Source organism: Enterobacter sp. DC4 (assembly GCF_000568095.1).
Taxonomy (GTDB): domain Bacteria; phylum Pseudomonadota; class Gammaproteobacteria; order Enterobacterales; family Enterobacteriaceae; genus Enterobacter; species Enterobacter pseudoroggenkampii.
The window spans coordinates 1-230686 of sequence record NZ_AZUB01000004.1 but is presented as its reverse complement, the minus strand read 5'-3'; the positions used below and the strand labels follow the sequence as shown (position 1 = coordinate 230686).

190 protein-coding genes, 1 tRNA gene, 1 pseudogene and 1 riboswitch (1 of these 193 cut by a window edge) are annotated in these 230686 nt (G+C 55.6%); of the genes and pseudogenes, 122 read left to right on the top strand and 70 right to left on the bottom strand.

Features of this window, described 5'->3' with window-relative positions; translation table 11 throughout:
- On the bottom strand, window positions 1-1087 hold the 5' portion of the coding sequence (gene alaA / locus P349_RS11025) for an alanine transaminase AlaA (protein ID WP_008500204.1). 128 nt of this gene lie to the left of the window's left edge; only the first 1087 of its 1215 coding nucleotides appear in the window; the start codon lies at window positions 1085-1087; the stop codon falls past the left edge of the window.
- A 938-nt stretch (window positions 1088-2025) separates the two neighbouring features.
- Between alaA and lrhA the strand changes: the two genes are divergently transcribed.
- From lrhA to nuoN, 14 genes are all read left to right on the top strand, one after another.
- Window positions 2026-2964: a transcriptional regulator LrhA gene (gene lrhA, locus P349_RS11030; RefSeq protein ID WP_021241557.1), complete on the top strand. Its 939-nt coding sequence runs from the start codon at window positions 2026-2028 to the stop codon at window positions 2962-2964.
- Window positions 2965-3594: 630 nt separating this feature from the next.
- Window positions 3595-4035, top strand: a complete 441-nt coding sequence (gene nuoA / locus P349_RS11035) for an NADH-quinone oxidoreductase subunit NuoA (protein WP_014171000.1) — start codon at window positions 3595-3597, stop codon at window positions 4033-4035.
- Between the two features lie 15 nt (window positions 4036-4050).
- Complete coding sequence (nuoB, locus tag P349_RS11040; protein ID WP_003861482.1) at window positions 4051-4725, top strand: NADH-quinone oxidoreductase subunit NuoB; 675 nt, start codon at window positions 4051-4053, stop codon at window positions 4723-4725.
- 89 nt (window positions 4726-4814) lie between these two features.
- Entirely contained in the window at window positions 4815-6617 is a 1803-nt protein-coding gene (gene nuoC / locus P349_RS11045; RefSeq protein ID WP_023312537.1) for an NADH-quinone oxidoreductase subunit C/D, read from the top strand.
- Between the two features lie 2 nt (window positions 6618-6619).
- Window positions 6620-7120 carry an NADH-quinone oxidoreductase subunit NuoE gene (gene nuoE / locus P349_RS11050; RefSeq protein WP_006176513.1) on the top strand — a complete coding sequence of 167 codons (501 nt, stop codon included), beginning with the start codon at window positions 6620-6622 and terminating at the stop codon, window positions 7118-7120.
- On the top strand, window positions 7117-8454 hold the full coding sequence (gene nuoF / locus P349_RS11055) for an NADH-quinone oxidoreductase subunit NuoF (protein WP_008500209.1): 1338 nt from the start codon (window positions 7117-7119) through the stop codon (window positions 8452-8454). The genes nuoE and nuoF overlap by 4 nt, the downstream gene beginning before the upstream one ends.
- 55 nt (window positions 8455-8509) lie before the next feature.
- Entirely contained in the window at window positions 8510-11233 is a 2724-nt protein-coding gene (nuoG, locus tag P349_RS11060; RefSeq protein ID WP_032646610.1) for an NADH-quinone oxidoreductase subunit NuoG, read from the top strand.
- Window positions 11230-12207: an NADH-quinone oxidoreductase subunit NuoH gene (gene nuoH / locus P349_RS11065; protein ID WP_008500211.1), complete on the top strand. Its 978-nt coding sequence runs from the start codon at window positions 11230-11232 to the stop codon at window positions 12205-12207. Before nuoG ends, nuoH begins: the two co-directional genes overlap by 4 nt.
- Window positions 12208-12220: 13 nt before the next feature.
- Window positions 12221-12763 (top strand): NADH-quinone oxidoreductase subunit NuoI, encoded by a 543-nt coding sequence (gene nuoI, locus P349_RS11070; RefSeq protein WP_003861491.1) that lies wholly within the window; start codon window positions 12221-12223, stop codon window positions 12761-12763.
- A gap of 10 nt (window positions 12764-12773) precedes the next feature.
- Window positions 12774-13328: an NADH-quinone oxidoreductase subunit J gene (nuoJ, locus tag P349_RS11075; RefSeq protein WP_008500212.1), complete on the top strand. Its 555-nt coding sequence runs from the start codon at window positions 12774-12776 to the stop codon at window positions 13326-13328.
- The gene (gene nuoK / locus P349_RS11080; protein WP_003861496.1) at window positions 13325-13627 is read left to right on the top strand and encodes an NADH-quinone oxidoreductase subunit NuoK; all 303 of its coding nucleotides are present in this window, start codon (window positions 13325-13327) and stop codon (window positions 13625-13627) included. The genes nuoJ and nuoK overlap by 4 nt, the downstream gene beginning before the upstream one ends.
- Window positions 13624-15465 (top strand): NADH-quinone oxidoreductase subunit L, encoded by a 1842-nt coding sequence (gene nuoL / locus P349_RS11085; RefSeq protein ID WP_024908969.1) that lies wholly within the window; start codon window positions 13624-13626, stop codon window positions 15463-15465. Before nuoK ends, nuoL begins: the two co-directional genes overlap by 4 nt.
- A 159-nt stretch (window positions 15466-15624) precedes the next feature.
- Complete coding sequence (gene nuoM / locus P349_RS11090; protein WP_024908970.1) at window positions 15625-17154, top strand: NADH-quinone oxidoreductase subunit M; 1530 nt, start codon at window positions 15625-15627, stop codon at window positions 17152-17154.
- 6 nt (window positions 17155-17160) lie between these two features.
- The gene (nuoN, locus tag P349_RS11095) at window positions 17161-18618 is read left to right on the top strand and encodes an NADH-quinone oxidoreductase subunit NuoN (protein WP_024908971.1); all 1458 of its coding nucleotides are present in this window, start codon (window positions 17161-17163) and stop codon (window positions 18616-18618) included.
- A gap of 92 nt (window positions 18619-18710) precedes the next feature.
- Here nuoN and P349_RS11100 read toward each other — a convergent pair whose 3' ends face one another.
- Window positions 18711-19715 (bottom strand): chemotaxis protein, encoded by a 1005-nt coding sequence (locus tag P349_RS11100; protein WP_024908219.1) that lies wholly within the window; start codon window positions 19713-19715, stop codon window positions 18711-18713.
- A 64-nt stretch (window positions 19716-19779) separates the two neighbouring features.
- Entirely contained in the window at window positions 19780-20697 is a 918-nt protein-coding gene (gene rbn / locus P349_RS11105; protein WP_032646608.1) for a ribonuclease BN, read from the bottom strand.
- Window positions 20698-20768: 71 nt separating this feature from the next.
- Between rbn and P349_RS11110 the strand changes: the two genes are divergently transcribed.
- From P349_RS11110 to P349_RS11155, 10 genes are all read left to right on the top strand, one after another.
- On the top strand, window positions 20769-21230 hold the full coding sequence (locus P349_RS11110) for a GNAT family N-acetyltransferase (protein WP_032646607.1): 462 nt from the start codon (window positions 20769-20771) through the stop codon (window positions 21228-21230).
- 53 nt (window positions 21231-21283) lie between these two features.
- Complete coding sequence (gene elaB, locus P349_RS11115; protein ID WP_008500219.1) at window positions 21284-21589, top strand: stress response protein ElaB; 306 nt, start codon at window positions 21284-21286, stop codon at window positions 21587-21589.
- A gap of 85 nt (window positions 21590-21674) precedes the next feature.
- Complete coding sequence (gene menF / locus P349_RS11120; protein ID WP_032646606.1) at window positions 21675-22970, top strand: isochorismate synthase MenF; 1296 nt, start codon at window positions 21675-21677, stop codon at window positions 22968-22970.
- Window positions 22971-23058: 88 nt separating this feature from the next.
- Window positions 23059-24729: a 2-succinyl-5-enolpyruvyl-6-hydroxy-3-cyclohexene-1-carboxylic-acid synthase gene (gene menD / locus P349_RS11125; protein ID WP_032646605.1), complete on the top strand. Its 1671-nt coding sequence runs from the start codon at window positions 23059-23061 to the stop codon at window positions 24727-24729.
- On the top strand, window positions 24726-25502 hold the full coding sequence (gene menH, locus P349_RS11130) for a 2-succinyl-6-hydroxy-2,4-cyclohexadiene-1-carboxylate synthase (RefSeq protein ID WP_032646604.1): 777 nt from the start codon (window positions 24726-24728) through the stop codon (window positions 25500-25502). The genes menD and menH overlap by 4 nt, the downstream gene beginning before the upstream one ends.
- Entirely contained in the window at window positions 25499-26356 is an 858-nt protein-coding gene (gene menB, locus P349_RS11135; protein WP_014832749.1) for a 1,4-dihydroxy-2-naphthoyl-CoA synthase, read from the top strand. The genes menH and menB overlap by 4 nt, the downstream gene beginning before the upstream one ends.
- On the top strand, window positions 26356-27321 hold the full coding sequence (menC, locus tag P349_RS11140) for an o-succinylbenzoate synthase (RefSeq protein WP_032646603.1): 966 nt from the start codon (window positions 26356-26358) through the stop codon (window positions 27319-27321). The genes menB and menC overlap by 1 nt, the downstream gene beginning before the upstream one ends.
- The gene (gene menE, locus P349_RS11145) at window positions 27318-28679 is read left to right on the top strand and encodes an o-succinylbenzoate--CoA ligase (protein ID WP_032646602.1); all 1362 of its coding nucleotides are present in this window, start codon (window positions 27318-27320) and stop codon (window positions 28677-28679) included. The genes menC and menE overlap by 4 nt, the downstream gene beginning before the upstream one ends.
- Before the next feature lie 124 nt (window positions 28680-28803).
- Window positions 28804-29343, top strand: coding sequence for a YfaZ family outer membrane protein (locus P349_RS11150; RefSeq protein WP_024908211.1), 540 nt, complete (start codon window positions 28804-28806; stop codon window positions 29341-29343).
- Between the two features lie 93 nt (window positions 29344-29436).
- The gene (locus P349_RS11155) at window positions 29437-30636 is read left to right on the top strand and encodes a nicotinamide mononucleotide deamidase-related protein YfaY (RefSeq protein ID WP_024908210.1); all 1200 of its coding nucleotides are present in this window, start codon (window positions 29437-29439) and stop codon (window positions 30634-30636) included.
- A gap of 33 nt (window positions 30637-30669) precedes the next feature.
- On the opposite strand, the gene glpC is transcribed toward P349_RS11155, so the two are convergent.
- From glpC to glpA, 3 genes are read right to left on the bottom strand one after another with little or no spacing between them, the layout of a single operon-like run.
- Window positions 30670-31860 (bottom strand): anaerobic glycerol-3-phosphate dehydrogenase subunit GlpC, encoded by a 1191-nt coding sequence (gene glpC, locus P349_RS11160; protein ID WP_032646600.1) that lies wholly within the window; start codon window positions 31858-31860, stop codon window positions 30670-30672.
- Entirely contained in the window at window positions 31857-33074 is a 1218-nt protein-coding gene (glpB, locus tag P349_RS11165) for a glycerol-3-phosphate dehydrogenase subunit GlpB (protein ID WP_032646599.1), read from the bottom strand. The genes glpC and glpB overlap by 4 nt, the downstream gene beginning before the upstream one ends.
- A complete protein-coding gene (glpA, locus tag P349_RS11170; RefSeq protein WP_032646598.1) occupies window positions 33064-34692 on the bottom strand; it encodes an anaerobic glycerol-3-phosphate dehydrogenase subunit A in 1629 nt (542 codons plus the stop codon). The genes glpB and glpA overlap by 11 nt, the downstream gene beginning before the upstream one ends.
- 251 nt (window positions 34693-34943) lie before the next feature.
- On the opposite strand from glpA, the gene glpT reads away from it, so the two are divergent.
- Both glpT and glpQ read left to right on the top strand, forming a co-directional pair.
- A complete protein-coding gene (gene glpT, locus P349_RS11175) occupies window positions 34944-36296 on the top strand; it encodes a glycerol-3-phosphate transporter (RefSeq protein ID WP_032646597.1) in 1353 nt (450 codons plus the stop codon).
- Between the two features lie 11 nt (window positions 36297-36307).
- Window positions 36308-37366, top strand: a complete 1059-nt coding sequence (glpQ, locus tag P349_RS11180) for a glycerophosphodiester phosphodiesterase (RefSeq protein ID WP_032646596.1) — start codon at window positions 36308-36310, stop codon at window positions 37364-37366.
- A 104-nt stretch (window positions 37367-37470) separates the two neighbouring features.
- Here the strand turns inward: glpQ and yfaE are convergent, their stop codons facing one another.
- From yfaE to ubiG, 4 genes are all read right to left on the bottom strand, one after another.
- Window positions 37471-37725 carry a class I ribonucleotide reductase maintenance protein YfaE gene (yfaE, locus tag P349_RS11185; protein ID WP_023325749.1) on the bottom strand — a complete coding sequence of 85 codons (255 nt, stop codon included), beginning with the start codon at window positions 37723-37725 and terminating at the stop codon, window positions 37471-37473.
- Window positions 37725-38855 (bottom strand): class Ia ribonucleoside-diphosphate reductase subunit beta, encoded by a 1131-nt coding sequence (nrdB, locus tag P349_RS11190; protein WP_023312514.1) that lies wholly within the window; start codon window positions 38853-38855, stop codon window positions 37725-37727. The genes yfaE and nrdB overlap by 1 nt, the downstream gene beginning before the upstream one ends.
- Before the next feature lie 100 nt (window positions 38856-38955).
- On the bottom strand, window positions 38956-41241 hold the full coding sequence (gene nrdA, locus P349_RS11195; protein ID WP_032646595.1) for a class 1a ribonucleoside-diphosphate reductase subunit alpha: 2286 nt from the start codon (window positions 41239-41241) through the stop codon (window positions 38956-38958).
- A 347-nt stretch (window positions 41242-41588) separates the two neighbouring features.
- Window positions 41589-42317: a bifunctional 2-polyprenyl-6-hydroxyphenol methylase/3-demethylubiquinol 3-O-methyltransferase UbiG gene (gene ubiG / locus P349_RS11200; protein ID WP_032646594.1), complete on the bottom strand. Its 729-nt coding sequence runs from the start codon at window positions 42315-42317 to the stop codon at window positions 41589-41591.
- A gap of 146 nt (window positions 42318-42463) precedes the next feature.
- Between ubiG and gyrA the strand changes: the two genes are divergently transcribed.
- Complete coding sequence (gyrA, locus tag P349_RS11205) at window positions 42464-45100, top strand: DNA topoisomerase (ATP-hydrolyzing) subunit A (RefSeq protein WP_024908202.1); 2637 nt, start codon at window positions 42464-42466, stop codon at window positions 45098-45100.
- 135 nt (window positions 45101-45235) lie between these two features.
- A complete protein-coding gene (rcsC, locus tag P349_RS11210; RefSeq protein WP_032646593.1) occupies window positions 45236-48082 on the top strand; it encodes a two-component system sensor histidine kinase RcsC in 2847 nt (948 codons plus the stop codon).
- Between the two features lie 111 nt (window positions 48083-48193).
- On the opposite strand, the gene rcsB is transcribed toward rcsC, so the two are convergent.
- Window positions 48194-48844, bottom strand: coding sequence for a response regulator transcription factor RcsB (rcsB, locus tag P349_RS11215; protein WP_003859405.1), 651 nt, complete (start codon window positions 48842-48844; stop codon window positions 48194-48196).
- A gap of 16 nt (window positions 48845-48860) precedes the next feature.
- Window positions 48861-51533 carry a phosphotransferase RcsD gene (gene rcsD, locus P349_RS11220; RefSeq protein ID WP_032646592.1) on the bottom strand — a complete coding sequence of 891 codons (2673 nt, stop codon included), beginning with the start codon at window positions 51531-51533 and terminating at the stop codon, window positions 48861-48863.
- A 742-nt stretch (window positions 51534-52275) separates the two neighbouring features.
- On the opposite strand from rcsD, the gene P349_RS11225 reads away from it, so the two are divergent.
- The 6 genes from P349_RS11225 to mgtE all read left to right on the top strand — a co-directional run bounded on the left by P349_RS11225 (window position 52276) and on the right by mgtE (window position 59643).
- On the top strand, window positions 52276-53388 hold the full coding sequence (locus P349_RS11225; RefSeq protein WP_032646591.1) for a porin OmpC: 1113 nt from the start codon (window positions 52276-52278) through the stop codon (window positions 53386-53388).
- 114 nt (window positions 53389-53502) lie between these two features.
- The gene (apbE, locus tag P349_RS11230) at window positions 53503-54558 is read left to right on the top strand and encodes an FAD:protein FMN transferase ApbE (protein ID WP_032646590.1); all 1056 of its coding nucleotides are present in this window, start codon (window positions 53503-53505) and stop codon (window positions 54556-54558) included.
- Between the two features lie 72 nt (window positions 54559-54630).
- Entirely contained in the window at window positions 54631-55689 is a 1059-nt protein-coding gene (ada, locus tag P349_RS11235; RefSeq protein WP_032646589.1) for a bifunctional DNA-binding transcriptional regulator/O6-methylguanine-DNA methyltransferase Ada, read from the top strand.
- On the top strand, window positions 55689-56345 hold the full coding sequence (gene alkB, locus P349_RS11240) for a DNA oxidative demethylase AlkB (RefSeq protein ID WP_032646588.1): 657 nt from the start codon (window positions 55689-55691) through the stop codon (window positions 56343-56345). The genes ada and alkB overlap by 1 nt, the downstream gene beginning before the upstream one ends.
- Window positions 56346-56414: 69 nt before the next feature.
- On the top strand, window positions 56415-58058 hold the full coding sequence (locus tag P349_RS11245; protein ID WP_032646853.1) for a multidrug ABC transporter permease/ATP-binding protein: 1644 nt from the start codon (window positions 56415-56417) through the stop codon (window positions 58056-58058).
- A 148-nt stretch (window positions 58059-58206) separates the two neighbouring features.
- Window positions 58207-59643: a magnesium transporter gene (gene mgtE, locus P349_RS11250; RefSeq protein ID WP_021241530.1), complete on the top strand. Its 1437-nt coding sequence runs from the start codon at window positions 58207-58209 to the stop codon at window positions 59641-59643.
- Here mgtE and P349_RS11255 read toward each other — a convergent pair.
- Entirely contained in the window at window positions 59606-60895 is a 1290-nt protein-coding gene (locus P349_RS11255) for a SulP family inorganic anion transporter (RefSeq protein WP_032646587.1), read from the bottom strand. The genes mgtE and P349_RS11255 overlap by 38 nt on opposite strands.
- A gap of 186 nt (window positions 60896-61081) precedes the next feature.
- Between P349_RS11255 and mqo the strand changes: the two genes are divergently transcribed.
- Entirely contained in the window at window positions 61082-62731 is a 1650-nt protein-coding gene (mqo, locus tag P349_RS11260; protein WP_032646585.1) for a malate dehydrogenase (quinone), read from the top strand.
- Window positions 62732-62820: 89 nt separating this feature from the next.
- On the opposite strand, the gene eco is transcribed toward mqo, so the two are convergent.
- A complete protein-coding gene (gene eco, locus P349_RS11265) occupies window positions 62821-63324 on the bottom strand; it encodes a serine protease inhibitor ecotin (RefSeq protein WP_032646584.1) in 504 nt (167 codons plus the stop codon).
- A 209-nt stretch (window positions 63325-63533) separates the two neighbouring features.
- Between eco and P349_RS11270 the strand changes: the two genes are divergently transcribed.
- On the top strand, window positions 63534-63794 hold the full coding sequence (locus P349_RS11270; protein ID WP_008500962.1) for a DUF2534 family protein: 261 nt from the start codon (window positions 63534-63536) through the stop codon (window positions 63792-63794).
- Between the two features lie 125 nt (window positions 63795-63919).
- Window positions 63920-65107, top strand: coding sequence for an MFS transporter (locus tag P349_RS11275; RefSeq protein WP_032646583.1), 1188 nt, complete (start codon window positions 63920-63922; stop codon window positions 65105-65107).
- A 38-nt stretch (window positions 65108-65145) separates the two neighbouring features.
- Here the strand turns inward: P349_RS11275 and P349_RS11280 are convergent.
- The 3 genes from P349_RS11280 to P349_RS11290 all read right to left on the bottom strand — a co-directional run bounded on the left by P349_RS11280 (window position 65146) and on the right by P349_RS11290 (window position 67302).
- A tRNA-Pro gene (locus P349_RS11280) sits at window positions 65146-65222 on the bottom strand.
- Between the two features lie 72 nt (window positions 65223-65294).
- Entirely contained in the window at window positions 65295-67055 is a 1761-nt protein-coding gene (gene yejM / locus P349_RS11285; protein WP_032646582.1) for an LPS biosynthesis-modulating metalloenzyme YejM, read from the bottom strand.
- A gap of 19 nt (window positions 67056-67074) precedes the next feature.
- Window positions 67075-67302, bottom strand: a complete 228-nt coding sequence (locus P349_RS11290; protein ID WP_008500958.1) for a YejL family protein — start codon at window positions 67300-67302, stop codon at window positions 67075-67077.
- 134 nt (window positions 67303-67436) lie between these two features.
- On the opposite strand from P349_RS11290, the gene yejK reads away from it, so the two are divergent.
- Window positions 67437-68444 (top strand): nucleoid-associated protein YejK, encoded by a 1008-nt coding sequence (yejK, locus tag P349_RS11295; protein ID WP_008500957.1) that lies wholly within the window; start codon window positions 67437-67439, stop codon window positions 68442-68444.
- Window positions 68445-68494: 50 nt separating this feature from the next.
- Here yejK and rplY read toward each other — a convergent pair whose 3' ends face one another.
- Both rplY and P349_RS11305 read right to left on the bottom strand, forming a co-directional pair.
- Window positions 68495-68779, bottom strand: a complete 285-nt coding sequence (gene rplY / locus P349_RS11300) for a 50S ribosomal protein L25 (RefSeq protein WP_008500956.1) — start codon at window positions 68777-68779, stop codon at window positions 68495-68497.
- A 125-nt stretch (window positions 68780-68904) separates the two neighbouring features.
- Window positions 68905-70665, bottom strand: coding sequence for a DEAD/DEAH box helicase (locus tag P349_RS11305; RefSeq protein ID WP_032646581.1), 1761 nt, complete (start codon window positions 70663-70665; stop codon window positions 68905-68907).
- A 281-nt stretch (window positions 70666-70946) separates the two neighbouring features.
- Between P349_RS11305 and rsuA the strand changes: the two genes are divergently transcribed.
- The 3 genes from rsuA to P349_RS11320 all read left to right on the top strand — a co-directional run bounded on the left by rsuA (window position 70947) and on the right by P349_RS11320 (window position 73490).
- Window positions 70947-71654, top strand: coding sequence for a 16S rRNA pseudouridine(516) synthase RsuA (gene rsuA, locus P349_RS11310; RefSeq protein ID WP_032646579.1), 708 nt, complete (start codon window positions 70947-70949; stop codon window positions 71652-71654).
- 15 nt (window positions 71655-71669) lie between these two features.
- Entirely contained in the window at window positions 71670-72866 is a 1197-nt protein-coding gene (locus tag P349_RS11315; RefSeq protein ID WP_032646578.1) for a Bcr/CflA family multidrug efflux MFS transporter, read from the top strand.
- A 279-nt stretch (window positions 72867-73145) separates the two neighbouring features.
- Window positions 73146-73490, top strand: a complete 345-nt coding sequence (locus tag P349_RS11320; RefSeq protein ID WP_024908185.1) for a YejG family protein — start codon at window positions 73146-73148, stop codon at window positions 73488-73490.
- A 3-nt stretch (window positions 73491-73493) separates the two neighbouring features.
- On the opposite strand, the gene yejF is transcribed toward P349_RS11320, so the two are convergent.
- From yejF to P349_RS11365, 9 genes are all read right to left on the bottom strand, one after another.
- Window positions 73494-75083 carry a microcin C ABC transporter ATP-binding protein YejF gene (gene yejF, locus P349_RS11325; protein ID WP_032646577.1) on the bottom strand — a complete coding sequence of 530 codons (1590 nt, stop codon included), beginning with the start codon at window positions 75081-75083 and terminating at the stop codon, window positions 73494-73496.
- Between the two features lies 1 nt (window position 75084).
- A complete protein-coding gene (locus P349_RS11330; RefSeq protein WP_024908183.1) occupies window positions 75085-76110 on the bottom strand; it encodes an ABC transporter permease in 1026 nt (341 codons plus the stop codon).
- Window positions 76110-77204, bottom strand: coding sequence for a microcin C ABC transporter permease YejB (locus tag P349_RS11335; RefSeq protein ID WP_024908182.1), 1095 nt, complete (start codon window positions 77202-77204; stop codon window positions 76110-76112). The genes P349_RS11330 and P349_RS11335 overlap by 1 nt, the downstream gene beginning before the upstream one ends.
- 9 nt (window positions 77205-77213) lie before the next feature.
- Entirely contained in the window at window positions 77214-79019 is a 1806-nt protein-coding gene (locus tag P349_RS11340) for an extracellular solute-binding protein (RefSeq protein ID WP_032646576.1), read from the bottom strand.
- Between the two features lie 74 nt (window positions 79020-79093).
- A complete protein-coding gene (locus P349_RS11345; RefSeq protein WP_032646575.1) occupies window positions 79094-80650 on the bottom strand; it encodes a cyclic di-GMP phosphodiesterase in 1557 nt (518 codons plus the stop codon).
- Window positions 80651-80777: 127 nt separating this feature from the next.
- The gene (gene mepS, locus P349_RS11350) at window positions 80778-81347 is read right to left on the bottom strand and encodes a bifunctional murein DD-endopeptidase/murein LD-carboxypeptidase (protein WP_008500946.1); all 570 of its coding nucleotides are present in this window, start codon (window positions 81345-81347) and stop codon (window positions 80778-80780) included.
- Window positions 81348-81774: 427 nt separating this feature from the next.
- Window positions 81775-82476, bottom strand: coding sequence for a phosphatase PAP2 family protein (locus tag P349_RS11355; RefSeq protein ID WP_032646574.1), 702 nt, complete (start codon window positions 82474-82476; stop codon window positions 81775-81777).
- A gap of 33 nt (window positions 82477-82509) precedes the next feature.
- The gene (locus tag P349_RS11360; RefSeq protein WP_024908179.1) at window positions 82510-83496 is read right to left on the bottom strand and encodes a CobW family GTP-binding protein; all 987 of its coding nucleotides are present in this window, start codon (window positions 83494-83496) and stop codon (window positions 82510-82512) included.
- 122 nt (window positions 83497-83618) lie between these two features.
- Complete coding sequence (locus tag P349_RS11365) at window positions 83619-85085, bottom strand: mannitol dehydrogenase family protein (protein WP_032646572.1); 1467 nt, start codon at window positions 85083-85085, stop codon at window positions 83619-83621.
- Between the two features lie 205 nt (window positions 85086-85290).
- On the opposite strand from P349_RS11365, the gene uxuA reads away from it, so the two are divergent.
- Complete coding sequence (gene uxuA / locus P349_RS11370; protein ID WP_032646571.1) at window positions 85291-86481, top strand: mannonate dehydratase; 1191 nt, start codon at window positions 85291-85293, stop codon at window positions 86479-86481.
- Between the two features lie 118 nt (window positions 86482-86599).
- Here the strand turns inward: uxuA and yeiP are convergent, their stop codons facing one another.
- Complete coding sequence (yeiP, locus tag P349_RS11375; protein WP_032646570.1) at window positions 86600-87172, bottom strand: elongation factor P-like protein YeiP; 573 nt, start codon at window positions 87170-87172, stop codon at window positions 86600-86602.
- A 163-nt stretch (window positions 87173-87335) separates the two neighbouring features.
- Between yeiP and P349_RS0124435 the strand changes: the two genes are divergently transcribed.
- Entirely contained in the window at window positions 87336-87590 is a 255-nt protein-coding gene (locus P349_RS0124435; RefSeq protein WP_032645293.1) for a YkgJ family cysteine cluster protein, read from the top strand.
- Here P349_RS0124435 and setB read toward each other — a convergent pair.
- On the bottom strand, window positions 87587-88768 hold the full coding sequence (gene setB, locus P349_RS11380) for a sugar efflux transporter SetB (protein ID WP_032646568.1): 1182 nt from the start codon (window positions 88766-88768) through the stop codon (window positions 87587-87589). The genes P349_RS0124435 and setB overlap by 4 nt on opposite strands.
- A gap of 361 nt (window positions 88769-89129) precedes the next feature.
- Here setB and fruB point away from each other — a divergent pair, with 361 nt between their 5' ends.
- Genes fruB through fruA form a run of 3 tightly spaced genes read left to right on the top strand, consistent with a single transcriptional unit; the run spans window position 89130 to window position 92900 of the window.
- Entirely contained in the window at window positions 89130-90260 is a 1131-nt protein-coding gene (gene fruB, locus P349_RS11385; protein ID WP_032646567.1) for a fused PTS fructose transporter subunit IIA/HPr protein, read from the top strand.
- Window positions 90260-91198: a 1-phosphofructokinase gene (gene fruK, locus P349_RS11390; protein ID WP_023312480.1), complete on the top strand. Its 939-nt coding sequence runs from the start codon at window positions 90260-90262 to the stop codon at window positions 91196-91198. Before fruB ends, fruK begins: the two co-directional genes overlap by 1 nt.
- A gap of 16 nt (window positions 91199-91214) precedes the next feature.
- Entirely contained in the window at window positions 91215-92900 is a 1686-nt protein-coding gene (fruA, locus tag P349_RS11395; protein WP_032646566.1) for a PTS fructose transporter subunit IIBC, read from the top strand.
- Between the two features lie 47 nt (window positions 92901-92947).
- On the opposite strand, the gene nfo is transcribed toward fruA, so the two are convergent.
- Together nfo and P349_RS11405 are read right to left on the bottom strand one after the other, a co-directional pair.
- Window positions 92948-93805, bottom strand: a complete 858-nt coding sequence (gene nfo, locus P349_RS11400; RefSeq protein ID WP_032646565.1) for a deoxyribonuclease IV — start codon at window positions 93803-93805, stop codon at window positions 92948-92950.
- A 64-nt stretch (window positions 93806-93869) separates the two neighbouring features.
- On the bottom strand, window positions 93870-94916 hold the full coding sequence (locus P349_RS11405; RefSeq protein WP_032646563.1) for a YeiH family protein: 1047 nt from the start codon (window positions 94914-94916) through the stop codon (window positions 93870-93872).
- Between the two features lie 97 nt (window positions 94917-95013).
- Between P349_RS11405 and yieE the strand changes: the two genes are divergently transcribed.
- The 3 genes from yieE to cirA all read left to right on the top strand — a co-directional run bounded on the left by yieE (window position 95014) and on the right by cirA (window position 99714).
- Window positions 95014-95880 (top strand): DNA-binding transcriptional regulator YeiE, encoded by an 867-nt coding sequence (yieE, locus tag P349_RS11410; protein ID WP_024908171.1) that lies wholly within the window; start codon window positions 95014-95016, stop codon window positions 95878-95880.
- Between the two features lie 169 nt (window positions 95881-96049).
- Window positions 96050-97519 carry an amino acid permease gene (locus tag P349_RS11415; protein WP_024908170.1) on the top strand — a complete coding sequence of 490 codons (1470 nt, stop codon included), beginning with the start codon at window positions 96050-96052 and terminating at the stop codon, window positions 97517-97519.
- 224 nt (window positions 97520-97743) lie between these two features.
- Window positions 97744-99714 carry a catecholate siderophore receptor CirA gene (gene cirA, locus P349_RS11420; RefSeq protein ID WP_032646562.1) on the top strand — a complete coding sequence of 657 codons (1971 nt, stop codon included), beginning with the start codon at window positions 97744-97746 and terminating at the stop codon, window positions 99712-99714.
- Between the two features lie 99 nt (window positions 99715-99813).
- Here the strand turns inward: cirA and fghA are convergent, their stop codons facing one another.
- Complete coding sequence (gene fghA, locus P349_RS11425; protein WP_032646561.1) at window positions 99814-100641, bottom strand: S-formylglutathione hydrolase; 828 nt, start codon at window positions 100639-100641, stop codon at window positions 99814-99816.
- A 138-nt stretch (window positions 100642-100779) separates the two neighbouring features.
- On the opposite strand from fghA, the gene P349_RS11430 reads away from it, so the two are divergent.
- The 7 genes from P349_RS11430 to mglC all read left to right on the top strand — a co-directional run bounded on the left by P349_RS11430 (window position 100780) and on the right by mglC (window position 108974).
- Window positions 100780-101928, top strand: coding sequence for a YbfB/YjiJ family MFS transporter (locus P349_RS11430; RefSeq protein ID WP_024908167.1), 1149 nt, complete (start codon window positions 100780-100782; stop codon window positions 101926-101928).
- 102 nt (window positions 101929-102030) lie between these two features.
- On the top strand, window positions 102031-102699 hold the full coding sequence (folE, locus tag P349_RS11435) for a GTP cyclohydrolase I FolE (RefSeq protein ID WP_008500927.1): 669 nt from the start codon (window positions 102031-102033) through the stop codon (window positions 102697-102699).
- 19 nt (window positions 102700-102718) lie between these two features.
- On the top strand, window positions 102719-103876 hold the full coding sequence (gene yeiB, locus P349_RS11440) for a DUF418 domain-containing protein YeiB (protein ID WP_032646559.1): 1158 nt from the start codon (window positions 102719-102721) through the stop codon (window positions 103874-103876).
- Between the two features lie 156 nt (window positions 103877-104032).
- Window positions 104033-105055 carry an HTH-type transcriptional regulator GalS gene (galS, locus tag P349_RS11445; protein WP_032646558.1) on the top strand — a complete coding sequence of 341 codons (1023 nt, stop codon included), beginning with the start codon at window positions 104033-104035 and terminating at the stop codon, window positions 105053-105055.
- A gap of 294 nt (window positions 105056-105349) precedes the next feature.
- Window positions 105350-106348 carry a galactose/glucose ABC transporter substrate-binding protein MglB gene (gene mglB, locus P349_RS11450; RefSeq protein ID WP_024908164.1) on the top strand — a complete coding sequence of 333 codons (999 nt, stop codon included), beginning with the start codon at window positions 105350-105352 and terminating at the stop codon, window positions 106346-106348.
- Between the two features lie 79 nt (window positions 106349-106427).
- Window positions 106428-107948, top strand: a complete 1521-nt coding sequence (gene mglA / locus P349_RS11455; protein ID WP_032646557.1) for a galactose/methyl galactoside ABC transporter ATP-binding protein MglA — start codon at window positions 106428-106430, stop codon at window positions 107946-107948.
- A gap of 15 nt (window positions 107949-107963) precedes the next feature.
- A complete protein-coding gene (mglC, locus tag P349_RS11460) occupies window positions 107964-108974 on the top strand; it encodes a galactose/methyl galactoside ABC transporter permease MglC (protein ID WP_008500921.1) in 1011 nt (336 codons plus the stop codon).
- A gap of 50 nt (window positions 108975-109024) precedes the next feature.
- Here mglC and P349_RS11465 read toward each other — a convergent pair whose 3' ends face one another.
- From P349_RS11465 to P349_RS11490, 6 genes are all read right to left on the bottom strand, one after another.
- Window positions 109025-110413 (bottom strand): glutamine synthetase family protein, encoded by a 1389-nt coding sequence (locus P349_RS11465; RefSeq protein WP_032646851.1) that lies wholly within the window; start codon window positions 110411-110413, stop codon window positions 109025-109027.
- Between the two features lie 124 nt (window positions 110414-110537).
- The gene (sanA, locus tag P349_RS11470; protein WP_008500918.1) at window positions 110538-111254 is read right to left on the bottom strand and encodes an outer membrane permeability protein SanA; all 717 of its coding nucleotides are present in this window, start codon (window positions 111252-111254) and stop codon (window positions 110538-110540) included.
- Window positions 111255-111380: 126 nt separating this feature from the next.
- Window positions 111381-112265, bottom strand: coding sequence for a cytidine deaminase (cdd, locus tag P349_RS11475; protein ID WP_032646556.1), 885 nt, complete (start codon window positions 112263-112265; stop codon window positions 111381-111383).
- Window positions 112266-112394: 129 nt separating this feature from the next.
- Window positions 112395-113090 carry a CidB/LrgB family autolysis modulator gene (locus tag P349_RS11480; protein WP_024908161.1) on the bottom strand — a complete coding sequence of 232 codons (696 nt, stop codon included), beginning with the start codon at window positions 113088-113090 and terminating at the stop codon, window positions 112395-112397.
- Complete coding sequence (locus tag P349_RS11485; RefSeq protein ID WP_014884558.1) at window positions 113087-113482, bottom strand: CidA/LrgA family protein; 396 nt, start codon at window positions 113480-113482, stop codon at window positions 113087-113089. Before P349_RS11485 ends, P349_RS11480 begins: the two co-directional genes overlap by 4 nt.
- A gap of 190 nt (window positions 113483-113672) precedes the next feature.
- Window positions 113673-114377, bottom strand: coding sequence for a type 1 glutamine amidotransferase (locus P349_RS11490; protein ID WP_032646555.1), 705 nt, complete (start codon window positions 114375-114377; stop codon window positions 113673-113675).
- 59 nt (window positions 114378-114436) lie between these two features.
- On the opposite strand from P349_RS11490, the gene P349_RS11495 reads away from it, so the two are divergent.
- From P349_RS11495 to P349_RS11530, 8 genes and pseudogenes are all read left to right on the top strand, one after another.
- A complete protein-coding gene (locus P349_RS11495; protein WP_032646554.1) occupies window positions 114437-115234 on the top strand; it encodes an AraC family transcriptional regulator in 798 nt (265 codons plus the stop codon).
- A gap of 41 nt (window positions 115235-115275) precedes the next feature.
- The gene (gene dusC, locus P349_RS11500) at window positions 115276-116208 is read left to right on the top strand and encodes a tRNA dihydrouridine(16) synthase DusC (RefSeq protein ID WP_032646552.1); all 933 of its coding nucleotides are present in this window, start codon (window positions 115276-115278) and stop codon (window positions 116206-116208) included.
- A 358-nt stretch (window positions 116209-116566) separates the two neighbouring features.
- Window positions 116567-117856 carry a carbohydrate porin gene (locus tag P349_RS11505; RefSeq protein ID WP_238550721.1) on the top strand — a complete coding sequence of 430 codons (1290 nt, stop codon included), beginning with the start codon at window positions 116567-116569 and terminating at the stop codon, window positions 117854-117856.
- A 166-nt stretch (window positions 117857-118022) separates the two neighbouring features.
- Entirely contained in the window at window positions 118023-118856 is an 834-nt protein-coding gene (gene licT, locus P349_RS11510; protein WP_032646550.1) for a BglG family transcription antiterminator LicT, read from the top strand.
- Between the two features lie 30 nt (window positions 118857-118886).
- Window positions 118887-120847, top strand: a pseudogene (gene bglF / locus P349_RS11515) (PTS beta-glucoside transporter subunit IIABC); the annotation flags it as partial.
- A gap of 12 nt (window positions 120848-120859) precedes the next feature.
- Complete coding sequence (locus tag P349_RS11520; RefSeq protein WP_032646547.1) at window positions 120860-122254, top strand: glycoside hydrolase family 1 protein; 1395 nt, start codon at window positions 120860-120862, stop codon at window positions 122252-122254.
- 201 nt (window positions 122255-122455) lie between these two features.
- On the top strand, window positions 122456-123874 hold the full coding sequence (gene mdtQ, locus P349_RS11525; RefSeq protein ID WP_032646546.1) for a multidrug resistance outer membrane protein MdtQ: 1419 nt from the start codon (window positions 122456-122458) through the stop codon (window positions 123872-123874).
- A 50-nt stretch (window positions 123875-123924) separates the two neighbouring features.
- Entirely contained in the window at window positions 123925-124689 is a 765-nt protein-coding gene (locus P349_RS11530; protein WP_081758208.1) for an SDR family oxidoreductase, read from the top strand.
- A gap of 82 nt (window positions 124690-124771) precedes the next feature.
- On the opposite strand, the gene P349_RS11535 is transcribed toward P349_RS11530, so the two are convergent.
- On the bottom strand, window positions 124772-125344 hold the full coding sequence (locus P349_RS11535; RefSeq protein ID WP_032646544.1) for a DedA family protein: 573 nt from the start codon (window positions 125342-125344) through the stop codon (window positions 124772-124774).
- 157 nt (window positions 125345-125501) lie between these two features.
- On the opposite strand from P349_RS11535, the gene P349_RS11540 reads away from it, so the two are divergent.
- Window positions 125502-126089, top strand: coding sequence for a Yip1 family protein (locus P349_RS11540; RefSeq protein WP_023312454.1), 588 nt, complete (start codon window positions 125502-125504; stop codon window positions 126087-126089).
- A 167-nt stretch (window positions 126090-126256) separates the two neighbouring features.
- Window positions 126257-127180, top strand: a complete 924-nt coding sequence (gene pbpG / locus P349_RS11545) for a D-alanyl-D-alanine endopeptidase (protein ID WP_024908154.1) — start codon at window positions 126257-126259, stop codon at window positions 127178-127180.
- 139 nt (window positions 127181-127319) lie between these two features.
- Here the strand turns inward: pbpG and P349_RS11550 are convergent, their stop codons facing one another.
- Both P349_RS11550 and dld read right to left on the bottom strand, forming a co-directional pair.
- A complete protein-coding gene (locus P349_RS11550; RefSeq protein ID WP_032646543.1) occupies window positions 127320-127874 on the bottom strand; it encodes a GNAT family N-acetyltransferase in 555 nt (184 codons plus the stop codon).
- Window positions 127875-127986: 112 nt separating this feature from the next.
- Window positions 127987-129735, bottom strand: coding sequence for a D-lactate dehydrogenase (gene dld, locus P349_RS11555; protein WP_032646542.1), 1749 nt, complete (start codon window positions 129733-129735; stop codon window positions 127987-127989).
- 189 nt (window positions 129736-129924) lie between these two features.
- On the opposite strand from dld, the gene bglX reads away from it, so the two are divergent.
- From bglX to P349_RS11580, 5 genes are all read left to right on the top strand, one after another.
- The gene (gene bglX / locus P349_RS11560) at window positions 129925-132222 is read left to right on the top strand and encodes a beta-glucosidase BglX (protein WP_032646541.1); all 2298 of its coding nucleotides are present in this window, start codon (window positions 129925-129927) and stop codon (window positions 132220-132222) included.
- Between the two features lie 148 nt (window positions 132223-132370).
- Window positions 132371-133288 (top strand): glycine betaine ABC transporter substrate-binding protein OsmF, encoded by a 918-nt coding sequence (gene osmF / locus P349_RS11565; protein ID WP_024908150.1) that lies wholly within the window; start codon window positions 132371-132373, stop codon window positions 133286-133288.
- Between the two features lie 12 nt (window positions 133289-133300).
- The gene (locus tag P349_RS11570) at window positions 133301-134458 is read left to right on the top strand and encodes an ABC transporter permease (protein WP_032646540.1); all 1158 of its coding nucleotides are present in this window, start codon (window positions 133301-133303) and stop codon (window positions 134456-134458) included.
- The gene (locus P349_RS11575; protein ID WP_032646538.1) at window positions 134451-135401 is read left to right on the top strand and encodes an ABC transporter ATP-binding protein; all 951 of its coding nucleotides are present in this window, start codon (window positions 134451-134453) and stop codon (window positions 135399-135401) included. The genes P349_RS11570 and P349_RS11575 overlap by 8 nt, the downstream gene beginning before the upstream one ends.
- Entirely contained in the window at window positions 135385-136122 is a 738-nt protein-coding gene (locus P349_RS11580; RefSeq protein WP_032646537.1) for an ABC transporter permease, read from the top strand. Before P349_RS11575 ends, P349_RS11580 begins: the two co-directional genes overlap by 17 nt.
- Here the strand turns inward: P349_RS11580 and P349_RS26005 are convergent.
- The gene (locus P349_RS26005) at window positions 136097-136210 is read right to left on the bottom strand and encodes a protein YohO (protein WP_008500895.1); all 114 of its coding nucleotides are present in this window, start codon (window positions 136208-136210) and stop codon (window positions 136097-136099) included. The genes P349_RS11580 and P349_RS26005 overlap by 26 nt on opposite strands.
- A 69-nt stretch (window positions 136211-136279) precedes the next feature.
- Window positions 136280-137020 (bottom strand): HTH-type transcriptional regulator MlrA, encoded by a 741-nt coding sequence (gene mlrA, locus P349_RS11585; protein ID WP_024908146.1) that lies wholly within the window; start codon window positions 137018-137020, stop codon window positions 136280-136282.
- 217 nt (window positions 137021-137237) lie between these two features.
- On the opposite strand from mlrA, the gene P349_RS11590 reads away from it, so the two are divergent.
- The 3 genes from P349_RS11590 to P349_RS11600 are packed head-to-tail and all read left to right on the top strand — an operon-like array spanning window position 137238 to window position 140153.
- Complete coding sequence (locus P349_RS11590; RefSeq protein WP_024908145.1) at window positions 137238-138923, top strand: sensor histidine kinase; 1686 nt, start codon at window positions 137238-137240, stop codon at window positions 138921-138923.
- Complete coding sequence (btsR, locus tag P349_RS11595; protein ID WP_024908144.1) at window positions 138917-139636, top strand: two-component system response regulator BtsR; 720 nt, start codon at window positions 138917-138919, stop codon at window positions 139634-139636. Before P349_RS11590 ends, btsR begins: the two co-directional genes overlap by 7 nt.
- Window positions 139637-139682: 46 nt before the next feature.
- Window positions 139683-140153 (top strand): DUF1456 family protein, encoded by a 471-nt coding sequence (locus P349_RS11600; protein ID WP_023617627.1) that lies wholly within the window; start codon window positions 139683-139685, stop codon window positions 140151-140153.
- A 106-nt stretch (window positions 140154-140259) separates the two neighbouring features.
- Here the strand turns inward: P349_RS11600 and metG are convergent, their stop codons facing one another.
- The gene (metG, locus tag P349_RS11605) at window positions 140260-142293 is read right to left on the bottom strand and encodes a methionine--tRNA ligase (RefSeq protein WP_032646535.1); all 2034 of its coding nucleotides are present in this window, start codon (window positions 142291-142293) and stop codon (window positions 140260-140262) included.
- Between the two features lie 137 nt (window positions 142294-142430).
- On the opposite strand from metG, the gene apbC reads away from it, so the two are divergent.
- Window positions 142431-143540 carry an iron-sulfur cluster carrier protein ApbC gene (gene apbC, locus P349_RS11610; protein WP_032646534.1) on the top strand — a complete coding sequence of 370 codons (1110 nt, stop codon included), beginning with the start codon at window positions 142431-142433 and terminating at the stop codon, window positions 143538-143540.
- A 95-nt stretch (window positions 143541-143635) separates the two neighbouring features.
- On the opposite strand, the gene P349_RS11615 is transcribed toward apbC, so the two are convergent.
- Window positions 143636-144115: a GNAT family N-acetyltransferase gene (locus P349_RS11615; RefSeq protein ID WP_032646533.1), complete on the bottom strand. Its 480-nt coding sequence runs from the start codon at window positions 144113-144115 to the stop codon at window positions 143636-143638.
- The gene (locus P349_RS11620; protein WP_032646531.1) at window positions 144066-144389 is read right to left on the bottom strand and encodes an RcnB family protein; all 324 of its coding nucleotides are present in this window, start codon (window positions 144387-144389) and stop codon (window positions 144066-144068) included. Before P349_RS11620 ends, P349_RS11615 begins: the two co-directional genes overlap by 50 nt.
- A 250-nt stretch (window positions 144390-144639) precedes the next feature.
- On the opposite strand from P349_RS11620, the gene P349_RS11625 reads away from it, so the two are divergent.
- Window positions 144640-145155: a protein disulfide oxidoreductase gene (locus P349_RS11625; protein WP_032646530.1), complete on the top strand. Its 516-nt coding sequence runs from the start codon at window positions 144640-144642 to the stop codon at window positions 145153-145155.
- Between the two features lie 36 nt (window positions 145156-145191).
- Here the strand turns inward: P349_RS11625 and P349_RS11630 are convergent, their stop codons facing one another.
- The 3 genes from P349_RS11630 to P349_RS11640 form a co-directional block, all read right to left on the bottom strand.
- On the bottom strand, window positions 145192-146658 hold the full coding sequence (locus tag P349_RS11630) for a pyridoxal phosphate-dependent decarboxylase family protein (protein WP_024908138.1): 1467 nt from the start codon (window positions 146656-146658) through the stop codon (window positions 145192-145194).
- An 18-nt stretch (window positions 146659-146676) separates the two neighbouring features.
- On the bottom strand, window positions 146677-148053 hold the full coding sequence (locus P349_RS11635) for a diaminobutyrate--2-oxoglutarate transaminase (protein WP_014884533.1): 1377 nt from the start codon (window positions 148051-148053) through the stop codon (window positions 146677-146679).
- Window positions 148054-148386: 333 nt separating this feature from the next.
- Complete coding sequence (locus P349_RS11640) at window positions 148387-149394, bottom strand: LacI family DNA-binding transcriptional regulator (protein ID WP_032646529.1); 1008 nt, start codon at window positions 149392-149394, stop codon at window positions 148387-148389.
- Between the two features lie 239 nt (window positions 149395-149633).
- Here P349_RS11640 and P349_RS11645 point away from each other — a divergent pair, with 239 nt between their 5' ends.
- Together P349_RS11645 and P349_RS11650 are read left to right on the top strand one after the other, a co-directional pair.
- The gene (locus tag P349_RS11645; RefSeq protein ID WP_032646527.1) at window positions 149634-150875 is read left to right on the top strand and encodes an MFS transporter; all 1242 of its coding nucleotides are present in this window, start codon (window positions 149634-149636) and stop codon (window positions 150873-150875) included.
- Window positions 150876-150890: 15 nt separating this feature from the next.
- A complete protein-coding gene (locus tag P349_RS11650; protein ID WP_032646526.1) occupies window positions 150891-152324 on the top strand; it encodes a glycoside hydrolase family 32 protein in 1434 nt (477 codons plus the stop codon).
- 249 nt (window positions 152325-152573) lie between these two features.
- Here the strand turns inward: P349_RS11650 and P349_RS26820 are convergent, their stop codons facing one another.
- From P349_RS26820 to P349_RS25445, 5 genes are all read right to left on the bottom strand, one after another.
- Window positions 152574-153035: a hypothetical protein gene (locus tag P349_RS26820; RefSeq protein ID WP_071995305.1), complete on the bottom strand. Its 462-nt coding sequence runs from the start codon at window positions 153033-153035 to the stop codon at window positions 152574-152576.
- A gap of 308 nt (window positions 153036-153343) precedes the next feature.
- Window positions 153344-155137: a YadA C-terminal domain-containing protein gene (locus tag P349_RS25995; RefSeq protein WP_081758207.1), complete on the bottom strand. Its 1794-nt coding sequence runs from the start codon at window positions 155135-155137 to the stop codon at window positions 153344-153346.
- Window positions 155138-155729: 592 nt separating this feature from the next.
- Window positions 155730-156215 (bottom strand): Hcp family type VI secretion system effector, encoded by a 486-nt coding sequence (locus P349_RS11655; protein ID WP_032646525.1) that lies wholly within the window; start codon window positions 156213-156215, stop codon window positions 155730-155732.
- A gap of 18 nt (window positions 156216-156233) precedes the next feature.
- Window positions 156234-156560, bottom strand: coding sequence for a DUF1493 family protein (locus P349_RS0124415; protein WP_032646524.1), 327 nt, complete (start codon window positions 156558-156560; stop codon window positions 156234-156236).
- On the bottom strand, window positions 156554-157003 hold the full coding sequence (locus P349_RS25445; protein WP_071995304.1) for an STM2901 family protein: 450 nt from the start codon (window positions 157001-157003) through the stop codon (window positions 156554-156556). The genes P349_RS0124415 and P349_RS25445 overlap by 7 nt, the downstream gene beginning before the upstream one ends.
- 418 nt (window positions 157004-157421) lie before the next feature.
- Window positions 157422-157518, top strand: a riboswitch (TPP riboswitch).
- 35 nt (window positions 157519-157553) lie between these two features.
- Between P349_RS25445 and thiM the strand changes: the two genes are divergently transcribed.
- The 3 genes from thiM to P349_RS11670 are packed head-to-tail and all read left to right on the top strand — an operon-like array spanning window position 157554 to window position 159910.
- A complete protein-coding gene (gene thiM / locus P349_RS11660) occupies window positions 157554-158324 on the top strand; it encodes a hydroxyethylthiazole kinase (protein ID WP_032646522.1) in 771 nt (256 codons plus the stop codon).
- Window positions 158321-159121, top strand: a complete 801-nt coding sequence (thiD, locus tag P349_RS11665) for a bifunctional hydroxymethylpyrimidine kinase/phosphomethylpyrimidine kinase (protein ID WP_032646521.1) — start codon at window positions 158321-158323, stop codon at window positions 159119-159121. The genes thiM and thiD overlap by 4 nt, the downstream gene beginning before the upstream one ends.
- Before the next feature lie 42 nt (window positions 159122-159163).
- Window positions 159164-159910 (top strand): GntR family transcriptional regulator, encoded by a 747-nt coding sequence (locus P349_RS11670; RefSeq protein ID WP_032646519.1) that lies wholly within the window; start codon window positions 159164-159166, stop codon window positions 159908-159910.
- On the opposite strand, the gene P349_RS11675 is transcribed toward P349_RS11670, so the two are convergent.
- Genes P349_RS11675 through P349_RS11685 form a run of 3 tightly spaced genes read right to left on the bottom strand, consistent with a single transcriptional unit; the run spans window position 159884 to window position 163112 of the window.
- The gene (locus tag P349_RS11675) at window positions 159884-160837 is read right to left on the bottom strand and encodes a PfkB family carbohydrate kinase (RefSeq protein WP_032646518.1); all 954 of its coding nucleotides are present in this window, start codon (window positions 160835-160837) and stop codon (window positions 159884-159886) included. The two genes, P349_RS11670 and P349_RS11675, sit on opposite strands and share 27 nt — an antisense overlap.
- Window positions 160834-161838 carry an ADP-ribosylglycohydrolase family protein gene (locus P349_RS11680; protein ID WP_032646513.1) on the bottom strand — a complete coding sequence of 335 codons (1005 nt, stop codon included), beginning with the start codon at window positions 161836-161838 and terminating at the stop codon, window positions 160834-160836. The genes P349_RS11675 and P349_RS11680 overlap by 4 nt, the downstream gene beginning before the upstream one ends.
- On the bottom strand, window positions 161835-163112 hold the full coding sequence (locus P349_RS11685; RefSeq protein WP_024908126.1) for a nucleoside permease: 1278 nt from the start codon (window positions 163110-163112) through the stop codon (window positions 161835-161837). Before P349_RS11685 ends, P349_RS11680 begins: the two co-directional genes overlap by 4 nt.
- Before the next feature lie 250 nt (window positions 163113-163362).
- Between P349_RS11685 and fbaB the strand changes: the two genes are divergently transcribed.
- Window positions 163363-164415 carry a class I fructose-bisphosphate aldolase gene (fbaB, locus tag P349_RS11690; RefSeq protein ID WP_023312424.1) on the top strand — a complete coding sequence of 351 codons (1053 nt, stop codon included), beginning with the start codon at window positions 163363-163365 and terminating at the stop codon, window positions 164413-164415.
- A gap of 68 nt (window positions 164416-164483) precedes the next feature.
- On the opposite strand, the gene yegS is transcribed toward fbaB, so the two are convergent.
- Window positions 164484-165383, bottom strand: coding sequence for a lipid kinase YegS (gene yegS / locus P349_RS11695; protein WP_032646512.1), 900 nt, complete (start codon window positions 165381-165383; stop codon window positions 164484-164486).
- A gap of 141 nt (window positions 165384-165524) precedes the next feature.
- Here yegS and P349_RS11700 point away from each other — a divergent pair, with 141 nt between their 5' ends.
- Entirely contained in the window at window positions 165525-166025 is a 501-nt protein-coding gene (locus P349_RS11700) for a DUF523 domain-containing protein (protein ID WP_032646511.1), read from the top strand.
- Window positions 166026-166186: 161 nt separating this feature from the next.
- Here the strand turns inward: P349_RS11700 and trhP are convergent, their stop codons facing one another.
- The 8 genes from trhP to P349_RS11740 form a co-directional block, all read right to left on the bottom strand.
- Window positions 166187-167548: a prephenate-dependent tRNA uridine(34) hydroxylase TrhP gene (gene trhP, locus P349_RS11705; protein ID WP_008500866.1), complete on the bottom strand. Its 1362-nt coding sequence runs from the start codon at window positions 167546-167548 to the stop codon at window positions 166187-166189.
- A gap of 153 nt (window positions 167549-167701) precedes the next feature.
- On the bottom strand, window positions 167702-168034 hold the full coding sequence (locus P349_RS11710; RefSeq protein ID WP_032646510.1) for a YegP family protein: 333 nt from the start codon (window positions 168032-168034) through the stop codon (window positions 167702-167704).
- Between the two features lie 135 nt (window positions 168035-168169).
- On the bottom strand, window positions 168170-168892 hold the full coding sequence (gene baeR, locus P349_RS11715) for a two-component system response regulator BaeR (RefSeq protein WP_032642850.1): 723 nt from the start codon (window positions 168890-168892) through the stop codon (window positions 168170-168172).
- Window positions 168889-170292 (bottom strand): two-component system sensor histidine kinase BaeS, encoded by a 1404-nt coding sequence (baeS, locus tag P349_RS11720; protein ID WP_032646509.1) that lies wholly within the window; start codon window positions 170290-170292, stop codon window positions 168889-168891. Before baeS ends, baeR begins: the two co-directional genes overlap by 4 nt.
- Window positions 170289-171704 carry an MFS transporter gene (locus P349_RS11725; protein WP_032646508.1) on the bottom strand — a complete coding sequence of 472 codons (1416 nt, stop codon included), beginning with the start codon at window positions 171702-171704 and terminating at the stop codon, window positions 170289-170291. The genes baeS and P349_RS11725 overlap by 4 nt, the downstream gene beginning before the upstream one ends.
- Entirely contained in the window at window positions 171705-174782 is a 3078-nt protein-coding gene (mdtC, locus tag P349_RS11730; protein ID WP_032646507.1) for a multidrug efflux RND transporter permease subunit MdtC, read from the bottom strand.
- Entirely contained in the window at window positions 174783-177905 is a 3123-nt protein-coding gene (locus P349_RS11735) for an MdtB/MuxB family multidrug efflux RND transporter permease subunit (protein ID WP_032646506.1), read from the bottom strand.
- The gene (locus tag P349_RS11740; RefSeq protein WP_032646505.1) at window positions 177905-179107 is read right to left on the bottom strand and encodes an MdtA/MuxA family multidrug efflux RND transporter periplasmic adaptor subunit; all 1203 of its coding nucleotides are present in this window, start codon (window positions 179105-179107) and stop codon (window positions 177905-177907) included. The genes P349_RS11735 and P349_RS11740 overlap by 1 nt, the downstream gene beginning before the upstream one ends.
- A gap of 712 nt (window positions 179108-179819) precedes the next feature.
- Here P349_RS11740 and ecpA point away from each other — a divergent pair.
- From ecpA to P349_RS11780, 8 genes are all read left to right on the top strand, one after another.
- The gene (gene ecpA, locus P349_RS11745) at window positions 179820-180404 is read left to right on the top strand and encodes a common pilus major fimbrillin subunit EcpA (RefSeq protein WP_032646503.1); all 585 of its coding nucleotides are present in this window, start codon (window positions 179820-179822) and stop codon (window positions 180402-180404) included.
- 51 nt (window positions 180405-180455) lie between these two features.
- Window positions 180456-181130 carry a hypothetical protein gene (locus P349_RS11750; RefSeq protein WP_032646502.1) on the top strand — a complete coding sequence of 225 codons (675 nt, stop codon included), beginning with the start codon at window positions 180456-180458 and terminating at the stop codon, window positions 181128-181130.
- A 56-nt stretch (window positions 181131-181186) separates the two neighbouring features.
- On the top strand, window positions 181187-183679 hold the full coding sequence (locus tag P349_RS11755) for a TcfC E-set like domain-containing protein (protein WP_032646497.1): 2493 nt from the start codon (window positions 181187-181189) through the stop codon (window positions 183677-183679).
- A 4-nt stretch (window positions 183680-183683) separates the two neighbouring features.
- A complete protein-coding gene (locus P349_RS11760; RefSeq protein ID WP_032646494.1) occupies window positions 183684-185297 on the top strand; it encodes a hypothetical protein in 1614 nt (537 codons plus the stop codon).
- Entirely contained in the window at window positions 185294-185974 is a 681-nt protein-coding gene (locus P349_RS11765; protein WP_032646493.1) for a fimbrial biogenesis chaperone, read from the top strand. The genes P349_RS11760 and P349_RS11765 overlap by 4 nt, the downstream gene beginning before the upstream one ends.
- 152 nt (window positions 185975-186126) lie before the next feature.
- On the top strand, window positions 186127-186807 hold the full coding sequence (locus tag P349_RS11770) for a winged helix-turn-helix domain-containing protein (protein WP_238550718.1): 681 nt from the start codon (window positions 186127-186129) through the stop codon (window positions 186805-186807).
- A complete protein-coding gene (locus P349_RS11775; RefSeq protein WP_032646490.1) occupies window positions 186782-187255 on the top strand; it encodes a hypothetical protein in 474 nt (157 codons plus the stop codon). The genes P349_RS11770 and P349_RS11775 overlap by 26 nt, the downstream gene beginning before the upstream one ends.
- Window positions 187256-187582: 327 nt before the next feature.
- Entirely contained in the window at window positions 187583-189052 is a 1470-nt protein-coding gene (locus P349_RS11780) for an EAL domain-containing protein (RefSeq protein ID WP_081758211.1), read from the top strand.
- A 40-nt stretch (window positions 189053-189092) separates the two neighbouring features.
- On the opposite strand, the gene yegD is transcribed toward P349_RS11780, so the two are convergent.
- Window positions 189093-190445 carry a molecular chaperone gene (yegD, locus tag P349_RS11785; protein WP_032646489.1) on the bottom strand — a complete coding sequence of 451 codons (1353 nt, stop codon included), beginning with the start codon at window positions 190443-190445 and terminating at the stop codon, window positions 189093-189095.
- A 130-nt stretch (window positions 190446-190575) separates the two neighbouring features.
- On the opposite strand from yegD, the gene alkA reads away from it, so the two are divergent.
- Entirely contained in the window at window positions 190576-191448 is an 873-nt protein-coding gene (gene alkA / locus P349_RS11790) for a DNA-3-methyladenine glycosylase 2 (RefSeq protein ID WP_032646487.1), read from the top strand.
- Here the strand turns inward: alkA and P349_RS11795 are convergent.
- On the bottom strand, window positions 191413-194742 hold the full coding sequence (locus P349_RS11795; protein WP_032646486.1) for a diguanylate cyclase: 3330 nt from the start codon (window positions 194740-194742) through the stop codon (window positions 191413-191415). The two genes, alkA and P349_RS11795, sit on opposite strands and share 36 nt — an antisense overlap.
- 343 nt (window positions 194743-195085) lie before the next feature.
- Between P349_RS11795 and udk the strand changes: the two genes are divergently transcribed.
- The 3 genes from udk to asmA all read left to right on the top strand — a co-directional run bounded on the left by udk (window position 195086) and on the right by asmA (window position 198273).
- Window positions 195086-195727 (top strand): uridine kinase, encoded by a 642-nt coding sequence (gene udk / locus P349_RS11800; protein ID WP_008500855.1) that lies wholly within the window; start codon window positions 195086-195088, stop codon window positions 195725-195727.
- Between the two features lie 91 nt (window positions 195728-195818).
- Complete coding sequence (dcd, locus tag P349_RS11805) at window positions 195819-196400, top strand: dCTP deaminase (RefSeq protein ID WP_032646484.1); 582 nt, start codon at window positions 195819-195821, stop codon at window positions 196398-196400.
- A 22-nt stretch (window positions 196401-196422) separates the two neighbouring features.
- Window positions 196423-198273, top strand: coding sequence for an outer membrane assembly protein AsmA (gene asmA, locus P349_RS11810; protein ID WP_032646483.1), 1851 nt, complete (start codon window positions 196423-196425; stop codon window positions 198271-198273).
- 90 nt (window positions 198274-198363) lie between these two features.
- Here asmA and P349_RS11815 read toward each other — a convergent pair whose 3' ends face one another.
- Window positions 198364-199947, bottom strand: a complete 1584-nt coding sequence (locus P349_RS11815; RefSeq protein ID WP_032646481.1) for a TerC family protein — start codon at window positions 199945-199947, stop codon at window positions 198364-198366.
- A gap of 692 nt (window positions 199948-200639) precedes the next feature.
- On the opposite strand from P349_RS11815, the gene P349_RS11820 reads away from it, so the two are divergent.
- The 27 genes from P349_RS11820 to P349_RS0124410 form a co-directional block, all read left to right on the top strand.
- The gene (locus P349_RS11820; RefSeq protein ID WP_014170829.1) at window positions 200640-201779 is read left to right on the top strand and encodes a polysaccharide export protein; all 1140 of its coding nucleotides are present in this window, start codon (window positions 200640-200642) and stop codon (window positions 201777-201779) included.
- 6 nt (window positions 201780-201785) lie between these two features.
- Entirely contained in the window at window positions 201786-202229 is a 444-nt protein-coding gene (gene wzb / locus P349_RS11825) for a low molecular weight protein-tyrosine-phosphatase Wzb (protein ID WP_023312405.1), read from the top strand.
- Between the two features lie 2 nt (window positions 202230-202231).
- Window positions 202232-204394 (top strand): tyrosine-protein kinase Wzc, encoded by a 2163-nt coding sequence (wzc, locus tag P349_RS11830; protein ID WP_024908108.1) that lies wholly within the window; start codon window positions 202232-202234, stop codon window positions 204392-204394.
- A gap of 151 nt (window positions 204395-204545) precedes the next feature.
- Window positions 204546-205388 carry a colanic acid biosynthesis glycosyltransferase WcaA gene (gene wcaA, locus P349_RS11835; RefSeq protein WP_032646480.1) on the top strand — a complete coding sequence of 281 codons (843 nt, stop codon included), beginning with the start codon at window positions 204546-204548 and terminating at the stop codon, window positions 205386-205388.
- Complete coding sequence (gene wcaB, locus P349_RS11840) at window positions 205388-205879, top strand: colanic acid biosynthesis acetyltransferase WcaB (RefSeq protein WP_023312402.1); 492 nt, start codon at window positions 205388-205390, stop codon at window positions 205877-205879. Before wcaA ends, wcaB begins: the two co-directional genes overlap by 1 nt.
- Window positions 205876-207093 (top strand): colanic acid biosynthesis glycosyltransferase WcaC, encoded by a 1218-nt coding sequence (wcaC, locus tag P349_RS11845; RefSeq protein WP_024908106.1) that lies wholly within the window; start codon window positions 205876-205878, stop codon window positions 207091-207093. Before wcaB ends, wcaC begins: the two co-directional genes overlap by 4 nt.
- Window positions 207068-208288 carry a colanic acid polymerase WcaD gene (gene wcaD / locus P349_RS11850; protein ID WP_032646479.1) on the top strand — a complete coding sequence of 407 codons (1221 nt, stop codon included), beginning with the start codon at window positions 207068-207070 and terminating at the stop codon, window positions 208286-208288. Before wcaC ends, wcaD begins: the two co-directional genes overlap by 26 nt.
- Window positions 208289-208304: 16 nt before the next feature.
- The gene (wcaE, locus tag P349_RS11855; RefSeq protein ID WP_032646478.1) at window positions 208305-209051 is read left to right on the top strand and encodes a colanic acid biosynthesis glycosyltransferase WcaE; all 747 of its coding nucleotides are present in this window, start codon (window positions 208305-208307) and stop codon (window positions 209049-209051) included.
- A gap of 15 nt (window positions 209052-209066) precedes the next feature.
- Window positions 209067-209627, top strand: a complete 561-nt coding sequence (gene wcaF, locus P349_RS11860; RefSeq protein ID WP_032646476.1) for a colanic acid biosynthesis acetyltransferase WcaF — start codon at window positions 209067-209069, stop codon at window positions 209625-209627.
- A gap of 12 nt (window positions 209628-209639) precedes the next feature.
- On the top strand, window positions 209640-210761 hold the full coding sequence (gene gmd, locus P349_RS11865; RefSeq protein ID WP_014884502.1) for a GDP-mannose 4,6-dehydratase: 1122 nt from the start codon (window positions 209640-209642) through the stop codon (window positions 210759-210761).
- Window positions 210762-210763: 2 nt separating this feature from the next.
- The gene (gene fcl / locus P349_RS11870; protein ID WP_024908102.1) at window positions 210764-211729 is read left to right on the top strand and encodes a GDP-L-fucose synthase; all 966 of its coding nucleotides are present in this window, start codon (window positions 210764-210766) and stop codon (window positions 211727-211729) included.
- A 2-nt stretch (window positions 211730-211731) separates the two neighbouring features.
- Window positions 211732-212211, top strand: a complete 480-nt coding sequence (locus tag P349_RS11875; protein WP_032646475.1) for a GDP-mannose mannosyl hydrolase — start codon at window positions 211732-211734, stop codon at window positions 212209-212211.
- Complete coding sequence (gene wcaI / locus P349_RS11880) at window positions 212208-213431, top strand: colanic acid biosynthesis fucosyltransferase WcaI (protein WP_024908100.1); 1224 nt, start codon at window positions 212208-212210, stop codon at window positions 213429-213431. Before P349_RS11875 ends, wcaI begins: the two co-directional genes overlap by 4 nt.
- Before the next feature lie 3 nt (window positions 213432-213434).
- Window positions 213435-214871, top strand: a complete 1437-nt coding sequence (cpsB, locus tag P349_RS11885; protein WP_024908099.1) for a mannose-1-phosphate guanyltransferase — start codon at window positions 213435-213437, stop codon at window positions 214869-214871.
- A gap of 110 nt (window positions 214872-214981) precedes the next feature.
- Window positions 214982-216352: a colanic acid biosynthesis phosphomannomutase CpsG gene (gene cpsG / locus P349_RS11890; RefSeq protein ID WP_032646474.1), complete on the top strand. Its 1371-nt coding sequence runs from the start codon at window positions 214982-214984 to the stop codon at window positions 216350-216352.
- 46 nt (window positions 216353-216398) lie between these two features.
- Window positions 216399-217793 (top strand): undecaprenyl-phosphate glucose phosphotransferase, encoded by a 1395-nt coding sequence (wcaJ, locus tag P349_RS11895; RefSeq protein WP_032646472.1) that lies wholly within the window; start codon window positions 216399-216401, stop codon window positions 217791-217793.
- Window position 217794: 1 nt separating this feature from the next.
- Complete coding sequence (gene wzxC, locus P349_RS11900) at window positions 217795-219273, top strand: colanic acid undecaprenyl disphosphate flippase WzxC (protein WP_032646471.1); 1479 nt, start codon at window positions 217795-217797, stop codon at window positions 219271-219273.
- Window positions 219274-219290: 17 nt separating this feature from the next.
- Complete coding sequence (gene wcaK / locus P349_RS11905) at window positions 219291-220571, top strand: colanic acid biosynthesis pyruvyl transferase WcaK (protein WP_024908095.1); 1281 nt, start codon at window positions 219291-219293, stop codon at window positions 220569-220571.
- Complete coding sequence (wcaL, locus tag P349_RS11910) at window positions 220568-221788, top strand: colanic acid biosynthesis glycosyltransferase WcaL (RefSeq protein WP_032646470.1); 1221 nt, start codon at window positions 220568-220570, stop codon at window positions 221786-221788. Before wcaK ends, wcaL begins: the two co-directional genes overlap by 4 nt.
- Window positions 221789-221800: 12 nt before the next feature.
- Window positions 221801-223192 (top strand): colanic acid biosynthesis protein WcaM, encoded by a 1392-nt coding sequence (gene wcaM / locus P349_RS11915; protein WP_032646469.1) that lies wholly within the window; start codon window positions 221801-221803, stop codon window positions 223190-223192.
- Between the two features lie 176 nt (window positions 223193-223368).
- Complete coding sequence (gene galF, locus P349_RS11920; RefSeq protein WP_032646468.1) at window positions 223369-224265, top strand: GalU regulator GalF; 897 nt, start codon at window positions 223369-223371, stop codon at window positions 224263-224265.
- A 354-nt stretch (window positions 224266-224619) separates the two neighbouring features.
- Window positions 224620-225705, top strand: a complete 1086-nt coding sequence (gene rfbB, locus P349_RS11925) for a dTDP-glucose 4,6-dehydratase (protein ID WP_032646467.1) — start codon at window positions 224620-224622, stop codon at window positions 225703-225705.
- Window positions 225705-226604, top strand: a complete 900-nt coding sequence (gene rfbD, locus P349_RS11930; RefSeq protein ID WP_032646466.1) for a dTDP-4-dehydrorhamnose reductase — start codon at window positions 225705-225707, stop codon at window positions 226602-226604. Before rfbB ends, rfbD begins: the two co-directional genes overlap by 1 nt.
- A 53-nt stretch (window positions 226605-226657) precedes the next feature.
- Window positions 226658-227536, top strand: a complete 879-nt coding sequence (rfbA, locus tag P349_RS11935; RefSeq protein ID WP_032646465.1) for a glucose-1-phosphate thymidylyltransferase RfbA — start codon at window positions 226658-226660, stop codon at window positions 227534-227536.
- A 2-nt stretch (window positions 227537-227538) separates the two neighbouring features.
- Window positions 227539-228081 (top strand): dTDP-4-dehydrorhamnose 3,5-epimerase, encoded by a 543-nt coding sequence (gene rfbC, locus P349_RS11940; RefSeq protein ID WP_032646464.1) that lies wholly within the window; start codon window positions 227539-227541, stop codon window positions 228079-228081.
- Window positions 228082-228091: 10 nt separating this feature from the next.
- Entirely contained in the window at window positions 228092-229216 is a 1125-nt protein-coding gene (rffA, locus tag P349_RS11945) for a dTDP-4-amino-4,6-dideoxygalactose transaminase (protein WP_032646463.1), read from the top strand.
- A 34-nt stretch (window positions 229217-229250) separates the two neighbouring features.
- On the top strand, window positions 229251-230686 hold a 1436-nt coding region (locus tag P349_RS0124410), incomplete at its 3' end, for a lipopolysaccharide biosynthesis protein (protein ID WP_152540107.1).

Genomic DNA, 230686 nt, shown 5'->3' with positions numbered 1-230686 from the left:
GCAGCACTTTTTCCTGCAGCAGGAAATCGAGCACCATTTTCTGGTCGTCATGAATATTAAAGCGCTTCGCGTCAATTTTCGGGAACATGTAGAGCGCGCCATTCGGCTTCACGCAGGAGACGCCAGGAATATCGTTGATCAGTTCCCACGCACGGTTGCGCTGTTCGTACAGGCGACCGCCGGGAACGATGAACTCGCTAATGCTCTGATAGCCACCCAGCGCCGTCTGGATCGCGTGCTGCGCCGGAACGTTGGCGCATAAACGCATGGAGGCCAGCATCTCCAGCCCTTCAATATAGCCTTTGGCGTGCTTTTTCGGACCGTTCAGTACCATCCAGCCCTGACGGAAACCGGCCACTCGGTAGGTTTTAGACAGGCCGTTAAAGGTGACGGTCAGCAGATCCGGGGCCAGCGCAGCGATTGAGTGGTGCTGTGCCGCGTCGTACAGGATCTTGTCGTAGATTTCGTCGGCGAAAATGATCAGGTTGTGCTGACGGGCCAGCTCGACGATCTCCATCAGCAGCTCTTTCGAGTATACCGCGCCCGTTGGGTTGTTCGGGTTAATGATCACGATGCCGCGCGTGCGGGGCGTAATTTTCGCGCGAATATCATCGAGGTCCGGGAACCAGTCAGAGGACTCGTCGCACAGGTAGTGCACCGCTTTACCGCTGGACAGTGACACGGCTGCCGTCCACAGCGGATAGTCCGGCGCGGGTACCAGCATTTCGTCACCGCTGTTCAGCAGCGCCTGCATCGCCTGCACGATCAGTTCGGAGACGCCGTTGCCGATATAGATATCTTCAACGGTAACATCACGCATACCGCGTGCCTGGTAGTGCTGCATAATGGCTTTACGTGCGGAGTAAAGTCCTTTTGAATCGCAATAGCCTTGTGCAGTAGGAAGGTTGCGGATCACATCAACCAGAATTTCATCCGGCGCTTCAAAACCAAATGGCGCAGGGTTACCAATGTTGAGTTTCAGAACCTTGTTGCCTTCTTCTTCAAGGCGTTTTGCCTCTTTCAGAACCGGGCCGCGGATGTCATAACAGACGTTATCTAGCTTGCTGGATTTTTCGATAGGGGACATGAACCTTTAACCTTTTCGCTATGATTGCCGCTCCCTGCCGTGGAAGTCAGCACGGAATAATGTACTCCCCCCTCGCTTCGTTTTGAAGGGTGTGCAGTAGAAGATTTTGTGCCGGGAGCAAAATTTTGATAAATCTTTTTCTCTGCTTGTATGCTTTTATGCTGGATTAAAGTTGTGCACACCGTGCCATGTTAGGTTAAATGTGCTATTCATTTGTCAAAATTGTGTATATTGTGCTTGTAAAAATAGGTGGGAAGCAGGACAAAGGTGGCAATCACTCTGAGTGACATTTCGTTAAACCTGAATGCTTGATACCTGTTTCTGTAATAGCATACTGTGGCTAAAAGTTACTCATGTGAAATTAATGTTAAGTGCCATTAATGAATGGTCTTAATCTAAATTAAAATTTATTTATTATTAACCTAAAAAATGCAACTTTAGTTAATTCTAATAAAATTAGTTTAGAAGCTTAACATTCTTCTTTAATCCTCAATATTGCAATAAGACTTATAAATAAAGTGGATTTGGGTTAAGATGTCTTCCAGGAAAGCAGAGTGCAGATACACGTTTTTTGTATATCTGTGACTGGTTTTCCTCATTAATTGATTGTTATTGTTGGAGTTATCTCTGGCTGGAATGTGTCGAACATCTCCTGCTACGTTGACAGCGCTGCGATACAGATGGCAGAAAAGGTGTTATACCTTTAATGTAATTTACATAAACCTGCGAACATCTAAATATCCTGAACGTTTAAGAGAATAAAAATAACGTCATGAAACGTGCTTTCTGACTGTTGATATAAAGCAGCACAATAACTATCTGTCAGGCAGTCTGCCGGGCCGGGATGCGAGGGAAAATCTTCAGAGGGAATTGCTTAACTGTACACACACAGCTTCAACCCGGGCAGCTCCGCACGAGCAACCTGAAAGTGAATAGATATGATAAATGCAAATCGTCCGATAATGAATCTCGACCTCGATCTGCTGAGAACGTTTGTTGCGGTCGCCGATCTCAACACTTTTGCAGCCGCTGCTGCCGCCGTTTGCCGAACTCAGTCTGCCGTCAGCCAGCAAATGCAGCGGCTGGAGCAACTGGTTGGTAAAGAGCTTTTTGCGCGTCATGGGCGTAATAAGCTCTTAACGGAACACGGTATTCAGCTTCTGGGTTATGCCAGGAAAATTCTTCGCTTTAATGATGAAGCATGTATGTCATTAATGTTTAGCAACCTTCAAGGGGTGCTAACGTTAGGCGCATCTGATGAGTCAGCGGATACTATATTGCCGTTTCTTCTCAATCGTATTAGTTCGGTTTATCCGAAGCTTGCGCTGGACGTTAGCGTAAAGCGTAATGCCTTTATGGTTGAGATGTTAAATGAGAATAAAGTCGACCTGGTGGTCACCACGCATCGTCCCGGGCAGTTTGACTGCCTGACGCTGCGTACATCGCCTACGCACTGGTATTGCGCGGCCGAATATGTGCTGCAAAAAGGGGAGCCGGTTCCACTGGTCTTACTTGATGACCCGAGCCCGTTCCGCGATATGGTGCTCACGGCGCTGAATGAGGCCAACATTCCGTGGCGTCTGGCGTATGTGGCTTCCACGCTGCCAGCGGTCCGTGCTGCCGTGAAGGCCGGTCTGGGTGTGACGGCCCGTCCGGTTGAGATGATGAGCCCCGATCTGCGCGTCCTGGGAAAATCTGATGGGCTTCCTGCGCTGCCGGATACGGAGTATCTGCTCTGCCACAATTCGTCCAGCCATAACGAGTTGGCCAAAGTGGTGTTCGAGGCGATGGAAAACTACCATAACCCGTGGCAGTTCGAACGCGTTACCTCCGAAGGGGGGGATGATTCCCTGATCGTTGAAGGGGATTTCGAGTGATCGATAGCTCAAAATTCTGGTAACAAAATGTAAGTGTAAAAAAAAGCCACTCGTGTGATTTTCACATGCAGTGGCTTTTTTTTAGCAAAAATATCCGCTTATGGCGCATGGGTTTTCAGGATACTTCATATTTATCAACATGCTAAATGCTTTTGCTTAAAACTTGTCCGTTTTCCGTTCTAACTTCAACCACCTACCTCCCATGTTAAAAAAACAGGAAATATGTTGCCGTTTTCCTGGTTGAATTAACAAAAGCGTGTCACAGATCAAGAAAATACTCCTATTTGGGGGGAGGAATCGTTGGCAAATCCTGTCAAAATAGGAGGGTTATTTTTTTTACTTCCGAAACGGACACGATTCAACAACATACATTTGACGGAAAGTCATGCACCCACCAGGGTTAAAGGGCACCAAATGTTAATGAGAATCGCTCGATGTAATTTAATGTGAAGAAACCTTTGTTAAAGTTGACAATAGGTTATAGAAAGGAGTAAAAAACCCCATCATTTTGCTGTCTACGTCTCATTTCTGACAGTTAGTGTAAGGTTATTTGTTCCTCCCCATGAATCGATGTGATGCCCATCTGCCAGCAAGAGCAGTGTCGTTGGTATCACTTTTGATGAGTAAGCAATGAGTATGTCAACATCCACAGAAGTCATCGCTCATCACTGGGCATTCGCAATCTTTCTTATTGTAGCCATTGGCCTGTGCTGCCTGATGTTAGTCGGCGGCTGGTTCCTGGGCGGTCGCGCCCGTGCAAGGCACAAAAACACACCTTTCGAATCAGGTATTGATTCAGTAGGTTCCGCTCGCTTACGCCTGTCTGCCAAGTTCTATCTGGTAGCCATGTTCTTCGTCATCTTTGACGTGGAAGCGCTTTACCTTTTCGCATGGTCAACCTCCATCCGCGAAAGTGGTTGGGTGGGCTTTGTCGAGGCCGCAATTTTCATTTTAGTGCTACTGGCCGGTCTGGTTTATCTGGTGCGTATTGGCGCGCTTGACTGGACGCCTGCGCGTTCACGTCGTGAACACATCAACCCGGAAAACAGTATCTCTAATCGTCAGCAGTAACAGCGAGGCAATAAGATGGATTATACGCTCACCCGCATAGATCCTAACGGTGAGAATGACCGTTACCCCCTGCAAAAACAGGAGATCGTAACAGACCCCCTGGAGCAAGAAGTCAATAAAAGCGTGTACATGGGCAAACTCGAACATGCCATGCACGATATGGTCAACTGGGGTCGTAAGAACTCCATCTGGCCATACAACTTTGGCCTTTCTTGCTGCTACGTTGAAATGGTGACGTCATTCACTGCGGTGCATGACGTTGCGCGTTTTGGGGCCGAGGTACTGCGTGCTTCACCACGTCAGGCTGACCTGATGGTGGTAGCCGGTACCTGCTTTACCAAGATGGCACCTGTTATTCAGCGTCTTTATGACCAGATGCTGGAGCCAAAATGGGTTATCTCCATGGGCGCATGTGCAAACTCTGGCGGTATGTACGACATCTATTCCGTCGTACAGGGCGTAGATAAATTTATCCCAGTGGATGTGTACATCCCGGGTTGTCCGCCACGTCCGGAAGCTTACATGCAGGCGCTGATGCTGCTGCAGGAGTCTATCGGTAAAGAACGTCGCCCACTGTCGTGGGTTGTTGGCGATCAGGGTGTGTATCGCGCGAACATGCAGTCTGAGCGCGAGCGTAAACGTGGTGAACGTATTGCCGTCACCAATCTGCGTACGCCTGACGAAATTTAATTTGCGCCTGTAGGCCTGGAGAACACCTTCGCATATCACTACTCAAATAGCGCGAAGCCAGGCTCAACAGTCACCACGGACCATTTGCAATGGTGAACAATATGACCGACTTAACCGCGCAAGAAGCCGCCTGGCAGACCCGGGATCATCTGGATGACCCAGTCATTGGCGAACTGCGCAACCGTTTTGGGCCGGATGCCTTTACTGTTCAGGCTACCCGCACCGGGGTACCCGTTGTTTGGGTGAAGCGTGAGCAATTGCTGGAAGTTGTCGATTTCCTCAAGAAATTGCCAAAACCGTACGTCATGCTGTTTGACTTACACGGCATGGATGAACGTCTGCGTACCCACCGCCAGGGTCTCCCTGCTGCGGATTTTTCCGTTTTCTACCACCTGATCTCAATAGACCGTAATACGGATATCATGCTCAAGGTGGCATTGTCTGAAAACGACATGCATCTGCCGACGATCACTAAACTTTTCCCGAACGCCAACTGGTACGAGCGTGAAACCTGGGAAATGTTCGGCATGACCTTTGACGGCCACCCGCACCTGACGCGCATCATGATGCCGCAGACCTGGACAGGCCACCCGCTGCGTAAAGACTACCCGGCACGTGCCACCGAATTCGATCCGTTTGAGCTGACCAAAGCCAAGCAGGATTTAGAGATGGAAGCGCTGACCTTCAAACCGGAAGACTGGGGCATGAAGCGCGGTACCGACAACGAGGACTTCATGTTCCTCAACCTCGGTCCAAACCACCCGTCTGCGCACGGTGCATTCCGTATTATTCTTCAGCTTGACGGCGAAGAGATTGTCGACTGCGTGCCTGACATCGGCTACCACCACCGTGGTGCTGAGAAGATGGGCGAGCGTCAGTCCTGGCACAGCTACATTCCGTATACCGACCGTATTGAGTACCTCGGCGGCTGCGTCAACGAGATGCCATACGTGCTGGCCGTTGAGAAACTGGCGGGTATCGTTACGCCGGATCGCGTTAACGTGATTCGCGTCATGCTGTCAGAGCTGTTCCGTATCAACAGCCACCTGCTGTATATCTCCACCTTCATTCAGGACGTCGGCGCGATGACCCCGGTCTTCTTCGCCTTTACCGACCGTCAGAAAATCTACGATCTGGTGGAAGCGATTACCGGTTTCCGTATGCACCCGGCCTGGTTCCGTATCGGCGGTGTGGCACACGATCTGCCGCGCGGCTGGGACCGTCTGCTGCGTGAATTCCTCGACTGGATGCCAAAACGTCTGGCCTCTTACGAGAAAGCCGCGCTGCGCAATACCATCCTGAAAGGCCGTTCCCAGGGCGTTGCTGCCTACGGCGCGAAAGAAGCGCTGGAGTGGGGGACGACAGGTGCAGGTCTGCGTGCGACCGGTATTGATTTCGACGTGCGTAAAGCGCGTCCTTACTCTGGCTACGAGAACTTCGACTTTGAAGTCCCGGTGGGCGGTGGTGTTTCCGACTGCTACACCCGCGTGATGCTGAAAGTAGAAGAGCTGCGCCAGAGTCTGCGCATCCTTGAGCAGTGCCTCAACAACATGCCGGAAGGCCCGTTCAAGGCGGATCACCCGCTGACGACGCCGCCACCGAAAGAGCGCACGCTGCAACATATCGAAACCCTGATCACCCACTTCCTGCAGGTTTCCTGGGGTCCGGTCATGCCGGCGCAAGAATCCTTCCAGATGATTGAAGCGACCAAGGGTATTAACAGTTACTACCTGACCAGTGACGGCAGCACCATGAGCTACCGTACCCGCGTGCGTACGCCGAGCTTTGCGCACCTGCAGCAGATCCCGTCCGCCATCCGCGGCAGTCTGGTCTCCGACCTGATTGTGTATCTGGGTAGTATCGATTTTGTTATGTCAGATGTGGACCGCTAATTATGCACGAGAATCAACAACCACAAACCGAGGCTTTTGAGCTGAGTGAAGCAGAACGTGCCGCTATTGAGCACGAGATGCACCACTACGAAGACCCGCGTGCGGCGTCCATTGAAGCGCTGAAAATCGTACAGAAACAGCGTGGTTGGGTGCCGGATGGGGCGATCTATGAGATCGCGAAAGTGCTGGGTATTCCGGCAAGTGACGTAGAAGGCGTAGCCACGTTCTACAGCCAGATCTTCCGTCAGCCGGTAGGCCGCCATGTGATCCGCTACTGTGACAGCGTAGTCTGCCACATCACCGGTTATCAGGGCATTCAGGCTGCGATTGAGAAGAAGCTCAATATCAAGCCGGGCCAGACCACGTTCGATGGACGCTTTACTCTGCTGCCAACCTGCTGCCTGGGTAACTGCGACAAGGGGCCGACCATGATGATTGATGAGGACACTCACAGCCATCTGACGCCGGAAGCGATTCCTGACCTGCTGGAGCAGTACAAATGAAAACTGTAATTCGTACTGCTGAGACGCATCCGCTGACCTGGCGTCTGCGCGATGACAAACAGCCGGTATGGCTCGACGAATACCAGAGCAAAAACGGCTATGCCGGCGCGCGTAAAGCCCTTGGCGGCATGGCGCCGGACGACATCGTTAACGCGGTAAAAGAGTCTGGCCTGAAAGGCCGCGGCGGCGCGGGCTTCTCCACCGGTCTGAAGTGGAGCCTGATGCCAAAAGACGAATCCATGAATATCCGTTACCTGCTGTGTAACGCCGATGAAATGGAGCCGGGCACCTATAAAGACCGCCTGCTGATGGAACAACTGCCGCACCTGCTGGTGGAAGGCATGCTGATCTCCGCGTTTGCGCTGAAAGCGTACCGTGGCTACATCTTCTTGCGCGGTGAGTACATCGAAGCGGCGGAAAACCTGCGTCGCGCGATTGCCGAAGCCACCGAAGCGGGCCTGCTCGGTAAAAACATCCTGGGCACCGGCTTTGACTTCGAACTGTTCGTGCACACCGGCGCCGGGCGTTACATCTGCGGTGAAGAAACCGCGCTGATTAACTCCCTGGAAGGCCGCCGCGCGAACCCGCGTTCCAAGCCACCGTTCCCGGCAAGCTCCGGCGTATGGGGTAAACCGACCTGCGTAAACAACGTCGAAACCCTGTGTAACGTTCCGGCTATCCTCGCCAACGGCGTGGAGTGGTATCAGGGCATCTCCTCAAGCAAAGATGCCGGTACCAAGCTGATGGGCTTCTCCGGTCGCGTTAAAAATCCTGGCGTCTGGGAACTGCCGTTCGGTACTACCGCACGTGAAATTCTTGAAGACTACGCGGGCGGCATGCGCGATGGCCTGAAATTCAAAGCCTGGCAGCCGGGTGGGGCAGGGACTGACTTCCTGACCGAAGCCCACCTTGACCTGCCGATGGAATTCGAAAGCATTGGTAAAGCAGGCAGCCGTCTGGGTACGGCGCTGGCGATGGCCGTCGACCACGAGATCGGCATGGTCTCGCTGGTGCGTAACCTGGAAGAGTTCTTCGCCCGCGAGTCCTGCGGCTGGTGTACACCGTGCCGTGATGGTCTGCCGTGGAGCGTGAAGATCCTGCGTGCAATCGAACGTGGCGAAGGCCAGCCTGGCGATATCGAGACGCTTGAGCAACTGTGTCGATTCTTAGGCCCGGGTAAAACCTTCTGTGCCCACGCACCGGGTGCCGTCGAACCTCTGCAGAGCGCGATCAAATATTTCCGCGACGAGTTCGAAGCAGGCATCAAGCAGCCGTTCAGCAATACCCATGCAATCAATGGGATTCAGCCGAACCTGCTTAAAGCGCGCTGGTAACGACAAGAATTTTGATTAACGCTCGGTTTCGACCGAGCCAACTGGAAGCATGCTAATGGCTACGATTCATGTAGACGGCAAAGAATACGAAGTCAACGGGGCGGACAACCTGCTGGAAGCTTGTCTGTCTCTTGGCCTCGATATTCCGTACTTTTGCTGGCATCCGGCGCTGGGCAGCGTCGGTGCTTGCCGCCAGTGTGCGGTGAAGCAATATCAAAACGCGGAAGACACGCGTGGTCGCCTGGTGATGTCCTGTATGACGCCAGCCACCGAAGGCACCTTTATTTCGATTGATGACGAAGAAGCCAAACAGTTCCGCGAAAGCGTGGTGGAGTGGTTGATGACCAACCACCCGCACGACTGTCCGGTTTGTGAAGAGGGCGGTAACTGCCACCTTCAGGATATGACCGTGATGACCGGTCACAGCTTCCGTCGCTATCGCTTTACCAAGCGTACCCACCGTAACCAGGACCTGGGGCCGTTCATCTCTCACGAAATGAACCGCTGCATCGCCTGCTACCGCTGCGTGCGTTACTACAAAGACTATGCAGACGGTCAGGATCTGGGCGTGTATGGCGCGCATGACAACGTCTACTTCGGCCGTCCGGAAGACGGCGTGCTGGAGAGCGAATTCTCCGGTAACCTGGTAGAAATCTGCCCGACCGGCGTCTTCACGGATAAAACCCACTCCGAGCGTTACAACCGTAAATGGGACATGCAGTTTGCGCCAAGCATCTGCCAGCAGTGTTCCCTCGGCTGTAACACCAGCCCGGGTGAGCGCTACGGCGAGCTGCGCCGTATCGAAAACCGTTACAACGGCACCGTTAACCACTACTTCCTCTGCGACCGCGGTCGTTTCGGCTATGGCTATGTGAACCTGAAAGACCGTCCGCGTCAGCCGGTTCAGCGCCGTGGCGACGACTTCATTACCCTGAACGCTGAACAGGCGATGCAGGGCGCGGCAGATATTCTGCGCCAGTCGAAGAAAGTGATCGGTATCGGCTCCCCGCGCGCCAGCATCGAAAGCAACTTCGCGCTGCGCGAGCTGGTCGGGGCGGAAAACTTCTATACCGGTATCGCCCAGGGCGAGCAGGAACGTCTGCAGCTGGTACTGAAAGTGCTGCGTGAAGGCGGTATTCACACCCCTGCGCTGCGCGAAATCGAATCCTATGATGCAGTCCTGGTTCTGGGTGAAGACCTGACGCAGACGGGCGCACGCGCGGCTCTGGCGGTTCGTCAGGCGGTGAAGGGTAAAGCACGTGAAATGGCGGCGGCGCAGAAAGTGGCTGACTGGCAGATTGCGGCGATCCTGAACATCGGTCAGCGCGCGAAGCATCCTCTGTTTGTGACCAACGTCGACAACACCCGTCTGGACGACATCGCGGCGTGGACCTACTGTGCACCGGTTGAAGATCAGGCGCGCCTTGGCTTTGCCATTGCCCACGCGTTGGACAGCAACTCTCCGGCGGTAGAACTGGATCGCGACCTGCAGAACAAGGTTGACGTGATTGTTCAGGCCCTGGCAGGTGCGAAGAAACCGCTGATTATTTCCGGGACCAACGCCGGCAGCGCTGAGATCATTCAGGCGGCAGCCAATGTGGCCAAAGCCCTGAAAGGCCGCGGTGCGGACGTTGGCGTGACCATGATTGCCCGTGCGGTGAACAGCATTGGTCTGGGCATGATCGGCGGTGGCTCGCTGGAAGCTGCGTTAAGTGAACTGGAATCCGGTTCTGCTGACGCCGTTGTGGTGCTGGAAAACGACCTGCATCGCCACGCCTCTGCCGCTCGCGTTGACGCCGCGCTCTCCAAAGCGCCGCTGGTGATGGTCATTGACCATCAGCGCACCGCGATCATGGACAAAGCGCACCTGGTGCTCTCTGCGGCAAGCTTCGCAGAAAGCGACGGTACGGTTATTAACAACGAAGGCCGCGCCCAGCGTTTCTTCCAGGTTTATGACCCGGCTTACTACGACAGCAACACCGTGATGCTGGAAAGCTGGCGCTGGCTGCACTCCCTGCACAGCACCGTGCAGAGCCGTGAAGTGGACTGGACGCAGCTCGACCACGTTATCGACGCGGTAGTGGAAAAACTGCCTCAGCTGGCAGGCATTAAAGATGCCGCGCCTGAAGCAAGCTTCCGCATTCGCGGCCAGAAACTGGCGCGTGAACCGCACCGTTACAGCGGCCGTACCGCAATGCGCGCCAATATCAGCGTGCACGAACCGCGCCAGCCGCAGGATAAAGACACCATGTTCGCCTTCTCCATGGAAGGGAACAACCAGCCGTCTGCACCGCGTTCGCAAATCCCGTTCGCATGGGCACCGGGCTGGAACTCCCCGCAGGCATGGAACAAGTTCCAGGCTGAAGTGGGCGGCTCCCTGCGCCACGGCGATCCGGGCGTGCGTCTGATAGAAGCTTCCGAAACCGGTCTGGACTTCTTCACATCCGTTCCGGCGAGCTTCCAGGCGCAGGAAGGCAACTGGCGTATTGCGCCGTACTACCATCTGTTCGGTAGCGACGAGCTGTCCCAGCGTTCACCGGTCTTCCAGACCCGTATGCCGCAGCCGTACATCAAGCTCAACCCGGCGGATGCCGCGAAGCTTGGCGTTAACGCGGGCGCGAACATTGCCTTTAGCTATGACGGCCAGACCATCAGCCTGCCGCTGATTATTTCTGAAAGTCTGACAGCAGGGCAGGTCGGTCTGCCGATGGGTATGCCTGGCATCGCGCCGGTTCTGGCGGGTGCGCGTCTTGATAATCTGCAGGAGGCAAAAGCATGAGTTGGTTAACGCCGGATCTTATCGACATCCTGCTGAGCATTCTGAAAGCGATTGTTATCCTGCTGGTGGTGGTCACCTGCGGCGCGTTCATGAGCTTTGGTGAACGTCGTCTGCTCGGTCTGTTCCAGAACCGTTACGGACCGAACCGCGTGGGCTGGGGTGGTTCACTCCAGCTGGTCGCGGACATGATCAAGATGTTCTTTAAAGAGGACTGGATCCCGCGCTTCTCGGATCGCGTGATCTTTACTCTGGCACCGATGATCGCCTTCACCTCGCTGCTGCTGGCGTTTGCTATCGTGCCGGTCAGCCCGACCTGGGTGGTCGCTGACCTGAACATCGGCATTCTGTTCTTCCTGATGATGGCAGGCCTCGCGGTTTACGCAGTCCTGTTCGCAGGCTGGTCCAGTAACAACAAATACTCGCTGCTGGGTGCGATGCGTGCTTCCGCGCAGACCCTGAGCTACGAAGTGTTCCTGGGTCTCTCCCTGATGGGCGTGGTGGCGCAGGCCGGTTCATTCAACATGACCGACATCGTCAACAACCAGGCCGACATCTGGAACGTTATTCCGCAGTTCTTTGGGTTTATTACCTTTGCCATCGCGGGCGTGGCCGTGTGTCACCGTCACCCGTTTGACCAGCCAGAAGCCGAACAGGAACTGGCCGACGGTTACCACATCGAATATTCCGGTATGAAATTCGGTCTGTTCTTCGTGGGCGAGTACATCGGTATTGTCACCATTTCCGCGTTGATGGTAACGCTGTTCTTCGGTGGCTGGCATGGCCCGTTCTTACCGCCGTTCATCTGGTTCGCGCTGAAAACCGCGTTCTTCATGATGATGTTCATTTTGATTCGCGCAGCGTTACCGCGTCCGCGTTATGACCAGGTAATGTCCTTCGGCTGGAAAGTGTGCCTGCCGCTGACGCTCGTCAACTTGTTGGTAACGGCGGCTGTCATTCTCTGGCAGCAGCCATAAGGGGCTATAGACCATGACCTTAAAAGAATTACTGGTAGGCTTCGGTACCCAGGTACGCAGTATCTGGATGATCGGCCTGCACGCGTTTGCCAAACGCGAAACCCGGATGTACCCGGAAGAGCCGGTATATCTGCCGCCGCGCTACCGTGGCCGTATCGTGCTGACGCGCGACCCGGACGGTTCCGAGCGCTGCGTTGCCTGTAACCTGTGTGCGGTAGCGTGCCCGGTCGGCTGTATCTCTCTGCAGAAAGCCGAGACGGTAGACGGTCGCTGGTACCCTGAGTTCTTCCGCATCAACTTCTCACGCTGCATCTTCTGCGGTCTGTGTGAAGAAGCGTGCCCAACCACGGCGATTCAGCTGACTCCAGACTTCGAGCTGGGTGAGTACAAGCGTCAGGACCTGGTGTACGAGAAAGAGGATCTGCTGATTTCCGGTCCGGGCAAATACCCGGAATATAACTTCTACCGGATGGCGGGTATGGCAATCGACGGCAAAGATAAGGGCGAAGCAGAGAACGAAGCTAAGCCTATCGACGTCAAGAGCCTGTTACCGTAAGGAGAGGGCAATGGAATTCGCTTTTTATATCTGTGGCCTTATCGCCATCCTGGCTACGCTGCGAGTGATCACGCACACCAATCCGGTGCATGCGCTGCTGTACTTAATCATCTCGCTGCTGGCCATTTCCGGGGTGTTCTTTGCACTGGGCGCGCACTTCGCCGGTGCGCTGGAAATCATCGTCTACGCCGGGGCCATTATGGTGCTGTTCGTGTTCGTGGTGATGATGCTGAACCTGGGCGGCTCTGAAATTGAGCAGGAACGTCAGTGGTTAAAACCGCAGGTGTGGATTGGCCCGGCAATTCTGTCGGCCATCATGCTGGTGGTGATCGTTTACGCCATTCTGGGTGTTAACGATCAGGGCATCGACGGCACGCCGATTGGCGCGAAAGAGGTCGGTATCACGCTCTTTGGCCCATACGTTCTGGCAGTGGAACTGGCCTCAATGCTGCTGCTGGCAGGTCTGGTTGTGGCTTTCCACGTTGGCCGCGAAGAGCGTGCTGGCGAGGTGCTGAGCAACCGCACTGACGACCGCGCGAAAAGAAAAACGGAGGAGCGCGCATGATCCCCTTAACACATGGACTGATCCTCGCTGCGATTTTATTCGTTCTGGGTCTGACCGGTCTGGTTATCCGCCGCAATCTGCTGTTTATGCTGATCGGGCTGGAAATCATGATTAACGCCTCCGCGCTGGCCTTCGTGGTCGCCGGAAGCTACTGGGGCCAGACCGATGGTCAGGTGATGTACATTCTCGCCATCAGCCTCGCGGCTGCCGAAGCGAGTATTGGCCTGGCGCTGTTGCTCCAGCTCCATCGTCGCCGCCAGAATCTGAACATCGATTCAGTAAGTGAGTTGCGTGGATGAACATGCTTGCCTTAACCATTATTTTTCCGCTGATTGGCTTCGTGCTGCTGGCGTTTTCTCGCGGCCGCTGGTCTGAGAATCTGTCTGCAACCGTCGGCATGGGCTCTGTTGGCCTGGCCGCGCTGGTGACAGCGTATGCGGGTATCGACTTCTTTAACAACGGGCGTCAGCCTTTCAGCGTGCCGCTGTGGACATGGATGTCGGTCGGTGATTTCAACATCGGTTTCAACCTGGTGCTGGACGGCCTCTCGCTGACCATGCTCTCCGTGGTCACCGGTGTCGGCTTCCTGATCCACATGTTCGCCTCCTGGTATATGCGCGGTGAAGAGGGGTACTCCCGCTTCTTCGCCTACACCAACCTGTTTATCGCCAGCATGGTGGTTCTGGTTCTGGCCGATAACCTGCTGCTGATGTATCTGGGCTGGGAAGGCGTGGGTCTGTGTTCTTACCTGCTGATCGGTTTCTACTATACCGATCCGAAGAATGGCGCAGCGGCCATGAAAGCGTTCATCGTGACCCGCGTGGGTGACGTCTTCCTCGCTTTCGCGCTGTTCATTCTTTACAACGAACTGGGCACGCTGAACTTCCGCGAAATGGTGGAACTGGCGCCAGCGCACTTCGCCGCAGGCAATAACATGCTGTGGTGGGCAACGCTGATGCTGCTGGGTGGTGCTGTGGGTAAATCCGCGCAGCTGCCATTGCAGACATGGCTGGCAGACGCGATGGCGGGTCCAACCCCTGTCTCCGCGCTGATCCACGCTGCGACCATGGTTACCGCCGGTGTATACCTGATTGCGCGTACCCATGGCCTGTTCCTGATGACCCCGGAAATTCTGCATCTGGTGGGTATCGTCGGTGCGGTCACGCTGGTGCTGGCAGGCTTTGCCGCGCTGGTGCAGACCGACATCAAACGCGTTCTCGCGTACTCCACCATGAGCCAGATTGGTTACATGTTCCTGGCGCTGGGCGTTCAGGCGTGGGACGCAGCCATTTTCCACCTGATGACGCACGCGTTCTTTAAAGCGCTGCTGTTCCTCTCATCCGGTTCGGTGATTCTGGCCTGCCATCACGAGCAGAACATCTTCAAGATGGGCGGACTGCGTAAGTCCATTCCGCTGGTGTATGTCTGCTTCCTGGTGGGCGGCGCGGCGCTGGCGGCACTGCCGCTGATCACCGCGGGCTTCTTCAGTAAGGACGAAATCCTTGCGGGTGCCATGGCGAATGGTCATATCAATCTGATGGTTGCGGGTCTGGTCGGTGCGTTCATGACCTCCCTGTATACCTTCCGTATGATTTTCATCGTATTCCACGGTAAAGAACAAATTCACGCTCACGCAGGGAAGGGGATTACCCATCACCTGCCGCTGATTGTGCTGCTGGTACTGTCCACCTTCGTTGGCGCGATGATTGTGCCGCCGCTGCAGGGCGTACTGCCAGACACCACCGAGCTTGAGCACGGTCGCGTTCTGACGCTCGAAATCACCTCCGGTGTGGTCGCTATCGCGGGCATCCTGATCGCTGCATGGCTGTGGCTGGGCAAACGTACGCTGGTGACTGCCGTTGCCAACAGTGCGCCAGGCCGCCTGCTGGGCACCTGGTGGTACAACGCGTGGGGCTTCGACTGGCTGTACGACATGATCTTCGTTAAGCCGTTCCTGGGCATTGCGTGGCTGGTGAAGCGCGACCCACTGAACAGCCTGATGAATATCCCGGCGATCCTCTCCCGCTTTGCAGGTAAAGGCCTGCTGTACAGCGAGAACGGTTACCTGCGCTGGTATGTGGCGTCCATGAGCATCGGTGCGGTTGTCGTGCTGGCGCTGCTGATGGTGTTGCGATAGTGGTTTTGCCCGGTGGCGCTGCGCTTACCGGGCCTACGAGACCGTAGGTCGGGTAAGCGTGAGCGCCACCCGACACCACAAACCGCACTAACGCGTGAATTTTGTCGAATTTGTTGAAAATCGGTCCCTTAGGGACTTTAACAAGGAATAAAAATCGCCATGTTACTACCCTGGCTAATATTAATTCCCTTCATCGGCGGCTTCCTGTGCTGGCAGACTGAACGCTTTGGCGTGAAGATGCCGCGCTGGATCGCGCTGATCACCATGGGATTGACGCTCGCGCTTGGCCTGCAACTGTGGTTGCAGGGCGGTTACTCACTGACCCAGTCTGCGGGCATTCCGCAGTGGCAGTCTGAGTTCATCCTGCCGTGGATCCCGCGTTTCGGCATTACGATCCACCTGGCGATTGACGGTCTCTCACTGCTGATGGTGGTGCTGACCGGTCTGCTCGGCGTTCTGGCGGTACTTTGCTCCTGGCGAGAAATCGAAAAATACCAGGGCTTCTTCCACCTGAACCTGATGTGGATCCTGGGCGGCGTGATCGGCGTGTTCCTTGCCATCGACATGTTCCTGTTCTTCTTCTTCTGGGAGATGATGCTGGTGCCGATGTACTTCCTGATCGCGCTGTGGGGCCACAAGGCGTCCGACGGTAAAACGCGTATCACGGCGGCAACCAAGTTCTTCATCTATACCCAGGCGAGTGGTCTGGTGATGTTGATTGCCATTCTGGCGCTGGTGTTTGTTCACCACAACGCGACCGGAACCTGGACCTTCAACTACGAAGAACTGCTGAAGACGCCAATGTCCCACGGCGTTGAATACCTGCTGATGCTGGGCTTCTTCATCGCCTTCGCGGTGAAAATGCCGGTGGTTCCGTTGCACGGCTGGCTGCCAGACGCGCACTCTCAGGCACCAACAGCGGGTTCCGTTGACCTGGCGGGCATCTTGCTGAAAACGGCGGCCTACGGTCTGCTGCGTTTCGCTCTGCCGCTGTTCCCGAACGCCTCAGCAGAATTCGCACCGATTGCCATGTGGCTGGGTGTGATCGGTATCTTCTACGGTGCCTGGATGGCCTTCACGCAGTACGACATCAAGCGTCTGATTGCCTACACCTCCGTTTCCCACATGGGCTTCGTGCTGATTGCTATCTACACCGGCAGCCAGCTGGCGTACCAGGGCGCGGTGATCCAGATGATTGCGCACGGTCTGTCCGCAGCCGGCCTCTTCATCCTGTGTGGTCAGCTGTATGAACGTCTGCATACCCGCGACATGCGTATGATGGGCGGCCTGTGGAGCAAAATTAAGTGGCTGCCGGCGCTGTCCATGTTCTTCGCGGTTGCCACCCTGGGGATGCCAGGTACCGGTAACTTCGTCGGCGAATTTATGATTCTGTTCGGCAGCTTCAAAGTGGTACCGGTGATTACCGTGATCTCCACCTTTGGTCTGGTGTTCGCTTCCGTGTACTCGCTGGCGATGCTGCACCGCGCGTACTTCGGTAAAGCGAAGAGCGAAATTGCTGCACAAGAACTGCCGGGGATGTCGCTGCGTGAGCTGTTCATCATCCTGCTGCTGGTCGTACTGCTGGTGCTGCTGGGCTTCTTCCCGCAGCCGATTCTGGATACCTCGCACAGCGCGATGGGCAATATCCAGCAGTGGTTTGTTAATTCTGTTTCTACTACAAGGCCGTAATTCGCCATGACAATAACTCCACAACAACTGATCGCGCTGCTACCGCTGCTGATCGTCGGATTGACGGTGGTGGTTGTGATGCTCTCCATTGCGTGGCGACGCAATCACTTCCTGAATGCCACGCTGTCGGTCATCGGCCTGAACGCCGCGTTAGTCTCCCTCTGGTTTGTTGGCCAGGGTGGGGCGATGGACGTCACCCCGCTGATGCGCGTTGACGGTTACGCCATGCTGTATACCGGTCTGGTGCTGCTGGCGAGCCTGGCAACCTGTACCTTTGCGTACCCGTGGCTCGAAGGCTACAACGACAACAAAGAAGAGTTTTACCTGCTGGTTCTGATTGCCGCGCTGGGCGGCATTCTGCTGGCGAATGCGAACCACCTGGCCGCACTGTTCCTCGGCATTGAGCTGATCTCTCTGCCGCTGTTCGGTCTGATTGGTTACGCCTTCCGCCAGAAGCGCTCCCTGGAAGCAAGCATCAAGTACACCATCCTGTCTGCGGCGGCGTCCTCGTTCCTGCTGTTTGGTATTGCGCTGGTGTACGCACAGTCCGGTAACCTCTCCTTCATGGCGCTCGGCAAGAGCCTCGGTGACGGCATGCTTCATGAGCCGCTGCTGCTGGCGGGTCTGGGCATGATGATCGTTGGCCTCGGCTTTAAACTCTCTCTGGTGCCGTTCCACCTGTGGACGCCAGACGTCTACCAGGGCGCTCCGGCTCCGGTGTCGACCTTCCTGGCGACGGCGAGCAAAATCGCTATCTTCGGTGTGGTCATGCGTCTGTTCCTGTACGCACCAGTGGGTGACAGCGAAGCGGTTCGCGTGGTGCTGGGCATTATCGCGTTCGTCTCCATCATCTTCGGTAACCTGATGGCGCTGAGCCAGACCAACATCAAGCGTCTGCTGGGCTACTCGTCTATCTCTCATCTGGGCTACTTGATGGTGGCGCTGATTGCGCTGCAGAGCGGTGAGATGTCGATGGAAGCCGTGGGCGTGTATCTGGCCGGCTACCTGTTCAGCAGCCTCGGCGCCTTCGGCGTGGTGAGCCTGATGTCCAGCCCGTACCGTGGTCCGGATGCCGATTCACTGTTCTCCTACCGTGGTCTGTTCTGGCACCGTCCGATCCTGTCCGCAGTGATGACCGTGATGATGCTCTCTCTGGCAGGTATTCCGATGACGCTCGGCTTTATCGGTAAGTTCTACGTGCTGGCCGTCGGTGTGCAGGCGCACCTGTGGTGGCTGACTGCGGGCGTGGTGATCGGCTCCGCGATTGGTCTCTACTACTACCTGCGCGTGGCCGTGAGCCTGTACCTGAGCGCACCTCAGCAGCTCAACCGCGATGCCCCAACCAACTGGCAGTACAGCGCTGGTGGTATCGTAGTGCTTATCTCCGCGCTGCTGGTGCTGATCTTCGGTATCTATCCGCAACCGCTGATTGATATCGTGCAGCGAGCAATGCCATTGATGTAAAAACAAAAAACCCGCCTCGGCGGGTTTTTTTATGGTTTTCTCCCTCTCCCCGTGGGAGAGGGTCGGGGTGAGGGCACCAGCCCGCACCATGCTTAAGCCAGCTGTTTGCGGCTAATTAACGGCCCGTCAATCTTCTTCATCGAGCGGTCCAGCACTTCCTCAATCACTGACGACAGCTCGTTCAGCTCAAACTTCGCCACATACCCGTCCGCCTTCACCTTACGAATATGGTCTTCGTTAGCGTTGCCGGAAAGGGAAGAGTGGATCACCACCGGAATATCTTTCAGTACCGGGTCGGTTTTGATTTTGCGCGTCAGCGTAAAACCGTCCATCTCCGGCATTTCGAGGTCGGTCAACACCAGCGCGATCTTATCGGTGATGGGAACACCCTCAGCCTGCGCCTGTGCGGCCAGAACCCCAATTTTTTCCCACGCCTCTTTGCCGGTGATATGCAGCTGGGCCGGGATCTCCATTGCCTGCAGACCTTTCTCCAGCATCGAGCGCGCCACTTTGGAGTCTTCCGCGACGATGGCGACAGCGCCTGGCTTGATATGGAATTTGGTGGTCTTCAGGTTCGTGGCGTGCAGATCGTGATTGGCCGGGGTGATGTCATACAGGATCTGCTCAACGTCCAGCACCATCGCCAGATCGTTGGTATCGGTCTTCTCGTCAAGACACGCGATACTGGTGATGTAGCGGCCGCTGACGGCGGTTTCCGCCGCGTGCACCTGCTTCCAGTCCAGACGCATGATGTTCTCAACCGATTCCACGGCAAACGCCTGCACGCTGCGCGCATATTCGGTGATCAGCAGAATGTTCAGCCCGGTGGTGGGCTTACAGCCCGCCACGGCGGCCAGGTCAATCACCGGGATCACCTGATCGCGAATATTCACCATTCCCATCAGCGGTGACTTCATCCCGGCGGGTTTCGTGAACTCCGGCATCGGCACAATTTCACGCAGCTTAAAGACGTTAATGCCAAACAGCTCAGATTTATTTTCGTTCAGAGAGGTGCCAAGACGGAACAGCAACAGTTCAAAACGGTTCGACAGGGTCAGATTCGCCCTGTCATCAATATCTTTCTGGAAATTATCCATTCTACCCTCGAGAGAAATGCTGACCTTTTAATCGTTATCGGCATCCTGAGGGAAAAATGAAGGACTAAACGCTGACCTGAGCGAAATCTTCGGCCAGCTCACATTCCGGAAACAGCGTGCGGCACTCTGCCAGCAGGCTTGCGCATCCCCGCGCATCGTAGCGCGAGCTGACGTGGGTGACGATGAGCCTCCCGACGCCCGCGTCACGGGCAAGCTGCGCCGCCTGACGCGTGGAGCTGTGTCCCCGGCTATTGGCTTTCTCTTCCATCGCCATTTCAAGCGTCGCTTCATGCACCATCACGTCCACGCCCTGGGCCAGCGTGAGCGCCGCCGGGCACGGGGCCGTATCGCCAAAAATCGCCAGCTTTTTGCCGGGCTGTGGGGCGGCGAGATAATCCTGGCCGTTGATGACGCGTCCGTCCTCCAGCGTGACGGTCTCTCCGTGCTTCAGACGCTGGAACAGCGGTCCGGGTTTTACGCCGTCGGCCATCAGCGCGGCGGCATCCAGCGCGCCGGGTTTGTCATGCGCTTCAATACGGTAGCCATAGCATTCCACTGGATGATTAAGTGGTTGAGCAGTAACCCGATAATCCCCGTCATCGAATACCAGGTCTTCGGTAATCTCAACGACCTCCAGCGGATAATCGGTCCATGATCCGCTCAGGCGCAGCGTGGTTTCAACAAATTCGCGAATACCCGCTGGCCCGTAAATCGTCAGCGGGTTGGCGTTACCGGCCATCGAGCGGCTGCACAGTAGGCCGGGAAGGCCAAACAGATGGTCGCCATGCAGATGGGTAATAAAAATTTTATCCAGCTTGCCGGGGTGATAAACGGTGTGTAACAGCTGATGCTGCGTCCCTTCACCACAGTCAAACAGCCACAGCCCGCCGCGGGTGGGGTGTTTAAGATCCAGCAGGATCGCCGTCACGTTCCGTGAGCGGGTTGGCACGCCAGCGGACGTACCCAGAAAAATCAGTTCCATAACGCAATCAGCCCTTTGCCGAACGGGGAGGGGTTTAGTATAACGTGATGAACCCCAGGAAGGAGACTGACATGATCCAGTGGCAAGATTTACACCATAGTGACCTCACCGTTCATTCACTTTACGCCCTGCTGAAGCTGCGCTGCGAAGTGTTTGTGGTTGAACAGACCTGCCCGTATCAGGACATCGACGGCGATGACCTCGTCGGCGAGAACCGCCATATCCTCGGCTGGCGGGATAACGAGCTGGTGGCGTATGCGAGGATTCTGAAAAGCGAAGACGATTTTGAGCCTGTTGTCATTGGCCGCGTCATCATCAGCGGCAAAGCGCGCGGTGAAAAACTCGGCTATCAGCTGATGGAAAAAACGCTGGAGGCGTGCCAGAAACAGTGGCCGGACAAAGCGTTATACTTGGGTGCGCAGGCGCACCTGCAGTCCTTCTACGACCACTTTGGTTTCGTGCCCGTCACCGAGGTGTACGATGAAGACGGCATTCCCCACATCGGCATGGCGCGGGAAGCGAAGCAGGCGTAATGACGAGTCGTTGGCTATAGTTAGCGGACTGGTGTACTAACATGGAGAAAAATATGTCATTTCAATCCTGGGATACCCGTATCGACGACGACCTGGCTTTACTGAGCGAAACGCTGGAAGAGGTGTTACGTTCCTCGGGCGACCCTGCCGATCAGAAATATATTGAGCTAAAAGCCCGCGCCGAGCAGGCGCTACATGAAGTGAAAAACCGCGTCAGCCATGCGTCAGATACTTACTACTACCGTGCCAAAAAAGCGGTGTACCGTGCCGATGATTACGTGCATGAAAAACCGTGGCAGGGCATTGGAGTAGGTGCTGCCGTAGGCCTGGTGCTGGGGCTGCTGTTAGCCCGTCGTTAAGCCGTTTAACCACTCCCTATACGTGGGTACTGATATTTCGTATGGTACCCCGTATAATACGAGGCTTTAACAGGGAGAGGTTCGCGTGAATTCGATTTTCCTCGCGCTGGAGCAATTGCGTACCCAGCTTTCGCAAGCGTTACCCGCAGCACCCGGCATACGTCATTTCGACGTCTCTTTCCCGTTAAACGACGCCTTTGATCCCCTCGCCTGGCTGGGTGAGCAGCAGTGTTATCCGCAGTTTTACTGGCAGCAGCGTAACGGCGATGAAGAGCTGGCTGCGCTGGGAGCGGTTATCTCTTTTTCCTCTCTGGCGTTAGCCTCGCAGTTTTTGCGCGAGCAAAACGCAGCAGGTGATACCCGTATCTGCGGCCTGAACGCCTTTACTCCGGACCAGGGCAGCCTCTTTTTACCGCGGCTGCTCTGGCGACGTACCGCCGGCACCGCCACGCTGCGCCTGCAGCTGTGGAGCGATTATTCACTTCAGGAAGATGCCCACGCCGCGCGGGATTTTTTACAGCAGCTCCGTCCTGCGAGATCTATCCGTCCACTGTCCGTTCAGGTTGAGCACGAAACCCATCAGCCGCAGCAGGCCGAATGGCTGACGCTTATCCGCATGGCGACGGAGACCATCGCGCGCGGTGATTTTGAAAAAGTGGTTCTCGCCCGGGCAACCGATCTGCAGTTCACGCAGCGCGTTAACCCTGTCGCGCTGATGGCGGCCAGCCGCGCCCTGAATTTACACTGCTACCATTTCTGCATGGTATTCGACGCCAGCAACGCGTTTCTTGGCTCGACGCCCGAGCGTCTCTGGCGGCGGCGCGGCACGCTGCTGCGCACGGAAGCGCTGGCGGGCACCGTTGCCAGCCATACCGATGATAGCCAGGCGCAGCGTCTCGGCGAGTGGTTGCTTAACGACGATAAAAACCAGCGCGAAAATATGCTGGTCGTGGAAGATATCTGTCAGCGTCTTCAGCACTACACGCAGACGCTTGAGGTACTGCCCCCTCAGGTGGTGCGCCTGCGTAAAGTGCAGCATTTGCGCCGCTGTATCTGGACCGAGCTCAAACAGGCCGATGATGAGCAGTGTCTGCATATGCTACAGCCGACAGCGGCCGTTGCCGGATTACCCCGACAGCCTGCGCGCGAGTTTATTCAGAAGGTTGAGCCCTTTAACCGCGAGTGGTACGCCGGTTCTGCCGGGTATTTATCGCCTGACCAGAGTGAATTTTGCGTGGCGTTGCGCTCCGCTCGCGTCCAGGATGACTCCCTGCGGCTCTATGCCGGTGCCGGCATTGTCAGCGGGTCTGACCCGGAACAGGAGTGGCAGGAGATCGAAAACAAAGCCGCCGGATTGCGCTCTCTGCTCCTAAGGGATTAATACTGAATCGCGCAATCCCGATTCATATCAAAATTCCAATTTTTTCTATTATTTATACTGTGTCGCATTCTTGATACCGGACAATCTCATGTCAGTAAGTTCTTTTAACCGACGCTGGGCGGCGGTGATCCTTGAAGCCCTGACGCGCCACGGCGTCAGGCACGTGTGTATTGCACCGGGTTCTCGCTCAACGCCGCTGACGCTGGCGGCCGCTGAAAACCGGGCGTTGATTCACCACACCCACTTTGATGAGCGCGGTCTCGGGCATCTCGCGCTGGGTCTGTCGAAGGTCAGCAAAGAACCCGTGGCGGTGATCGTCACTTCCGGTACCGCCGTGGCGAACCTCTATCCGGCTCTGATTGAAGCCGGGTTAACCGGTGAAAAACTGATCTTACTGACGGCCGATCGCCCCCCTGAGCTTATCGACTGCGGCGCCAATCAGGCCATCCGTCAGCCGGGACTCTTTTCTTCGCACCCTTCGCAGACGATTTCGCTGCCTCGTCCCACCCAGGATATTCCGGCAAGCTGGCTGGTCTCCACCATCGATCATGCCATGGAAACGTTGCGCAGCGGGGCGCTGCATATTAACTGCCCGTTTGCCGAGCCGCTCTACGGTGAGCTGGACGATACGGGTCTTGACTGGCAGCAATCCCTTGGCGACTGGTGGGAGAGTGAAAAACCGTGGCTTCGCGAGCAGACGCACCTTGAGAGCGCGAAGCAGCGCGACTGGTTCTTCTGGCGGCAGAAGCGCGGCGTGGTGATTGCCGGGCGCATGAGCGCCGCCGAAGGCAAACTGGTTGCCGAATGGGCGCAAACCCTCGGCTGGCCGCTGATAGGCGACGTGCTTTCCCAGACCGGTCAGCCGCTGCCGTGCGCCGACCTCTGGCTGGGTAATGCCAAAGCGGTCACCGAGCTGGCGCAGGCGCAGATTGTGGTCCAGCTTGGATCGAGTTTGACCGGCAAACGCTTACTGCAGTGGCAGGCCACCTGCACGCCGGAAGAGTACTGGCTGGTGGACGCGCTGGAAGGGCGGCTTGACCCGGCGCACCATCGCGGTCGTCGTCTGGTCAGCAGTATCGACGCCTGGCTGACGCTTCATCCGGCTGAAAAACGCAAGCCCTGGGCGGTGGCCATCCCGGACCTTTCGCGCCAGGCGTGGGAACTGACCAAAGCGCACTGTGAAGCGTTTAGCGAGGCCGGGCTGGCGCACCGTATTCGCCAGTGCCTGCCTGAGCAGGGGCAGCTGTTTGTCGGCAACAGCCTGGTCGTGCGGCTGATTGACGCTTTTTCAAAGCTGCCCGCGGGCTACCCGGTGTACAGCAACCGCGGCGCCAGCGGTATCGACGGGCTGATCTCCACGGCGGCGGGCGTGCAGCGCGCGAGCGCGAAATCAACGCTGGCGATAGTGGGCGATCTCTCCGCGCTCTACGATCTCAATGCGCTGGCGCTGCTGCGTCAGGCGTCAGCCCCGTTTGTGCTGATTGTGGTCAACAACAACGGCGGGCAGATTTTCTCCCTGCTGCCTACGCCGCAGAGCGAGCGCGAGCGCTTCTATCTGATGCCGCAGAACGTGCAGTTCGAACACGCCGCGGCGATGTTTAGCCTGAAATACCATCGCCCGGAAAGCTGGGAACAGCTGGACGCGGCGTTAAGCAGCGCCTGGAAGCAGCCGGATGCGACGCTGATTGAGCTGGTGGTAAACGAGGCTGACGGTGCGCAGGCCCTGCAAAGCCTGCTGGCGCAGGTGAGCCAGCTGTGATCCTCTCGGGCGTGCAGCATGACGGAAAAGCAGGCTATCCCTGGCTGGTCTTTTTGCACGGTTTTTCCGGCGATTGCCGCGAGTGGCAGGTTGTTGGTGAGCGACTCCGTGACTACCCCCGGCTGTATCTGGATCTGCCGGGGCACGGCGGATCCCGGAATCTGGGCGTCACGGGCTTTGACGAGATGAGCAGGCTACTCACCCAAACTCTTATTAGTTACAACATACTGAATTTCTGGCTCATCGGGTACTCCCTCGGCGGCCGCATTGCGATGTTCCATGCCTGCCAGCAGGTAAAGGGGCTGCAGGGCGTGATAGTGGAGGGAGGACATCCGGGCCTGCAGGATGCCGATGCGCGACATGCACGGCTGGCATCCGACCGCCGTTGGGCAACGCGTTTTCGCAGCGAACCGCTGGAGAAGGTGTTCGCTGACTGGTATCAACAGCCCGTGTTCGCCTCCCTCACTGACGCCCAGCGCGAGGCGCTGTTTACCCTGCGCAGCCAGAACGACGGCGCGATGCTGGCGATGATGCTTGAGTCGACCTCGCTGGCCGTGCAGCCCGACCTGCGTGCTGCCCTGAGCGCGCGCGATTTCTCTTTTGATTATCTCTATGGCGAACGTGATGAGAAGTTCGCGGCCCTTGCCGCGGAAGTGAACGCCGTTCGCCATGCAATTCCCAACGCCGGACACAACGCCCACCGGGAAAATCCCGATGCGGTTGCGGCAAGTCTGGCTCAGATACTGCGTCTTCGAATAAAGGACACTCTATGATCTACCCTGATGAAAACATGCTTTACGCCCCGGTTGAATGGCAGGACTGCTCCGAAGGCTACACCGACATTCGTTACCACAAATCCACCGACGGCATTGCCAAAATTACCATCAACCGCCCGCAGGTGCGTAACGCCTTCCGCCCGCTGACCGTGAAAGAGATGATTCAGGCCCTGGCGGATGCGCGCTACGACGATAACATCGGCGTGATTGTCCTGACCGGCGAAGGCGAGAAAGCGTTCTGCTCCGGTGGTGATCAGAAAGTGCGCGGTGACTACGGCGGATACCAGGACGACGCGGGTACGCACCACCTGAACGTCCTCGATTTCCAGCGTCAGATCCGCACCTGTCCAAAACCGGTGGTGGCGATGGTGGCGGGCTATTCTATCGGCGGCGGCCACGTCCTGCACATGATGTGTGACCTGACCATTGCCGCCGAGAACGCCATCTTCGGCCAGACCGGCCCGAAAGTAGGATCCTTCGACGGCGGCTGGGGTGCCTCCTACATGGCGCGCATCGTCGGGCAGAAAAAAGCCCGCGAAATCTGGTTCCTGTGCCGTCAGTACAACGCGCAGGAAGCGCTGGATATGGGCCTGGTGAATACCGTGGTACCGATTGCCGATCTCGAAAAAGAGACCGTTCGCTGGTGCCGTGAAATGCTGCAAAACAGCCCGATGGCGCTGCGCTGCCTGAAGGCCGCGCTCAATGCCGACTGCGACGGTCAGGCGGGTCTGCAGGAGCTGGCGGGCAACGCTACCATGCTGTTCTACATGACCGAAGAGGGTCAGGAAGGGCGCAACGCGTTTAACGAAAAACGCCAGCCGGACTTCAGCAAATACAAACGGAATCCGTAATGCGTCGCGCGCAGGTTTACCGCTGGCAGATACCGATGGACGCGGGCGTGGTGCTGCGTGAACGGCGGTTAAAAACCCGTGACGGCTTCTTCGTGCATCTGCAGCAGGGCGAGCGGGAAGGCTGGGGCGAGATTTCGCCTCTGCCGGGCTTTAGCCTGGAGTCGCTGGATGACGCGCAGACGGCCTTGCTGGCTTGGGCGGACGCGTGGCGCGGGGGGGCGGATCCGGTGCTGCCGGAGGTGCCTTCCGCGGCCTTTGGTATCAGCTGCGCGCTGGCGGAGCTGGACGGCAGCCTGCCGGAAGCGGGGAATTACCGCGCGGCGCCGCTCTGTACGGGCGATCCTGACGAGCTGTTCGCGCTGCTCTCCGCCATGCCGGGCGAGAAGGTGGCGAAAATTAAAGTCGGTCTCTATGAAGCGGTGCGCGACGGCATGGTCGCCAACCTGCTGCTGGAGGCGATCCCCGATCTGCATCTGCGTCTGGACGCCAACCGCGCCTGGACGCCGCTCAAGGCGCAGCAGTTTGCAAAGTACGTCGACCCGGCCTACCGCAGCCGCATTGCCTTCCTCGAAGAACCGTGCAAAACCCGCGACGATTCGCGCGCGTTTGCCCGCGAAACCGGGATTGCCATCGCCTGGGATGAAAGCCTGCGCGAGGACGATTTTGAATTTGTCGCCGAGCCCGGCGTCAGCGCGGTGGTGATTAAACCGACGCTGACCGGCAGTCTGGCGAAGGTGCGCGAGCAGGTCGCAGCAGCGCATGCCTCAGGGCTGACGGCGGTCATCAGCTCGTCGATTGAGTCCAGCCTTGGGCTGACCCAGCTGGCGCGCATTGCCGCCTGGCTAACGCCGGATACGGTTCCTGGCCTCGACACGCTGAACCTGATGCAGGCTCAGCTTATCCGCCCGTGGCCGGACAGCGCGCTGCCGTGCCTCGACGTCGAGGCGCTGGAGCCGCTGCGATGAGTTTTACCGACTGGCCGTGGCGGCACTGGTGCGCGCTGTCTGCTGATAAACCGGCCCTCAGGCTGAACGATGAGGTGCTCAGCTGGCAGCAGCTGTGCACCCGCGTCGACCGGCTTGCGGCAGAGTTTCACCGGCAGGGCGTGGAGGAGGGCAACGGCGTGCTGCTGCTGGCCCATAATCATCCGCAAACCCTGCTGGCGTGGCTGGCGCTGCTCCAGTGCGGGGCGCGTATTCTTCCCGCTAATCCGCAGCTGCCGCGTCCGCTGCTGGACGTGCTGCTCCCGCAGATGACGCTGCGCTTTGCGCTGGTGCTGGAAGGCAGCTACGACGCTCTTCCTGCCCTGCGCATGCACGAGACAGCCGATGCGTATTGCGCTGCGTGGCAACCGGCGCGGCTGGCCTCCATGACGCTGACCTCCGGCTCCACCGGGCTACCAAAAGCAGCGGTGCATACGTGCGGGGCCCATCTCGCCAGCGCGCGCGGCGTTTTGTCGCTGATGCCCTACGGTAAAGACGACGACTGGCTGCTTTCGCTGCCGCTGTTTCACGTTTCCGGTCAGGGAATTTTATGGCGCTGGCTTCAGGCCGGCGCGCGGTTAACCGTGCGCGAGAAACAGCCTCTTGAGCAGGCGTTGCGCGGCTGCACCCACGCCTCGCTGGTGCCGACCCAACTCTGGCGCTTGCTGAATGCGCACCAGCCTGTCGCACTGAAAGCGGTGCTGCTGGGCGGGGCGGCCATCCCTGTTGAATTGACCGAACAGGCGCGAGAGCAGGATATACGCACCTTCTGCGGCTACGGTCTGACCGAGTTTGCCTCTACCGTTTGTGCGAAAGAGGCGGACGGCGAGCCGGACGTGGGCTGTGCGCTGCCGGGCAGAGAGGTGCAGGTGGTTAACGGTGAAGTCTGGATCCGGGCGCAAAGCATGGCCTCAGGCTACTGGCGAGACGGCGAACTGACTCCGCTGACCAACGCGCAGGGTTGGTTCGCCACACGCGATCGCGGCGAATGGCATGACGGCCGTCTGACGATCCTTGGCCGCATGGACAACCTCTTTTTTAGCGGCGGAGAAGGGATCCAGCCGGAATCGCTGGAGCGCGTTATCGCCACGCACCCGCAGGTTAACCAGGTGTTTGTCGTCCCGCTGGACGACGCTGAATTCGGGCAACGTCCGGTGGCGGTGGTGGAGTGCGAGCCGGGAACGGATATCACCTGCTTACCCGACTGGGTCAGGGATAAGGTCGCGCGTTTTGAGCAACCCGTCCGCTGGCTGCTGTTACCGACTGAACTCAAAAATGGCGGCATCAAAGTCTCACGCCGCGCGCTGCAGCAGTGGGTGAACGCATCGCTGAAGGGATAATAGCCGTTTCAAAAAGTTACAATCTACAGACCGGCCGCACGCAGAGTGCTTGATCCCCGGGAGACTCCGGTTAAAATCTCGCGGTTTTGGGACTTCTTTATAATAATTGTGCGGGATCACGACAATGAAAAAAGTGGCATTACTGGGCTTCGGCCTGATGGTTGTATCGGCGGCGGCGAACGCCATAAGCATTAACGGCTCGGCGGGTCAGGATTATACCCACCTGGGCTTTGGCATGGGTACCGAGACATCCGGTCTGGCGATGACCGGCGGCTGGACGCATAACGATGACGACGGCGACGCGGCCAGCCTCGGCCTGGGTCTCAACGTTCCTCTTGGCCCGTTCCTGGCCACCGTCGGCGGTAAAGGCATCTATACCAACCCAAATGACGGTGATGAAGGGTACGCGGCGGCAGTGGGTGGCGGCCTGCAGTGGAAAATTGGCGACAGCTTCGGCCTGTTTGGTGAGTACTACTATTCGCCGGACTCCCTCTCGAGCGGTATCGAAAGTTATGAAGAGGCCAACGCCGGTGCGCGCTGGACCATCATGCGTCCGATTACCATCGAAGCTGGCTATCGCTATCTGAACCTGGCCGGTAAAGATGGCAACCGTGACAATGCGCTGGCCGACGGCCCGTACGTGGGCGTTAGCGCAGGCTTCTAATCACTCCGGCGCGGCGTTCTGTCGCGCCAGTTTCTCTCTTCTCCACCCCGCGTTTGCGCTATAGTGTTTTGACCATATAAGCGGGAGAACATAATGATTAACGTGGAGATGTTATCCACCGGCGACGAAGTGCTGCATGGACAAATTATTGATACCAATGCTGCCTGGCTTGCCGATCTTTTCTTTGAGCAAGGATTACCGTTAACGCGCCGCAATACCGTAGGCGACAATCTTGAGTCGCTGGTCGCTATTCTGCGTGAGCGCAGCGAGCACTGCGACGTACTGATTGTGAACGGCGGACTTGGCCCCACCGGCGACGATCTCAGCGCCCTGGCCGCCGCGACCGCAAAAGGCGAAGGGCTGGTGCTGCACGAGGCGTGGCTTTCGCAGATGGAGCGCTTTTTCTCCGAACGTGGCCGCGTCATGGCCCCAAGCAACCGCAAACAGGCTGAAATTCCCGCCAGTGCTGAACTGGTCGATAACCCGGTGGGTACCGCGTGCGGGTTTGCTATGCAGCTGAACCGCTGCCTGATGTTCTTTACGCCGGGCGTGCCCTCTGAATTTAAAGTGATGGTCGAGCAGCAGATCCTGCCGCGCCTTCGCGATCGTTTTACCCTGCCTGAACCGCCGCTGTGCCTGCGTCTGACCACCTTTGGCCGCTCGGAAAGCGATCTGGCCCAGAGCCTCGATCATCTTCCGCTGCCGCCAGGCGTGTCCATGGGCTATCGCTCCTCCATGCCGATCATTGAACTTAAGCTGACAGGCCCGGCCGAACAGAAAGAGGCGATGCTGGCCCTGTGGCCAGAGGTGCAGCGCGTGGCGGGCGAAAGTCTGATCTTTGAAGGTACGGAAGGGTTGCCCGCGCAGATTGCGACGCATCTGCAGGCGCGCCAGCTGAGCGTGACCTTAAGCGAGCAGTTCACCGGTGGCCTGCTGGCGCTGCAGCTGTCGCGCGTCAACGCGCCGCTGCTGGCCAGCGAAGTGGTGCCGTTCCAGCAGGAGACTCTCGCGCAAACCGCCCGCTGGGCGTCCGAGAGAAGGGTGAAGCATTTTGCCGGTCTGGCGTTGTTTGTCGGGGGGCTGGACGAGGAATACCTTAACTTCGCGCTGGCGACGCCGGAAGGCACCTGGGCGCTGCGGGTTAAAATGAGCATCACCCGCCATAGCCTGGCGGTGCGTCAGGAGGTTTGCGCGATGATGGCGTTGAACATGCTGCGCCGCTGGCTGAATGGCAAAGAGGTTGCCAGCGAGCACGGCTGGATCCATGTGGTCGAGTCGCTGTTTATCGAGTAAAACCTGTGCCGGGGCCTTTCGCCCCGGCCATGTTCAGCCCAGCGCCTTCGCCAGCAGGGTAATCGGATGTTCACAGCGCTTGCTGGTGGACATCTCAATCTGCCACTTGCAGGTTTCGCAGTCGGTCACCACGATATCCGCGCCGCTCTCTTCAATCTGACGGAACAGCGGGGCGCCAATCGCCTGTGACGTTTCGTAGTTTTCACGCTTAAAGCCGTAGGTCCCCGCAATCCCGCAGCAGCGCGAATCCAGCACCGTCAGCTCCAGGCCTGGAATAAGCCGCAGCAGCTCCAGCGTATAGAGCGACCAGCCCATCTTTTCCATATGACACGGCGTGTGATAGACCACTTTCAGCGGCAATTTTCCCAGCGGCAACGTCTGCCCGCTGTCCAGTTTGCGCCACAGGAAGCGCGTCGCCAGCTCGATGTGCTCGCGCAGGCCGGTGTTATCCACGTCCAGCAGATGCGGGTACTCATCGCGCAGTGTGAAGGTACAGGTGGACGAGGTCGCCAGCACCGGAATACCTTTATCGACAATGGCTTCGCGCAGGGAGGTGACATTGCTTTGAGCCTGCCTGCGCGCTTTATCGGTAAACCCGTTGGCAATTAGCGGTACGCCGCAGCACTTCTCTTTGTTCAGTAACTGAACGCCCGTGCCCATGGCGTTCAACACCTTCAGCAGGTCTTTACCCAACTGCGGGTGGTTGTAGTTCACATAGCAGCCGTGGAAAAAGGCCACCTGATCGACGTACTGCGCCTGTTGCGCCGCGACGGATTTGTACCAGCGGCGGAAGGTGCCGTGAGAATATTTCGGCAGGCTGCGGTGATGGTCTATCTTCAGCGTGGCATCCAGCAGCTGACGCACTGGTTTGAGCGAGGTCGCGGCATTCACGATGGGGGCAAAGGGCGTCGAGACGTTGCCCATCAGATCGGTGTGGCTCAGGATCGCGTCCCGCAGCGTCGGTTTTTGCGTGCTGTAGCGCGCCCGGGCGCGCTGAATGATATCGCCGATTTTCACATCCGACGGGCAGGCGACTTCGCAGCGTTTGCAGTTAATGCAGTATTTCAGCGCTTCATCGTACAGCTTGCCGTCCTTCAGGCGCAGGCGCTCGCCGTCCGGCCCGGCCTGCTTTGGTCCGGGATAGCGTGGGTTAACGCCGCTGACCGGGCAGACGGTGGTACACACCGTGCATTTGATGCAGCTTTCAAAACGGGTGTCGTTCATTGTTCAGCCTCCGTGCGCTGGCTAATCTGCTCTGCCACATACAGCGCCGTGACGGCGCAGACCCCGCCACCGCATCCCTGGGCAATGGGATCGTACCCGCCCAGCAGCGAGCCGATGGCAAAGAGATTCCTGACGGGTTTACCGGAAAGCTGCGGATGCAGCTGGTTATCGACAATCACGCCGAACTGTTGCCAGGGCTGCGGCGAGAAGAAATCACTCTGATACCAGTCCGCGCGTGAGGCATGCTGGCGAACATCCAGCCCCATAATGGCTTCCCGGATGCCCTCCCGGCTGCTCAGCAGTCCGTTGCTGAAGAAGCTGCCGCTTGCCAGCACCGTATAGCGGGCGCGAAGCGGAATATCGTCGTGGTTGCGCGTCCAGATTTCGCTCACCGCGCCGTCGGTCAGGGTGATTTTTTTCACCTCATCACCCGCCATCCACACGCCGCCCTGCACGACAAACTGACGCTGGAGCTGGGTATGCAGGCGAATGCCGGGTACGGAAGGGGGCAGCGTTGGCAGCAGGCCGAGCGAGCAGGGCAGACGATCCGAGAGCCAGCGCCAGAGTCGGTTGTCGCGTAAACCGAAGCAGGCGGGCATCAGCAGGGCATCGCAGGTTTCGCCGAGCGGCCTGAGCGCGTCATACAGCAGCGGCCATTTGTCCTCGTTATCAAGAAAACGGGCGATATTCACCGCGCGAAACTCGCTCGGGTTATCGCGCAGGACATCAAGCTCGGGCAGTTCTATCTCTGCCGTTTCCGCGTTAACGCCCTGGCGACAGAGCGACGCCGCTGCGAGATGGGGCTGGAAATCCAGAAAGCCGCTAATCCCTACCACCCGCACACGTCCCGCGCGAATGGGGGCAATGGGCACCTCCTCCGGGCTGAGCCACGCGGAACGCAGGGTGCCGAGCGGCGTAACGCGCTGGTGATTGAGCCGGGCGCTGCCCTGCAGACGTGCGCCGCAGTCCGCCAGCAGCGCTTCGGTTTCCAGCGCAAAGCGGTCAATATGCTGCGCGCCAATCAGGTGATACGGGTGCTCCGGCGGCAGCTTATCGCGGTACGCTTCGTCCACCAGATCCAGCGAGCCCGACGAGAAGTGCAGGGCGCTCTGGCCCCGGGTGATAATGGCGCAGCGCAGCCCCTGCTTCGTGAGTTTGATGCCGCAGAGCAGGCCTGCCAGCCCGCCGCCGACGATGACGGTATCAAATTTCATCGCGTTGCTCCTTCTCAAGACCGCAAAGCCCCTGGTAGACCCAGCGGGTAAATTCGCTTTCGCGCAGGGCATCGCCCCAGGCGACAGGCTGAATGCCTTTCCAGCGCTCGTTTAAAAACGCGCTGAGCTGATCGAGCGACTGGGTGGCGGTGGTGGTGTGAAAACGCTGCAGCAGACCGGCGGCACGACAGGCGCACAGCTCGCCCTGACAGGTGCCCATTCCGACGCGGGTGCGGCGGCGAAGATCGAGCAGGCTGTTGACCGTCAGATTCTCCACCGCGTACTGCACCTCACCGGCGGTGACGGCTTCGCACTCGCACACCAGGCTGCGGCTCAGTCGTCCTTCACCGAGCCACTGTGGCGTTCTGTCGCCGTGGCGGTAAATAGCGGACCCGCGCAGCGGCGCGGGCAGGGAGATAATTTTTTGCAGCGTCTTCTCGGTGGACTGACGCGAGCCGGGCAGGGCTTGTTCTGCCGTCACGCACCGTTCGGTATTGCCCAGCTTGCGGCAGACGGCATCGGTCGCCCACTCGGCCATCAGGCGGTAGGTCATCAGCTTGCCGCCGGTGATGGTGATAAACCCGTCCATGCCGTCGCGTTCGGCGTGATCGAGCAGCACGATGCCCCGGCTGACGTTACGTCCGCTCGGGTCGTTGTCGCTGGCGACCAGCGGACGCACGCCCGCGTAGGCGCGAAGAATACGCGTCTGGGCCATCACCGGCGCCAGTTTTTCCCCTTCGCGCAGCAGGATGTCCACCTCTTCAGCGGTGACGCGGTTGTAGTCAATCTCGCTGTAGTCCACGTGGGTTGAGGTCGTCCCGATTAACGAAATGGTATCTCCCGGCACGAGGATATCGGCGTCAGACGGTTTGCGGCAGCGGTTGATCACGTGGTTATTGATGCGGTGGTCGAGGATCAGCAGCGAGCCTTTCGCCGGGAACATGCGCACCGAAAGGTCCGCGTATTCCGCAATCCGCTGCCCCCAGATCCCCGCCGCGTTGACCACAACGGCGGCATACAGCTCGCTGTGTTCGTTATATTGCGTATCAAGGATCCGCACGCCGCAGATACGATGGCCTTCGCGGATAAGCCCGGTCACTTCATGCCCGGTCAGGATATGCGCGCCATGCTCGCGGGCGTCCAGCATATTGGCGGCGGTCAGGCGGAACGGATCGACGGTGCCGTCAGGGACCTTCACCGCGCCGATAAGCGCCGGGTTAACCGACGGTTCCAGCCGCCGCGCCAGCGCCGGATCCATGGCCTCAGCCTGAATGCCCGCGGCGCTGCAGGCGGTAATAAAGGTGTTCTGAAAAGCGAGATCATCTTCGGGAAGGGTAATAAAGAGGCCGTCGGTCGGCTCAATGCAGTGGCGGGCGATACGCTTGAGGATCTGGTTTTCAGCAATACATTCGCGCGCGGATTCAGCGTCGGTGACCGCATACCGCGCGCCGCTGTGCAGCAGGCCGTGGTTACGCCCGGTTGCGCCCGTAGCGATATCATGGCGTTCCAGAAGCGTGACGCTCAGGCCGCGAAGGGCGCAATCGCGTGCGATCCCGGCGCCGGTTGCGCCACCGCCAATGATTATCACATCGCTGTAGCGAGGATCGTGAATGGTCATTGTTTACCCTCTATGTTCGTTTTTTATCATTTAGCCATATTAATTTTGTGGTTTGTTTGATTTCGAACATAAACGCGCGGAATTCGAAAGTGAAACGTGATTTCATGCGCTTTTTTGCGCATTCTGTCATATTTCTGTAACAATCTGTGCGTTGATTCACAGTAACAATCACCGTGATTTCTTAACATCCCCGCCTCTGGAATTCAGGTGCGAGCCACCTGCTCATTCATTTCAAGGCCACGGAGGCTGTTATGCTCAGTATCTTCAAACCTGCGCCCCACAGGGCGCGTCTGCCAGAGGCAGAAATAGATCCGCTCTATCGCCGTCTGCGTTGGCAAATCTTCCTGGGGATCTTCTTCGGGTACGCGGCGTACTACCTTGTACGTAAAAACTTCGCGCTCGCCATGCCGTATCTGGTGGAGCAGGGCTTTTCCCGCGGCGATCTGGGGTTCGCGCTGTCGGGGATCTCCATCGCCTACGGTTTTTCCAAATTCATCATGGGCTCCGTGTCGGATCGCTCGAATCCGCGCGTGTTCCTGCCCGCCGGTCTGATCCTGGCGGCCGCGGTGATGCTGTTCATGGGCTTTGTGCCGTGGGCAACCTCCAGCATTGCCATCATGTTCGTGCTGCTGTTCCTCTGCGGCTGGTTCCAGGGGATGGGGTGGCCGCCGTGCGGACGCACCATGGTGCACTGGTGGTCGCAGAAGGAGCGCGGCGGCATCGTGTCGGTGTGGAACTGTGCCCATAACGTGGGTGGCGGTATTCCGCCGCTGCTGTTCCTGCTGGGGATGGCCTGGTTCAACGACTGGCACGCTGCGCTGTATATGCCTGCCTTTGGCGCCATCGTGGTGGCGATTTTCGCTTTCGCGCTGATGCGTGATACGCCGCAGTCCTGCGGCCTGCCGCCGATTGAAGAGTACAAAAACGACTATCCGGATGATTACAGCAAGGAGCACGAAGAGGAGCTGACCGCAAAACAGATCTTCATGAAGTACGTCCTGCCGAACAAGCTGCTGTGGTACATCGCGGTGGCGAACGTGTTCGTTTACCTGCTGCGCTACGGCATCCTCGACTGGTCGCCAACCTACCTGAAAGAGGTGAAGCACTTCGCGCTGGATAAATCCTCCTGGGCGTACTTCCTGTATGAATACGCCGGGATCCCAGGCACGCTGCTTTGCGGCTGGATGTCGGACAAGGTGTTTAAGGGTAACCGCGGTGCGACGGGCGTGTTCTTTATGACCCTGGTGACCATCGCGACGGTTGTTTACTGGCTTAACCCGCCGGGCAATCCAGGTGTGGATATGGCCTGTATGATCGTCATCGGCTTCCTGATTTACGGTCCGGTAATGCTGATCGGCCTGCATGCGCTGGAGCTGGCGCCGAAAAAAGCGGCGGGCACGGCGGCAGGCTTTACCGGTCTGTTCGGTTACCTCGGCGGTTCGGTCGCGGCGAGCGCCATTGTGGGCTACACCGTTGACTTCTTCGGCTGGGACGGCGGCTTTATGGTGATGATCGGCGGTAGCGTGCTGGCGGTACTGCTGCTGATTGTTGTGATGATCGGTGAGAAACGTCACCACGCGGAAGTGCTGGCACGTCGTCAATAAGGAGCTTTACGATGAAATTAACTCAGTTAGCGACAGGCCTGCTGCTGGCGGGCCTGATGACAGGCTCCGCCCTGGCGGCGGATAAAATCGTTATTGCCCACCGTGGCGCGAGTGGCTATCTGCCGGAGCATACGCTGCCGGCGAAAGCCATGGCCTATGCGCAGGGCGCGGATTACCTCGAACAGGATCTGGTGATGACGAAGGACGACCAGTTGGTGGTCCTGCATGACCACTATCTGGACCGTGTGACGGACGTGGCGGAGCGTTTCCCGGACCGCGCGCGAAAAGATGGCCGCTACTACGCCATTGATTTCACCCTGGCGGAGATCCGTTCCCTGAAGTTTACCGAAGGCTTCGAGATTGAAAACGGCAAGAAGGTGCAGGTCTATCCGGGACGTTTCCCGATGGGCAAATCTGACTTCCGCATTCATACCTTCCAGGAAGAGATTGAGTTTGTGCAGGGGCTGAACCACTCAACCGGTAAAAACATCGGTATCTACCCGGAGATCAAAGCGCCGTGGTTCCATCATCAGGAAGGGAAAGACATTGCCGCGAAGACGCTGGAGGTGCTGAAACAGTACGGCTACACCAGCAAGAAGGACAAAGTCTACCTGCAGTGTTTTGATGCCGCCGAACTGAAGCGCATCAAAACCGAGCTGGAGCCGAAGATGGGCATGAACCTCAACCTGGTGCAGCTGATTGCCTACACTGACTGGAATGAAACTCAGGAGAAACAGCCGGACGGGAAGTGGGTTAACTACAACTACGACTGGATGTTTAAGCCGGGGGCGATGAAGCAGATTGCGCAGTACGCCGACGGCATCGGGCCGGATTATCACATGCTGGTGGCGGAGGGCTCAGCGCCGGGCCACGTGAAGCTGACGGCGATGGTGAAAGAGGCGCACGCCAGCAAGATGCAAGTGCATCCGTATACGGTGCGTGCAGACCAGCTGCCGCCGTATGCCACGAATGTGAATCAGCTTTATGAGGTGTTGTATAACCAGGCAGGCGTGGACGGACTGTTTACGGATTTCCCGGATAAAGCGGTTGAATTCATTCACCGGAAGTAGGTTTTGTAGGTCGGGTAAGGCGAAAGCCGCCACCCGACAATCAGGCTCTGCGGCCTGATGCCCTCACCCTAACCCTCTCCCACAGGGAGAGGGAATAAGGGCAATCACATCTCAATTTCGATATCGCCTTTTGCCCGGCAGCAGCAGGGCAAAATTTCCCCTTCGTTGATAAAGGCCAGCGGCTCGGTCAGCCAGTCTACCTGGCCTGCGACCAGACGGCAGCGGCAGGAGCCGCAGTAGCCGGAACGACACTGGTACTCTACTTCTACCTGATGCGCCTCAAGCGCCACCAGCAGAGAAGGGTGCTCCTCCCGACACAGTACCTCAGTGCCGGAAAGACTTAACGTGACGCGTGGCATCAGAGCTGGAAGTTGCTCAGGTCGTCGGTATTGACTTCAGAATCAATCTGACCGACCAGATAAGAGCTCACTTCCACTTCCTGCGGCGCAACCTGCACGTTATCGGACACCAGCCAGGTGTTGATCCACGGGATTGGGTTAGAGCGCGTCTGGAACGGCAGGTCGAGACCGACAGCCTGCATGCGGATGTTGGTGATGTACTCAACGTACTGGCACAGGATGTCTTTGTTCAGGCCAATCATGGAGCCGTCGCGGAACAGGTAATCTGCCCACTCTTTCTCCTGCTGAGCCGCCAGTACGAACAGGTCGTAGCACTCCTGCTTGCACTCTTCGGCGATTTCCGCCATCTCCGGATCGTCCGTACCGCTGCGCAGCAGGTTCAGCATGTGCTGGGTACCGGTGAGGTGCAGGGCTTCATCGCGGGCAATCAGACGGATAATCTTGGCGTTGCCTTCCATCAGCTTGCGCTCGGCAAAGGCGAAGGAGCAGGCGAAGCTCACGTAGAAGCGGATCGCTTCCAGCGCGTTGACGCTCATCAGGCACAGGTACAGCTGCTTTTTCAGCGCACGCAGGTTTACGGTGATGGTTTTACCGTTCACGTTGTGGGTGCCTTCGCCCAGCAGATGCCAGTAGCTGGTCATCTCGATCAGCTCGTCGTAGTAATGGGCAATGCCTTCCGCGCGCTTCTGGATCTGCTCGTTGGTGACGATATCGTCAAACACCACCGCCGGATCGTTCACGATGTTGCGGATGATGTGGGTGTAAGAGCGGGAGTGGATCGTCTCGGAGAACGCCCAGGTTTCCACCCAGGTTTCCAGCTCTGGAATGGAGATCAGCGGCAGCAGCGCCACGTTCGGGCTACGGCCCTGAATAGAGTCCAGCAGCGTCTGGTACTTCAGGTTGCTGATGAAGATATGCTTTTCGTGATCCGGCAGCGACTGGTAGTCAATACGGTCGCGGGAGACATCCACTTCTTCCGGGCGCCAGAAGAAGGAGAGTTGCTTTTCAATCAGCTTTTCGAAGATGTCATATTTTTGCTGATCGTAGCGTGCCACGTTGACCGGCTGGCCGAAGAACATCGGCTCTTTGAGCTGGTCGTTTTTCGTCTGTGAAAAGGTGGTATATGCCATTGCGGTGAGTCCTGTTGAGATTTTATTGCCCGGCGGCACTGCGTTTGCCGGGCCTACAAAACCGTAGGCCGGGTAAGCGAAGCGCCACCCGGCGAAGTGCTTAGATCTTACATGCGCCGCTTTCGCAGCCATCGTCCTGAATTGATGGAACCAGGTCGTCCTGCGCGTCTTCCGCACCGTCACGGGTGTTGTGATAGTACAGCGTTTTCACGCCAAACTTGTAGGCGGTGAGCAGGTCTTTCAGCAGTTGCTGCATCGGAACCTTGCCTGACGGGAAGCGCGTCGGGTCATAGTTGGTATTGGCAGAGATCGACTGGTCGATAAACTTCTGCATGATACCCACCAGCTGCAGGTAGCCGTCGTTGTTTGGCATTTCCCACAGCAGTTCGTAGTTGTTGCCCAGCGTTTCGTAGTCCGGTACGACCTGACGCAGCACGCCGTCTTTCGACGCTTTGATGCTGACGTGGCCGCGCGGCGGTTCGATACCGTTGGTGGCGTTAGAGATCTGCGAAGAGGTCTCGGACGGCATCAGGGCAGAAAGCGTTGAGTTACGCAGTCCGTGAGTCTTGATGGACTCGCGCAGCCCTTCCCAGTCGAGATGCAGCGGCTCGCTGACGATCGCATCCAGGTCTTTTTTGTAGGTGTCGATCGGCAGAATGCCTTTCGCGTAGGTGGTTTCGTTGAACCACGGGCACGCGCCTTGCTCTTTCGCCAGCTCGTTAGAGGCTTTCATCAGGTAGTACTGAATGGCTTCGAACGTCTGGTGCGTCAGGTTATTAGCGCTGCCGTCGGAGTAACGCTTGCCGTTTTTCGCCAGCCAGTAGGCGAAGTTGATCACGCCGATACCCAGGGTACGGCGGCCCATTGCACCGCGTTTAGCGGCCGGGATTGGGTAATCCTGGTAGTCCAGCAGGGCGTCGAGGGCACGAACCGCCAGCACGGCCAGCTCTTCCAGCTCGTCCAGGCTCTTAATCGCGCCCAGGTTGAACGCGGACAGCGTACACAGCGCGATTTCGCCGTTTTCGTCGTTCACGTCTTCCAGCGGTTTGGTCGGCAGGGCGATCTCCAGGCACAGGTTAGACTGGCGCACTGGTGCAACAACCGGGTCAAACGGGCTGTGGGTGTTGCAGTGGTCAACGTTCTGGATGTAGATACGGCCGGTAGAGGCACGTTCCTGCATCATCAGGGAGAACAGGTCTACCGCCTTCACGCGCTGCTTGCGGATGCTGTCGTCTTTTTCGTATTTGGTGTACAGACGCTCAAACTCGTCTTGATCGGCAAAGAATGCGTCATACAGGCCTGGAACGTCGGACGGGCTGAACAGGGTGATGTCTTCACCTTTCAGCAGACGGGTGTACATCAGCTTGTTGATCTGCACGCCGTAGTCCATGTGACGCACGCGGTTGCCTTCGACACCACGGTTGTTTTTCAGGACCAGCAGGCTTTCCACTTCCAGGTGCCACATTGGGTAGAACAGGGTCGCAGCACCGCCGCGCACGCCGCCCTGAGAGCAGGATTTTACTGCCGTCTGGAAGTGCTTATAGAACGGGATACAGCCGGTGTGGAACGCTTCACCGCCGCGAATCGGGCTGCCCAGCGCACGGATGCGGCCGGCGTTGATGCCGATACCTGCACGCTGGGAAACGTATTTCACAATGGCGCTGGAGGTGGCGTTGATGGAATCCAGGCTGTCACCACACTCGATCAGGACGCAGGAGCTGAACTGACGGGTAGGGGTGCGCACGCCAGACATGATTGGCGTCGGCAGAGAAATTTTGAACGTCGATACCGCATCGTAGAAACGCTTCACGTAATCCAGACGGGTATCACGCGGGTAGTTAGAGAACAGGCAGGCGGCCACCAGAATGTAGAGGAACTGGGCGCTTTCGTAGATCTCACCGGTTACACGATTCTGGACCAGGTATTTGCCTTCGAGCTGCTTCACCGCCGCGTAGGAGAAGTTCATATCGCGCCAGTGATCGATAAACCCGTTCATCTGCTCGAACTCTTCTTCCGTATAGTCTTCCAGCAGATGCGTGTCGTATTTGCCCAGCTCAACCATTTTCACCACGTGATCGTAAAGCTTCGGCGGCTCAAACTGGCCGTAGGCTTTTTTACGCAGGTGGAAAATCGCCAGACGTGCAGCGAGGTACTGATAATCCGGTGCTTCGCGGGAGATGAGGTCTGCCGCCGCTTTGATGATGGTTTCGTGGATATCAGACGTTTTGATGCCGTCGTAGAACTGAATATGAGAACGCAGTTCAACCTGGGAGATAGATACGTTGTTCAGTCCTTCTGCTGCCCAGTCGAGAACTCGATGGATTTTGTCCAGATTGATACGCTCGGTAGTACCGTCGCGCTTTGTCACCAGCAGACTCTGATTCATGTGGGTTTTACCTGTCCGTGAAATAAAAAATATCCCCCGCTTATCCACAGATCCGTCTTGTGACTAACTCTGTGGATAAATACTACATATAGGGGGTTTGCGATAAGAAAAACGCTATATGGTGAGTATTCTAGTATCGATTCTTTTCAGCACAAGGGTTGATTTTGACGTTAAATTGAGGTTGTGAAAGGGTAAAAAAGGCTAAGTCCTCGTACCGTAAGGCCTGGAAGACATGTCAATAATTAAGAAAAAAAATTCAAAATTTGATCGAGTGCTGATTTCTTCAACGAGAGGTCAGAATTGCGCAACATGATGTCGCGCAATCTTTATAAGAATAACGAATGACGTTAGTCGTTTTTGGCGGTTGTGTGCAACATATAGTTAACATCAACGCCCGGTGCGAGTTTGAATTTATTGGTCAGCGGATTGTAGTGCAGGCCGATGATGTGCTGCTCTTTGAGCCACGTCTGATCAACCCAGCTTAACAGCTCTGCAGGCTTAATGAATTTCTTCACGTCGTGGGTCCCTTTCGGCACCATGCGCAGAACATACTCCGCGCCGACGACGGCCATCAGCCAGGCTTTACCGTTGCGGTTGAGGGTTGAGAAGAAGACCTGGCCGCCCGGTTTTACCAGTTTTGCACAGGCGTGCACCACCGACTGCGGATCGGGAACGTGCTCCAGCATCTCCATGCAGGTCACCACATCGTACTGATGGGCGTGTTTTGCCGCGTGCTCTTCTACGGTTTCCTGCACGTATTCCACCTGTATACCGGACTCCAGCGCATGAAGACGGGCCACCTGCAGCGGTTCAAAGCCCATATCCAGGCCCGTAACATTCGCCCCTTCGCGCGCCATGCTCTCAGCCAGGATGCCGCCGCCGCAGCCGACGTCGAGCACTTTCTTACCGAACAGACCACCGGAACGCTCCGCGATATAGCCCAGACGCAGCGGGTTAATACGGTGCAGCGGTTTGAACTCACCTTCGAGATCCCACCAGCGGGACGCCACCGCTTCAAATTTGGCAATCTCTTCGTGGTCAACGTTGTGAACCACCGGGGATTTTTCGGCATTCATGGGCGCTTTTACTCCTTATTTAGCAAGACGAATGAGTATATCAGGCAATCCCCGTGAATAAAGCGTATAGGTTTACCTCAATCACCTCGGCTGTGTTATAATTTGCGACCTTTGAATCCGGGATACAGTAGAGGGATAGCGGTTAGATGAGCGACCTTGCGAGAGAAATTACACCGGTTAACATCGAGGAAGAGCTGAAGAGCTCCTATCTGGACTATGCGATGTCGGTCATTGTTGGCCGTGCGCTGCCGGACGTCCGCGATGGCCTTAAGCCGGTACACCGTCGCGTACTATACGCCATGAACGTATTGGGCAATGACTGGAATAAAGCCTATAAAAAATCTGCCCGCGTCGTCGGTGACGTCATCGGTAAATATCACCCGCATGGTGATACCGCCGTTTATGACACCATCGTTCGTATGGCGCAGCCATTCTCCTTGCGCTACATGCTGGTAGATGGCCAGGGTAACTTTGGTTCAGTCGACGGCGACTCCGCTGCGGCGATGCGTTATACGGAAATCCGTATGTCGAAAATCGCTCATGAGCTGATGGCCGACCTGGAAAAAGAGACCGTTGATTTCGTCGATAACTACGACGGCACCGAGCGCATCCCAGATGTGATGCCCACCAAGATCCCGAACCTGTTGGTTAACGGTTCGTCCGGTATCGCGGTCGGTATGGCAACCAACATTCCGCCGCACAATATCACCGAGGTGATCAACGGCTGCCTGGCCTATATCGACGATGAAGACATCAGCATTGAAGGGCTGATGGAACACATCCCGGGCCCGGACTTCCCGACGGCGGCGATCATCAACGGTCGTCGTGGTATTGAAGAAGCGTACCGCACCGGTCGCGGCAAGATTTACATCCGTGCCCGCGCCGAAGTGGAAGCGGACGCTAAAACCGGCCGTGAAACCATCATTGTTCACGAGATCCCGTATCAGGTGAACAAAGCGCGTCTGATTGAAAAAATCGCCGAGCTGGTAAAAGAAAAACGCGTTGAAGGCATCAGCGCGCTGCGTGACGAGTCTGACAAAGACGGTATGCGCATCGTGATTGAGATTAAACGCGACGCGGTTGGTGAGGTTGTGCTGAACAACCTGTACTCCCAGACTCAGCTTCAGGTCTCCTTCGGTATCAACATGGTTGCACTGCACCATGGTCAGCCGAAGATCATGAACCTGAAAGAGATCCTGAGCGCGTTCGTGCGTCACCGCCGTGAAGTGGTGACCCGCCGTACCATCTTCGAACTGCGCAAAGCGCGCGACCGTGCGCACATCCTTGAAGCGCTGGCGGTTGCGCTGGCCAACATCGATCCGATCATCGAACTGATCCGTCGTGCGCCAACCCCGGCGGAAGCGAAAGCTGCCCTGATTTCCCGTCCGTGGGATCTGGGTAACGTCGCCGCGATGCTGGAACGTGCGGGCGATGACGCAGCGCGTCCTGAGTGGCTGGAACCTGAATTCGGCGTGCGTGACGGTCAGTATTACCTGACTGAACAGCAGGCCCAGGCGATTCTGGATCTGCGTCTGCAGAAACTGACCGGCCTTGAGCATGAAAAACTGCTCGACGAATACAAAGAGCTGCTGGAACAGATTGCTGAGCTGCTGCACATTCTGGGCAGCGCAGAGCGTCTGATGGAAGTGATCCGTGAAGAGCTGGAACTGGTCCGCGATCAGTTCGGCGACGAGCGCCGCACCGAAATCACCGCGAACAGCTCTGATATCAACATTGAAGATCTGATCAACCGCGAAGACGTGGTGGTCACCCTGTCTCACCAGGGCTATGTGAAGTATCAGCCGCTGACCGACTACGAAGCACAACGTCGTGGCGGTAAAGGCAAGTCTGCGGCACGTATTAAAGAAGAAGACTTTATTGACCGCCTGCTGGTGGCTAACACCCATGACACGATCCTCTGCTTCTCCAGCCGTGGTCGTCTGTACTGGATGAAAGTCTATCAGCTGCCGGAAGCGAGCCGTGGCGCACGTGGTCGTCCAATCGTTAACCTGCTGCCGCTGGAAGCGGACGAACGTATCACCGCCATCCTGCCGGTACGCGAGTACGAAGAGGGCGTGAACGTCTTTATGGCGACCGCCAGCGGTACCGTGAAGAAAACCGCGCTGACCGAGTTCAGCCGTCCGCGTTCTGCCGGTATTATCGCCGTGAACCTGAACGAAGGCGACGAGCTGATCGGTGTGGATCTGACCTCCGGTTCTGATGAAGTGATGCTGTTCTCTGCGGCCGGTAAAGTGGTGCGCTTTAAAGAGAACGCCGTCCGTGCGATGGGTCGTACCGCGACGGGCGTTCGTGGTATCAAGCTGGCTGGCGAAGACAGCGTGGTTTCTCTGATTATTCCGCGCGGTGAAGGGGCTATCCTGACCGTCACGCAGAATGGTTACGGTAAACGTACGGCGGAAGGGGAATACCCAACCAAGTCTCGCGGCACGCAGGGCGTTATCTCTATCAAAGTTACCGAGCGCAACGGTTCCGTTGTGGGCGCGGTGCAGGTGGACGATGCGGACCAGATCATGATGATCACCGATGCCGGTACGCTGGTGCGTACCCGCGTGTCTGAGATCAGCGTGGTAGGGCGTAATACCCAGGGCGTAATCCTCATCCGTACAGCGGAAGATGAGAACGTGGTGGGTCTGCAGCGCGTTGCTGAGCCGGTGGATGATGAAGAGCTCGATTCCATCGACGGTAGCGTTGCGGAAGGCGATGATGATATCGCGCCGGAAGTCGACACTGACGATGACGCAGCGGATGACGCTGACGAGTAATGTCTTCTGATGCAAAAAAGGGCCGGATTCCGGCCCTTTTCTTTTGCACAAGCAGATAAGTCAACGTTGCGACCTGGCGCGTTTACCGCTACCTTAACCACATTCTTTTGACCCCGACGGCGGAGCCTCGCCCCCTTGAAATACCTCGTCTCCTTTCGTACTACGCTGAAAGTCTCTCGCTATCTGTTTCGGGCGCTGGCGCTCTTGCTTTGGCTGCTTGTGGCCCTGTTCTCGGTGTTTTACATCGTTAACGCGCTGCACCAGAAAGAAGCGGAGATCCGCCAGGAGTTTAACTTAAGCTCCGACCAGGCCCAGCGCTACATTCAGCGAACGTCTGACGTGATGAAGGAGCTGAAGTATATTGCCGAAAATCGTCTGACGGCGGAAAACGGCATCCTTGCGCTTCGCGGGCGTGATGACAAAACCGAAGTTCCGGACTTCCAGCCGCTGTTCCCGGACTCCGATTGCTCCACCATGAGCAATTCCTGGCGCGGGTCGCTGGAATCCCTCGCCTGGTTTATGCGCTACTGGCGCGACAATTTCTCCGCCGCCTATGACCTGAACCGCGTCTTCCTGATTGGCAGCGAGAATCTCTGCATGGCTGACTTTGGCCTGCGCGACGTGCCCGTTGAGCGTGACGATGCGCTGAAAAGCCTGCATGAACGTATTGTGAAATATCGCAATGCGCCGCAGGACGAGCGCGGCAATAACATCTTCTGGGTGAGCCAGGGCCCGCGTCCGGGCGTGGGCTATTTCTACGCTCTGACGCCGGTGTATCTCGGCAATCGTCTGCAGGCGCTGCTGGGGATTGAGCAGACCATTCGCATGGAAAACTTCTTTACCCCGGGCAGCCTGCCCATGGGGGTGACCATTCTGGATGAAAACGGTCATCAGCTGATCTCGCTTGCCGGACCGGATAACCGGTTAAACGTCGAACCCCACTGGATGCAGGAGCGGTCGTGGTTTGGCTATACCTCGGGTTTCCGCGAACTGGTGCTGAAGAAGAGCCTGCCGCCTTCCTCGCTGAGTATCGTCTATTCGCTGCCGGTGGACATGGTGCTTGAGCGGATACGCATTCTCATCATGAATGCCATTCTGCTGAACCTGATCGCGGGTGGGGCGCTGTTCACCCTGGCGCGCATGTATGAGCGGAAAATCTTTATTCCCGCCGAGAGCGACGCCCAGCGGCTGGAGGAACACGAGCAGTTTAACCGGAAGATTGTCGCTTCGGCGCCGGTGGGGATCTGTATTCTGCGTACCCAGGACGGTACCAACATCCTGAGTAACGAACTGGCACATAACTACCTGAATATGCTGACGCATGAGGACCGGCAGAGGCTGACGCAAATTATATGCGGTCAGCAGGTTAACTTTGTCGACGTGTTGACCAGCACGCACACCAACCTGCAGATTAGCTTTGTCCATTCCCGCTATCGCAATGAAAACGTGGCGATTTGCGTGCTGGTGGATGTCTCCGCGCGCGTGAAAATGGAAGAGTCGTTGCAGGAGATGGCGCAGGCGGCAGAGCAGGCCAGCCAGTCGAAATCCATGTTCCTTGCCACCGTCAGCCACGAGCTGCGAACGCCGCTGTACGGGATCATCGGTAACCTCGACCTGCTGCAGACGAAAGAGCTGCCGAAAGGGGTCGACAGGCTGGTGACGGCGATGAACAACTCCTCCAGCCTGCTGCTGAAAATCATCAGCGATATTCTCGACTTCTCTAAAATCGAGTCCGAGCAGCTGAAAATTGAGCCGCGCGAGTTTTCGCCGCGCGAGGTGATGAACCATATCAGCGCCAACTATCTCCCGCTGGTGGTGCGTAAACAGCTGGGGCTCTACTGCTTTATTGAGCCGGACGTTCCGCTGACGCTGCACGGCGATCCGATGCGCCTGCAGCAGGTCATCTCTAACCTGCTCAGCAACGCCATTAAATTCACCGATACCGGCTGTATTGTGCTGCACGTCTGCCGGGCGGGGGATTACCTGAGCATTCGCGTGCGCGACACGGGCGTCGGCATCCCGGCGAAGGAAGTGGTTCGTCTGTTCGATCCGTTCTTCCAGGTCGGTACCGGCGTGCAGCGTAACTTCCAGGGAACCGGACTGGGGCTGGCGATTTGTGAGAAGCTCGTCAGCATGATGGACGGTGATATCTCGGTGGATACCGAGCCCGGCATGGGCAGCCAGTTCACCATCCGCATTCCGCTCTATTCGGCGCAGTATCCGGCAAAATCTACGGTAGACGGGCTGAGCGATAAGCGCTGCTGGCTGGCGGTGCATAACGCCTCACTGAATGACTACCTGACGGCGCTGCTTACCCACAGCGGCGTGAGGGTGTGTCGCTATGAAGGTCAAATGCCGGACGTGGACGATGTGCTGATCGCCGACGAGATGCCGGATCAGCCGTGGCAGGGAAGAGGGTCGGTGCTCTTCTGTCGTCGCCACATCGGCATTCCTGCCGAGCGCGCGCCTGGTGAATGGGTACACAGTGTCGCAACCCCGCACGAGCTGTTGAGCCTGCTGGCGCGCATCTACAAAGTGGAGCTGGAAGAGCGCGATGGCGCGGGCGGATTGCCGTCACCCGAGTCTCTGGCGTCAGTGAATGACGATATGATGATTCTGGTGGTGGATGACCATCCGATTAACCGCCGCCTGCTGGCTGACCAGCTTGGATCGCTGGGCTACCAGTGTAAAACCGCCAATGACGGCGTGGATGCGCTGAACGTGCTGAGTAAGAATCATATTGATATCGTGCTGAGCGACGTCAACATGCCAAACATGGACGGCTACCGTCTGACGCAGCGCATCCGACAGCTTGGCCTGACGCTGCCGGTGGTGGGCGTAACGGCGAACGCGCTGGCGGAAGAGAAGCAGCGCTGTCTGGAGTCAGGCATGGACAGCTGTCTGTCGAAACCGGTGACGCTGGACGTGCTGAAACAGACATTGTCGATTTACGCGGACCGCGTGAGAAAAACGAGAATATAAAAAAGGCCCGCAAGGGCCTTTTTTATTTGCCCGGCGGCGCTGCGCTTGCGCGGGCCTACGGGTTCTGTAGGCCGGGTAAGCGCGAGCGCCACCCGGCATTTACAGCGGAGATCAATCCTTGTCCGTTGCGCTCAGCGTAACGGAGGAGAGATAGTTCAGCAGTGCAATATCGTTGTCCACGCCAAGCTTCATCATCGCTGATTTCTTCTGGCTGCTGATGGTTTTAATGCTGCGGTTCAGCTTCTTGGCAATCTCGGTCACCAGGAAACCTTCAGCGAACAGGCGCAGAACTTCACTCTCCTTCGGCGACAGGCGTTTGTCACCGTAGCCACCCGCGCTGATTTTTTCCAGCAGACGAGAGACGCTCTCAGGCGTGAACTTCTTGCCTTTCTGCAGCGCAGCAAGCGCTTTTGGCAGATCGGTCGGTGCGCCCTGTTTCAGCACAATCCCTTCGATGTCCAGATCCAGTACCGCGCTCAGGATCGCCGGGTTGTTGTTCATGGTCAGAACAATGATCGAGATATCCGGGAAGTGACGTTTAATATATTTGATGAGCGTGATCCCATCACCGTACTTGTCTCCAGGCATGGAGAGATCGGTAATGAGCACGTGTGCATCAAGCTTTGGGAGGTTATTGATCAGTGCTGTAGAGTCTTCAAATTCACCGACTACATTCACCCACTCGATCTGTTCAAGTGATTTGCGAATACCGAACAGTACAATCGGATGGTCATCGGCAATAATTACGTTCATATTGTTCATGTATAAGGCTACCTTGCTACAGCAAGCTTTTGACGTAGGCGTCAATGTCGCTGATGTATTTTTCAATGCCAGAGGCATCTTTCTCACGAATTAGATGTTCCAGCGTTTCACATAACTGCTTGCCGGGAACCAGATTAAGCATGGCAAACACCCCTTTAAGCCGGTGTGCTGTCTGTGCCAGCGCTGCAAAATCATTCGCAGCGGACTCAGTATACAACCGCTTAACATCATCTGGTACTGTATCAACAAAGAGTGAATAGTATCCGCTGGCGTGAAGCTCGGCATTTTCATTGCCGCCTAACGGGGATTCCGCTATCTCTTCCTGCGCCAGCTGCTCTTCTATTAGTTGTAGTACAGCTTCCTGCATCGCATTGCTTATATTAAAGTTGACGCGCAGCTGGCCAGGGCCGATTTTCCGCACGCCTGACTCATCATCGCTTAAAAGCAAGCCGGAGGCAGTAAGATTAGACGGATTATCAGTTAAAAACAGATCAAATTCTTGACTTGCAAGTCTTTCATCCGGCGTGATGCAGGCCGCACCCCAGTTTTCTAACTGGCGAACGATAATATTGCGGATCTCGTTCGAGGTCACATCGACCATCACCACGACATCATCCAGCAGACGTTCTTCATCTTCTTCCTGCGGATTGGCCGCCATTTTCACGTGCAGAGAATAACGGGTGCCGAGGGATTCACGGGCTTTGATATTCAGATGGCCGCCGAGCTTACGCGCCAGCTGATCGCACAGCCAGAAGGTCAGGGCATTGGCCTTGCCGTAGCGATCGCTTTGCGTGTCATTCAGGAACGGGAAGTGCAGATTATCAATTTCACTCGTGGTGACGCCTTCCCCGGTGTCCAGGATGCGGAACGTCAGGCGGTCTTCTGCTGACTCCTCAGTGCCAACTTCGAGGGTGATCTTGCCAATCTGCGTGGTGGTCACGGCGTACTGAATAATCATCAGCAGAATACGCCGCAGCGCTTCACGATCGCCGTGGCGTTCGTCATTCGCAGGGAGATTGTTATTGATCAGCAGCTGCAACCCTTTGCGCTTAATGACGGGCAGCACTTCCGGCACCACTTCATCGATCAGTTCCTGAATGGAGAAGAGGGTTGGCGTACCCTTCCAGAAATCATTCTCCAGCATGTTCGCCAGCTGGATCTCATCAACCATTCTGACCAGTGAATCGGCCTGGCAGGCAAGCTGGTGGCTTTCAGCGGTGTTTAACGCCGCCGCCTGGGTCGCCAGCGTTTTTAACGGCTGCTTGAAGGCATCGCCAATGTTCTGCATGAATGCGGCGCGCCCCTGCTGGTTTTTCTCATACAGTCTTTGTGCCTGCTTGAGCTTTTTATTGACCAGCACTTCGCGATCCTGGTCGCGAATAATGAAGATTTGCGTGCGGGGAGCCACCTGGCTGCGGAACTGACGGATTTCGTACAGTTCATTGTTGATGGTGGCCTGAATCACTCCCTGATGCTGATCCGCCATGGTGGTGATGTTCTGCAGGTTAAGATGCGGTAGCAGATGGTCGGCAATTTTGTTGCTCATCACCGTACGATTCGCCTCCTGGTCGTGAACTAAGACCCCAAGTGGCAGCACGGAAACAATCTCTTCATTCAATGCACGCAATACGCGCAGCTCATTGCTGGTGCCGGCCGGAACCGCAGAGGCGTCGCTCTGACGACCCGACTGGAAACGGAAGGTGCTGTAGCCAAACAGCGCCAGCGCCAGCAGACCGATATTTAACAGCAGAGGCAGCAGGATATTTTGCAGGGTATCGAGCAACAGCGTGCCAAACGGCACCTGCCACACCAGACGCATACCGGTTGAATTCAATGATGAGGCAATTTCGATTTTCGAGCCGTTAAAGGAGATCGATACGCTCTCTGCGGCCTCTTTGTCAGACGCCGCCCGCATGTTCTGGGTGCTGCTGTCGGGCTCCAGACGGAAGCTGTCGAGCGGCATGTCCGGCGGGATTAAATCATTAATCGGTAAATCGAAGGCCACCACCGTCGCCAGGTGTCCTGGCTGGTTGAACGTGGTGCGCAGGGTAAAATAATGACCGTTTTGCCAGGCCAGACGACGCAGGGAAGAGAAGCTCTCACGTTCATCGAGGGCATTCGCCTGCTGCAGCATCTCTGCCCGGCGGGAATCGACGATGCTGCCCACGGTGGTCTCTTTAAATCCGGAAGAGAGATCTTTTAACGGCAGCGTTGAGATCAGGATCATGCTGTTGTCCTGACCGTTCAGATAGTACATCGACCATGGCACCGTTTCGGCACCCCAGAGAGTATCCAGATAGGTCGAAATACGCTGCGTCATCTCAAGCGTCGCGCTGTCGTGAGAGCCAAAAATAAGCGCCTCGGTCTTACGCTGCGGTTTTTCGAGATAGTAGACATCCTGCTTAAGCCGTGTCTCCTGAAGTCCATCTCCGGACGAGGAGGCCGGGGCGGCCGCGATATTGTCGTAAATCTGCCAGGTGGCGTAGCGCCAGGTATCGATGCGCTTATGCACGGCATGGGTGATATCGACGACCTGATAGCTCTTATCCTTCAGCCAGGCGTTAACCGCGCTTTGTACCATCACCCCCATGGTCACTAACAGCACAACGATCAAAAGAAGAAAGAAACGGGTGATGCTCCCGGGAAGGAGGGAAAATTTGCTCGGGGCGGTAGTTTCAGTCTGACTCATTGATATCTTTAACCCGTCATGGTCATGCTCTGTGGCGATAGGGCAGTATAAAGGGTAATAACTGAATTTCCAGCGCCACTGCCCGGGAAAAGGCGACTTTTTCAACGGACAATATGGGCGGCAGGTGACGCACTAAACATGTACAAACACGCCGTGCGCGTACAAATAATAAGTGCGCTTAGCCAGCAAATAGCACGAATTAACAAGAAATTAAGTTTTACATCAATATTTCGCCAGCGAAGGATAGCGGTGAAGATTTAGTTAATAGTCGTTACAGTTTCGGTGCGGTAGCACAAAAAATGAGAAGTTACGTAAAGAAAGGTAAAAAAAAACCGAATGCGAAGCATCCGGCTCAATTAGGGATAAACAGACATTCAAAACTGAATGACGGTAATAAATAAAGTTAATGATGATAGCGAGAGATATTTTAGAGATTAGGTTCGATCTTGTTTTGTCATTCAGTGCTGTAACGATTTTTATTATAACTTGTTGATTTTTATGTGTGTTATTTTTCTTTTGATTATAAATGCTAAATTTCTAAGCTATTTGTGCTTTGTAAAAGTTCCTTGATATTTACATTTTGAAACATGTTCATCGATAAATGAAACATCTTCAAAGTTTTCGTATCATATTCGCATTGGATTATTCTGTGATTTTGCGGAGAATGAAATTGCCGACTGGTTAATGAGGGTTAACCAGTAAGCAGTGGCAATTATAAGGCATATAACAGAGGGTTAATAAAATGAAAGTTAAAGTACTGTCCCTCCTGGTACCAGCACTCCTGGTGGCAGGCGCAGCAAATGCGGCCGAAATTTATAACAAAGATGGCAACAAATTAGATCTGTACGGTAAAGTTGATGGTCTGCACTATTTCTCTGACGACAAGGGTAACGACGGCGACAAGACCTACATGCGTCTTGGCTTCAAAGGCGAAACTCAGGTTAACGATCAGCTGACCGGTTACGGCCAGTGGGAATACCAGATCCAGGGCAACACCTCCGAAAGCGAAAATGATGCCTGGACGCGTGTGGCGTTCGCGGGTCTGAAATTCGCTGAGGCGGGTTCTTTCGATTACGGTCGTAACTACGGTGTGATCTACGACGTAACCTCCTGGACTGACGTTCTGCCAGAATTTGGCGGCGATACCTACGGCGCTGACAACTTCCTGCAGTCTCGTGCTAACGGCGTCGCGACCTACCGTAACCAGGATTTCTTTGGTCTGGTGGACGGCCTGAACTTTGCTCTGCAGTATCAGGGTAAAAACGGCAGCGTAAGCGGTGAAAACGTCGGTGGACGCAGCCTGCTGAAACAGAACGGCGACGGCTACGGTGCATCCGTGACCTATAACCTGGGCGAAGGCTTCAGCGTGGGTGGTGCGATGTCCTCCTCCAAACGTACCGCCGACCAGAATGCAGCTGGCGTATACGGTAATGGCGATCACGCAGAAGTCTATTCTGGTGGCCTGAAATACGATGCCAACAACATCTATCTGGCTGCGCAGTACTCTCAGACCTATAACGCAACCCGTTTCGGTACCTCTAACGGCAGCAGCCCGACTACCGCTTACGGCTTCGCTAACAAAGCGCAGAACTTCGAAGTGGTTGCTCAGTACCAGTTCGACTTCGGTCTGCGTCCATCCGTGGCTTACCTGCAGTCTAAAGGCAAAGACATCGAAGGTTACGGCGATCAGGATCTGCTGAAATATGTTGATGTGGGTGCGACTTACTACTTCAACAAAAACATGTCCACCTATGTGGATTACAAAATCAACCTGGTTGATGAAAATGACTTCACCCGTCAGGCGGGTATCGGTACTGACGATATCGTCGCGCTGGGCCTGGTTTACCAGTTCTAATCGCGTCATCGTGTGACGTAAGGGGCCTGATGGCCCCTTTTTTGTGCCTCTCTGATTCTCACAACTCACCCGTTTTGGTGTACTCTTGCCGCCCTGGCATGAGGATAATAATGAATGGACATGACTTTTTTACGCGCCAGCTTTCTGGCTATGCTTTTTTTCCTGACCGCGTGTAACGATCCCACACCCGTGGCGAAAACCGACGCACCCGCTGCGACGGTGCTCGAAGGCAAAACGATGGGGACCTTCTGGCGCGTCAGCGTGATGAACCTCGATAAAACACGCACGGATGAACTTCGCGGCAAAATCCAGTCGCAGCTGGACGCCGACGATCAGCTGCTGTCGACCTATAAAAATGACTCCGCGCTGATGCGCTTTAACCTCTCAACCAGCACCTCCCTGTGGCCAGTGAGCGAGGCGATGGCCGATATCGTGACCGAGGCGATGCGCGTGGGTTATAAAACCAACGGCGCGATGGATGTGACCGTCGGACCGCTGGTAAACCTCTGGGGATTTGGCCCGAATAAACAGCCGGTGAAAACGCCCGAACAGGCGGCCATTGATGACGCCCGCGCCAGGACAGGGCTGCAGCATCTGACGGTGATCAATCAGTACGGGCAACAGTACCTGCAAAAAGATATCCCCGATCTGTTTGTCGATCTGTCGACGGTCGGGGAAGGCTATGCGGCGGATCATCTTGCTGCGCTGATGGCTCAGGAAGGGATTTCACGTTATCTGGTCTCCGTGGGCGGCGCGCTGGTCAGCCGGGGTATGAACGCCAGCGATAAGCCGTGGCGCGTAGCGATTCAAAAGCCGACCGATCGGCAAAATGCCGTGCAGGCGATAGTGGATATCAACGGACATGGCATCAGTACCTCCGGCAGCTACCGTAACTATTACGAGCTTGAGGGGAAGCGTATTTCGCACGTTATCGATCCGCAGACCGGGCGCCCCATCACGCATAACCTGGTCTCGGTGACGGTCATTGCCCCCACCGCGCTGGAAGCGGATGCCTGGGATACCGGATTAATGGTTCTCGGCCCGGAAAAAGCCAAAGAGGTGGTTCGTCAGGAAGGGCTGGCGGTTTATATGATCACCAAAGAGGGCGACGGGTTCAAAACCTGGAGCTCGCCGCAGTTCAACAGTTTCCTGGTCAGCGACAAAAATTAAAAAGCAAGGTTGCAGGTTTTTTATCAGTGGCGCTCAGGCACGCTCTATGTATGCTTGTAAGAGGAGCCGATAATGAGAAACTCAACCTTTATTACCGATGAGGATCGCTGGCAGGCCGTGCTGGCCCGCGATCCGATCGCTGACGATCAGTTTGTCTTCGCCGTGCAGACCACGGGTATTTTCTGCCGCCCGTCATGCCGTGCCCGCCATGCGCTGCGTAAAAATGTCCGCTTTTATCCTGATGCCCATCATGCCGTACAGGCAGGCTTTCGTCCGTGCAAGCGCTGCATGCCGGACAAACGCGATCCGCAGGCGCAGAAGCTGGCGAAAGTGGAACAGGCCTGCCGTCTTCTGGAGCAGGATCCTGCGCTAACCCTGGAGGGGCTGGCGCAGAAGGTTGCCATGAGTCCTTTCCATTTTCACCGTATGTTTAAAGCCGTGACTGGCATGACGCCAAAAGCCTGGCAGCAGGCGGCACGGGGCCAGCGCCTGCGCACCGCGCTTGCACAGGGAGACAAAATTACCGACGCCGTGCTGGCGGCGGGGTTTCCTGACAGCAGCAGCTATTATCGTAAAGCCAACGATGCGCTGGGCATGACGGCGAAGCAGTACCGTAAAGGAGAGGTGGCCGTGCGGTATGCCATCGATGACTGTTCGTTAGGACGCTGTCTGGTCGCCGAAAGCGAGCGGGGGATCTGCGCGATTCTGCTGGGTGACACCGATGCGGAAGTAACCGCAGAGCTTGCCACGCAATTTCCAAAAGCTACGCACGCGCCGCTGGACGACGCCTTTGTGCAGCGGATCCACCAGGTGATTGCCAGTATTGATAACCGCGATGTACCGCTTGCACTGCCGCTGGATATTCGCGGAACCGCGTTCCAGCAGCGCGTCTGGCAGGCCCTTCGCACTATTCCCTGCGGCGAAACGGCAAGTTACCAGCAGGTGGCACAGGCAATTGGCCAACCCAGTGCGGTACGCGCCGTAGCAGGCGCCTGTGCGGCAAACACGCTGGCGATTGTGATCCCCTGTCATCGCGTGGTTCGTAACGACGGTGCGCTGTCGGGCTACTGCTGGGGGACGGCGCGAAAAGCGCTATTACTGAAACGTGAGGCGAAACGCCAGGAGGGATAATGCTCGATCTTTTTGCGGATGCTGAACCCTGGCAGGAGCCGCTTGCGCCGGGGGCGGTGATCCTGCGCCGCTTTGCACTCTCCCGTGCGGCGGCGCTGCTTGCCGGTATCGACGAGGTGACGGCGGTTTCGCCGTTTCGCCATATGGTGACGCCGGGCGGCTACACCATGTCGGTGGCCATGGCCAACTGCGGGGAACTGGGCTGGGCGACGAACGAGCGGGGCTATCTGTATGCCCCGCACGACCCCACGACCGGCCAGCCGTGGCCCCCGATGCCTGCCGTTTTTCAGGCTCTCTGCCACGAGGCTGCCGTGGCGGCGGATTATCCTGACTTTCGCCCTGATGCCTGCCTGATCAACCGCTACGCCGTTGGCGCGAAGCTCTCGCTGCATCAGGACAAGGATGAACCCGATCTGCGCGCGCCTATCGTCTCGGTATCGTTAGGCCTGCCCGCCGTCTTTCAGTTTGGGGGATTACGCCGCAACGATCCGCTCAAACGCATCATGCTGGAACATGGCGATGTGGTGGTGTGGGGCAGGGAATCTCGGCTTTATTATCACGGCATTCAGCCGCTGAAACCCGGGATCCATCCCCTCACGGGCGAGTACCGTTATAACCTGACCTTCCGTCAGGCGGGGATGCGTAAACAAAAATAAGAATTATTCTTGATGTACGCGCCTGGCAGTTTACACTGCTGGCTGATTTTTATTGTCCGGATTGCCTGCATGCAACTACTTCTCCTTGTCTGGCGTCAGTATCGCTGGCCCTTCATTGCCGTAATGGCATTAAGCCTTGCCAGCGCCGCGCTGGGTATTGGCCTGATCGCGTTTATTAACGTGCGGTTGATTGAAATGGTCGACACCTCGCTCTCCGTATTGCCGGAGTTTCTCGGTCTGCTGCTCCTGTTGATGGCGGTTACGCTCGGTTCCCAGCTTGCGCTGACCGCGCTCGGGCACCATTTCGTTTTCCGTTTGCGCAGTGAGTTTATCAAGCGGATCCTGGACACTCAGATAGAGCGCGTTGAGCAGCTCGGCAGCGCTTCCCTGCTGGCGGGGCTGACCAGCGACGTGCGCGCCATTACCATCGCGTTCGTTCGTCTGCCGGAGCTGGTGCAGGGGATCATTCTGACCTTTGGATCGGCGGCCTATCTCGCCTGGCTCTCCAGCAAAATGCTGGCGGTGACCGCGCTGTGGATTACCATTACCATCTGGGGCGGCTTTGTGCTGGTGTCGCGCGTCTACAAACATATGGCGGTGCTGCGCGAAACCGAAGATAAGCTCTATAACGATTACCAGACGGTACTGGAAGGGCGTAAAGAGCTCACCCTGAACCGCGAGCGCGCCGAGTATATCTTTAACCATCTCTATATCCCGGACGCACGCGAATATCGTCATCATATTATTCGCGCCGATACCTTCCACCTGAGTGCGGTGAACTGGTCAAACATCATGATGCTGGGCGCCATTGGCCTGGTATTCTGGATGGCGAACAGCCTGGGCTGGGCGGACACCAACGTCGCGGCAACCTACTCGCTGACGCTGCTGTTTTTGCGCACGCCACTGCTCTCGGCGGTCGGCGCGTTGCCCACCTTACTGAGTGCGCAGGTGGCCTTTAATAAGCTCAAAAAATTCGATCTCGCGCCGTTTAAGGCCGAATTTCCGCGCCCGCAGGCCTTCCCGAACTGGCAGACGCTGGAGCTGCGTAACGTCACGTTCCGCTATCAGGACAGCGCCTTCTCCGTGGGGCCAGTCAACCTGACGATCCGCCGCGGCGAGCTGCTGTTCCTGATCGGCGGCAACGGCAGCGGTAAATCGACGCTGGCGATGCTGCTTACCGGGCTTTATCAGCCGCAGTCGGGCGAGATTTTACTGGATGGCAGAGCGCTGAGCGCGGAGAAACCCGAGGATTACCGCAAGCTTTTCTCGGCGGTGTTCACCGACGTCTGGCTGTTCGATCGGCTGCTGGGTCCGGAAGGGCAGCAGGCCAATCCTGCGCTGGTGGAAAAATGGCTGGCGCAGCTGCAGATGTCGCACAAGCTGGAGCTACAGGACGGGAAGATCCTCAATCTGAAGCTTTCCAAAGGGCAGAAAAAGCGCGTGGCGCTGCTGCTGGCGCTGGCGGAAGAGCGTGACATCATTCTGCTGGATGAGTGGGCGGCGGATCAGGACCCGCACTTCCGCCGCGAGTTTTATCAGGTGCTGCTGCCGCTGATGCAGGAGATGGGCAAAACCATTTTCGCCATCAGCCACGATGATCACTACTTTATTCACGCTGACCGTCTGCTGGAGATGCGCGACGGCAGGCTGAGCGAGCTGACCGGTGAAGAGCGCGATGCAGCCTCGCGTGACGCGGTGGCGCGCACGGCCTGATGCCTTCACCCTAACCCTCTCCCACAGGGAGAGGGGATAGATCGTGGCCGTAATGCCGCTTTTTTCTCCATCCCGCCCCGTTGTTTATTCTTATTTACATATCCCCGCGCTATGCTTAACCCCAACTCATTTAATGGATTTATGATTGATGTCGGTATTAAAGAAAAACAGCGCCAGACAGCGTGACCAGGAGCGCGCGCGACTGATCTGGCTTCTCACGACCGATAAAGCGGTCACCTCTACGCTATTAGGCAAACTCACCCTGGCTGAGCAATATGATGTCGGCACCCTGGCCGACGATATTGCTGAGGTAGGTGCGCTGGTTGCTCATTTACCCCCACCGGATCTGGCGGATACCCTGGAAGCACTTCCCTCGGAAGAACGTCACGCCCTGTGGCGTCTGGTGCAGGATCACGAGCGCGGGCAGGTGCTGCTCGAGGCCTCTGAAAACGTCTGGGACGACCTGATCGACGAGATGAGCGACCGGGATATTCTTGACGCTCTGCAAACCCTGGATATCGACGAGCAGATTTACCTCGTTCAGCACCTGCCGCGAAACCTGACCGGCCGCCTGCTGGCGTCACTGCCTGCCGATGAACGCGCGCGCGTGCGTCAGGTGATGCACTATGAGAAAAACAGCGTCGGCGCGATCATGGAGTTCGGCGTTATCACGGTGCGCCCGGACGTGACGCTCGGCACCGTGCAGCGCTACCTGCGTCGCCTGGGCAAAATGCCGGACAACACCGATAAACTGTTTGTCACCTCCCGGGATAAAACGCTGCTCGGCGAGCTGGAGCTGAAAACCATCCTGCTCAACAGCACCCAGCGGAAGGTGAGCGAGGTGATGGAAAACGAGCCGATGGTCTTCTCCCCGGAAGACGATGCGGAGAAAGCGGCGCGTACCTTCGAACGTGATGACCTGGTGAGTGCCGCCGTTGTGGACTCCGTCGGCAAACTGATGGGGCGTCTGACCATCGATGAGATCGTTGATGTGGTCTACGAAGAAACCGACAACGATCTGCGTGCGCTCGGGGGGATCAGCGCCGAAGATGACGTCCATGCCTCCGTCGGCAAGGCGGTGAAAACCCGCTGGGCGTGGCTGGCCATTAACCTGTGTACCGCCTTTATCGCCTCCCGGGTGATTGACGGTTTTGAACACACCATTTCGCAGCTGGTGGCGCTGGCCTCGCTGATGCCGATTGTGGCCGGAATCGGCGGCAACACCGGAAACCAGACCATCACCATGATCGTCCGCGCGCTGGCGCTGGAAAATATTCAGCCCGGTAACTTCGCCTTTCTGATCTTCAGAGAGATGGGCGTGGCGCTGATCAACGGCCTGGTATGGGGCGGTATTATGGGCGGCATTACCTGGTGGCTGTATGACGATATGGCGCTGGGTGGGGTGATGATGCTGGCGATGGTGCTAAATCTGCTGGTGGCATCGATGATGGGGGTCATTATCCCGCTGACGATGACCAAACTGGGGCGCGACCCCGCGGTGGGGTCGAGCGTGATGATCACCGCCATCACCGATACCGGCGGTTTCTTTATTTTTCTTGGGCTGGCGACGATTTTTCTGCTTTAAGCCGACGCTTAATGCGGGCGGGAAGGAGCGCCATAACGATAATCCCGCCCAGCACGCCAATCGCCAGATTGCCGGTTGATACCGTGGCGGCAACGGTCACCAGCATGACGACCGTTTCTGCAATCGGGGCCGTTTTCAGCGTGGCGGGCTGAAGGCTGTGCCAGCTGAAGGTTTTGACGGCGACGATCGCCATAATGCCCGCCAGCACCGCCATCGGAATGTTGGCCATCACGTCGCTGAGTGCCGTGACCAGGATCAGCAGCACAATGCCCGCTGCAAGGGTTGAAATGCGGCTTCGGCCTTTTCCCATCTCCACGTTAACGATGGTTTGCCCAATCATCGCGCAGCCCGCAATACCACCGTAAAATCCGGCCAGAATATTACCCACGCCCAGCCCGATGCTCTCACGGCGCTTGCTCGACGGCGTTGCGGTCAGCTCATCCACCAGCTTTGCCGTCAGCAGGGATTCCAGCAGGCCGACAAAGGCGATGCTCAACGCGCACGGCCAGATAATGCTCAGCGTCTGTACATTGAGGGGGACCAGTAGTTCGGTAAGACCCGGTAAACCGCCGCTCATGGAGCCTTCATCGCCCACGGTCGGCAGGATTTGACCGGTTGAAACGGTGAACACGGTAAGCACAACAATCGCAATCAGCGGGGAAGGGATGCTTTTGAGATAGCGCGGCACCCACAGCACGATCAGCAGCGTCAGCACGAACAGGCCCACAATCAGCGGGCTTCGGCTCCAGAAATGGGGAACCTGCGCAAAGAAAATCAATATCCCGAGGGCGTTAACAAACCCGGTCATGACCGACTGGGGAATAAAGCGCATCAGCCTTGCCATGCCCAGCACGCCAAACAGAATCTGAATCACGCCTGCCATCAGCACGGCGGGAAGAATGTACTGTACGCCGTGCTGATGCACCATGGGCCCAATAACCAGCGCCACGGAACCGGCCGCGGCCGTGACCATCGCCGGACGACCGCCCAGCACGGACAGGGCAAGGCACAGCACCACGGAGGCGATCAGGCTAACCTTCGGGTCAACGCCCGCCACCACCGAAAATGAGATGACCTCGGGGAGCAGCGCCAGGGCGGTAATCACGCCCGCCAGCGTTTCACGCGTCAGCTGCTTAGGGGAACGCAGTACGTTGGCTACGCGGTCTTCGGGGGATACAGCAGAATGGGGTAAGGACATAACAGTTCGCTGGTTAGGGCAGGCTTCCGTGCGCGCGATCACAAAACGCAACATACTAGCCAGTAAAACCGCGCTTTACCAGACGCATCGATAATTCCTCACAAACAATCCATCATTAAATTTCACAATTACAATAATTTCGTAACCTTTAAACAATATTTAAAAGTTGTTACCGTGCCCCCGCAGCTTTTTTCACCTGCAATTTCCACGCATCAAGCACTTTACACTAAGGCATAAATTATGAAAAAAATGACTGCCATGCTCTTTTCTCTGGCCGTAGGGCTTAACACCGTCTCCATGGCGGCGAAAGCTGACGCACCAAAAGAGCAGGAAACGGACGTCCTTTTAATTGGTGGCGGTATCATGAGCGCCACGCTGGGAACCTATCTGCAAGAACTGCAGCCGGACTGGTCAATGACCATGGTCGAGCGCCTTGACGGCGTGGCGCAGGAGAGTTCGAACGGCTGGAACAACGCTGGTACCGGACATTCGGCACTCATGGAACTGAACTATACGCCGCAGAAAAAGGACGGTTCCATTAGTATCGAGAAGGCGGTTGAGATCAACGAAGCATTCCAGGTTTCTCGCCAGTTCTGGTCTCATCAGGTCAACAGCGGCGTGATGCACGACCCGCACTCCTTCATCAACACCGTACCGCACATGAGCTTTGTGTGGGGTGAGCAGAACGTCAACTTCCTGCGCGCGCGCTACGCCGCTCTGCAGCAGAGCACGCTGTTCCGCGGGATGAAATACTCTGAAGACCACGCGCAGATTAAAGAGTGGGCTCCGCTGGTCATGGAAGGTCGTGACCCGAACCAGAAAGTGGCGGCGACCCGTACCGAAATTGGTACCGACGTTAACTACGGTGAAATTACCCGTCAGCTGGTGACGTCTCTGAAGAAAAAAGAGAACTTCAACCTGCAGCTCAGCACTGAAGTGCGTGGTTTCAAGCGCAACGCGGATAATAGCTGGAGCGTGACCGTTGCCGATCTGAAAAACAACGAAGCCGAGCACGTCATCAAGGCGAAGTTTGTCTTTATCGGTGCGGGCGGCGCGGCGCTTAAGCTGCTGCAGGAGTCCGGTATTCCGGAAGCTGACGACTACGCGGGCTTCCCGGTGGGCGGTCAGTTCCTGGTGTCCGATAACCCGGAAGTGGTGAACCGTCATCTGGCAAAAGTGTACGGTCAGGCCTCTGTTGGCGCACCGCCGATGTCCGTTCCGCACATCGATACCCGTATGCTTGACGGCAAACGCGTGGTGCTGTTTGGGCCGTTCGCGACCTTCTCCACGAAGTTCCTGAAAAACGGTTCCCTGTGGGACCTGCTCAGCGCAACCACCACCTCTAACGTCAAGCCGATGATGGACGTGGGTCTGGATAACTTCGACCTGGTGAAATACCTGATTAGCCAGGTGATGCTCTCTGACGACGATCGTTTCGAGGCGCTGAAAGAGTACTATCCGCAGGCGAAGAAAGAAGACTGGCGTCTGTGGCAGGCGGGTCAGCGCGTACAGATCATCAAGCGCGATCCGAAAGAGGGTGGCGTGCTGCGTCTGGGTACCGAAGTGGTAAGCGATAAGGATGGCACCATCGCCGCGCTGCTGGGTGCGTCACCGGGTGCGTCTACCGCTGCGCCAATCATGCTGCACCTGATGGAAAAAGTGTTTAAAGATAAAGTCGCCAGCCCGGAATGGCAGGCGAAGCTGAAAACCATTATTCCATCCTATGGCACGAAGCTGAACGGCAACGTGAGCGCGACGGAGCAGGAGCTGGAATACACCAGCCGCGTACTGCAGCTGCAGTACATCAAACCGCAGGCTGCGGATGCTGCGCCAAAAGCGGAGCTGAAGCCTCAGCCGGAAAACAAACCGGTTGCGGATATCGCGCTGTAAGGTAAAAAAGCCGGGTGGCGCTGACGCCTACCCGGCCTATGTTCGGTATTGTTTTGTAGGTCGGGTTAGGCGAAGCCGCCACCCGACTTTTAACGTACTACCGCTTGTCCGACAGTCTCTTCTGCCTTCCACACGCGATACTTCACTTCCACGTTTTCAGGCGTATAGACCACGATCGGCAACTTGCTGTTGTAGCGCAGCAGGCTATTGTCGCCCAGATACGCTGTCACAAATTTCTTCTCTTTCTTGCCATCCGGGCAGGCCATCATGGTGGAGACCGGCGAGGTGACTTTATCAAAGACGTAGTAGTCGTAACCCCAGCCTTCCAGGGTTTTGCTTTCCAGCTGACCGCCCAGGCGATGCTGGTTGCAGTCCACTTCCAGCGTCTTGCCAATTAACAGCTCCACTTTGAAATTCGCTTCATCCTGCTGTGCCGGCAGCTGGATCACCTGACGCTTCATCCCTTTATCCGCTTTCGGATACGGGGCGACTTTTTCCAGCGGCTGCTCTTTAGGTATTTCGCTGGCGAAAGCACTGGTGCTGACACACGCGGCGGCGATGAGTGCGATGGCAAATTTAGGTGCGTTTTTCATTGTCATTCCTTTATGTCAAAACGATCCTACACAGGTTAACATATCAATTATGAATGATTGGTGTTATTTACTTACATTTTCAATATCAATAGCGTAATAAACCACATATTTGCTATTTATGTAGATGTTTGTACTGGCGTGGAGTCCGGCAGGCGTTTGTGTTATTTTAGATCCTCTATAATGTTATTCATCTGTAAAAGGGAAGAGAGATGGTTCGAGCAAAACTGAAAACGCCTGAAGGCCGCAAGTTCCTCCTGGCGCTGCTGGTCGTGTTTATGATTGCTGCCGCATGCGTGGGGCGGGCCACCATTGTTGGCGTCATCGAACAGTACAACATTCCTCTCTCTGCCTGGACAACCAGCATGTATGTCCTGCAATCGGCGATGATCTTCGTCTACAGTCTGGTGTTCACCGTTCTGCTGGCCATCCCGCTGGGCATTTTCTTCCTGGGCGGACGTGAGAAGCACTAAGCCTTCACCTCATATAATGAAGCCAGCCTGCGGGCTGGCTTTTTTTATATCAGATGATTTTTATTCGCATTTCCAGGATATTCTGTTTCGAACAAGACTGTTCGACATAAAGCAGGAGATGCGCAATGTTATCCCGGTTTGCAACGCTCAGCCGGATCCCGAAAGGAGTCTGGGTTGTGGGCGGCGTCAGTATGCTGATGGATATCTCTTCGGAGATCATTCATAGCCTGCTGCCGTTGTTTATGGTTACGACGCTGGGCGCCAGCGTGATTTTCATTGGTTTGATTGAAGGCCTGGCTGAGGCCACGGCGTTGTTTATCAAGGTGTTTTCCGGCGCCATCAGTGACTATCTGGGCAAGCGTAAAGTGCTGGCGGTTCTGGGCTACGGTCTTGGCGCGTTGAGTAAACCGCTGTTCGCTATTGCCTCTTCCTCCGGCATGATCCTTGGGGCTCGCTTAATCGACCGGGTGGGGAAGGGGATCCGGGGAGCGCCGCGCGATGCGCTGGTCGCTGACGTTACGCCGCCGGAACTCCGCGGCGCGGCCTTTGGTTTGCGTCAGTCGATGGACACCATTGGCGCATTTCTCGGGCCGTTGCTGGCCGTAGGCTTAATGCTGCTGTGGAACGATGATTTTCGTACCATTTTCTGGATCGCGGTGATCCCCGGCGCGCTCGCCGTGGCGCTGCTTTTCTTCGGCCTGCATGAGCCTAAAACCCCTGTCGAGCATAAACGAACGAACCCCATCAAAAAAGAGAACCTCAGGCGCCTCGGGAAAGGCTGCTGGTGGGTTATTGGTCTGGGGGCCATCTTTACGCTCGCTCGTTTCAGTGAAGCATTTCTTGTGCTTCGCGCTCAGCAGTCGGGTGTGCCGCTGGCGCTGATCCCGCTGGTGATGGTGGCCATGAATCTGCTCTATTTCCTCTCTGCCTATCCGTTTGGCAAGTTATCTGACGGGATGAGCCACACCCGATTACTGCAGTGGGGGCTGGTGATGCTGATTGGGGCAGATGTTGTGTTGGCGCTGAGCACCCACTGGGCTGGAATGCTTCTGGGCGTTGCGCTTTGGGGAGTGCATATGGGCATGACCCAGGGGCTGCTGGCGGCAATGATTGCGAAAACTGCGCCTGCGGATCTGCGCGGTACCGCTTACGGCATTTTTAGTCTGGTCAGCGGCGTGGGATTGTTAGTCGCCAGCCTGGGAGCAGGAGCCATCTGGGAGACGTTTGGCGCAGAATATACGTTCTATGCCGGAGCGGTGATTTGTCTGGTTACACTGATGTACCTGCGTAAAACACCTGGCGAAATCGAATAAAAAAACCAGCCATAAGAGGCTGGTTTTCAATGTGTTTTTGGTCGGCACGAGAGGATTTGAACCTCCGACCCCCGACACCCCATGACGGTGCGCTACCAGGCTGCGCTACGTGCCGACGCATAGAAAGAATACTACTCGATTCCGTTTCGAATGCAAGGGAATCCGTCGCTAACTGGTTTATTATTAATCAGTTAGCGACGAAGCGCTTCTCATCCGTCAGGACCTGCAGCAGCAGGCTCAGCTGTGGTTTCTGGTCTTTCAGCCGTTCACCCTGCAGGTTATACGTCTGATAATTCCCGTTGTTGTTCAGCACCAGCGTCAGCTTCGGCGTGGTCACCACCAGCGTATTGTTCCCCGCTGCCGTGACCCAGTTATGGCGGCGCGCGGCGCTGAAGAGATCCTGCCCCTGCGAGTACTCGTTGGCAGGCGTGCTGACGTGCAGCAGGCGTTGCATCAGGGTGGTCATCACATCTTTATGCTCGGTAAGCATATTGATGCGCTGCGCCGGCGTGCCCGGCCAGTGGATGACCAGCGGAACCTGCAGGTTCGGGCGTGACCAGCTCATACTCTTCGTCTCGTCACCTAACGGGACGCCATGGCCTGCGGTCACGATCACCACGGTGTTATCCAGCTTGCCGGACTCACGTAGCGCGTCAAGCACGCGACCAATCTGCGCATCAACATCACCCGCCGCGCGGCCGTAGCGGCGCGCGAAATCACTCTTATTGCTGTTAGCAAGCGTTGTGCCGTTAAAAGAAACCCATGAGAACCAGCGGTTATCTTCCTGGGCATAGCGCTGCAGCCAGTTTATCCATTGGCTGGCGGTCTGCGCATCGGACTGATTTTGTGCCGCCGGCAGTGAGAAATCAGACAGCAGCGCCTGGCGGTAGAGCGGGCTGTTAAAGCCATCGGATGAGAACAACCCTAACTGATAACCCTGCTGATTCAGCCCGGTGATCAGCGCCGCAGGTGTGCGGGTAGAAAGTACGCCGTCCATATATCCGGCTGAAATGCCATAGAAGAGGCCAAAGATGCCCGCGTCGGTTGTGTTACCGGAGCTCATATGCTGAGTAAACGAGACGTTTTGACTCGCGAAATTGGCCAGCGCAGGCATCTGCTTCTCGTAACGGGAATAGTTCAGTCCATCGACGGTGATCAGCAGGACGTTTTGGCCTCGTCCCATATCGCGGTAGTTCAGGTCGCTCAGAGGATACTGCACGCTGACAGCTTCCGGGTTACCCTGCTCGATAAGACGGCGCTGATATTCCTGCGCATCAAGCAGGCCGTGTTTTTCGAGGAAGCGACGGGCCGTCATCGGATATGAGAGCGGCAGGTTCGCGCGCTGCATGGTAATAGGGCGATAGAAGTTCGCATCCGCCCAGATATACATGATGTGCGAACTGATAAAGGAGACGAAGAAGAGCGCGGCGACGGGCTTCGCGTAATGGCGTCGCCGGGTCAGGCTACGCAGTTTTTGCCAGCTCCAGGTGGCAAACAGCATCTCAATCAACAGGATCACCGGGACGCTGATAAACATCAGCTGCCAGTCACGGGCCGTTTCGTTCTGGTCGGGGTTAATCACCAGTTCCCAGACGATGGGGTTGAGATGCAGGTGGAAGCGGGTGAACACTTCACTGTCGATAAGCAACAGCGTCATCCCCACCGTCGCAAGGATGGCGGACAAGAATCGCATCAGACGCTGCGACATGACGATAAACGTCAGGGGGAACAGGATCAGCAGATAGGTGGCGAAAACCAAAAAGCTAAAGTGACCGACAACGCTTATCCAGGAGTAGATACGCCCGGTGAGCGTTGTTGGCCAGTCTGCGACAAACAGATAACGACAGCCAATGACCGTCGCCAGCAGAATGTTGAACAGGGCAAACCAGTGCCCCCAGCTGACCATCTGGGAGACTTTTTCACGGTAGCGCTGACGATTCGTCACCATAAACTGTTGTTCGTATCCCTTAATGGGCCGGGTCGTTGCTGACGGACGACTGTAAAGCCTGGGCGAAAGATTTTGCGATCGCCTGACGCTGAGCCGGAGCAACGCTGGTGTTAATCAGGTTGGTGACCATATTTCCCAAAACCATCAGGGAGAGATCGGTCGGCGTTTTATGTTTTTCCAGTACGTTGACCAGCTCACTGAGCAGTTGTTCAACGTGTTCATCACTGTAGCGGGAATGTTGTGGCATAAATCAAAATCAGTTTGTTGATGAAAGGGCAACATATTACCGTAGCAACAGCTTTTTTTCCCCTTTTTTATCTGTTGTTGCACACATGTCCTGGTGGTGGTTGAATACCGCCCGGTCTAAAAGGAGAGTTTATCATGAGTCTGGAAATCAACCAGATTGCCTTGCACCAGCTTATCAAGCGTGATGAGCAAACCCTTGAAGTGGTGCTGCGCGATTCGTTACTGGAACCCACGGCGACCGTTGTGGAGATGATGGCAGAGCTGCATCGCGTCTACAGCGCCAAAAATAAAGCCTATGGCCTGTTCAGCGAAGAGAGTGAACTGGCTGATAGCCTGCGCCTGCAGCGCCAGGGTGAAGAGGATTTTCTGGCGTTTAGCCGCGCCGCAACCGGGCGTCTGCGCGACGAGCTGGCGAAATATCCGTTCGCCGACGGCGGGATCGTGCTGTTCTGCCACTACCGCTATCTGGCGGTCGAGTATTTGCTGGTTACTGTACTGAATAACTTAAGCAGCATGCGCGTGAATGAGCAGCTGGACATCAGCTCGACGCATTATCTGGATATCAACCATGCGGATATCGTGGCGCGTATTGATTTGACCGAATGGGAAACCAACCCGGAGTCGACCCGCTACCTGACATTCCTGAAGGGGCGCGTGGGCCGCAAAGTGGCGGATTTCTTTATGGACTTCCTCGGTGCCAGTGAAGGGCTTAACGCCAAAGCGCAGAACAAAGGGCTGCTCCAGGCGGTTGACGATTTCACAGCAGAAGCGCAGCTCGATAAATCCGAGCGCCAGACGGTGCGCCAGCAGGTTTACAGCTACTGCAACGAACAGCTGCAGGCAGGGGAAGAAATTGAGCTGGAGTCGCTGTCAAAAGAGCTGGCGGGCGTCAGCGAAGTCAGCTTCCAGGAATTTACCGCAGAAAAGGGCTATGAGCTTGAAGAGAGCTTCCCGGCGGATCGCAGCACGCTGCGCCAGTTAACCAAGTTTGCCGGCAGCGGCGGCGGGTTAACCATCAACTTTGATGCGATGCTGCTGGGGGAACGTATCTTCTGGGATCCGGCCACCGATACGCTGACCATTAAGGGGACGCCGCCGAATCTGCGCGATCAGCTTCAGCGCCGCACCTCGGGCGGTAAATAGCAGGCACAAAAAACCCCGCAGAAGCGGGGTTTTTTTCGACAGGTTTGCGATTACGCGCGAACGAAGTCGATGTGAGTCAGTTTTGGCTTGAACGCGTGACGCTGAACAGCCTGAACTTTCACTTTTTCTTCTTTACCGCCAACAACGATGGTCAGAACTTCGCTGTAGAATTCAGCTTTGGTCTGCAGGTTCCACAGTTTGTCGTGATCCAGTTCGATTGCAACTGGAGCAGCTTCGCCACCGTAAACGATAGCCGGGAACTTGTTAGCGGTACGCAGGCGGCGGCTCGCACCCTTACCCTGCACGTTACGTACTTCTGCTTCGATAGTAAACATTGATTTCTCTCTGTATTTAAAACCCTACTACAGGCGACCCAGCAGCAGGTGAGTGTTCTGCCTCACGGATGTGAAGCGGGCGGCATTTTATACTCAAATGCCCCTCACATCAATGAAAAGTCCCGCTACCCGCGCAATTCGTTGGCGCGACGGAAGCGACCTTCGTAGTCAAAGAGTTTTTCGCGCACCTGCCAGAACTGGCCTTTTTTGCGGGCGACGACAAAATCCGGATGGCGCAATAGCACCTGCTGGCGCACGATATCGGCCACGGTGATCCAGCGCAGGGGCACGCCCGGAGTGCGGGTGTGCGGGCGGATAAACAGCTGTTCGAAGGCCGTTCGCTGGGCAGGCGTCTGAAGCCGGAAGCGCTCGCTGACGTCCGCCCCGTCTTCGTCGTAATAGGTGATTTTCAACCATTCGCCTTTTTCATCGGCGCCGGGCTGCAACACCATGCCGGAACAGCGCAGTACCAGCGCATCTTTCAGCTTTAATGCTGCTTTCAGCATGTCGTCCGGGTCAACCAGCACCGTGTCACATTCCCGACAGCGGCGAGCGGCAATGTCGTTTTCGGCGTTGCACTGCGGGCAGTTTTTAAAGCGGAAACGAAAATCGCACTGCTCGCGATGCCCATCATCATCTTCAAACCAGCCCTGACAGCGGCGGCCAAAATGTTCGATCAGCGTGCCGTCGGCGGTGGTTTTGCCCCAGAAGGTGTTGGCAAACCCACAGGCAGGGCAAAAGACCTGCACGGGCACGTTGTCGCTTTTTCCTTTTGGCGAGCCGACCTCAGGCGTATAGAGATCGTGCGGGTTACCGGCATAATCCAGAATCAGGCAGTCGGTTTTCCCCGGGGCCAGACGCAGGCCGCGTCCAACAATTTGCTGATACAGACTGACCGATTCGGTCGGGCGCAAAATGGCGATCAGGTCGACGTGCGGGGCGTCAAAGCCGGTGGTCAATACCGACACGTTAACCAGATAGCGGAACCGCTGGGCCTTAAACGCGTCAATCAGGCTGTCGCGCTCCGGGCCGGGCGTCTCGCCGGTGATGAGCGCCGCGTCGCCGGAGGGCAGTAACCCGGTGATTTCCCGCGCGTGCTCAACGGTGGCGGCAAAGATCATCACCCCTTTGCGCGTCTGCGCAAACTCCTCTATCTGGCTGATGATGTGCGGCGTAATGCGCTTTTGCTTTTTCAGCTCCTGGTTAAGATCCGCTTCACTGAATAACCCGTTGCTTTGCGCCTGCAGGCGGCTGAAGTCGTACTGCACCACCGGCATATCCAGCCGTTCAGGCGGCGTCAGGTAGCCATGTTTAATCATGTAGCGCAGCGGAAGCTCGTAAATGCAGTCGCTAAACAGGGCCTTGTCATCGCCGCGCACCATGCCGTGATAATGGTAGCGATAGATCCAGCCTTTCCCCAGGCGAAACGGGGTCGCCGTCAGGCCCAGCAGGCGCAGGTGAGGGTTCACCTCTTTCAGGTGTGACAGGATTTGCTGATACTGGCTGTCGTCGTCATCGCTGATGCGGTGACATTCGTCGACAATCAGCAGCGAAAATTCGCTGCGAAACAGATCCAGATTGCGGGCCACCGACTGCACGCTGCCAAACACCACTTTGCCGTGGCTCTCTTTACGCTTTAGCCCGGCGGCGAAAATATCGGCTTCCAGCCCAAGCGCACAATACTTGGCATGGTTTTGCGCGACGAGCTCTTTAACGTGCGCCAGTACCAGCACGCGGCCGCGGGCCAGACGTGCCAGTTCGGCGATGACCAGGCTTTTGCCTGCGCCGGTCGGGAGCACAATCGCCGCCGGCTCGCGATGTTTACGGAACCAGGCGAGGGTGGCGTCAACGGCTTCCTGCTGATAGGGACGAAGTGTAAAAGTCATAGGGTCTCGGTTTCGTTATTCCGCACATATACCCGTCATACTTCAAGTTGCCTGTGCGTTGGCTGCACTCGTTCACCCCGGTCACTTACTTATGTAAGCTCCCGGGGATTCACTCCTTTGCCGCCTTCATGCAACTCGAATTATTTAGGGTATAGATAGTATGCCACGAAACTTTTTCCCTTGAGTGGCGCAACCAGACCATTATACTGAACCGTTCCAGACTGCTTCTTTTTTCGGACCTGTTGTCCGACTTCCTGCACCATTAAGGCTAAAAAGATTTCATGCGACTTGATAAGTTTATCGCTCAGCAACTCGGCGTAAGCCGCGCTATTGCCGGGCGCGAAATTCGCGCCAGCCGCGTTACCGTGGATGGCGACATTGTGAGAGACAGCGCGTTCAAACTGCAACCTGACCATCAGGTGGAGTATGACGGCAATCCGCTGACCCAGCAGCACGGTCCGCGCTACTTCATGCTCAATAAGCCGGAAGGCTACGTCTGCTCAACGGACGATCCGGATCACCCGACGGTGCTCTATTTCCTCGACGAACCGGTGGCGCACAAGCTGCATGCCGCAGGCCGCCTCGATATCGACACCACCGGTCTGGTGCTGATGACCGACGACGGGCAGTGGTCGCACCGCATCACCTCTCCACGCCACCACTGCGAGAAAACCTACCTCGTGACGCTGGAGTCTCCGGTGTCGGATGACACGGCAGAGCACTTCGCGAAAGGCGTTCAGCTGCATAATGAAAAAGATCTGACTAAACCGGCGGTGCTTGAGGTCATCACCCCGACGGAGGTCCGCCTGACCATCAGCGAGGGGCGCTACCATCAGGTGAAACGTATGTTTGCCGCGGTGGGGAACCACGTTGTTGGCCTGCATCGTGAGCGGATTGGTGCGATCGAACTCGATCCCTACCTGGCGCCAGGCGAATATCGCCCGTTAACGGAAGAAGAGATCGCCAGCGTCGGTCTGCCTTCGCACTAATTTCAGGAGAACTCTGTGACCACCAGGCCACACTCGTCATTCAAAATCGTCTTCATTCTTGGCCTGCTGGCCATGCTGATGCCGCTGTCTATTGATATGTACCTGCCTGCGCTGCCGGTGATTTCTGCACAGTTTGGCGTCCCGGCGGGCAGCGCGCAGATGACGCTCAGCACCTATATTCTTGGCTTTGCCCTCGGCCAGTTGTTTTATGGCCCGATGGCGGACAGCCTTGGACGCAAGCCGGTCATTCTGGGCGGGACGCTGGTCTTTGCGGCCGCTGCGGTTGCCTGTGCGCTGGCGCAGACCATCGATCATCTGATTGTCATGCGCTTCTTCCACGGTCTGGCGGCGGCAGCGGCAAGCGTGGTGATTAACGCCCTGATGCGCGATATCTACCCGAAGGAAGAGTTCTCCCGCATGATGTCGTTCGTGATGCTGGTGACGACGATTGCGCCGCTGGTGGCACCCATGGCCGGTGGTGCGGTGCTGGTGTGGTTTAGCTGGCATGTGATTTTCTGGATCCTGGCCCTGGCCGCGCTGCTGGCCTCCGCGATGATTTTCTTCTTTATTGATGAAACGCTTCCCGTCGAGCGCCGGCAGAAATTCCACATCCGAACCACCATCGGCAACTTTGCCTCGCTGTTTCGCCACAAGCGCGTGCTCAGCTATATGCTGGCAAGCGGGTTCAGCTTCGCCGGGATGTTCTCCTTCCTGAGCGCCGGGCCGTTTGTCTACATCGAGCTGAACCACGTTTCCCCGCAGCACTTCGGCTATTACTTTGCCCTGAACATCGTCTTCCTGTTCATCATGACCATCATCAACAGCCGCTTTGTCCGGCGGGTGGGGGCGCTGAACATGTTCCGCGCCGGGCTGTGGATCCAGTTTGTGATGGCGATCTGGCTGGTGGTGAGCGCGTTTCTGGGCGTGGGCTTCTGGGCGCTGGTGGTCGGCGTGGCGGCCTTTGTCGGCTGCGTGTCGATGGTATCATCCAATGCGATGGCGGTGATTCTGGATGAGTTCCCGCACATGGCGGGGACCGCATCATCTCTGGCAGGGACGTTCCGCTTCGGCATCGGCGCTATCGTTGGCGCGTTGCTTTCGATGGCCACCTTTACGACGGCATGGCCCATGCTGTGGGCGATGGCTTTTTGCGCAACCAGCTCGGTACTCTTCTATCTTTACGCCAGTCGACCGCGAAAAGCGGCCCACTAAAACACAGAGAAGGCCCGGCAGGGCCTTTTTTGTTGATGCATATCAACCAAACCCTCGTTCGTTTATTCCGTGTTTGTTTATTTTATGTAAAATCTATTTGTGTAAAAAGTCACATCATTGTATTCAAAAAGGTTGAGTTAGATCGCAGAAACGGGTACATATAGCGCCGACGCGAGCCTGGAAACGGATAAAAAAGCGCTGAATAGTGCAGGCTGGCGATGATGTGTTACTATAAATGTAAATAAATTGTGAAGTAAATTTTGCTTCCGGGGAACGAACGTGAATACATTACAACTCTCCATTGTCCATCGCTTGCCCCAGAGCTATCGCTGGTCGGCGGGTTTTGCAGGTTCGAAAGTTGAACCGATTCCGCAAAACGTCGCGGGCTCCGAAAATTGTCTGGTGGCACTCAAGCTGTTAAGCCCGAGCGACGAAAATGCATGGCGGGTGATGGAGCGTCTCAGTCAGGCCCTGACGGATATCGAAGTGGACAGCTCCGTCCTGGAGTGTGAAGGTGAGCCATGCCTGTTTGTGAAAAGCCAGGACGAGTTTGCCGCCACCTGCCGTCTGAAGAATTTTGGCGTTGCCATTGCTGAACCTTTCTCCGGCCAGTACCCGTTCTGACCGCTAGTCTGCCGACAACAGCTGGCGCGTGTAGCGCTGCGTTGGCGCGCTAAATACGCGCTGGCACTCACCCTGCTCGACCACTTCTCCCTGTCGCAACACTATCACCTGATGACATAGCGCCCGCACCACCTGTAGATCGTGGCTGATAAAGATATAGGCCAGCCGGTACTTTTCCTGAAGCCCTTTCAGCAGGGCCAGGATCTGCGCCTGAACGGTTCTGTCCAGCGACGACGTCGGTTCATCCAGAATAATCAGCTCCGGTTTCAGGATCAGCGCGCGGGCAATGGCGATACGCTGGCGCTGCCCACCGGAAAATTCCGCAGGGTAGCGGTGGCGCGTCTCGGGATCTAGACCCACTTCGGCCATGACCCGAATGACCTCCTGCTCGCGCTGCTGAGCGCTCAGGCCGGGCTGATGCACGCGCAGACCCTCTTCGATAATCTGTAACACGCTGAGCCGCGGGTTAAGCGAGGAGTTAGGATCCTGAAACACCACCTGCATGCGGGGCCGCACGGGCAGCATCTGACGGCGGTTCCAGCGGTGCAGCGGCATATCGTCAAAGAAGATCTCGCCCTGGGAGGCGATCAGGCGCAGCAGCGCCAGACCGGTGGTGCTTTTACCCGAGCCGGATTCGCCCACCAGCCCCAGGGATTCTCCCGGGCGCAGCGAGAAGCGGATGTTTTTCAATACCGGGTTCCGATCGACAATGCGCCGCAGAATACCTTTGCGGATCGGGAACGAGACGGACAGATCCTCAACGCGCAGCAGCGGTGTGCTGTCAGCCGTGAGAGGAACCGGGTCGCCGGAGGGTTCGCTGTCAAGCAGGCGCTGCGTATAGGGGTGCTGCGGCGCGCTCAGCAGCGTTGACGCGGTATTCTGTTCAACACAGCGTCCGTTTTGCATCACCGCGACGCTGTCGGCCAGCTTTCTCACAATGCTCAGGTTATGCGTAATAAACAGCAGGCTCATGTTCAGCTCGTCACGCAGTTCCCGCAGCAGCGTCAGTATTTGCGCCTGTACCGTTACGTCCAGCGCCGTTGTGGGCTCGTCGGCAATCAACAGTTCGGGGCGCGTGAGCAGGGCCATGGCGATCATCACGCGCTGGCGTTCGCCGCCGGAGAGCTGGTGCGGAAAATCATTCAGCCGTTTGGCCGCGTTGCGTATGCCTGTTCGCTCCAGACAATCCAGAATTTCTCCCCGTGCGGCCTCTTTGCGCATCCCCCGGTGCAGGGAGAGCACTTCATAGAGCTGTTTCTCCAGGCTGTGCAGAGGGTTAAGCGAAACCATGGGCTCCTGGAAGATCATGGCGATTTTGTTGCCGCGAATGCCGCGCAGGGTCTGTTCGTCGGCGTGCAGCAGCGAGCTGCCGTGAAAGAGAATATCCCCTTGCGGATAGCTCACCGGTGGAGAGGGCAGCAGCCGCAGGATGGAGAGCGCCGAAACGCTCTTGCCTGAACCCGATTCACCCACCAGGGCCAGCGTTTCACCGGGCTGGATCTGCAGCGACAGGTCGGTGACCACGGTGCGCGTCTCGCCCTGCGTTGAAAAAGCAATCGACAGGTTATCAATACTCAGAAGAGGCTGGGTCATTTTATACCGCCTTGTTCGGATCAAAGGCATCGCGCACGGCTTCGCCAATAAAAATCAGCAGCGACAGCAGCACGGCCACGGAAAGAAAGGCGGCGATGCCTAACCACGGTGCCTGCAGGTTGTTTTTGCCCTGCAGCAGCAGTTCGCCGAGCGACGGGGAACCCAACGGTAGCCCGAAACCAAGAAAATCCAGCGAGGTGAGGGTGGTGATGGAGCTGCACAGAATAAACGGCAGGAAGGTGAGTGTTGCTACCACCGCGTTGGGCAGCATATGGCGGAAGATGATCCCGCGGTCACTCACGCCAAGCGCCTGCGCGGCGCGAATATAGTCGAAATTGCGGGTGCGCAGAAACTCGGCCCTTACCACACCGACCAGCGCCATCCAGCCGAACAGGACGGTGATGCCTAATAGCCACCAGAAGTTGGGCTGTACGACGCTGGAAAGCAGGATGATCAGAAACAGCGTCGGCATGCCTGACCAGACTTCAATAATCCGCTGGCCCCACAGGTCAATTTTCCCGCCGTAGTAGCCCTGAACGGCACCCGCCACGACGCCCATGACGCTTGAGAAGATCGTCAGCATCAGCCCAAAGAGAAGCGAGATTCGCGTGCCGTACAGGATGCGGGCCAGCACGTCGCCGCCGTTCGCATCGGTTCCCAGCCAGTTTTGCGCGGAGGGCGGGGAAGGGAAGGGAGTCGTGGTGGCGAAGTTAATGCTGTTTGCGCCAAAGCGCACCGGTGCCCAGAGCGCCCAGCCGTGCCTGTCGATTTGATCGCGAAGCCACGGATCCTGATATTCAGCCGGGGTCGCAAACGGGCCGCCAAAGTCGCTTTCGGTGTAACTGGCGATAACCGGCACGTACCAGCGGTCGTTAAAATGCACCAGCAGCGGTTTGTCGTTGGCGATCAGCTCCGAACACATGCTTAAGGCAAACAGTACGGCAAAAATCCACAGCGACCAGTAGCCGCGGCGGTTGTGGCGAAAACGGGCCCAGCGGGCCTGGTTGACGGGGCTTAAACGCGGCATCAGCGGCCCTCAAAATCGATTCGGGGATCGACCAGCGTATAGCTGATATCACTGATGATATTCAGCAGCAGGCCAATCAGGGTGAAAATATAGAGTGTGCCAAACATCACCGGATAATCGCGCGACACGGTAGCCTCATAGCCCAGCAGCCCCAGGCCGTTGAGCGAAAACATCACCTCTATCAGCAGCGAGCCGGTAAAAAACATGCCGATGAACGTGGCCGGAAATCCGGCGATCACCAGAAGCATGGCGTTGCGAAACACGTGTTTCCACATGATCTGCTTCTCGCTCACGCCCTTGGCGCGGGCCGTGACGACGTACTGTTTACGAATTTCATCGAGAAAGGCGTTTTTGGTCAACATGGTCAGGGCCGCAAACCCGCCGATGACCGTGGCCAGCACCGGCAGCGTGATATGCCAGAGGTAGTCGGTGATTTTCTGATACCACGGCAGGGAGCTGAAATCGGCGGAGACCAGCCCCCGCAGCGGGAAGAGGTCGAAATAGCTTCCCCCGGCAAAAAAGACGATCAGCAGGACGGCAAACAGAAATGCCGGGATGGCATAGCCAATAATGATGAACGTGCTGCTCCAGATATCGAACCGGCTGCCGTTGTACACCGCTTTGCGGATCCCGAGCGGAATAGAGACCAGATAGATAATCAGCGTTCCCCACAGCCCCAGCGTGATCGAAACCGGCAGGCTTTGCTTGATCAGCGTCAGCACTGACGCACTGCGAAACAGGCTATCGCCAAAATCGAAGCGGATGTAATCCCAGAGCATTTTGAAATAGCGCTCGTGAATCGGTTTGTCAAAGCCGTAGCGGTGGGTGATCTCGGCGATCACTTCCGGATCCAGCCCGCGTCCGCCGCGGTAGTGGCTTTCACTGATATTCCCTACGCCGGTTCGCGCATGGCTGGCGCCCATCCCTTCACCGCCGCCGCCGGGCATGCCGCCGCTGTTGCCAAATTCAATGGCGGCAATGGCCTGATCGACCGGCCCACCGGGGGCGATTTGCACGATAAAAAAGTTAATCGTGATGATGGCCCACAGGGTGGGGATGACCAGCAGGAGACGGCGGAGAAGATAGGCACCCATGATAATTCCTTATCGCCGCTCAGCGGGAAGTCTGGCGGCTTTGTTAACGTCATACCACCAGGTATCAAAGCCCAGGGAGTAGACAGGGCGCACGGCAGGCACGGAGAACTTATCCCAGCGCGCAAGGCGATCTTCGCCCATATACCACATCGGCAGCATGTAGTAGTTCCAGGTTAAGACCCTGTCGAGGGCGCGCCCGAGCGGCAGGAGTTTTTCTTTATCCCCCTGCGCCGCCACGATTTTAGCAATCAGCGCGTCAATCGCCGGGCTTTTTACCCCCGGCGCGTTGTACGAGGAGTCGATGTAGCTGGAGGCCCAGGAGATTTGCAGGTCCGAGCTGGGCCACGGTTGGGCGGGCCACAGGCGCTGCATCATGTCGTAATCACGGCTGCGCATGCGGCTGGTGATCTGCGCGTTATCCACCTGGCGAATGTTCATGGTCACGCCCAGCCGCTCAAGATTGTGCTTAAACGGCAGCACCCACTGATCGTTGCCTCCGGACGAGAGCAGCAGCTCAAAGCTAAGAGGCTTACCCGTTTTGGCATCCACACGCTTTTGATTCTTCAGGTGCCAGCCCGCGTCATCCAGCAGCTTGCTGGCCTTCAGCAGGTTGTCACGGTCGTAGCCGTCACCCTTCGACGCGGGCGGCTGAAACACGGTGGTGAACACCTGCGGTGGCAGCTCCGCTTTTAGCGGTGCCAGCAGAACCAGCTCGTCGGCTTTCGGGTAATCGCGCGCGGCGTACTCGGTATTCTGAAAATAGCTGTTGGCGCGGCTGTAGGCCCCGTAAAACAGCGCTTTGTTCATCCACTCAAAATCAAAGGCCAGGGAGATGGCTTCCCGCACCCGGCGGTCATTAAATACCGGACGCTGAATATTAAACGCCAGCCAGCGGGTGTCCTGGGCAGACTCATTTTTGTGCTCGTCTTTGACGATATAGCCTTTTGCGAAATTTTTGCCGATATAGCGGGTCGCCCAGTTTTTGGCGCTGCTCTCGACGCGCAAATCGAAGGCCCCGGCTTTGAACGCTTCAAACGCCACGTTATCGTCGAGGTAGTAATCATAGCGAAGGGTGTCGAAGTTCCAGCGTCCGCGGTTTACCGGCAGATAGGCCGCCCAGTAGTCTTTGACGCGGGAATAGACGACATATTGCCCCATGCGCCAGTCGGTAATGCGGTAGGGGCCGCCTGCCAGCGGCGGCGTGGAAAGCGGGTCGCTTAGCTTATGATTTTTCCAGAACGATTCAGGCATCACCGGCAGCGAGAACAGGCTCAGCATGTTCTCTTTGTTGGGTTCGCTCAGCTCGATGCGCACGGTGAGCGGCGCAATGGCTCTGACGGACGCGCCCTTATATACGATGCGGAACTGGGGCACGCCTTCGGTCATGAATTTATGGAAGGTGAACGCAACGTCGCTGGCTTTAACCGGTGTGCCATCGTGAAAACGTGCCCGCGGGTTCAGCGAGATTTCCGCCCAGGCGAAGTTATCGGCGTAACGCACGTTCTCGGCAATCAGCGGATAGTAGCTGCCGGGTTCATCGTCAGAGGTGACAAAGAGCGTATCGTAAAGCGATTCCGTCCGCGCTGCCGCCACGCCGCGCAGGGCGAAGCGGTTGAAGTTGTCGAAGGTTCCCGTGGCGGAAAGCGTCACCTTACCGCCCTTCGGCGCGGCAGGGTTGACGTAATCGAAGTGCGTAAAATTGACCGCGTATTTCGGCTCGCCAATCACCGCGAAGGCGATATTTTCTTTGATGGCTTGCGCCTGGCTGGACAGGCTGGTGAATGCCAACATCAGCAACATAAAGCGCATAAGCATCTCGCGGCGGCTCCCTCTTTTACAGACCGGCTCGGTTAAGCTGAATAATAAGTGACGTCGCGGACAATGTGAAATTAATCGCCCTCGGGCGAAATATCAGGACGCCATTCGCGGAACTGCGCCAGCGGCATCGGACGGCTAATCCAGTATCCCTGCAGGAAGTTAACGCCATGTTCGCGCAGCCAGGCCGCCTGTTCCGGCGTCTCTACCCCTTCGGCGACGGTCAGCATACTCAGCCGTCTTGCCAGCGTCAGAACAGCATCCAGCACCGGCGACGTCACGGTCTCAGTACCGATCGCATTAACAAAACCACGGTCTATTTTGAGGTAGTCCATGGTGAAATGCTCAAGGTAAATCAGCGCGCTGTGGCCGGTTCCAAAATCATCAATGGCGATTTCAAACCCTTCGTTATGCAGCCATTCGAAGAGGCTGTTGGCTTCCCGATGATTCAGCATGTCGCGTTCGGTAATTTCCAGCACGATCTGGAAATAATCCGGCGGCAGTAGCGCTTTGAAGGTGCGCATATCGTCCTTGAAGCTTTCCGCGTGCAGATGCCCCGGCGCAATGTTGATGCCCACCTTTGCGCCCGGAGGTAACAGCGTTTGTAACACGGGTGCATCGTGAATGATAAGGTCAAAGAGATGCAGCGTCAGCGGGACAATCAGCTTCTGCGCTTCGGCAAAGTTGATAAACGCGTCAGGCGGAATTTCCCCCATTGTCGGGTGCTTCCAGCGCATCAGCACTTCAAGCCCGGTCATTTTGAGCGATTTGGCATCAACGACGGGTTGATAAACCACGTAAAACTGACCGCGCTTAATGGCGCTTAAAATCTCTTTACCCGGATTAAGGCGAATGCTGAGGATGTAGTAGTTGAGCGATCCGGCACAAATGCCGCATACCAGCCCGAAGAACACGGCGTAGAGAATTTCATCGCTGGTCCATGCGTCCGCATACAGGTTGATGGTCAGGGGGACGTCTTTCAGCGTCGCCGTGCGGACCGGGATGTCATGTAATTCGTGCGCATGAACCAGGGTACTGGACTGGGTCGACAATGCGTTATCGCCGATGATGATGGCTATACCCGCGAACTCGTCCTGGCGCTCCGTGTAGAGCAGGTAAGGCGTCAGATTAATATTCACTGAAGTGAACACACCGCCGCCCTTTACTAATGGGTTGCGGTACCAGATCGCAATTGCAGGTTCATCAGGCAGCATGGGGGTACCCGGGAGCAGCGCCATATCGATCGGTTTATCGATATTCAGCTCAGGTATCAGCGTCTCCATCGGGACATTCATCGGGCCTGTGGCGGAAGAGCAGAACGCCATCTTGTCCCTGACCAGCAGGAAGGCGCGAACGTTAATGCTGAAGGCCGCGCGTGAGGTGAGTTCCTGATTGACGTCGTGGCACGTGTTCAGCGTGAGGGGCTGGAGAACATTGACCGCTTTTTTTAAATCGTCGAAATAGCTCCCCATATAGGCGCTTACATCATTCACCAGAGTGTCGAATTTGACTTCCCGCTTGTGGTAACTCCAGGAAAATTGCAGTGAACCCAGGAGCAGGGCGGTGATGAGACCCGTGATAATACTGAGGATCAGTATCTTACGATTACTGGAGAAGTAGCGGGTGAGCATAGACGTCGTGATTCCTGAAATGCCGCTGGATGTATTCAGTGTAATGGGCAAAAAAAAACACTGCCGAAGCAGTGCTTTTTTTCATCATATCGTCAGCCAAGGGATAACCAACGATACAATAGTCATATTAACTGCGGGTCAGTACGCGGCGTGCTTCGTTGTAGCGCTTCTTCCAGTACGGTTCATTCATGCTGGAAATGGTCACACCGCTGCTGGTGGAGGCATGTACGAACTGGTCGTTACCAATGTAGATGCCAACATGTCGACCTGTAGAACCGGCACGGAACAGGACTAAATCACCGGTGCGCAGTTTGGTACGTGAAATCGACTTGCCCATCTCCTGCTGTTCATAGGTTGAACGCGGAAGATCTAACCCAAATTGCTCACGGAACGTACGCTGTACAAAACCGGAACAATCAATACCTGTTTTTGTGCTGCCGCCAAGACGATAGCGCACGCCTTTCCAGTCAGCATACTGGTCCATAATGCGGGACTTCACGTCCAGATTACGTACCATATTTTCAAATTCATCCTGAGAGGCTTGCAGTGACGAGGAATCTTCCATTCCCACAACACGCGTCTCAGGATGCATATTCTTTGCGGTGTTCGATGTACTACATGCAGATAACAGTACCGCGACTGCTATCGCCGGGATCCCCCGTAAGATATATCTCAGAAACGGTTGAGATTTGACCATTTTGTTTATTATCCCTTGAAGTCCTTAACGACAAATATCGTTATAAAAATGCCAAACGTGACGAGACTAATTATCTGTTCACATTGAGACAATTCTTTCTGGTCACATTTGTGGCATAGCGCACAAAATTATTCACCATCGAAATAATTATCCCTATGGGGCAAAACGAGTTCGAGATTAACCGATTGCCAGGGGTATTGCGAGTAAAAAAAGCCTTTTTTTTATAAGAAAATGTGATACAGAAAGTAAAAATCCGTAATTGCTTAAAATGCGGTCAGATCCGAGGCTTTATCGCGCAATTGCTTCATTTTTATCATGAATGTGATGACAAGAATATGACACTGGGAAAAGATCGTGGCGGGAAGGCTATCAGGGATCATGTCGATCCCTGATAGCTCACGTTAATTTAGGTTAGTTATTTGTTCAATTATTGTTGCGCTTTACCGGGAAGATAACGATCGAACAGCGCTATTATCCTGTCGCTCAGTGGGGTCATCAAACACCACGGCAGCGCAATCAGCGCAACGGAGAGCGAACCGACGGCAATATCGGTGAACCAGTGAGCGCCAATCATTACGCGCGGGAAGGCAAAAACCACAAAAATAATCAGGGCTATGGCAAACGCTTTTCTGCCGAAATAGCGAAGCATAATTGCGGAGAAAATAAGCAGCATCATGCCGTGATCGCCGGGGAAACTGTCCTTCGACGCATCTTTTGTTGGAATATGCAGCAGTTCACTCACGCGATAAATATCGGTGAAAAAGAGCGTTGGGCTGGAACGCTTAACCGGAATAATCGCGGTTGCCAGCTGGTTAATGACGACGGCAAACAGCAGCATCACCAGACCGATAATCAGAATACGCCGACGCCCGGCTTTGTCCTCTTTCAGCCAGAAAGAGAGCATCAGGCAGCCCATCGCCAGTAGCGAGAAGCCGTCGAAGGCGCGGTTGTTGGTAATTGCTACCAGCCACAGGAACGCGTTGCTCTTCACCAGCTCCTGGTTGAAGAAGTGGAAAATGGCAGAATCCAGCGGGAACCAGAAACCATGATCCGCCGGGATATACCAGGAGAAGAAAAGCGCCAGACCGGCGACATTAAGCAGTAATATCAGGGGAAATCGAGTTGTCATAACGTTCTGTATAGTGTGAAAACAGGGGCAACGTTAGCCGCCTGAACTTAAACGAATCCTCAACAGGCTGGACTGGAGGGCATTCCAGTCGGCGTTAACCGCACTAATTAACTCTATACGGCTGTCAGGCGGCGCCACATTTTGCGTTTCAATAAAGAAATCGTCGCCCTGACGGTTGATTCGCACCAGCCCGTCTGGCGTGCGCATGATCCCTTTCACGCGATCGACGGGCGCAAGTCGGGCCCACTCGAGGATCCCAATGGTGTCGAAAACGGTTTCAGCATCAAAAATCCACCCGCAGGCCTGATATCCCTGACCGCTGTTCAGGTTACGGCGCCAGCGCTGGTGCTCCGGCAGACTCAGGGCTGCCAGACCCTGCTTAACCGGATGACTGTGCGCATGCTCCGCGCTGGCGGGCAACGCGGTGAGGTTCAGACGTGGAAGGTCAAGCAGGGCGCTATCAATATTCCCCTGGGTGGCCTGCACTCGTGTACGATTGCCGCCGAAATGCTGCCACCACGACTCCAGCGCGGCTTGGCTTTCAGCCGTGGCGCGATCGGCTTTATTCGCGACAATAACGTCAGCCGAGGCGAGCTGATCGCGGAAGTTCTCATTGGCCAGCGACTTGTCATCCAGAAGCTGACGCGGATCGAGCAGGCACAGGGTGGCGCGCAGATCGATCCACGGCTCGTAAACCGGGGCGGTCAGTAAATCGAGGATCTGCTTCGGGTGACCCAGCCCGGTGGGTTCAATCAGCAGGCGGTCAGGTTTGCCCTGACGCAGCAGGGTATTGAGCCCGACCTGCATCGGCAGGCCATTGACGCAGCACATGCACCCGCCGGGGATCTCTTTAATCATTGCGCCGCTGGATGACAGCAGCGCGCCGTCAATGCCCACCTCGCCAAATTCATTGACCAGCACGGCCCATTTCTCGGCTGGATCTTTATTTGCCAGCAGATGGAGAATTGAGGTGGTTTTACCGCTGCCGAGAAAACCGGTGATGAGGTTGGTTTTGGTCACGTGCGCTCCGGATGAGAATGGTGATGCTATAACACTATTCTCTATCCTGGCGAAAAACGTGCCCTGTGAGAAGGGGAAGGGCGAACGGAGACCTCATCCGTTCGCATTAAACGCAATAATCGTTAAAGATTTAACGTTTCGATAACAGCCTGACGCGCGCCGTGGCGGGTAATGCGCTGGTATGCCTGGCTGACAGCCTCCACAAACACGCTGTTTTGCGCGAGATCGTGACCAAAGACCTCGCTCAGCCCCAGCAGGGCGTTAACGCGGTCAGCGTCGCTGCTGGCGTTAACAATCTTGCGGATTTTATCGCTGAGGGGATCGCGCACGTCAATCGCGTTGCCATGATCGTCGGTGCCGCTGACGTAGCGTATCCAGCCAGCCACGCCCAGGGCCAGCAGCGACCACGGTGTTTTTCGCTCAAGGTGAATGCGGATCCCGTCCAGCATTCTTTGCGGAAGTTTCTGGCTACCGTCCATCGCGATTTGCCAGGTCCGATGCTGGAGGGCCGGGTTGGCAAAGCGTTCGATCAGGCTATCGGCGTAGGCGGTGAGGTCAACATCCTTAATGCGCAACGTGGGGGCCTGCTCGTCCAGCATCAGCCGACGGGCTGCTTCACGGAACGCCGCGTCCTCCATGCATTCATTTATATGGGCGTAGCCCGCGAGGTACCCCAGATACGCCAGGAAAGAGTGGCTGCCGTTGAGCATGCGTAATTTCATCTGCTCCCACGGCAGCACATCCTGCACCATCTGGACACCCGCCACTTCCCACTCGGGACGCCCGGCGACAAAATTATCTTCTACGACCCACTGAATGAACGGCTCGCAGCTGATGGCGCACGGATCTTCCACGCCCAGCGCGTCGGTGATTTCCGCCAGCGAGGCCTCCGTTGCGGCGGGCACAATCCTGTCGACCATCGTCCCCGGGAAACTCACGTGGCTATCAATCCATTCAGATAACCCTGCGGAACGTTTTTGCGCCATGCCCAGCACCGCGTTTTTCACCACGTGCCCGTTGTCAGGGATATTGTCGCAGGACAGCACGGTAAACGCAGGCAAGCCGCGCTCGCGGCGGCGGTGGAGGGCTTCGACCAGGATCCCTGGGGCCGAATGTGGCTCGGAGGGGTTTTCAAGGTCGTGGACGATCCGGGGGTTATTCAGATCGAGTTTCCCGGTCGCGGGATCGATGCAGTAGCCTTTTTCCGTGATGGTGAGCGATACAATCGCGACCTGAGGCTCACAAAATTTCTCAATAATGGCGGGCAGGGAGTCCAGCTTTGCGTTCAGGCATTCATGGACGGCACCGACGATAATCGCCTCATTGCCTTCTGCACCTTTCTCCAGCACGGTGAACAGGTGATCCTGCGCGCGCAGCTGGCTCATCAGCACGTCGCCGCTGAAGAGGCTAATCTCACACATCCCCCAGTCGCCGCCTTTTTCATTCAGCACCCGATTTGTTAACAATGCCTGGTGCGCACGGTGAAACGCACCAAAGCCAAAGTGGACGATGCGGGAGCGTAATGACTGGCGATCGTAGCGCGGTTGCTGAACCCGGGCAGGAAGGGCGGTGGAGGCAATTGTCTTCATGAAATACACACCTGATTAACCATTAATTAACAATGCCAGTGTAAAGTTATATGACAGCAAATGAAATTGGTGAGCCGTAAATATCCCCGTTCTGTGAGTTTGATCAATCAATGTGTGGCGGTATGTTGACCCTTAGCGGCAAACATGTATGGTAGTCGTCATTGCAGTAACGCATATTGGTATAACAACTTAAGAGGGTGAGGCAATGGAACAAACCTGGCGTTGGTACGGGCCGAACGATCCGGTTTCTCTTGATGATGTGCGTCAGGCTGGCGCAACGGGTGTCGTCACGGCGCTGCATCATATTCCTAACGGTCAGGTCTGGCCGGTAGAGGAAATTCAACAGCGTCAGGCGCTGCTGGCGGAGAAGGGATTAACCTGGTCTGTGGTAGAAAGCATTCCGGTTCATGAAGATATCAAAACCCATTCAGGGGAGTACCAGACCTGGATTGCTAACTATCAGCAGAGCATTCGCAACCTGGCGACCTGCGGCATTGATACGGTCTGCTATAACTTCATGCCTATCCTCGACTGGACGCGAACCGACCTTGAATATCAGATGCCGGACGGCTCGAAAGCGCTGCGTTTCGATCAGATTGCCTTTGCGGCATTCGAGCTGCACATTCTGAAACGCCCTGGCGCCGAAGCGGATTACACCGCGGAAGAGCAGCAGCAGGCGCGCGCGTGGTTTAACGCTGCCAGTGACGCGGACATCGAAAAGCTGACCCGTAATATTATTGCGGGCCTGCCCGGGGCTGAAGAAGGGTATACGCTGGATCAGTTCCGCGCGCGCCTGGCGGAATACGGCGATATTGATAAGCAGCAGCTGCGTGAAAACATGGCGTATTTCCTGCGCGCTATCGTGCCGGTTGCGGAAGAAGTAGGGGTTCGCCTGGCCGTGCACCCGGACGATCCTCCGCGTCCAATCCTCGGCCTGCCGCGTATCGTGTCCACGATTGAAGATATGCAGTGGCTGAAAGAGACGGTAAACAGCATTTATAACGGCTTTACCATGTGTACCGGCTCCTACGGCGTGCGTGCGGATAACGACCTGGTGCGGATGATTGAAACCTTCGGCGATCGTATCCACTTCACGCATCTGCGCGCGACCTGCCGCGAAGAGAATCCAAAAACCTTCCACGAGGCGGCGCACCTGGGCGGCGATGTGAATATGGTGGCGGTGGTAGACGCCATTCTGGCGGAAGAGGCGCGTCGTAAGCAGGCGGGCGATGTGCGTCCTATCCCGTTCCGCCCGGATCACGGTCACCAGATGCTGGACGATCTGCGTAAGAAAACCAACCCGGGCTATTCGGCGATTGGCCGTCTTAAAGGCATGGCGGAAGTGCGCGGCGTTGAGCTGGCGCTGAAGATGACGAAGTATCCGGAGCTGCTGTAACCGGAATTGCCGGGTGGCGGCTTCGCCTTACCCGGCCTACAAAAACACAAAAACCGGCTTCAGGGCCGGTTTTTTTCGTGGGTCGGGTAAGCATAGCGCCACCCGACAAACGCCGCAATCAGTCAGCGCGACCCATATAGCGTTTTTCTTCGATATGGATGCGGATCTTCTCGCCAGCAGAGAGGTATTCCGGTACCTGCACAACCAGGCCGGTCGTCAGGGTAGCCGGTTTGTTGCGGGCACTGGCGGATGCGCCTTTGATGCCATGTGCCGTTTCAACGATTTCCAGATCGACGGTCTGAGGCAGTTCGAGCGCCAGCAGTACGCCGTCCCAGGTCAGAACCTGCATGTCAGGCATGCCGCCTTCAGGGATAAACAGCAGCTCTTCTTCAATTTGATCTTTGGTGAAGATGTACGGGGTGTAATCTTCTTTATCCATGAACACGTATTCGTTGCCGTCGATGTAGGAGAAATCAACATAGCGACGGGTCAGGGTCACGGTATCGACGATATCGTCACCTTTAAAGCGCTCTTCCACTTTCAGGCCGGTACGCACATCGGCGAAACGCATTTTGTACAGCGTTGCTGCACCACGGGCGCTCGGGGCCTGAATGTCGATATCTTTCACAATCAGCAGTTTGCCGTTGTAATTCAGCACCATACCTTTCTTAATTTCGTTCGCTCTTGGCATTGCAGTAATCCTGTTTACGGGAGGTAAAAAATATCGCGCCAAATTACTCGCGCGCGGCCTTTCAGGCAAGAGGAATTCGTGGCTTTTGCTATCAATACGCAAAAGGTGTTACTGTGCGCGCGATGCCCGACTCGCGGGCGATCGTCAGCGAAAGAGAGCATTTATGGATTGCCGTCCCGATTGTGGCGCGTGCTGTACTGCACCGTCCATTTCAAGCCCCATTCCAGGAATGCCCGAGGGCAAGCCTGCCAATACCCGCTGCGTTCAGCTCTCGGAAACGAACCTGTGCATGATCTTTGGCTCACCGTTGCGCCCGAAAGTCTGCTCCGGGCTTCAGCCCGCTGCCGAAATGTGCGGCAGCACGCGAGAGCAGGCGATGACGTACCTTCTTGAACTTGAAACGCTCACCGCGCCTTAAACGTCTTTAATTCTCGCCAGGCAGCCCATCGTCAGCGTACACATCACCAGCGCAATCCAGAACACCGTGTGATAGTTCCAGATTTCGGCCACGACACCGGCCATTGAGCCCGCGATAATCCAGCCCACGCGGGTGGTATTAGTATAAAGGGTGGTGGCTGAGCCTGCCTGACCCGGCATCAGATCCTGGAAATAGAGCATGCCTATCCCGGCGAGAATGCCAATAAAGATGGCGTTCAGCAGCTGTAACGCCAGCAACAGCCCCGGCGTATGTACCGTCAGCATACCGATATAAAACAGCAGACCGGCGACAGCGGCGATGCGCATTAAAAAACGCTTTCCGAAGCGCTTAGCGTAATAGCCCGCGATGAGCATCGTCGGGATCTCAAGCCCGGCCGCGGTGCCCATCATGATGCCCGCCAGCTTCTCCGACAGGTGCAGTTCATCAATAATAAACAGCGGCATATTGATGATATACAGGCTGTTGGTGCCCCACATCAGCGTGCAGATAACAAACAGGAGCAGGGCATCGCGGCGGTTACGGCGCGGCGCTTCCAGCACGCCCGTTGCCACTTTCGGCTCTTTGCGCATGGACGGCAGGAAGAACCACACCAGCGCGCCGCACGCCACAAACGCAACGGCCGCACTCAGGTACATCACCGTAAAGCCAAAACCCATCGCCAGCGCGTAGGCCAGCGGCGGGCCAATCACCCATGCCAGCGACACCTGAGCACGCAGGACAGAGCTGAACATCACCGCTTCACGGCCGGTATGGTCGGCGTGTTCGCGGGCAAGGGCGAACAGCTGCGGGTTTGCCGTCGAGCCAAAGCTGCTCAGAAATACCCCGACGAAGAGCAGAATGAAATAGTTGCGGTTCCATGCAAACAGAACGCAGGCCATGACCCCCAGCAGACAGCAGAAAACGATCAGGCTTTTACGATCGCCTTTTCTGTCGGATCGTCCCGCCAGAAACTGGCTGACCAGGATGCCGATGATGGCGCTTCCGGTAAAAAAGAAGCCTACCATCGCCGGACGGACGTGAACCTCATTTGTCAGGAATAAGCTCAATGTCGGCGTCTGTAACGCACCGGCAATGCCCGTGAAGAAGGCAACAACGAGGAATGCCGCAGAGGTCAAATCAAAGGGCTTCGGCGAGACCGCCGCAGGGGGGTTATGCATGTTTTATAATTAGCGAGTAGCAGAGAGGGGCGGAGTTTACGCCGTCAGCTAAAAAATAAACAGTGGGTGCGGTCAATGATGCCACGAAAAATCAAAATGGCATTTCAACTTACCTCTCACCCGGCTGACCTTAGCTGAAACTGGCTTGCTGAACTTCAGCAAAATTCAGCTGAACGAAGAAGAAATGTGCTGTATCTCTAAATTCTGAGATCGGAAATACGAGTTTACTTGCAAGACATTGCAGAAAGCGCAAGACTTTTTGAAACGTTTCAGCGCTATCTTGTTTTAACAAACGGAGCAGGCTAGCGCATTTTTTCTCATTAAAGCTGAAACGATTCAAGTTCAGCAGGAGTGGAGAACCATGTTCCAGTTATCTGTTCAGGATATCCACCCGGGCGCTCAGGCCGGGGATAAAGAAGAGGCTATTCGCCAGGTTGCCGCTGCGCTTGTGCAGGCGGGTAACGTCGCGGACGGCTATGTCAACGGCATGCTGGCGCGCGAGCAGCAGACCTCAACCTTCCTCGGCAATGGCATTGCCATTCCGCACGGCACAACCGATACCCGCGATCAGGTGTTGAAAACCGGCGTTAAGGTTTATCAGTTCCCGCAGGGCGTGCTCTGGGGCGACGGTCAGGTGGCCTATGTGGCTATCGGTATCGCGGCCAGCAGCGACGAACACCTGGGCCTGCTGCGTCAGCTGACGCATGTCCTGAGCGATGACGATGTGGCTGAACAGCTTAAGTCCGCAACCACAGCTGAAGAGCTGCGTGCGTTGCTGATGGGCGAAAAACAGAGCGAAGCGCTGAAACTGGATAATGAAACGCTGACGCTGGATGTGGTTGCCTCCGATCTGGTGACGCTGCAGGCGCTGAACGCGGGCCGTCTGAAAGAAGCCGGCGCGGCGGATGCCACGTTTGTGACGCGCGTGATTAACGATAAGCCGTTGAATCTGGGTCAGGGTATCTGGCTGAACGACAGTGCTGAAGGCAACCTGCGCAGCGCTATCGCCGTGAGCCGCGCGGCCAATGCGTTTGACGTAGAAGGCGAGCCTGCAGCCATGCTGGTGACCGTGGCGATGAATGATGAACAGCCGGTTTCCGTGCTGAAGCGTCTGGGCGATCTGCTGCTGAACAACAAAGCTGAAAAACTGCTGAACGCTGATGCCTCCACCGTGCTGGCACTGCTGACCAGTGATGATGCACCGACTGAAGACGTGCAGACCGCTGAGTTCGTGGTACGTAACGAGCACGGCCTGCATGCCCGTCCGGGCACCATGCTGGTGAATACCATTAAACAATTCGAGAGTGAGATCACCGTGGCGAACCTTGATGGCACGGGCAAACCGGCCAACGGCCGTAGTCTGATGAAAGTTGTCGCGCTGGGCGTGAAGAAAGGACACCGTCTGCGTTTCACCGCGCAGGGGGCTGATGCTGAACAGGCGCTGAAAGCGATTGGCGATGCCATCGCGGCGGGTCTGGGGGAGGGCGCATAATGAGCAGACGTGTTGCGACTATTACGCTGAACCCGGCTTATGACCTGGTAGGATTTTGCCCGGAAATTGAGCGCGGCGAAGTCAACCTCGTGCGTACCACTGGCCTGCATGCTGCGGGTAAAGGGATTAACGTCGCGAAAGTGCTCAAGGATCTCGGTATCGACGTCACCGTGGGTGGATTCCTCGGTAAAGATAACCAGGATGGTTTCCAGCAGCTGTTCAGCGAGCTGGGCATTGCCAACCGTTTTCAGATTGTTCAGGGCCGTACCCGCATCAACGTTAAGCTGACGGAGAAAGACGGTGAAGTGACTGACCTGAACTTCTCTGGCTTCGAAGTGACGCCGTCAGACTGGGAGCGTTTTGTTAACGATTCTCTGACCTGGCTCGGTCAGTTTGACATGGTCTGCGTCAGCGGCAGCCTGCCGTCCGGCGTGAGCCCGGAAGCGTTTACCGACTGGATGACGCGCCTGCGCAGCCAGTGCCCGTGCATCATTTTTGACAGCAGCCGCGATGCGCTGGTTGCGGGCCTGAAAGCCTCGCCGTGGCTGGTGAAGCCGAATCGCCGCGAGCTGGAGATCTGGGCGGGTCGTAAGCTGCCAGAATTAAAAGATGTGATTGACGCTGCCCATGCGCTGCGCGAGCAGGGTATCGCTCACGTGGTGATCTCGCTTGGTGCAGAAGGCGCGTTGTGGGTTAACGCGTCTGGCGAATGGATCGCCAAACCGCCGTCAATGGAAGTTGTGAGTACCGTTGGCGCAGGGGATTCCATGGTTGGCGGCCTGATTTATGGTCTGCTGATGCGTGAATCCAGTGAACATACTTTACGTCTTGCCACTGCCGTTGCTGCCCTGGCCGTCAGCCAGAGCAACGTCGGTATTACCGATCGTACCCAGTTAGCCGCGATGATGGCGCGCGTTGACTTAAAACCTTTTAACTAACAGCAGGAGAGGAATAATGAAAACGCTGCTGATCATTGACTCCGGTCTCGGACAGGCTCGCGCCTATATGGCGAAGACCTTGCTGGGCGCGGCGGCACAAAAAGCACATCTGGAGATTATCGATAATCCAGGCGATGCAGAACTGGCCATTGTACTGGGCGACAAAATCCCGGCTGACAGTGCGCTGAACGGCAAAAAAGTGTGGCTGGGTGATATTAATCGCGCGGTGGCACACCCGGAACTCTTCCTGAGCGAAGCGAAAGGTCATGCGTCTGTCTACAGCGCGCCTGTCGCAGCGGCACCGGTTGCGGCCACGGGTCCGAAACGCATTGTGGCGGTGACGGCCTGCCCGACAGGCGTGGCTCACACCTTTATGGCGGCTGAAGCCATTGAAACCGAAGCGAAAAAACGCGGCTGGTGGGTAAAAGTTGAAACGCGTGGCTCCGTCGGTGCCGGCAACGCTATCACCCCAGAAGAAGTGGCTGAGGCCGATCTGGTGATCGTGGCGGCGGATATCGAAGTGGACCTGGCGAAATTTGCCGGTAAGCCAATGTACCGTACGTCTACCGGCCTGGCGCTGAAAAAGACCGCGCAGGAGTTTGATAAAGCGCTGGTAGAAGCGAAGCCGTATCAGGCAACCGGCGCGCGTCAAACCGCGACAGAAGGTAAGAAAGAGTCTGCGGGCGCCTATCGCCATCTGTTGACCGGCGTGTCTTACATGCTGCCGATGGTGGTGGCGGGTGGTCTGTGTATCGCTCTCTCGTTCGCGTTTGGTATCACCGCGTTTAAAGAACAAGGGACGCTGGCGGCTGCGCTGATGCAGATCGGCGGTGGCTCAGCCTTCGCTCTGATGGTGCCGGTACTGGCGGGCTTTATCGCCTTCTCCATCGCTGACCGTCCTGGCCTGACGCCGGGCCTGATCGGCGGTATGCTGGCCGTGAGCACGGGTTCTGGCTTTATCGGCGGGATTATCGCGGGCTTCCTGGCCGGTTACGTCGCGAAGCTCATCAGCTCGAAGCTCAAGCTGCCGCAGAGTATGGAAGCGCTGAAACCGATTCTGATCATCCCGCTGATTTCCAGCCTGGTGGTCGGTCTGGCGATGATTTACCTGATTGGTAAGCCGGTTGCGGGCATCCTGGCGGGTCTGACCCACTGGCTGCAAACCATGGGTACCGCAAACGCGGTTCTGCTGGGTGCAATCCTCGGCGGCATGATGTGTACCGACATGGGTGGTCCGGTGAACAAAGCGGCTTACGCCTTTGGTGTTGGCCTGCTGAGTACCCAGACTTACGCACCAATGGCAGCCATCATGGCGGCAGGTATGGTGCCTCCTCTGGCGCTCGGCCTGGCGACGATTATTGCCCGTCGTAAGTTCGATAAAGCACAGCAGGAAGGCGGCAAAGCGGCGCTGGTGCTGGGTCTGTGCTTCATCACCGAAGGGGCGATTCCGTTCGCGGCCCGTGACCCAATGCGTGTACTGCCTTGCTGTATCGCGGGTGGCGCGGTAACGGGGGCAATCTCCATGGCGATTGGCGCGAAGCTGATGGCACCACACGGCGGTCTGTTCGTGCTGCTGATCCCTGGCGCTATCACGCCGGTGCTGGGCTACCTGCTGGCGATTGTTGCCGGTACGCTGGTGGCGGGTCTCTCTTACGCAGTGCTGAAACGTCCGGAAACGGAAGTCGTGGCAAAAGCAGCGTAAGCGATAAACAACAAAAAAGCCGGGTTGCATTACGCACCCGGCTTTTTTTATGCCGCCTGTTCAGCGGTTTGCTGTGCCTTCAGCCAGGCAATCTCTTCTGCCCAGATATCCGGATTAATGGTTTCCAGCACCATCGGAATACCGTCGAAGCGGGCGTCCTGCATAATGAAGCGGAACGCATCGTGGCCAATGTTGCCTTCGCCCAGGCTGTGGTGGCGGTCAACGCGGCTGCCGAACGCACTTTTTGCATCGTTTAAGTGCATGCCGCGCAGGTACTTAAAGCCCACAATGCGCTCGAACTCATCAAAGGTATTTTTCGTTGCCTCGATGGTGCGCAGGTCATAACCGGCGGCAAACGCGTGGCAGGTATCAATGCACACGCCAACGCGGGATTTATCCTCCACGCCGTCGATAATCGCCGCCAGATGTTCGAACCTGAAGCCGAGGTTGCTGCCCTGACCGGCGGTATTCTCAATCACCGCGGTGACGCCTTTGGTCTTGTCCAGGGTGATGTTGATGGACTCGGCAATGCGCGCCAGGCAGGCATCTTCGTCGATTTGCATCAGATGGCTACCCGGATGGAAGTTCAGCAGCGTCAGCCCGAGCTGTTCGCAGCGCTGTACTTCATCAAGAAACGCCTCGCGGGATTTTTCCAGCGCCTCTTCAACCGGGTGACCGAGGTTGATCAGGTAGCTGTCGTGGGGAAGGATTTGGCCTGGCCCGTAGTGGTACTTCTCACAGGCAGCCTTGAAATCATCAATCACTTCAGCGGTGAGCGCTGCGGCGCGCCACTGGCGCTGGTTTTTGGTGAACAGGGCGAAAGCGGTCGCCTCGATTTCGGCGGCGCGAATGGCGGCATTCGCAAGGCCACCTGCAGCGCTGACGTGCGCTCCAACATATTTCATATAAAAACTCCTGCTAACCCGAAACGCTTATGATAGCGGGTTAGCAGGAGAAGGACGAGATGGTTTATGCCATCAGGCTGTGCACCGCGAGGTTAATGGCACCGCCGCCGACAATCAGCCAGATGAAGAGCACCAGCGCCATCAGCAGCGGTTTCGCACCGGCTTTTTTCAGCGCGCTGACGTGTGTGGTCACCCCCAGCGCCGCCATGGCCATCGCCAGCAGTACCGTATCCAGCGTTACCAGCATATCGACAACGGCTTTAGGCAGCAGGTGGAAGGAGTTGAAAATCGCCACCACGATAAACAGGATCGCAAACCACGGAACGGTGATTTTGCTCTTCTGGTTACTGTCTGCCGGTGCCAGCTGCTTAACCCGAGCGGCCAGGAAAATCAGGAACGGGGCCAGCATCATCACGCGCAGCATTTTGGCAATCACCGCTGCGTTTTCGGCGTCCGGATTAATGGCGTGTCCTGCCGCGACCACCTGGGCCACTTCGTGCATGGTCGAACCGATATAGATGCCGTAGGTTTCCGGGCTAAACCAGTGGGCAACCAGCGGATACATGGCCGGGTAGAGGAAAATCGCCAGCGTACCGAAGATCACCACCGTCGCTACCGCCACGGTCACCTTGCTGGCTTCGGCTTTAACGACGGGCTCTGTTGCCAGCACCGCCGCGGCGCCACAGATACTGCTCCCCGCACCGATCAGCCAGCTGGTTTGCTTATCCAGGCCAAAGACTTTCTGGCCGATAAAGCAGGCCAGCAAAAAGGTGCTGGTCAGGGTCAGGACGTCGATGGCGATTCCGCTCACGCCCACATCCGCAATCTGCGAAAAGGTGAGACGGAAGCCGTAAAGAATGATCCCGAGACGCAGCAGGTGCTGTTTGGCAAAGATCACGCCGCCGTCGCAGGATTTCCAGATATGTGGGTAAACGGTGTTACCCACGACCATGCCGAGCAAAATGGCCAGCGTTAACGCGCTAAAACCTGCGCCTGCGATAGCCGGGATGCTGCCGCCCCATAATGCAACGGCGGTCACTGCTGCGCTAAGCGCGAGGCCCGGCACGAAGTGCCACACTGTACGATGATGTTGTAAGGTGATTTCTGACATAACCTTCTCCTTTGTCTGGCTAAAGGTTACGGCGCTCTGGCTTAAAAATAAAATTGATTATATACTTATAATCAATCTATATAAGTGGTAAGTAACCATGCACATTACATTGCGTCAGCTGGAAGTGTTTGCCGAGGTGCTGAAAAGCGGCTCGACGACCCAGGCGTCACAAATGCTGGCGCTCTCGCAGTCTGCGGTCAGCGCGGCGTTGACCGATCTTGAAGGACAACTGGGCGTTCAGCTTTTCGACAGGGTAGGGAAGCGTCTGGTGGTGAACGAGCACGGCCGTCTTCTTTATCCACGCGCGCTGGCGCTGCTGGAGCAGGCTATCGAAATCGAGCAGCTGTTCCGCGAAGACAACGGTGCGATCCGCGTCTATGCCAGCAGCACCATCGGGAACTACATCCTGCCGGAAGTGATTGCCCGCTACCGCCGGGATTTCCCGACTCTGCCGCTGGAGATGAGCGTGGGCAATAGCCAGGACGTCATCAACGCGGTGATCGATTTCCGCGTGGATATTGGTCTCATCGAAGGACCCTGCCATAACGTCGATATCATTGCCGAGCCCTGGCTGGAAGATGAGCTGGTGGTGTTTGCGTCCCCGGCCTCGTCGTTATTGCAGGGCGAGGTGACGCTGGAGCGCCTGGCGCAGGCGCAGTGGATCCTGCGCGAACAGGGCTCCGGCACGCGTGAAATTGTCGATTATCTGCTGCTTTCCCATCTGCCGCATTTCCAGTTAGGGATGGAGCTGGGGAACTCTGAGGCCATCAAGCACGCGGTGCGTCATGGCCTGGGGATCAGCTGTCTTTCCCGGCGCGTCATTGCCGAACAGCTTGAAACGGGGTCGCTGGTTGAAATCCCGGTTCCATTGCCGAAGCTGGTGCGTACGCTGTGGTGCATTCATCATCGTCAGAAACACCTTTCCAGCTCGCTGCAGCGTTTTCTGCGCTATTGCGAGATGTAATCTTCCCCTCATCCTGACCCTCTCCCCAAAGGGGAGAGGAAAAAATTATGCTTTACTTATAATCTTGGCCGAGTCATGAAGCTCTCTTATAACTGAGTATTTCTGCCGGAAGGAACGCGGATCGTCTGCTACAATCGCGCCTCATTTATTAAATGGACAGCATTTTCATATGGTTTCAGAAATTAAAACCACAGAAGCGCCCACGCTACGTCGTGAACTCAAGGCGCGTCACCTGACGATGATCGCCATTGGAGGCTCAATCGGTACAGGTCTTTTCGTTGCCTCTGGCGCAACGATTTCGGCAGCCGGCCCGGGTGGGGCACTTTTCTCTTATATCCTGATTGGCCTGATGGTGTACTTCCTGATGACCAGTCTCGGCGAACTGGCCGCGTACATGCCGGTATCCGGTTCGTTTTCGACCTACGGTCAAAAATACGTTGAAGAAGGCTTTGGCTTCGCGCTGGGCTGGAACTACTGGTACAACTGGGCGGTCACTATCGCCGTTGACCTTGTCGCCGCACAGCTGGTGATGAACTGGTGGTTCCCGGATACGCCGGGCTGGATCTGGAGCGCCCTGTTCCTGGCCGTCATCTTCCTGCTGAACTACATCTCCGTGCGCGGTTTCGGCGAAGCGGAATACTGGTTCTCTTTGATCAAAGTGGCAACCGTCATCATCTTTATCGTCGTCGGTGTGGCGATGATCGTTGGTATTTTCAAAGGCGCAGAACCTGCGGGCTGGAGTAACTGGACAACAGGCGATGCGCCGTTTGCCGGTGGACTGTCGGCGATGATTGGCGTGGCGATGATTGTCGGCTTCTCCTTCCAGGGGACCGAGCTGATTGGTATCGCTGCCGGTGAGTCAGAGAACCCTGAGAAAAATATTCCGCGCGCGGTTCGTCAGGTCTTCTGGCGTATCCTGCTGTTCTACGTGTTCGCGATCCTCATTATCAGCCTGATCATTCCGTACACCGATCCAAGCCTGCTGCGTAATGACGTTAAAGATATTAGCGTCAGTCCGTTCACGCTGGTCTTCCAGCACGCCGGTCTGCTTTCTGCTGCGGCAGTGATGAACGCCGTTATCCTGACCGCTGTGCTTTCAGCCGGTAACTCCGGGATGTACGCGTCCACCCGTATGCTCTACACGCTGGCATGCGACGGTAAAGCCCCGCGTATCTTCGCGAAGCTGTCCCGCGGCGGCGTTCCGCGTAACGCGCTGTACGCCACCACGGTGATTGCCGGTCTGTGCTTCCTGACCTCCATGTTTGGCAACCAGACGGTGTACCTGTGGCTGCTTAATACCTCCGGGATGACGGGCTTTATTGCCTGGCTGGGGATTGCCATTAGCCACTACCGTTTCCGCCGTGGCTTCGTCAAACAGGGTCACGATATTAACTCGCTGCCGTATCGCTCCGGCTTCTTCCCCCTGGGTCCCATTTTCGCCTTCATTCTGTGCCTGATCATTACGCTTGGACAGAACTATGAAGCGTTCCTGGCGGACACCATTGACTGGGGCGCCGTCACGGCAACCTACATTGGCATTCCGCTGTTCCTCGTCATCTGGTTTGGTTACAAGTTGACGAAAGGAACAAAATTCGTTCGCTACAGTGAAATGGAATTCCCGGAACGATTTAAACAATAACCGCACTTCCTCTCTATTAGCCCGCTCGTTTGAGCGGGCTTTTTTATTGCCGCATCCTGAAACAAAGATATATTTCTTAACAATTCAATTGATAATAATTATCGTTTGCTTTATCGTTATCAAAAATAAGCGTGCTACCGACCCACCGCAGATGTGGGCGGCAGGGAAGACGCTGTGAGCAATGATGATTTGATTGAGTTGTATTTACCTCATGGAGATATGGAATGTTTAGGTTGAATCCCTTCGTCAGGGGAGGACTTTGTGCGTCCGCAATGTCCCTGGCCCTGCCTGTTATCGCAGCGGAATCCGGCGACACAATGGTTGTCACGGCCTCCGCGACCGAGCAAAACCTGAAAGACGCACCGGCAAGCATCAGCGTGATTACCCAGGAAGATTTGCAGCGCAAACCCGTTCAGAACCTGAAAGATGTGTTACGGGATGTGCCGGGCGTTCAGCTCACGAGCGAAGGGGACAACCGTAAAGGGGTAAGTATCCGTGGACTGGACAGCAGCTACACGCTGATTCTGATCGACGGCAAGCGCGTCAATTCCCGTAACGCGGTGTTCCGCCATAATGATTTCGACCTCAACTGGGTGCCGGTTGACGCCATCGAACGAATTGAAGTGGTGCGCGGACCGATGTCTTCTCTTTACGGCTCCGATGCGCTGGGCGGCGTGGTAAACATTATCACCAAAAAAATCGGCCAGAAATGGACGGGCACCCTGAGCGCCGATTCCACAATTCAGGAACATCGCGACCGTGGCGACACGTATAACGGTCAGTTCTATACCAGCGGTCCGCTGGTGGACGGTCTGCTGGGGCTGAAAGCCTACGGTAGCCTCGCGAAGCGTGAGAAAGACGGTCAGCAGAAGTCCTCTACCACGGCGAGCGGTGAAACGCCGCGCATTGAAGGCTTTACCAGCCGCGATGCGAATGTGGAGTTCGCCTGGACGCCGTCTGAAAATCATGACTTTACGGCGGGCTACGGTTTCGATCGTCAGGATCGTGACTCGGATTCCCTCGACAAAAACCGCCTTGAGCGCCAGAACTACTCTCTTAGCCACAACGGCCGCTGGGGCGTCGGCAACAGCGAGCTGAAGGTCTACGGCGAAAAGGTGGATAACAAAAACCCGGGCAACAGCAATCCGATCACCTCCGAGAGCAATGCGGTGGACGGAAAATACGTGCTGCCGCTGGGCGAAATCAACCAGATGATGACCTTCGGCGGCGAATGGCGTCACGATAAGCTGAAGGATCCGGTCAACCTGACGGGCGGTTCCAGCAGCAGTACGTCGACAAGCCAGTATGCTCTATTCCTGGAGGATGAATGGCGTATTGTTGAACCTCTGGCGCTGACCACCGGTATCCGTATGGACGACCATGATACCTACGGCGACCACTGGAGCCCGCGAGCCTATCTGGTCTATAACGCGACCGACACCGTCACGGTGAAAGGGGGCTGGGCCACCGCGTTTAAAGCGCCATCGCTGCTGCAGCTCAGCCCGGACTGGATCACCGGTTCCTGCCGCGGCGCCTGCGAGATTGTTGGTAACCCGGATCTGAAGCCAGAAACCAGCGAGAGCTTCGAATTCGGGCTGTACTACAGCGGGGAAGAGGGCTGGTTAGAGGGCGTGCAGGCCAGCGTCACCACCTTCCAGAATAACGTCGATGACCGCATCAGCATCAGCCGTACGGCCAATGCGAAGCAGGCCCAGAGCTACCCTAACTACGTTGGCCTGAATGCTGACGGTGAACCGATTTTCCGCTACTACAACGTTAACAAGGCGCGCATCCGCGGGGTGGAGACCGAGCTGAAATTCCCGCTGGCGGAAGACTGGAAAGTGACGCTGAACTACACCTACAACGACGGTCGTGATATCAGCAACGGCGGCAACAAGCCGCTGTCCGATCTGCCGTTCCACACCGCCAACGGTACCGTTGACTGGAAGGCGACGCAGGACTGGTCGTTCTATGTTCAGGGCAACTACACCGGTGAAAAACGTGCGCTGACCAGCAGTGCTCCAACGCCGGGTGGCTATGTCATCTGGAATACCGGCGCCGCGTGGCAGGCGACGAAAAGCGTGAAGCTGCGTGCGGGCGTGCAGAACCTGCTGGACAAAGATCTGAGCCGCGACGATTACAGCTACACGGAAGATGGCCGTCGCTACTTTGTCGGCGTGGATTATAAGTTCTGATGTAACCTTTATGCCCGGTGGCGCTTCGCTTACCGGGCCTACAAAACCCACAAATGTAGGCCGGGTAAGGCGAAGCCGCCACCCGGCAATCGGCCGCACTTATCCGAACAAATGCTCCGCATGGAAGCGGAGATGATCCTCAATAAAGGACGCAATGAAGTAATAGCTGTGATCGTATCCCGGCTGAATGCGCAGCGTCAGCGGCCAGTCCTTCTGGCGCGCAGCTTCGGCAAACACCGCAGGCTGCAGCTGTCCGGCGAGGAACTGATCCGCATCACCCTGATCGATAAGCATCGGGATCGCTTTTGCTGAGCTGCTGGCCAGCATTAGCGCACAGCTGTCCCATTCCTGCCAATTCGCTTCATCTTCCCCCAGATAGTTCGCGAAGGCTTTCTGCCCCCAAGGCACCTGCGTTGGGTTCACAATGGGCGCAAATGCCGACACGCTGACGTATTTCCTCGGATTTTTCAGCGCCATGATGAGCGCCCCGTGTCCGCCCATTGAGTGGCCGCTGATGGCGCAGCGGTCGCTTACCGCAAACCCGGATTGAATCAGGGCGGGCAGCTCATCGCGAAGGTAATCATACATGTGGTAGTGGCGCGCCCAGGGCTGCTCGGTCGCATTGAGATAAAACCCGGCGCCTTTGCCCAGGTCGTATCCGGCATCGTCGGCCACATCATCGCCACGCGGGCTGGTGTCTGGCATCACCAGCGCAATGCCCAGCTCGGCGGCAATACGCTGCGCGCCCGCTTTGGTGGTGAAGTTTTCGTCGTTGCAGGTCAGACCTGACAGCCAGAACAGAACCGGCGGATTCTCCGTCGGGGGCAGGAAAATGCTGAACGTCATTGTACAGTTCAGGACGGTGGAGTCATGCCGCCAGCGCTGCTGTCGACCTTCAAAACAACGGTGCTCTTCGAGCAGTTCCATGCAGGGCTCCTTAATGAGAATACGTATTCATAAAAACCATAATACAGCCTTTTCATTGACCTGTGAGTAACTTTCACTTTCGCCAGAAGGCGATATGCTGCATCATAAATTTACTTTTCTTTAACATTTGGAGCGGTCATGGCGCTGCGTATTGCGCTCAGTGGGTTTGTCGTTCTGGTGGTGGCGATGGGGATAGGGCGCTTTGCCTTTACGCCCCAGGTGCCACTGATGATTGCTGCCGGACAGCTTACGCTGACCAGCGCGGGTCTGGTGGCGGCGATGAATTATCTGGGCTATCTGGTGGGCGCGTGGGATGCGATGCGTGCGCACCGCTTCGTTGAAACGCGCCTCTGGCTTGGCATCACCGGCGCGGTGGCGCTGACGCTGCTCTCCGCGGCGGCGGATAACGCCGTCGTGCACGGCCTGCTGCGTTTTGTCATCGGCTGCATGAGCGGCTGGTCGATGGTACTCATTGCCGCCTGGACTAACGAACGGCTGGGGCAGCTCGGTAAACCGGGCCTGAGCGCTGCGGTGTTTGCCGGACCGGGGGCGGGCATCGCCCTGAGCGGGCTGCTCGCCGTCTATATCCAGGCGAAATCCCTGTCGGCCGGGGCGGCATGGCAAATCTACGGCGTGCTGGCGCTGGTGCTGATTGCCCTGGTGGCGCGCTACCTGCCGCGATCCGGGCAGCTCCATCGACCCGGCACCGCGCCGGAGCCGCTGCTGCTGACGGCGGATTTAAAGCGCCTGGTCTGGAGCTACAGCCTGGCCGGGTTTGGCTATATCCTCCCGGCGACTTTCCTGTCGCAAATGGCGGCGGTGCGTTTTCCCGGCAGCCTGTTTGCTCAGTTTGTCTGGCCGATTTTTGGTCTCGCCGCCGTGGTGGGCATTGCGCTCAGTATTCTGTTACGCCATACCTCAACGGCTAACCGCAGGCTGGCTATCGTACTGTGGTTACAGGGGGCGGGCGTACTGGCGGCCTGGCTACTGCCGGGGATTGGCGGTTTGCTGACGGGCGGGCTGCTGGTGGGAGGCGGCTTTTTGTGTGCCGTGCAGCTCTCTCTTTTATACGGTCGCGAGCTGGCGCCAAACCACACGCGCTATATGGCCGGCCTGCTCACCACCGGGTATGCGATAGGGCAATTGATTGGCCCGATGACCTCGGCGTTATCAACCTGGCTTACCCACCGGCTGGAGCCCGCGCTGGGGCTGGCGGGTGTTGCGCTGTTCGTCGGGGGAGCCCTGGTCTGGAATCGTCACGCTGAAAGGCAACAGCAATTGCAATAATTATCGTCGTGAATACTGGATTATGTGCGCCGCCTCACGCACAATGAGCGCATACTTTTGCCACAACGAGGGCAAAAGACGCCACACCTGCAGGAGAACAAAATGTCATCACTCAGTAAAGAAGCTGCCCTGGTCCACGAAGCCCTGGTTGCGCGCGGTCTTGAAACGCCACTGCGTCCGCCCGTACAGGATTTGGACAATGAAACCCGCAAGCGTCTGATTGCCGGTCATATGACCGATATCATGGAGCTGCTGAATCTCGATCTGAGTGACGACAGTCTGATGGAGACGCCGCACCGCATCGCGAAAATGTACGTCGACGAAATTTTCTCGGGTCTGGATTACGCCAACTTCCCGAAAATCACCGTCATTGAAAACAAGATGAAAGTGGATGAGATGGTGACGGTCCGCGATATCACGCTGACCAGCACCTGCGAACACCATTTCGTGACCATCGACGGTAAAGCGACCGTGGCGTATATCCCCAAAGATACGGTGATTGGCCTGTCGAAGATCAACCGCATCGTGCAGTTCTTTGCTCAGCGTCCGCAGGTGCAGGAGCGCCTGACCCAGCAGATCCTGACCGCGCTGCAAACGCTGCTGGGCACCAATAACGTGGCCGTCTCTATCGACGCGGTTCACTACTGCGTGAAGGCGCGTGGCGTGCGCGATGCCACCAGTGCGACCACCACAACCTCGCTGGGCGGTCTGTTTAAATCGAGCCAGAATACCCGCCAGGAGTTCCTGCGCGCCGTACGTCACCACAACTAAGTCTTACAGGGCAGGGACCATGGAGCGAAACGTCACGCTCGATTTTGTTCGCGGCGTCGCCATTCTCGGTATCCTGCTGCTTAATATCACCGCCTTCGGTTTGCCGAAGGCGGCTTATCTCAATCCTGCATGGTATGGCGACATCACGCGCAGTGATGCCTGGACGTGGGCGATCCTCGATCTCTTCGCGCAGGTCAAATTCCTCACGCTCTTTGCCCTGCTGTTTGGCGCGGGTCTGCAACTGCTCCTCAAACGCGGTACGCGCTGGATCCAGTCGCGCCTGACGCTGCTGGTTATCCTCGGCTTTATTCACGGCCTGTTCTTCTGGGACGGCGATATTCTTCTCGCGTATGGGTTAGTCGGGCTCATCTGCTGGCGTCTGATTCGCGATGCGCACAGCGTTAAAAGCCTGTTTAACACCGGCGTGATGCTCTATGTCATGGGGCTTGCTGTACTGCTGCTGCTGGGGATGATCTCCGGGGAGGCGACTAACCGTGCCTGGATCCCGGATGCCGCTAACCTGCAGTACGAGCAGTTCTGGAAGCTGAAAGGCGGTACGGAAGCAATAAGCAACCGCGCGGATATGCTGGGGGACAACCTCCTTGCGCTGGGGGCGCAATACGGCTGGCAGCTGGCGGGCATGATGCTGATGGGCGCGTCACTGATGCGCACCGGCTGGCTGAAAGGCGAATTCAGCCTGCGTCACTATCGGCGAACGGGTGTGGGGCTGGTGCTGCTCGGCGTGCTGATTAACCTTCCTGCGGTCATTACGCAGTGGCACATCCACTGGGATTACCGCTGGTGCGCGTTCCTGCTCCAGGTGCCGCGCGAACTGAGCGCACCGTTCCAGACCATCGGCTACGCGGCGCTGATCTATGGCTTCTGGCCAACGCTTTCCCGCCTGTGGATCGTCAGCGCTATCGCCTGCGTGGGCCGTATGGCGTTGAGCAACTACATCCTGCAAACGCTTCTCTGCACCACGCTTTTCTATCGCTTTGGCCTGTTTGTGAAATTCGACCGCCTCGCGCTGCTGGCGTTTGTTATCCCGGTCTGGGTGGTTAACCTGGCGTTTTCTGTTCTCTGGCTACGTTATTTCCGCCAGGGACCGCTGGAGTGGGTGTGGCGTCAGTTAACCGCACATGCTTCAGGGGTATCATTGAAAAACACATCCAGATAACGATCTGGATCACAATCATTAACAAAACGGATGTAAGCGTTTTCATGAGTGTGAGCTTCTTCACGTAGTCCCCTTTCTCTCGCTGCCAAAATAGCCACCTTGCTAAACACAGGGGGGTGTCTGTGAGTTGCTGCAATCCTTTGAAGGATGGTGAATATGATCACCATTCGTGACGTCGCCCGTCAGGCGGGCGTTTCTGTGGCCACCGTCTCGCGCGTGCTGAACAACAGCGCGCTGGTCAGCCCTGAAACCCGTGAAACCGTAATGAAAGCCGTGACCCAGCTCGGGTACCGGCCAAATGCCAATGCGCAGGCGCTTGCGACGCAGGTCAGCGACACCATCGGCGTGGTGGTGATGGATGTATCAGATGCCTTTTTCGGCGCGCTGGTGAAAGCGGTCGACGTGGTCGCCCAGCAGCATCAGAAATACGTCCTGATCGGCAACAGCTATCATGAGGCGGAAAAAGAGCGCCATGCCATCGAAGTACTGATTCGCCAGCGCTGTAACGCCTTGATTGTTCACTCAAAAGCCTTGAGCGATGAAGAGCTAACCGGCTTTATGGATCAGATCCCGGGCATGGTGCTGATTAACCGTATCGTCCCCGGCTATGCCCATCGCTGCGTCGGGCTGGATAACGTCAGCGGCGCCATGATGGCCACGAAAATGCTCATTAACAACGGGCATCAGCGGATTGGTTATCTGGCCTCCAGCCATCAGATTGAAGATGACGACCTGCGGCGCGAGGGGTGGCAAAACGCCCTGAAAGAGCACGGCATGATGCCATCCGAAAGCTGGGTGGGAACCGGTACGCCGGACATGCAGGGCGGTGAAGCGGCGATGGTGGAACTGCTGGGCCGCAACCTGCAGCTGTCTGCGGTGTTTGCCTATAACGACAGCATGGCGGCAGGGGCCCTGACTGCGCTGAAGGATAACGGCATTGCGGTGCCACAGCATTTATCACTCATTGGCTTTGATGATATTCCGATTGCCCGTTACACCGACCCGCAGCTGACAACGGTGCGCTACCCCATTGCCTCTATGGCGAAACTGGCGACTGAGCTGGCGTTACAGGGGGCGGCAGGGCTGCTGGATCCGGGCGCAACGCACTGTTTCATGCCGACTTTAGTGCGTCGCCACTCCGTCGCGGCCAGGCAAACTGTGGTTCCGATCACTAACTGATTACATGAGGTGATGTAACCGTTTTCAATCTGTGAGTAAATTCACAGTATCTTAACAAGGCGCTGACTATGATGTCAGCGTTTTAGGAGCTGAAACGCTATGTAACGGTGATTATTCACTTTCACTATAGCCAACGTGCCGCAAACAACGAATAAAACGCATTTCTGGAGCGTTACCGAACACGGAAGATAGAAATTTTATAAGTGAACTTCGGCTGTCAGTAACGTTTTATTAACACCTGCCCGCCGATCGTTATTCACAAGAACTACCCTGCATAAAAAAACCGGAGATACCATGAATAAGAAGGTGTTGACCCTGTCTGCTGTAATGGCAAGCATGCTTTTTGGTGCAGCAGCGCACGCTGCGGATACCCGTATTGGTGTGACCATCTATAAATACGACGACAACTTCATGTCTGTTGTGCGTAAAGCGATTGAGAAAGATGCGAAAGCAGCGCCAGACGTTCAGCTGCTGATGAACGACTCCCAGAATGACCAGTCCAAACAGAATGACCAGATCGACGTTCTGCTGGCGAAAGGCGTGAAAGCCCTGGCCATCAACCTGGTTGACCCGGCTGCAGCAGGCACGGTTATTGAAAAAGCGCGCGGCCAGAACGTGCCGATCGTCTTCTTCAACAAAGAACCTTCCCGTAAGGCGCTGGATAGCTACGATAAAGCGTATTACGTCGGTACCGACTCCAAAGAGTCCGGTATTATTCAGGGCGATCTGATCGCCAAACACTGGGCGGCGAACCCGAACTGGGACCTGAACAAAGACGGTCAGATTCAGTTCGTGCTGCTGAAAGGCGAACCAGGCCACCCGGATGCTGAAGCCCGTACCACTTACGTTATCAAAGAGCTGAACGACAAGGGTCTGAAAACCCAGCAGCTGGCGTTAGATACCGCGATGTGGGATACCGCTCAGGCGAAAGATAAGATGGACGCGTGGCTGTCCGGCCCTAACGCGAACAAAATCGAAGTGGTTATCGCCAACAACGATGCGATGGCAATGGGTGCGGTAGAAGCACTGAAAGCGCACAACAAATCGTCCATCCCGGTATTCGGTGTGGATGCGCTGCCAGAAGCGCTGGCGCTGGTTAAATCCGGTGCGATGGCCGGTACCGTTCTGAACGATGCCAACAACCAGGCGAAAGCGACCTTCGATCTGGCGAAAAACCTGGCCGATGGCAAAGGCGCGGCAGATGGCACCAACTGGAAAATTGAAAACAAAATCGTTCGCGTACCTTACGTGGGCGTAGACCAGTCCAACCTGGCTGAGTTTATCGGTAAATAAGTTAGCGGTACTGTCTCCACTGGGCGCAATTCGTTGCGCCCTTTTATAACGCGATATGCGAGGCCAACAAGGTATAATTATGGTCAGCACAACTACTCAGTCATCCGGTGAATACCTGTTGGAAATGAGCGGTATCAACAAGTCATTTCCCGGCGTTAAGGCACTCGATAATGTTAATTTAAAAGTTCGTCCTCACTCTATTCACGCCTTAATGGGTGAGAACGGTGCGGGTAAATCAACATTATTAAAATGTCTTTTTGGGATCTATCAAAAAGATTCTGGCAGCATTCTTTTTCAGGGGAAAGAGATCGATTTCCATTCAGCGAAAGAAGCACTGGAAAACGGTATCTCGATGGTTCACCAGGAATTAAACCTGGTGCTGCAGCGTTCAGTCATGGATAACATGTGGTTGGGGCGTTATCCCACCAAAGGTGTCTTTGTCGATCAGGACAAAATGTATCGCGACACCAAAGCGATTTTCGACGAGCTGGATATTGATATCGATCCGCGCGCCCGCGTGGGAACATTATCCGTCTCCCAGATGCAGATGATCGAAATCGCCAAAGCGTTCTCCTATGATGCGAAAATCGTCATCATGGACGAACCGACATCGTCATTAACGGAAAAAGAGGTTAATCACCTTTTTACCATTATTCGCAAGCTGAAAGAGCGCGGCTGCGGCATTGTGTATATCTCCCACAAAATGGAAGAGATCTTCCAGCTGTGCGATGAGATCACCATCCTGCGCGACGGCCAGTGGATTGCCACGCAGCCGCTGGAAGGGCTGGACATGGACAAGATCATCGCCATGATGGTCGGCCGTTCCCTGAACCAGCGCTTCCCGGACAAAGAAAACAAGCCGGGTGAAGTGATTCTGGAAGTGCGCAATCTGACCTCGTTACGTCAGCCGTCTATCCGCGATGTCTCCTTCGACCTGCACAAGGGAGAGATCCTGGGGATTGCCGGGCTGGTGGGGGCAAAGCGTACCGATATCGTGGAAACCCTGTTTGGCATTCGTGAGAAAGCCGAAGGCACCATTACGCTGCACGGTAAGAAAATCAATAACCACAACGCCAACGAAGCCATTAATAATGGTTTTGCGCTGGTGACGGAAGAGCGTCGTTCGACCGGTATTTATGCCTATCTGGATATTAACTTTAACTCGTTAATTTCTAACATTCGCAATTACAAAAACAAAGTCGGGCTGCTGGATAACTCCCGCATGAAGAGCGATACCCAATGGGTGATTGACTCCATGCGCGTGAAAACGCCAGGCCACCGCACCCAGATTGGTTCGCTGTCAGGCGGTAACCAGCAGAAAGTTATTATCGGCCGCTGGTTATTAACCCAGCCAGAAATTCTGATGCTGGATGAACCGACCCGCGGTATTGACGTCGGCGCGAAGTTTGAAATTTATCAGCTGATTGCCGAGCTGGCGAAAAAGAATAAAGGGATCATTATTATTTCTTCCGAAATGCCGGAATTGTTAGGGATCACAGACCGTATTCTGGTTATGAGCAATGGTCTCGTCGCCGGTATTGTTGACACCAAAACGACAACGCAAAACGAAATTTTGCGTCTTGCGTCTTTGCACCTTTAAGATCAGGGGCTCCTCATGAGTGCGTTAAATAAAAAAAGTTTTCTCACTTACCTGAAAGAAGGCGGTATTTACGTTGTTCTTTTAGTACTGCTGGCTATCATTATTTTCCAGGACCCTACGTTCTTAAGCCTGCTGAACCTGAGTAACATTCTGACCCAGTCCTCCGTGCGTATTATCATTGCGCTGGGCGTAGCGGGCCTGATCGTGACCCAGGGGACGGACCTTTCTGCCGGTCGTCAGGTAGGTCTGGCGGCGGTTATCGCGGCAACCCTGCTGCAGTCGATGGAAAACGCCAACAAGGTCTTCCCGGAAATGGCCACCATGCCGATTTTCGTGGTGATCCTGATTGTCTGCGCCATCGGTGCGGTGATTGGTCTGATCAACGGTATTATCATCGCCTACCTGAACGTGACGCCATTTATTACCACCCTGGGTACGATGATCATCGTTTACGGTATCAACTCCCTGTATTACGACTTTGTCGGTGCTTCACCCATCTCGGGCTTTGACAGCGGCTTCTCGACCTTTACGCAAGGGTTTATTGCGCTGGGCAGCTTCCGCCTGTCGTATATCACCTTCTATGCGCTGATTGCGGTCGCCTTCGTCTGGATCCTGTGGAACAAAACGCGCTTTGGCAAAAACATCTTCGCTATCGGCGGTAACCCGGAAGCGGCGAAAGTGTCCGGCGTAAACGTTGCCCTGAACCTGCTCATCATCTATGCCCTGTCCGGCGTGTTCTATGCCTTCGGCGGGATGCTGGAAGCCGGCCGTATCGGCTCTGCAACCAACAACCTTGGCTTCATGTACGAGCTGGATGCGATCGCAGCCTGTGTGGTGGGCGGCGTCTCCTTCAGCGGCGGTGTGGGTACCGTACTCGGCGTGGTGACTGGTGTGATCATCTTCACCGTCATCAACTACGGGTTGACCTATATCGGCGTGAACCCGTACTGGCAGTACATCATCAAAGGCGCCATTATTATCTTCGCGGTTGCGCTGGATTCACTGAAGTACGCGCGTAAGAAGTAACCGTCTCTCGCGATACCCGGCCCGCTCACCGAGCGGGCTTTTTTTATGCCTTATGCCAGCTGTGACTCCTCTCGGGTCACAATGCGTTCAAACCAGTCCAGTTCAGAGAGCTTGCAGGCGATCCACTGTTCGGAAAAGGCGTCGCCCAGGCTGTCGGTGAGGTACTGACAGCGGGCAAAAGTCTCAATCGCCTCCTGCTGAAACAGCGGCAGTTCAGGTTGATCGTGCTGCGGTTCGGGCAACTCCTCCTCGTCGATATTTTCCAGCCCGTACAGCATGCCGGTCAGGATAGTAGCAGCCACCAGATACGGATTGGCGTCAGCCCCGGCCAGCCGGTACTCGATACGACGGTTGTGGTCATCCGAGCAGGGAATACGCAAGGCGGCGGAGCGGGTGTTATAGCCCCAGGAGTTAAATACGGGTTCCGTCAGGTTTTTACGCAGGCGACGAAACGCGTTGACGCCTGGCGCAAGAATGGCGATAGAGGCGGGCATTAGCGCCAGCTGGCCCGCGATGCACAACCGCACCATGCTGTTCAGCGCGTTAACCGGGGAAGCAAAGACGTTTTCGCCGCGGCTGTCGTTGAGGCTGAAATGGAAGTGCAAGCCGCTGCCGGAAAGTTCGCTGAAGGGCTTGGCCATAAAGTTGGCCTGCAGGCCGTGCTTTTCGGCAACGTATCGGGTCAGGCGACGCAGCGCCAGCACGTTATCGCAGACCTCAACGACGCGATGGCTGTGCTTCAGGTTTAATTCGTACTGACCGGACTCGGCTTCCGCTACGACCCCTGACAGCGGGATGCGCTGCAGGTGCGCCAGCTGTTCCAGCTCGTCAAACAGCGCCGCATGCGCCGACGAGGTATCCATATGAAAACAGCCCTGATTTTGCGGATCGCGTTCGCCCTGTCCCGTCAGGTAAAACTCAATTTCCGGGGCAATGACCGGGAAAAGGCCGTGCTGGTGGAAGCGGGCCACGACGTTCTGCAGTATCGCGCGCGGCTCAAGCGGGCAAGGGTTACCGTCGCTGTCTTTCATCGTCAGCAGGATCTGCGCGGTGTGCTCCGGATCCTGCGGACAGGGGCGCAAAGAGCCAGCGACCGGGACGCACAGCCGATCGGGTTCATCATAAAGCGGGGCGGCGATGTTTCCCTTCTGATCCATTGAGTAGACGGAAAGCGGAAAATAACAGCCTTTTTCCAGACTCAGCATGCTCTCCACCGAGAGGCGCTTGCCGCGCATCGTGCCGTTGATATCGTTCAGGTAAACGTCAACATGTTTCGTCTGCGGGTAACGTTCCAGATAATCGGCCACTTCCACGGCAACGTTGTGCTGCAGGGCGTCAATTTTTTCATCCAGCCAGAGACCAGAATTAAGTGCGCCAGGGAGTGATAAGCCGGGAAAGTTAAAGTACGGACGGAGACTTTTGAGGAAAAACGCATTCATTATCGAGTTCATAGTCATTCTTCAATGAAGCCGTAGCGGCAATGAACTCAGCTTAAAAGAGCCGACGTAAAGGGGAGATAAAAAGCGTCAGGCCCGGCGTAAAGAAAGTATAAAGGCGGTCCCGCTATTTCTCTTTTTTCTGCATATCGAGCAGTTGCTCAGGGGTGACGGCGGGGTAACCTTGCGCGTCTTCCGGCACTTCGTGCATCGCCGGAATCGGCACCAGCGGGCCTAAAAAGCGTGGTTCGCGCTTAAAGATATACAGATCGGCCAGGGCACCAAAGCGGGCGCCGAACTCGCGGACGCGCACGCTCAGCATATCTTTTGGCGACGGCACCGCATAGCACTGCGCCTGAATACCCATATGCAGGGCAATAAACAGCGCACGCTCGCAGTGGAAGCGCTGGGTGATGATGATGAAGTCGTTGGTGTCGAAGACTTTACGCGTGCGCACGATGGAGTCCAGGGTGCGGAAGCCGGCGTAGTCGAGCACGATATCGGCAGGATCCACGCCCGCGGCAATCAGGTCCTTACGCATCGTCACCGGTTCATTGTAGCTTTGCAGGGCGTTATCCCCGCTCAGCAGCAGGTAGTTCACCTTGCCGCTGTTGTAGGCGTTCAACGCGCCCTGAATGCGGTAACGGTAATACTGGTTAATGACGCCAGTGCGGTAATACTTGGCGGTGCCGAGCACCACGCCAACCTGGCGATAGGGCAGGTCCTGCAGGTCGTCAAAGATGTAGGGGGCGGTTTTCCAGCTCATCCAGCGGTCGAGACCGAGCACGATCAACAGCAGTATGCCGACCAGGACAGACAGGCTGTAAAAAACGCGCTTTAACATGCAGATGGCTCGTGCGTGGATGAAATTTAACTCAGGCTACTTTACCCGCCTGGTTAGCGCAAGAAACAGCGACTCAACTGAGGGGTTTTTCAGCAAACTGGCGGGCATTTCTGCCCGCCGGAAGGATTACGCCAGCAGTACGCGGTCAATTGTCGTACAGCCTAACGCTTTGAGCGTTGCGGCGGTGGCATCCCACTGGATCAGCGGCGCATCGGCAATCTCGGCCAGAATGGCGCGCTGAATGTCCGGATAATCGTAGCCGTTCAGGCTCAGCAGGTTGAGTGCGCCCTGCAGCGGCGGCAGCGTTGGATTAAATGCGGCGTTTTCCGCATAGCTGCCGGTAAAGATTCGGCCATCGCGGCACTTCAGCGCCACACCGCTCGGGGACTTGCTGTACGGCGTGTGGCTCTTGTTGGCGGCGGCAATCGCCGCCTGGCTCAGGTCATCGCCGGACAGGGCGAAACCGTGGTTCTGCTCGTCCATCAGCAGGGTTTTGATCTCCAGATCTTTCGGGCCAAACGCGTCAGGCAGATAATCCCCCAGCGTGTGCGGCGCGCGGCCTGGCAGGTTGATGCGCAGCTGCAGCCCGCTGTTCAGCTCGTTCATAAACTGACGGCAGTGACCGCAGGGGGTGTAGTTAACGGTAATGGCGCTCAGGGCTTTTTCACCGCGCAGCCAGGCGTGGCTGATGGCGCTCTGCTCGGCGTGAACGGTCTGCTGCATGGTTGCGCCCAGGAACTCCATGTTGCCGCCGAAGTACCAGGTGCCGCTGACGCCGCGCGCAATGGCCCCGACGTTGAAGTGGGAGAGATCGGCCCGCGCGCAGGCAGCAGCCAGAGGAAGCAGTGCGAAAGCCAGCGCGTCTTCGTCCAGTCCCGTTGCCTGTTTCAGCATCGTGACCTGCTCCGCGGTCAGCAGGGCGGGGAAGTGTGCATCTGCCAGAACCGGAGCAAGGGCTGACTGCAAATTCTCTGCAAGCTGGGCGAAAGCAGCTTGAAAACGTGGGTGCATGGCGTTTGCCTCATAAAGGTTAATGGATCGGTAGTTTACGGAGCCGTTAGGGCTTTATATGTGATCCACTTCTCATTATGTGTGCAACTCATGAAATCAAAATGAAATTTGCGCGACGCATCGCAAATTTTAGCCCATCACCGCCAGAATAAGCGGGAAAATGAACGGGGCCAGCAGGGAGGTGATAATCCCGCAGATCACCAGCGCCAGGGAGCTAAACGCCCCTTCCTGATAATCCAGCTCCGCGCAGCGGGCCGTGCCCAGGGCGTGGGAGGCGGTGCCCATCGAGAGCCCCCGTGCCGCTTTAGTATGAATACGCATCGCGTTCAGCAGGGTGTGACCAAACACCGCGCCGAGAATACCGACGAAAATGACGCACATCGCGCTGATGGCCGGAATACCGCCGAGGCTGCCCCCAACCGCCATCGCGATAGGCGTGGTCACCGATTTAGGCAGAATAGAGGCGGCAATTTGCGGCGAGGCCCCCATCAACAGCGCCACCGACGTACCGGTGATCATCGCCACCAGGCTGCCGACAAAACAGATGGTAATAATGGATTTCCAGCGGGCGCGGATCTGGTGCAGCTGCTCGTATAAAGGAAAGGCGAGCGCAACGACAGCGGGCTGCAGCAGGTCGTTTAAAATTTTGCTGCCGGCAAAGTAGCGTTCGTAAGGAATACCGGTGAGCAGCAGGAACGGGATAATCACCACCATTGCCACCAGCAGCGGGTTCAGCAACGGCATTTTGAAACGTGCGGCAAGCTTGCGCGCGGCGAAGAACACTGCCAGGGTGAGCGGCAGGGACCACCAGATATTGGCCATCATTTTTTTGTTTTCTCCCCAATCACGTTACGTTCGCCATGCACCAGATGTGAACTCCAGCTCACCACCAGGAAAACCACCAGCGTACTGACCGCGCAGGAGACCACGATCGGGCCGAACTGGGCCTTGAGCAAATCAAAATACTGCATGACCCCGACGCCGATAGGTACGAAAAGCAGCGCCATATAGCGAATGAGGACGAAGCAGCCGGGGTTGACCCATTTTGCGGGCAGGATTTGCAGCGCCAGCAAAACGAAGAGGATCAGCATGCCGATAATGCTGCCGGGGATGGTGATGGGCAGCAGCGACGCGATGAAAATCCCGGCATACAGACAGGCGTAAATCAGGACGAATGCGCGCAGATATTGCCAGATAATGTTCAATGATTTGCTCATGGTGATAGTCCTTGCTGAAACGCATTCATCATACAATTAAACCTAAAAATGTGCCATGTATCACATCATGAATTTTGAGCATACCAGACATTCCGGAATGGAACGTCCGGTATCACCTTACCGGTGCAGGCTACAGTTTAGAGGAAAGGGATTGCGCTGGCGAAACGGCGTGCCAGAGAAGGCATCAGCGTCAGGCGGTCAGTTTATCGAGAAAAGAAAACAGCACCTGGTTCATTTCGCAATAATCATGCGAGCGGAGTTTTTCTGCCGTTTCGACAAAACGGAATTCTTCCGCGCGGCGGAGGTCACTCTGCGAATGCTCAATCAGCAACTCTACCAGCTCCGGCGTTAGCTCCATATGGCACTGGAAACCGTAAACCCGTTCGCTGTATTGCACGATCTGGCGGGGACAGCCCTCGCTGTAAGCCAGAACCTTAGCCTGCGACGTCAACCCAGGCATATCGTTATGCCAGTGACCGACGTTCAGCACGCTGCCAAAGTCCTCAAACAGCGGGTTCGCCTTGCCTGCATCTGTGAGCCTGACGGGAAATTTGCCGATCTCTTTTTCCGGGCTATGACAAAACGCTGCGCCCAGCGCTTCACCGATAAGCTGCGAGCCCAGACAAACGCCTATCACCGTTTTACCTGCCTCTATCGCGCGGCTGATGAGTGCCTTTTCCGCCTGCGCATCAAACCAGGGGCATTCCTCACGCGTGGTGGCGGGCAACTGCGGGCCTCCCATGATGATAAGCAGGTCTATGTTCTCCAGTTCCTCAGGTAACGAATCGCCCTGATACACTCTGGTGTAGCTCAGACTGCAGCCGCGACTTTTCCCCCAGATTTCATAGGCGCCAGGTGCCTCGAAATGTTCATGAATAATAAAATGGATGTGCATTGCGTCTCTCTCTGGTTACGTGTACAAGCAGCATCATAAGAGGAAGGGGGAAATGTGAAATGCCAACCGTTATCGATAAAACGCCAATTCACGACGATGCTATCGGATGGTCAAGAGGGGCAATTCGCTATACGCGCGGCGAAGTCGATCCGCCTCACCACCATTCGCAGGGACAACTTTTGTTTGCCATCAAAGGGGTCATGCTGGTCGAAACCGGCAGCAAACGCTGGGTCATACCGCCACAGCGCGCGCTGTGGATCCCTCCCTTTCAGGAGCATACCTACAGCGTGTTATCCACAACGGAGTTGCGCGCGGTCTGGTTTAGCCCGGCGCTGATAGCGCAATGCGAGCCTTTTAAACGGAAAGACGAGGTTCATGTGATTATGGCCACAGCGTTGTTCAAAGAGCTGATTGCCGGGCTGTTCAGCGCGGAATACCGGCCAGCCAGTCAGCGCAGCATGGCCGTTTTGCTGCTCGATATCCTCAGTGAAGCTCAGCAAATCTCGGCCGAATTACCGATGCCCGTTGATGAGCGCTTACATCGCGTTGCCTGTGACATCATTGCCAACAATCTCTGGGATCTTTCTCTGGAAAGGCTGGCGGAACGGGCCGCGATGTCTGAACGCACGTTTTCACGCGCGTTTATCAACGATACCGGCTTTAGCTTCCGGGCCTGGCGACAGCGTGCCAGGATTTGTGCCTCGCTGGACCTGCTCGCCAACGGATACCCGGTTAAGCAGGTGGCCTGGATGCTGGGCTTTTCCGGCCCGGCGGCATTTGCGGCGGCGTTTCGCGCCATTGTTGGGGCAACGCCGGGTGACTTTCTGCCTGAACAGAAGCGCTTCCCAGCGATATAGAGAGCGGCTACTATAGCGCGTCTTTTTTCACAGGTACTGCTATGCGTGTTTTACTGGCCCCAATGGAAGGCGTGCTCGACTCCCTCGTGCGCGAGCTTCTGACCGAGGTGAACGATTACGATCTCTGCGTGACGGAGTTTCTGCGCGTGGTCGATATGCTGTTGCCGGTAAAATCCTTCTTCCGACTGTGTCCCGAGCTGCACAACCACAGCCGGACCTCTTCCGGCACGCTGGTGCGTATTCAGCTGCTCGGCCAGTATCCGGAATGGCTGGCGGAAAACGCCGCCCGCGCGGTTGAGCTGGGCTCTTACGGGGTGGATCTCAACTGCGGCTGCCCGTCGAAGCTGGTCAACGGCAGCGGCGGCGGGGCGACCTTGCTGAAAGATCCTGAGCTGATTTACCGCGGCGCGAAAGCCATGCGCGAGGCCGTGCCTTCGCATTTGCCGGTGACGGTTAAGGTGCGCCTTGGGTGGGACAGCGACGCGCGGCAGTTTGAAATCGCCGATGCGGTGCAGCAGGCCGGGGCCACTGAGCTGGTGGTGCATGGCCGTACCAAAGAAGATGGCTACAAAGCCGATCGCATTAACTGGCAGGCGATCGGTGAGATCCGCAAACGCCTCACCATTCCGGTGATCGCCAACGGCGAAATCTGGGACTACGAGAGCGCGCAGGCCTGTCTGCAGGCCACCGGCTGCGATGCGGTCATGATTGGCCGCGGCGCACTGAATGTGCCGAACCTCAGCCGGGTGGTGAAATATAACGAACCGCGTATGCCGTGGGCAGACGTCGTCACGCTGCTGCAAAAATACAGCCGTCTGGAAAAGCAGGGCGACACCGGTTTGTATCACGTCGCGCGAATTAAGCAGTGGCTGAGTTATTTACGCAAAGAGTATGATGAAGCGCTGGGGTTATTTCAGGAGATTCGTACTTTACAGACGTCGGCTGATATTGCGCGGGTGATTCAGTCCAAATAATAAGCGTTAAATTGCTCACACTTTTTTAAAACAGAAAACAGTTCCGGTTTTCAACGTGGCGCGACGGTGTTAAGGTGTCACTGTTTTCAACGCAGGATTGTTACTGGTTAACAGGCAAAACCTAAGCGTTTCACAGCATTTTCGCTGTGGAGCGCTTAGGTTTTTTTTTGCCTGTCGTTTACGCAGGAGAGACATTTGGCTTAGCGCTTTTTAATGATTTTAAAAAATGAATTATCGACAGGAAATAGAAAAATTTCCTGCGGCCGGTTACGCACTCAATACTCAATCACAGGTTGTTATTATGGCATATAAAAATAAACTCTATGCGCTCGCCTTATTGGCGATATCCCCGCTGTCGATGGCGCAAGACTGGAATGGTACGGTATTAGGGTTTGAAGCTCCGCCGGAGCCTGTTCTCGGCGAAATGCTCGGCATACGTAAAATCCTTAACAATAACGGTTTTACCTATAATCTCGGATATCTGAATGAAATTGGCTGGAACGGCGGCGGTGGATATAACCACGACTCCCACGTGGCCTATATTGACCAGTTCGCGCTGACCTTCAACCAGGATCTGGAGCGCTGGACCGGTATCCCGGACGCGCGTATTGAGGGGAACATCGTCAACCGCAACCACAATGACGATCTCACCACCAAACGCGTGCAGGACCCGCGCGTCAACTTCAACGATCTGACCCAGGAGAGCTGGGGCGGGCAGTCGATTACCCGTCTGGGCTGGCTGACCTTTGCCCGCAGCTTTGACGACCGGCGGCTGACCTGGCGCATCGGGATGATGAACAAGGTACAAACCTTCGATCAAATTATCCCCTGTGATTTCCAGCTGCTGTCCCAGTGCGGCGGGAAGTCAGCCAACTCGCTGACCTGGAACAACTGGAACGTGCACACCTGGGGCACCACGCTTGCGTATAAACTCACGCCGACGCTAACCCTGAAGGGCGGCGTGATGGAGCAGAATCCGCAGGCCGCCAGCCGCAACCATGCGTGGAGCTGGTCGACGAAGGGCAGCAAAGGGATCTTACTGCCGGTTGAAATCGAAGCGCGTCCGCTGATTAACGGCCTGCCGGGCGCATACAACCTGGGCGTGGTGTTTACCAACGCGCCGCAAACCGATCTCTATCGCGGCAAATCCGGTGGGGCGGGGGCGACGGACCCGGACGGATTCGATACGCACAGCCGGACCTGGTTTATGTACGCCGGACTGAACCAGCAGCTAACGCAGCATCAGGATGATCCGAATCGCGGGTTGAGTACCTCGTTCAGCATGAGCCTTGCGGATCAGAGCAGTAACTACATGCACCAGGTATACGCCGCCTCGCTGCGCTACCGCGGGCTGTTTGATGCGCGACCGGAAGACTGGATTGGCTTTGGCTTAACCTGGATTGATATGAGCAGCCAGTACGCCCGCAACCAGCGTTACCTGAACAGCCTGAGCGGCGTAAGCGATTATGACAATCCGGCATATCACCCGGTGCCGGGCCATTCCCTGAACGGCGAGTTTTACTACCGTTTTCGTCCGGTGTCATGGCTTGAACTGCAGCCAGGCATTCAGTACTGGCACCATCCCGGCGGGGTCAGTCGCACCCAGGATGCCTGGGTCACCGAGCTGAAAACGGTGGTGACCTTCTGATATCACCGTAGCAAGTTCGATCCGCGTCACGTTTCTGACGCGTGACGCATTGAGGCTACGAATGAAACTGATAGAGTGCCAGAACTGGATTGTTACTGCTTATGCAGGCAAAACCTGATTTTCTGGCATCTGCCGGAGGTCAGGTTTTTTTGTTTCTGGGGTTCAGATGAAAATCGCCAAGATACTCAATAATAACGTGGTGGTTGTTCAGGATGAGCGCGGGCGCGAACAGGTGGTGATGGGCCGTGGGCTGGCCTTTCAGAAGCGCGTCGGTGAAGCGCTGGATACCGCGTTGGTTGAAAAGGTGTTTGCGTTACAAAGCGATGAACTGGTGCGTCGGCTCGGAGAGCTGCTGAGTCAAATTCCGCTGGAGGTGATGACCACCTGCGACCGCATCATCGAGCTGGCGGCGCAGCGGCTGGGCAAGCTGCAGGAGAGCTTGTATATCACTCTCACCGATCACTGCTACTTTGCGATTGAGCGGCAGAAGAACGGGCTGGCCATCAAAAACGTGCTGCTTTGGGATATTAAACGGCTGTATCCGAAGGAGTTCGAATTAGGGCAGGAGGCGCGGGCCATTATTGCCAGACGCCTGAACGTCGAACTGGAGGAGGATGAGGCCGGTTTTATCGCGCTGCATCTGGTCACCGCGCAGCTGAACAGCGAAATGCCGGAAGTGATGCACGTGACGCGGGTGATGCAGGAGATCCTGCAGCTGGTGAAGTATCAGCTGCAGCTTGAGTACGATGAAGACTCGCTCAGCTATCAGCGTTTTGTCACCCACCTGAAGTTTTTTGCCCAGCGGATGCTCACCCGCACGGTGGTGGAAGATGACGATGTCTCGCTGCATACGGCAGTAAAAGACAACTACGCGAAGGCGTGGAAATGCGCCGAGAAAATCGCGCAGCACCTGAACAAAAGCTATCAGCGCGAGCTGACAACCGAAGAAATTATGTTCCTCGCCATTCATATCGAGCGGGTGAGAAAAGAGGGGCGTTAAGCCTCAAAACAGGATTGTTACTGCGTCACGCAGGCAAAACCTGAGCGCGGCCTTCGTAAGAAGGTCGTTCTCGGGTTTTTTTATTTTTTGTACTCAGTCAACAGGTGCCTGCAGGCATCGGATGTAAGGAAATCGAGATGGAATACCAGGCTTTAGCGAAGGATATTCTCGGCCACGTTGGCGGAAAAGAGAACATCGTCAGTCTTGTACACTGCGCCACCCGGCTTCGCTTCAAACTAAAAGAGAATCAACGGGCGGATGCGGAAGGGCTGAAGAAAAACCCGGGCGTGATCATGGTGGTCGAAAGCGGCGGCCAGTTTCAGGTGGTGATTGGCAACCACGTTCACGACGTGTGGCAGGCGGTGCGCAATGAAGCAGGCCTTACCGATGACGCGCCAGCCGTGGAAGAGAAGGGCGACAAGGGCAACCTGCTGGGTCGCCTGATCGACATCGTCTCCGGGATCTTCACCCCGTTTATCGGCATTCTGGCCGCGTCCGGTATTCTGAAAGGGCTGCTGGCCCTGGCCGTGGTGTGCGGCTGGCTCAGCACCGAGAGCGGCACCTACAAAATCTGGTTTGCTGCCAGCGACGCGCTGTTCTTCTTCTTCCCGCTGGTGCTGGGCTATACCGCCGGGAAAAAGTTCGGCGGCAACCCGTTTATTACCATGGTGATCGGCGGGGCGCTCACCCATCCGGTAATGATTGCGGCGTTCAACGCCAGTCAGCAGCCGGGCGCGGTGTCGGAAGCCTTTTTGGGCATTCCCGTCACCTGGTTCAACTACAGCTCGTCGGTGATCCCGATTATTCTCGCCTCGTGGGTAAGCTGCTGGCTGGAAAAGCAGAGCACCAGGCTGCTGCCTTCCTCAATGAAAAACTTCTTCGCGCCGCTGATCTGTCTTGCCGTGACCGTGCCGCTGACTTTCCTCGTTATCGGGCCGCTGGCGACCTGGCTGAGCCAGATGCTGGCGAACGGTTATCAGAGTATTTACGTTCTGGCACCGTGGCTGGCGGGCGCGGCGATGGGCGCGCTGTGGCAGGTCTGCGTCATTTTTGGCCTGCACTGGGGACTGGTGCCGCTGATGATCAACAACCTGGCGGTGCTGGGGCATGACTCCATGCTGCCGATGCTCTTGCCTGCGGTGTTCGGCCAGGTGGGGGCGGCACTGGGCATTTTCCTGCGTACCCGCAATGCGCGTCAGAAAATGCTGGCCGGTTCATCCGTGACGGCAGGAGTTTTCGGTATCACCGAACCCGCAGTGTATGGCGTAAACCTGCCGCTGCGCCGTCCGTTTATTTTTGGCTGCGTGGCAGGCGCTATCGGCGGAGCGATTGTCGGCTTTAGTGACACCCACGTTTACTCTTTCGGCTTCGCCAATATCTTTACTGTCGCCCAGATGATCCCGCCGGGCGGCGTGGACGCCACGCTGTGGGGCGGCATTATCGGTACGGTGGTGGCGCTGGTGCTGAGCTGCGGCCTGACGCTGGTCGCCGGTATGCCAGGAAACACCGCGCCAGAAGGGGTGGTCACCGCGAGCGAAAACGATGTGCTATCACCGATGACCGGTACCGTTCTTGCGCTCGACCAGGTGCTGGATACCACCTTTGCCAGCGGCCTGCTGGGTAGCGGCGCCGCGATTATTCCCTCCGATAACAAAGTGGTTGCCCCGTTTGCTGGCGTGGTGGCCTCGCTGTTCCAGACCAAACACGCCATTGGCCTGCTCAGTAACAGCGGAATCGAAGTGTTGATCCATGTGGGTATCGACACCGTGAAGCTCGACGGCAAGCCGTTTACTGCCCATGTGAAGGTCGGTGACACGGTGCAGCCCGGCGATCTGCTGCTGGAGTTTGACCGACAGGCGATTATCGATGCCGGATACGATCTGGCGACCCCGATTATTATCAGTAACAGCGATGAGTATCGCGACGTGGTGACCGTGGCGGCAACGTCCGTCAATGCTGGTGCGCCGTTACTCAGCGTAAGCCATCAATAACAGGAGAACGTGATGAAAACTTTCCCGGACGATTTTTTATGGGGCGGCGCGGTTGCCGCGAATCAGGTAGAGGGCGCGTATCTGGAGGAGGGGAAAGGGCTGTCCACCTCTGACGTTCAGCCGCAGGGGGTCTTCGGCCCGGTGGTTGAGCGCGTGGCGGGCGACAGCGGCATCAAGGATGTTGCCATCGACTTCTATCATCGCTATCCGGAAGACATCAAACTGTTCGCGGAGATGGGCTTTAGCTGCCTGCGCGTCTCCATTGCCTGGACCCGCATTTTTCCGAACGGCGACGAGCAGCAGCCGAACGAGGCGGGGCTGGCGTTTTACGACCGGCTGTTTGACGAGCTGGCCGCGCACAACATTACCCCGCTGGTGACGCTTTCGCATTACGAAATGCCGTGGGGGCTGGTGAAGCAGTACGGCGGATGGGGCAGCCGCCAGACTATTGGGTTCTTCGAGCGCTACGCCCGTACCGTGTTTGCGCGCTACAAAGAAAAGGTCAAGCTCTGGCTGACCTTCAACGAGATCAATATGTCTCTGCACGCGCCGATGACCGGCGTGGGCCTGCCGGAAACCAGCAGCAAAGGCGAAGTGTATCAGGCGATCCACCATCAGCTGGTGGCCAGCGCGCTGGCGGTGAAGGCCTGCCATGAGATCGTTCCTGATGGCAGAATTGGCAATATGCTGCTGGGCGGTCTGATGTATCCGCTGACCTGCAAGCCGGAAGATGTTCTGGAAACACTGCAGGAAAACCGCGCCTGGCAATTCTTTGGTGACGTACAGTGTCGCGGTGCCTACCCGGGGTATATGCAGCGCTTCTTCCGCGACAACGGTATTCAGCTTGAGGTCACGGACGCCGACCGCGAGGCGCTGAAATCGACCGTCGATTTTATCTCCTTCAGCTACTACATGACGGGTTGCGTCACCGCGGACGACGCCCTCAACCAGCAGGCGCGCGGCAACATCCTGAACATGGTGCCAAACCCGCATCTGGCCAGTTCCGAATGGGGCTGGCAGATTGACCCCATCGGCCTGCGTACCCTGCTAAACGTGCTCTGGGATCGCTATCAGAAGCCGCTGTTTATCGTGGAAAATGGTCTGGGAGCAAAGGATAAACCGGACGCGGACGGCACGGTGCAGGATGACTACCGCATCAGCTACCTTAACGACCATCTGGTGCAGGTGCGTGAAGCGATCGAAGACGGCGTTGAGGTGATGGGCTATACCAGCTGGGGGCCAATCGACCTGGTGAGCGCATCAAAAGCTGAACTCTCTAAGCGCTACGGCTTTATTTACGTCGATCGCGATGACAGTGGAAAAGGTACGCTGGCGCGCAGCCGGAAGAAAAGCTTCTACTGGTATAAAGAGGTTATTGCGACGAAAGGCGCGTCGCTGAAAGTTTAATAACGCGATCAACCTGACAGGGGACGTTCACGCTGTCGGGTTGATTATTTTTTATTTACATAATTAAATTTAAATAATAATTCCGGTGAATACTTTTCCGTATATTTAAATCTATGACAATTTACGCTTTGCCACGCATTACTAAAAAAACAAACAGAATCAAGCGTAATTTGCGCCTTTATTTTTTGAGTATATGGCGTAATGAAACGTTCTTTTATTTTATCTCTGAGTGTTCCCTTTGCATTTATTCTGGCTGCCTGCGCGCCTGAACATGCCACGGTATCTCCCATTAAAACGCAAACCACGGCGGCGTCGGTAAATACGGTTCTGGCTCATCAGGACTGGCCGAAAAATGAGTGGTGGAAAGCATATAACGATCCTGAACTTAATTCGCTGATTGCAAAAGCATTAAGCGATGCGCCGGATATGCAGATTGCCCGTCAGCGGATTACGCTTGCCGAAGCCCAGGCAAAAGCCACTATGGCTGCCGACGGTCCGCAAATTGATTTTTCCGCCGATGCTGAACGCCAGAAAATGTCCGCCGAAGGGCTGATGGGGCCCTTTGCCATTACCGACCCGGCGGCAGGGACCACCGGGCCGTGGTACACCAACGGCACCTTTGGCCTGACCGCAGGCTGGGATCTCGATCTGTGGGGTAAAAATCGCGCGCAGGTCGAAGCCCGGATTGGCAAAGTGAATGCGCAAAAAGCGGAGCTGGAGCAGACCCGTCAGCTGCTGGCCAGCAGCGTGGCGCGGCTCTACTGGGAGTGGCAAACTCAGGCCGCCGCGGGGGAGGTTCTCGCGCAGATCAAACATGAGCAGGACAATATTATCGGTGCCGACCGCGAACTGTATCAGCACGGCATCACCTCCTCCGTGGAGGGTGTCGAAACGGATATCAACGCCAGCAAAACCGAAGAGAAGCTGGCCGAGGTCAACGGAAAGATGAAAGCCATAGAGGCGCGTCTGGTCGCGCTGACGAACTCCTCCTCCGTGAAGCTAACGCGGCACGCCTTGCCGACGGTGGAAGCCTCGTTACCGTCGACGCTCGGATATGAACTGCTGGCACGCCGTCCAGATCTTCAGGAGGCGCACTGGTATATCGAAGCCTCCATGAGCGAAGTGGAGGCCGCCAGAGCGGCGTTCTATCCTGACGTGAACCTGATGGCGTTCTTACAGCAGGATGCCCTCCACCTGAGCGATCTGTTCCGTTCATCCGCGCAGCAGATGGGCGTCACCGCCGGGCTGACGCTGCCGATTTTTGACAGCGGCAGGCTGAACGCCAGCCTGGATATCGCCCAGGCGCAGAACAACCTCTCGGTAGCCAACTACAACAAAGCGGTGGTGGAGGCCGTCAATCAGGTGGCACGCACCGCCAGCGAAGTCGAAACGCTGATGGCGAAGAACAGCCAACAGCAGCAGGTTGAAAAAGATGCGGCACGGGTTGTGGCGCTGGCACAGGCGCGTTTCAGCGCGGGGATTATTGCGGGCTCCCGTGTCAGTGAAGCCAGAATACCGGCCCTCAAAGAGCACCTCGAAGGAGTGCTGCTGAAGGGGCAATATGTCGACGCTACCCTGCAGCTGACCTCGGCGCTGGGCGGTGGCTATCATCATGGCTAAAAAAGGCCATTATCTATACTTACCTCTTTGCAGTTTTTCAGGAGGTGAGTATGACCAGAGTAGCGATTGTTACCGCATCGGATTCCGGGATTGGGAAAACCACGGCCCTGATGCTGGCTGAGCGCGGGTTTGATATTGGCGTCACCTGGCACTCGGATGAGAAAGGGGCGCTGGAAACCTGCCGCGAAGTCGAAGCGCAGGGGCAGCGCGCGGAGGCTATCCATCTTGATTTAAGCACGCTGCCGGAAGGCGCTGAGGCTATTGAAATGCTGATTGCGCGTTTTGGTCGGCTGGACGTGCTGGTCAATAATGCCGGGGCGATGACCAAAGCGCCGTTCCTCGAGATGCCGTTTGACGACTGGCGGAACATTTTCACCGTCGACGTGGACGGCGCGTTTCTCTGTTCACAAATTGCCGCAAGGCAGATGGTGAAGCAGGGGAAAGGGGGGCGGATTGTAAACATCACTTCGGTGCATGAGCACACGCCGCTTCCTGAGGCCAGCGCCTATACGGCGGCGAAACACGCGCTCGGCGGGTTAACCAAATCCATGGCGATGGAGCTGGTTAAGCACAATATTCTGGTCAACGCCGTCGCGCCGGGTGCCATTGCCACGCCGATGAATGACATGGACGACAGCGAAGTGAAGGACGGTTCAATGCCGGAAATCCCGCTGGCAAGGCCGGGCCATACCAAAGAGATTGCCAGCCTGGTCGCGTGGCTGTGCGACAGCGACGCCAGCTACACGACGGGGCAATCGTTTATCGTCGACGGGGGCTTTATGCTGGCGAACCCGCAGTTTAAGCCGGAGGGGTAGGTTCCCCTCTCCCTGTGAGAGAGGGTGTTTTTAGTTCCCTCTCCCTGTGGGAGAGGGTTAGGGTGAGGGCATCAGGCCGCACTCACTCCTCATCCCGCCTCTTTTCCCGTTGCTTCAGCCACAGTCGAACCCCAATCACCGCCACGACCACCAGAATCAGCCACGCCCAGTGCTTGAGATGCTGGTCGAGATTATGCAGCCAGGGCGCAATCACTTCGCCCCCCACATAACCGAGCGTCGTAAAGATCAGCGCCCAGGCAATCGCACCCACAATATTGAGCGGCAGGAAAATTTTTGGCGGCAGATGGCTGGCGCCAATGAGTATCGGCCCGATAATGCGAAAGCCATACATAAAGCGCGTGCCAATGACGAACAGATAGGGGTGGCGTTGAATGAGTCGCTGAGCGCGGCGAATTTTCTTCTGATGCTTTGTGAAACGCTTAAGCAGCGTTGGCCCGAAGCGCAACCCGAGAAAGTAGAGCAGTTGATCGCCAATCATCCCGCCCAGCGCGACCGCGGCGACGACCAGCGGGAATTTGAGCAATCCCTGATGCGCGGCGACGCCGCCTAACAGGGTGATGGTTTCGCCTTCTGCCACGCTACCGATGACCAGCGCGGCATAGCCATATTGTTCAATGAGTGCGTTAATATCCATTACGTAACTGTTATCTCCCTCTGCGTACCTCGTTTAATCATATACCCCATGAATCAACAGCGGGGAAATCAACGGAAATTTCCCACTGTACATAAAATAATCTAAAGCCTGCATTATACTTAAGGTATCGCTGACGGGCCGACAACAAGGGGGCGCTATGAACCATGTCTGGGGACTTTTCTCCCATCCCGATCGTGAAATGCATGTCATTAAAAGTGAGAACGAAACGGTCTCGCATCATTACACGCACCATGTGCTGCTGATGGCTGCGGTGCCGGTAATATGCGCTTTTATCGGAACGACACAAATCGGCTGGAACTTCGGTGATGGCACCGTGGTTCAGCTTTCCTGGTTTACCGGACTCTATCTGGCCATCGTCTTTTATGGTCTGATGCTGGCGGGTGTGGCGGTCATGGGGCGAGTCATTCACTGGATGGCGCGTAACTACCCGCAACGTCCATCGCTGGCGCACTGTATGGTCTTTGCCGGATATGTCGCGACCCCGCTGTTCTTAAGCGGTATTGTTGCGCTCTATCCACTGGTCTGGCTGTGCGCGCTGATCGGTACCATTGCCCTCTTTTACACCGGGTATCTGCTGTATCTGGGGGTTCCAACCTTCCTGAATATCAATAAAGAAGAAGGCCTGAGTTTTTCCAGTTCAACACTCGCTATCGGGGTGCTGGTGCTGGAGGCGCTACTGGCGCTGACGGTGATCCTTTGGGGTTATGGATACCGTCTCTTCTGAGTTCACTGCATTGCTGGCGTAAATGCCAGCAATGCAGCATCTGTTCACGATTATCCTCTGGCGACAACGCCCGCTGACGGCTATGATGCCGAAGCCAGCCTGTGTTTATCCGTTGATACAGGCGGTGTACGTCATGACGTGCGTGAATAATTATCAGAAGTCTCACCATGCTGAAATTCCGAGTCTCTTTACTTAGCCTGGCGCTGTTGCTGGGTGCGTCCGCTGCCGTGCCGGCCGTCGCCAAAACGCCCGCGGTGACCGCTGCCGCTGCCCAACCGCAAATTGCTTCAGGCAGCGCGATGATTGTCGATCTCAACACCAATAAGGTGATCTACGCCAGCCATCCGGACCTGGTGCGCCCGATCGCCTCGATTACCAAATTAATGACCGCGATGGTGGTGCTTGATGCCCATCTGCCGCTGGACGAAAAGCTGAAAGTGGACATCAGCCATACGCCGGAGATGAAAGGAATCTACTCCCGCGTGCGGCTGAACAGTGAAATCAGCCGTAAAAATATGCTGCTGCTGGCGCTGATGTCGTCTGAAAACCGCGCGGCGGCGAGCCTGGCGCACCATTATCCGGGCGGCTACGACGCGTTTATCCGCGCAATGAACGCCAAAGCCAAATCGCTGGGGATGAACAATACGCATTATGTTGAACCGACGGGTCTGTCGATCAGCAACGTCTCCACCGCCCGCGATCTGACGAAACTGCTGATTGCCAGCAAACAGTACCCGCTGATTGGTCAGCTCAGTACCACCCGTGAAGAGATGGCGACCTTTGCGAACCCGGCCTATACGCTGCCGTTCCGCAACACTAACCATCTGGTTTACCGTGATAACTGGAATATTCAGTTAACGAAAACCGGTTTTACCAATGCGGCAGGGCACTGTCTGGTGATGCGCACGGTGTTTAACGGTAAGCCGGTGGCGCTGGTGGTGATGGATGCCTTCGGCAAATACACGCACTTTGCGGATGCGAGCCGCCTGCGTACCTGGATTGAAACAGGAAAAGTGCAGCCCGTTCCGGCCGCCGCATTGACGTATAAAAAGCAGAAAGCGGAGCAGATGGCGACGGCGCAGAACGACTGAGCCGTCTGTCAGCGCCGGGTGGCGGCTTCGCCTTACCCGGCCTACAAAGCCTGCGCGCGCTGATGCCCTCACCCCGACCCTCTCCCACAGGGAGAGGGAGAAAACACTAAAAACGGTAACCCAGGTTACCGTTTTGCTTTTATTCCGGCAGCGTCCAGTCACCATCGTTGAGCGGGCGCTGCATAATCACCGTATCCCGCCAGTCGCCTTTCTTATAGCCCACGCTGCGCAGCTGACCGACAATCACGAAGCCATGTTTTTTATGCAGGCGTAACGAACCGGCGTTGTTATTGCCATCTCCCACTACGGCAATCATCTGTCGCCACGGCCCTTGCTCGCAGCGTTCAATCAGCGCATCCATCAGTGCCGAACCAAAACCGCGCCCGGTGATGCTGGCATCCACGTAAATCGACTCTTCCAGGGTATAGCGGTAGGCGTGTCGCGGACGGTAAGGCGTGGCGTAGCAGTAGCCCACCACGATGCCGCGATACAGCGCGATAAGCCACGGTAAACCGTTCTCAGCCACGCTTTTCATTCGATGACGCATTTCGTCGATAGTGGGGGGGACTTCTTCAAATGACGCGCGCCCGTGAAGGACATGCCAGGCATAGATCGCGGCGATGGCATGCACATCATCGGGAAGGGCATCGCGCACTTCCAGTTCGGTCTCGGATAAAACATCAATAGCCGACATGATGAGCCTGCTCCTCGTTATAGAAAGCCGGAGAAACGTTTCTCCGGCGTCAGACAGTTACTCTATTACGATTAAGGAGCGCTTAACAATCTCTCAAATTTGGCTGTAGGAATTAATCAGACGCTTGCGTTATGCGCTGCTCCGCGTCCGTGCTTTCTTTCCAGTATTTCTTCCGCGTTGTTTTACCGATGCCGGGATTCATGCTGTTTGTAGGGTCATTCTCGCGATAAAACTGCTTAAGTGCGTCGGGAGCTTTATAAAGATGTCCGACGTTATGTTCCGCAGGATATTGTGCGCCACGTTCACGCAGAAGGGCGAGCATCTGCTCCTTCAGTTCGTGTGCATCGACCCCTTTTTTGACGATGTAATCCTGATGGAAGACATAACACATAAAGTGGCCGTAATAGAGCTTGTGCACCAGCTTGCTGTCGATTTCCGGCGGCAGGTGTTCAAACCACTCGGTATCGTTACGCCGCAGAGCGATATCCAGCGCCAGAATATCTTCCACCTCTTCGGAATGCACCGCCTGGTAACGGATGGCGGCACCCGCAGCAGCGAAGCGGTGCAGGAAGGCTTTGCTGCCCTCTTCAGGCGTACAGGCAAAGAAATCCCCTTCGGCGGTTTTGAAGAACTCGGTCAGCCAGGCCTGCGCTTCGGCGATCCCGTCTCCGGCCATTTTCAGCAGCAGGTGATGTTCGTACTTATCGCGCCAGGTTTTCATCCTCTCCGGTAAATGCGCCGGGAAAACGTTGCCCAGCTTCTGCATAAAGCGGTCGGTGAAGTGGGGTTTGAACAGCGACACTTTCTCCAGCATCGCGTCGGTGCGGCCCTTCATGGTGAAGAAGAACGGCATTTTGTCGGTGCCCAGCTTGTCGATCATCAGGAACGTGTCTTTGCCGTAACGCTCGGCGATGTCGTAAATGTCCCGGTGCATGTACTCGCCCGCCACCGGCAGGTGGGTGAATTCACCCAGAATATGACGGCGGATCTCGGTCAGAACCTCAGGCTGATTGGTACCAATGTAAAATACCTGCTGCTTTTTCTCTGCCGGGAAGGTATCCAGGCGCACGGCAAAAACGGCAAGCTTCCCGGCGCAGCCGGAGGATTCAAACAGGCGGTCCGGGTCGGCGTTGTAGCGCGCTGGCGTATCGGCGTCGATATCCCGCACGCGGGTCACGTAGTCGTGATCGTGCGCGTGGCGGCCGTCGTGCTGCACGTCTTCGTCCTTCACGCGATCGTCGTCGAGCTTGCTGAGGATCTGTTCCGGCGTCACGCCGAGATCGATCCCCAGATGGTTGACCAGCGTCAGCTTGCCGTTTTCGTCAATACGGGCAAACAGCGACATCTCGGTATAGGCCGGGCCGCGTTGCACCAGCGAGCCGCCGGAGTTGTTGCAGATCCCACCGACCACCGAGGCGCCAATACAGGAGGAGCCAATCACCGAGTGCGGCTCACGACCCAGCGGCTTAAGCGCTTTTTCGAGGGAATAGAGCGTGGTGCCGGGAAACGCGAGCACCTGCTCGCCTTTGTCCAGCAGGTGCAGCTTGTCGAGGCGCAGGGTGCTGATAATCACGATGTCGCGATCGTAATCGTTGCCGTTCGGCGTGGAGCCTTCGGTCAGGCCGGTATTGGCGGCCTGCATTAAAATAATCTTGTCGGCGGCGACGCAGGCGCTCAGCACGCGCCACAGCTCCAGCAGCGTGCCGGGGAAGACCACCGCCAGCGCCTCGCCCTGGCCGGAGCGGAAACCCTTACGGTAGCGGGCGGTTTTGGCCGGGTCGGTAAGCAGGTGAGAGGAGCCAACCAGGCGCGACAGTTCGTTAATAAAAGCCGTGTTATCGTTTGTTCGAACAGAAGACATCTTCCACTCCTTGTGGTGGGGCAAATTTCTCGCTGTAAAGCATAGCGCGATTAACTGTTAAGCGGTCGAGTATTCACGAGAAAAATCAGAGAATAACCCTGCAACGTTCTGAGGGTTTGTGGCACACTGCGCTTTTCGCACGGTATGGCCGAGATCGTCCGGCGGTTATTGATGAGAGAGTAAAACGACATGAAATGGCTATGTTCTGTAGGTGTCGCCGTAAGCCTGGCGCTGCAACCTGCGCTGGCAGAGGATTTGTTTGGCAATCACCCGCTCACGCCTGAAGCACGGGATGCGTTTGTCACGGAATTGCTCAAGAAAATGACGGTCGATGAGAAAATCGGCCAGCTGCGTCTTATCAGCGTCGGCCCGGATAACCCGAAAGAGGCCATCCGGGCGATGATCAAAGACGGGCAGGTAGGGGCCATCTTTAATACCGTCACCCGCCAGGATATCCGCAAGATGCAGGACCAGGTGATGGATCTCAGCCGCCTGAAAATTCCTCTGTTCTTTGCCTATGACGTGGTGCACGGCCAGCGTACCGTCTTCCCGATTAGCCTCGGCTTAGCGTCTTCCTTTAACCTCGACGCGGTGAAAACCGTCGGGCGCGTGTCGGCTTATGAAGCGGCGGACGACGGCCTGAATATGACCTGGGCACCTATGGTGGACGTCTCGCGCGATCCGCGCTGGGGCCGCGGCTCGGAAGGCTTTGGTGAAGATACGTATTTAACCTCCACGATGGGTAAAACCATGGTGGAAGCGATGCAGGGCAAAAGCCCGGCGGATCGCTACTCGGTGATGACCAGCGTCAAACACTTTGCGGCCTATGGCGCAGTGGAAGGCGGTAAAGAGTACAACACCGTCGACATGAGCCCGCAGCGCCTGTTCAACGACTACATGCCGCCGTACAAGGCAGGGCTGGATGCGGGCAGCGGGGCGGTGATGGTGGCGCTGAACTCCCTGAACGGCACGCCAGCGACGTCCGATTCCTGGCTGCTGAAAGACGTGCTGCGCGACCAGTGGGGCTTTAAAGGCATCACCGTTTCTGACCATGGCGCGATTAAAGAGCTGATCAAGCACGGTACCGCCTCCGATCCGGAAGACGCGGTGCGCGTGGCGCTCAAGTCCGGCATCAACATGAGCATGAGCGATGAGTATTACAGCAAATACCTGCCGGGGCTGGTGAAGAGCGGCAAGGTAACGATGGCGGAGCTGGACGATGCCGCGCGCCACGTGCTGAACGTGAAATACGACATGGGGCTGTTTAACGATCCGTACAGCCACCTGGGCCCGAAAGAGTCTGACCCGGCAGATACCAACGCTGAAAGCCGTCTGCACCGCAAAGAAGCGCGTGACGTGGCGCGCGAAAGCCTGGTGCTGCTGAAAAACCGCCTCGACACGCTGCCGCTGAAAAAATCCGGCACCATTGCCGTGGTGGGCCCGCTGGCCGACAGCAAGCGCGACGTGATGGGCAGCTGGTCTGCCGCAGGCGTGGCTGACCAGTCGGTGACCGTGCTGACCGGTATCAAGAGTGCCGTGGGTGATAACGCCAAAGTGGTCTACGCCAAAGGGGCGAACGTCACCAACGATAAAGACATCGTCACTTTCCTTAACCAGTACGAGGAAGCGGTCAAGGTCGATCCACGCACGCCGAAGGAGATGATCGACGAGGCGGTGAATGCCGCGAAGCAGTCTGACGTCGTTGTCGCGGTGGTGGGCGAAGCGCAGGGTATGGCGCACGAGGCCTCCAGCCGTACCGATATCACCATTCCGCAGAGCCAGCGCGATCTGATCGCCGCCCTGAAAGCCACCGGCAAGCCGCTGGTGCTGGTGCTGATGAACGGTCGTCCGCTGGCGCTGGTGAAAGAAGACCAGCAGGCTGACGCCATTCTGGAAACCTGGTTCGCCGGTACCGAAGGCGGTAACGCCATCGCCGACGTGCTGTTTGGCGATTACAACCCGTCGGGCAAGCTGCCGATGTCCTTCCCGCGCTCCGTCGGGCAAATCCCGGTCTACTACAGCCACCTGAACACCGGTCGCCCGTACAACGCCGACAAGCCGAACAAGTACACGTCTCGTTACTTCGACGAAGCTAACGGCCCGCTGTATCCGTTTGGTTACGGCCTGAGCTACACCACCTTCAAGATCTCTGACGTGAAAATGTCAGCGCCTACGATGAAGCGTGACGGCAAAGTCACCGCCAGCGTTGAGGTGACCAACACCGGCAAGCGCGAAGGGGCAACGGTGATTCAGATGTACGTTCAGGATGTCACCGCGTCGATGAGCCGTCCCGTGAAGCAGTTGCGCGGCTTTGAGAAGGTCAACCTGAAGCCAGGCGAAACCCAAACCATCAGCTTCCCGATCGACGTGGATGCGCTGAAGTTCTGGAACCAGCAGATGAAATATGACGCGGAACCGGGCAAGTTTAACGTCTTTATCGGCGTGGACTCCGCCCGCGTGAATAAAGGCGAGTTCGAACTGCTGTAACCTGTCCCTCCTTTGCCTCCCCCCGTCCTGCGGGGGAGGCGTCTTACCTTATGCTAAAAAGGCATTTTGACGGTTAATTCTGCCGTTTTAAGCTACGCTTTTCTCTCAAGCCTCTGAAAAAGGCAGCAAAATAAATGAGGATAGTAGAATGACGATTGCAAAGGGGATGTTGGGATCTGCGGTGCTGCTGGCGGCGCTAAGTCTGCCGCTACAGGCGGCGGAGCCGGTAAAAGTGGGCTCAAAGATCGATACCGAAGGGGCGCTGCTCGGCAATATTATTTTGCAGGTGCTGGACAGCCACGGCGTGAAAACTGTCAATAAAGTTCAGCTCGGCACCACGCCCGTCGTGCGCGGCGCGATCACCTCCGGCGAGCTGGATATCTACCCGGAATACACCGGCAACGGCGCGTTCTTCTTCAAACAAGAAAACGATCCGGCATGGAAAAACGCTAACGCCGGGTATGAGAAAGTCAAAAAGCTCGACGCGGAACAGAACAAACTGGTCTGGCTGACCCCGGCTCCTGCCAATAACACCTGGACTATCGCCGTGCGCAAGGACGTGGCGGAGAAAGGCAAGCTCACCTCGCTTGCGGATCTCAGCCGCTACCTGAAAGAGAAGGGCGATTTCAAGCTCGCGGCCTCTGCGGAGTTTATCGAGCGTCCTGATGCGCTCCCGGCGTTCGAAAAAGCCTACGACTTCAAACTCGACCAGGCGCAGCTGCTCTCTCTGGCGGGCGGGGATACCGCGGTGACCATCAAAGCGGCGGCGCAGCAAACCTCTGGCGTTAACGCGGCCATGGCCTACGGCACCGACGGCCCGGTGGCGGCGCTCGGCCTGCAAACCCTGACCGATCCTAAAGGCGTACAGCCGATTTACGCCCCGACCCCGGTCGTGCGTGAGGCGGTGCTGAAAGCCTATCCGGAGATTGCCGACTGGCTCAAACCGGTCTTCGAAAAACTGGATGAAAAAACGCTGCAACAGCTGAATGCCAGCATTGCCGTCGAGGGGCTGGATGCCAAAAAAGTGGCCGCCGACTTCCTGAAACAACAAGGGCTTGTGAAGTAACGGGAAAGGGCTGTGCCAATAAAATGTCATAACCGCGTCCTGCTGCTGCTGGCCTGCGTGGCCATCGCGGCGGTCGCGCTGCCGTTTGTCAACGTAGCCCCAAACCGTCTGATGTCGGGAGAGGGCAAAGCGCTCTGGCAGGTCTGGTCTTTCACGCCGGGGTGGCTGGCGGCGGCGCTGGCCGCGTGGGTTGCGCTATCGTTCTGGCAAGGGCGCACGGCGCAGTGGCTGACGCTGCTCCTCGCTGAAGGGCTGTTTATCATTCTGTTCTGGAGTGGCGGGCTGGCGGCGACGCACATGGCGTCGGCAGAAAGTCCGCTGGCGAGAACCACGGTGGGTAGCGGCCTCTGGCTGTGGCTGGCGCTCTGTCTGCTGGTCAGCAGCGATGCCATTCGTCGACTCATCTCCAGCGCCGTCTGGCGCTGGGTGCTCAACGCGCAGATATGGTGCATTCCCTTGTTCCTGCTGTTCAGCGGGGAACTGAACAATCTCTCGCTGTTAAAAGAGTACGCTAACCGTCAGGAGGTGTTTGATGATGCCCTGGCGCAACACCTGACGATCCTCTTCGGGACGCTCTTTCCGGCGCTGCTGCTCGGGATCCCCCTGGGCATGTGGTGTTACCGCCATCCTTCACGTCAGGGCGGTGTCTTTGCCGTGCTCAACGTGATCCAGACCATCCCTTCCGTTGCGCTGTTTGGCCTGCTGATTGCGCCGCTGGCCGGGCTGGTGAAGTCATTTCCGGTGCTGGGAACGCTCGGCATAGCCGGAACGGGGTTAACGCCCGCCCTTATCGCGCTGGTGCTGTATGCGCTGTTGCCGCTGGTGCGCGGCGTGGTCGCGGGCCTGGGCCAGGTCGCACCTGACGTGCTGGAAAGCGCCCATGCGATGGGCATGAGCGCGCGGCAGTGTTTCTGGAAAATTCAGCTCCCGCTGGCGCTGCCCCTGCTGCTGCGCAGCCTGCGGGTGGTGACGGTACAGACCGTCGGCATGGCGGTGATTGCGGCGCTGATTGGTGCGGGCGGCTTTGGCGCCCTGGTGTTCCAGGGGCTGCTAAGCAGTGCGCTCGATCTGGTGTTATTGGGCGTGGTTCCGACGATTGCGCTGGCGGTTGTCGTCGACGCGCTGTTTGCCTTATGGCTCGTGCTGCTCAGGAGAAGAGCCAATGATTGAATTCCATGATGTCAGTAAAACGTTTGCCGGTCGCCCGGCGGCGAGCCACCTGAACCTGAACTTTGCCGAGGGGGCGTTTTCCGTGCTGATTGGCACCTCAGGCTCGGGAAAATCCACCACCCTGAAGATGATCAACCGGCTGGTGGAGCACGACAGCGGGCTGATCCGCTTTGCCGGAGAAGAGATCCGCAGCCTGCCGGTGCTGGAGCTGCGCCGTCGGATGGGCTATGCCATTCAGTCTATCGGCCTGTTTCCACACTGGACGGTGGCGCAGAACATCGCCACCGTGCTGCAGCTGGAAAAATGGTCGCGGGCAAAAATCGCTGACCGGGTGGATGAGCTGATGTCTTTGCTGGGGCTCGAGCCCGCGCTGCGCGATCGCTATCCGCACCAGCTTTCCGGCGGCCAGCAGCAGCGCGTGGGCGTGGCGCGCGCGCTGGCGGCCAATCCGCAGGTACTGCTGATGGATGAACCCTTTGGCGCGCTGGATCCGGTCACGCGCGGGGCGCTGCAGGCGGAGATGACTCGTATTCACCGCATTCTCGGACGCACGATCGTTCTCGTGACGCACGATATTGATGAAGCCCTGCGCCTGGCCGACCATCTGGTGCTGATGGATCATGGCGAAGTGGTGCAGCAGGGCTCGCCGCTTGAGCTGTTAACCTGGCCGAAGAACGACTTTGTGCGCGAGTTTTTTGGCCGCAGCGAGCTGGGCGTGAGGCTGCTCTCCCTGCGGACGGTCAGCGACTATATGCGTCGGGAGGAGACATCGCTAAGCGGCGAACCGCTGCAGGCGCAGATGAGCCTGCGGGATGCCCTCTCCGCGTTTGTCGCGCGCCAGTGCGAGGTATTGCCCGTCTCGGACGCTCGCGGGACGCCGTGCGGAACCTTACATTTTCGCGATCTGCTGGCAGGGGAGGTGACGCGTGAAGGCACTGCGTGATCCGCTCCACTGGCTGGTAGCGCTCTTTGTCGCCTTGCTGTTTCTGATGCCTCACAGCGCGGCGCTGTTTAACGCCCTTTTTCCCGGGCTGCCGCGGCCGGTCTATCAGCAGGAGAGCTTTATTAATCTCGCCCTGGCGCATCTCTGGCTGGTGGCGCTCTCAAGCGCCATCGCGGTTGTGCTGGGGGTAGGGGCAGGCATCGCGGTCACGCGTCCTGCGGGCAAGGAGTTTCGTCCGCTGGTAGAGACGATAGCGGCCATTGGACAGACGTTTCCGCCGGTGGCGGTGCTTGCGATAGCGGTTCCGGTGATGGGCTTTGGCCAGCAGCCTGCCATTATTGCGCTGATTTTATATGGCGTACTGCCGGTTCTGCAGGGCACGCTGGCGGGCTTCGCGGCGGTACCGGCGTCGGTGCTGAGCGTGGCTGAAGGGATGGGGATGAGTCGCGGCCAGCGGCTGCGCAAGGTTGAACTGCCGCTTGCGGCACCGGTTATCATTGCCGGGATCCGCACGTCGGTCATCATTAACATTGGGACGGCGACCATTGCGTCTACGGTTGGTGCCAATACGCTGGGAACGCCGATTATTATCGGCCTGAGCGGGTTTAATACGGCTTATATAGTGCAGGGAGCGGTGCTGGTCGCGCTGGCGGCAATCGTCGTCGATCGCCTTTTTGAGCGGCTCGCGCGCTACCTCAGCCGACACCGCCGCGAACAATAAACGAGTATCCTGCCAGCATCACGCCGCCGATACCGCTTACGGCCATCAGGACAAAAAGGGTAATAATGGCCAGTTTGGTTGCCTTCATCATGTGCTCCTGTTGTTAACGGAACAATTATACGGTGAAGCGCAGCTGTTAATGAACCATTAAATGCCGTTATGGCTCATCCGGACCAAGGGAATAAACCGGGTAACCATTCTCACGCCATTCCGTCAGCAGCTGTTGCTGCGTGGCGGACGGCACTTCACCACACCAGACCAGCAGGGTCTGGCCCTCAAAAAACTCAGGCTTAAGCTGCGCCAGCGAATGCGCCAGAACATCCACGCGCCAGCCCTTCTGGGTGGCAATCCACGCTTCCAGCCACAGGCGGGTGGTATCGTGCACGTTCCAGCCGACCACCAGCGCATCTTTTCCGGCTTTGTTCTTCGCCGAGGCAAGGCAGACGGCGATGTAGTTGATCAGCACCCCGTCGAGCATGCTGAGCAGCGCCTGCAGGGTGGACTGCTGACACTGCAGGCGTCGACGGAGCGGAATGAAAAGATGGTTGATCAGCGTCTGTGCCGGGTAATCGCGGCCTTGCTCTTTTATCCATGCGCGCAGGCGCTGAAGGTTGCCCGCCTGCAGGAGTCGCAGCAGGGTTTCCTGCTGTTCGCGCCAGAGGTGCTGCGTGTCCGGGTCGTCGTGGCTCAGCAGGGACTTCACCTTGCCGACCTGCACCCCGTTGTCGATCCAGCTTTTGATTTCGCGAATGCGGTCGATATCGGCTTCATTGAAAAGGCGATGCCCACCGTCGGTCCTCTGCGGTTTGAGTAATCCATACCGTCGCTGCCACGCCCGTAGGGTAACGGGATTGATATCACAAAGGAGTGCCACTTCACCTATTGTGTAAAGCGCCATATTCGCCCCCTGGCTTACGCGTCACCAGCTTAACTGTAGACTCACTTTGGCGAACCAGGAAAGATTGATTGTTTTTTGAACAAACAATGCGAAGCATGCGCGATATTCAGAAAAAGGTGTGATAACGGACACGATTTTGCGCTTTTATGGGATGCTTCAAAGAAAGTAAACCCGCATCAGTGTATGTTACGCGTTTTTAGCGTGTGCGGTTTTGAGTATGTACGAGTTTAATCTGGTGCTGCTGTTGCTTCAGCAGATGTGCGTGTTTCTTGTCATTGCCTGGCTGATGAGCAAAACGCGCCTGTTTATCCCGCTGATGCAGGTCACCGTACGTCTGCCGCATAAGCTGCTCTGCTACGTCACCTTCTCTATTTTCTGCATCATGGGGACTTATTTTGGTCTCCATATCGAAGACTCTATTGCCAATACGCGCGCGATCGGCGCGGTGATGGGGGGGCTGCTGGGCGGTCCCGTCGTCGGTGGCCTTGTCGGTTTAACCGGGGGGCTGCATCGCTATTCCATGGGCGGGATGACGGCGCTCAGCTGCATGATCTCGACGATCGTGGAAGGTCTGCTAGGCGGGCTCGTGCACAGCTACATGATCAAACGCGGCCGCCCGGATAAAGTCTTTAGCCCGCTCACCGCCGGTGCCATTACCTTTGTAGCCGAAATGGCGCAGATGGCGATCATTCTGCTCATTGCCCGTCCGTTTGAGGATGCGCTGCACCTGGTCAGCAGCATTGCCGCTCCGATGATGGTGACCAATACTGTGGGCGCGGCGCTGTTTATGCGCATTCTGCTCGACAAGCGCGCCATGTTTGAGAAATACACCTCGGCCTTTTCCGCCACGGCGCTGAAGGTCGCCGCCTCGACCGAAGGGATCCTGCGCCAGGGCTTTAACGAAGAGAACAGCATGAAGGTCGCCCAGGTGCTCTACAAGGAGCTGGATATCGGCGCGGTGGCTATCACCGACCGCGAGCGGCTGCTGGCCTTTACCGGCACAGGGGACGATCACCATCTGCCGGGTAAACCCATCTCCTCAGCCTACACGCTGCGCGCCATTGAAACCGGTGAGGTGGTGTACGCCGACGGTAACGAGGTGCCTTATCGCTGCTCGCTGCATCCGCAGTGCAAGCTGGGCTCCACGCTGGTGATTCCGCTGCGCGGCGAGAATCAGCGGGTGATGGGCACCATCAAGCTGTATGAGGCGAAAAACCGTCTGTTCAGCTCCATCAACCGCACGCTGGGGGAGGGGATCGCCCAGCTGCTGTCCGCGCAAATTCTGGCCGGGCAGTATGAACGGCAGAAAGCGCTGCTGACGCAGTCCGAAATTAAGCTGCTGCATGCCCAGGTCAATCCGCATTTCCTGTTCAACGCCCTCAACACGCTCAAAGCGGTGATCCGCCGCGACAGCGATCAGGCCGCGCAGCTGGTGCAGTTTCTGTCGACCTTTTTCCGCAAAAACCTGAAGCGACCGTCTGAGATCGTCACCCTCGCCGATGAGATTGAGCACGTGAATGCCTATCTGCAGATTGAGCAGGCGCGTTTCCAGTCGCGCCTGCAGGTGTCGCTCTCCGTGCCGGATGAGCTGGCGTATCAGCATCTTCCGGCCTTTACCCTGCAGCCGATTGTGGAAAACGCCATTAAGCACGGCACGTCGCAGCTACTGGGAACGGGGGAGATAACCATTGCCGCCAGCCGTTTTAATCACCATCTGGTGCTGGATATTGAAGACAATGCCGGGCTTTACCAGCCTTCCGCCTCTGGCGGTCTGGGGATGAGCCTGGTGGATAAACGCCTGCGCGCCCATTTTGGCGACGACTGTGGCATTACCGTCGCCTGTGAGCCAGACCGATTTACCCGTATTACCGTACGACTGCCGCTGGAGGAAAACGCATGTTAAGAGTGCTGATTGTGGATGACGAGCCGCTGGCACGCGAAAACCTGCGCGTTCTGCTGCAGGAGCAGCCGGATATTGAGATTGTGGGGGAGTGCGCGAACGCCATTGAGGCCATCGGCGCGGTGCACAAACTACGCCCGGACGTGCTGTTCCTCGATATTCAGATGCCCCGCATCAGCGGGCTGGAGATGGTCGGCATGCTCGACCCGGAACATCGTCCCTACATCGTGTTTCTGACGGCGTTTGATGAATATGCCGTTAAGGCCTTTGAGGAGCACGCGTTTGACTATCTGCTCAAGCCGATTGAAGAGAAGCGTCTTGAAAAAACGCTCACCCGTTTACGTCAGGAGCGCACCGTACAGGACGTCACGCTGCTGCCGGAAAACCAGCAGCCGCTGAAGTTTATCCCCTGCACCGGGCACAGCCGGATCTATCTTCTGCAGATGGATGATGTGGCCTTTGTCAGTAGCCGCCTGAGCGGGGTGTTTGTCACCAGCGCGGAAGGGAACGAAGGGTTTACCGAGCTGACCCTGCGCACGCTGGAGAGCCGCACGCCGCTTATCCGCTGCCATCGCCAGTATCTGGTGAACATGGCGCACCTGAAGGAGATCCGCCTGGAAGATAACGGCCAGGCCGAGCTGGTGCTGCGTGCCGGACAAACGGTACCCGTCAGCCGTCGCTACCTGAAGAGTTTGAAAGAGGCGATTGGGCTGTAAAGCTGGTACACTGCGCGCCATTGCATCATCGACATTCGAAGGCTCTATGCTAAGTAACGATATTCTTCGTAGCCTGCGCTACACCCTGAAAGCGAACAATAACGACATGGTGCGCATTCTTGCGCTGTCCGACATGGAATCCACGTCTGCGAGTTTTGACACGTGGATGACCAAAGAAGACGAAGAGGGATTTGTCCGCTGCCCTGACATCATTCTGTCGGGTTTCCTGAACGGCCTGATTTACGATAAGCGTGGCAAAGATCCGGCCGCGCCAGAGCTGGCGCTGGAGCGTCGGGTGAACAACAACACGGTGCTGAAAAAGTTGCGCATCGCCTTCTCGCTGAAAACGGACGATATCGTGGCGATCATGACTGAGCAAAAATTCCGCGTATCCGTGCCGGAAGTCACCGCCATGATGCGCGCGCCGGATCATAAAAACTACCGCGAGTGCGGCGACCAGTTTCTGCGTAATTTCCTGCGCGGGCTGACCCACCGGGTGCATCACCCGAAAGTGTGATTTGCCCAGCGGCGCTGCGCTTGCAGGGCCTACGGGTTTTGTAGGCCGGGTAAGGCGAAGCCGCCACCCGGCAAAAAAAAGCCGGAGATTATCTCCGGCTTTTTTGTTATTTCACCTGCTGACCCGGCTTCGCGCCTTCGTCTGGGCTTAACAGGAAGATATCTTTCCCGCCGGGGCCCGCGGCCATCACCATCCCCTCAGAGATGCCGAAGCGCATTTTGCGCGGCGCCAGGTTCGCCACCATCACGGTCTGACGACCGACCAGCACCTGCGGGTCCGGATAGGCAGAACGGATGCCGGAGAAGACGTTGCGCTTCTCGCCGCCGAGATCCAGCGTCAGGCGCAGCAGCTTGTCAGAGCCGTCCACGAACTCCGCGTTTTCAATCAGCGCCACGCGCAGGTCGACTTTGGCGAAATCATCGAAGGTAATGGTTTCCTGAATCGGATCGTCCGCCAGCGGGCCGGTGACCGGTGCCGCAGCAGCCTTCACTTCTTCTTTAGACGCTTCCACCAGGGCTTCAACCTGCTTCATCTCGATGCGGTTGTACAGCGCCTTGAAGGTGTTCACCTTGTGGCCGAGCAGCGGTTGCTGGATTGCATCCCAGGTCAGTTCGGTGTTCAGGAACGCTTCAGCACGGGCTGCCAGCTGTGGCAGAACCGGCTTCAGCCAGGTCATCAGCACGCGGAACATGTTCAGACCCATGGTGCAGATCGCCTGCAGGTCGGCGTCACGGCCTTCCTGTTTCGCAACAACCCACGGGGCCTGCTCGTCCACATAGCGGTTGGCAACATCGGCCAGCGCCATGATTTCACGAATCGCTTTACCGAATTCACGGCTTTCCCAGGCTTCACCAACCGCAGCGGCGGCATCGGTGAAGGTTTTATACAGCTCAGGATCGGCCAGTTCGGCAGAAAGCACGCCGTCAAAACGCTTCGCGATAAAGCCCGCGTTACGGGACGCCAGGTTGACGACCTTGTTGACGATGTCCGCGTTCACGCGCTGCACGAAATCTTCCAGGTTCAGGTCGATATCGTCGATGCGGGAAGAGAGCTTCGCGGTGTAGTAGTAGCGCAGGCTGTCCGCGTCGAAGTGGTTCAGCCAGGTGCTGGCCTTGATGAACGTCCCGCGGGACTTGGACATCTTCGCGCCGTTCACCGTTACGTAGCCGTGTACGAACAGGTTGGTTGGCTTGCGGAAGTTGCTGCCTTCCAGCATCGCCGGCCAGAACAGGCTGTGGAAGTAAACGATGTCTTTACCGATGAAGTGGTACAGCTCGGCAGTGGAATCTTTCTTCCAGTATTCGTCGAAGCTGACGGTGTCGCCACGCTTGTCGCACAGGTTCTTGAAGGAGCCCATGTAGCCGATTGGCGCGTCCAGCCAGACGTAGAAGTATTTGCCCGGCGCGTTCGGGATTTCAAAGCCGAAGTACGGTGCATCGCGGGAGATATCCCACTGCTGCAGGCCGGATTCGAACCACTCCTGCATTTTATTCGCCACCTGCTCCTGCAGCGCGCCGCTGCGGGTCCACGCCTGCAGCATTTCGCTGAAGGACGGCAGGTCGAAGAAGAAGTGCTCGGAGTCACGCATCACCGGCGTGGCACCGGATACCACGGATTTCGGTTCGATAAGTTCGGTCGGGCTGTAGGTCGCGCCGCACACTTCGCAGTTATCGCCGTACTGGTCCGGGGATTTACATTTCGGACAGGTGCCTTTGACGAAACGGTCCGGCAGGAACATGCCTTTTTCCGGATCGTACAGCTGAGAGATGGTGCGGTTTTTAATAAAACCGTTCTCTTTCAGACGGGTGTAGATCAGCTCCGACAGCTCGCGGTTTTCGTCGCTGTGCGTGGAGTGATAGTTGTCATAGCTGATGTCAAAGCCAGCAAAATCAGTCTGATGCTCCTGACTCATTTCGGCAATCATCTGCTCCGGGGAAATCCCCAGCTGCTGCGCTTTCAGCATGATCGGCGTGCCGTGGGCATCGTCCGCACAGATGAAATTAACCTCGTGGCCGCGCATTCGCTGGTAACGGACCCAGACATCAGCCTGGATATGCTCCAGCATGTGGCCGAGGTGGATTGAGCCGTTGGCGTACGGCAGTGCGCACGTTACCAGAATTTTCTTCGCGACTTGAGTCATAGTAGGCATTACTTCTTTTAACTGTGAAAAGGGTTTTTGATATTACCAAAAGGGGCATTATTAAGTAAGCACAAACCACGGCCTTTCAGGTAAACTTGTTCATCTAAGGTCTTATTCACAAGAACAAAGGAGTCGGGATGATTTCTCAATCCCAGGCCAAATCACCGGAAGCCTTACGAGCAATGGTCGCCGGGACGCTGGCTAACTTTCAGCATCCAACCCTGAAGCATAATCTCACTACGCTGAAAGCGTTACACCACGTTGCCTGGCTGGACGACACGCTGCACATTGAGCTGCAGATGCCGTTCGTCTGGACCAGCGCCTTTGACGCGCTGAAAGAGCAGACCAGCTCTGAGCTGCTGCGCATGACCGGCGCGAAGGCGATCGACTGGAAGCTGAGCCACAGCATCGCCACGCTGAAGCGCGTGAAAAACCAGCCTGGCGTGAACGGCGTGAAAAACATCATTGCCGTCAGCTCGGGCAAGGGCGGGGTGGGGAAATCCTCTACCGCCGTTAACCTGGCGCTCGCGCTGGCAGCGGAAGGGGCAAAGGTCGGTATTCTGGATGCCGACATCTACGGTCCGTCTATTCCGAACATGCTGGGCGCGGAAAACCAGCGACCAACCTCGCCGGACGGCACCCATATGGCGCCAATCATGGCGCACGGTCTGGCGACCAACTCCATCGGTTACCTGGTGACTGACGATAACGCCATGGTCTGGCGCGGCCCGATGGCCAGCAAAGCGCTGCTGCAGATGCTGCAGGAGACGATGTGGCCGGATCTGGATTATCTGGTGCTGGACATGCCGCCGGGCACCGGTGACATTCAGCTGACGCTGGCGCAGAACATTCCGGTGACGGGAGCCGTTGTGGTGACCACGCCGCAGGATATTGCGCTGATCGACGCCAAAAAAGGCATCGTGATGTTCGAGAAAGTGGAAGTGCCGGTGCTCGGTATCGTTGAGAACATGAGCATGCACATCTGCAGCAACTGCGGCCACCACGAACCTATCTTCGGCACGGGTGGCGCAGAAAAACTGGCCGCGAAGTATCACACCCAACTGCTGGGACAGATGCCGCTGCACATTACCCTGCGCGAAGATCTGGATAGCGGCAAGCCGACGGTGGTCAGCCGTCCGGACAGCGAATTTGCAGAAATGTATCGCCAGCTGGCGGGACGCGTTGCGGCGCAGCTCTACTGGCAGGGCGAAGTCATCCCAGGGGAAATCGCGTTCCGCGCGGTGTAACGCCTGAGCGTAGAATTGCCGGGTGGCGCTTTGCTTACCCGGCCTAAAAGTGGCACCATCACGTAGGTCGGGTAAGGCGAAGCCGCCACCCGACTTTAACCCAAGCGATAGTGCATCAAATAATACTCTCCCTCCGGAGAATCCCCCGTCGCCTCAATGTGCCAGCCGTGCCGCTGGTAAAACGCGACAGCCCGCGCATTCTTCACCAGACACTTAAGCGAACCCGTACTGGTAAACGTCTTCTGAACCTGTTCCAGGAGCATACGCCCGACCCCATGGCTTTGATACTGCGGGTCGACAAATAGGTTGTGCAGGAAATTATCGTTCGTCCAGACGGAGGCAAAACCCAGGCGATGGCCGTTCTGCGTGGCAACCCAAATCACTTCGTCACGGGTGGCCGCGTCAAAGTCTTCAAGCTGCCAGTCTGAACTGTCCAGCCATGGCCAGGCCTCACGCCGGGCGTGGAGGAAGAGCGTGCGCAGGAAAGGGCGATCGCTTTCCTGCCAGGGGCGGATCAGGATGGTATTAGCGGTGATAGAAAATATCTCCGTTATAGGCTTTGTAGATTTTGCCATCCGTATCGCCAATCAGCACGTAGTTCTCGCCCATGTAGGTCCAGTGGGTTCCGGCATCCGGAGCCGGCAGGTTACGCAGCTGGTACTGTTTGATGGTGTACTCCGGCGTTTGATACTGCGCCGGCGCCGTGTCGCCAATCTTGAATTTCGTGAAGTCAGCGATGAACTCTTGTTCTTCATAGGCCTTGATGCCGGATGCCGCTTGTGGTGCTGCATTCGCCGCGCTTGCCAGAGACATCACGACCCCGAGAAGCAGCCATTTACACTTAGCCATTTTTTCTCCAGTTGAACGGTTTTAAGTTTGATTTTGCCTGCCAACAATACGGCAACCTGCCTATTTTAAATATCAGACTATGGCTTGTTCGAAAAAAAATGTAACAAAAATGAACCTACCTGATAATCGTTTTCCTTTTGGTATACCTCATCGATGACGCGATTTTTACCAGCTTACAGACCCGACACTTCTTTACAGCGTGATGGCGTATTGCCCGTTAAGATGACCTTCGTTAAAACATGAGGTCACAATGGATAACCGCAAAATCAGTCGACTGCGCCGCTGGGCGCGGGAAGGGATCATACTCGTTCTGCTGACGCTGGCCGTGGTATGGGGTGTTGATCAGTACCGAAAACCGACGCTCCCCGCCAGTTTTAGTGCAACGCCGATGCAGAGCATCGACGGCAACGTTCACGATATCGCGGCGCTCAGTCAGGAACGCCCGCTGCTGATCTACGTCTGGGCGACCTGGTGCAGCATTTGCCGCTACACGACGCCTGCGGTTAATCAACTGGCAGAAGAGGGCGGGAACGTGGTGAGTATCGCCATGCGTTCTGGTGACAACGCAAAGCTTGAGCGCTGGGTTGATAAGAAACAGCTGAAAATGCCGGTGATTAACGATGCAAACGGTGCTTTGTCGCAGCAGTGGCAGGTGAGCGTCACGCCAACGCTGGTGGTTGTGTCGAAGGGGAACGTGGTCAGTACCACGACGGGCTGGACGAGCTACTGGGGATTAAAATTAAGGATGTGGTGGGCAGGCGTATAAAAATAACCCCTCTCCCGGCGGAAGAGGGGTGTTGTATTACTTAGCCAGAACTTCCTGCGCGGTGCGCTCAACCAGAGACAGCAGGATTTTAATATCTTCCAGCGTCACGGTTGGGTTCAGCAGCGTCAGCTTCAGGCAGGTCACGCCGTTATGCTCGGTCACACCGACGTTTGCCCGGCCGGATTCCAGCAGCGCGTCACCAATTTTCTGGTTCAGCAGGGCGATGCCCGCTTCATCCGTCTGCACCTGTCCGCGGAAGCGGAACAGAACGCTTGCCAGCTGCGGCTGCATAACCAGCTCCAGCGCAGGCTGCGCTTTCACGTAGGCCGCAACCTGCTGTGCCAGGGTCACGCCGTGATCGATGATCGCCGCGTATTGCTCCTGACCCAGCGCTTCCAGGCTCATCCACAGCTTCAGCGCGTCAAAACGACGGGTGGTCTGCAGAGATTTGGAAACCAGGTTAGGCACGCCGGCCTCTTCGTCGAACTCAGAGTTCAGGTAAGCCGCCTGATAGCGCATCAGCTCATAGTGGCGCGCTTCTTTCAGCAGGAACGCGCCGCAGCTGATGGTCTGGAAGAACTGCTTGTGGAAGTCCAGAGTGACGGAATCCACCAGCTCGATGCCGTCCAGGTAGTGACGATACTGCTCAGACATCAGCAGCGCGCCGCCCCAGGCCGCATCAACGTGTACCCAGATGTTCTGCTTCGCGGCCAGCTCAGCAATCGCACGCAGCGGGTCGATAGCACCGGCATCGGTGGTACCTGCCGTCGCGACGATGGCCAGAATCTGCTCGCCGTTCGCATTGCACTGTTCGATTTTCGCCGCCAGATCGGTCAGATCCATGCGGGAGAATTCGTCCGTTTTCACCTGCACCACGGACTGGTAGCCCAGGCCCATCAGCGCCATGTTTTTCTGCACGGAGAAGTGCGCGTTTTCGGAGCACAGCACGCGAATTTTGCGCAGATCGCCAACCAGACCGTCCTGCTGAACGGAATGACCCTGACGCGCGAAGAACGCATCGCGCGCCAGCATCAGGCCCATCAGGTTGCTCTGAGTCCCGCCGCTGGTGAAAACACCTGCGTCGCCGGCCTGATAACCCACGCGGGTACGCAGCCACTCGATCAGTTTGATCTCAATGATGGTTGCGGACGGGCTTTGATCCCAGGAGTCCATACTCTGGTTAGTGGCGTTGATCAGCACTTCCGCCGCCTGGCTTACGACCAGGCTTGGGCAGTGCAGGTGCGCCACACACTGCGGGTGATGAACGGACAGGCTGTCTTTCAGGAAAAACTCCACGGCGCGTTCAATCGCCGCTTCGTTGCCCAGCCCTTTCGGGTTGAAATCCAGCTTAATACGGTCGCGCAGTTCCGCGACCGTTTTGCCCTGGTACATCTCAGGCTGTTTCAGCCACTGCATCACAGCCTGAGTGCTTTGTTCAATCGCCTGCTGGTAAGCTTCAATGCTCTGAGCAGAGGAGAACAAAATTGGGTTTGAATCAGACATCGTAATCAACAACTCCGGTTACGCCGGGCGAACGCCCGCAGCAAGCAGTGCCTGCTCAAATTTATCCAGGAAGATTTTCAGCTCTTCGTCGCTGATCAGCAGAGACGGCAGCAGACGCAGAACGATACCGTTACGGCCACCGCGCTCCAGAATCAGACCGGCTTCGAAGCACTTCTTCTGAATCAGTGCAGACAGCTCGCCGTCGCCAGGGAAGCAGCCCATGTGGTCAGCCGCTTCGTGTGGCTTAACGATCTCAATACCGATCATCATGCCCAGACCGCGAACGTGACCAATCACCGGGTAGCGCTTCGCCATCTCTTTCAACTGGCCTTTCAGCCATTCGCCCTGTGCAGCCACTTTGCCTGCGATGTTCTGGTCTTTCAGGATTTTCAGCGTCGTCAGACCGGTTGCCATCGCCAGCTGGTTGCCGCGGAAGGTACCGGTGTGGTGACCTGGTGCCCATGCATCGAACTGCTTTTTGATACCGAGCACGGCCAGCGGCAGACCGCCACCGACGGCTTTAGACATCACGATGATGTCTGGCTCAATGCCAGCGTGTTCGAAGGCGAAGAATTTACCGGTACGGGCAAAGCCAGCCTGCACTTCGTCGAGGATCAGCAGAATGCCGTGTTCCTGAGTCACTTTACGGATGCGCTGCAGCCACTCAGCCGGAGCCGGGTTCACGCCGCCTTCGCCCTGAACCGCTTCCAGGATCACCGCAGCAGGCTTACGCACGCCGCTTTCAACGTCGTTGATCAGGTTATCGAAGTAGTACGTCAGCGCTTTCACGCCCGCTTCACCACCGATACCCAGCGGGCAACGGTATTCGTGCGGGTAAGGCATGAACTGGACTTCTGGCATCATACCGTCAACCGCTTCTTTCGGAGACAGGTTGCCGGTCACGGACAGCGCGCCGTGGGTCATACCGTGGTAACCACCAGAGAAGCTGATGATACCGCTACGACCGGTCACTTTTTTCGCCAGCTTCAGCGCCGCTTCAACGGCGTCAGCACCGGATGGACCGGTGAACTGCAGGCAGTACTCTTTGCCCTGACCAGGCAGCAGAGAGAGCAGGTATTCAGAAAACGCGTCTTTCAGAGGCGTCGTCAGATCCAGAGTATGTAACGGCAAGCCGCTGGTAATGACATTTTGGATGCTTTTCAGCACATCAGGATGGTTATGGCCAAGCGCAAGGGTCCCTGCGCCTGCTAAACAGTCAAGGTATTCTTTATTATCTGCATCGGTGATCCACACGCCTTCTGCTTTAGTGATGGCTAAAGGCAGTTTGCGCGGATAACTCCTGACGTTAGATTCAAACTCGGCCTGACGGGCCAGATAGGTTTCGTTGCTTTTGTGGGCATCTACGGTGTCAATACGGACTTTATCCGTCATCATATCACTCCTACAACCGCCGCTTCGTTATGAGCCACGATTGAATAAAAAGTTAAAAAACAGATGGGGGCCTGAAAAAAACGCCGCCAATATAGAGCCTTTTGCCACGGGGCTCAATGGTTAATTTGTTTACTGTTTTGTGACACGGGGCTGTGGGGAGAAAATATCCCCATTTTTAAAATGAAAATTGCATTTTATGCCAAATAAAAACAGCCTGTTACAGGCTGTTTGTCCGGCGTGTAAAGTCGCAGAAAAGAGTGTGACAAAACGTGCCATTGAATGGCAAAAAAGGAGGCTGGCTGTTTCTATTTCGGCGTCATGTGCAAAAAGCGGTGCTCATGATGCATGCACAACGGAATCACGCATCAAAAAAGGACTTTCAACGCGCGTGGTGTTGTGATGCTCTTCACCGTTAATAATATGCATGGCGCTCAGGCGACCAATTTCATAGTGCGGCAGTTGAACCGTCGTGAGAGGAGGCAGGAACAGCTCCCCAATACCCACCATATTGTCATAGCCGATTACCGCGACATCTTCCGGTATGCGAAGCCCTTGCGCCAGCAGCGTCTGGTACACCATAAACGCGATACGGTCGTTGCCGCAGATAACGGAGTCGAACCGGGGAATGCCATTCTGCATGTGCGCCAGCAATACTGACGGAATGTCACGATAGTGCTCATCGCCGAGCGCCATATAGCTGTGCGCCAGGCTGTGCGGGTCGAGTCCCGCTTCACGGCATGCACGTTCCAGCCCCTGACGACGTCGGGTTGTGGCCAGATGCCCCTCAGGCAAATGCAGGCAGAGAGGGCGTCGATAACCCTCCGCGAGTAACGCCCGCACGGCGGTATATTGCCCCTGTTCATCATCGGGAATATAGCTGGCGACCTTTTCGCCGTCACTTTCGCAGTTGGCCAGCACGCAGGGAAGGGTGAGGAGTTTGGCCGGGAGAGGAACCTGACGTAACCCCATGGTGGTGTAGATAATCCCGTCAGGCCGATGAGAGAGGAGAAGGTCGACAATGGCGTCCGGGTTGTCATCGGTAAACATATTCATCACGAAGCTGTTCCAGCCGTGCATTCTGGCCGTCTCTTCAATCGACAGCGTGATTTCCACCGAGAAAGGCGTCGTCACCGTATCGAGCGCCAGTACGCCTATGGTTTTCGGCGAGGCATGCGCGCCGCGAATTTTCTTGGCGGACAGGTCTGGCACGTAGCTGGTCTGCTCGATAGCCAGCTGAACGCGCGCCAGCGTTTCCGGCTTAAGGCGTTCCGGGCTGTTCAGCGCGCGGGAAACCGTCATCAGCGATACGTTAGCCAGCTTTGCGACGTCCTTCAGGGAAGCCATTTTCTTACTCCGTTAATGCACTGTGTGAAAGGGTATACAACTAAGTTGCTGATGTAAAAGGAAGGCTGATGCACATGCCAGGTCAGGCTTAACCTCCGTGATGAATATTTGATCGCGATCTCATTCTCTTAATGTTAACGTTAACTTTCGTGATTAACATCTTAAATCTTCACCAAACAGCATGAGAAAGAAATTATGTTAACGTTACCATTGTGTCATTACTCCAACATGAGAATGTCATGATGAAAACGCATCGCTCTCACAGCTACCCTTTACTGAGCGCATTACTGTTTTTCTTTTTTGTCACCTGGTCATCTTCCGGCTCGTTACTCTCCATCTGGCTTCATCAGGAGGTGGGCCTAAAAGCGGGGGATACCGGCATTATCTATGCCGTGCTTTCCGTCTCCGCGCTTTTTGCTCAAATCTGCTATGGATTCATTCAGGACAAGCTCGGTCTGCGCAAAAACCTGCTCTGGTTTCTGACCAGCCTGCTCATTCTTTCCGGTCCAGCCTTCCTGCTGTTTGGTTATCTGCTGCAAATTAACGTATTACTCGGCAGTATTTTCGGCGGGGTTTATATCGGGCTGACGTTTAACGGCGGAATAGGGGTTCTGGAGTCCTACACCGAGCGCGTGGCCCGCCAGAGCCAGTTCGAGTTCGGCAAGGCGAGGATGTGGGGATCGCTGGGCTGGGCGGCGGCAACCTTTTTTGCGGGGCTCCTGTTTAACATTAATCCGAAGCTGAACTTCGCGGTGGCGAGCTGCGCCGGGCTGGTGTTTTTTGTGTTGCTGGCGCGCCTCAGGGTCTCTTCCGCCCCGCACGCCATGCAGGAAGCGGTGTCCGGCGGTAAGGTCACGCTGGAGGATGCCTTGCGCCTGCTGACGCTGCCGCGCTTCTGGGCGCTGGTGTTTTTCGTCATCGGCACCTGTATTTATGGCGTTTACGACCAGCAGTTCCCTGTCTATTTCTCCTCACAGTTTCCGACGCTGCAGGAAGGAAACGCCATGTATGGCTATCTCAACTCCTTCCAGGTTTTCCTGGAGGCGGCGGGCATGTTTTGCGCCCCGTGGCTGGTGAATCGCCTCGGTGCGAAAAACGGCCTGATTTTCGCCGGAATGGTGATGGCGATGCGTATGATGGCATCGGGTCTGGTTGAGGGGCCGGTATTGATCTCCATTACCAAGCTATTGCACGCGGTTGAACTGCCCGTTTTGCTGGTCTCCATCTTTAAATACAACAGCCTGCATTTTGATAAGCGGCTCTCTTCCACCCTCTATCTGGTGGGCTTTGCCTGTACAAGCTCGGTGATTGCCTCGGTGCTGTCGCCGCTGGCCGGCTACAGCTATGAGAAATACGGCTTTGCCCAGTCCTATCTCATCATGGGGTTGTTAGTTTTCAGCACCACGTTTATCTCCATCTTCCTGTTGCGCACGGGTAAGTCCTCTTCTGACCCGTTAATGCCGCAACCTTCCACCATCTGATCAAAGAGTAGAGAAATGACGTATTCCATTACGAAAGCAGAACAGGAACTGCAGTCCGGACGCGAAGCGCTTAACCTGCGCTGGTATCCGCGTTACCACCTCGCCGCGCGTGCCGGCTGGATGAACGATCCGAATGGCCTGGTCTGGTTTGACGGCTGGTATCACGCCTTTTATCAACATCATCCGTATTCGACCCAGTGGGGGCCGATGCACTGGGGCCATGCGCGCAGCAAAGATTTAGTTCACTGGGAACACCTCCCGGTTGCGCTGGCACCGGAAGGACCAGACGACAAGGACGGCTGTTTTTCTGGCTCAGCGGTGGTGGATGGCGACACGCTGGCGTTGATCTACACTGGCCACAAATTCCACGGCGATCCCGGCGATGAGGCTAATCTCTACCAGGTTCAGTGCCTGGCAACCAGCCGTGACGGCATCCACTTTGTGCGGCACGGGACCGTCATTGACACGCCGCCTGGACTGCATCACTTCCGCGATCCGAAAGTATGGCGTGAAGGGGAGTGGTGGTACATGGTCGTTGGCGCGCGAGAGGGGGATACGGGCCAGGTGCGTGCGTACCGGTCTGCCGATCTGCGCGAGTGGCAGGACAGGGGCGTGCTCGCGGTGGCTGAAAAAGAGATGGGCTACATGTGGGAATGTCCGGACTTTTTCACCCTTAATGGTAAACGCGTGCTGATGTTCTCTCCTCAGGGGCTGGCGGCGGACGGATTCAAAAACCGTAATCTTTTCCAGAGCGGGTATCTGGTAGGTGAATGGCAGCCCGGCCAGCCCTTTGTGCGTGAAGGTGAATTTGTAGAGATGGATTACGGGCATGATTTCTATGCGCCGCAAAGCTTCCTGACGCCCGACGGCCGCCGCATTGTTATCGGCTGGCTGGACATGTGGGAATCACCTCTGCCGGAACAGGAGGATGGCTGGGCAGGCATGCTCTCCTTACCTCGCGAGCTGACGCTGAGTGCGGATAATCATCTGCAAATGCGGCCGGCCAGAGAAGTTGAAACCCTGCGCGGGGCGTGGTTCCCCTGGCCGATAACTACGCTTAATAACCAGCAGATGACGCTGGTGGAACACTGCGATGCGATGGAGGTCACTCTGCAATGGGATTGCGCGAACAGCAGCGCGGAGCAATACGGCATTCGTCTCGGCGACGGGCTACGCATCTATGTTGATGTCCAGATGCAGCGCCTGGTGCTGGAGCGTCACTATCCGCAGTATGGCTTGTGCGGTACCCGAAGCGTCGCGCTTAACCTGAATGACATGCTGAACCTGCGCCTGTTCTTTGATAGCTCGTCTGTGGAGGTGTTTGTCAATGAGGGAGAAGCGTGCCTCAGCAGCCGTATTTATCCTGAAGCAGACGGCCGCGAGCTGGCGTTGTTTGCCTGGGCGGGGGGAGCGTCGCTTATTCATGGCGGGGCGTGGCAATTAGAATAAAAGGGCTTATGACATTTCTGACCCTTTGCATGGAGTGAGACCGGCAAATAAAAAAGGCGACCGCAGTCGCCTGATTTATTTTAGCGAACCCTTCTTTTACTGCTTCATTTGCATCAATCATCATATAATCCTCAAGAATAATTGAAAAAAACGCCCATCTGTTAAGGGCGGCTTTAGCAATACACTAAAGACTGACAATCACGAATCTAATATACTTTGCTATTTAGTCCCTTTTAAGTCAGGGGGATATTATTTTTTAAGCTGCGAATTAACGACTTTTCCATTTTCAACAGTCAGCAAAAGCGTATAGCCTTGTTTCTTCCATACCCCATTATTAGGCTTCCAGCCATTAGCAAGAAGATATTCAGCACTATCAGAGATAGGCTTATTCATTACATGATCAGCTTCCTTAGTGATGTTATTCACTTTAGGTGCTTTTGTATTGCATTGCCCCGCAGCATCCATCACTTGTGTACAGCCTTTAGGTAAACCATGCGCAGATTGTGCTTTCTGTACTGGATAGAGCGCTTGCGCATTTTCCATTGCTTGCTTTTCAGCTGAAGCGTTTATCGTTGCCTGCCTGTTTTGTTCTGCAATGTAACAAGCATCACGGCTAATACCTTGAGCTTCACAATCTGCCAGGCGTTGAGCCTGTGAAGTACAACCCGCTAACGCAGAAACAGACAAAGCTACTATCATCAACTTGTTCATATGTCCTACACCGTTATTTAAATAAAGAGAATCGTTAAGCGTGTATCTATAAGAATAGCTTCTTTCATAATCTCACCCATTCAACATACATTAGCCCCATAAAGAAACCTGTGGCCACTAATGCTAATGCCACTATAGTGGAGAATAAAATATATTTTGTCATGTTCGCTATCATCAGAATAATCAAATTAAGCCAGTTAGCCATAAGTCATAGGGTGAGTTTGTAGTGATATCGTTGGTTAACTGGCTTGTTATTTAAAACTCTTAATAAAAGCCTCTAACGAAGAGGCGTGGGTTAAAAACTTTATTTAGAAACCGAAAGCTACACCAGCCCCGTAAGTAGCGCCGCCGAAGGAACCCGCACCAACAGAAGCTTTAGTTACGATGTGATCGGTAACACGAGCAGAGATTCCTATAGCAACAGCACCTTGAGAGTCATAACCGCCAGCACCAGCACCGATAGCGAAAGTCTGAGAGTCTGTTACCTGCGGGATGTTGCTCATAGCGGCCACAGAAGCAACACCAACAGCAGCACGTTTACGGTTGTTATCTACATCATCCTTAAGGTTCTGGAAGTTGTTATTACTTTCATTTTCTAACGCTGTAATACGTTCTTCATGGTTCTTCAGTTGTGCGCTGTGATTCTGAATAGTGGTTTCTTTTGCTTGTTGACGCGACTGAACGTTAGCGACAGCAGCTTTATTAGCAGCGGCTACTGTTTGTGCATCAACAGCTAAAGATTGCGCATAAGCGCTCGTATTGATTGCCTGAGTCGCTTTGTCAGAAGCATCTTGCAGGGCTTGATCTTGTCCATCCTGATCGGCTTTGAATGTATTTGAATCTACTTTAGTAGTAAGTGCGTTTGTGTTTGCATCAGCTTTAGCGTTTGCATTAATCGCAGAGGTTAAAGATGTGATAGCCGTATTTGTAGCAGGAATTGTTGTAGCTACCGGAGTTTGGCTATCTACTACAGTGATTGTTAATTTCTGAACCCCGCCCTGAACCCCGATAGGATCATTACGGCTAATTATCTGTTGCACAGGAGCCTGAATAATAGCTTTTGGCGGTATAGTTGGAGTGTACATTAAGTTAGTTTGTACTGTTGGGATTTTGCTCGGAACATTGTAAGGCTGTGCAACTGGTATAGGTTGTTTGTTAGGAATCTGCTGAATAGGGAGACTTATTTTAGGTGGCACATTATAAGGTTGAATTGTTGGTTGTTTAACCGGAACGTTGTAAGCCTGTGGCTGTGGTGGAATAACCGGAGTTTTCTGTACTGGTAAAATAGCTTGAGGGGCTACCAAAGGAGTAGGAGTGTTATTTACCAACATTTTGGGTGGTACGTTATATGGTAATGGCGTAGGCTCTTTAACGGGGATGTTATTAGCTAACGGTACAGGGGCTTTCGTCGGAACGTTGTAAGCCATAGGGACAGGAATTTTATTAGGGGTGCTATTGGTCAACAAAGGAGGTACTTTGTTAGGTATGCTATGTGGTAATGGAGAAGGTACACCCTGATTAATAGGCGTAGGAATTTGTTGTTTAACTATAGGAATAGCAACAGGCGTAGCTACAGGAACCTTCTGAACCAAAGGAGGAGTTTTAATTACTGGCTTTGGTGGTTCAACAATCAAAGACTGCTTAGTTGGAGTAGTTATAATACTGTTAGCATTTGTAGTGTTAGCTGGTGCTGCAATCAAACCAGGCTCATTTAAAGTTGTTTTAGTATTAGTTACAGCAGTGTTACCAGAAACTACTACGGGTATATTAGCAGCTAAATTTACTTGTGCAGGTGTGGAAGGGGTTAACGTGCTCATAGATACAGGTGGAGTGAGCCCTCCAATCTGTGTTACATAGATTAATTTACCTTGCGCCTGATCATAATAGCTATTGCTTACGAGTGTGTTATTAGCATCATTCAATGTGTTGCTTGCTATTACATTGTCACGAATCCACGGGGCATATTTTACAATGTCTGGATGTGAATTAAAGTAAGAGTTGGCAGCAGCAAGATCAGCACCAGTTAAAGAAGCTTCAGCTACACCAGTAGACACAACACTAAACATAAAAACAGCGATAGCTGATTTATTTAAAGACTTCATTTGAAAGCTCTCATCAATGCAAGAAAAAATTAAAGTAAGGGTGCTATCCGGGCAGGAAGATATAACCTCCTGTTATATCTGGATTAAACCTTGGTGAGTCTCAAAATTTAAGTTTGATAACTTATTTCGCAACGTGCAGTAACTATCTATGAATGTGTAATTTTGATTATTGATCTAGATCATGGATAGCATTTATCGCTAAACAGGTCTGCTGTAATATGAAAGGTATTATCTTAATAAATACAATTGGATAAGATTTATGACGTTCTGGATCTCAGAACATGAGAAAATTTCAATGCATAAGGTATGCTTAAGCATTTAACTATAAAATCATGCTAAATGTGTAAAACAGTTAATTCAAATTTATAGATTTTTCTACATTCTTTGCTTTTGAATCCTTTTTGTGTTTTGAATGAAAGTTGGTATTCAACTAAAGATTTTCTCTGTAGTTACTCACTAAAAATAAATGTGTTGAAAACTTATACGAAGTTGTATCTAGCTTGAATTGCTATATCTAAGTAAGAAGGTTGTTATACGAAATGGAGAGTTTAGAAGAGGGGGCATGATAGCCCCATATTTAGAGTGGGTTATGCTAAGCTTGTCTCTTTTCATTCCAGGCATCGGAATGCAAGATATTGCCATCTTTATAAAGGTGAGTGATCTTTTCATAAGCTAAAGACACATCTTCCATATGGCCTGTACCCGTAGCCGTTCGGGTATCATGCATCACAGGGCTAAAGCTAACTACTTTCACATTTTCTAGTGTAATGGTGTCGTAAATTTCCTCTTGCCCGCTGTAGTTGATACGATAGAAATTAAACTCAGCGCTTTTAAGAGTTTGCCCCGTTGCAACTGCTTTAAACAGATAGGGTGATGAACTATCAATCTCTTTAGTGAAATTGAATGAGCAATGTTGTCGGCTTCCTGTCACTTTACCTGTTAAATTGTCTGTAGGAATGATCACGCTATGCTGTAAGCTACGTAGTTCTATGCTTCCATCACGTCCATGAACGTCACAAGATCCCATGATCTGAGATCCACCATCATCTTTTAAAATCAAATGTACTGGTACAGCCATTTTTAACGCTCCTTGCTGTTAGTCGTATAACCATCTTCCTGCTTTAGCCGATTCTGCAAACATCCTTACAGTAAGAGGTTTTGAGATTTGCTTTACTGGTTTATCAGTAAACCATCTTCTAAAGAACCACGTTCTAAACCACGGATAATATTTCTGATAATTCATTGCTGACATGTCAACATTAAAAAATCTGTCGTATTTATTAATGCAATAAATTAAATCATCATCGTCTGCATAATCTTGAAGAATATCATCAAGCTCTAACGGTATCAGCTTTCCTGTGAATGTACCTGACACAGGTAACTCTTTACGGAATAGCTCTAAAACTTCCTGATCTGTTACCATATGCGATCTTTCTCGTGTGCGATTGTGTTGTAGTCACGAACGGTTTTATAAACGATTTTACTAATATCGCTCGCTACTATAGCCCAACCAACAACAGGTAATCCACGCCCCACAAAAGCGCCCAGGTTAGTAACATATTTAGGCTTAAGTGTTGTTATGCTCGCTTCTGTAAGAGTTGGAAGTCTTATAGGTAATTCAGTGTTAAGAAGTTGGCGAAGGTATTTTGATGCTATTGACGTACCCGCTGTGGTTCCGTAAGGTTTACCTCTTGTTTTTAATAATGGCAGACCCAGAATAATACAGCTCATTGAAATAACATCTTTAATTCCGCCAAATTGAACATTAACTCTATCCAGTAAAATCCAAAAAAATAACTCTCCTGCAGTGATATTGCATACGCCACGATAGAAATATGTTCCATTTAATTCTTCAACTGTATCCATCAGTAACCCTTTAGTTTCAGGTAACATGTTGATTAATCGTACTGCGTGCAAGTACAAAGGGGAAGCTGTTTTTATGAAAAAGCACTTAAAATCAAAGTTCTGTTGGCTAAATGATAAAGTTTATGTGTGCAGGCTATACATTGAGACAGTCGGATACCAGTGAATTATATAAGGGAAAGAGAAGGGAATTCATTAGCTACTGCTCAATACCATCTATTAAAATGTTAATTATTTTCTTTTCTGTGAAGGATCTTTTAGTCGTTTAATTAAAAAGACAGAGAGTAATTGGGTGTCGTTTTTCTTTCTGAGTATTCGAAGTCTTTCGCTCCTGCCTTGCGTGAAGAATCATTATCCGAAAGAGTGGGCTTGCTTGAGCAAGCAACTTCCCCTAATCTGGCAAAAAGTAAGCTAATGCTTACCAAATGACTCGGGGTGCCCTTCTTTGTGAAGGCTGAGAAATACCCGTATTACCTGATCTGGATAATGCCAGCGTAGGGAAGTCAGATGCCTTCCCGGTCATCGCTTCTTCACGCAAGGCAGGAGCGAACCCATGCAGCCTGACCTGCTCGATTTACACGTTTTACACCACTTCCGAACCCGTTCTCCACTGACCCATTGTATGACCAACGATGTCGTACAGACCTTTACGGCCAACGTTTTGCTGGCGCTTGGCGCATCACCGGCGATGGTGATCGAGGCCGAAGAGGCCGAGCAGTTTGCCGCGATAGCCGATGCGCTGCTGGTTAACGTTGGCACGCTAACCGCGCCGCGCGCGCAGTCGATGCGTCGTGCCATTGAAAGTACGGTGGCGGCAGGCAAACCCTGGACGCTGGACCCGGTTGCCGTTGGCGCGCTCGCGTTCCGTACCCGTTTTTGCCATCAAATTCTTGCCCTGAAACCGGCGGCCATTCGCGGTAATGCCTCAGAAATCCTTGCTCTTGCCGGAATGAGCGCAGGCGGGCGCGGCGTCGATACGACCGATACCGCCGCCAGCGCGGTGCCCGCTGCTCAGGCGCTGGCCCGCCAGACCAATGCCGTTGTGGTCGTCACCGGTGAGGTGGATTACATCACTGACGGACAACGCACCCGAACGGTAACCGGCGGTGACCCGCTTATGACGCGCGTGGTGGGCACCGGGTGCGCGCTCTCCGCCGTCGTCGCGGCGAGCTGCTCGCTGCCGGGCGACCGGCTGGATAATATCGCTGCTGCCTGCGGATGGATGAAGCGGGCTGGAACGGTGGCTGTTGCGCAGTCGCGTGGCCCGGGCAGTTTTGCCAGCGCGTTCCTCGACGCGCTCTACACGCTGGAGGAGCAAGCATGAAGCGGATTAATGCCCTGACCATTGCCGGCACCGATCCCAGCGGCGGCGCGGGCATCCAGGCTGACCTGAAAACCTTCTCTGCCCTTGGTGCGTACGGCTGCTCGGTCATTACCGCGCTGGTGGCGCAAAACACGCGTGGTGTGCAGTCGGTCTACCGTATTGAGCCGGATTTTGTTGCCGCACAGCTGGATTCCGTGTTCAGCGACGTGCGCATTGATACCACTAAAATCGGCATGCTGGCCGAGACGGACATTGTTGAAGCGGTGGCCGAGCGGCTTAAGCGTTATGCGGTGCAAAACGTGGTGCTGGATACCGTCATGCTGGCGAAAAGCGGTGACCCGCTGCTTTCCGCCTCTGCCGTGGAAACCCTGCGTAAAAAGCTGCTGCCGCAGGTGGCGCTCATCACGCCCAATCTGCCGGAAGCCGCCGCGCTGTTGGGCACATCGCACGCGCAAACGGAACGCGAGATGAAAGCGCAGGGGAACGCGCTGCTGGCAATGGGCTGCGGGGCGGTACTGATGAAGGGCGGGCATCTGGATGACGCGGAAAGCCCGGACTGGCTCTTCACCCGCGAGGGCGAAGTGCGCTTTACCGCGCCGCGCGTGCAGACCAAAAATACCCACGGCACGGGCTGTACGCTTTCGGCCGCGCTGGCGGCGCTGCGTCCACGGCATGACGGCTGGGCCGATACGGTGCGCGAAGCGAAAGCCTGGCTCTCGGCGGCGCTGGCAAAAGCCGATACTCTGGAAGTCGGTCACGGTATTGGGCCGGTTCATCATTTTCATGCATGGTGGTAAGCCAGTATACTGGCAGGAAACACCACGCCTGAGAAAACAGAGATGGAACAAGCGCATACCCGGTTAATCGCTCAACTGAATGAACGGATCGCCGCGCCTGACAACACGCCGCTGTACCTGAAATTTGCCGAAACGGTAAAAAATGCGGTGCGCAGCGGGGTGCTGGAGCACGGGAATATTTTGCCCGGCGAGCGCGATCTGAGCCAGTTAACCGGCGTGTCGCGCATCACCGTGCGAAAGGCGATGCAGGCGCTGGAGGAAGAGGGCGTAGTAACGCGCTCCCGTGGCTATGGTACGCAAATCAACAACATCTTTGAATATTCGCTGAAAGAGGCGCGCGGCTTTTCCCAGCAGGTGGTGCTTCGCGGTCAAAAGCCCAATACGCTATGGGTCAACAAGCGGGTGGTGAAGTGCCCGGAAGAGGTGGCGAACCACCTGTCGATCTCCCCGGACAGCGAGGTCTTTTTGCTCAAGCGCATTCGCTATGTGGATGACGATGCGGTGTCCATTGAAGAGTCCTGGGTCCCGGTCGGGTTAATTCCCGACCCGGATGCGATTGGCATTTCGCTCTACGACTACTTCCGCAGCCAGAATATCTTCCCGCAGCGCACCCGCTCAAGGGTGAGCGCCCGCATGCCGGACAGCGAGTTTCAGGCGCACATTAAGATGGACGAAAAAATACCGGTGCTGGTGATCAAGCAGGTCGCGCTTGACCAGCAGCACCGGCCGATTGAGTACAGCATCAGCTACTGTCGCAGCGATCTATACGTCTTTGTGTGCGAGGAGTAATTCGTCGCGAGTCGGGGCGCAGTCTCCGCCTCGGTGGCTGACTACCCAGGACGCCACGGCATTCCCCAGCAGAACGGCATCTGCCAGTGACCATCCCGCCGCCAGCCCGGCAAGCGTGCCGCCCGCGTGGCTGTCGCCAGCGCCAATGGTGTCCACAACCGTCGCCGGGAACGCCGGAACAACGCCCGAGGTCTTACCGTCATACCACGTGGCGCCGTCTTTATCATGCCGCACAATCAGCGCGCCGCCGAAACGCAGCGGCCACTCCGCACCCAGATCTTCAGCCGCAACACCCAGTCGCTCGGCTGCGATCTCCGCTTCCTGACGATTAAGCGACACAATCGGCCTGCAGGCCATAATTCGCGCCATCAGCGCGTCGGGAATATCCGCGATGCGGGGACCGAAATCGATAAAGGCCGTCACGTCCGGCAACCTCTCCAGCCAGCGTGTCAGCAGCTCGCCGCTGGGCGATGCCAGCTGATAGCCGGACAAATAGACCAGGCTGTTCGACGGGATATTAAGCACATCAAGCCAGCGCTGCTGCCACTGGTTCTCCACGCCGCTAAAGGACATAAAGGTGCGCTCGCCGTCTGGCTCCACCAGCGCGAGGCACCAGCCGTTATCGCCGGTTTCGGCCTCGATGGCGCTGTGCAGATCCTGCTTCGCCATGGCGTTGCGAATGATGTCCGCCCACACGCCGTGGCCGACGGGCAGGGCGTTTTGCGCCGTAATGCCGAGCCGTTTCAGGGCGATGGCAATGTTCAGCGCGCAGCCGCCGATATTCACCCCCTGCTGTTTGAGCTCGATATCGCACCCGCGCCAGGGCAGGGCGTAGGCGTCGGCGATGACGTCAATCACCGCTGCGCCCAGCACCGTCACCGGGCGCGTGGCGTGCAGATTGTCGAGACGTTGGGCAAATGCATTCATACGCCCTCCCTTTGCTCCCTGAAGTGCAGCAGTTTCTCGCAATAGTGGCCGAAATCGAGCCGGTTGGCGGCGTCGAGTTCGGCTTTGAGCGCCGGGTCAATCGCCTGCACGCCGTGGAGCGCACCGCAGATGGCCGTCGCCATCGCGCCAATGGTGTCGGTATCGCCGCCCAGATTGGCGCATAAAATGGCGCAGCGGTTCGGGTCGGTTCCTGCCAGTTCGACCATCGCAATGGCCGCTGGAACGGACTCAATGGTGCTGGTTCCCGCGCCAATCAGCTGATAAACCTGCTCGCTGGCGGAATCAATCCCGTTGGCTTCCCGCACGGTCTTAAGCGCCAGCTCAATACGCGCCGCCAGCGAAGCGCTGAAGGTGGTGGTTTTCGCCTCCTGCGCATAGCGGGCTATACCTGGCAGGGCATCGACGATGTTCTGCCAGCTTTCGCCGTCGACGGCGCGCGAAATAGCCCAGGCAATCACCACCGCGCCGGCAATGGCGAGATCGGATTTATGGGTCGGGCTGGAGGCCTGCGCCACCTGCTCAACAAAGTGTTCCAGACGCGTGGCCGGAAGCAGGCAGCCCAGCGGGGAGGCGCGCATCGCCGCCCCGTTGGTCACGCCGTTGTTTTCCAGTTCGCTAACCGGTTTCCCGTCGCGAATCGCGTTAAGCGCGATTTTGGAGGTCGGGCCGAGCACGTTCTTATTGAACGCGTCGAAGTCGAGCGCCCATTTCAGGATATGCTTGCCGATAACGTCCGGGTTAATCTCCCCGTCGCACTCGACGATCGCGTCCGCCAGGCACAGCGCCATTGAGGTATCGTCGGTGAACTCTGCCTGTTTGAAATAGCAGGCCGCATTATTCTCTGCCGGGCCGGGTAAAAAGCGGTCGATCCAGCCAAAGTGGGCCTTGACGCGCTTTCTCGGCCACAGCTCCGACGGCATGCCCATCGCATCCCCTAACGCCTGCCCGTAAAGGGCCCCGAGAACACGTTCTTGTTTCATTTAACTTCCCCTTGTGTCAGCGCGGCATCGCCATCAACCACCTCAATTGCGGTGATCTCTTTATCCGATTCGCGGAAAAACAGCATAAACAGCACGGCAATCACGGCAATCATGATTGCACCAAACGCCCACATTCCGGCCCAGTTGAAGGTCAGCCCATTCACCGGCTCTTTGTATGCGAACATTTTTTCCATCATCACGCCGCCCAGGCGGTAACCCAGCAGACTACCAAAGCCCTGGCAGCACAGCGTAATCAGGCCCTGTGCGGCGGTACGCATGTGCACCGGCGCTTTTTTATCCACGTAGATGTACGCGGTAACGTAGTAGAAGTCGTAGCTCACGCCGTGCAGCAGAATGCCAAGGAACAGCAGGGCGTAGGTAAAGTACTGTTCCGCACCGCCGTAAACGAAGAATCCGTAGCGGATGGCGGCGGTAATTAGACCCAGCAGTAAGACCTTCTTAATACCAAAGCGTTTGGTAAAGAACGGCAGCGCCAGCATAAAGAAGATTTCAGAGAACTGGCCGAGCGTCATCCAGCCGGTGGCGTTTTTCATCCCCACTTCGGTGAGATAGCCGTTGGCGAAGATGTAGTAGAAGGCCAGCGGCATGGCGAACAGGAACGAGCAGAAGAAGAACACCAGGAAGTTTTTGTCGCGCAGCAGGATCAGCGCGTCCAGCCCCAGCATCACTTTGAAGTCCAGCTTGCCGGTGCTCTTCGGCGGGGTGTTCGGCAGGAACAGGGCAAACACGCCGAGCAGGGCTGAGCTGGCTGCGGTCATCAGCAGCGGAATATTGGTATCGGAAATATCGCTGTAGCCCAGCATCTGCGGCAGGAATCCGCACGCCAGCCCGGAGGCGATCCAGCCGATGGTGCCCATCACGCGGATACGCGGGAAATCGGCCTCGACGTCATCCACGTTGGCGAAGGCAATGCTGTTGGTCAGCGCGATGGTCGGCATATAGGTCAGGGAGTAAACCAGCAGCAGCGGGAAGAAGGTGCTGAACTGGGTTTGCTGTGCGGCGAAGTACATCAGAATGGCTCCAGCGAACATCAGTACCGCCAGCACTTTCTGTGCGGCGAAGAAGCGGTCCGTCAGCGAGCCGACCAGAATCGGTGAGAGGATAGCGGCAATGGCGGTACAGGCGTAAGACCAGCCAATTTCCCCGGCGGTAAAACCGCTTTTGCTCAGCCACAGCCACAGCGGCACAAACCACGCGCCCCAGATAAACCATTCAACAAACATCATGAATGACAGTTGGACTTTCGTTTTCATTTTTTAATCCTGCATGTCAGAGAGGGTACGCCTTTAACATACCATTTAATAATACCTTTTAAATACCTTTGCGGCGATTGTTTGATCAATGTAACAGTTTTGTTGTACACGAATCGAGCCAGCAGATTGTGCTGAAAAAAAATGCAAAGGGTGGAAAATCTGTTAAGTCGGTACCAGGCTTAGTCTGCCCATAAAAGATGGGACTGGATAAACACACACCGACACGACGTCGGACTTACGGGAGTATCACATGACTGATATTGCGCAGTTGCTTGGCAAAGACGCCGACAGCCTTTTACAGCATCGTTGTATGACCATTCCAGCCGACCAGCTGTATCTGCCTGGTCATGACTACGTTGATCGCGTGATGATCGATAACAACCGTCCGCCTGCGGTCCTGCGAAATATGCAGACGCTCTACAACACCGGGCGGCTCGGCGGCACCGGGTATCTCTCTATTCTGCCGGTAGACCAGGGCGTTGAGCACTCGGCGGGCGCCTCTTTCGCGGCGAATCCGCTCTACTTCGATCCGAAGAACATTGTTGAGCTGGCGATTGAAGCGGGCTGTAACTGTGTAGCCTCCACCTACGGCGTGCTGGCTTCGGTTTCGCGTCGCTATGCCCACCGCATTCCGTTCCTTGTGAAGCTGAACCACAACGAAACTCTGAGCTACCCTACCGAATATGACCAGACCCTCTACGCCAGCGTCGAGCAGGCGTTCAATATGGGAGCGGTGGCGGTAGGGGCGACCATCTATTTCGGTTCTGAGCAGTCTCGTCGTCAGATTGAAGAGATCTCCGCGGCCTTTGAACGCGCGCACGAGCTGGGCATGGTCACCGTACTGTGGGCGTATCTGCGCAATAACGCGTTCAAGAAAGACGGCGTGGATTACCACGTGTCGGCCGACCTGACCGGGCAGGCGAACCACCTGGCGGCGACCATCGGCGCGGATATTGTGAAGCAGAAAATGGCCGAGAATAACGGCGGCTATAAAGCGGTGAACTTTGGCTATACCGATGACCGCGTATACAGCAAGCTGACCAGCGATAACCCGATCGATCTGGTACGCTACCAGCTGGCGAACTGCTACATGGGCCGTGCGGGGCTGATTAACTCCGGCGGGGCGGCGGGCGGTGATACCGACCTGTCAGACGCGGTGCGTACGGCGGTTATCAACAAACGCGCGGGCGGCATGGGGCTGATCCTTGGCCGTAAGGCGTTTAAGAAATCGATGGCCGACGGCGTGAAGCTGATCAATGCGGTTCAGGACGTCTATCTGGACAGTAAAGTCACGATTGCCTGACGCCTCCATCTCCCTCTCCCTGTGGGAGAGGGTTGGGGTGAGGGCATCACCGCGCACCGTGTGAAACATCAGCGCAAAAGCACACAGTCCGGCGGCAGCCGACACTGCAGCGCGCCGGGCAACACCTCAATGCGGAACTGTGTTCCGCTCAGCGGCTCTCCATCGAGGTTAAACGTCATCCCGTGCGGCGCATTCACCTCAAACCATGCGGATTTACCGTCAATGATATTCGGACTCTCTTCCGGCTGCGTCAGCGTGGTAAACAGCGCGGGCAGCAGGCCGTCACCCGTAAAAATCCGCAGCTGTAGCTGACCGTCATTGATCAGCGCCTCCGGGCAGAGCTGCTGCCCGCCGCCTGCCTGGCGACCATTGCCAATGCCAATCACCAGCGCGTCACCCTGCCACTGAAAATCCTCGCCGCGAATTTCGCAGCGGTCAGGCTTGAGGGTGTCCATGCGCATCAGGCCGTGGATGAGATACGACACGCCGCCCAGCGCCGCCTTCAGCTTTTCCGGCGTTTCGCTGGTGATGCGCGTGCCAAACCCGCCGGTCGCCATATTGATAAAGCAGGTTTTATCATTCACCTGCGCAATATCCACAGCGGTGGCCTTGCCGAGGATCGCCAGCTGAAGCGCCTTCTCTAACTCCTCGGGGATCCCAGCGCTGGTGGCAAAATCATTGGCGGTACCGAGCGGTAAAATACCCATCACCGGGCGGTTTGCCGGGGGCAGGTCGATCAGCGCTGACGCGATCTCATTGATGGTGCCATCGCCGCCGCCGGAAATGATGGTATTGACGCCAAGCCCGAGGGCTTCATTGATATAGCGTGCCGCGTCGCCTTTTTCCCATGTTACCCTTACGTGGATGCGCGCGCCGTCGTCACGCAAACCCTGAATTGCCTGACGCAGCAGATCGTTGCCCGCACTTTTGCCATTGAGAATCAATAAACTGTCTTGATAGGTTGCCATCCGCGCTGCTCCCTTTTTTAGCGTTAGTAAGAGTGTATAGCAGAGAGGAAAAAAGCGGGTAAGAACAGGATGAAAGGGAAAAAATAGGCATGAAAGCGCGTTACACTCCAGCGATGATATTAACGTAATCACAGGAAAGTGATGATGAATAAAATTTTGGTAAGCGCGTGCCTGATGGGCTTCAGGGTTCGTTATAACGGAAGTGAAAAAGCGAGAATGAACGAGCGACTCGCTCGCTGGCAGCAGGAACAACGTCTGGTTATCCACTGCCCTGAATTGGCTGCCGGGCTGCCTGTACCTCGTCCTCCGGCAGAGATTATGTCTGCTGATGGCAAAGACGTAATGCGCGGGCAAGCCAGAATTATTGAAAATACCGGGCAGGACGTGACTGAGCAGTATCAGCTTGCAGCCTGGCTTGCGCTACGCGCTGCTCAGGAGTCGGGGTGTAGCGCTGCATTGTTAACCGATGGCAGCCCAACGTGCGGCAGTGAGTTTATTTATGACGGATCGTTTCGCGGCATACATAAAGCGGGGAGGGGGGTTGCGGCATCGTTGCTCGCAGAGCATGGGATCGCCGTGTTCTCAGAGAAGCAAATCGACGAACTCATTGCCTGGATTGAGGAGAGAGAAGGCAAAAAATAAGCCCGCGTAAGGGAGATTACGCAGGCTAAGGAGGTGGTTCCTGGTACAGCTAGCATTTATGGGTTATGTTTTTCAGCGGGGGGATAATACCCGTATTGAACGAAGCGGTATGTGATCCGATTCTAAGAATTATCCCAGCGCGAAAAAATTTCCCTGATTGACTATTTGCCGTGTGGGTTTCGGGTGCTTTCACCGTTGAAGTTACGCATCAGCAGGGCGAATTTCAGCTCCACCTCTTCAGGAACCGGCAGCCAGACGGTATGCCCGTCGCCCGGTGCCACCTCAATCGCTTCGCCTTTGCCGTTTTCCAGATGTTCCAGCGTGAAGTTCATGTTGCCCTGCGGGGTCATCAGCTCCAGGCTGTCGCCTTTGGTGAACTTGTTTTTCACCGCGACGGCCGCCAGCGCGCCTTTGCGCTCGCCGGTGAAGTCACCGACAAACTGCTGGCGCTCGGAAACGGAGTAGCCGTGCTCGTAGTTCTGGTAGTCGTCGTGGGTATGACGGCGCAGGAAGCCTTCGGTATAGCCGCGATGCGCCAGGCCTTCCAGAGTTTCCAGCAGGCTGGTATCGAACGGTTTACCGGCGGCCGCATCGTCGATGGCTTTGCGGTATACCTGCGCGGTACGCGCGCAGTAGTAATAGGATTTGGTGCGGCCTTCAATCTTCAGGGAGTGCACGCCCATCTGGGTCAGACGCTCGACGTGGGCGATGGCGCGCAGATCTTTCGAGTTCATGATGTAGGTGCCGTGCTCGTCTTCAAAGGCGGTCATGTACTCGCCCGGACGTTTGGCTTCTTCAATCATAAACACGCTGTCGGTTGGCGCGCCGATGCCCAGCGTCGGCTCAACGTTGGTCACCGGGATCGGTTCATGCTTGTGGACGATGTTGCCGATGTCATCCTCTTTGCCTTCCTGGACGTTATATTCCCAGCGGCAGGCGTTGGTGCATGTGCCCTGGTTCGGGTCGCGCTTGTTGATGTAGCCAGAAAGCAGGCAGCGGCCAGAGTAGGCCATGCACAGCGCACCGTGGACGAAGATTTCGATTTCCATATCCGGCACCTGGGTGCGGATCTCTTCGATCTCTTCAAGGGACAATTCGCGAGACAGAATGACGCGGGTCAGCCCCATCTGCTTCCAGAACTTCACCGTCGCCCAGTTGACGGCGTTAGCCTGTACGGAGAGGTGAATATCCATCTCCGGGAAGTTCTCCCGAACCAGCATGATTAAACCCGGGTCCGACATGATCAGCGCGTCCGGCCCCATATCCACCACCGGCTTCAGGTCACGGATGAACGTTTTCAGCTTGGCGTTGTGCGGCGCGATGTTGACCACCACGTAGAATTTCTTGCCCAGGGCATGCGCTTCGTTGATGCCGAGCTGCAGGTTCTCGTGGTTGAATTCGTTGTTACGTACGCGCAGCGAGTAGCGCGGCTGGCCCGCGTAGACAGCATCGGCGCCATAGGCGAAAGCGTAACGCATATTTTGCAGCGTTCCCGCCGGGGAAAGGAGTTCCGGTTTAAACATGTTTGTTCTCGTTCTGATGACAGGTCAGATCCGCGGCACCTGGTGCAGCGGTAAGGGGAGATCCCCCACTTTAAGGGCGGGCATTGTAGCGCTGCGGGGCGGGGAGGTAAAGCGCCGGGTCGCCTCACCGCTCTCCCGGCGCGCGTCGTGCTGTCAGGTGTTGTCTTTTACCGTCTGGGTAGACCCGTTAGTTTTGACCGAGGCGATACCCTTATCACGCGACTGTTCCGTCGCATAAAGCTGGCTGCTGCCAATGACCTGATGATTGCCCGCCTTGAGATTGAAATGGAACTTACCGTTAGAAGCCGTTTTCTTCTCGTAGCGCTCGTCCAGGGGGCTGTTTGTGCGTACGGAGGCAATGCCGTTTTCGGCGGCACTTTTACTGGTGTAAAGCTCGCTGGTAAGAATGATCTCTCCGTTACCCGCTTTCAGCACAAACCTGTACTGACCATCACTGCTTTTACTTAATTCGAACCAACCAGACATAGGAACTCCTTGATCGAAAGTAAAATGAGAGGCACCAGTTATCAGTAAGCGAACCGGTAAAAAGAGTATGGTTGATTCCTGAATTGATTCCAGAACAGAAAAACCCGCCTTAGGGCGGGTTTCTTCGTCGAAAGGTCACGCAATCCTGCACGCATCCGCTTCCCAGCGATACCCCACGCCATACACCGCGCGGATAAAAGACTGCTCGGCGTCCAGCGCCTCCAGCTTGCGGCGCAGGTTTTTGATATGGCTGTCGATGGTGCGGTCGGTCACCACGCGATAATCGTCATACAGGTGGTTCAGCAGCTGTTCGCGGGAGAAGACTTTGCCCGGCTCGTGGGAGAGGGTTTTCAGCAGGCGGAACTCCGCAGGCGTCAGGTCCAGCAGCTTGCTGCGCCAGCTCGCCTGGAAGCGGCTTTCGTCGACAATCAGCGGGCTTTCGGCGTCCAGCACCTGAAGCTCGCGCTGCGGCCTGCAGCGGCGCAGAATGGTTTTTACGCGGGCGACCACCTCGCGCGGGCTGTAGGGTTTGCAGATGTAGTCGTCCGCGCCGATTTCGAGCCCCAGCAGGCGGTCAATCTCTTCAATTTTGGCGGTGACCATGACGATCGGCACGTCGGAGAAGCGGCGAATTTCCCGGCACAGGGTCAGTCCGTCAACGCCCGGCAGCATTAAATCCAGCAGGATCAGATCCGGCGGGGTCTGGCGCACGTACGGCAGCACCTGGTCGCCGTGGCTGATCAGCGACGGGGCATAGCTGGCCGCGCGTAAATAGTCGATCAGCAGCTGTCCCAGCTTGGGTTCGTCTTCCACGATCAAAATGCGCGGCGTGTTTTCGTCAATCGGTAACTCGGTCATACTTCTCTCGATAAATCCCGTTCCAGAGGTAACTCTACTGTAATGCTAACCCCGCCAAAAGGCGAATGGGCGGCGCGGATCGTGCCATTATGCGCCTCGACGATGTTAACGCAAATCGCCAGCCCCAGGCCGGAACCGCCGCTGGCGCGGTTGCGGGAACCTTCGGTACGGTAGAAACGTTCAAACAGTTTTTCCAGCTGCGCGTCCTGCACGCCCGGGGCGGAATCGGCGAAGGTAAGGGCAAAACGCCCGTTTTCCTGCCTGCCGGAGATATGCAGCCCGCCGCCGCTGTCGGTGTAGCGAAGGCTGTTTTCCAGCAGATTGTTGAACAGCTGCATCAGCCGGTCCTTGTCGCCAAACACCACCGCGCTGTCCGGCAGGGAGAGGTCAATTTTCAGATCTCGGCTGGCAAACCGCTCGCGGAAGGCGCCGCTGATCACTTCCAGAATATTAATCACATCCACCGGCGCTTTCTGGTAGGCCAGCGCGCCTTCGTCGGACATGGAGAGCTGGTGGAGGTCATCCACCAGCTTGGTGAGCGTGCCCACCTCTGCCTGCAGAGAGGCCACCGATTCGGGCGTAAACTGGCGCACACCGTCCTGAATGGCCTCCAGCTCGCCGCGCAGCACCGCCAGCGGCGTGCGCAGCTCGTGGGAAATATCGGCCATAAAGTCGCGGCGCATCTGCTGGTTCTTCTCCAGCGTGCTGGCGAGCTGGTTAAAGTCCTGCGCCAGCTTGCCCAGTTCGTCCTGGCTGCGGGTATCGACTCGGGTGGTGAAATCCCCGGCGGCGAGCTTGTGCGTGCCTTCCACCAGGCGTTTCACCGGGGCGAGCAGACCGCGCGCCAGCGGGAAGGTGGCGAGCGCGGCGAGCAGCGTGGAGAGAGCGACAATCAGCCAGCTTGTGCGACGCTGCTGGCGGTCAAAGTTGATGTCGGTGTTGCGCGTCAGGCGCTCCACCGGGGAGGCGATCACCCAGCCAACGGTGGCGTTATTCACTTTGATCGCCCGCCGGGTTCCGTCCGGCGGTATCGGCGCGCGCGGCCCAACCAGGGGGCGCATATCCTGGTCGATTACCCAGAACTGGGTGCGCCAGCCGTGCGGCGGCATGCCCGGGCCCGGACGATCGTCGCCGGTATCGTGCTCCAGCGAGCGCAGGATCTGGAAAATAAAGCGATCATTGTTGCGCAGAAAACGCCAGTTGCCGTGCTGGGCGTACTGTTCACTCAGCGCATCGCTCAGTCCCTGCAAACGCTGCTCATTGCCGTGCTTAATGTAATCAATAAAGCCGCGCTCGAAGCTGATCCGCACCGCCCAGTGCATGGTGATCAGCAGGACGATACAGGTGGCAAATATCGCCACAAAGAGCTTGCCGGTAATGCCCGGACGCCAGAATTTCATGAACCACTCCTTTTGCCGCCCCTGATGACGACGTTCTTGCTGGTATCATCCGGCACGCGGGCGAAGATGAAAGCGGGCAGGGCGATGATGACCGCTATGCTGAGGTAGGTATACAAAAAGACCTGATGCGCCACCGGCGTGTCGATGCTGAGATGGTGCTGGCCGTACATGCCGAGCAGTAACCCCGCGATAGTCACGCCCACGCTCATGGAGAGCTGCATGATCATCGACAGCAGGCTGTTGCCGCTGCTCGCCAGATCGTCCGGCAGATCCTTCAGCGTCAGGGTATTCATCGACGAGAAGCGCATGGAGTTGACGATCCCCTGGCAGAACAGCACCAGCGGCAGGACGTAGTACCAGCCCATTAGCGCCACGGTCATAAACAGCAGGCTGACCAGCGCCAGCCCCAGCGTGGCGGCCACCAGCACGTGACGGTAGCCAAAGCGGTTCACCACCTGTACCACGATGCGCTTCATTCCCATGCTGCCGAGCACCATCGGGATCATCATCAGGCCCGCGTGGAACGGCGAAAATCCCATCCCGATTTGCAGGAAAACGGGCGTCATAAACGGCAGCATGCCGCTGCCGACGCGCCCGGCGAAGCTGCCGAACAGGCCAAGGCGATAGGTAGGGTTTTTAAACAAGTTCAGGCTGAACAGCGCTTTATCGTTACCTCTGGCATGCCACAGGTACCAGAGTATAGCGGTAACGCCGAGCGCGATCAGGAGCCCGAGCGTCAGGGGCGAAATGCCCAGACCTTTTTGCCCGTCCAGCGCCAGGGTAAGCGTGGCCATGCCCGCCGCCAGCAGGATAAAGCCAAAGAAATCAAAGCGCCGCGTCTGCATTTTGTAGTTCGGCATCAGCGTCAGGGTGGCGATGGCGCCGATGATGCCAACAGGAAGATTGATTAAGAAGATCCAGTGCCAGGAGGCGTACTCTACCAGAATGCCGCCGAGCGCCGGGCCCAGCAGCGGCCCCACCTGACCGGGCAGGGTGACAAAGGTCATCGCGGCCATGTACTGCTCACGCGGCACAATCTTCATCACCGTTAACCGCCCGACGGGGACCATCATCGCCCCGCCGATGCCCTGCAGCACGCGCGCCATCACCAGCTGGCCGAGGGTATTGGCCTGCGCGCAAAACAGCGAGCCGGTGGTAAACAGCACGATGGCGGTAAAGAAGATATTCCGCACGCCGACCTTATCGGCCAGCCAGCCGCTGGCGGGCAGCATCACGGCAACCGTCAGCACGTAGGAGACAATCACCATGTGCATATGCAGCGGGCTCTCCCCCAGGCTTTTCGCCATGGAGGGGAGGGCGGTGTTGACGATGGTTGTATCCAGCGACTGCATAAAGAAGCCGAAGGCGACTATCCATAACTGCCAGCGAACGTTAGCGGGGAGATCTGTCATCTACTCAGTCACTGTGGTTCTGTTTTTACGCGAAAAGCGCAGTCGCAGGCGGTCGAAGAACAGATAGACCACCGGCGTGGTGTACAGCGTCAGCAGCTGGCTCATCACCAGGCCGCCGACAATGGTGATCCCCAGCGGCTGGCGCAGCTCCGAGCCGTCGCCGCCCGAGATCACTAGCGGCAGCGCGCCAAACAGCGCCGCCAGAGTGGTCATCATAATCGGACGGAAGCGCAGCAGGCAGGCCTGGAAGATGGCCTCTTCCGGCGAGAGGTTGCCGTTGCGCTGGGCATCCAGCGCGAAGTCCACCATCATGATGGCGTTTTTCTTCACGATGCCGATTAATAGCATGATCCCGATGAGCGCGATAAGGCTGAACGGCGCGCCGAACAGCTCCAGCGCCAGCAGTGCCCCCACGCCCGCCGACGGCAGCGTCGAGAGGATGGTCAGCGGGTGCACGTAGCTCTCATACAGCACGCCCAGCACAATATAGACCGTTGCGATGGCGGCCAGAATCAAAATCACCTGCGAGTTCATCGTCTCCTGGAACACCTGCGCGGTCCCGGCAAAGCTGCCGCGCACGGTGGATGGCACGCCAAGCTGGGTCATCGCGCGGTTGATCGCGTCGCTGGCTTCAGAAAGCGACGAACCAACTGGCAGGTTAAACGAGATGGTCGACGCCGCCGACAGCCCCTGATGGTTCACCGACAGCGGCGCGTTGGCAGGCTGCCAGCTGGCGAAATAGGAGAGCGGAATCGCCTTGCCGTCGTTGTTAATCACAAACATCTTGTCCAGGGCGCTGATGTCCTGGGTATAGCGAGGGTCAACTTCCATCACCACCTTGTACTGGTTCATCGGCTGGTAGATGGTGGAGATCTCGCGCTGGCCGAAGGCGTTGTTCAGCAGGCTGTTGGCGGCTTCAACGTTGATGCCCAGCCGCGACATGGTTTCACGGTCGTAGGTCAGGGCCATCTCGGCGCCGTTGTCCTGCTGATCGGAGTTGACGTCCGCCAGCTCCGGCAGGGCGGCCAGCGCCTTGCGGATCTTCGGCTCCCACTCGCGCAGGGCGGCTAAATCGTCCGAGAGCAACGTATACTGATAGCTGGCGTTCGCCTGTCGCCCGCCGACGCGGATATCCTGAACGGCCATCAAAAACAGGTTTGCCCCCGGCTCTTTGGCGAGCTTCACCCGCAGGCGGTCAATCACCTGCTGGGCGGTTTCGTTGCGCTCGCCGCGCGGTTTCAGGGTAATAAACATCATCCCGCTGTTAACGCGTGACCCGCCGGTAAAGCCGGTCACGTTATTCACGGCTTTGTCTTCACGAATGATCTTCATAAAGTCCTGCAGCTTGCCGCGCATGGCCTGGAACGAAATGCTCTGGTCCGCCTGAATCCCGCCCATCAGCACGCCGGTGTCCTGCTCCGGGAAGAAGGTTTTCGGGATGGTGATATACATCCAGACGTTGAGCACGATGGTGCCGATCAGCACCAGGCCAACCAGTCGGGTATGGTTCAGCACCCACTTCAGCGATTTGCCATAGCCCTCCTGCATCGCCATCAGAAAACGGCCAAAGCCTTTGCGGCGCGGCTGCGAGTGCGGTTTGCTGCGCTTGAGCATCCAGCCGCACATCATTGGCGTCAGCGTTAAGGAGATAACCAGCGAAATGCCGATGGCGACGGAGAGGGTGACAGCAAACTCGCGCAGCAGCCGGCCCGGCAGACCGCCCATCAGCAGCAGCGGCAGGAATACCGCCACCAGCGACAGGCTCATGGAGAGCACCGTAAAGCCCACCTCGCGCGTGCCCTGCAGGGCAGCCTGCAGCGGCTTCACGCCCGCTTCCAGATGGCGGGAAATGTTCTCCAGCACCACGATGGCGTCATCCACTACGAAGCCCGTCGCAATCGTCAGGGCCATCAGCGACAGGTTGTTAAGGCTAAAGCCGCACAGGTACATGGCGGCAAAGGTACCGATCAGCGATACCGGCACGGCCACCGCCGGGATCAGCGTCGCGCGGCCGGATCGCAGGAACAGGAAGACCACCAGGATCACCAGCGCGACGGAGATCACCAGCGTTTGCTCCACCTCTTCCAGCGAGGCGCGAATGGTCGGGGAGCGATCCTGGGCAATTTGCAGATCGATTGCTGCCGGGATGGTCTGCTGCAGGTCCGGAAGACGGGCGCGAATGCTGTTCACCGTCTCAATAATATTCGCTTCCGGCAGCTTGCGGATCATCAGCAGAATGGCCGGTTTGGCGTTGGTCATCCCGGCGTTGCGCACGTCCTGCACCGAGTCGGTGACTCTGGCCACGTCGCTTAAGCGCACCGCGGCGCCGTTGTTATAGTGGATGATGAGCGGCTGGTATTCCGCGGCGGTTTTCAGCTCGTCGTTAGTGTGGATCTGCCAGCGGTGGCTGTTGTCCTCAATCGCCCCCTGCGGTTTACGCACGTTGGCGTTGCTGATGGCGGAGCGCACGTCATCCAGCGACACGCCCTGGTTGAATAACGCCTGCGGGTTTAACCCTACGCGCACGGCGGGCAGGGAGCTCCCGCCGACGCTCACGTCACCGACGCCGTTAATTTGTGAGATTGTCTGCGCCAACTGGGTAGACGCAAAGTCATACAGCTGCCCCTGCGAGTACGTATCTGAGGTCAGCGTCAGGATCATGATCGGCGCGTCGGACGGGTTGGCCTTGCGGTAGGTTGGGCGGCTCGGCATCCCGCTCGGCAGCAGGCTTTGTGCGGCGTTGATGGCCGCCTGCACGTCGCGCGCCGCACCGTTAATATCCCGGTCGAAGCTGAACTCCAGAATAATGCGCGTGCTGCCCAGCGAGCTGCTGGAGGTCATCTCGTTGATCCCCGCAATCCGCCCGAGCGAGCGCTCCAGCGGCGTGGCAACGGACGAGGCCATGGTTTCCGGCGAGGCACCCGGCAGCGAGGCGCTGACCATGATCACCGGGAAATCCACCTGCGGCAGGGGCGCCACCGGCAGCAGCCGGAAGCCCAGCACGCCACAGAGGGTAATGGCGAGCGAGATGAGAATCGTCGCCACCGGGCGATAAATGAAGAGGGCGAAAAACTTCACTTATGCCTCCTCTTCACGTTTCGGGAAGCGGCTTTTGGTCCACAGCGCCAGGCGGTCAAACAGCAGGTAGATCACCGGCGTAGTAAAGAGCGTCAGCACCTGGCTCACCAGCAGACCGCCGACCATGCCGATACCCAGCGGACGGCGCAGCTCCGCGCCGACGCCGGTGCTGAGCATCAGCGGCAGTGCGCCCAGCAGGGCGGCCAGCGTGGTCATCAGGATAGGGCGAAAACGCAGCAGGCAGGCCTGGAAAATCGCATCACGCGGCGACATGCCCTGCTCGCGCTCGGCGGCCAGGGCAAAGTCGATCATCATGATGGCGTTTTTCTTCACGATCCCGATAAGCAGGATGATGCCGATGATGGCAATCACGTCCAGCTCGCTGCCCGCCAGCATTAATGCCAGCAGTGCCCCCACGCCCGCCGTCGGCAGGGTAGAGAGGATGGTGATCGGGTGGATAAAGCTTTCGTACAGCACGCCGAGCACGATGTACATCGCCACGACCGCCGCCACGATCAGCCAGATGGTGTTGCCCAGCGCAGCCTGGAACGCCAGGGTGCTGCCCTGGAACTGGGTCTGAATGTCGGACGGGAAGCTGAGCTCTTTTTCAGCCGCCTGAATGGCCTCCACCGCTTCACCGAGAGAGTAATTGTCCGGCACGTTGAAGGAGATGGTGGTGGACGGGAACTGATCCAGATGGTTGATCGACAGCGGGGTATAGCGCTCTTCCACCGTGGCGATAGCGCTCAGCGGCACAATGCCGCCGTCTTTGCTGGTCAGGCGCACCGAGTCCAGCCCCGCCAGGCCGGGCGTGTTCTCCGTGTTGTGCTCCAGCACCACGCGGTACTGGTTGGCCTGGGTGTAGATGGTGGAGATCAGGCGCTGACCGAAGGCGTTGTACAGGGCGTTATCAACATCCGCCATGGTAATACCCAGACGGCTCGCGGTATCGCGGTTGACGTTCACGTACGCCGCCAGCCCTTTGTCCTGCCAGTCGCTGCTGACGTCGGAGAGCTGTGGCAGGGTGTTAAGCTTGTTCACCAGCTGCGGTACCCAGGTGCTGAGGGCATCCAGCGTGGTGGCCTGCAGCGTGAACTGGTACTGCGTGCGGCTGACCTGGGTATCGATGGTCAAATCCTGAATCGGCTGCAGGTACAGCTCAACGCCCGGCACGTGGGCCACGGCGCTTTGCAGCCGCTCAATGACGGCGTTGACGCGATCGTCGCGCTCATCCAGCGGCTTAAGGTTGATCTGCAGACGCGCACTGTTGAGCGACGGGTTAGTACCGTCGACGCCCACGTAGGAGGTCAGGCTCTCGACCGCCGGATCTTTCATAACAATCTCAGACACCTGCTGCTGGCGCTGCGCCATATTGGCGAAGGAGACCGACTGCGGGGCCTGAAGCGTGCCCTGAATAATGCCGTTGTCCTGGATCGGGAAGAAGCCTTTCGGGATAAAAATCCACAGCATCACGCTGAGCGCCAGCGTGCCGAGCGCCACGCCGAGCGTCGCCCACGGGTGGTTGAGGACTTTCGCCAGCACGCGACCGTAGGCGGCAATAATCCGCTCAAACATGCGTTCGGAGGCGCGCGAGAAGCGGTTTTGCTTGCGCAGCGACTCGTGGCTTAGCATGCGGGCGCACATCATCGGCGTCAGGGTCAGCGACACCACGGCGGAGATCAGAATGGCGACCGCCAGCGTCACGGCAAATTCGCGGAACAGCCGCCCGACGATATCGCCCATAAACAGCAGTGGGATCAGCACCGCAATCAGCGAGAAGGTCAGCGAGATAATGGTAAAGCCGATTTCGCCCGCGCCTTTCAGCGCGGCGGCCAGCGGTTTTTCGCCTTTCTCGATATAGCGCGAGATGTTCTCGATGACCACGATAGCGTCATCCACGACGAACCCGGTGGCGATGGTGAGCGCCATCAGCGTCAGGTTGTTGATCGAAAAATCGAGGAACACCATCACCGCAAAGGTGCCGACCAGCGAGAGCGGCACGGCGACGGCGGGAATAATGGTTGCCGGAACGTTGCGCAGGAACAGATAAATGATCATCACCACCAGCGCAATCGCCAGCATCAGCTCAAACTGGGTGTCGGTGACCGACGCACGAATGTTGGTGGTGCGGTCGGAAAGCACCTTCACGCTGACCGATTTCGGCAGGCTTTCGATCAGCTGCGGCAGCATGGTGCGGATGCTGTCGGCGGTTTCGATAATGTTTGCGCCCGGCTGGCGCTGCACGTTCATCACGATCGCCTGCTGTTTGTTGGCCCAGGCGCCGAGCCAGCTGTTTTCGGCACCTTGTTCTACAGTGGCGATGTCGCCCAGACGAACCGGGGCGCCGTTCTGGTAGGCGATAATCAGCTGACGGTATTCATCGGCGGACTGCATCTGGTCGTTCGCCGAAAGCGTCACCGCGCGGGTTGGGCCGTCCAGCGAGCCCTTCGCCGAGTTGACGTTGGCATTGCTGATGGCGCTGCGGATGGTTTCGCTGGTGAGTCCCAGCGCGGCGATGGCCTGCGCGTTAAGCTTGACGCGCACTGCCGGGCGCTGGCCGCCCGCGAGGGTGACGAGGCCAACGCCGGAAACCTGTGAAATTTTCTGCGCCACGCGCGTTTCGACCATGTCTTCGACCTGGGTCATCGGCATGGCGGAGGAGGTGACGGCAAGCGTCATGATCGGCGGATCCGCCGGGTTCACCTTGCTGTAGACCGGCGGGTTAGGCAGGTCCGACGGCAGCAGGTTGGTGGCGGCGTTGATAGCGGCCTGTACCTCCTGCTCGGCGACGTCCAGCGACAGCGTCAGCTGGAACTGCAGCGTCACGACGGACGCCCCGCCTGAACTCTGGGAGGACATCTGTTTTAGCCCCGACATCTGGCCGAACTGGCGCTCCAGCGGGGCGGTAATGGCGGACGTCACCACGTCCGGGCTGGCGCCGGGATAGAGCGTTACCACCTGAATGGTGGGGTAATCCACTTCCGGCAGCGCCGACACGGGCAGGAAGCGATAGCCAATAATCCCGGCGAGCAGGATCGCCACCATCAGCAGCGTGGTGGCGACTGGACGGAGGATAAACAGGCGTGACGGCCCACCTGTAGAGCCTGGGGGCATAACCTGCATCAGGATTTCACTCCCTGTTTCGCAGGTTCAACCACTTCCACTTTGGCCCCTTCGGTCAGACGGTCGATGCCGTCGGTGACCACGCGGTCGCCTGCGGAAAGGCCTGCGCTGATGACCACCGTCTGGCTGTCCTGAATCCCTGTTTTCACCAGGTGTTTGCTGACCTTATTGTCGCTGTTAAGCACCCAGACGAAGTTGCCTTCGTTACCCATCTGCAGCGCAGCGGTGGGGATCACCACCGCGTTTTCTTCAGTCGCGACCAGCATGCGCGCATTGACGAACTGGTTCGGGAAGAGGGCATCGTCCTGGTTATTAAAGCGCGCTTTCAGCTTGATGGTGCCGGTGGTGGTGTCGATCTGGTTATCCAGACTGAGCAGAGAGCCTTCGCTCAGCTTCTGCTTGTTGGTGCGGTCCCAGGCTTCCACCACCAGGCCTTTACCGGCTTTTTGCGCCTGCACTACCGTCGCAATTTCGCTTTCCGGCAGGGTAAAGACTAAATCGATCGGGTGGGTCTGGGTGATCACCACGATGCCCGTGGTGTCGCCGCTGGAGATTTGGTTGCCGATATCGACCTGTTTCAGGCCCACGCGTCCGTCAATCGGCGCGGTGATGCGGCTCCAGTCCAGCTGCAGCTGGGCGCTGGCCACCGCGGCTTCGTCGGCTTTGATAGTACCCTGCGTTTCGCTGACCAGCGACTGCTGGGTATCCAGCTCCTGACGAGACACGAGGTTGGTTTTCACCAGCTGCTGGTAGCGCGCCAGATCGCGACGGGCGTTGGCGAGGGTCGCGTTGTCTTTCGCGAGCTGCCCCTGCGCCTGGGCGAGGGCGACCTTAAACTGGCTCGGGTCGATTTCGGCCAGCAGATCGCCCGCTTTAACCTGCTGTCCTTCCTGGAAGTGAATAGCCATCAGCTGGCCGTCGACGCGGCTGCGCACCGTGGCGGTGTTGGCGGCGGTAATGGTCCCGAGACCTGTGAGATAGCGAGGAACGGCTTTATTCACCGCCGTCGCCGCCTGGACCGGCGCCAGCGCGCCGCCGCGCATGCCGTGGCGCCCTCCGCCTGCCGGGCGCTGTGCCTGGCTGGTGGCACCAGCGGGTGCGGCGGAATTCGCGGATTGACTGTGCCAGTACCAGGCGGCGCCAAGGACCACCACAATGATGCCAGCGGCGATTGCCCAGCGGGATTTGTTACTGCCTTTCATCGTTATACGTTCTCATCCTGAAGACTTCGGGGAATGATACTAGTTTAGTCAGGCAACACAGCGGAAAAATGGAGGAAATATGGAAGACTGTCAGGAATGGTCTGAATGGTGCCGGTGCGGCTTCGTTGCGTGGCGCTTCTCGGATTCTGTTTAATCCAGGAATATTTCTTTATTCATGGAATATTCCGAAATCACTCCACCTCGATGGAAAATATAACACGCCGCGCAGCATTTGTTATTAATTAGAGAACTTAGGAATATTCCTGTCATTATTAATATAGTATGGGGTTTTTCCCGTGCTTACTAAATTGATGCATATTTTTAGCAAAAATTTAACAAATGCTTTTATTTTAAATCGAGTTGAATAATTAATTGATTCATAATGTTTTTTAGCTTTTTCGCATTCTTTTTCTATTTTGATTTGTATCAAAAAATCAAAATGGATTTAAAATCCTTAATTTGCGTTAAAATCAGAATTAAAAACCATTAATTAATTATTGATAAGATTTTAATGTTGTCATTGAGTGTTGCTAACCTATAGCAGCTAAGAAAATTCCTAGAGATGTTAAGTTTTTTCGTATTTTATAGTGTTGTGGGGAAGGTTATTTCGAATAATACTTTTTTGGCGCAGCAAATCTCGCTCGCAATTAAATGGAGCATCCTGGTTCTTATAAAGAGTGCCTGGTTGCGCGTTTGTTCTCAGGAGAAAAAAATGAAAAAGTTATTATTGGTGGCCTCTCTGGTTTCTGTATTCGCAGCAGCAAATGCAATGGCTGATGTGACTGCATCTGCTACAGCGTCATGGGATGCAACGGCTACAAAAGATACAACCAGCATGCTGGTTGTTACTCCGCTGAACTCTCTGACTTTCCAGTATGCGGAAGGCCTGAACGGGTTTAACACTCAGGACGGCGCTTTTGACGTAACCATTCAGGGACAAGAAAGTGCGACAGACTTCGAGCTGACTGCACAGGTCATCAGCAATACTCTGACCAACGCAAGCGGCGATGCGTCAACGCTGGACGTGGGTGTGGCATGGAACGGCAATGCGCTTTCCAGCGCATCTGAAACCGTACTGGTTAACTCCTCTTCAACCTCTGGCCTCGAAAGCCTGATGGCGGATGGTGCTTATAACGGTGCTGAGCGCGTGAGCGATCAGTCCAGCTTCAAGTTCTCCATTGCCTCTGCTACCTCTGACGGTACGACTCCGGTAACAAATTACTCAGCGCTGCCTGACGGCTACTGGACTGGCGATGTGAAAGTACAGTTCAACGCGACCTGGACCACTCCAGCGTAATGAATAAAATTCGGGAGAGTGACTCTCCCGAATTTTCTCAGGAAATAAGTAATGACTAAATATGTGCCAATAGCCATGTTGGTAGGGATTACTACATCCTTTTCCAGCTGGGCAATTAATGTGGGTGATATTACATCGATAATGATTTCCGAAGAGCGTTCATTATCGAAAGAAATTATCAACACAACGGATTCCGCACGCTACGTGAGTGTGACGGTAAAACAACTCTCCTCTCCGCTGCCCGGCGGCGTCGAGCTGAACGCTAATCCCGGTGAATTATTATCGACACCCGCCAGCCTTATTCTTCCTGGCGAAGCGAAAGATGTGTTCCGTTTTTTCTATAAAGGTCCGGAGGATGATAAAGAGCGTTATTACCGCCTGCAGTGGATAGACGAGCCGATCAGTGAAAGCGCAACCACCAAAGCCGGTAAAGCCGCGACGGCCACGGCCTCGGCGGAGATTGGCACCATTCTGGTTGTTGCCCCGCGCAAGGAGCGCTTCGACTACAGCCGTCAGGGCGACCTGATTACCAATACCGGGAATGTCTCATTTCGCGTGATCGCCTACGGCGCCTGCAAGGACAAGGCGCAGGATCAGGGCAGGGGCTGCCGCGAGCGTTATTACGTCATGCCGGGCACAAAAATAAGGCTGCAAAAAAGCGATGTGTCGAATAGCCGTACTCGTATTGGCATATGGCACGGCAAGCAATTTATTACAGTGAAGTAAAAACATAACGCCATTACCGGTACCAAAAATTAAAATGCCGATGTGTAAGGATGCGTATGTCGTTTAAATATCTCATTGGGGGAAGTGTATTTCTCTCGTTAGCGTTAACACCAGGCTTTGCACATTCTGCGCCTGTGAAGATCGGGAAATACGTTATTCCTGGCGCGTTTGCCCGTTCGCTGGAGCAGGGAATGACGGTTCCGGTATTTATTCGCTATCAGGAAACGGACGAAAAGAGTCAGCAGAAAATTGCGGACGCGCTGATCTCTCTGGTCGACGGGAACATTACCGTGAAGTCGATTATGGTTTCCGACCTGCCAAATAACGCCGTGCTGTCGGATAAAACCCGCGCCATGGTAGAAAAAATCACTGACGCTAAGTTTGTGGATAACACCGCGATTGCCCTGACGCCGGAAGCCCGCCTGCAGCTGAACGTTTCGTCGTTTCACCTGGAGATGATCGTCAGCCGGGACGCGCTAACCGAGGCGGTAGTGGCGCGCAGCACCTTATTAGGCCCGTCCAGCGTGGACAGGCTCTCTAACGTGCTTAATTACAATTTCGGCACCTATTACAACGACTATCAGAACGGCAGCAGCTCGCGCAGCTATTTAACGCTGGATAACACCCTGTCGCTTCGGGAGCATCACTTCAATATTAACGGTTCGGTATACGGTATTGGCGAGAGCAACAGTTCGAGCAAGGTGTATCGCGCGATGTACGAGCGCGACTACGAAGGCTATCGCCTGGCGCTGGGAATGCTGGATACGTGGAACGTGCAGTCCATTGCCAGCCTGAACGCGCTGAACGGCGGAAAAATCTACGGCGCCAGCTACGGCAATAAAGGCAGCACAGTGGTGGAAAATACCGCGCTGTCGCTGACCCCCATTACGGTCTTTCTTCCTGCCGCCGGGGAAGTCCACGTCTTCCGCGACGGGCGCTTGCTGAGCGTGCAGAACTTCAACATGGGCAGCTACGAAATTGACACCAGCCGTTTTCCCTACGGGGTTTACGACGTGACGGTGGATATCGTGGTGAACGGTCGCACGGTGAACACCCGCGTCAGCCGCGTGAATAAAATCTTCGCGCGCCAGCAGGCCGCCGGGCTGGACCAGCTCTCATGGCAGGTGTTCGGCGGATCGCTGGATTATGATCGCGTAAGCTACAAGCGCAATCACTACCACAATGCCGGCAGCGAGCAGACCTGGATTGCCGGCGGTGCGGCCTCTCTGACGCTGGCGATCCTCTCCGGCCTGAACGTGAAGTCTACGCTGTACGGCTTTGATTCCAACACCGTGAACGAAACCGATCTGACCTTAAACGTCAATGAATACGTGAGCGTGGGCACCCAAACGCTGGTGGCAAACGACGGCACCTGGCGCAACGTCAGCAGCGTGAGCCTCAACGCTCCCGGCGGATTTGGCTCGGTGTGGGCGTCACGCGAGGACAGCAAGATTGGCGACCGTTTGCCGGTGCAGGAGCGCGATAACTACTCCATTGGCGGCACGATTAACCTCGGACGCTTTATTCCGCACGGGGGATCGTTGACGATGAGCCAGACGGAAAACCGCTACTCGGGCAACAAATATCGCAACCTGGATTACAGCACCACGTTGTACGCCGGGCGTTACGCCACCGTCGGACTGCGCGCCGGGGTGCAGCGCTATTACTACAACAACCGGAATGACGACGGTCGTCAGGAGCGTTACGTCAGCCTCGACTTCTCGCTGCCGCTGGCCTCCTGGCTGAGCGTTGGGGCATCGCGGGATCGTTACGGTGCGACGCAGGGCAACATCAGCGCCCGCAAGCAGTTTGAAGACGGGCCAATTACCTCGGCGGGGATCGCGGCCTCCACCCGCCTGAGCGGCGAGCAGAACTACGGCAACGATTATTCCGTGAACGGCAACATGAGTTACGCCACCAAATACAACGCCGGGACCGTCTCCGTTACCCGATCGGCGGATAACGCCACCAACCTGAACTTCTCATCCCAGGGTTCGGTTGCGTGGGCGGGGGGCGATTTCGGCCTCAGCAAAGAGCGCCAGCGTTCCGGCATCATCGTGAAAACCGGGCTGGCAGGGGACGGCAAGCTGGCGGCAAAAATCAATAACCGTCACTACGTCCTGAGCGGCAAATCGAGCTTTATCGCGCTGCCGCCGTACGCCCAGTACAAGCTGGAGATCATGAACGACCGCAACTCCGAGGACAGCTTCGATATCGTCTCCGGGCGTAAGCAGTCGCTGAACCTCTATCCGGGCAACGTTGGTGTGGTGGCGCCGGAAGTGAAAAGCATGGTGACCGTCTTCGGGCGCGTGCGCTTTCCGAACGGACAGCTCGCGGCCAATACCGATATTCATAACCACATCGGTAAAACGCGCACCGATGCGAAAGGTGAGTTCGCAATTGATATCGATAAGACATTCCCCGTCATTACCCTTGTTTCGGCGAATGGCAACATCTGTGAAGCCGATTTAGATCTGGAAAAAGCCCGCGGCGCAGCGTGGGTCGGGGACGTGCAATGCGCACTGCAATCGACTATGGCGCAGAGATAATGCTATGAAAAATATTAACCTTATTCTTCCTTTACTCGTTGCGGGTGCATTAACGCCGCTGGCAGCGAAAGCGTTGACCGCGTCCTCGTCCGGCTCGGTCAGCAATAACTTTCTATTTATTGAAAACGCCGTGGACGGTGAGTATTTTATTACCCCCTCCGCGCTCGATCCTCGCTTTAGCGGATCCAACACCTGGGTGAAATACGGCACCTCGCAGGTAAGCCTCGGCTATCTCGGCTACGTGGGCTGGACGGCTCCGGCGAATAACTATCAGGATATGTGGATCGATAATTCGCCGATTGATGGACCGTTTAGCGGCATCCGTTGTTACAGCGGTACGCAATGCCCCACTTCCGGCTATATCTCCGGTCAGGGCCAAGACAGCAACGGTTTCTACCACGCTCAGGTCGGCTCGGTCGCGGGCGTGGTGGGCGGGGCGTACGGCTTTGCGTCGCTGAGCGATTCGGCCTATGAATATTTCCGCGCGATGCCGACCGGCAGCAGCGAAACGTATGTCTTTAACCGCTGCTATACCTCGGTTAACTATGATTACGCGGGGGGCGCGCGCTGTAAGGATCAAAGCACCGGGCGCTGGAACTACGTGAACTACACCTTAACCAAGCGCGGCCATCTGGCGCTGGAATCTACCAGCGCTTTCCAGGAGCTGTGGATCGCCAGCGACGGGACGCCGAGCATTACCAACGACTCCGGCGCCTGCGAGTTAGGGGTTGTCGGAAACGTAAGCGGCGTGATCTGCAAAATGGTCAGCTACAGCCTTCAGCAGACCGCGAACCTGACCGCCTCGCTCACCTTCAGGGCCTATATTGATTCCGCCGCGCTGGGCTTTACCCCGGCGGCGTCAACGGTGCGTTATTCAGGCAACGGCTCGAACTGGTATAACTTCAGCGCGACGACGGCCTATTACAATGTCTTCTCAACGGACGGCCACTACGTTTATCTCTTTTTGTCGAAGACGTTTCTTAAAAACCTTGTCGACTCGGGCTACAGCATTACCAACAGCCAGCCTTTTACCTTTGCCTTCCGCAATAGCTTAACGCCGGAGTCGGGGCATTACGAGTTCACGCCATCGTTGCAGCTGAACATTATTCCGAAGGAGTACGGAATCAGCATTGTTTCGTCGAATAACACCACGTCGGCAAGCGGCAGCGGCACTATCGGCGATGATACCCCGATTGGCATGGACTATGTCGTCACTGTTTCCGGCCCGCGTCAGGCGGACAGTATTACCGCCCAGGTCACGGGGGACACGACGACCATTAACAATACGCCGTACTGCCTGTTTACCTCCGCGCAGGGCGGGGTCAGCGTGCCGATCCCGGCGTATCTGCAGTACAGCAACCAGGCGGGCAGTGTGACGCAGGTGCGCAATAGCTGCGGCGACGCGCCGATCAGCCTCAACGATGCGCTGTGGCAGCAAACGCCGTGGGATGCGAATAACACCGACGACGGAAGCTACTTCAGCACCGGCTTATCGCTGCTGTTCCCGATGAATGACTCCCGCTCGGCGCTGACGGTTGGAGGCTCCGACTGGGAAGGCGTGGTCAGCGCCAGCGGTGAAATCAAAGTCACCGCGAACTGGCTGGGTGTCACCAAATGAAGCGCTGGTATGCGGCGATCATCAGTGCGGCGCTGCTGAGCTTTTCGGCGCACGCCCTGTATCTCGATTCCACGATTTACGAGATGCCTGCGGACAAGTCATTCATCAGCAAACGCATTTTTAACGACAGCAAAAAGCAGAATGTGTATCGCATTTCTGCGGTGAAAATTGATAAGCCCGGGCCGGGTGGGGAGAAGCGCCAGGATATAGAAGAAGGGGAGCTGATCTTTGCGCCGCTGACGTTCTCGCTGGCGCCGGATGCCGGGGAGTTTTTTAAGATTTTCTACCGCGGCCCGCAGGATGATCAGGAGCGCTATTACCGGGTGCAGTTCACGGAGCTGCCCGTCACGATGTTCCCGGAGCGCAACGGGGGGAAAAGAAGCGAAGCGATACCGGCTATCGCCCTGGATACGATACTGGTGGTGCGCCCGAGAAAGATCGACCTGCGCTATACTCTGGACGAGCAGGCCGGCGTACTTAAAAATACCGGGAACACTTTTTTTAAAATCATTGTGCAGCAGGGGTGCAATTCAACGGATGATGAGGCCACTATCCGTTACGTTCTTCCCGGAGAAACGTATCGAAGCAGCGGGTTAAAAAATCAAAATAAAAAATTCATTGTCGCTTTGCACAAGTATATGCCTGTTGGCAACGCGTGTTTTAAACCCGGCTCATAAAATATAAATAAAAATATTCTTATATTGCTAACCTGTATAAGGTAAATATACTCTGTATAGGTCGCTTGCATAATGAAAGAAAAATATAAGAGTTTGTCTGGATGAGAAAGATAATTAATGGCCGGGTTTTGTACGACTCTGAGAGACGAGAATTGAGCGTACAAGATCAACAACTTGTTCTTTCCGCTTCGGTGGCAAGGTTACTTGATTTTTTTATTATAAACAATGCTCGCCAATTAAGCCGCGAACTGATCATTGAAGAGGTCTGGGCTAAGTATGGCATGAATCCCTCCGGACATAGTCTTAATAAAAGCATTAGTTTATTACGCAAGGGGTTTTCTGCACTGGGGATTGATGGTGTTATCATTACCATTCCGCGAGAAGGCTTTATTTTTCAGGCGCAGGTCAACGATAATCGTGAAGATATATTGGATGCAACTGAGAAAGACGTAACGAATGTTAATCATGCAGTGACGTTTCCCTGGAACAAAACATTTTTAGTCTGGTTTGTTTTTGTTCTGGTTATAGTGGGAGGTATGGGTACTTTTCTCACCGTCATGTTTCGCAGTAACGACGGCGTAGTGCATGTTTCGAATATCGGAGTCTGCGAAGTGTATACGATGGATGATAATTCTTCGGGGAAAATTTTTAAGTTTCTGCATTCGAAACGATGGGAGGGTTTTAATACCATTTGTAACGGCACGAAGAAAACCATCATATTTTATGACGATAACAGCCTGTCTAAGGGCAATAAACTGAAAGAGCATTTCTTCAGCATTTGTATGATGGATGAAAAAGAGGTGGCGTATGAGTGCCAAAATTATTTTTATTAGCATCATGACCGCGCTGGTCGCTCTGTTCTTCATTGTACTTCACCGCGGGGCAATCCCGGCGGCGCTGGTCTGTACCTCTAAATATCATATCGAGCTGAACACGCAAAAAGACGGGATCAAAATAAAGGGAGAGGTCCTCCAGGTATTCAGGATCTCTTCGGAAAAAGACGGGATGCTGTCGCAGGTGGGCGTGCTGGACGTAAATGATAAACAGTACGCCGTGAATCGCACAACGTCGCTGCGTTTTTTAGGGAAGGATAGCGACGGATATCTGCGTACAGAGCGCCTGGCAATAGTCAAGAACGATAATGACGATCTGCCCGACGCGATAACGGATCTGCTGATGTCAAAACAGACGCTGTTTTATTACAAGGTCATCCATATCGACGACAATGTGTATGGTATCAGGGATTTGCGCCGCACGCTGATGGTCTGTCGTGCAAAGTAATTCTCTGACTTACAATAATTTACAGGAATTTTTCTCTGTTGATTGATTTTTTTTTAAAATTTAAGTTTGTCTGGTTGTGAATGTAAGGGCATTTGTTTGTACTTGCCGCCGCCAGGAAAATTCCCTGTTCTGGTGATGGGAATATTCTTATTATTTTAACTCTAATCGTAACCGTAGCCTGGGGGATATAAAAAGCTTTTCCTTAGCTTTGTAATGAGAATATTAATTATCTGACATGTATGTCGTTGGAAACCGAGTCAATTGTGAATGTTCTCTCTATTTGAGGGAGGGGTAGCCTTTGCAATTAAAACCATGATGGTGATGATTATGAACACGAAAAAGGTCTTCCTGCTTAGTTATGATATTTATCTTTTCTCAGGAATTAGGTCGTTTTTACCTAATCTGATACTGGTGGATACCGGAACCTATATCAACGATTCTGATATCTCCACGCCCCAGTACAAAACCTGCCTGTTAATTATTGATAGCCGAATGCCATTTGGCCTGGTTAAAAGGTGGCTGCAAAGAAACAGCAGTCAGTTTATCAGTATCAACAGCGTGGTTATTAGGCTGAGTGAAAATAAATGTATTAACCGAGGCTTTGAATACGCGGAGTTTATCGATGCCAAACTGGACGCTGATGCCGTCATTGATTCGCTGAAACAGATTTTGATGGCGAATACTGAAAACAGTGCGCCTACCAGAATAGGACTTGTGGATGAATTTCGTCTGAGCGATTTTGAACAGGAGATGCTTAATGCCTCATTCACCCGAACCGGTCAGGAGGAATTTTGCCGGGCGAATTCTCTGGCGGTGAAATCACTTTATCGCTATCGGGATAAAATAACCCATCGTCTGGAATTTGATAATTTCAACGAATCCATTATTTTTCTTTCCCGTAACGGCCTGCTGGCAGAAAGAATAAGTGGAAATGTTAAGCCGCCGCGCTATGTCTGTGATAATAACGAGGCCGATCGATTGAGCCTGGCGCTGAAAAATGAGGAGATTATTCCATATTATCAGCCTATCGTCGGCAGCAATGGAGAGCTGAACGGGGTCGAGGTGCTAGCGCGCTGGCCGCTGGGTCATAATTACGCCATCTCCCAGCGTGAGTTTATTCCGCTGGCGGAAAAAAGCGGGCTTATTAATGAGCTGACCAGCTATTTAATGAATAAGGTAGCCAGCGATTTAAATCACAGCATTCATTGGCACGGGCAGTCCTTTTTTGTCGCCTTTAACGTAAGCCCTTCAAGCCTGAGCAATCCCCTCTTTTACTGGGAGTGCCTTAACTTTTTAGAGTTAACGGAATCGTTGCCGATAAAGCTGATGATAGAAATAACCGAAAATCAGACGCTGGCGGTCACTCCGGCAATAAAAGAGCTGATCCGCTCCCTGCGCAATCGCGGGGTGCTGTTTGCGCTGGATGATTTTGGCACGGGGTATGCGAATCTTTGCTATCTGAACGAGCTTGAACTCGATGTGATTAAAATCGACAAGACCTTTATCAACGGCATCCACGCGCATGAGCAGTCGCTGCCGATGCTGGAGTCGATAATAAACCTGGCCGCCATTCTGGGGCTGCAAACCGTGGCTGAGGGGGTGGAATATGACTACCAGCGCGACTGGCTTGTGGATAATCAGGTCGACTACCAACAGGGGTACTTTTTTATGCCCCCGGTGGCGCTGGCGGAGTTTAAAGGCTTCATGAAGCGGTGTGATAATATCGTGAGGCCTGTCCGGGAAAAGAAGTATCCAGGGCAGGGAAAACAAAATAATCCGCGCCTTACCGCACCCTAAATTCGCTCGCCCCGTATCACAGTAAGGGGCGAGCGTAGTTTTAACTAAACATCACCTGCGCCCAGCGTGCCAGCCCTGCGGTAACGGAGCCAAAGTCATCTCCACCCGCAATCGGAATACCCGGCAGCTGTTCCGCCAGCGCTTTTTTGATCAGCGGCGAACGGGCGCTACCCCCGGTCAGATAGATAACGTCCGGCTTCTCTTTGCCGTTCTCCAGCGCCAGCTGCACCTGTTCCAGAATACGCTGCAGCGGCTGCGCGAGCGCCGCCTCCAGCCCGTCCTGCGAAATGGCGGTGGCCAGTTCGTCGCTGATAAATGGTAAGGAGACTGCATGCTCAGCGCGGTCGGAAAGGGCGATTTTGCTCTCTTCCGCAGTACGCACCACGCGGTAGCTCAGACGCTGGCGCCACACTTTATAGAGCAGGGCGACTTTTTCACCGTCCTGCGCATCACGCACCAGATCGTTCAGGAAGCGGCCGTTGGCGGTGCTGTAAAAATCACTTTGCGCAGGCACATCGTTGATGGCAATCGCGTTCCACCACGGCAGGATCGGCAGAGCGATGCCTTTTTCCGTCTGACCGCCCATGCCGAGCAGCGGCATCAGGCTCTTGAATGCCAGCGCGATATCGAGATCGTTACCGCCTACGCGGCAGCCGCTGTGCCCGAGCAGGCTGTTTTCACGATCGCGACGGTTATGCCACTGGGGGCCCATCAGCAGCAGCGAGCAGTCCGTCGTGCCCCCGCCGATGTCCACGACTAATACGCGCGTCTCTTCCGTCAGCGTGGCTTCAAAGTCCAGCCCCGCGGCAACGGGCTCATACTGAAACACCACGTCGCGGAAGCCCGCGCGGTGCGCCGCGCGTTCAAGGATCCCCTGCGCCTGCTGGTTGGCCTCGTCGCCGCCCAGCCCCTGGAAGTTGATCGGACGGCCAATCACCGCCTGGGTAATCGCATCGGAGACCTGCGTCTGCGCCTGATGACGAATATGCAGCATCATCGCGCACACCAAATCTTCGAACAGCGCGACCTGCTGCGGCTTCAGGCCGCTTGCGCCGAGGAAGGATTTTGGTGACTTAACGAAGTAGACCTCTTCCGGGTCTTCAATGTAATGCCCGAGCGAAGAGAGACCGAACTGCACGCTGGACGGCGTAACGTCGATGTCTTCCTCGCGGTTAAAGCTGACCGCCCGGCGCAGCAGCGCCTGGGTCTCCGCCGCCGTGGCCGGAACCTGATGGTGACGAAACAGCCATTCGCTCACCGCTTCACGCGTCGGTGCGCAGAGCATAGACGGCAGCAGCGTGCTCTCTTTTTCCATTTTCAGGAGCCGTGGCTGCCCGTTTTGCATAATCGCAACCGAGCAGTTTGCCGTACCGTAGTCAAATCCAATAAACACGATGAATCCCCATGCCAGTGAGAAGGGGCGAGACTTTAACGAAATGTCTGCATGGCGACAACAGGAATATGAAAGCAAGGCAATACAGGGTCTTTCCGTTTATGCTGATAACACTAAAAAAGGAGTAACGATGTATACCCTCACCTGGCTTCCCCCTTATGACTGGCAGTGGATGTTTGGCTTTCTTGGCGCGCGTGCGGTAACGGGCATTGAAACCGTCACGCACGACTACTATGAGCGCAGTTTTGCCTGCGAAGGACATCAGGGGATCTTCCGCGTGACGCCGGATATCGCAACACACACGCTGACCGTGACCCTCAGCCCGGGGTTAATTCCGGTTGCGCAGACGTGCCTTGAACGCATCGAACGCCTGTTCGATCTTGCCTGCAATCCGCAGCGCATCGCGGAGACGCTGGGCGATCTCGGTGCTGCAAGGCCGGGCTTACGTTTGCCGGGAGCGATGGATGCGTACGAGCAGGGCGTTCGGGCGATTCTCGGACAGCTGGTGAGCGTGGCGATGGCGGCGAAGCTGGCGTCGCGCGTAGTGGCGTTATGCGGCGAACCCGTGGCGGATTGCCCGGGCTATCTCTGCTTCCCCACGCCGCAGGCGCTGGCGGCAGCGGATCCGCTGGCGCTGAAAGCGCTAGGTATGCCGGTAAAGCGCGCGGAGTCGCTGATTCATCTGGCGCAGTCGGTCATCGACGGGACGTTTCCGCTTTTCCCACCCGCGAACATAGAGGAAGGGATGAAGGCGCTACAGCAGCGGCCGGGTATAGGGCGCTGGACGGCAAATTATCTGGCCCTGCGCGGCTGGCAGGCGAAAGATGTGTTTCTGCCGGATGATTATCTGATTAAACAACGGTTTGCCGGGATGACGCCCGCGCAAATTCGTCGTTATGCCGAGCGCTGGCAGCCGTGGCGCTCTTACGCGCTGCTGCACATCTGGTACACCGACGGCTGGTCGCCGTCAGTTGATGGCGAAATAGCTGGTGTTGAGCAGTAGATCCAGCGGCTGCGGCTCGGCGATGGTGTCACCAAAGATAAAATCAATGCCGATGCCGGAGAGCGTATCCATCATTATGGGCTGGTTGCAGGGGCCCGCGATGGTTTTCATTCCCAGACGCTGGGCGTGGCCCTGCACAATGGTCACCATCATCTCATCCATCAGATTGCCATACACGTTGCTTACTACCTCAGCGTCCAACATCAGATAGTCGGCCATATTCGCGGTTAGGTGGGTAAAGACGTTCATGTCGCGTCCCACCTGGCTGAAGATCACGCGGCAGCCCGCCTGGCGAAGCTTTTGCAGACTCCGCTGCAGGTTCTTATCCGGGCTGCACACCACATCAGCAGAGATAACCAGATGTAGCAGACGACCCGGCATGGGGCTTTTATCCAGCAGGTCGAGAAGCTCATCGACCAGCGTCACGCTGGCTAAACCAGCCTCAGAAAGCGGCAGTGCCACACCCATGCCTTTACTGGCGATCTGGGCGGCATAGGTGCGGAAAAACTCGCTAAAAATACGTCTGTCGAGGGCGTGCAAAAGCTCAGGCTCCGCCAGGCCCGAGCGGAAAGCATGCTCTTCCTGGACTTCGCCCTGACTGGTCCACAGGCGTAACGACAGCAGCCAGAAATTACTGCTTTCCGGGATGCGCGGGGAGGCGACGCTGCGGGCAATTATCATCAGGTGATTGTCTTTAATCATGTGCCACTGTTCATCAAGCGACATCATGCTGCGCGTGTGGTGATCCCGCTCCTGCTGGGGTTCGTAAACCGTCACCATGCCGCGCCCGCTGTTTTTTGAGGCATAACAGGCAATATCCGCCTGCGACATGATCTCCGAGGCCTGATGGTTATTTTCATCAATCAGCGTGATGCCGGCGCTGGCGCCGATCCGGTGCAGGCGGCCTTCCCACATAAAGTGATAGTCATTGATCGTGTGGATCAGGCGACCGGCAATATAGCGCGCGCTTTCAATATTGCAGTCCGGTAACAGTAAGCCGAACTCGTCCCCGCCCAGACGCGCCAGCACGTCGCTGGAGCGGAGCATGGTCAACATCAGGGAAGAGAGTTCCCGCAGCAGGGCATCGCCCGCCGCGTGGCCTGCCGTATCGTTGACGGCTTTGAAGCGATCGAGATCGATAAAGACCAGAGCATGACGCTGGCGCGTTTCGCGAACGGTCTGCAGGAGGCGTTTGAGATGATTTTCGAAGCTGACCCGGTTTGCCAGATGGGTCAGGGCGTCGTGGGAGGCGCTATAGCTGAGCTGGCGCAGCATTTTGCGCGACTCGGTCACGTCCTGAATCACGATAACCGAGCCAATATTCTGCCCATCCAGCGTGCTGAGCGGCGTAATGCTGTAATGAATATCGAAATTTCCACCGGTACGGCAATTCAGCACCACGTCCTGATCGATATCGGAACGGGACATATCGCCGCTGTGAATATTCTCCATCAGCGGCCCTTTTTCACCAAAGGTGATGTGCAACACCTTCAGGATCGGCTGGCCGATAGCCTCGGTCTGCAGCCAGCCGCTCATTTTCTCGGCCACCGGGTTCATAAAGGTGACGTTCATGTTGATATCGGTGCACAGCACCGCTTCACCGATGGAATCGAGGGTGATGTGCAGACGCTCTTTTTCCTGGAAGAGGGCTTCGTTGAGCTGCTTAACCTCGGTCATGTCCATGTTGATGCCGAGCAGTCGTTCGACCTCACCCTGCTTGTTAAGCACCCGGTTCGCCAGGGAGCGAATATGGCGCACGCCTTCCTTCACGCGAATGCGAAATTCCAGCTTAAACGGCAGACGGGAAATCAGAGAGTCCCGCAGCACCTTCTCTGCGTGGGCGCGATCTTCCGGCAGCATCGTGTCATGCCAGAGCTGCCAGGTGGGCTTGATGTGCGGCGGGATTTCATACAGCTCAAACATCCGCTTGTCCCAGCTGATAATGTCTGGCTCCAGATCCCACTCCCAGATGCCGATGCCGCCCGCTTCGTTAGCAAGCGTAATGCGCTCCATCAGGCGCTTATTGACCCATTCGGTCTGCTTCAGGTCGTTAATGTCTTCAATCTGGGCGATAAAATAGAGCGGCGAGCCGTCGGCATGACGCACGACGGAGACGGCAAGCAGCGCCCAGACCACTTCCCCGTCGCGGGTGTAATACCGCTTCTCGAGTGTATAGGTATTGATGTCGCCATTGACCAGCTGTTCAAGCTGTTCCAGGTCGGTGTGCAGATCTTCCGGCCAGGTGAGCTGCTGGAAGGTCAGCGACTGGAGCTCAGTCTGGCTGTAGCCGAGGAAATTGCACAGCGCCTTGTTAGCCTGAAGCCATTTGCCCTCAATGCTGACCAGCGCCATACCGATGGCCGAATACTCCATCGCATTGCGGAAGCGCTCCTCGCTTTCGGTGATGTGTTTGCGCTCGGCGCGGAAGGCGTACATCACCATGGTCATCACGTTAGCGGGCAGGAGCAGCATCAGGAACGGCAGCCAGGGGGCATTCAGCATCGGCCCGGCGTGCTGGGCGGTCAGCGCCAGAGGGTTACGGGCAATCATCAGCGACACAACCATTACGGTGACCAGAAACACCATGAACGCTTCCATCCGTGGCAGGCGCACGGCGCTCCACATCAGCAGAACAATCACGCAGGTGAAAGGCCACGGCAGCCAGGTGATGGCTGCCCAACTGAGGGCTAACGTTACGGCCAGCGTGGTCAGCGTTTCCAGCAGCAATCTCGGGTCACGGTGGCGCAGCAGATAATGGGGTTTAAACAGCAGACCCAGCGGCACCAGCGCCAGCGCGCCAATGGCTTCTGACAACACCCAGACGAAGAAATTACGCAGGGGTTCAGGGCCGGGTGCCAGCAGAGACACCAGAAGACCGCCCACCAGCGGCGGTACCAGCGCGCTGCCGATGGCCACGCGGATCCAGTCGTTCAGATTCTGCAGCGGGTTGTACCACGGGAGCCATTTGCGCAGAAACAGCGCGCCGATAGCGGCCTCAATGACGTTGATAGAAGGGTAGATGAAGCTGACCGACCCCCATGAAAACAGCATCCATGAGGCCAGAACATTGCCGAACGAACAGGCCAGGGCGATTCCCGGCCACATTTTCCCCGCATGGCGGTAAAACGCCACCATCATAATGGCGGTGGGGAACCAGAGCGGGGCCAGCAGGGTACCGAAGCGGGTGAGCTCCAGCGAAAATAAGGTAAAGATAAAGGTGACCAGGCCCAGACAGACAAGTCGTATTAGAGGATGTGGGGTGGTAACCAAAACCCGCTGGTATTGTTTATTCATTACCGCTTTATCCAGAGACGCCATGCCGTCAGGGAAGATGTCCGAACGCGTGAATTTGATAATTTGGTTTATGCTAGTACAAACAATTTACAATTCATATGGTGACCGCTCAGAATTTGACACCATAGACTTATTAAATACTTACTCCGTTAAAAAAAACGGTTAAACGGTGAAAAAACGTTCATTTAAATTTCACTCAGGGAATAAAACGTCACTTTTCGGCCAGTCTCGCAGAACCTGTGCATTCGACTGGTATCACGCCCGCGAAATCCCTATAATTGCCGCGTTTGACGCTCCGGCGTCGTCCTTCCTTAACATCCAGGTTAATCAGGTCGCTAAATTTATGACTGATAAGTCTCATCAGTGCGTCATTATAGGCATCGCCGGCGCATCGGCTTCAGGTAAAAGTCTAATTGCCAGTACGCTTTATCGCGAACTGCGTGAACAAGTAGGTGATGAGCATATCGGCGTCATTCCCGAAGACAGCTATTACAAAGATCAATCCCATCTGTCGATGGAAGAACGCGTCAAAACCAACTATGACCACCCCAATGCGATGGATCACAGCCTGCTGTTCCAGCATTTAGAAGCGCTTAAGAGCGGCCAGGCGATTGAGCTGCCCGTTTACAGCTACGTAGAACACACCCGCACTCAGGAAACCATCCGCATCGAGCCGAAAAAGGTCATTATCCTTGAAGGCATCCTGCTGCTGACCGACGCCCGCCTGCGTGAATCCATGAACTTCTCTATTTTCGTTGATACCCCGCTGGATATCTGCCTGATGCGCCGCATCAAGCGCGACGTGAATGAACGTGGCCGTTCGATGGACTCCGTTATGGCGCAATACCAGAAAACGGTCCGCCCGATGTTCCTGCAGTTTATTGAGCCATCCAAACAATACGCCGATATCATCGTGCCGCGCGGGGGTAAAAACCGCATTGCTATTGATATCTTAAAAGCGAAAATCAGCCAGTTTTTTGAATAAGCCGCGTGAATTGTGTACCGTTCAGAGATAACCTGGTTTTACCCTGAGCGCTTACCGCTTCAGGGTACGATGCATGAAAGGAGAAAGTGCCATGCGTCTTTGTGATCGCGATATAGAAGCCTGGCTGGATGAAGGCCGTTTGTCTATTACCCCACGTCCACCTGTTGAGCGTATCAATGGCGTGACCGTTGATGTACGGTTAGGTAATAAATTCCGCACCTTTAGCGGCCATACCGCACCGTTCATTGACCTTAGCGGGCCGAAGGACGAAGTCAGCGCCGCGCTCGATCGCGTGATGAGTGACGAAATCGTTATCGACGAGGGCGAAGCCTTTTATCTGCACCCAGGTGAACTGGCCCTGGCGGTGACGTTTGAATCCGTCACCCTGCCTTCTGACCTGGTCGGCTGGCTTGATGGCCGTTCTTCGCTGGCACGACTGGGACTGATGGTCCACGTGACCGCGCACCGTATCGATCCAGGCTGGTCGGGGCGTATCGTACTGGAATTCTTCAATGCCGGTAAATTGCCGCTGGCGCTGCGCCCGGGGATGATGATCGGCGCGTTGAGCTTTGAACCGCTGTCAGGCCCGGCAGATCGTCCTTATAACCGTCGGCAGGACGCAAAATATCGCGACCAGCAGGGCGCGGTTGCCAGCCGTATTGATAAAGACTGATCGTTAGCCCATTGAGGATGCCATGAGAAGAGTTCTGACAACGCTGATGATTTTGCTGGTGGTGCTGGTGGCCGGCCTTTCGGCGTTGGTTCTGCTGGTTAACCCCAACGATTTCCGCGCTTACATGGTGCGGCAGGTCGAGGCACGCAGTGGTTATCAACTGAAGCTTGACGGGCCGCTGCGCTGGCACGTCTGGCCGCAGCTCAGTATTCTCTCTGGCCGCATGTCGCTTACGGCTCCGGGGGCGTCCCAGCCGCTGGTGTCCGCAGACAACATGCGCCTTGATGTGGCGCTGTTCCCGCTCATTTCCCATCAGCTGCAGGTGAAACAGGTTATGCTGAAAGGCGCGGTGATTCAGCTCACCCCGCAATCCGAAGCCGTGCGCGATGCAAATGCGCCGGTTGCGCCGCGCGAAAACACCCTGCCTGATGAGCCGTCTGATACAGGCTGGTCCTTTGATATCGGCAAGCTGAAAGTGGCCGATAGCGTGTTGGTTTTCCAGCATGAGCACCAGGAGCAGGTGACCGTTCGCAACATTAACCTGCAGATGGAACAGGATGCGCACCATCTTGCGTCGGTGGCGTTTAGCGGGCGCGTGAATCGCGATCAGCGCGATTTGACCCTCTCGCTGAATGCCAGCGTCAATGCCTCAGACTATCCGCACCAGCTCACCGCCGACATTCAGCAGCTGGACTGGCAGCTGACGGGGGCCGATCTTCCCACCCAGGGGATCACCGGGCAGGGAACGTTGCAGGCCGTCTGGCGCGAAGAACAAAAGCAGCTGGAGCTGGATAATCTCAACCTGCAGGCAAATGACAGTAGCCTGAAGGGGCAGGCCAGCGTTACGCTCGAAGAGAAGCCGAAGTGGGTGCTGAATCTGCAGTTTGACAAGCTCAATCTGGAAAACCTGCTGCCGCCGCTGCCAGCCAGCGCCACCGACAGCGATGCCACGCAGACGGGGCAAAGCCAGGCACCGGTATCGCGTCCGGTTATCTCGTCTAATCTTGATCAACCTGACTATAACGCCCTGCGCGGATTCACGGCGGATATTCTGCTGAAAGCCAATAGCCTGCGCTGGCGCGGTATTGATTTTACCGACGTGAGCAGCCAGATGTTTAACCATACCGGTTTGCTGGTGATCTCCGAACTGAGCGGTAAGATGGGCGCAGGGAACCTCTCGCTGCCCGGTACGCTGGATGTCCGTAAAGACGTTGCCAGCGCCGATTTCCAGCCGCGTCTCGACAACGTTGAGATAGGTACCATCCTGAAAGCGTTTAACTACCCGATATCCCTGACGGGGCAGTTGACGCTAGCGGGTGACTTCTCAGGCACGAAAATTGATGCCGATGCTTTCCGCCGCGAGTGGCAGGGGCAGGCGCATCTCGATCTGAAAAACTCCCGTATGGAAGGGCTTAACTTCCAGCAGCTGGTGCAGCAGGCGGTTGAGCGCAGCAGCGATGTGAAAGCGCAGGATAACTATGACAGCGTCACGCGCTTCGACAGCTTCACCGCGGACCTGACGCTGGACAACGGACAACTTTCTCTCGACGGAATGCAGGGCAGCTCTTCACTGTTATCAATGACGGGTGACGGTAAGCTGGATCTGGTGAAAGAGACTGCGGACACGCGCTTTAACGTGCGGGTACTTTCCGGCTGGCAGGGTGAGAGCAAGCTCATCGACTTCCTGAAAGAGACGCCGGTTCCGCTGACCGTATATGGTAAATGGCAGGCCCTGAATTACAGCCTGCAGGTGGATCAGATCCTGCGTAAGCATCTGCAGGATGAAGCGAAACGTCGGCTTAGCGGCTGGGCGGATCGTAATAAAGATTCACAGGACGGCAAGGATGTGAAAAAGCTGCTGGATAAGCTGTGATGCCTGTTGCGCCGGGTGGCGGCTCCGCCTTACCCGGCCTACAAAAACCGAACATCGTAGGCCGGGTAAGCGAAGCGCCACCCGGCTTTTTTATACCTCGAAATCCAGTTCTTTCTCATCCCGCAGCGGAATGAGCTGAACCTTCTGCACGCGATGGTTTTCAATCTGCAGGGTTTTCAGCAGATAGTCGCCCACCTGAACCTCTTCCCCCGGCTGCGGGATACGCTGCAAATACTCCATCAGCAGACCGGCAATGGTGTGATATTCCCGCTTTTCATCCAGCGGCAGCGGGACATATTGCACCAGATCTTCCAGCGGCATATGGCCGTTAGCCGTCCACGAACCGTCTGCGTTTTTCTGAATGTCGTGGCGGGCATCAATCTCATCCACCTCGTTTGGCAGATTACCGGCGATGGTTTCCATCACGTCGCTGAGCGTGACCAGCCCTTCCACCGAACCAAATTCATCCACCACAAAGGCAAAGTGCGTGCGCGCGTTACGGAATTGCTCAAGGGCGGAGAGCAGCGGTAGCCCCTCAGGGAAAACCAGCGGCTGGCGTACCAGCACGCGCAGATTGAGCGCCTCGCCGTGCAGCTGCTGCTGGAGCAGGTCAATAACGTGCACCACGCCCAGCAGCTCCTCTTCCTCTTCACCGCCGGTCACCACCACGCGGGTGTGCTGGTTTTTATCCAGCAGGGCGCGAATGTGCTCTTCGGGTGCCGTCAGGTCGATATGTTCAATGTCATGTCGTGAGGTCATGATGCTGCTGACCGTCCGCTGGTTCAGATTGAGCACCCGCTCGATCATCCGCCGTTCCTGCGGATCAAAGATCAGCCCATCGCTGTGGTCGGCCAGCATGGCGGAGGATTCGGCGTCCAGCTCCGCATCCTCTTTCTTACCGCTTAACAGGCGCATAACCGTGTCGGCCGTACGCTGACGCAGGGTCTGATTCGCGGACAGGAAGCGGCGGCGGTTAAATATCGCCAGCTGGTTAAGCGCTTCAATCATGACGGAGAACCCGATGGCGGCATACAGGTAGCCTTTCGGAATATGGAAGCCAAAACCGTCGGCCACCAGGCTAAAGCCAATCATCAGCAGGAAGCTCAGACAGAGGATGACGATTGTCGGGTGACTGTTCACAAAACGTGTGAGCGCCTTGCTGGCCATCACCATCAGGGTGATGGCGATAATCACCGCGGCCATCATCACCGCAAGGTGGTCCACCATCCCGACGGCGGTGATCACCGAGTCCAGGGAGAAGACCGCATCCAGCACCACGATCTGCGCTACCACCGGCCAGAATTTCGCCCCGCGGCGCTGGGTTGGGTTCTCGCTGTCTTTGCCTTCCAGTCGCTCGTTGAGTTCTACCGTGGCTTTGAACAGCAGGAACAACCCACCGAAGAGCATGATGAGATCGCGGGCGCTAAAACTCAGACCGTGAATGGAGAACAGTGGCTGAGTGAGCGTGACCAGCCAGGAGATAGAGGCCAGCAGCAGTAACCGCATCACCATCGCCAGCAGCAGACCCGTCACGCGCGCGCGGTCGCGCTGGGAAGGGGGCAGTTTTTCAGCGAGGATGGCGATAAAGACCAGATTATCAATCCCGAGCACTAACTCGATGACGACCAGCGTAACCAGCCCGGCCCAGATTGAGGGATCGGCAATCCATTCCATAGTAATAGCAATACCTTCTGTTATATGACGAATGTCACACTTCGATCATGGATAAAGCTGGGGGAAATTGCAATGCCGGGCTGAGATTTCTCTTAATACGAGGGATAAAAAAGAGAGCATTCTCAACAGGGTGTAAATAAGCGAAATACGTATATTTAATTACAAAGAAAGCATTTTAGGATATATCGCAGATAATGGTTTTTAGTCTCTTTTTGTCAATATAAAGAAATTCCTAAAAGGTCAAAAATTTGCTCTTAATATTAATCTTAAAAACTGATATTAGGACAGTTGTCTCCTTGCCTGCTATTAGGTTAGCTGCAACAATTCTCCCAGCATCAAATGTTAAATCTCGGTGTTGCTATTAATGTTCGGTCTTCAGGGATGGTTATTCATTATCCGTCGTGTTTCTCAAGCGGTTGATATATTTCCAGAAGACCTTGCTCAAGAGGGTGTCTATCCATAACACATTGTTTAGTCAGTGGATTGGTAACTGAAAGCCAAGGGCGGTAGCGTGCCTGAAAGCGTGTGAATCAGCCCCGATTATTCTGTCAATAGCCAATGGATGAATAAGCTTTTTTTAGGACTGATGCCAGTTATATTTCTATTTGATTAACTGCATGCTGAAACCCAATACGACTCGAGCTTATTTAAATTGCACAGGGTAATTACTCTGCCAAAGTGATAAATAATCAATGATGAAATCCAAAATGAAATTGATGCCATTATTGGTGTCTGTGACCTTGATGAGTGGTTGCACGGTCTTTCCCGGCAGCAATATGTCAACAATGGGTAAGGATGTGATCAAGCAACAGGATGCCGATTTTGATCTCGACAAAATGGTGAATGTTTATCCACTTACGCCTCGTCTGGTCGAACAATTACGTCCACGTCCGAATGTTGCCCAGCCTAATATGTCGCTGGACCAGGAAATTGCATCCTACCAGTACCGCGTGGGGCCGGGTGACGTGATCAACGTGACCGTCTGGGACCACCCGGAACTGACCACGCCAGCGGGCCAGTACCGCAGCTCAAGCGACACCGGTAACTGGGTGCAGTCAGATGGCACCATGTTCTATCCCTACATTGGTAAAGTCCATGTAGCAGGGAAAACGCTTGCCGAGATCCGTAGTGATATTACCGGCCGCTTAGCGCAGTACATCGCCGATCCGCAGGTGGACGTTAATATCGCCGCATTCCGCTCGCAAAAAGCCTATATCTCTGGCCAGGTGAACAAATCCGGCCAGCAGGCCATCACCAACGTTCCCCTGACCGTACTGGATGCCATTAACGCCGCGGGCGGCTTAACCGATGGTGCCGACTGGCGCAACGTGGTGCTCACCCACAATGGGAAGGAGCAGCGCATTTCGCTGCAGGCGCTGATGCAAAACGGCGATCTGACCCAGAACCGCCTGCTCTATCCGGGCGACATTCTCTACGTGCCGCGCAACGACGATCTGAAAGTCTTCGTGATGGGTGAAGTGAAGAAACAGAGCACCCTCAAAATGGACTTCAGCGGTATGACCCTGACCGAAGCGCTGGGCAATGCTGAAGGTATCGATCTGACGACCTCTAACGCGACCGGTATCTTCGTGATCCGTCCGCTGAAAGGTGAGGGCAGTGCGAAAGGCAAGATTGCCAACATCTACCAGCTGGATATGTCCGATGCAACCTCTCTGGTGATGGCGACGGAGTTCCGTCTCCAGCCATACGATGTGGTGTACGTCACCACCGCGCCGGTTGCCCGCTGGAACCGTCTGATCAACCAGTTGCTGCCAACCATCAGTGGCGTTCGCTACATGACGGATACGGCGCGCGACATTCATACCTGGTAATCCGCGATGTTTAACAAAATTCTGGTGGTATGCGTGGGGAACATTTGCCGTTCCCCCACGGCTGAACGGCTGTTGAAACACTACCAGCCCGAACTGACCGTTGATTCGGCAGGGCTGGGTGCACTGGTCGGTAAAGGTGCCGATGAGCGCGCTACGAGCGTGGCGCGGGATCATCACCTCTCTCTCGATGGCCACGTGGCCCGCCAGGTCACTGGCCGCATGTGCCGGGAGTATGACCTGATCCTGACGATGGAAAAACGCCATATTCATGCGCTGTGCGATATCGCTCCGGAGATGCGCGGCAAGGTGATGCTGTTTGGTCACTGGGACAATGAACGTGAAATCCCCGATCCGTATCGCAAAAGCCATGAGGCCTTTGAGGCGGTTTACACCTTACTTGACCAGTCTGCCCAACAGTGGGCGCAGGCACTGAAAGTTCAGCAGGGATAACAATGACAGAAAAAACAAGACCTTCTGCCGCCCCGATTTCGGGCAGTGATGAAATTGATATTGGGCGCCTGGTCGGCACTGTTGTAGAGGCAAAGTGGTGGGTGCTTGGCATTACCGCCGTATTTGCCGCGGCGGCCGTCGTCTACACGCTGTTCGCCACCCCTATCTACAGCGCCGACGCGCTGGTGCAGATCGAGCAGAATACCGGCAACTCGCTGGTGCAGGACATCGGTTCCGCGCTGGCGAACAAGCCGCCGGCATCCGACGCCGAAATTCAGCTCATCCAGTCACGTCTGGTGCTGGGTAAAACGGTTCACGACCTCGGGCTCGATATCTCCGTCACCAAAAATACCTTCCCGGTATTTGGTGCCGGCTGGGATCGTCTGATGGGGCGAAGCAACGACACGGTGAAAGTGACTGACTTCGTGCTGCCGAAAGGGGCTGCCGATCAGACGTTTACCCTGACGGTGCTTGGTCCGAAACAGTACCAGCTAACCAGCGACGCGGGCTTTAGCGCGCGCGGTGAAGTGGGGCAGATGCTGACCAAAGACGGCGTCAGCATGATGGTCAGCGCGATTAACGCCCAGGAGGGCGGTGAATTCACCGTCACCAAATTCTCCACGCTGGGGATGATCAACAATCTGCAGAATAACCTGACCGTCACCGAAAACGGTAAGGACACCGGCGTGCTGAGCATGACCTTTACCGGTGAAGATAAGGATCAAATCCGCGACATTCTGAACAGCATTACCCGCAACTATCTTGAGCAGAACGTTGAGCGTAAGTCGGCGGAAGCGGCGAAAAGCCTGGCCTTCCTCGCGAAACAGCTCCCGGAAGTACGCGGCCGTCTGGATGATGCCGAGAACAAGCTGAACGCCTACCGTCAGGATAAAGACTCCGTTGACCTGCCGCTGGAGGCGAAATCGGTCCTCGATTCGATGGTTAACATTGATGCGCAGCTCAACGAGCTGACCTTCAAAGAGGCGGAGATTTCCAAGCTTTATACCAAACGTCACCCGGCCTACCGCACGCTGCTGGAGAAACGCCGTACGCTGGAAGAGGAGAAAGCGAAGCTCAATGACCGCGTGACCGCGATGCCGAAAACGCAGCAGGAGATCGTGCGTCTGACCCGCGACGTGGAGTCCGGACAGCAGGTTTACATGCAGCTGCTGAACAAGCAGCAGGAGCTGAAAATCACCGAAGCCAGTACCGTGGGTGACGTGCGCATCGTCGACCCGGCTATTACCCAGCCTGGCGTATTGAAACCGAAGAAAGCGCTGATCATTCTCGGCAGCATTATTCTCGGCCTGATGCTCTCTATCGTGGGCGTGCTGCTGCGTTCCCTGTTCAACCGCGGTATCGAAAGCCCGCAGGTGCTGGAAGAAAGCGGTATCAACGTCTATGCCAGCATTCCGCTGTCTGAGTGGCAAAAATCCCGTGACAGCGTCAAAACCATCAAGGGCGTTAAGCGTTACAAACAGAGCCAGCTGCTGGCGGTGGGTAACCCGACCGACCTCGCTATCGAAGCGATCCGTAGCCTGCGTACCAGTCTGCACTTCGCCATGATGCAGGCCAAAAATAACGTCCTGATGTTAACCGGCGTTAGCCCGTCAATCGGTAAAACCTTCGTCTGCGCCAACCTGGCGGCGGTGGTCAGCCAGACCAACAAGCGCGTGCTGCTGATCGACTGTGATATGCGCAAGGGCTATACCCACGAACTGCTGGGCACCAACAACGTTAACGGCCTGTCGGAAATCCTGCTCGGCAAAGGCGACATTAGCCAGAGCGCGAAACCAACAACGGTGCCGAAATTTGACCTGATCCCACGCGGTCAGGTGCCGCCTAACCCGTCCGAGCTGCTGATGAGCGAACGCTTCACCGAGCTGGTGGAGTGGGCGAGCAAAAACTACGACCTGGTGCTGATCGATACGCCGCCAATTCTGGCCGTGACCGACGCGGCCGTTGTTGGCCGCCATGCGGGCACCACGCTGATGGTAGCGCGTTACGCGGTGAACACCCTGAAAGAGGTGGAAACCAGCCTGAGCCGCTTCGAGCAGAACGGAATTGAGGTGAAAGGGGTGATCCTGAACTCCATCTTCCGCCGCGCGACCGGCTATCAGGATTATGGCTATTACGAGTACGAATATAAGTCTGACAGTAAATAACAAAACACACCCCACACCCCTCACCCTAACCCTCTCCCCAAAGGGGAGAGGGGACTGTTCGGTGCTGGATTTGGGGGACGAACGTAATGATAACCACTGGCTGCCTTTCACCCTCTCCCCTTTGGGGAGAGGGCCGGGGTGAGGGGAAAAAATGACCACACAACGCCCTTTAGTTTCAATCTATATGCCGACATGGAATCGTCAGCAGCTGGCGATCCGCGCAATCAAGTCGGTGTTACGTCAGGATTACGATAACTGGGAGCTGATCATCGTTGATGACTGCTCTTCCTCGTATGAACAGCTGCAAAAGTTTGTGACTGACCTCAACGACCCGCGGGTGGTTTATACGCATAACGCCATTAACTCCGGCGCATGTGCGGTGCGTAATCAGGCGATTATGCAGGCCAAAGGGCAGTATCTGACCGGTATCGACGACGATGACGAATGGACGCCGAACCGCCTGTCTATCTTCCAGTCGCATAAAGAACAGCTGGTTACGCACGCTTTCCTGTATGCCAACGACTATGTCTGCCAGGGCGAAGTTTACTCGCAGCCCGCCAGTCTGCCGCTGTATCCGAAATCACCGTACTCTCGCCGCCTGTTCTACAAGCGCAACATTATTGGTAACCAGGTCTTCACCTGGGCGTGGCGTTTCAAAGAGTGCCTGTTCGATACCGAACTCAAGGCCGCGCAGGATTACGATATCTTCCTGCGCATGGTGGTGGAATACGGTGAACCGTGGAAAGTGGAAGAGGCCACGCAGATCCTGCACATAAACCACGGGGAGATGCAGATCACCTCCTCGCCGAAAAAGTTCTCCGGCTACTTCCATTTTTACCGCAAGCACAAGGACAAGTTTGACCGTGCCAGCCGTAAATATCAGCTCTTTACCCTCTATCAGATCCGCAATAAGCGCATGAACTGGCGCACGCTGCTGACGCTGCTTTCCGTGCGTAACGGCAAGCGTCTGGCTGACGGGCTTCGGGGGAAATAATGTTTCTGGAAGATTGCCGCGCTAACAGCTGGAGCCTGCGTCCGTGCTGCATGGTTCTGGCGTACCGCATCGCGCACTTTTGCTCGGTGTGGCGTAAGAAAAACGTACTGAACAATATCTGGGCGGCACCCGTGTTGGTGCTGTACCGCATCATCACCGAATGCTTTTTTGGCTATGAAATCCAGGCCGCTGCCACCATTGGCCGCCGCTTTACCATCCACCACGGCTATGCGGTGGTGATCAACAAGTTCGTGGTCGCTGGGGATGATTTCACCATTCGTCATGCGGTCACCATTGGCAACCGTGGGCCTGACAGCCTGGCCTGCCCGGTCATCGGCAATAACGTCGAGCTGGGGGCGAACGTGGTGATCATCGGTGACATCACGATTGGTAATAACGTCACGATTGGTGCTGGCAGCGTGGTGCTGGACAGCATTCCGGATAACGCGCTGGTGGTGGGAGAAAAAGCCCGCGTGAAGGTGATTAAATGAACATTCTGCAATTTAACGTACGCCTCGCAGAAGGCGGAGCGGCAGGCGTAGCCCTGGATCTACACCAGCGCGCGCTGCAAAAAGGACTTCAGTCGCGTTTTATTTATGGCTACGGCAAAGGCGGCAAGAAAAGCGTCAGCCACGATAACTTCCCGCAGGTGCACAAGCACACGCCGCGTCTGACCTCGATTGCCAACATCGCGCTGTTCCGCCTGTTTAACCGCGATCTGTTTGGCAACCTGAACACGCTTTACCGCACGGTGACCCGCACCACGGGCCCGGTTGTGCTGCATTTTCACGTGCTGCACAGCTACTGGCTGAATCTGGAAGAGGTGGTGGCGTTTTGTCAGAAGGTGCAGGCCCACAAGCCTGACACCCGTTTCGTCTGGACGCTGCACGATCACTGGAGCGTAACCGGGCGCTGCGCGTTTACCGACGGTTGCGAAGGCTGGAAAGATAACTGCCAGAAGTGCCCTACGTTAAGCAACTATCCGCCGGTGAAGGTGGATCGCGCGCATCAGCTGGTGGCCGGAAAGCGTCAGCTGTTCCGCGACATGCTCTCGCTCGGCTGTACGTTTATCTCTCCAAGCCAGCACGTGGCCGATGCCTTCAACAGCCTGTACGGGGCAGGGCGCTGTCAGATTATCAACAACGGCATCGACGTGGCGACGGAAGCCATTCTTGCGGAGCTGACCCCGGTGGCGGAAACCGCAGGTAAACCGAAAATCGCTATCGTTGCGCATGACCTGCGCTACGACGGTAAAACCAACCAGCAGCTGGTGCGCGACATGATGGCGCTGGGGGACAAGATAGAGCTTCATACCTTCGGCAAGTTTTCACCGTTCGAAGGGGCCAACGTGGTGAACCACGGGTTTGAGACCGACAAGCGCAAGCTGATGAGCGCGCTGAATGAAATGGACGCGCTGGTGTTCAGCTCCCGCGTGGATAACTACCCGCTGATCCTCTGCGAAGCGCTCTCAATCGGCGTGCCGGTGATTGCCACCCACAGCGATGCGGCACGTGAAGTGCTGGAAAAATCCGGCGGGAAAACCTTCACGGAGCAGGAGGTCCTGCCCCTGGTACAGCTGCCGAAGGCGCAGATTGCTGAGATCGTTTTTGGCACTGACCTGGAATCGTTCCGCAACCGCAGCCGCAAGGCCTACAGTGGACAACAGATGCTGGAGGAATATGTCTCGTTCTATCAGAGTCTGTAGTTATCTGCTGCTGCCGCTGATCTACCTGCTGGTCAACGTCAAAATTGCCCAGCTCGGCGAAAGCTTCCCGATAACCATCGTGACCTTCTTGCCCGTTCTGCTTCTGCTGTATGTCGATAAAATCAACCTGAAGAAGCTGATGATTGCCTTAGGGCTGGGCACGGGACTGACGCTGTTTAACTACATCTTTGGCCAGTCGCTGGATGCCAGTAAATACGTCACGTCAACCATGCTGTTTGTTTATATCGTCATTATTATCGGTATGGTCTGGAGTATTCGGTTTAAAACTATTTCTCCGCACAATTATCGGAAAATCCTTAGGTTCTTTTATATTGCCGTTGCGTTAATTGTTATGCTTGCCGCACTGGAGATGGCGCAAATTATTCTGACCGGTGGTAGCAGCCTGATGGAGATAATTTCGAAATATCTCATTTACAGTAACAGCTATGTATTGAACTTCATCAAGTTTGGCGGGAAGCGTACTACAGCCCTCTATTTTGAACCGGCGTTTTTCGCTCTGGCGTTAATCTCAATTTGGCTCAGCATCAAACAGTTTGGTATCAAAACGCCTAAGACCGATGCTATGATTCTTGCAGGAATTGTTCTGTCTGGATCGTTCTCAGGGGTAATGACATTTATCCTGTTTTACCTGCTGGAGTGGGCGTTCCAGTACCTGAACAAAGATGCGATTAAGAAAAAACTGCCGCTGGCGATTATCTCTCTGACGGTATTTATGATAGGCGTGATATTTGCCTTCCCGTACATCTCAGAACGTCTGGGTGATTTGGGAACGGAAGGGTCTTCGTCCTATTATCGCATCATTGGGCCACTGGTGATGGTGGGTTATTCATTAACCCATATTGATGGGGTAGTAAGATTCGGCTCACTTTACGAATATGTTGCATCATTCGGAATCTTTAACGGTGCGGATGTCGGTAAAACCATAGACAATGGTCTGTATCTGTTAATTATTTATTTTTCGTGGTTCGCCGTACTGTTGACCCTGTGGTATTTGTTTAAAGTTTTCAAAATGATGATTAACGCGTTTGGTGATAACCAGAACTTTCGCGTTCAGCTTTATCTTTTTACTCCGGTGTCGCTGTTTTTTACCGGGTCAATATTTAGCCCGGAATATGCTTTCTTGATTGTCTGTCCGTTTATTCTGCGCAAGGCGCTTAATATTACGAACGTATGACGAAATGAGGTGATTTATGTTTCTTAGCGTCATTACTGTCGCTTTTCGTAATTACGAAGGGGTGGTAAAAACCTGGCGCTCGCTGCGCAACCTGGCGCGCGATCCAAGCCTCACCTTTGAGTGGATTGTGGTCGACGGCGGCTCGAACGATGGCACGGCGGATATTCTGGAAAAACTCAACGGTGAGTTCAACTTACGCTACATCAGCGAGAAAGATAAAGGCATCTACGATGCGATGAATAAAGGCATCAACATGGCACAAGGCCGTTATGCCATCTTCCTGAATTCGGGCGATATTTTCCATGATGATGTGGCGCTGTTTGCCCGTCAACTGGCGCGCCAGAAAGAGGATGCCATGTATATTGGCGATGCACTGCTCGATTTTGGCGACGGACATAAAGTGTGCCGCAGCGCGAAGCCTGGCTGGTATATCTATCACAGCTTACCGGCCAGCCATCAGGCCATTTTCTTCCCGGTAAAAGGTCTGAAAAAACAGCCTTACGATTTGCAGTATAAAGTGTCTTCCGATTATGCACTGGCTGCCAGCCTGTACAAATCAGGTTACCCGTTCCGTCGAATTAAAGGGCTGGTATCTGAATTCTCAATGGGCGGCGTGTCAACGTCTAATAATCTGGAATTGTGCCAGGATGCCAAAAACGTACAGCGTAAAATATTACGCGTGCCGGCATTCTGGGCGGAATTGTCTTATTTATTACGCGTGCGCACCACGGGTAAAACGAAAGCCTTATATAACAAAGCCTGAATATAAGGAAACGTAATGCAGGATCTGAAAGGTTTCTCGGTACCGAAAGGTTTTCGGGGCGCGGGCGGTATTAAAGTGCAGCTGTGGTGGGCCGTTCAGGCCACCTTATTTGCCTGGTCACCGCAAATACTGTACCGCTGGCGAGCATTTTTATTGCGCCTGTTTGGCGCAAAAATAGGAAAAAACGTAGTCATCAGACCTTCGGTAAAAATTACCTATCCGTGGAAATTAACGCTTGGGGATTACGCCTGGGTAGGGGATGACGCGGTGTTATATACCCTGGGCGAAATTACGATTGGCGCAAATTCGGTGGTTTCGCAGAAATGTTATTTGTGCACCGGCAGCCACGATTTTATGAGTCAGCATTTTGATATTACCGCTTCGCCTATTGTGATTGGCGAAAAATGCTGGCTGGCAACGGATGTTTTTGTTGCACCGGGTGTTTCTGTTGGCGATGGCACGGTAGTCGGTGCCCGCAGCAGCGTTTTTAAATCGCTACCGGCAAATAAAGTTTGCCGTGGCAACCCCGCAGTGGTGATACGCGAACGCGTTGAAACTGATAAAATTCATAAGTAGAGGAATATAAACATGTCTAAAGTCGCTCTCATCACCGGCGTTACCGGGCAGGATGGTTCTTACCTGGCAGAGTTCCTGCTGGAAAAAGGTTATGAAGTGCACGGTATTAAACGTCGTGCGTCTTCTTTCAACACCGAACGTGTGGATCATATCTATCAGGATCCTCACGCGGCGAACCCGAAATTCCACCTGCACTACGGCGACCTGACCGATACCTCCAACCTGACCCGTATCCTGCAGGAAGTGCAGCCGGATGAAGTGTACAACCTGGGCGCGATGAGCCACGTAGCGGTCTCCTTCGAGTCCCCGGAATACACCGCTGACGTTGATGCCATGGGTACGCTGCGTCTGCTGGAAGCGATCCGCTTCCTCGGCCTTGAGAAGAAAACTCGCTTCTACCAGGCATCCACCTCTGAGCTGTACGGTCTGGTGCAGGAAATCCCACAGAAAGAGACCACGCCGTTCTACCCACGCTCTCCGTATGCGGTAGCAAAACTGTACGCCTACTGGATCACCGTGAACTACCGTGAATCCTACGGCATGTACGCCTGTAACGGCATCCTGTTCAACCACGAATCTCCACGTCGTGGCGAAACCTTCGTGACCCGCAAAATCACCCGCGCTATCGCTAACATCGCGCAGGGTCTGGAGTCTTGCCTGCACCTCGGCAACATGGATTCCCTGCGTGACTGGGGCCATGCCAAAGACTACGTGAAAATGCAGTGGATGATGCTGCAGCAGGAACAGCCAGAAGACTTCGTGATTGCAACCGGCGTGCAGTACTCCGTACGTCAGTTCGTTGAAATGGCCGCGGCACAGCTGGGCATCAAACTGCGCTTTGAAGGTACCGGCGTGGAAGAGAAAGGTATCGTTGTGTCCGTGACCGGCCACGATGCACCGGGCGTGAAGCCAGGCGACGTGATTGTGCAGGTTGACCCGCGCTACTTCCGTCCTGCTGAAGTAGAAACCCTGCTGGGTGACCCAACCAAAGCGCACGAGAAGCTGGGCTGGAAACCAGAAATCACTCTGCAGGAGATGGTTTCCGAGATGGTTGCCAAAGATCTTGAAGCAGCGAAAAAACACTCCCTGCTCAAGTCTCATGGCTACGAGGTTGCTATCGCGCTGGAGTCCTGAGAATGACAAAACAACGTATTTTTGTCGCCGGTCATCGCGGAATGGTGGGTTCCGCGATTGTGCGCCAGCTCGAGCAGCGCGGTGACGTAGAAGTGATTGTCCGCACCCGCGACGAGCTGAACCTGCTCGACAGCCGTGCGGTACAGGACTTCTTTGCTAACGAACGCATTGACCAGGTGTATCTGGCGGCGGCGAAAGTGGGCGGCATTGTTGCCAACAACACTTACCCGGCGGATTTCATCTACGAGAACATGATGATCGAGAGCAACATCATTCACGCGGCGCATTTGCACAACGTGAACAAGCTGCTGTTCCTCGGCTCGTCCTGTATCTACCCGAAAATGGCGAAGCAGCCGATCGCCGAAAGCGAGCTGCTGCAGGGCACGCTTGAAGCAACCAACGAACCGTACGCGATTGCCAAGATTGCCGGGATCAAGCTGTGCGAGTCCTACAACCGTCAGTACAACCGCGACTATCGTTCGGTGATGCCGACCAACCTGTACGGACCGCACGACAATTTCCACCCGAGCAACTCGCACGTGATCCCGGCGCTGCTGCGCCGCTTCCACGAGGCGACCGCCGAGAACGCACCGGACGTGGTGGTGTGGGGCAGCGGTACGCCGATGCGTGAATTCCTGCACGTGGACGACATGGCTGCCGCCAGCATTCACGTGATGGAGCTGGATCGCGAAGTGTGGCAGGAGAACACCGAGCCGATGCTGTCGCATATCAACGTCGGTACCGGCGTGGACTGCACCATTCGCGAGCTGGCGCAAACCATCGCGCAGGTGGTGGGTTACAAAGGTCGCGTGGTGTTTGACGCCACCAAACCGGACGGTACGCCGCGCAAGCTGCTGGACGTGACCCGTCTGCATCAGCTGGGCTGGTATCACGAGGTGTCACTGGAGCAGGGACTGGCCAGTACCTACCAGTGGTTCCTGGAAAACCAGCACCGCTTCCGGGGGTAACGATGTTTTTAAGTCAGGAAGATTTTGCCACGGTAGTGCGTTCCACTCCGCTCATCTCAATTGATTTGATCGTGGAGAACGAACGCGGCGAGTTCTTGCTGGGGAAACGAACCAACCGTCCTGCACAGGGCTTCTGGTTCGTGCCCGGCGGGCGCGTGCAGAAGGATGAGACGTTGAGCGATGCGTTTGAGCGTCTCACTCTGGCGGAACTGGGCCTGCAGCTGCCGATGGCGGCGGGCCAGTTTTACGGGGTCTGGCAGCACTTCTATGACGATAACTTTTCAGGCACCGGGTTCACCACGCACTACATCGTGCTGGGATTCCGCCTGAAGGTGAGTGAGGCAGACCTGCGTCTGCCTGATTCTCAGCATGACGACTACCGCTGGCAGACGCCAGAGGCGCTGCTGGCCAGCGACAATGTGCACGGCAACAGCCGTGCCTATTTCCTGGCCGATCGTCAGTCCGGAGTGCCGGGCTTATGAAAATTTTAGTGTACGGAATCAACTACTCGCCGGAGCTAACCGGCATCGGGAAGTACACCGGCGAGATGGTCGAGTGGATGGCGAGCCAGGGACATGACGTGCGGGTCATTACCGCGCCGCCGTACTACCCGGAATGGAAAGTCGGGGAGCGCTACTCAAGCTGGCGCTACCGTCGCGAAGAGGGTGCAGCGACCGTCTGGCGCTGCCCGCTGTATGTGCCTAAGCAGCCCTCGACGCTGAAACGGTTGATTCATCTCGGCAGCTTTGCCCTGAGCAGTTTCTTCCCGCTGATGGCACAGCGTCGCTGGAAGCCGGATCGCATCATCGGCGTGGTGCCAACGCTGTTTTGCACGCCGGGCATGCGCCTGCTGGGCAAACTCTCCGGCGCGCGCACCCTGCTGCACATTCAGGATTATGAAGTTGACGCCATGCTGGGCCTGGGGATGGCAGGCAAAAGCAAAGGCGGCAAGGTGGCTAAGCTCGCCAGCGCGTTTGAGCGCAGTGGTTTACACAACGTGGATTACGTCTCAACGATTTCGCGCTCGATGATGAACAAGGCGCAGGAGAAGGGCGTCCCGGCGGAGAAGGTGATCTTCTTCCCGAACTGGTCCGAAGTGGCGCGTTTTCGCGACGTGACTGAGCAAGACGCTCAGGCGCTGCGCGCGCAGCTTGGTTTGCCTGAAGATCAAAAAATCATTCTTTACTCAGGCAACATCGGCGAAAAACAGGGGCTGGAGAGTGTGATTGAAGCGGCCCAACTGCTGAACCAACATCCGTGGACGTTTGTGATTGTCGGGCAGGGTGGTGGAAAAGCGCGGCTGGAAAAAATGGTCGGCGAACGCGGCCTGACCAACGTGAAATTTTTCCCGCTTCAGTCTTACGAGGCACTGCCTGCGCTGCTGAAGATGGGCGACTGCCATCTGGTGGTGCAAAAACGCGGTGCCGCGGATGCGGTGCTGCCGTCCAAGCTGACCAACATTCTGGCAGTGGGCGGCAACGCGGTGATTACGGCAGAAGCCGAAACAGAATTAGGCCAGCTGTGTGACAGCTATCCGGGCATTGCCGTGTGCGTGGAGCCGGAATCGGTTCCGGCGCTGGTCACCGGAATTGAGCAGGCACTTGCCATGCCAAAAGTGAACACGGTGGCACGTGAATATGCCGAACGCACGCTCGAGAAAGAGAACGTGCTGAGCCAATTTATTGCAGATATACGGGGATAAATCATGAGTCAAACCACTTTGTATCCGGTTGTGATGGCTGGTGGCTCTGGTAGCCGGTTGTGGCCGCTGTCCCGCGTGCTCTATCCAAAACAGTTCCTCTGTCTGAAAGGGGATCTCACCATGCTGCAGACGACGGTAAACCGTCTGCACGGCGTGGAGTGTGAAAGCCCGGTGGTGATTTGTAACGAACAGCACCGCTTTATTGTTGCCGAGCAGCTGCGCCAGCTGAACAAACTTACTGAAAACATCATTCTGGAGCCTGCCGGTCGTAACACCGCGCCTGCGATCGCCCTGGCGGCGCTGGCGGCAAAACGCAGCAGCCCGGACTGTGACCCGCTGATGCTGGTTCTGGCGGCAGACCATGTTATCCAGCAGGAAGACGCATTCCGCGACGCGGTGCGTGCGGCTATTCCTTACGCCGAAAGCGGCAAGCTGGTGACCTTCGGCATCGTGCCGGATCTGCCGGAAACCGGCTACGGCTACATCCGTCGCGGCAGCGTGGCGCCGGGTGAAGGCGACAGCGTGGCGTTTGACGTGGCGCAGTTTGTCGAAAAACCGAATCTGGAAACCGCGCAGGCCTACGTTGCCAGCGGTGAGTATTACTGGAACAGCGGGATGTTCCTGTTCCGCGCCGGACGCTATCTGGAAGAACTGCGCAAATACCGCCCGGATATTCTGAACGCCTGCGAGAAAGCGATGGCGGTGGTGGACCCGGATCTCGACTTCATCCGCGTGGATGAAGAGGCGTTCCTCGCCTGCCCGGAAGAGTCCATTGACTACGCGGTGATGGAGCGCACGGCAGATGCCGTTGTGGTGCCGATGGATGCGGGCTGGAGCGATGTGGGCTCCTGGTCCTCCCTGTGGGAGATCAGCGCCCATACCCCGGAGGGTAACGTCCATCATGGCGATGTCATTAGCCACAAAACGGAAAACAGCTACGTCTACGCCGAGTCCGGCCTGGTCACCACGGTCGGGGTGAAAGATCTGGTGGTTGTCCAGACCAAAGACGCCGTGCTGATTGCCGACCGTAACGCCGTGCAGGACGTTAAAAAAGTGGTGGAGAAAATTAAGGCGGATGGTCGCCACGAGCACCATATCCACCGCGAAGTGTACCGTCCGTGGGGGAAATATGACTCCATTGATTCCGGTGACCGCTATCAGGTGAAACGCATCACCGTGAAGCCGGGCGAGGGGCTGTCGGTGCAGATGCACCATCATCGCGCCGAGCACTGGGTGGTGGTGGCGGGTACCGCCAAAGTCACTATCGACGGTGAAGTCAAACTGCTGGGTGAAAACGAGTCCATTTATATTCCGCTGGGGGCGACGCACTGTCTGGAGAACCCGGGGAAAATTCCTCTCGACTTAATTGAGGTGCGTTCCGGCTCGTATCTTGAAGAGGACGATATCGTGCGCTTCCAGGACCGCTACGGGCGGGTGTAGCACTCTGCATTATGCCCGGTGGCGCTGCGCTTACCGGGCCTACGAATGACAAAAAATTAATTTGGCCATTTAGTGGTCAGGGCCGACTGTTGCCTGAAAAAGGGGTCATCATGGAAAAATTAACCTGTTTTAAAGCCTACGATATTCGCGGCAAGCTGGGCGAAGAGCTGAATGAAGACATTGCGTGGCGCATTGGCCGCGCATACGGCGAATATTTAAAACCGCAGACCATCGTGCTGGGCGGCGACGTGCGCCTGACCAGTGAATCCCTGAAGCTGGCCCTGGCGAAAGGGCTGCAGGACGCGGGCGTTGACGTGCTGGACATCGGTCTTTCCGGCACCGAAGAGATTTACTTTGCCACCTTCCACCTGGGCGTGGACGGCGGTATCGAAGTAACGGCCAGCCACAACCCGATGGACTACAACGGCATGAAGCTGGTGCGCAAGGGCGCACGCCCTATCAGCGGCGACACCGGCCTGCGCGACGTGCAGCGTCTGGCGGAAGCCAATGACTTCCCGCCGGTGAACGAGGCGAAGCGCGGCAGCTACAAAAAAATCAACCTGCAAAAAGAGTACATCGACCACCTGCTGGGCTACATCAACGTGGCGAACCTCAAGCCGCTGAAGCTGGTGATCAACTCCGGTAACGGCGCAGCTGGCCCGGTGGTGGATGCGCTGGAAGCGCGCTTTAAGGCACTGAACGTGCCGGTGACCTTCGTCAAAGTGCATAACACCCCGGACGGCAACTTCCCGAACGGTATTCCTAACCCGCTGCTGCCGGAGTGCCGTGACGACACCCGCAACGCGGTGATTGAGCACGGTGCGGACATGGGTATCGCCTTTGACGGTGACTTCGACCGCTGCTTCCTGTTCGACGAGAAAGGGCAGTTCATCGAGGGTTACTACATTGTCGGCCTGCTGGCGGAAGCGTTCCTCGAGAAAAACCCGGGCGCGAAAATCATTCATGACCCGCGCCTGTCATGGAATACCGTCGACGTGGTGTCCGCGGCAGGCGGCACGCCGGTGATGTCCAAAACCGGCCACGCCTTCATCAAAGAGCGCATGCGCGAAGAAGACGCCATCTACGGCGGCGAGATGAGCGCCCACCACTACTTCCGTGATTTTGCCTACTGCGACAGCGGGATGATCCCGTGGCTGCTGGTCGCCGAGCTGCTGTGCCTGAAGGGGCAGACGCTGGGCGAGCTGGTGCGTGACCGCATGGCGGCGTTCCCGGCGAGCGGGGAGATCAACAGCAAGCTGGCGGAGCCGGCCGAGGCCATTGCCCGCGTGGAGCAGCACTTTGCGATTCACGCGCTGGAAATTGACCGTACGGACGGCATCAGCATGGCGTTCCCGCAGTGGCGCTTTAACCTGCGCTCGTCCAACACCGAGCCGGTGGTGCGCCTGAACGTGGAGTCCCGTGCTGACACCGCGCTGATGGAAGCCCGAACGAAGGACATTCTGGCGCTGTTGAATCAGTAATAATTGCCCCTCCCGGTGGGAGGGGGAACCGAATACAGGAACAACGATGACGAATCTAAAAAAACGCGAACGAGCGAGAACGAATGCATCGTTAATCTCTATGGTGCAGCGTTTTTCTGATATCACCATCATGGTCGGTGGATTGTGGGCGGTGTGTCGGATCAGCGGGCTGCCGTTCTTATATATGCATCTGCTGATGGCCCTGATTGCGCTGGTCGTGTTTCAAATGATCGGCGGAATGACCGATTTCTACCGCTCGTGGCGCGGCGTCAAAATGACTACCGAACTGATGCTGCTGCTGCAGAACTGGACCCTTAGCCTGATCTTCAGCGCAGGCCTGGTGGCGTTCAGCCATGATTTTGACAATCGCCTCGTCACCTATCTCTGCTGGTATCTGTTAACCAGTGTCGGCATGGTGGTGTGCCGTTCCCTGATCCGCTTTGGTGCGGGCTGGCTGCGTAACCGGGGTTATAACCGTCGCTTCGTTGCCGTGGCGGGCGATCTGCCGGTCGGGAAGGTACTGCTCGACAGCTTCCGCAAAGAGCCGTGGTTAGGTTTTGAAGTGGTGGGGATTTATCACGACGCGAAGCCGGGTGGCGTGCCTGCGGACTGGGCGGGTAATTACGACCAGCTTATTGAAGACGCGAAAGCCGGCAAAATTCACAACGTCTACATTGCCATGCAGATGAGAGACGAATCCCGCATTAAGCAACTGATGCGCGAGCTGGCGGACACCACCTGCTCCGTGATCCTGATCCCGGACGTGTTTACCTTCAACATCCTTCACTCCCGTATTGAAGAGGTGAACGGCGTGCCGGTGGTACCGCTATACGACACGCCGCTGTCGGGCATTAACCGCGTGCTGAAGCGCGTGGAAGATATCGTGCTCTCTTCACTGATCCTGCTGCTGATTTCGCCTGTTCTGTGCTGCATTGCCCTGGCGGTGAAGCTGAGCTCTCCCGGCCCGGTTATCTTCCGCCAGACCCGCTACGGTATGGACGGTAAGCCGATTATGGTGTGGAAATTCCGCTCCATGAAGGTGATGGAAAACGACAAGGTGGTGACCCAGGCAACGCAGAACGATCCGCGCGTCACCCGCGTGGGGAACTTCCTGCGCCGCACCTCGCTGGATGAACTGCCGCAGTTTATCAACGTCTTTACCGGTGGCATGTCGATTGTTGGCCCGCGTCCGCACGCGGTGGCGCACAACGAGCAGTATCGCTCGCTGATTGAGGGCTACATGCTGCGCCATAAGGTGAAGCCGGGCATCACCGGTTGGGCGCAGATCAACGGCTGGCGCGGCGAAACCGACACGCTGGAAAAAATGGAAAAACGTATCGAATTCGATCTGGAGTACATCCGTGAATGGAGTATCTGGTTCGATATCAAGATTGTTTTTCTGACCATCTTCAAAGGTTTCGTGAACAAAGCGGCGTACTAAGATGAGCTTACGTGAAAAAACCATCAGCGGGGCGAAGTGGTCAGCGATGGCGACCATCGTCATCATTGGCCTCGGTCTGGTGCAGATGACCGTGCTGGCGCGCATTATTGATAATCACCAGTTCGGCCTGCTGACCGTCTCGCTGGTGATTATCGCGCTGGCCGATACGCTGTCTGATTTTGGTATCGCCAACTCGATTATCCAGCGCAAAGAGATTAGCCATCTGGAGCTGACCACGCTCTACTGGCTGAACGTGGGGCTGGGGATTTTCGTGTTTGTGCTGGTGTTTCTGCTGAGCGATACCATCGCCAGCGTGCTGCACAACCCGGATCTCGCTCCGCTGATGCGCACGCTGTCGTTTGCTTTCGTGGTGATCCCGCACGGACAGCAGTTCCGCGCGCTGATGCAGAAAGAGCTGGAGTTCAACAAGATCGGCATGATCGAGACCAGCGCCGTTCTGGCGGGCTTTACCTTCACCGTGGTGAGCGCCCATTTCTGGCCGCTGGCGATGACCGCTATTCTGGGATACCTGGTTAACTCTGCCGTCCGTACGCTGCTGTTCGGCTACTTTGGCCGCAAGATCTACCGTCCGGGGCTGCATTTCTCGCTGGCGTCCGTCTCGTCCAACCTGCGCTTTGGCGCGTGGCTGACGGCGGACAGCATCATCAACTATGTGAATACCAACCTGTCGACGCTGGTGCTGGCGCGTATTCTTGGCGCGAGCGTGGCGGGGGGCTACAACCTGGCCTACAACGTCGCGGTGGTGCCGCCGATGAAGCTGAACCCGATTATCACCCGCGTCCTGTTCCCGGCGTTTGCCAAGATTCAGGACGACACCGAGAAGCTGCGCGTCAACTTCTACAAGCTGCTTTCCGTGGTGGGGATTATTAACTTCCCGGTGCTGCTGGGGCTGATGGTGGTGTCCAGCAATTTCGTGCCGCTGGTGTTTGGTGAAAAGTGGAACGGCATCATTCCGATCCTGCAGCTGCTGTGCGTGGTAGGGCTGCTGCGCTCCGTGGGGAACCCGATTGGGTCCCTGTTGATGGCTAAAGCGCGCGTGGACATCAGCTTTAAATTCAACGTGTTCAAAACCTTCCTGTTTATTCCGGCAATTATCGTCGGCGGACACATGGCGGGCGCCATTGGCGTCACGCTGGGCTTCCTGCTGGTGCAGATCGTCAATACCGTTCTGAGCTACTTCATCATGATTAAACCGGTGCTGGGCTCCAGCTACCGTCAGTACATCCTGAGCCTGTGGCTGCCGTTCTATCTCTCATTGCCGACCCTGGCGGTGAGCTACGGTCTGGGCGCGATCCTCAGCGGCCATCTGCCGCTGGCCGCGCTGCTGGCGGTGCAGGTTGCCGCGGGGGCGCTGGCCTTCGTCGTGATGATCGTACTTTCTCGCAATGCGCTGGTCGTTGAGATGAAGCGCCAGTTTTGCCGTAACGAAAAAATGAAAACGCTGCTTCGCGCAGGCTAGTTATTTAAGAGGCCATTATGAAATTATTAATTCTTGGCAACCACACCTGCGGCAACCGTGGCGACAGCGCCATCCTGCGCGGTTTACTGGATGCAATTAACACCCTTAAGCCTGAGACCGAAGTGGACGTGATGAGCCGTTATCCGGTCAGCTCATCCTGGTTACTGAACCGCCCGGTGATGGGCGACCCGCTCTACAGCCAGATGAAACAGCATAACAACGCCGCGGGCGTGATGGGCCGCGTGAAGAAAGTGCTGCGTCGTCGCTATCAGCACCAGGTGCTGCTTTCCCGTGTGACCGATACCGGCAAGCTGCGCAACATCGCTATCGCGCAGGGCTTTACCGACTTTGTTCGCCTGCTGTCCGGCTATGACGCCATTATCCAGGTCGGCGGTTCGTTCTTCGTCGATCTCTACGGCGTGCCGCAGTTTGAGCATGCGTTGTGCACGTTCATGGCGAAAAAGCCGCTGTTTATGATCGGCCACAGCGTCGGGCCATTCCAGGATCCGCAGTTTAACCAGTTGGCGAACTATGTGTTTGGCCACTGCGATGCGCTGATCCTGCGAGAGTCGGTCAGCCTCGACATGATGAAGCGCAGCGAAATTGACACCTCAAAAGTTGAGCACGGCGTGGACACCGCCTGGCTGGTGGATCACCAGGACGACAGCTTCCAGGCGAGCTACGCGGTGCAGCACTGGCTCGACGTGGCGGCGAAACAGAAAACCGTCGCAATAACCCTGCGTGAGCTGGCGCCTTTTGATAAACGTTTAGGCACGACGCAGGCGGCGTATGAGAAAGCCTTCGCCGATGTGGTGAACCGCGTGCTGGACAGCGGGTACCAGGTGCTGGCGCTCTCAACCTGCACCGGTATCGACAGTTACAACAAAGACGACCGTATGGTGGCGCTGAACCTGCGCAATCTGGTGAACGACCCGTCCCGCTATCACGTGGTGATGGATGAACTGAACGACCTGGAGATGGGCAAGCTGCTCTCCGCCTGCGACCTGACGGTGGGCACCCGTCTGCACTCCGCCATTATCTCCATGAACTTCGGCACGCCGGCCATTGCCATTAACTATGAGCACAAGTCCGCCGGGATTATGCAGCAGCTCGGTATGCCGGAAATGGCGGTGGATATTCGTCATCTGCTGGACGGATCGCTCGGTGCGATGGTGGGGGACACGCTCGGCCAACTGCCTGCTATCAATGAACGTCTGGCGGTGGCGGTGAAAGCCGAGCGCGAGAAGGGCATTGGGATGGTGAAATCGGTACTCGATCGCGTACGGGAGGGGAAATGAAGGTTGGTTTCTTCTTACTGAAATTTCCACTGTCGTCCGAAACGTTTGTTCTGAACCAAATCACCGCGTTTATCGATATGGGATATGACGTGGAGATTATCGCCCTGCAAAAGGGCGATACCCAAAACACCCATGCGGCGTATACCCAGTATGGGCTGGAGGCGAAAACCCGCTGGCTGCAGGATGAGCCGTCCGGGAAGCTGAGCAAGCTGCGCCACCGGGCCAGCCAGACATTACGCGGGATCCACCGCGCGTCGACGTGGCGGGCGCTGAATGTTTCCCGCTATGGGGCGGAGTCACGCAATCTGATCCTGTCGGCCATCTGCGGGCAAACGGCGCAGCCGTATCGTGCCGACGTGTTTATCGCTCACTTTGGCCCGGCGGGCGTCACCGCCGCGAAGCTGCGCGAACTGGGGGTGATTGACGGTAAAATTGCTACCATCTTCCACGGTATCGACATCTCCAGCCGTGAAGTGCTGAACCACTACACGCCGGAATACCAGCAGCTTTTCCGACGCGGCGACATGATGCTGCCTATCAGCGACCTGTGGGCCGGACGGCTGAAAAACATGGGCTGTCCGGGAGAGAAAATTGCCGTTTCGCGAATGGGCGTGGATTTAACGCGCTTCACGCGTCGTCCTGTAAAGGTGCCGGGAACACCGCTGCAGATCATCTCCGTCGCGCGTCTGACCGAGAAGAAAGGGCTGCATGTGGCGATTGAAGCCTGCCGCCAGCTGAAAGCGCGCGGGGTGGATTTCCACTACCGCATTCTCGGCATTGGGCCGTGGGAGCGTCGTCTGCGCACGCTTATCGAACAGTATCAGCTGGAAGATGTCGTAGAGATGCCCGGCTTCAAGCCGAGCCACGAGGTCAAGGCCATGCTCGACGAGGCAGATGTGTTCCTGCTGCCCTCAGTGACGGGCGCCGATGGCGATATGGAAGGCATTCCGGTGGCGCTGATGGAGGCGATGGCCGTAGGTATTCCTGTGGTATCGACCCTGCACAGCGGGATCCCGGAGCTGATTAAGTCGGACCATTCCGGCTGGCTGGTGCCGGAGAATAACGCGATAGCCCTTGCGGACCGATTAGCTGCCTTCAGCGACATCGACCAGCAGACGCTGGAGCCCGTGCTTCATAATGCACGGCAAAAAGTTGAAACCGATTTTAACCAGCAGGTGATTAATCGCCAGTTAGCGAGCCTGCTGCAAACGTTGTAACGCCGAGGATGTATGCTGAATAAGATTACCCGACGCACCTTTGTCTCTTCTCTGTCCGTTCTGGCGGCCACGCCGCTGCTGTCGTCACGCATTGCGCGAGCGGCTGCTGGAAAAACGGTCTCTGTTAATCAGTACAATAACAACGACTGGATCGCCGCCTTTAAGCAGGCGTTTACTGATGGCGACACGGTTGTGGTCCCTGCCGGGCTCACCTGCGAAAACATCAACACGGGTATTTTCATTCCCGACGGTAAAACGCTGCTGATCCGCGGGGCGCTAACCGGTAACGGGCGCGGCCGCTTTGTGCTGCAGGAAGGCAGCAAAGTGATAGGTGAAGGTGCGGGCCGCACGGAGAACATTACGCTCGACGTTCGCGGCTCTGACTGCGTGATCAAAGGGCTGGCCATGAGCGGGTTTGGCCCGGTGACGCAGATCTACATCGGCGGCAAGAAACCCAGCGTGATGCGCAATTTGCTGATTGATAACATCAGCGTGAGCCAGGCCAACTACGCCATCCTGCGTCAGGGTTTCCATAACCAGGTGGACGGAGCGCGCATCACCAACAGCAAATTTAGTCACCTGCAGGGCGATGCGATCGAATGGAACGTCGCCATCAACGATCGCAATATCCTGATCTCCGATCATGTCATCGACAACATCAACTGCACCAACGGCAAGATCAACTGGGGCATCGGCATTGGCCTCGCCGGCAGCACCTACGATAATGACTATCCGGAGAAGCAAACCGTCAAGAACTTCGTGGTGGCCAACATTACCGGCAGCAACTGTCGCCAGCTGGTGCATGTTGAAAACGGCAAACATTTTGTTATCCGCAATATTAAGGCCAAAAATATTACTCCCGACTTCAGTAAAAAGGCGGGAATAGACAACGCCACGGTGGCCATTTATGGGTGTGATAATTTCATTATTGATAATGTCGATATGGTGAACAGTGCCGGAATGCTAATTGGCTATGGGGTGATAAAAGGCGATTATTTGTCCATCCCGCAGAACTTCAAGCTCAATAATATTCACCTCGATAACCGCCAGCTTGCCTATAAATTGCGCGGAATACAGATTTCATCCGGTAACGCGACCTCGTTTGTGGCGATAACCAACGTGGATATGCAGCGTGCTACGCTTGAATTACACAACAAGCCGCAACATCTTTTTTTACGCAACATCAATGTGATGCAGGAAGCCGCTGTAGGGCCCGCCCTGAAGATCAACTTCGACCTGCGCAAGGATGTGCGGGGTAAATTTATGGCGAAAGACGAGACGTTGCTGTCGCTGGCGAACATTAAAGCCGTTAATGAGAAGGGGCAGAGCTCGGTGGATATTGACCGGGTCGACCAGCAGGTGGTGAATGTGGAAAGGCTGAACTTTGCGCTTCCGCACAGATAATAGACAATCGTCAGTTTTGAGACTATTCCTGGCATAAAAACGTGATCGAATCAGAGTACAACTACAGAAATTGGTGATGCGAAGGCGTAACATTGCCTCTGGATTACGGCAAATCATGCTGGCGAAAACAGGTTTAAGAGCTATAATTCGTCAACCATTTTAAGGTGGAAGAAATAATGATTAATTTGAAAGCAGTCATTCCGGTAGCAGGCCTGGGCATGCATATGCTGCCAGCCACAAAAGCCATTCCTAAAGAGATGCTGCCGATCGTCGACAAGCCAATGATTCAATACATTGTTGACGAGATTGTTGCTGCAGGGATCAAAGAAATCGTACTGGTTACGCACTCCTCTAAGAATGCGGTAGAAAACCACTTCGACACCTCTTACGAACTCGAAGCGTTGCTGGAGCAGCGCGTCAAACGCCAGCTGCTGGCGGAAGTACAGTCTATTTGTCCGCCTGGCGTGACTATCATGAACGTGCGTCAGGCGCAGCCGCTGGGTCTGGGTCACTCAATTCTGTGTGCCCGTCCGGTTGTGGGTGACAATCCGTTTATCGTTGTTCTTCCGGACATTATTATCGATACCGCTTCTGCCGATCCGCTGCGTTACAACCTGGCGGCAATGGTGGCACGATTCAATGAAACGGGTCGTAGCCAGGTGCTGGCAAAACGTATGAAGGGCGACCTCTCCGAGTACTCCGTTATTCAGACTAAAGAGCCGCTGGAGACGGAAGGGCAGGTGAGCCGCATCGTTGAGTTCATCGAAAAACCGGATCAGCCACAGACGCTGGACTCAGACCTGATGGCGGTTGGTCGCTATGTTCTGAACGCCGACATCTGGGCGGAACTGGAAAAAACCGAGCCAGGCGCCTGGGACCGTATTCAGTTGACCGACGCGATTGCCGAACTGGCGAAAAAACAGTCTGTTGACGCGATGCTGATGACCGGCGACAGCTATGACTGCGGTAAGAAAATGGGCTATATGCAGGCGTTCGTGAACTATGGGCTGCGCAACCTGAAGGAAGGGGCGAAGTTCAGAAACCGGATTGAGAAATTGCTGGCTAACGACTGATATTTCAGCCTCGATCTGAACAAACGGCAGTCATTATTTTGGTGTGTTGATCTATAACCAAAATGATGGCTGCCGTTTTTTGTTATTAATGTAATGATTACATAGGGTTATCTGATTTAAATCTCGACCGCTTTGTAGCGATTTGTGCTTGTTTCTGAGGTCGTTTAGGACGACAATTAACGCCAGTTTTTTGTCTGTATCCAGACAAGAAAAATCATTTAATCAAACATCGCTCAGTGCACTGGTAGCTGTTAAGCCAGGGGCGGTAGCGTGCTCAATTTCTGAAACTGGTTATAAACTCTCAGTTTTCAGAGCGCCAGTATCCAGACATATACACTAGACGGAACAGATAACGTGAAAATTCTTGTGACGGGCGGGGCCGGCTTTATCGGCTCAGCGGTTGTACGACATATTATTAAAAATACCCAGGACGACGTCGTCAACGTGGACAAGCTGACCTATGCCGGCAACCTTGAGTCGCTTAGTGAAGTCAGCGACAGCGACCGCTATGTTTTTGAGCATGCGGACATTTGTAACAAAGATGCCATGGATCGTATTTTCGCAAAGCATAAGCCTGACGCGGTGATGCACCTGGCCGCTGAAAGTCACGTCGATCGCTCTATTACTGGCCCGGCAGCGTTTATCGAAACGAATATCGTCGGCACTTATGTGCTTCTGGAAGCCGCTCGTGCGTACTGGTCAACGTTGGATGAGAAGGCGAAGAAAGCCTTCCGTTTCCATCACATCTCTACCGACGAAGTGTATGGTGATTTACCGCATCCGGATGAGCATCCGGGATCAACTGAGCTGCCACTCTTCACTGAAACTACATCGTATGCACCAAGCAGCCCGTATTCAGCGTCGAAAGCATCCAGCGATCATCTCGTTCGTGCCTGGTTGCGTACCTACGGTTTCCCGACAATTGTCACCAACTGTTCAAATAACTACGGCCCGTACCACTTCCCGGAAAAACTGATCCCGCTGGTCATCCTGAATGCGCTGGACGGTAAAGCACTGCCTATTTACGGGAAGGGTGACCAGATTCGTGACTGGCTGTATGTAGAAGATCATGCCCGTGCACTCTACACCGTTGTCACTCAAGGGAAACCTGGGGAAACGTATAACATTGGCGGACATAACGAGAAGCAGAACCTGGACGTGGTCCATACGATTTGCGATCTGCTTGATGAGATAGTGCCTAAAGAGGGGTCATATCGCGATCAGATTACGTATGTGGCTGACCGTCCGGGGCATGACCGTCGCTATGCGATTGATGCGCATAAAATTGGCGTTGAACTGGGCTGGAAGCCTGAGGAGACGTTCGAAAGCGGAATTCGTAAGACGGTGGAATGGTATCTGAGCAATACCAAGTGGGTAGAAAACGTTAAAAGCGGATCTTATAAAACCTGGATTGAACAGAATTATGGAGAACGTAAATAATGAATATTCTGTTGTTCGGGAAAAATGGTCAGGTAGGCTGGGAGCTACAACGGGCACTCGCGCCCCTGGGAAATATTATAGCCCTTGATGTGCATTCTACCGATTTCTGTGGCGACTTTAGTAATCCTGAAGGTGTTGCTGAAACCGTACGAAAAATACGTCCAGATGTGGTTGTGAACGCTGCTGCACACACTGCTGTGGATAAAGCTGAATCCGAAGTGGACTTTGCACAATTGCTTAACTCCACAAGCGTAGAGGCTATTGCCAAAGCTGCTGCTGAAATAGGCGCGTGGGTTGTGCATTACTCAACTGATTACGTTTTTCCGGGTACCGGTGATGCGCCTTGGCTTGAAGAAGATGCCACTGCACCATTAAATGTTTATGGCAAAACGAAACTGGCCGGTGAAAGGGCATTACAAGAGCATTGTCCAAAGCACCTTATTTTTCGTACCAGTTGGGTTTATGCTGGCAAAGGCAATAACTTTGCAAAAACCATGTTACGTTTGGCTAAAGAGAAAACTGAACTTTCCGTCATTAACGATCAGTTTGGTGCACCTACCGGTGCAGAATTATTGGCGGATTGTACCGCTCATGCTATTCGGATTGCACAGAAAAATCAGGAAGTTGCTGGCCTTTATCACCTCGTAGCGAGTGGTGTCACTACATGGTATGATTATGCTGCACTGGTATTTTCCGAAGCCAGAAAAGTTGATGTTGCACTTGCAATCAAGCAGTTAAATAAAGTACCAACCAGCGCTTACCCAACCCCTGCATGCCGACCAAATAACTCTCGTCTTAATAATGAAAAATTCCAGCGTACCTTTGGGCTTGTTCTTCCCAATTGGGAGAAAGGAGTTAAACGTATGCTGAATGAATTGTTTGCTGCGACAGCAATCTGAATATAATGTTAGTGCCCGTCACTGGGTACTTTTGCGTATAAAGAGATAATGAAATGAAAACCCGTAAAGGCATTATTTTAGCTGGTGGTTCTGGTACCCGTTTATATCCAGTGACCATGGCTGTCAGCAAGCAATTGTTGCCCATATATGACAAACCAATGATCTATTACCCGCTCTCAACGCTAATGTTAGCGGGTATTCGTGATATTTTGATCATTAGCACTCCGCAGGATACACCTCGTTTTGAGCAATTACTGGGTGATGGCAGCCAATGGGGTTTAAATCTACATTATAAGGTTCAGCCTTCGCCGGATGGTTTAGCCCAGGCATTTATCATCGGTGAAGACTTTATCGGAAATGATGACTGCGCGTTGGTACTCGGCGATAATATTTTTTACGGACATGATCTGCCTAAATTAATGGAAACGGCGGTCAATCGAGAAAGTGGTGCGACCGTATTCGCATACCACGTTAACGATCCTGAACGTTATGGTGTCGTTGAATTTGATAAGAATGGAACTGCCATCAGCCTTGAAGAAAAACCGCTAGAACCGAAAAGTAATTATGCGGTCACCGGATTATATTTCTATGATAACGATGTTGTCGAATTGGCTAAAAACCTGAAGCCTTCCTCGCGTGGCGAGCTTGAGATTACTGATATCAATCGAATTTATATGGAGCAAGGACGTTTGTCTGTAGCAATGATGGGGCGCGGTTATGCCTGGTTGGACACGGGGACGCATCAGAGTTTGATTGAAGCCAGTAACTTCATTGCCACTATTGAGGAGCGTCAAGGCCTTAAAGTTTCTTGTCCAGAAGAAATTGCTTACCGCAAAGGATTTATAAATGCTGAGCAAGTTAAAAAATTAGCTGTTCCGCTATCAAAGAATGCTTATGGGCAATATTTGTACAAAATGATTAAAGGCTACTAGTAATGAATGTTATCAAAACAAATATTCCTGACGTATTATTGATTGAGCCAAAAGTGTTTAGTGATGACAGAGGCTTCTTTTATGAAAGCTACAATCATACGAAACTTGAGGCCTGTGTCGGTCGTACCCTTACGTTTGTTCAGGATAATCATTCCAGATCAAAACGAGGAGTATTGCGTGGATTACATTATCAGACTGGGCCTCATGAGCAGGGAAAATTGGTCCGTTGCATTGTAGGTGAAGTTTTTGATGTTGCAGTAGATATCCGGCCGGATTCAGAAACTTATGGTAAGTGGGTTGGAGTTATACTATCTGCAGAAAACAAACGACAGTTATGGATTCCTGAAGGTTTCGCACACGGTTTTGCCGTATTAAGCGATAATGCAGAGTTTTTATATAAGACTACTGACTATTATGCACCCACAGCAGAAAGAAGTATTGCGTGGAACGATCCCACGTTAAATATCGAGTGGCCTTTAGACGAAAATGAAATAATACTTTCTGTCAAAGATATGAAAGCTGGCAGTTTTGCAGATTTAAAATAAAGGAAAAAAAATGATTCCATTCAATAAACCCTATTTACATGGGGATGAATTAGTTTATATTGCACAAGCTGCAAAAGACGGAAAGATTTCAGGGGACGGAAAATTTACTAAGAAATGTCACGAGTTCTTTGAAAAAAAATACAATTTTAAAAAAGTATTACTTACTACTTCTTGTACTGACGCACTTGAAATGGCAGCAATATTGCTGGACATTAAACCAGGAGATGAAGTAATTGCACCTTCGTATACATTTGTATCGACTGTTAACGCTTTCTCATTAAGAGGAGCAAAAGTTGTATTTGCTGATAGCTATACTAACAATCCAAATGTTGATCCAGACTCAATACGTGCTTTAATTACACCACAAACAAAAGCGATAGTAGTAGTTCATTATGCTGGAATTGCATGTGATATGGATGAATTATTGGCTATATCTAAGCAATATAATATTCCTATTGTCGAAGATGCTGCTCAGGCGATTGATTCATATTATAAGGAACGCCCACTGGGAAGTATTGGAGCATTTGGAACGTTTTCGTTTCATGAAACAAAAAATATAATTTCTGGTGAAGGCGGCATGCTTGTTATTAATGATGACAAATATGTCAAACGAGCCGAAATAATTCGTGAAAAGGGGACTAACAGATCTTCATTTTTCAGAGGTGAGGTTAATAAATATGGCTGGGTTGATATTGGTTCTTCATTTCTCCCTTCTGATATCAACGCTGCTTATTTATATGCACAACTCGAAAATATGGATGATATTCAGAACAAACGTAAAGAGCTTTGGCAACGTTATCAAGAAAAATTAACACCACTTGCGCAGTTAGGACTTATCAATCTACCTGTGGTTCCTGAGTATGCCACTAACAATGCTCATATGTTTTATATCATATGCAGCAATATCAACGTTCGTACTGATTTAATTAAACATTTGAAGGATAATGGTATACATGCTGTTTTCCATTATTTATCATTAAATAAAAGTGATTTTTATTTATCTACTAACGAAGATGTAAACTTAAAAAATAGCGATTTGTTCACTGACAACTTGCTGCGCCTTCCCTTATTTTATGAATTAACTTTAGAACAAGTTGATTATATATGCTCCAATATAACTGATTTCTTCCGATAGAAAGAAAAGACGAGTTGATACTTTGTGAGTTGGTATGTTCAAAAAAATATCTATACTATATGCATCTCAATTATATCGAGCTGCATTTCCGTTATTGTTAGTACCTTTGATTATAGGATTATTAGGCACGGAGCGATATGGAATAGTTTCATTCTTTACTATGCTTATAACACTTATGGGGTTGTTAGATGCAGGTATCAGTGGAACATTTGTGAAATTAATAGCGACAAATAAGTATCAACTCGTAAGTTTCGCTAAAGTAATTAGTTTGTTTTTGAGAGTCTTTTGTGGCTTTGTTTTTATTGCTTGCATAGTTGCATTTATTTTTAACTATTTCTCACTATTTATAGTAAATGATTGGTTGAAAACAACTTTATCTAACAACGAAACACTACTTTGCATAAAATTGATAGGTATAATTTTAGCACTATTATATTTGCGATCTTATTTACAAAGTTTCATAAATGGAATGGAAAGGCAAGATCTCATAGCCCTATGGGGAATGGTCTATACAACTTGTTTTTATGGTGGCGGTTATATTGTTCTTGCCTATTACTCGAATTCATTAGCTGCTTTCTTTAAAGTATTGCTAGCTTTATCTGTTTTAGACGTCATCGTTACGGCTTATTGTGTTTACTACGTTATGCGCAAACATAATAAGCAACTGGAAGAAAAAGACAATAATAATAGCCTATATGAAGACGATGATCTTTCATTTGGAAAAGTAATAAAGTTTTCTCTACAACTTTCAGGCTTATCAATGATATGGGTTATAGCAAGTCAAGTTGATAAGATAGCTTTATCAACATATACAACATTAACAAATTACACACAATACCAAATCGGTGGCCAGCTTAGTGCGGTAATCTTGACTCTGGTTATCCCCTTGTCACAAATTTTATTGCCACGATTGAGTGCGTTAATAAAAGAAAAAAACGAAAAGCAATTCATATCATTGTTCAGCTATAGTTCTATCGCATATGTTCTTCTCCTTGCACCATTAGTTCCGTATATGAATGTGTTTGGTAATGAACTGATTGCCTTGTGGCTTAAAAACGATGAGTTAGGCATTACCGTAAATCTTTATGCTAAATGGCTCGTGTCAGCTACTTTTTTTGCCGGTATAATGAATTTTATATTCATTCTGTTATACTCTATTGGAAAATTAAAATATCATTTTTATGCATATGCTAGTTATTCAGCATTAACAATTCCATTGACAATAATTATTGCTAAGTATTTTGGTCCACATTGGTCTAGTATTTTCTATCTAATTCATACCGTTCTATTTCTTCTTATATGGGGTGGTTATTGTCTTCACAAAGAAATGGGCTCTTTTGTGATAACATTGACCCTTCTAACATTCTTTATATTATTATTGTCAACGCTTATTTTTGAGAGTATAAAGCGTTTCTCTTTATTTTCTGATTATAAATATGCTTACATATTTGGGTCTCCGCTAATAAATTT

What these genes read in the sequence shown, in the direction of transcription:
- lrhA (WP_021241557.1), top strand. Translation starts at nt 2,026, where the DNA reads ATGATAAATGCAAATCGTCCGATAATGAATCTCGACCTCGATCTGCTG.
- nuoA (WP_014171000.1), top strand. Translation starts at nt 3,595, where the DNA reads ATGAGTATGTCAACATCCACAGAAGTCATCGCTCATCACTGGGCATTC.
- nuoB (WP_003861482.1), top strand. Translation starts at nt 4,051, where the DNA reads ATGGATTATACGCTCACCCGCATAGATCCTAACGGTGAGAATGACCGT.
- nuoC (WP_023312537.1), top strand. Translation starts at nt 4,815, where the DNA reads ATGGTGAACAATATGACCGACTTAACCGCGCAAGAAGCCGCCTGGCAG.
- nuoE (WP_006176513.1), top strand. Translation starts at nt 6,620, where the DNA reads ATGCACGAGAATCAACAACCACAAACCGAGGCTTTTGAGCTGAGTGAA.
- nuoF (WP_008500209.1), top strand. Translation starts at nt 7,117, where the DNA reads ATGAAAACTGTAATTCGTACTGCTGAGACGCATCCGCTGACCTGGCGT.
- nuoG (WP_032646610.1), top strand. Translation starts at nt 8,510, where the DNA reads ATGGCTACGATTCATGTAGACGGCAAAGAATACGAAGTCAACGGGGCG.
- nuoH (WP_008500211.1), top strand. Translation starts at nt 11,230, where the DNA reads ATGAGTTGGTTAACGCCGGATCTTATCGACATCCTGCTGAGCATTCTG.
- nuoI (WP_003861491.1), top strand. Translation starts at nt 12,221, where the DNA reads ATGACCTTAAAAGAATTACTGGTAGGCTTCGGTACCCAGGTACGCAGT.
- nuoJ (WP_008500212.1), top strand. Translation starts at nt 12,774, where the DNA reads ATGGAATTCGCTTTTTATATCTGTGGCCTTATCGCCATCCTGGCTACG.
- nuoK (WP_003861496.1), top strand. Translation starts at nt 13,325, where the DNA reads ATGATCCCCTTAACACATGGACTGATCCTCGCTGCGATTTTATTCGTT.
- nuoL (WP_024908969.1), top strand. Translation starts at nt 13,624, where the DNA reads ATGAACATGCTTGCCTTAACCATTATTTTTCCGCTGATTGGCTTCGTG.
- nuoM (WP_024908970.1), top strand. Translation starts at nt 15,625, where the DNA reads ATGTTACTACCCTGGCTAATATTAATTCCCTTCATCGGCGGCTTCCTG.
- nuoN (WP_024908971.1), top strand. Translation starts at nt 17,161, where the DNA reads ATGACAATAACTCCACAACAACTGATCGCGCTGCTACCGCTGCTGATC.
- P349_RS11100 (WP_024908219.1), bottom strand. Translation starts at nt 19,715, where the DNA reads ATGGATAATTTCCAGAAAGATATTGATGACAGGGCGAATCTGACCCTG.
- rbn (WP_032646608.1), bottom strand. Translation starts at nt 20,697, where the DNA reads ATGGAACTGATTTTTCTGGGTACGTCCGCTGGCGTGCCAACCCGCTCA.
- P349_RS11110 (WP_032646607.1), top strand. Translation starts at nt 20,769, where the DNA reads ATGATCCAGTGGCAAGATTTACACCATAGTGACCTCACCGTTCATTCA.
- elaB (WP_008500219.1), top strand. Translation starts at nt 21,284, where the DNA reads ATGTCATTTCAATCCTGGGATACCCGTATCGACGACGACCTGGCTTTA.
- menD (WP_032646605.1), top strand. Translation starts at nt 23,059, where the DNA reads ATGTCAGTAAGTTCTTTTAACCGACGCTGGGCGGCGGTGATCCTTGAA.
- menB (WP_014832749.1), top strand. Translation starts at nt 25,499, where the DNA reads ATGATCTACCCTGATGAAAACATGCTTTACGCCCCGGTTGAATGGCAG.
- menC (WP_032646603.1), top strand. Translation starts at nt 26,356, where the DNA reads ATGCGTCGCGCGCAGGTTTACCGCTGGCAGATACCGATGGACGCGGGC.
- menE (WP_032646602.1), top strand. Translation starts at nt 27,318, where the DNA reads ATGAGTTTTACCGACTGGCCGTGGCGGCACTGGTGCGCGCTGTCTGCT.
- P349_RS11150 (WP_024908211.1), top strand. Translation starts at nt 28,804, where the DNA reads ATGAAAAAAGTGGCATTACTGGGCTTCGGCCTGATGGTTGTATCGGCG.
- P349_RS11155 (WP_024908210.1), top strand. Translation starts at nt 29,437, where the DNA reads ATGATTAACGTGGAGATGTTATCCACCGGCGACGAAGTGCTGCATGGA.
- glpC (WP_032646600.1), bottom strand. Translation starts at nt 31,860, where the DNA reads ATGAACGACACCCGTTTTGAAAGCTGCATCAAATGCACGGTGTGTACC.
- glpB (WP_032646599.1), bottom strand. Translation starts at nt 33,074, where the DNA reads ATGAAATTTGATACCGTCATCGTCGGCGGCGGGCTGGCAGGCCTGCTC.
- glpA (WP_032646598.1), bottom strand. Translation starts at nt 34,692, where the DNA reads ATGACCATTCACGATCCTCGCTACAGCGATGTGATAATCATTGGCGGT.
- glpT (WP_032646597.1), top strand. Translation starts at nt 34,944, where the DNA reads ATGCTCAGTATCTTCAAACCTGCGCCCCACAGGGCGCGTCTGCCAGAG.
- glpQ (WP_032646596.1), top strand. Translation starts at nt 36,308, where the DNA reads ATGAAATTAACTCAGTTAGCGACAGGCCTGCTGCTGGCGGGCCTGATG.
- yfaE (WP_023325749.1), bottom strand. Translation starts at nt 37,725, where the DNA reads ATGCCACGCGTCACGTTAAGTCTTTCCGGCACTGAGGTACTGTGTCGG.
- nrdB (WP_023312514.1), bottom strand. Translation starts at nt 38,855, where the DNA reads ATGGCATATACCACCTTTTCACAGACGAAAAACGACCAGCTCAAAGAG.
- nrdA (WP_032646595.1), bottom strand. Translation starts at nt 41,241, where the DNA reads ATGAATCAGAGTCTGCTGGTGACAAAGCGCGACGGTACTACCGAGCGT.
- ubiG (WP_032646594.1), bottom strand. Translation starts at nt 42,317, where the DNA reads ATGAATGCCGAAAAATCCCCGGTGGTTCACAACGTTGACCACGAAGAG.
- gyrA (WP_024908202.1), top strand. Translation starts at nt 42,464, where the DNA reads ATGAGCGACCTTGCGAGAGAAATTACACCGGTTAACATCGAGGAAGAG.
- rcsB (WP_003859405.1), bottom strand. Translation starts at nt 48,844, where the DNA reads ATGAACAATATGAACGTAATTATTGCCGATGACCATCCGATTGTACTG.
- rcsD (WP_032646592.1), bottom strand. Translation starts at nt 51,533, where the DNA reads ATGAGTCAGACTGAAACTACCGCCCCGAGCAAATTTTCCCTCCTTCCC.
- P349_RS11225 (WP_032646591.1), top strand. Translation starts at nt 52,276, where the DNA reads ATGAAAGTTAAAGTACTGTCCCTCCTGGTACCAGCACTCCTGGTGGCA.
- apbE (WP_032646590.1), top strand. Translation starts at nt 53,503, where the DNA reads ATGGACATGACTTTTTTACGCGCCAGCTTTCTGGCTATGCTTTTTTTC.
- ada (WP_032646589.1), top strand. Translation starts at nt 54,631, where the DNA reads ATGAGAAACTCAACCTTTATTACCGATGAGGATCGCTGGCAGGCCGTG.
- alkB (WP_032646588.1), top strand. Translation starts at nt 55,689, where the DNA reads ATGCTCGATCTTTTTGCGGATGCTGAACCCTGGCAGGAGCCGCTTGCG.
- P349_RS11245 (WP_032646853.1), top strand. Translation starts at nt 56,415, where the DNA reads ATGCAACTACTTCTCCTTGTCTGGCGTCAGTATCGCTGGCCCTTCATT.
- mgtE (WP_021241530.1), top strand. Translation starts at nt 58,207, where the DNA reads ATGTCGGTATTAAAGAAAAACAGCGCCAGACAGCGTGACCAGGAGCGC.
- P349_RS11255 (WP_032646587.1), bottom strand. Translation starts at nt 60,895, where the DNA reads ATGTTGCGTTTTGTGATCGCGCGCACGGAAGCCTGCCCTAACCAGCGA.
- mqo (WP_032646585.1), top strand. Translation starts at nt 61,082, where the DNA reads ATGAAAAAAATGACTGCCATGCTCTTTTCTCTGGCCGTAGGGCTTAAC.
- eco (WP_032646584.1), bottom strand. Translation starts at nt 63,324, where the DNA reads ATGAAAAACGCACCTAAATTTGCCATCGCACTCATCGCCGCCGCGTGT.
- P349_RS11270 (WP_008500962.1), top strand. Translation starts at nt 63,534, where the DNA reads ATGGTTCGAGCAAAACTGAAAACGCCTGAAGGCCGCAAGTTCCTCCTG.
- P349_RS11275 (WP_032646583.1), top strand. Translation starts at nt 63,920, where the DNA reads ATGTTATCCCGGTTTGCAACGCTCAGCCGGATCCCGAAAGGAGTCTGG.
- yejM (WP_032646582.1), bottom strand. Translation starts at nt 67,055, where the DNA reads ATGGTGACGAATCGTCAGCGCTACCGTGAAAAAGTCTCCCAGATGGTC.
- P349_RS11290 (WP_008500958.1), bottom strand. Translation starts at nt 67,302, where the DNA reads ATGCCACAACATTCCCGCTACAGTGATGAACACGTTGAACAACTGCTC.
- yejK (WP_008500957.1), top strand. Translation starts at nt 67,437, where the DNA reads ATGAGTCTGGAAATCAACCAGATTGCCTTGCACCAGCTTATCAAGCGT.
- rplY (WP_008500956.1), bottom strand. Translation starts at nt 68,779, where the DNA reads ATGTTTACTATCGAAGCAGAAGTACGTAACGTGCAGGGTAAGGGTGCG.
- P349_RS11305 (WP_032646581.1), bottom strand. Translation starts at nt 70,665, where the DNA reads ATGACTTTTACACTTCGTCCCTATCAGCAGGAAGCCGTTGACGCCACC.
- rsuA (WP_032646579.1), top strand. Translation starts at nt 70,947, where the DNA reads ATGCGACTTGATAAGTTTATCGCTCAGCAACTCGGCGTAAGCCGCGCT.
- yejF (WP_032646577.1), bottom strand. Translation starts at nt 75,083, where the DNA reads ATGACCCAGCCTCTTCTGAGTATTGATAACCTGTCGATTGCTTTTTCA.
- P349_RS11330 (WP_024908183.1), bottom strand. Translation starts at nt 76,110, where the DNA reads ATGCCGCGTTTAAGCCCCGTCAACCAGGCCCGCTGGGCCCGTTTTCGC.
- P349_RS11335 (WP_024908182.1), bottom strand. Translation starts at nt 77,204, where the DNA reads ATGGGTGCCTATCTTCTCCGCCGTCTCCTGCTGGTCATCCCCACCCTG.
- P349_RS11340 (WP_032646576.1), bottom strand. Translation starts at nt 79,019, where the DNA reads ATGCTTATGCGCTTTATGTTGCTGATGTTGGCATTCACCAGCCTGTCC.
- P349_RS11345 (WP_032646575.1), bottom strand. Translation starts at nt 80,650, where the DNA reads ATGCTCACCCGCTACTTCTCCAGTAATCGTAAGATACTGATCCTCAGT.
- mepS (WP_008500946.1), bottom strand. Translation starts at nt 81,347, where the DNA reads ATGGTCAAATCTCAACCGTTTCTGAGATATATCTTACGGGGGATCCCG.
- P349_RS11355 (WP_032646574.1), bottom strand. Translation starts at nt 82,476, where the DNA reads ATGACAACTCGATTTCCCCTGATATTACTGCTTAATGTCGCCGGTCTG.
- P349_RS11365 (WP_032646572.1), bottom strand. Translation starts at nt 85,085, where the DNA reads ATGAAGACAATTGCCTCCACCGCCCTTCCTGCCCGGGTTCAGCAACCG.
- uxuA (WP_032646571.1), top strand. Translation starts at nt 85,291, where the DNA reads ATGGAACAAACCTGGCGTTGGTACGGGCCGAACGATCCGGTTTCTCTT.
- yeiP (WP_032646570.1), bottom strand. Translation starts at nt 87,172, where the DNA reads ATGCCAAGAGCGAACGAAATTAAGAAAGGTATGGTGCTGAATTACAAC.
- P349_RS0124435 (WP_032645293.1), top strand. Translation starts at nt 87,336, where the DNA reads ATGGATTGCCGTCCCGATTGTGGCGCGTGCTGTACTGCACCGTCCATT.
- setB (WP_032646568.1), bottom strand. Translation starts at nt 88,768, where the DNA reads ATGCATAACCCCCCTGCGGCGGTCTCGCCGAAGCCCTTTGATTTGACC.
- fruB (WP_032646567.1), top strand. Translation starts at nt 89,130, where the DNA reads ATGTTCCAGTTATCTGTTCAGGATATCCACCCGGGCGCTCAGGCCGGG.
- fruK (WP_023312480.1), top strand. Translation starts at nt 90,260, where the DNA reads ATGAGCAGACGTGTTGCGACTATTACGCTGAACCCGGCTTATGACCTG.
- fruA (WP_032646566.1), top strand. Translation starts at nt 91,215, where the DNA reads ATGAAAACGCTGCTGATCATTGACTCCGGTCTCGGACAGGCTCGCGCC.
- nfo (WP_032646565.1), bottom strand. Translation starts at nt 93,805, where the DNA reads ATGAAATATGTTGGAGCGCACGTCAGCGCTGCAGGTGGCCTTGCGAAT.
- P349_RS11405 (WP_032646563.1), bottom strand. Translation starts at nt 94,916, where the DNA reads ATGTCAGAAATCACCTTACAACATCATCGTACAGTGTGGCACTTCGTG.
- yieE (WP_024908171.1), top strand. Translation starts at nt 95,014, where the DNA reads ATGCACATTACATTGCGTCAGCTGGAAGTGTTTGCCGAGGTGCTGAAA.
- P349_RS11415 (WP_024908170.1), top strand. Translation starts at nt 96,050, where the DNA reads ATGGTTTCAGAAATTAAAACCACAGAAGCGCCCACGCTACGTCGTGAA.
- cirA (WP_032646562.1), top strand. Translation starts at nt 97,744, where the DNA reads ATGTTTAGGTTGAATCCCTTCGTCAGGGGAGGACTTTGTGCGTCCGCA.
- fghA (WP_032646561.1), bottom strand. Translation starts at nt 100,641, where the DNA reads ATGGAACTGCTCGAAGAGCACCGTTGTTTTGAAGGTCGACAGCAGCGC.
- P349_RS11430 (WP_024908167.1), top strand. Translation starts at nt 100,780, where the DNA reads ATGGCGCTGCGTATTGCGCTCAGTGGGTTTGTCGTTCTGGTGGTGGCG.
- folE (WP_008500927.1), top strand. Translation starts at nt 102,031, where the DNA reads ATGTCATCACTCAGTAAAGAAGCTGCCCTGGTCCACGAAGCCCTGGTT.
- yeiB (WP_032646559.1), top strand. Translation starts at nt 102,719, where the DNA reads ATGGAGCGAAACGTCACGCTCGATTTTGTTCGCGGCGTCGCCATTCTC.
- galS (WP_032646558.1), top strand. Translation starts at nt 104,033, where the DNA reads ATGATCACCATTCGTGACGTCGCCCGTCAGGCGGGCGTTTCTGTGGCC.
- mglB (WP_024908164.1), top strand. Translation starts at nt 105,350, where the DNA reads ATGAATAAGAAGGTGTTGACCCTGTCTGCTGTAATGGCAAGCATGCTT.
- mglA (WP_032646557.1), top strand. Translation starts at nt 106,428, where the DNA reads ATGGTCAGCACAACTACTCAGTCATCCGGTGAATACCTGTTGGAAATG.
- mglC (WP_008500921.1), top strand. Translation starts at nt 107,964, where the DNA reads ATGAGTGCGTTAAATAAAAAAAGTTTTCTCACTTACCTGAAAGAAGGC.
- P349_RS11465 (WP_032646851.1), bottom strand. Translation starts at nt 110,413, where the DNA reads ATGAATGCGTTTTTCCTCAAAAGTCTCCGTCCGTACTTTAACTTTCCC.
- sanA (WP_008500918.1), bottom strand. Translation starts at nt 111,254, where the DNA reads ATGTTAAAGCGCGTTTTTTACAGCCTGTCTGTCCTGGTCGGCATACTG.
- cdd (WP_032646556.1), bottom strand. Translation starts at nt 112,265, where the DNA reads ATGCACCCACGTTTTCAAGCTGCTTTCGCCCAGCTTGCAGAGAATTTG.
- P349_RS11480 (WP_024908161.1), bottom strand. Translation starts at nt 113,090, where the DNA reads ATGATGGCCAATATCTGGTGGTCCCTGCCGCTCACCCTGGCAGTGTTC.
- P349_RS11485 (WP_014884558.1), bottom strand. Translation starts at nt 113,482, where the DNA reads ATGAGCAAATCATTGAACATTATCTGGCAATATCTGCGCGCATTCGTC.
- P349_RS11490 (WP_032646555.1), bottom strand. Translation starts at nt 114,377, where the DNA reads ATGCACATCCATTTTATTATTCATGAACATTTCGAGGCACCTGGCGCC.
- P349_RS11495 (WP_032646554.1), top strand. Translation starts at nt 114,437, where the DNA reads ATGCCAACCGTTATCGATAAAACGCCAATTCACGACGATGCTATCGGA.
- dusC (WP_032646552.1), top strand. Translation starts at nt 115,276, where the DNA reads ATGCGTGTTTTACTGGCCCCAATGGAAGGCGTGCTCGACTCCCTCGTG.
- P349_RS11505 (WP_238550721.1), top strand. Translation starts at nt 116,567, where the DNA reads ATGGCGCAAGACTGGAATGGTACGGTATTAGGGTTTGAAGCTCCGCCG.
- licT (WP_032646550.1), top strand. Translation starts at nt 118,023, where the DNA reads ATGAAAATCGCCAAGATACTCAATAATAACGTGGTGGTTGTTCAGGAT.
- P349_RS11520 (WP_032646547.1), top strand. Translation starts at nt 120,860, where the DNA reads ATGAAAACTTTCCCGGACGATTTTTTATGGGGCGGCGCGGTTGCCGCG.
- mdtQ (WP_032646546.1), top strand. Translation starts at nt 122,456, where the DNA reads ATGAAACGTTCTTTTATTTTATCTCTGAGTGTTCCCTTTGCATTTATT.
- P349_RS11530 (WP_081758208.1), top strand. Translation starts at nt 123,925, where the DNA reads ATGACCAGAGTAGCGATTGTTACCGCATCGGATTCCGGGATTGGGAAA.
- P349_RS11535 (WP_032646544.1), bottom strand. Translation starts at nt 125,344, where the DNA reads ATGGATATTAACGCACTCATTGAACAATATGGCTATGCCGCGCTGGTC.
- P349_RS11540 (WP_023312454.1), top strand. Translation starts at nt 125,502, where the DNA reads ATGAACCATGTCTGGGGACTTTTCTCCCATCCCGATCGTGAAATGCAT.
- pbpG (WP_024908154.1), top strand. Translation starts at nt 126,257, where the DNA reads ATGCTGAAATTCCGAGTCTCTTTACTTAGCCTGGCGCTGTTGCTGGGT.
- P349_RS11550 (WP_032646543.1), bottom strand. Translation starts at nt 127,874, where the DNA reads ATGTCGGCTATTGATGTTTTATCCGAGACCGAACTGGAAGTGCGCGAT.
- dld (WP_032646542.1), bottom strand. Translation starts at nt 129,735, where the DNA reads ATGTCTTCTGTTCGAACAAACGATAACACGGCTTTTATTAACGAACTG.
- bglX (WP_032646541.1), top strand. Translation starts at nt 129,925, where the DNA reads ATGAAATGGCTATGTTCTGTAGGTGTCGCCGTAAGCCTGGCGCTGCAA.
- osmF (WP_024908150.1), top strand. Translation starts at nt 132,371, where the DNA reads ATGACGATTGCAAAGGGGATGTTGGGATCTGCGGTGCTGCTGGCGGCG.
- P349_RS11575 (WP_032646538.1), top strand. Translation starts at nt 134,451, where the DNA reads ATGATTGAATTCCATGATGTCAGTAAAACGTTTGCCGGTCGCCCGGCG.
- P349_RS26005 (WP_008500895.1), bottom strand. Translation starts at nt 136,210, where the DNA reads ATGAAGGCAACCAAACTGGCCATTATTACCCTTTTTGTCCTGATGGCC.
- mlrA (WP_024908146.1), bottom strand. Translation starts at nt 137,020, where the DNA reads ATGGCGCTTTACACAATAGGTGAAGTGGCACTCCTTTGTGATATCAAT.
- P349_RS11590 (WP_024908145.1), top strand. Translation starts at nt 137,238, where the DNA reads ATGTACGAGTTTAATCTGGTGCTGCTGTTGCTTCAGCAGATGTGCGTG.
- btsR (WP_024908144.1), top strand. Translation starts at nt 138,917, where the DNA reads ATGTTAAGAGTGCTGATTGTGGATGACGAGCCGCTGGCACGCGAAAAC.
- P349_RS11600 (WP_023617627.1), top strand. Translation starts at nt 139,683, where the DNA reads ATGCTAAGTAACGATATTCTTCGTAGCCTGCGCTACACCCTGAAAGCG.
- metG (WP_032646535.1), bottom strand. Translation starts at nt 142,293, where the DNA reads ATGACTCAAGTCGCGAAGAAAATTCTGGTAACGTGCGCACTGCCGTAC.
- apbC (WP_032646534.1), top strand. Translation starts at nt 142,431, where the DNA reads ATGATTTCTCAATCCCAGGCCAAATCACCGGAAGCCTTACGAGCAATG.
- P349_RS11615 (WP_032646533.1), bottom strand. Translation starts at nt 144,115, where the DNA reads ATGGCAAAATCTACAAAGCCTATAACGGAGATATTTTCTATCACCGCT.
- P349_RS11620 (WP_032646531.1), bottom strand. Translation starts at nt 144,389, where the DNA reads ATGGCTAAGTGTAAATGGCTGCTTCTCGGGGTCGTGATGTCTCTGGCA.
- P349_RS11625 (WP_032646530.1), top strand. Translation starts at nt 144,640, where the DNA reads ATGGATAACCGCAAAATCAGTCGACTGCGCCGCTGGGCGCGGGAAGGG.
- P349_RS11630 (WP_024908138.1), bottom strand. Translation starts at nt 146,658, where the DNA reads ATGTCTGATTCAAACCCAATTTTGTTCTCCTCTGCTCAGAGCATTGAA.
- P349_RS11635 (WP_014884533.1), bottom strand. Translation starts at nt 148,053, where the DNA reads ATGATGACGGATAAAGTCCGTATTGACACCGTAGATGCCCACAAAAGC.
- P349_RS11640 (WP_032646529.1), bottom strand. Translation starts at nt 149,394, where the DNA reads ATGGCTTCCCTGAAGGACGTCGCAAAGCTGGCTAACGTATCGCTGATG.
- P349_RS11645 (WP_032646527.1), top strand. Translation starts at nt 149,634, where the DNA reads ATGATGAAAACGCATCGCTCTCACAGCTACCCTTTACTGAGCGCATTA.
- P349_RS11650 (WP_032646526.1), top strand. Translation starts at nt 150,891, where the DNA reads ATGACGTATTCCATTACGAAAGCAGAACAGGAACTGCAGTCCGGACGC.
- P349_RS26820 (WP_071995305.1), bottom strand. Translation starts at nt 153,035, where the DNA reads ATGAACAAGTTGATGATAGTAGCTTTGTCTGTTTCTGCGTTAGCGGGT.
- P349_RS25995 (WP_081758207.1), bottom strand. Translation starts at nt 155,137, where the DNA reads ATGAAGTCTTTAAATAAATCAGCTATCGCTGTTTTTATGTTTAGTGTT.
- P349_RS11655 (WP_032646525.1), bottom strand. Translation starts at nt 156,215, where the DNA reads ATGGCTGTACCAGTACATTTGATTTTAAAAGATGATGGTGGATCTCAG.
- P349_RS0124415 (WP_032646524.1), bottom strand. Translation starts at nt 156,560, where the DNA reads ATGGTAACAGATCAGGAAGTTTTAGAGCTATTCCGTAAAGAGTTACCT.
- P349_RS25445 (WP_071995304.1), bottom strand. Translation starts at nt 157,003, where the DNA reads ATGGATACAGTTGAAGAATTAAATGGAACATATTTCTATCGTGGCGTA.
- thiM (WP_032646522.1), top strand. Translation starts at nt 157,554, where the DNA reads ATGCAGCCTGACCTGCTCGATTTACACGTTTTACACCACTTCCGAACC.
- thiD (WP_032646521.1), top strand. Translation starts at nt 158,321, where the DNA reads ATGAAGCGGATTAATGCCCTGACCATTGCCGGCACCGATCCCAGCGGC.
- P349_RS11670 (WP_032646519.1), top strand. Translation starts at nt 159,164, where the DNA reads ATGGAACAAGCGCATACCCGGTTAATCGCTCAACTGAATGAACGGATC.
- P349_RS11675 (WP_032646518.1), bottom strand. Translation starts at nt 160,837, where the DNA reads ATGAATGCATTTGCCCAACGTCTCGACAATCTGCACGCCACGCGCCCG.
- P349_RS11680 (WP_032646513.1), bottom strand. Translation starts at nt 161,838, where the DNA reads ATGAAACAAGAACGTGTTCTCGGGGCCCTTTACGGGCAGGCGTTAGGG.
- P349_RS11685 (WP_024908126.1), bottom strand. Translation starts at nt 163,112, where the DNA reads ATGAAAACGAAAGTCCAACTGTCATTCATGATGTTTGTTGAATGGTTT.
- fbaB (WP_023312424.1), top strand. Translation starts at nt 163,363, where the DNA reads ATGACTGATATTGCGCAGTTGCTTGGCAAAGACGCCGACAGCCTTTTA.
- yegS (WP_032646512.1), bottom strand. Translation starts at nt 165,383, where the DNA reads ATGGCAACCTATCAAGACAGTTTATTGATTCTCAATGGCAAAAGTGCG.
- P349_RS11700 (WP_032646511.1), top strand. Translation starts at nt 165,525, where the DNA reads ATGATGAATAAAATTTTGGTAAGCGCGTGCCTGATGGGCTTCAGGGTT.
- trhP (WP_008500866.1), bottom strand. Translation starts at nt 167,548, where the DNA reads ATGTTTAAACCGGAACTCCTTTCCCCGGCGGGAACGCTGCAAAATATG.
- P349_RS11710 (WP_032646510.1), bottom strand. Translation starts at nt 168,034, where the DNA reads ATGTCTGGTTGGTTCGAATTAAGTAAAAGCAGTGATGGTCAGTACAGG.
- baeR (WP_032642850.1), bottom strand. Translation starts at nt 168,892, where the DNA reads ATGACCGAGTTACCGATTGACGAAAACACGCCGCGCATTTTGATCGTG.
- baeS (WP_032646509.1), bottom strand. Translation starts at nt 170,292, where the DNA reads ATGAAATTCTGGCGTCCGGGCATTACCGGCAAGCTCTTTGTGGCGATA.
- P349_RS11725 (WP_032646508.1), bottom strand. Translation starts at nt 171,704, where the DNA reads ATGACAGATCTCCCCGCTAACGTTCGCTGGCAGTTATGGATAGTCGCC.
- P349_RS11735 (WP_032646506.1), bottom strand. Translation starts at nt 177,905, where the DNA reads ATGCAGGTTATGCCCCCAGGCTCTACAGGTGGGCCGTCACGCCTGTTT.
- P349_RS11740 (WP_032646505.1), bottom strand. Translation starts at nt 179,107, where the DNA reads ATGAAAGGCAGTAACAAATCCCGCTGGGCAATCGCCGCTGGCATCATT.
- ecpA (WP_032646503.1), top strand. Translation starts at nt 179,820, where the DNA reads ATGAAAAAGTTATTATTGGTGGCCTCTCTGGTTTCTGTATTCGCAGCA.
- P349_RS11750 (WP_032646502.1), top strand. Translation starts at nt 180,456, where the DNA reads ATGACTAAATATGTGCCAATAGCCATGTTGGTAGGGATTACTACATCC.
- P349_RS11755 (WP_032646497.1), top strand. Translation starts at nt 181,187, where the DNA reads ATGTCGTTTAAATATCTCATTGGGGGAAGTGTATTTCTCTCGTTAGCG.
- P349_RS11760 (WP_032646494.1), top strand. Translation starts at nt 183,684, where the DNA reads ATGAAAAATATTAACCTTATTCTTCCTTTACTCGTTGCGGGTGCATTA.
- P349_RS11765 (WP_032646493.1), top strand. Translation starts at nt 185,294, where the DNA reads ATGAAGCGCTGGTATGCGGCGATCATCAGTGCGGCGCTGCTGAGCTTT.
- P349_RS11775 (WP_032646490.1), top strand. Translation starts at nt 186,782, where the DNA reads ATGAGTGCCAAAATTATTTTTATTAGCATCATGACCGCGCTGGTCGCT.
- P349_RS11780 (WP_081758211.1), top strand. Translation starts at nt 187,583, where the DNA reads ATGAACACGAAAAAGGTCTTCCTGCTTAGTTATGATATTTATCTTTTC.
- alkA (WP_032646487.1), top strand. Translation starts at nt 190,576, where the DNA reads ATGTATACCCTCACCTGGCTTCCCCCTTATGACTGGCAGTGGATGTTT.
- P349_RS11795 (WP_032646486.1), bottom strand. Translation starts at nt 194,742, where the DNA reads ATGAATAAACAATACCAGCGGGTTTTGGTTACCACCCCACATCCTCTA.
- udk (WP_008500855.1), top strand. Translation starts at nt 195,086, where the DNA reads ATGACTGATAAGTCTCATCAGTGCGTCATTATAGGCATCGCCGGCGCA.
- dcd (WP_032646484.1), top strand. Translation starts at nt 195,819, where the DNA reads ATGCGTCTTTGTGATCGCGATATAGAAGCCTGGCTGGATGAAGGCCGT.
- asmA (WP_032646483.1), top strand. Translation starts at nt 196,423, where the DNA reads ATGAGAAGAGTTCTGACAACGCTGATGATTTTGCTGGTGGTGCTGGTG.
- P349_RS11815 (WP_032646481.1), bottom strand. Translation starts at nt 199,947, where the DNA reads ATGGAATGGATTGCCGATCCCTCAATCTGGGCCGGGCTGGTTACGCTG.
- P349_RS11820 (WP_014170829.1), top strand. Translation starts at nt 200,640, where the DNA reads ATGATGAAATCCAAAATGAAATTGATGCCATTATTGGTGTCTGTGACC.
- wzb (WP_023312405.1), top strand. Translation starts at nt 201,786, where the DNA reads ATGTTTAACAAAATTCTGGTGGTATGCGTGGGGAACATTTGCCGTTCC.
- wzc (WP_024908108.1), top strand. Translation starts at nt 202,232, where the DNA reads ATGACAGAAAAAACAAGACCTTCTGCCGCCCCGATTTCGGGCAGTGAT.
- wcaA (WP_032646480.1), top strand. Translation starts at nt 204,546, where the DNA reads ATGACCACACAACGCCCTTTAGTTTCAATCTATATGCCGACATGGAAT.
- wcaB (WP_023312402.1), top strand. Translation starts at nt 205,388, where the DNA reads ATGTTTCTGGAAGATTGCCGCGCTAACAGCTGGAGCCTGCGTCCGTGC.
- wcaC (WP_024908106.1), top strand. Translation starts at nt 205,876, where the DNA reads ATGAACATTCTGCAATTTAACGTACGCCTCGCAGAAGGCGGAGCGGCA.
- wcaD (WP_032646479.1), top strand. Translation starts at nt 207,068, where the DNA reads ATGTCTCGTTCTATCAGAGTCTGTAGTTATCTGCTGCTGCCGCTGATC.
- wcaE (WP_032646478.1), top strand. Translation starts at nt 208,305, where the DNA reads ATGTTTCTTAGCGTCATTACTGTCGCTTTTCGTAATTACGAAGGGGTG.
- wcaF (WP_032646476.1), top strand. Translation starts at nt 209,067, where the DNA reads ATGCAGGATCTGAAAGGTTTCTCGGTACCGAAAGGTTTTCGGGGCGCG.
- gmd (WP_014884502.1), top strand. Translation starts at nt 209,640, where the DNA reads ATGTCTAAAGTCGCTCTCATCACCGGCGTTACCGGGCAGGATGGTTCT.
- fcl (WP_024908102.1), top strand. Translation starts at nt 210,764, where the DNA reads ATGACAAAACAACGTATTTTTGTCGCCGGTCATCGCGGAATGGTGGGT.
- P349_RS11875 (WP_032646475.1), top strand. Translation starts at nt 211,732, where the DNA reads ATGTTTTTAAGTCAGGAAGATTTTGCCACGGTAGTGCGTTCCACTCCG.
- wcaI (WP_024908100.1), top strand. Translation starts at nt 212,208, where the DNA reads ATGAAAATTTTAGTGTACGGAATCAACTACTCGCCGGAGCTAACCGGC.
- cpsB (WP_024908099.1), top strand. Translation starts at nt 213,435, where the DNA reads ATGAGTCAAACCACTTTGTATCCGGTTGTGATGGCTGGTGGCTCTGGT.
- cpsG (WP_032646474.1), top strand. Translation starts at nt 214,982, where the DNA reads ATGGAAAAATTAACCTGTTTTAAAGCCTACGATATTCGCGGCAAGCTG.
- wcaJ (WP_032646472.1), top strand. Translation starts at nt 216,399, where the DNA reads ATGACGAATCTAAAAAAACGCGAACGAGCGAGAACGAATGCATCGTTA.
- wzxC (WP_032646471.1), top strand. Translation starts at nt 217,795, where the DNA reads ATGAGCTTACGTGAAAAAACCATCAGCGGGGCGAAGTGGTCAGCGATG.
- wcaK (WP_024908095.1), top strand. Translation starts at nt 219,291, where the DNA reads ATGAAATTATTAATTCTTGGCAACCACACCTGCGGCAACCGTGGCGAC.
- wcaL (WP_032646470.1), top strand. Translation starts at nt 220,568, where the DNA reads ATGAAGGTTGGTTTCTTCTTACTGAAATTTCCACTGTCGTCCGAAACG.
- wcaM (WP_032646469.1), top strand. Translation starts at nt 221,801, where the DNA reads ATGCTGAATAAGATTACCCGACGCACCTTTGTCTCTTCTCTGTCCGTT.
- galF (WP_032646468.1), top strand. Translation starts at nt 223,369, where the DNA reads ATGATTAATTTGAAAGCAGTCATTCCGGTAGCAGGCCTGGGCATGCAT.
- rfbD (WP_032646466.1), top strand. Translation starts at nt 225,705, where the DNA reads ATGAATATTCTGTTGTTCGGGAAAAATGGTCAGGTAGGCTGGGAGCTA.
- rfbA (WP_032646465.1), top strand. Translation starts at nt 226,658, where the DNA reads ATGAAAACCCGTAAAGGCATTATTTTAGCTGGTGGTTCTGGTACCCGT.
- rfbC (WP_032646464.1), top strand. Translation starts at nt 227,539, where the DNA reads ATGAATGTTATCAAAACAAATATTCCTGACGTATTATTGATTGAGCCA.
- rffA (WP_032646463.1), top strand. Translation starts at nt 228,092, where the DNA reads ATGATTCCATTCAATAAACCCTATTTACATGGGGATGAATTAGTTTAT.